At 41.4% G+C, this 230686-nt stretch carries 216 protein-coding genes, 1 tRNA gene, 1 other RNA gene, 5 pseudogenes and 1 other annotated feature (2 of these 224 only partly in view); of the genes and pseudogenes, 50 read left to right on the top strand and 173 right to left on the bottom strand.

Features of this window, described 5'->3' with window-relative positions:
* From UB51_RS13485 to UB51_RS13590, 22 genes are all read right to left on the bottom strand, one after another.
* On the bottom strand, positions 1-204 hold the start of the coding sequence (locus tag UB51_RS13485) for a YhfM domain-containing protein (RefSeq protein WP_044877739.1). The gene continues 207 nt to the left of window position 1, outside the view; only the first 204 of its 411 coding nucleotides appear in the window; the start codon lies at positions 202-204; the stop codon falls past the left edge of the window.
* Between the two features lie 50 nt (positions 205-254).
* Entirely contained in the window at positions 255-641 is a 387-nt protein-coding gene (locus UB51_RS13490) for a GNAT family N-acetyltransferase (RefSeq protein WP_324607781.1), read from the bottom strand.
* A gap of 381 nt (positions 642-1022) precedes the next feature.
* Positions 1023-1937 carry a phosphotransferase gene (locus UB51_RS13495; RefSeq protein ID WP_044877740.1) on the bottom strand — a complete coding sequence of 305 codons (915 nt, stop codon included), beginning with the start codon at positions 1935-1937 and terminating at the stop codon, positions 1023-1025.
* 264 nt (positions 1938-2201) lie between these two features.
* Positions 2202-2864, bottom strand: coding sequence for a P-loop NTPase family protein (locus tag UB51_RS13500; RefSeq protein WP_044877741.1), 663 nt, complete (start codon positions 2862-2864; stop codon positions 2202-2204).
* A 62-nt stretch (positions 2865-2926) separates the two neighbouring features.
* The gene (locus tag UB51_RS13505) at positions 2927-3961 is read right to left on the bottom strand and encodes a serine hydrolase domain-containing protein (RefSeq protein ID WP_044877742.1); all 1035 of its coding nucleotides are present in this window, start codon (positions 3959-3961) and stop codon (positions 2927-2929) included.
* 51 nt (positions 3962-4012) lie between these two features.
* A complete protein-coding gene (locus tag UB51_RS13510) occupies positions 4013-4231 on the bottom strand; it encodes a hypothetical protein (RefSeq protein ID WP_199924933.1) in 219 nt (72 codons plus the stop codon).
* A gap of 357 nt (positions 4232-4588) precedes the next feature.
* The gene (locus UB51_RS13515) at positions 4589-5101 is read right to left on the bottom strand and encodes a hypothetical protein (RefSeq protein ID WP_044877744.1); all 513 of its coding nucleotides are present in this window, start codon (positions 5099-5101) and stop codon (positions 4589-4591) included.
* A gap of 224 nt (positions 5102-5325) precedes the next feature.
* Positions 5326-5640: a hypothetical protein gene (locus UB51_RS13520; protein ID WP_044877745.1), complete on the bottom strand. Its 315-nt coding sequence runs from the start codon at positions 5638-5640 to the stop codon at positions 5326-5328.
* Positions 5641-6019: 379 nt separating this feature from the next.
* Positions 6020-6214: a YwbE family protein gene (locus UB51_RS13525; protein WP_044877746.1), complete on the bottom strand. Its 195-nt coding sequence runs from the start codon at positions 6212-6214 to the stop codon at positions 6020-6022.
* A 92-nt stretch (positions 6215-6306) separates the two neighbouring features.
* Positions 6307-6792: a MarR family winged helix-turn-helix transcriptional regulator gene (locus UB51_RS13530; RefSeq protein WP_445322326.1), complete on the bottom strand. Its 486-nt coding sequence runs from the start codon at positions 6790-6792 to the stop codon at positions 6307-6309.
* Positions 6793-6866: 74 nt separating this feature from the next.
* The gene (locus UB51_RS13535; RefSeq protein ID WP_044877747.1) at positions 6867-7292 is read right to left on the bottom strand and encodes a VanZ family protein; all 426 of its coding nucleotides are present in this window, start codon (positions 7290-7292) and stop codon (positions 6867-6869) included.
* A gap of 1 nt (position 7293) precedes the next feature.
* Positions 7294-7965 (bottom strand): ribose-5-phosphate isomerase RpiA, encoded by a 672-nt coding sequence (gene rpiA, locus UB51_RS13540; protein ID WP_044877748.1) that lies wholly within the window; start codon positions 7963-7965, stop codon positions 7294-7296.
* Positions 7966-8077: 112 nt separating this feature from the next.
* Complete coding sequence (locus UB51_RS13545) at positions 8078-8410, bottom strand: GNAT family N-acetyltransferase (protein ID WP_160297269.1); 333 nt, start codon at positions 8408-8410, stop codon at positions 8078-8080.
* The gene (locus UB51_RS13550) at positions 8379-8960 is read right to left on the bottom strand and encodes a hypothetical protein (protein WP_044877750.1); all 582 of its coding nucleotides are present in this window, start codon (positions 8958-8960) and stop codon (positions 8379-8381) included. Before UB51_RS13550 ends, UB51_RS13545 begins: the two co-directional genes overlap by 32 nt.
* Before the next feature lie 177 nt (positions 8961-9137).
* Complete coding sequence (locus UB51_RS13555; RefSeq protein ID WP_044877751.1) at positions 9138-9560, bottom strand: hypothetical protein; 423 nt, start codon at positions 9558-9560, stop codon at positions 9138-9140.
* A 35-nt stretch (positions 9561-9595) separates the two neighbouring features.
* Positions 9596-10435 (bottom strand): P-loop NTPase family protein, encoded by an 840-nt coding sequence (locus UB51_RS13560; RefSeq protein WP_044877752.1) that lies wholly within the window; start codon positions 10433-10435, stop codon positions 9596-9598.
* Between the two features lie 317 nt (positions 10436-10752).
* On the bottom strand, positions 10753-11412 hold the full coding sequence (locus UB51_RS13565; RefSeq protein WP_082063143.1) for an HAD family hydrolase: 660 nt from the start codon (positions 11410-11412) through the stop codon (positions 10753-10755).
* A gap of 14 nt (positions 11413-11426) precedes the next feature.
* The gene (locus tag UB51_RS13570; RefSeq protein ID WP_044877753.1) at positions 11427-12248 is read right to left on the bottom strand and encodes a CPBP family intramembrane glutamic endopeptidase; all 822 of its coding nucleotides are present in this window, start codon (positions 12246-12248) and stop codon (positions 11427-11429) included.
* Positions 12248-13768, bottom strand: coding sequence for an MDR family MFS transporter (locus tag UB51_RS13575; protein ID WP_044877754.1), 1521 nt, complete (start codon positions 13766-13768; stop codon positions 12248-12250). Before UB51_RS13575 ends, UB51_RS13570 begins: the two co-directional genes overlap by 1 nt.
* 150 nt (positions 13769-13918) lie before the next feature.
* A complete protein-coding gene (locus UB51_RS13580; RefSeq protein ID WP_234405441.1) occupies positions 13919-14431 on the bottom strand; it encodes a hypothetical protein in 513 nt (170 codons plus the stop codon).
* A 262-nt stretch (positions 14432-14693) separates the two neighbouring features.
* Positions 14694-15899, bottom strand: coding sequence for an MFS transporter (locus UB51_RS13585; RefSeq protein WP_044877756.1), 1206 nt, complete (start codon positions 15897-15899; stop codon positions 14694-14696).
* A 259-nt stretch (positions 15900-16158) separates the two neighbouring features.
* Positions 16159-17679 (bottom strand): IS1182 family transposase, encoded by a 1521-nt coding sequence (locus UB51_RS13590; RefSeq protein WP_144407019.1) that lies wholly within the window; start codon positions 17677-17679, stop codon positions 16159-16161.
* Positions 17680-17870: 191 nt separating this feature from the next.
* Between UB51_RS13590 and UB51_RS13595 the strand changes: the two genes are divergently transcribed.
* Entirely contained in the window at positions 17871-18638 is a 768-nt protein-coding gene (locus UB51_RS13595) for an alpha/beta fold hydrolase (protein ID WP_044877758.1), read from the top strand.
* Between the two features lie 217 nt (positions 18639-18855).
* On the opposite strand, the gene UB51_RS13600 is transcribed toward UB51_RS13595, so the two are convergent.
* The 4 genes from UB51_RS13600 to UB51_RS13615 all read right to left on the bottom strand — a co-directional run bounded on the left by UB51_RS13600 (position 18856) and on the right by UB51_RS13615 (position 24878).
* On the bottom strand, positions 18856-19845 hold the full coding sequence (locus UB51_RS13600; protein ID WP_044877759.1) for a helix-turn-helix transcriptional regulator: 990 nt from the start codon (positions 19843-19845) through the stop codon (positions 18856-18858).
* Between the two features lie 296 nt (positions 19846-20141).
* Positions 20142-21878, bottom strand: coding sequence for an ABC transporter ATP-binding protein (locus tag UB51_RS13605; protein ID WP_044877760.1), 1737 nt, complete (start codon positions 21876-21878; stop codon positions 20142-20144).
* Positions 21862-23679, bottom strand: a complete 1818-nt coding sequence (locus UB51_RS13610) for an ABC transporter ATP-binding protein (protein WP_044877761.1) — start codon at positions 23677-23679, stop codon at positions 21862-21864. The genes UB51_RS13605 and UB51_RS13610 overlap by 17 nt, the downstream gene beginning before the upstream one ends.
* Positions 23680-23879: 200 nt before the next feature.
* The gene (locus UB51_RS13615) at positions 23880-24878 is read right to left on the bottom strand and encodes a helix-turn-helix transcriptional regulator (protein WP_052675922.1); all 999 of its coding nucleotides are present in this window, start codon (positions 24876-24878) and stop codon (positions 23880-23882) included.
* 255 nt (positions 24879-25133) lie between these two features.
* Between UB51_RS13615 and UB51_RS13620 the strand changes: the two genes are divergently transcribed.
* Complete coding sequence (locus UB51_RS13620) at positions 25134-25619, top strand: HXXEE domain-containing protein (protein ID WP_044877762.1); 486 nt, start codon at positions 25134-25136, stop codon at positions 25617-25619.
* A 33-nt stretch (positions 25620-25652) separates the two neighbouring features.
* On the opposite strand, the gene UB51_RS13625 is transcribed toward UB51_RS13620, so the two are convergent.
* From UB51_RS13625 to UB51_RS13640, 4 genes are all read right to left on the bottom strand, one after another.
* Positions 25653-25838: a hypothetical protein gene (locus UB51_RS13625; RefSeq protein ID WP_044877763.1), complete on the bottom strand. Its 186-nt coding sequence runs from the start codon at positions 25836-25838 to the stop codon at positions 25653-25655.
* A 184-nt stretch (positions 25839-26022) separates the two neighbouring features.
* Positions 26023-26505 (bottom strand): ferric iron uptake transcriptional regulator, encoded by a 483-nt coding sequence (fur, locus tag UB51_RS13630; protein WP_199924934.1) that lies wholly within the window; start codon positions 26503-26505, stop codon positions 26023-26025.
* A gap of 256 nt (positions 26506-26761) precedes the next feature.
* Complete coding sequence (locus tag UB51_RS13635) at positions 26762-27451, bottom strand: LrgB family protein (protein WP_044877764.1); 690 nt, start codon at positions 27449-27451, stop codon at positions 26762-26764.
* Entirely contained in the window at positions 27451-27846 is a 396-nt protein-coding gene (locus UB51_RS13640) for a CidA/LrgA family protein (protein ID WP_044877765.1), read from the bottom strand. Before UB51_RS13640 ends, UB51_RS13635 begins: the two co-directional genes overlap by 1 nt.
* Positions 27847-28089: 243 nt before the next feature.
* Between UB51_RS13640 and UB51_RS13645 the strand changes: the two genes are divergently transcribed.
* From UB51_RS13645 to UB51_RS13655, 3 genes are all read left to right on the top strand, one after another.
* Positions 28090-28386, top strand: coding sequence for an ArsR/SmtB family transcription factor (locus UB51_RS13645; protein ID WP_044877766.1), 297 nt, complete (start codon positions 28090-28092; stop codon positions 28384-28386).
* The gene (locus UB51_RS13650) at positions 28379-30865 is read left to right on the top strand and encodes a DsrE/DsrF/DrsH-like family protein (RefSeq protein ID WP_044877767.1); all 2487 of its coding nucleotides are present in this window, start codon (positions 28379-28381) and stop codon (positions 30863-30865) included. The genes UB51_RS13645 and UB51_RS13650 overlap by 8 nt, the downstream gene beginning before the upstream one ends.
* Before the next feature lie 297 nt (positions 30866-31162).
* Positions 31163-31576: a hypothetical protein gene (locus UB51_RS13655; protein ID WP_044877768.1), complete on the top strand. Its 414-nt coding sequence runs from the start codon at positions 31163-31165 to the stop codon at positions 31574-31576.
* Positions 31577-31932: 356 nt separating this feature from the next.
* Here the strand turns inward: UB51_RS13655 and UB51_RS13660 are convergent, their stop codons facing one another.
* From UB51_RS13660 to UB51_RS27880, 13 genes are all read right to left on the bottom strand, one after another.
* A complete protein-coding gene (locus UB51_RS13660; RefSeq protein WP_052675923.1) occupies positions 31933-32403 on the bottom strand; it encodes a GNAT family N-acetyltransferase in 471 nt (156 codons plus the stop codon).
* Positions 32400-33074, bottom strand: coding sequence for an HD domain-containing protein (locus UB51_RS13665; protein ID WP_044877769.1), 675 nt, complete (start codon positions 33072-33074; stop codon positions 32400-32402). The genes UB51_RS13660 and UB51_RS13665 overlap by 4 nt, the downstream gene beginning before the upstream one ends.
* 124 nt (positions 33075-33198) lie before the next feature.
* On the bottom strand, positions 33199-34116 hold the full coding sequence (sdaAA, locus tag UB51_RS13670) for an L-serine ammonia-lyase, iron-sulfur-dependent, subunit alpha (protein ID WP_044880145.1): 918 nt from the start codon (positions 34114-34116) through the stop codon (positions 33199-33201).
* A 4-nt stretch (positions 34117-34120) separates the two neighbouring features.
* Positions 34121-34789, bottom strand: a complete 669-nt coding sequence (sdaAB, locus tag UB51_RS13675) for an L-serine ammonia-lyase, iron-sulfur-dependent subunit beta (protein ID WP_044877770.1) — start codon at positions 34787-34789, stop codon at positions 34121-34123.
* A gap of 371 nt (positions 34790-35160) precedes the next feature.
* Positions 35161-37203, bottom strand: coding sequence for a serine hydrolase domain-containing protein (locus tag UB51_RS13680; RefSeq protein ID WP_044880146.1), 2043 nt, complete (start codon positions 37201-37203; stop codon positions 35161-35163).
* 669 nt (positions 37204-37872) lie between these two features.
* Positions 37873-38373 carry a Fur family transcriptional regulator gene (locus UB51_RS13685; protein WP_052675924.1) on the bottom strand — a complete coding sequence of 167 codons (501 nt, stop codon included), beginning with the start codon at positions 38371-38373 and terminating at the stop codon, positions 37873-37875.
* A gap of 162 nt (positions 38374-38535) precedes the next feature.
* Positions 38536-38982, bottom strand: a complete 447-nt coding sequence (locus UB51_RS13690; RefSeq protein ID WP_044877771.1) for a hypothetical protein — start codon at positions 38980-38982, stop codon at positions 38536-38538.
* A gap of 121 nt (positions 38983-39103) precedes the next feature.
* The gene (locus UB51_RS13695; RefSeq protein ID WP_044877772.1) at positions 39104-39562 is read right to left on the bottom strand and encodes a hypothetical protein; all 459 of its coding nucleotides are present in this window, start codon (positions 39560-39562) and stop codon (positions 39104-39106) included.
* A gap of 67 nt (positions 39563-39629) precedes the next feature.
* The gene (locus UB51_RS13700; RefSeq protein WP_044880148.1) at positions 39630-40454 is read right to left on the bottom strand and encodes a Cof-type HAD-IIB family hydrolase; all 825 of its coding nucleotides are present in this window, start codon (positions 40452-40454) and stop codon (positions 39630-39632) included.
* A gap of 162 nt (positions 40455-40616) precedes the next feature.
* The gene (locus UB51_RS13705; RefSeq protein ID WP_044877773.1) at positions 40617-41717 is read right to left on the bottom strand and encodes a TFIIB-type zinc ribbon-containing protein; all 1101 of its coding nucleotides are present in this window, start codon (positions 41715-41717) and stop codon (positions 40617-40619) included.
* A 2-nt stretch (positions 41718-41719) separates the two neighbouring features.
* Entirely contained in the window at positions 41720-42727 is a 1008-nt protein-coding gene (locus UB51_RS13710) for an SPFH domain-containing protein (protein ID WP_044877774.1), read from the bottom strand.
* 231 nt (positions 42728-42958) lie between these two features.
* Positions 42959-43603, bottom strand: coding sequence for an NUDIX hydrolase (locus UB51_RS13715; protein ID WP_044877775.1), 645 nt, complete (start codon positions 43601-43603; stop codon positions 42959-42961).
* A 62-nt stretch (positions 43604-43665) separates the two neighbouring features.
* Positions 43666-43833: a YHYH domain-containing protein gene (locus UB51_RS27880; protein WP_144407020.1), complete on the bottom strand. Its 168-nt coding sequence runs from the start codon at positions 43831-43833 to the stop codon at positions 43666-43668.
* A gap of 224 nt (positions 43834-44057) precedes the next feature.
* On the opposite strand from UB51_RS27880, the gene UB51_RS13720 reads away from it, so the two are divergent.
* On the top strand, positions 44058-44687 hold the full coding sequence (locus tag UB51_RS13720; protein WP_044877776.1) for a nucleoside/nucleotide kinase family protein: 630 nt from the start codon (positions 44058-44060) through the stop codon (positions 44685-44687).
* A 90-nt stretch (positions 44688-44777) separates the two neighbouring features.
* Here the strand turns inward: UB51_RS13720 and UB51_RS13725 are convergent, their stop codons facing one another.
* From UB51_RS13725 to UB51_RS13820, 20 genes are all read right to left on the bottom strand, one after another.
* Positions 44778-46223 carry a sensor histidine kinase gene (locus UB51_RS13725; protein WP_052675927.1) on the bottom strand — a complete coding sequence of 482 codons (1446 nt, stop codon included), beginning with the start codon at positions 46221-46223 and terminating at the stop codon, positions 44778-44780.
* A 32-nt stretch (positions 46224-46255) separates the two neighbouring features.
* The gene (locus UB51_RS13730; protein WP_044880149.1) at positions 46256-46942 is read right to left on the bottom strand and encodes a response regulator transcription factor; all 687 of its coding nucleotides are present in this window, start codon (positions 46940-46942) and stop codon (positions 46256-46258) included.
* Between the two features lie 334 nt (positions 46943-47276).
* Positions 47277-48647, bottom strand: coding sequence for an erythromycin esterase family protein (locus tag UB51_RS13735; protein ID WP_044877778.1), 1371 nt, complete (start codon positions 48645-48647; stop codon positions 47277-47279).
* A 350-nt stretch (positions 48648-48997) separates the two neighbouring features.
* Positions 48998-49192 (bottom strand): MbtH family protein, encoded by a 195-nt coding sequence (locus tag UB51_RS13740; protein WP_044877779.1) that lies wholly within the window; start codon positions 49190-49192, stop codon positions 48998-49000.
* Positions 49176-56402, bottom strand: coding sequence for an amino acid adenylation domain-containing protein (locus UB51_RS13745; RefSeq protein WP_044877780.1), 7227 nt, complete (start codon positions 56400-56402; stop codon positions 49176-49178). The genes UB51_RS13740 and UB51_RS13745 overlap by 17 nt, the downstream gene beginning before the upstream one ends.
* Before the next feature lie 16 nt (positions 56403-56418).
* Positions 56419-57363 (bottom strand): isochorismatase family protein, encoded by a 945-nt coding sequence (locus UB51_RS13750; protein ID WP_044877781.1) that lies wholly within the window; start codon positions 57361-57363, stop codon positions 56419-56421.
* Entirely contained in the window at positions 57364-58995 is a 1632-nt protein-coding gene (locus UB51_RS13755; protein WP_044877782.1) for a (2,3-dihydroxybenzoyl)adenylate synthase, read from the bottom strand.
* Positions 58996-59022: 27 nt separating this feature from the next.
* Positions 59023-60255, bottom strand: a complete 1233-nt coding sequence (gene dhbC / locus UB51_RS13760; RefSeq protein WP_044877783.1) for an isochorismate synthase DhbC — start codon at positions 60253-60255, stop codon at positions 59023-59025.
* Between the two features lie 24 nt (positions 60256-60279).
* A complete protein-coding gene (locus UB51_RS13765; RefSeq protein ID WP_044877784.1) occupies positions 60280-61065 on the bottom strand; it encodes a 2,3-dihydro-2,3-dihydroxybenzoate dehydrogenase in 786 nt (261 codons plus the stop codon).
* Positions 61066-61238: 173 nt separating this feature from the next.
* A complete protein-coding gene (locus UB51_RS13770; protein WP_044877785.1) occupies positions 61239-62144 on the bottom strand; it encodes an alpha/beta hydrolase in 906 nt (301 codons plus the stop codon).
* A 159-nt stretch (positions 62145-62303) separates the two neighbouring features.
* A complete protein-coding gene (locus UB51_RS13775) occupies positions 62304-63332 on the bottom strand; it encodes a FecCD family ABC transporter permease (RefSeq protein ID WP_144407021.1) in 1029 nt (342 codons plus the stop codon).
* Entirely contained in the window at positions 63325-64332 is a 1008-nt protein-coding gene (locus UB51_RS13780) for a FecCD family ABC transporter permease (RefSeq protein ID WP_044877786.1), read from the bottom strand. Before UB51_RS13780 ends, UB51_RS13775 begins: the two co-directional genes overlap by 8 nt.
* A 10-nt stretch (positions 64333-64342) precedes the next feature.
* The gene (locus UB51_RS13785; protein ID WP_044877787.1) at positions 64343-65365 is read right to left on the bottom strand and encodes an ABC transporter substrate-binding protein; all 1023 of its coding nucleotides are present in this window, start codon (positions 65363-65365) and stop codon (positions 64343-64345) included.
* A gap of 90 nt (positions 65366-65455) precedes the next feature.
* The gene (locus UB51_RS13790) at positions 65456-67066 is read right to left on the bottom strand and encodes an AraC family transcriptional regulator (protein ID WP_234405442.1); all 1611 of its coding nucleotides are present in this window, start codon (positions 67064-67066) and stop codon (positions 65456-65458) included.
* A 182-nt stretch (positions 67067-67248) separates the two neighbouring features.
* The gene (locus UB51_RS13795) at positions 67249-67836 is read right to left on the bottom strand and encodes a PepSY domain-containing protein (RefSeq protein WP_044877788.1); all 588 of its coding nucleotides are present in this window, start codon (positions 67834-67836) and stop codon (positions 67249-67251) included.
* Between the two features lie 213 nt (positions 67837-68049).
* Positions 68050-68637, bottom strand: a complete 588-nt coding sequence (locus UB51_RS13800; protein ID WP_044877789.1) for a PepSY domain-containing protein — start codon at positions 68635-68637, stop codon at positions 68050-68052.
* A gap of 70 nt (positions 68638-68707) precedes the next feature.
* On the bottom strand, positions 68708-70072 hold the full coding sequence (locus tag UB51_RS13805; RefSeq protein ID WP_044877790.1) for a sensor histidine kinase: 1365 nt from the start codon (positions 70070-70072) through the stop codon (positions 68708-68710).
* Entirely contained in the window at positions 70069-70764 is a 696-nt protein-coding gene (locus tag UB51_RS13810) for a response regulator transcription factor (RefSeq protein WP_044877791.1), read from the bottom strand. The genes UB51_RS13805 and UB51_RS13810 overlap by 4 nt, the downstream gene beginning before the upstream one ends.
* A gap of 168 nt (positions 70765-70932) precedes the next feature.
* Complete coding sequence (rbsK, locus tag UB51_RS13815; protein WP_044877792.1) at positions 70933-71862, bottom strand: ribokinase; 930 nt, start codon at positions 71860-71862, stop codon at positions 70933-70935.
* Positions 71849-72862, bottom strand: coding sequence for a LacI family DNA-binding transcriptional regulator (locus UB51_RS13820; protein ID WP_044877793.1), 1014 nt, complete (start codon positions 72860-72862; stop codon positions 71849-71851). Before UB51_RS13820 ends, rbsK begins: the two co-directional genes overlap by 14 nt.
* Positions 72863-73264: 402 nt before the next feature.
* Here UB51_RS13820 and UB51_RS13825 point away from each other — a divergent pair, with 402 nt between their 5' ends.
* Positions 73265-74485 (top strand): IS110 family RNA-guided transposase, encoded by a 1221-nt coding sequence (locus UB51_RS13825; protein ID WP_044877794.1) that lies wholly within the window; start codon positions 73265-73267, stop codon positions 74483-74485.
* Positions 74486-74838: 353 nt separating this feature from the next.
* On the opposite strand, the gene UB51_RS13830 is transcribed toward UB51_RS13825, so the two are convergent.
* From UB51_RS13830 to UB51_RS13885, 13 genes and pseudogenes are all read right to left on the bottom strand, one after another.
* Positions 74839-75798, bottom strand: coding sequence for an IS3 family transposase (locus UB51_RS13830; RefSeq protein ID WP_144406940.1), 960 nt, complete (start codon positions 75796-75798; stop codon positions 74839-74841).
* Positions 75714-76403 (bottom strand): helix-turn-helix domain-containing protein, encoded by a 690-nt coding sequence (locus UB51_RS13835; protein ID WP_044876000.1) that lies wholly within the window; start codon positions 76401-76403, stop codon positions 75714-75716. Before UB51_RS13835 ends, UB51_RS13830 begins: the two co-directional genes overlap by 85 nt.
* A 70-nt stretch (positions 76404-76473) precedes the next feature.
* A pseudogene (locus UB51_RS13840) lies at positions 76474-76659 on the bottom strand (transposase); the annotation flags it as partial.
* Positions 76658-76938, bottom strand: a pseudogene (locus tag UB51_RS29765) (transposase); the annotation flags it as partial. The pseudogenes UB51_RS13840 and UB51_RS29765, both read right to left, overlap by 2 nt.
* Before the next feature lie 323 nt (positions 76939-77261).
* Positions 77262-78617 (bottom strand): hypothetical protein, encoded by a 1356-nt coding sequence (locus tag UB51_RS13845; RefSeq protein ID WP_044877795.1) that lies wholly within the window; start codon positions 78615-78617, stop codon positions 77262-77264.
* Positions 78618-78741: 124 nt separating this feature from the next.
* Complete coding sequence (locus tag UB51_RS13850) at positions 78742-79473, bottom strand: hypothetical protein (RefSeq protein WP_044877796.1); 732 nt, start codon at positions 79471-79473, stop codon at positions 78742-78744.
* Between the two features lie 51 nt (positions 79474-79524).
* On the bottom strand, positions 79525-80007 hold the full coding sequence (coaD, locus tag UB51_RS13855) for a pantetheine-phosphate adenylyltransferase (protein ID WP_052675929.1): 483 nt from the start codon (positions 80005-80007) through the stop codon (positions 79525-79527).
* 156 nt (positions 80008-80163) lie between these two features.
* A complete protein-coding gene (locus UB51_RS13860) occupies positions 80164-80859 on the bottom strand; it encodes a DsbA family protein (RefSeq protein WP_052675930.1) in 696 nt (231 codons plus the stop codon).
* Positions 80860-81013: 154 nt separating this feature from the next.
* Positions 81014-82231: a bacillibactin exporter BcbE gene (locus UB51_RS13865; RefSeq protein ID WP_044877798.1), complete on the bottom strand. Its 1218-nt coding sequence runs from the start codon at positions 82229-82231 to the stop codon at positions 81014-81016.
* A gap of 288 nt (positions 82232-82519) precedes the next feature.
* Positions 82520-84868 carry an RNA polymerase recycling motor HelD gene (helD, locus tag UB51_RS13870; RefSeq protein ID WP_044877799.1) on the bottom strand — a complete coding sequence of 783 codons (2349 nt, stop codon included), beginning with the start codon at positions 84866-84868 and terminating at the stop codon, positions 82520-82522.
* Positions 84869-85115: 247 nt separating this feature from the next.
* A complete protein-coding gene (locus UB51_RS27890; RefSeq protein WP_044877800.1) occupies positions 85116-85337 on the bottom strand; it encodes an adenine deaminase C-terminal domain-containing protein in 222 nt (73 codons plus the stop codon).
* A 31-nt stretch (positions 85338-85368) separates the two neighbouring features.
* Positions 85369-85791, bottom strand: a pseudogene (locus tag UB51_RS27895) (adenosine deaminase); the annotation flags it as partial.
* A gap of 173 nt (positions 85792-85964) precedes the next feature.
* Complete coding sequence (locus UB51_RS13885) at positions 85965-87035, bottom strand: FUSC family protein (protein ID WP_044877802.1); 1071 nt, start codon at positions 87033-87035, stop codon at positions 85965-85967.
* A 148-nt stretch (positions 87036-87183) separates the two neighbouring features.
* On the opposite strand from UB51_RS13885, the gene UB51_RS26500 reads away from it, so the two are divergent.
* Positions 87184-87654: a hypothetical protein gene (locus UB51_RS26500; protein ID WP_052675932.1), complete on the top strand. Its 471-nt coding sequence runs from the start codon at positions 87184-87186 to the stop codon at positions 87652-87654.
* A gap of 62 nt (positions 87655-87716) precedes the next feature.
* Here UB51_RS26500 and UB51_RS13895 read toward each other — a convergent pair whose 3' ends face one another.
* Together UB51_RS13895 and UB51_RS13900 are read right to left on the bottom strand one after the other, a co-directional pair.
* Complete coding sequence (locus UB51_RS13895; protein ID WP_044877803.1) at positions 87717-88775, bottom strand: AI-2E family transporter; 1059 nt, start codon at positions 88773-88775, stop codon at positions 87717-87719.
* A gap of 70 nt (positions 88776-88845) precedes the next feature.
* On the bottom strand, positions 88846-89478 hold the full coding sequence (locus tag UB51_RS13900; RefSeq protein ID WP_044877804.1) for a phosphatase PAP2 family protein: 633 nt from the start codon (positions 89476-89478) through the stop codon (positions 88846-88848).
* Positions 89479-89746: 268 nt separating this feature from the next.
* Here UB51_RS13900 and UB51_RS13905 point away from each other — a divergent pair, with 268 nt between their 5' ends.
* The gene (locus UB51_RS13905; RefSeq protein ID WP_052675934.1) at positions 89747-90967 is read left to right on the top strand and encodes a peptidylprolyl isomerase; all 1221 of its coding nucleotides are present in this window, start codon (positions 89747-89749) and stop codon (positions 90965-90967) included.
* Between the two features lie 134 nt (positions 90968-91101).
* Here UB51_RS13905 and UB51_RS26505 read toward each other — a convergent pair whose 3' ends face one another.
* Complete coding sequence (locus UB51_RS26505) at positions 91102-92496, bottom strand: serine hydrolase domain-containing protein (RefSeq protein ID WP_052675935.1); 1395 nt, start codon at positions 92494-92496, stop codon at positions 91102-91104.
* A gap of 203 nt (positions 92497-92699) precedes the next feature.
* Positions 92700-94265 carry a gluconokinase gene (locus tag UB51_RS13915; protein WP_044877805.1) on the bottom strand — a complete coding sequence of 522 codons (1566 nt, stop codon included), beginning with the start codon at positions 94263-94265 and terminating at the stop codon, positions 92700-92702.
* Positions 94266-94642: 377 nt separating this feature from the next.
* On the opposite strand from UB51_RS13915, the gene UB51_RS13920 reads away from it, so the two are divergent.
* Positions 94643-95893 carry a methyl-accepting chemotaxis protein gene (locus UB51_RS13920; RefSeq protein WP_044877806.1) on the top strand — a complete coding sequence of 417 codons (1251 nt, stop codon included), beginning with the start codon at positions 94643-94645 and terminating at the stop codon, positions 95891-95893.
* 116 nt (positions 95894-96009) lie between these two features.
* Here UB51_RS13920 and UB51_RS27900 read toward each other — a convergent pair whose 3' ends face one another.
* The 3 genes from UB51_RS27900 to UB51_RS13935 form a co-directional block, all read right to left on the bottom strand.
* A complete protein-coding gene (locus UB51_RS27900) occupies positions 96010-97641 on the bottom strand; it encodes a DUF4179 domain-containing protein (protein WP_044877807.1) in 1632 nt (543 codons plus the stop codon).
* Positions 97625-98143 carry an RNA polymerase sigma factor gene (locus UB51_RS13930; RefSeq protein ID WP_044877808.1) on the bottom strand — a complete coding sequence of 173 codons (519 nt, stop codon included), beginning with the start codon at positions 98141-98143 and terminating at the stop codon, positions 97625-97627. The genes UB51_RS27900 and UB51_RS13930 overlap by 17 nt, the downstream gene beginning before the upstream one ends.
* 281 nt (positions 98144-98424) lie before the next feature.
* Positions 98425-99531 (bottom strand): DUF4349 domain-containing protein, encoded by a 1107-nt coding sequence (locus UB51_RS13935; protein WP_052675936.1) that lies wholly within the window; start codon positions 99529-99531, stop codon positions 98425-98427.
* A gap of 234 nt (positions 99532-99765) precedes the next feature.
* Here UB51_RS13935 and UB51_RS13940 point away from each other — a divergent pair, with 234 nt between their 5' ends.
* Positions 99766-100413 (top strand): metal-dependent hydrolase, encoded by a 648-nt coding sequence (locus UB51_RS13940; RefSeq protein ID WP_044877809.1) that lies wholly within the window; start codon positions 99766-99768, stop codon positions 100411-100413.
* Positions 100414-100588: 175 nt separating this feature from the next.
* Here the strand turns inward: UB51_RS13940 and UB51_RS13945 are convergent, their stop codons facing one another.
* Complete coding sequence (locus UB51_RS13945) at positions 100589-100795, bottom strand: DUF1657 domain-containing protein (protein ID WP_044877810.1); 207 nt, start codon at positions 100793-100795, stop codon at positions 100589-100591.
* 136 nt (positions 100796-100931) lie between these two features.
* Between UB51_RS13945 and UB51_RS13950 the strand changes: the two genes are divergently transcribed.
* From UB51_RS13950 to spoVAD, 3 genes are read left to right on the top strand one after another with little or no spacing between them, the layout of a single operon-like run.
* Entirely contained in the window at positions 100932-101792 is an 861-nt protein-coding gene (locus UB51_RS13950; protein ID WP_044877811.1) for a DUF421 domain-containing protein, read from the top strand.
* A gap of 13 nt (positions 101793-101805) precedes the next feature.
* Complete coding sequence (gene spoVAC, locus UB51_RS13955; protein WP_044877812.1) at positions 101806-102291, top strand: stage V sporulation protein AC; 486 nt, start codon at positions 101806-101808, stop codon at positions 102289-102291.
* Between the two features lie 5 nt (positions 102292-102296).
* Positions 102297-103307 (top strand): stage V sporulation protein AD, encoded by a 1011-nt coding sequence (spoVAD, locus tag UB51_RS13960; RefSeq protein WP_044877813.1) that lies wholly within the window; start codon positions 102297-102299, stop codon positions 103305-103307.
* Positions 103308-103685: 378 nt separating this feature from the next.
* On the opposite strand, the gene UB51_RS13965 is transcribed toward spoVAD, so the two are convergent.
* Together UB51_RS13965 and UB51_RS13970 are read right to left on the bottom strand one after the other, a co-directional pair.
* Positions 103686-104714, bottom strand: coding sequence for a Gfo/Idh/MocA family protein (locus UB51_RS13965; RefSeq protein ID WP_044877814.1), 1029 nt, complete (start codon positions 104712-104714; stop codon positions 103686-103688).
* Between the two features lie 41 nt (positions 104715-104755).
* Positions 104756-105634, bottom strand: a complete 879-nt coding sequence (locus UB51_RS13970) for a sugar phosphate isomerase/epimerase family protein (RefSeq protein WP_044877815.1) — start codon at positions 105632-105634, stop codon at positions 104756-104758.
* Positions 105635-105861: 227 nt separating this feature from the next.
* On the opposite strand from UB51_RS13970, the gene UB51_RS13975 reads away from it, so the two are divergent.
* Positions 105862-106707 carry a helix-turn-helix transcriptional regulator gene (locus tag UB51_RS13975; protein ID WP_044877816.1) on the top strand — a complete coding sequence of 282 codons (846 nt, stop codon included), beginning with the start codon at positions 105862-105864 and terminating at the stop codon, positions 106705-106707.
* Positions 106708-106835: 128 nt separating this feature from the next.
* Here the strand turns inward: UB51_RS13975 and UB51_RS13980 are convergent, their stop codons facing one another.
* The 8 genes from UB51_RS13980 to UB51_RS27190 form a co-directional block, all read right to left on the bottom strand.
* Entirely contained in the window at positions 106836-107573 is a 738-nt protein-coding gene (locus UB51_RS13980) for a YdcF family protein (RefSeq protein ID WP_044877817.1), read from the bottom strand.
* 40 nt (positions 107574-107613) lie between these two features.
* The gene (locus UB51_RS13985) at positions 107614-108507 is read right to left on the bottom strand and encodes a TIGR01777 family oxidoreductase (protein WP_044877818.1); all 894 of its coding nucleotides are present in this window, start codon (positions 108505-108507) and stop codon (positions 107614-107616) included.
* Between the two features lie 57 nt (positions 108508-108564).
* Entirely contained in the window at positions 108565-108864 is a 300-nt protein-coding gene (locus UB51_RS13990; protein WP_044877819.1) for a hypothetical protein, read from the bottom strand.
* 862 nt (positions 108865-109726) lie between these two features.
* Positions 109727-110725, bottom strand: coding sequence for a FecCD family ABC transporter permease (locus UB51_RS14000; protein ID WP_044877821.1), 999 nt, complete (start codon positions 110723-110725; stop codon positions 109727-109729).
* Positions 110718-111728, bottom strand: coding sequence for a FecCD family ABC transporter permease (locus UB51_RS14005; protein ID WP_044877822.1), 1011 nt, complete (start codon positions 111726-111728; stop codon positions 110718-110720). The genes UB51_RS14000 and UB51_RS14005 overlap by 8 nt, the downstream gene beginning before the upstream one ends.
* A 107-nt stretch (positions 111729-111835) precedes the next feature.
* The gene (locus UB51_RS14010) at positions 111836-113809 is read right to left on the bottom strand and encodes an AraC family transcriptional regulator (RefSeq protein WP_044877823.1); all 1974 of its coding nucleotides are present in this window, start codon (positions 113807-113809) and stop codon (positions 111836-111838) included.
* Positions 113810-113871: 62 nt separating this feature from the next.
* Positions 113872-114390 (bottom strand): peptide-methionine (S)-S-oxide reductase MsrA, encoded by a 519-nt coding sequence (msrA, locus tag UB51_RS14015; RefSeq protein ID WP_044880158.1) that lies wholly within the window; start codon positions 114388-114390, stop codon positions 113872-113874.
* 96 nt (positions 114391-114486) lie between these two features.
* Positions 114487-114684: a kinase/pyrophosphorylase gene (locus tag UB51_RS27190; RefSeq protein ID WP_324607782.1), complete on the bottom strand. Its 198-nt coding sequence runs from the start codon at positions 114682-114684 to the stop codon at positions 114487-114489.
* 235 nt (positions 114685-114919) lie between these two features.
* Between UB51_RS27190 and UB51_RS14020 the strand changes: the two genes are divergently transcribed.
* The 3 genes from UB51_RS14020 (at position 114920) to UB51_RS14030 (ending at position 118769) form a co-directional block, all read left to right on the top strand.
* Positions 114920-116572 (top strand): DEAD/DEAH box helicase, encoded by a 1653-nt coding sequence (locus UB51_RS14020; RefSeq protein ID WP_445322383.1) that lies wholly within the window; start codon positions 114920-114922, stop codon positions 116570-116572.
* 1 nt (position 116573) lies between these two features.
* Positions 116574-117521 (top strand): YqhG family protein, encoded by a 948-nt coding sequence (locus UB51_RS14025; protein WP_044877825.1) that lies wholly within the window; start codon positions 116574-116576, stop codon positions 117519-117521.
* Between the two features lie 234 nt (positions 117522-117755).
* Positions 117756-118769 carry a hypothetical protein gene (locus tag UB51_RS14030; protein ID WP_044877826.1) on the top strand — a complete coding sequence of 338 codons (1014 nt, stop codon included), beginning with the start codon at positions 117756-117758 and terminating at the stop codon, positions 118767-118769.
* Positions 118770-118915: 146 nt separating this feature from the next.
* Here UB51_RS14030 and UB51_RS14035 read toward each other — a convergent pair whose 3' ends face one another.
* Positions 118916-119158 (bottom strand): YqzE family protein, encoded by a 243-nt coding sequence (locus UB51_RS14035; protein WP_044877827.1) that lies wholly within the window; start codon positions 119156-119158, stop codon positions 118916-118918.
* A 239-nt stretch (positions 119159-119397) separates the two neighbouring features.
* Here UB51_RS14035 and UB51_RS14040 point away from each other — a divergent pair, with 239 nt between their 5' ends.
* Positions 119398-120120, top strand: coding sequence for an N-acetylmuramoyl-L-alanine amidase (locus UB51_RS14040; protein WP_052675937.1), 723 nt, complete (start codon positions 119398-119400; stop codon positions 120118-120120).
* Here the strand turns inward: UB51_RS14040 and UB51_RS14045 are convergent.
* The gene (locus UB51_RS14045; RefSeq protein WP_052675939.1) at positions 120095-120937 is read right to left on the bottom strand and encodes a divergent polysaccharide deacetylase family protein; all 843 of its coding nucleotides are present in this window, start codon (positions 120935-120937) and stop codon (positions 120095-120097) included. The two genes, UB51_RS14040 and UB51_RS14045, sit on opposite strands and share 26 nt — an antisense overlap.
* A 345-nt stretch (positions 120938-121282) precedes the next feature.
* Between UB51_RS14045 and UB51_RS14050 the strand changes: the two genes are divergently transcribed.
* Positions 121283-121366 (top strand) — tRNA-Leu (locus UB51_RS14050).
* Between the two features lie 61 nt (positions 121367-121427).
* Here the strand turns inward: UB51_RS14050 and UB51_RS14055 are convergent.
* The 4 genes from UB51_RS14055 to UB51_RS14070 form a co-directional block, all read right to left on the bottom strand.
* A complete protein-coding gene (locus tag UB51_RS14055; protein WP_044877828.1) occupies positions 121428-121757 on the bottom strand; it encodes a carboxymuconolactone decarboxylase family protein in 330 nt (109 codons plus the stop codon).
* An 88-nt stretch (positions 121758-121845) separates the two neighbouring features.
* A complete protein-coding gene (locus UB51_RS14060) occupies positions 121846-122061 on the bottom strand; it encodes a hypothetical protein (protein ID WP_044877829.1) in 216 nt (71 codons plus the stop codon).
* A gap of 131 nt (positions 122062-122192) precedes the next feature.
* The gene (locus UB51_RS14065; RefSeq protein WP_044877830.1) at positions 122193-122522 is read right to left on the bottom strand and encodes a hypothetical protein; all 330 of its coding nucleotides are present in this window, start codon (positions 122520-122522) and stop codon (positions 122193-122195) included.
* 97 nt (positions 122523-122619) lie between these two features.
* Positions 122620-123192: a xanthine phosphoribosyltransferase gene (locus UB51_RS14070; protein WP_044877831.1), complete on the bottom strand. Its 573-nt coding sequence runs from the start codon at positions 123190-123192 to the stop codon at positions 122620-122622.
* A 149-nt stretch (positions 123193-123341) separates the two neighbouring features.
* Between UB51_RS14070 and UB51_RS14075 the strand changes: the two genes are divergently transcribed.
* Entirely contained in the window at positions 123342-124370 is a 1029-nt protein-coding gene (locus UB51_RS14075; RefSeq protein WP_044877832.1) for a YkvI family membrane protein, read from the top strand.
* Here UB51_RS14075 and UB51_RS14080 read toward each other — a convergent pair.
* From UB51_RS14080 to UB51_RS14090, 3 genes are read right to left on the bottom strand one after another with little or no spacing between them, the layout of a single operon-like run.
* The gene (locus UB51_RS14080; protein ID WP_044877833.1) at positions 124345-127551 is read right to left on the bottom strand and encodes an AAA family ATPase; all 3207 of its coding nucleotides are present in this window, start codon (positions 127549-127551) and stop codon (positions 124345-124347) included. The two genes, UB51_RS14075 and UB51_RS14080, sit on opposite strands and share 26 nt — an antisense overlap.
* Positions 127548-128852, bottom strand: a complete 1305-nt coding sequence (locus UB51_RS14085; protein ID WP_044877834.1) for a metallophosphoesterase family protein — start codon at positions 128850-128852, stop codon at positions 127548-127550. The genes UB51_RS14080 and UB51_RS14085 overlap by 4 nt, the downstream gene beginning before the upstream one ends.
* Positions 128852-129991 (bottom strand): glycosyltransferase family 4 protein, encoded by a 1140-nt coding sequence (locus tag UB51_RS14090; protein WP_044877835.1) that lies wholly within the window; start codon positions 129989-129991, stop codon positions 128852-128854. Before UB51_RS14090 ends, UB51_RS14085 begins: the two co-directional genes overlap by 1 nt.
* Before the next feature lie 137 nt (positions 129992-130128).
* On the opposite strand from UB51_RS14090, the gene UB51_RS14095 reads away from it, so the two are divergent.
* Positions 130129-131244 carry a GGDEF domain-containing protein gene (locus UB51_RS14095; protein WP_324607711.1) on the top strand — a complete coding sequence of 372 codons (1116 nt, stop codon included), beginning with the start codon at positions 130129-130131 and terminating at the stop codon, positions 131242-131244.
* 603 nt (positions 131245-131847) lie between these two features.
* Here UB51_RS14095 and UB51_RS14100 read toward each other — a convergent pair.
* The 6 genes from UB51_RS14100 to UB51_RS14125 form a co-directional block, all read right to left on the bottom strand.
* The gene (locus UB51_RS14100) at positions 131848-132648 is read right to left on the bottom strand and encodes a Cof-type HAD-IIB family hydrolase (protein ID WP_044877837.1); all 801 of its coding nucleotides are present in this window, start codon (positions 132646-132648) and stop codon (positions 131848-131850) included.
* Positions 132649-132687: 39 nt separating this feature from the next.
* Complete coding sequence (locus tag UB51_RS14105) at positions 132688-133455, bottom strand: pseudouridine synthase (RefSeq protein ID WP_044877838.1); 768 nt, start codon at positions 133453-133455, stop codon at positions 132688-132690.
* The gene (locus tag UB51_RS14110) at positions 133452-134987 is read right to left on the bottom strand and encodes an RsmB/NOP family class I SAM-dependent RNA methyltransferase (RefSeq protein WP_044877839.1); all 1536 of its coding nucleotides are present in this window, start codon (positions 134985-134987) and stop codon (positions 133452-133454) included. The genes UB51_RS14105 and UB51_RS14110 overlap by 4 nt, the downstream gene beginning before the upstream one ends.
* Positions 134988-135129: 142 nt before the next feature.
* Positions 135130-135600, bottom strand: coding sequence for a DUF309 domain-containing protein (locus UB51_RS14115; RefSeq protein WP_044877840.1), 471 nt, complete (start codon positions 135598-135600; stop codon positions 135130-135132).
* Complete coding sequence (locus UB51_RS14120; protein ID WP_044880161.1) at positions 135590-136402, bottom strand: GTP diphosphokinase; 813 nt, start codon at positions 136400-136402, stop codon at positions 135590-135592. The genes UB51_RS14115 and UB51_RS14120 overlap by 11 nt, the downstream gene beginning before the upstream one ends.
* Before the next feature lie 33 nt (positions 136403-136435).
* Entirely contained in the window at positions 136436-137530 is a 1095-nt protein-coding gene (locus tag UB51_RS14125; RefSeq protein ID WP_044880162.1) for a quinone-dependent dihydroorotate dehydrogenase, read from the bottom strand.
* 189 nt (positions 137531-137719) lie between these two features.
* Here UB51_RS14125 and UB51_RS29300 point away from each other — a divergent pair, with 189 nt between their 5' ends.
* Positions 137720-137854 carry a hypothetical protein gene (locus UB51_RS29300; RefSeq protein ID WP_267884706.1) on the top strand — a complete coding sequence of 45 codons (135 nt, stop codon included), beginning with the start codon at positions 137720-137722 and terminating at the stop codon, positions 137852-137854.
* On the opposite strand, the gene UB51_RS14130 is transcribed toward UB51_RS29300, so the two are convergent.
* From UB51_RS14130 to UB51_RS14140, 3 genes are all read right to left on the bottom strand, one after another.
* Positions 137851-139263, bottom strand: a complete 1413-nt coding sequence (locus tag UB51_RS14130) for a L,D-transpeptidase (protein ID WP_044877841.1) — start codon at positions 139261-139263, stop codon at positions 137851-137853. The genes UB51_RS29300 and UB51_RS14130 overlap by 4 nt on opposite strands.
* Before the next feature lie 232 nt (positions 139264-139495).
* Positions 139496-139738 (bottom strand): ferredoxin, encoded by a 243-nt coding sequence (locus UB51_RS14135; RefSeq protein ID WP_044877842.1) that lies wholly within the window; start codon positions 139736-139738, stop codon positions 139496-139498.
* A gap of 130 nt (positions 139739-139868) precedes the next feature.
* Positions 139869-141206, bottom strand: coding sequence for a DNA polymerase IV (locus tag UB51_RS14140; protein ID WP_445322327.1), 1338 nt, complete (start codon positions 141204-141206; stop codon positions 139869-139871).
* A 319-nt stretch (positions 141207-141525) separates the two neighbouring features.
* On the opposite strand from UB51_RS14140, the gene cimA reads away from it, so the two are divergent.
* Positions 141526-143145: a citramalate synthase gene (gene cimA, locus UB51_RS14145; RefSeq protein WP_044877843.1), complete on the top strand. Its 1620-nt coding sequence runs from the start codon at positions 141526-141528 to the stop codon at positions 143143-143145.
* 130 nt (positions 143146-143275) lie between these two features.
* Here cimA and UB51_RS14150 read toward each other — a convergent pair whose 3' ends face one another.
* The 3 genes from UB51_RS14150 to UB51_RS14160 all read right to left on the bottom strand — a co-directional run bounded on the left by UB51_RS14150 (position 143276) and on the right by UB51_RS14160 (position 148466).
* Positions 143276-144934: a type 2 periplasmic-binding domain-containing protein gene (locus tag UB51_RS14150; RefSeq protein ID WP_044877844.1), complete on the bottom strand. Its 1659-nt coding sequence runs from the start codon at positions 144932-144934 to the stop codon at positions 143276-143278.
* A 105-nt stretch (positions 144935-145039) separates the two neighbouring features.
* Entirely contained in the window at positions 145040-146650 is a 1611-nt protein-coding gene (locus UB51_RS14155; protein WP_044877845.1) for a response regulator transcription factor, read from the bottom strand.
* Entirely contained in the window at positions 146625-148466 is a 1842-nt protein-coding gene (locus UB51_RS14160) for a sensor histidine kinase (protein WP_044877846.1), read from the bottom strand. The genes UB51_RS14155 and UB51_RS14160 overlap by 26 nt, the downstream gene beginning before the upstream one ends.
* A 143-nt stretch (positions 148467-148609) precedes the next feature.
* Between UB51_RS14160 and UB51_RS14165 the strand changes: the two genes are divergently transcribed.
* Positions 148610-149560 (top strand): ABC transporter permease, encoded by a 951-nt coding sequence (locus UB51_RS14165; protein ID WP_044877847.1) that lies wholly within the window; start codon positions 148610-148612, stop codon positions 149558-149560.
* A 15-nt stretch (positions 149561-149575) separates the two neighbouring features.
* Positions 149576-150448: a carbohydrate ABC transporter permease gene (locus UB51_RS14170; RefSeq protein WP_044877848.1), complete on the top strand. Its 873-nt coding sequence runs from the start codon at positions 149576-149578 to the stop codon at positions 150446-150448.
* 355 nt (positions 150449-150803) lie between these two features.
* Here UB51_RS14170 and UB51_RS29770 read toward each other — a convergent pair.
* Positions 150804-152301 (bottom strand): annotated as a pseudogene (locus tag UB51_RS29770) (IS1182 family transposase); the annotation flags it as partial.
* 329 nt (positions 152302-152630) lie between these two features.
* Positions 152631-153185, bottom strand: coding sequence for a TlpA family protein disulfide reductase (locus UB51_RS14190; protein ID WP_044877851.1), 555 nt, complete (start codon positions 153183-153185; stop codon positions 152631-152633).
* Positions 153186-153300: 115 nt separating this feature from the next.
* On the opposite strand from UB51_RS14190, the gene UB51_RS14195 reads away from it, so the two are divergent.
* Complete coding sequence (locus UB51_RS14195) at positions 153301-153777, top strand: M67 family metallopeptidase (protein WP_052675941.1); 477 nt, start codon at positions 153301-153303, stop codon at positions 153775-153777.
* Here the strand turns inward: UB51_RS14195 and UB51_RS14200 are convergent.
* From UB51_RS14200 to UB51_RS14210, 3 genes are read right to left on the bottom strand one after another with little or no spacing between them, the layout of a single operon-like run.
* Positions 153751-154488, bottom strand: a complete 738-nt coding sequence (locus tag UB51_RS14200) for an exonuclease domain-containing protein (RefSeq protein WP_044877852.1) — start codon at positions 154486-154488, stop codon at positions 153751-153753. The genes UB51_RS14195 and UB51_RS14200 overlap by 27 nt on opposite strands.
* A 2-nt stretch (positions 154489-154490) precedes the next feature.
* Positions 154491-155567, bottom strand: coding sequence for a DUF294 nucleotidyltransferase-like domain-containing protein (locus UB51_RS14205; protein WP_044877853.1), 1077 nt, complete (start codon positions 155565-155567; stop codon positions 154491-154493).
* A 59-nt stretch (positions 155568-155626) separates the two neighbouring features.
* Positions 155627-157033: an ammonium transporter gene (locus UB51_RS14210; protein ID WP_044877854.1), complete on the bottom strand. Its 1407-nt coding sequence runs from the start codon at positions 157031-157033 to the stop codon at positions 155627-155629.
* A gap of 251 nt (positions 157034-157284) precedes the next feature.
* Here UB51_RS14210 and UB51_RS14215 point away from each other — a divergent pair, with 251 nt between their 5' ends.
* The 4 genes from UB51_RS14215 (at position 157285) to UB51_RS14230 (ending at position 161823) form a co-directional block, all read left to right on the top strand.
* On the top strand, positions 157285-157707 hold the full coding sequence (locus UB51_RS14215; protein WP_044877855.1) for a MerR family transcriptional regulator: 423 nt from the start codon (positions 157285-157287) through the stop codon (positions 157705-157707).
* Positions 157708-157768: 61 nt separating this feature from the next.
* Positions 157769-158434 (top strand): zinc metallopeptidase, encoded by a 666-nt coding sequence (locus tag UB51_RS14220; RefSeq protein ID WP_044877856.1) that lies wholly within the window; start codon positions 157769-157771, stop codon positions 158432-158434.
* A gap of 213 nt (positions 158435-158647) precedes the next feature.
* A complete protein-coding gene (locus UB51_RS14225; protein ID WP_199925036.1) occupies positions 158648-159307 on the top strand; it encodes an ABC transporter ATP-binding protein in 660 nt (219 codons plus the stop codon).
* A 2-nt stretch (positions 159308-159309) separates the two neighbouring features.
* On the top strand, positions 159310-161823 hold the full coding sequence (locus UB51_RS14230) for an ABC transporter permease (protein WP_044877858.1): 2514 nt from the start codon (positions 159310-159312) through the stop codon (positions 161821-161823).
* A 100-nt stretch (positions 161824-161923) separates the two neighbouring features.
* Here UB51_RS14230 and UB51_RS14235 read toward each other — a convergent pair whose 3' ends face one another.
* A complete protein-coding gene (locus UB51_RS14235) occupies positions 161924-162871 on the bottom strand; it encodes a glutamate biosynthesis transcriptional regulator GltC (protein ID WP_044877859.1) in 948 nt (315 codons plus the stop codon).
* A gap of 41 nt (positions 162872-162912) precedes the next feature.
* A complete protein-coding gene (locus UB51_RS14240; protein ID WP_044877860.1) occupies positions 162913-163524 on the bottom strand; it encodes a rhomboid family intramembrane serine protease in 612 nt (203 codons plus the stop codon).
* Positions 163525-163632: 108 nt separating this feature from the next.
* Here UB51_RS14240 and tpx point away from each other — a divergent pair, with 108 nt between their 5' ends.
* A complete protein-coding gene (gene tpx / locus UB51_RS14245) occupies positions 163633-164145 on the top strand; it encodes a thiol peroxidase (RefSeq protein ID WP_044877861.1) in 513 nt (170 codons plus the stop codon).
* Positions 164146-164296: 151 nt separating this feature from the next.
* On the opposite strand, the gene UB51_RS14250 is transcribed toward tpx, so the two are convergent.
* From UB51_RS14250 to UB51_RS14260, 4 genes are all read right to left on the bottom strand, one after another.
* The gene (locus UB51_RS14250) at positions 164297-164689 is read right to left on the bottom strand and encodes a DUF1499 domain-containing protein (protein ID WP_044877862.1); all 393 of its coding nucleotides are present in this window, start codon (positions 164687-164689) and stop codon (positions 164297-164299) included.
* A gap of 258 nt (positions 164690-164947) precedes the next feature.
* A non-coding RNA gene (ssrS, locus tag UB51_RS27200) (6S RNA) lies at positions 164948-165137 on the bottom strand.
* Between the two features lie 64 nt (positions 165138-165201).
* Positions 165202-166008: a YesL family protein gene (locus tag UB51_RS14255; protein WP_044877863.1), complete on the bottom strand. Its 807-nt coding sequence runs from the start codon at positions 166006-166008 to the stop codon at positions 165202-165204.
* 234 nt (positions 166009-166242) lie between these two features.
* A complete protein-coding gene (locus UB51_RS14260; protein WP_044877864.1) occupies positions 166243-167841 on the bottom strand; it encodes a degradosome RNA helicase CshA in 1599 nt (532 codons plus the stop codon).
* A 340-nt stretch (positions 167842-168181) separates the two neighbouring features.
* On the opposite strand from UB51_RS14260, the gene UB51_RS14265 reads away from it, so the two are divergent.
* From UB51_RS14265 to UB51_RS27205, 5 genes are all read left to right on the top strand, one after another.
* Positions 168182-169000, top strand: a complete 819-nt coding sequence (locus UB51_RS14265) for a YitT family protein (protein WP_044877865.1) — start codon at positions 168182-168184, stop codon at positions 168998-169000.
* A gap of 163 nt (positions 169001-169163) precedes the next feature.
* A complete protein-coding gene (locus UB51_RS14270; protein WP_199924935.1) occupies positions 169164-169367 on the top strand; it encodes a hypothetical protein in 204 nt (67 codons plus the stop codon).
* A 164-nt stretch (positions 169368-169531) separates the two neighbouring features.
* Positions 169532-170704, top strand: a complete 1173-nt coding sequence (locus UB51_RS14275) for a putative glycoside hydrolase (RefSeq protein ID WP_044877866.1) — start codon at positions 169532-169534, stop codon at positions 170702-170704.
* Positions 170705-170832: 128 nt separating this feature from the next.
* Entirely contained in the window at positions 170833-171591 is a 759-nt protein-coding gene (locus UB51_RS14280; protein ID WP_052675942.1) for an MATE family efflux transporter, read from the top strand.
* Positions 171592-171714: 123 nt separating this feature from the next.
* Positions 171715-171918, top strand: a complete 204-nt coding sequence (locus tag UB51_RS27205; RefSeq protein WP_082063145.1) for a helix-turn-helix transcriptional regulator — start codon at positions 171715-171717, stop codon at positions 171916-171918.
* Here the strand turns inward: UB51_RS27205 and UB51_RS14285 are convergent.
* The 4 genes from UB51_RS14285 to UB51_RS14300 form a co-directional block, all read right to left on the bottom strand.
* The gene (locus UB51_RS14285) at positions 171869-172345 is read right to left on the bottom strand and encodes a DUF2269 family protein (RefSeq protein WP_044877867.1); all 477 of its coding nucleotides are present in this window, start codon (positions 172343-172345) and stop codon (positions 171869-171871) included. The genes UB51_RS27205 and UB51_RS14285 overlap by 50 nt on opposite strands.
* A gap of 390 nt (positions 172346-172735) precedes the next feature.
* Positions 172736-173068 (bottom strand): hypothetical protein, encoded by a 333-nt coding sequence (locus UB51_RS27910; RefSeq protein ID WP_144407022.1) that lies wholly within the window; start codon positions 173066-173068, stop codon positions 172736-172738.
* Positions 173069-173380: 312 nt separating this feature from the next.
* Entirely contained in the window at positions 173381-174025 is a 645-nt protein-coding gene (locus UB51_RS14295; protein ID WP_044877869.1) for a methyltransferase family protein, read from the bottom strand.
* 22 nt (positions 174026-174047) lie between these two features.
* A complete protein-coding gene (locus UB51_RS14300; RefSeq protein ID WP_044877870.1) occupies positions 174048-174845 on the bottom strand; it encodes a MerR family transcriptional regulator in 798 nt (265 codons plus the stop codon).
* A 425-nt stretch (positions 174846-175270) separates the two neighbouring features.
* On the opposite strand from UB51_RS14300, the pseudogene UB51_RS14305 reads away from it, so the two are divergent.
* Positions 175271-175888 (top strand): annotated as a pseudogene (locus tag UB51_RS14305) (MATE family efflux transporter); the annotation flags it as partial.
* Between the two features lie 192 nt (positions 175889-176080).
* Here UB51_RS14305 and UB51_RS14310 read toward each other — a convergent pair.
* The 4 genes from UB51_RS14310 to UB51_RS14325 all read right to left on the bottom strand — a co-directional run bounded on the left by UB51_RS14310 (position 176081) and on the right by UB51_RS14325 (position 179494).
* A complete protein-coding gene (locus UB51_RS14310) occupies positions 176081-176458 on the bottom strand; it encodes a VOC family protein (RefSeq protein ID WP_044877871.1) in 378 nt (125 codons plus the stop codon).
* A 76-nt stretch (positions 176459-176534) separates the two neighbouring features.
* Positions 176535-177362 (bottom strand): AraC family transcriptional regulator, encoded by an 828-nt coding sequence (locus UB51_RS14315; protein WP_044877872.1) that lies wholly within the window; start codon positions 177360-177362, stop codon positions 176535-176537.
* Between the two features lie 102 nt (positions 177363-177464).
* Entirely contained in the window at positions 177465-178433 is a 969-nt protein-coding gene (pfkA, locus tag UB51_RS14320) for a 6-phosphofructokinase (protein ID WP_044877873.1), read from the bottom strand.
* Positions 178434-178462: 29 nt separating this feature from the next.
* Positions 178463-179494 (bottom strand): tetraprenyl-beta-curcumene synthase family protein, encoded by a 1032-nt coding sequence (locus tag UB51_RS14325; RefSeq protein WP_044880168.1) that lies wholly within the window; start codon positions 179492-179494, stop codon positions 178463-178465.
* Between the two features lie 396 nt (positions 179495-179890).
* Here UB51_RS14325 and UB51_RS14330 point away from each other — a divergent pair, with 396 nt between their 5' ends.
* A complete protein-coding gene (locus tag UB51_RS14330) occupies positions 179891-180538 on the top strand; it encodes a nitroreductase family protein (RefSeq protein WP_082063147.1) in 648 nt (215 codons plus the stop codon).
* Positions 180539-180609: 71 nt separating this feature from the next.
* Here UB51_RS14330 and UB51_RS14335 read toward each other — a convergent pair whose 3' ends face one another.
* A complete protein-coding gene (locus tag UB51_RS14335; protein WP_044877875.1) occupies positions 180610-181356 on the bottom strand; it encodes a YebC/PmpR family DNA-binding transcriptional regulator in 747 nt (248 codons plus the stop codon).
* Positions 181357-181592: 236 nt separating this feature from the next.
* Positions 181593-181790 carry a cold shock domain-containing protein gene (locus UB51_RS14340; RefSeq protein ID WP_044877876.1) on the bottom strand — a complete coding sequence of 66 codons (198 nt, stop codon included), beginning with the start codon at positions 181788-181790 and terminating at the stop codon, positions 181593-181595.
* Positions 181791-181954: 164 nt separating this feature from the next.
* Here UB51_RS14340 and UB51_RS14345 point away from each other — a divergent pair, with 164 nt between their 5' ends.
* The 6 genes from UB51_RS14345 to UB51_RS14370 all read left to right on the top strand — a co-directional run bounded on the left by UB51_RS14345 (position 181955) and on the right by UB51_RS14370 (position 187510).
* Positions 181955-182188 carry a hypothetical protein gene (locus tag UB51_RS14345; RefSeq protein WP_044877877.1) on the top strand — a complete coding sequence of 78 codons (234 nt, stop codon included), beginning with the start codon at positions 181955-181957 and terminating at the stop codon, positions 182186-182188.
* 6 nt (positions 182189-182194) lie between these two features.
* Positions 182195-182374 (top strand): hypothetical protein, encoded by a 180-nt coding sequence (locus tag UB51_RS14350; RefSeq protein WP_044877878.1) that lies wholly within the window; start codon positions 182195-182197, stop codon positions 182372-182374.
* Positions 182375-182580: 206 nt separating this feature from the next.
* Positions 182581-184371 (top strand): oligoendopeptidase F, encoded by a 1791-nt coding sequence (pepF, locus tag UB51_RS14355; protein WP_044877879.1) that lies wholly within the window; start codon positions 182581-182583, stop codon positions 184369-184371.
* 74 nt (positions 184372-184445) lie between these two features.
* Positions 184446-184775 carry a LapA family protein gene (locus UB51_RS14360; RefSeq protein WP_044877880.1) on the top strand — a complete coding sequence of 110 codons (330 nt, stop codon included), beginning with the start codon at positions 184446-184448 and terminating at the stop codon, positions 184773-184775.
* Positions 184753-185796 (top strand): M42 family metallopeptidase, encoded by a 1044-nt coding sequence (locus UB51_RS14365; RefSeq protein ID WP_144407115.1) that lies wholly within the window; start codon positions 184753-184755, stop codon positions 185794-185796. The genes UB51_RS14360 and UB51_RS14365 overlap by 23 nt, the downstream gene beginning before the upstream one ends.
* A gap of 106 nt (positions 185797-185902) precedes the next feature.
* Positions 185903-186166: a binding site (T-box leader), on the top strand.
* 75 nt (positions 186167-186241) lie between these two features.
* On the top strand, positions 186242-187510 hold the full coding sequence (locus tag UB51_RS14370) for an MFS transporter (protein ID WP_044877881.1): 1269 nt from the start codon (positions 186242-186244) through the stop codon (positions 187508-187510).
* Positions 187511-187608: 98 nt separating this feature from the next.
* Here the strand turns inward: UB51_RS14370 and UB51_RS14375 are convergent, their stop codons facing one another.
* From UB51_RS14375 to hemE, 8 genes are all read right to left on the bottom strand, one after another.
* Positions 187609-189555 (bottom strand): ABC-F family ATP-binding cassette domain-containing protein, encoded by a 1947-nt coding sequence (locus UB51_RS14375; RefSeq protein ID WP_044877882.1) that lies wholly within the window; start codon positions 189553-189555, stop codon positions 187609-187611.
* A 42-nt stretch (positions 189556-189597) separates the two neighbouring features.
* On the bottom strand, positions 189598-190407 hold the full coding sequence (locus tag UB51_RS14380) for a DUF92 domain-containing protein (RefSeq protein ID WP_044877883.1): 810 nt from the start codon (positions 190405-190407) through the stop codon (positions 189598-189600).
* Positions 190408-190410: 3 nt separating this feature from the next.
* Positions 190411-191034 (bottom strand): fumarylacetoacetate hydrolase family protein, encoded by a 624-nt coding sequence (locus UB51_RS14385; protein WP_044877884.1) that lies wholly within the window; start codon positions 191032-191034, stop codon positions 190411-190413.
* 44 nt (positions 191035-191078) lie between these two features.
* Entirely contained in the window at positions 191079-191807 is a 729-nt protein-coding gene (locus UB51_RS14390) for a glycerophosphodiester phosphodiesterase (protein ID WP_044877885.1), read from the bottom strand.
* A 44-nt stretch (positions 191808-191851) separates the two neighbouring features.
* Positions 191852-193276 (bottom strand): CapA family protein, encoded by a 1425-nt coding sequence (locus UB51_RS14395; protein WP_044880170.1) that lies wholly within the window; start codon positions 193274-193276, stop codon positions 191852-191854.
* Positions 193277-193389: 113 nt separating this feature from the next.
* Entirely contained in the window at positions 193390-194814 is a 1425-nt protein-coding gene (hemG, locus tag UB51_RS14400; RefSeq protein ID WP_044877886.1) for a protoporphyrinogen oxidase, read from the bottom strand.
* Positions 194814-195761 (bottom strand): ferrochelatase, encoded by a 948-nt coding sequence (hemH, locus tag UB51_RS14405; RefSeq protein WP_044877887.1) that lies wholly within the window; start codon positions 195759-195761, stop codon positions 194814-194816. The genes hemG and hemH overlap by 1 nt, the downstream gene beginning before the upstream one ends.
* A 40-nt stretch (positions 195762-195801) precedes the next feature.
* On the bottom strand, positions 195802-196857 hold the full coding sequence (gene hemE, locus UB51_RS14410; RefSeq protein ID WP_044877888.1) for a uroporphyrinogen decarboxylase: 1056 nt from the start codon (positions 196855-196857) through the stop codon (positions 195802-195804).
* Positions 196858-197053: 196 nt separating this feature from the next.
* Here hemE and UB51_RS14415 point away from each other — a divergent pair, with 196 nt between their 5' ends.
* Positions 197054-198265, top strand: coding sequence for an MFS transporter (locus UB51_RS14415; RefSeq protein ID WP_044877889.1), 1212 nt, complete (start codon positions 197054-197056; stop codon positions 198263-198265).
* Positions 198266-198495: 230 nt separating this feature from the next.
* Here the strand turns inward: UB51_RS14415 and UB51_RS14425 are convergent, their stop codons facing one another.
* Positions 198496-199644: an oxidoreductase family protein gene (locus tag UB51_RS14425; protein WP_052675944.1), complete on the bottom strand. Its 1149-nt coding sequence runs from the start codon at positions 199642-199644 to the stop codon at positions 198496-198498.
* A 212-nt stretch (positions 199645-199856) separates the two neighbouring features.
* Positions 199857-200489, bottom strand: a complete 633-nt coding sequence (locus UB51_RS14430) for an O-methyltransferase (RefSeq protein ID WP_044877891.1) — start codon at positions 200487-200489, stop codon at positions 199857-199859.
* Positions 200490-200681: 192 nt separating this feature from the next.
* On the opposite strand from UB51_RS14430, the gene UB51_RS14435 reads away from it, so the two are divergent.
* Positions 200682-201833, top strand: a complete 1152-nt coding sequence (locus UB51_RS14435; protein ID WP_144407023.1) for a THUMP domain-containing class I SAM-dependent RNA methyltransferase — start codon at positions 200682-200684, stop codon at positions 201831-201833.
* Positions 201834-202024: 191 nt separating this feature from the next.
* Positions 202025-203977, top strand: a complete 1953-nt coding sequence (locus tag UB51_RS14440) for an LTA synthase family protein (protein ID WP_082063315.1) — start codon at positions 202025-202027, stop codon at positions 203975-203977.
* Between the two features lie 59 nt (positions 203978-204036).
* Here UB51_RS14440 and UB51_RS14445 read toward each other — a convergent pair whose 3' ends face one another.
* From UB51_RS14445 to UB51_RS14495, 11 genes are all read right to left on the bottom strand, one after another.
* Positions 204037-204312: a hypothetical protein gene (locus UB51_RS14445; protein ID WP_044877894.1), complete on the bottom strand. Its 276-nt coding sequence runs from the start codon at positions 204310-204312 to the stop codon at positions 204037-204039.
* A gap of 107 nt (positions 204313-204419) precedes the next feature.
* Entirely contained in the window at positions 204420-204641 is a 222-nt protein-coding gene (locus UB51_RS14450; RefSeq protein ID WP_044877895.1) for a DUF1450 domain-containing protein, read from the bottom strand.
* A gap of 29 nt (positions 204642-204670) precedes the next feature.
* Entirely contained in the window at positions 204671-204973 is a 303-nt protein-coding gene (locus UB51_RS14455) for a HesB/IscA family protein (RefSeq protein WP_044877896.1), read from the bottom strand.
* A gap of 146 nt (positions 204974-205119) precedes the next feature.
* The gene (locus UB51_RS14460; protein WP_044877897.1) at positions 205120-205371 is read right to left on the bottom strand and encodes a hypothetical protein; all 252 of its coding nucleotides are present in this window, start codon (positions 205369-205371) and stop codon (positions 205120-205122) included.
* A 123-nt stretch (positions 205372-205494) separates the two neighbouring features.
* Positions 205495-206694: a M14 family metallopeptidase gene (locus UB51_RS14465; protein WP_044880172.1), complete on the bottom strand. Its 1200-nt coding sequence runs from the start codon at positions 206692-206694 to the stop codon at positions 205495-205497.
* A gap of 186 nt (positions 206695-206880) precedes the next feature.
* Complete coding sequence (gene racE / locus UB51_RS14470) at positions 206881-207693, bottom strand: glutamate racemase (RefSeq protein ID WP_044877898.1); 813 nt, start codon at positions 207691-207693, stop codon at positions 206881-206883.
* A 145-nt stretch (positions 207694-207838) separates the two neighbouring features.
* On the bottom strand, positions 207839-208198 hold the full coding sequence (locus UB51_RS14475) for a YtxH domain-containing protein (RefSeq protein ID WP_044877899.1): 360 nt from the start codon (positions 208196-208198) through the stop codon (positions 207839-207841).
* 149 nt (positions 208199-208347) lie between these two features.
* On the bottom strand, positions 208348-209274 hold the full coding sequence (locus tag UB51_RS14480; RefSeq protein WP_044877900.1) for a DUF4261 domain-containing protein: 927 nt from the start codon (positions 209272-209274) through the stop codon (positions 208348-208350).
* Between the two features lie 18 nt (positions 209275-209292).
* On the bottom strand, positions 209293-209724 hold the full coding sequence (locus UB51_RS14485) for a DUF86 domain-containing protein (RefSeq protein ID WP_044877901.1): 432 nt from the start codon (positions 209722-209724) through the stop codon (positions 209293-209295).
* 35 nt (positions 209725-209759) lie between these two features.
* Positions 209760-210047, bottom strand: a complete 288-nt coding sequence (locus UB51_RS14490) for a Dabb family protein (protein ID WP_044877902.1) — start codon at positions 210045-210047, stop codon at positions 209760-209762.
* An 84-nt stretch (positions 210048-210131) separates the two neighbouring features.
* Positions 210132-210551 (bottom strand): phage holin family protein, encoded by a 420-nt coding sequence (locus UB51_RS14495; RefSeq protein WP_445322328.1) that lies wholly within the window; start codon positions 210549-210551, stop codon positions 210132-210134.
* Between the two features lie 243 nt (positions 210552-210794).
* On the opposite strand from UB51_RS14495, the gene UB51_RS14500 reads away from it, so the two are divergent.
* On the top strand, positions 210795-211397 hold the full coding sequence (locus UB51_RS14500) for a hypothetical protein (protein ID WP_044877903.1): 603 nt from the start codon (positions 210795-210797) through the stop codon (positions 211395-211397).
* A gap of 119 nt (positions 211398-211516) precedes the next feature.
* Here the strand turns inward: UB51_RS14500 and UB51_RS14505 are convergent, their stop codons facing one another.
* From UB51_RS14505 to UB51_RS14545, 9 genes are all read right to left on the bottom strand, one after another.
* Positions 211517-212560, bottom strand: coding sequence for a HAMP domain-containing sensor histidine kinase (locus tag UB51_RS14505; RefSeq protein ID WP_044877904.1), 1044 nt, complete (start codon positions 212558-212560; stop codon positions 211517-211519).
* Positions 212557-213234: a response regulator transcription factor gene (locus UB51_RS14510; protein WP_044877905.1), complete on the bottom strand. Its 678-nt coding sequence runs from the start codon at positions 213232-213234 to the stop codon at positions 212557-212559. The genes UB51_RS14505 and UB51_RS14510 overlap by 4 nt, the downstream gene beginning before the upstream one ends.
* Positions 213164-215023, bottom strand: a complete 1860-nt coding sequence (locus UB51_RS14515) for an ABC transporter ATP-binding protein (RefSeq protein WP_082063317.1) — start codon at positions 215021-215023, stop codon at positions 213164-213166. Before UB51_RS14515 ends, UB51_RS14510 begins: the two co-directional genes overlap by 71 nt.
* Before the next feature lie 242 nt (positions 215024-215265).
* Positions 215266-216408, bottom strand: coding sequence for a S1C family serine protease (locus UB51_RS14520; protein WP_044877906.1), 1143 nt, complete (start codon positions 216406-216408; stop codon positions 215266-215268).
* A gap of 12 nt (positions 216409-216420) precedes the next feature.
* On the bottom strand, positions 216421-217668 hold the full coding sequence (locus tag UB51_RS14525; RefSeq protein ID WP_044877907.1) for an FxLYD domain-containing protein: 1248 nt from the start codon (positions 217666-217668) through the stop codon (positions 216421-216423).
* A gap of 482 nt (positions 217669-218150) precedes the next feature.
* On the bottom strand, positions 218151-218906 hold the full coding sequence (gene pstB, locus UB51_RS14530; protein WP_044877908.1) for a phosphate ABC transporter ATP-binding protein PstB: 756 nt from the start codon (positions 218904-218906) through the stop codon (positions 218151-218153).
* Between the two features lie 10 nt (positions 218907-218916).
* Positions 218917-219813 carry a phosphate ABC transporter permease PstA gene (gene pstA, locus UB51_RS14535; protein ID WP_044877909.1) on the bottom strand — a complete coding sequence of 299 codons (897 nt, stop codon included), beginning with the start codon at positions 219811-219813 and terminating at the stop codon, positions 218917-218919.
* A complete protein-coding gene (gene pstC / locus UB51_RS14540; protein WP_044877910.1) occupies positions 219810-220715 on the bottom strand; it encodes a phosphate ABC transporter permease subunit PstC in 906 nt (301 codons plus the stop codon). Before pstC ends, pstA begins: the two co-directional genes overlap by 4 nt.
* An 85-nt stretch (positions 220716-220800) precedes the next feature.
* On the bottom strand, positions 220801-221739 hold the full coding sequence (locus UB51_RS14545) for a phosphate ABC transporter substrate-binding protein (protein ID WP_044877911.1): 939 nt from the start codon (positions 221737-221739) through the stop codon (positions 220801-220803).
* A gap of 195 nt (positions 221740-221934) precedes the next feature.
* On the opposite strand from UB51_RS14545, the gene UB51_RS14550 reads away from it, so the two are divergent.
* On the top strand, positions 221935-222834 hold the full coding sequence (locus UB51_RS14550; protein ID WP_044877912.1) for a LysR family transcriptional regulator: 900 nt from the start codon (positions 221935-221937) through the stop codon (positions 222832-222834).
* A gap of 313 nt (positions 222835-223147) precedes the next feature.
* Here UB51_RS14550 and UB51_RS14560 read toward each other — a convergent pair whose 3' ends face one another.
* The 7 genes in view from UB51_RS14560 to argC are tightly spaced (at most 17 nt apart) and all read right to left on the bottom strand, a layout consistent with a single transcriptional unit that may run on beyond the window.
* Complete coding sequence (locus UB51_RS14560) at positions 223148-223690, bottom strand: flavodoxin family protein (protein ID WP_044877914.1); 543 nt, start codon at positions 223688-223690, stop codon at positions 223148-223150.
* Positions 223691-223704: 14 nt separating this feature from the next.
* The gene (locus tag UB51_RS14565; RefSeq protein WP_044877915.1) at positions 223705-224940 is read right to left on the bottom strand and encodes an ATP-grasp domain-containing protein; all 1236 of its coding nucleotides are present in this window, start codon (positions 224938-224940) and stop codon (positions 223705-223707) included.
* 17 nt (positions 224941-224957) lie between these two features.
* The gene (locus UB51_RS14570; RefSeq protein WP_044877916.1) at positions 224958-226175 is read right to left on the bottom strand and encodes an MFS transporter; all 1218 of its coding nucleotides are present in this window, start codon (positions 226173-226175) and stop codon (positions 224958-224960) included.
* Positions 226165-227094 (bottom strand): transketolase family protein, encoded by a 930-nt coding sequence (locus UB51_RS14575; RefSeq protein ID WP_044877917.1) that lies wholly within the window; start codon positions 227092-227094, stop codon positions 226165-226167. The genes UB51_RS14570 and UB51_RS14575 overlap by 11 nt, the downstream gene beginning before the upstream one ends.
* On the bottom strand, positions 227091-227906 hold the full coding sequence (locus UB51_RS14580; protein WP_234405444.1) for a 1-deoxy-D-xylulose-5-phosphate synthase N-terminal domain-containing protein: 816 nt from the start codon (positions 227904-227906) through the stop codon (positions 227091-227093). The genes UB51_RS14575 and UB51_RS14580 overlap by 4 nt, the downstream gene beginning before the upstream one ends.
* Complete coding sequence (locus tag UB51_RS14585; protein WP_044877918.1) at positions 227899-229740, bottom strand: M20/M25/M40 family metallo-hydrolase; 1842 nt, start codon at positions 229738-229740, stop codon at positions 227899-227901. Before UB51_RS14585 ends, UB51_RS14580 begins: the two co-directional genes overlap by 8 nt.
* Position 229741: 1 nt before the next feature.
* On the bottom strand, positions 229742-230686 hold the 3' portion of the coding sequence (argC, locus tag UB51_RS14590; RefSeq protein WP_044877919.1) for an N-acetyl-gamma-glutamyl-phosphate reductase. It continues 117 nt past the right edge of the window; 945 of the gene's 1062 nt are visible here — the last part of the coding sequence; the start codon falls outside the window, past its right edge — the gene reads right to left on this strand; its stop codon occupies positions 229742-229744.

The raw sequence follows: 230686 nt of genomic DNA on the forward strand, positions 1-230686 counted from the left end.
ATTATTAATTGCTTCTTCAAATATCTTAATAGATTGTGTATCATCAAAATATTTACTCTCACATAATTCATCATTATTAGTTTGAAGACAGTCAAGCCTTATAGAGCTAATCGAATCATTTGGATCTGTATTATTGTTACATCCTGTAATAAAAACTAAGATCAATAAAATAGCTACTAAATATCTTGTATTAATATTTATCAACTCTTTCCAATATTCTTTAGGTGTTATCGGATGCCTCTGCCTCCTGCGAATTACGTATAAAAATAAGTCATTAATTCCTCATCATATCCTTGTCCTTTATATTCCAAGGCGTTTTTCTCTATGCCATATGTTTCAAATCCTAACTTCATGTAAAGCTCAATTGCTACCCTATTTAAAGTTACAACACAAAGATTTATTTGTTTCAAACCTTCTAATCCGCTCCCTCTATTAATTACTTCTTCTAGTAGCTCTTTAGCTATTCCTTTGCCTCGGTATTCAGGAGATACATAAACTCCCCAAATTATTCCTTTATGGTTAAATTTAATTCCTTGTTCTCTTCTAAATCCAATCATACCTACAATTTGGTTACCTTCTTTAAAAGCTCCCAATATATAATTGTCGCTCTCATTCATTATTCTATTTTTAACTTCTGATATCGGAGTTTGTGCCTACACTTCATATGAGGCTCCGAATACTTCTGGATTCATTCTCAATGCTTCCAATCTTAACTTCCAATATACTTCAACGTCTTCCTCATTTATGTTCTTTATATAATACATCTATGAAATTTCCTCTCAATGATATTATTGTCGCAGGGGTATCCGATAATATTCTTGAATTCACGACGTCCATGCCCCTCAGATAGCTCTTATCTTAGGGGCATGGATGTGTCCGCCTGATTCCTCTTCTTCGAACTTCATCAGGCGGACCGAGGTCCGAATAGCCCGAAGCTTAAATACATTGCTATAGGATATCAGCGACTTCTTCGAATATACTTATACAACGCTTTCCTCAACTATTGTGCCTCGTTTGATCAATTAATTTCTATATTTTTCTTCAATAATTTGGTCTATTTGGCTAATAAAATCTCCCGTGAGTTCTAGTTGTTGAGTAGCAAATTTTAAATCACCATAACCTTCAATAGCGTAATCTAAATTACCTAGTGTAGACATCAATATGCGGGCGGTAATGGCAAAACTAAATGCTTTTGGATCAACGACGATGTCTTTATTGCTCAATATGTATCTAAAAGTTGGCTCCTTAAATCCATTAAACAAGGCGAGATTACCAACAAATGATGCTAGGTCCCAGTAAGCGGGCATCAATGATACATCCTCAAAGTCCGTCCAAATCCAGCCTTCAGAACTTGGTACTAAGTTTCGAGCATGGGCATCTCCATGACACGGTATTAGCAACCTTGTTTCTAATCGCATTTGTTTATCCACTTTATGAAACAACTTTAGTAATGCTTGTATACGTTGGTCAGAGCGTTTCATCAATCTCGCAGCCGATTGACTAGTCCGTTCCCAAACACCAAGCACTGGAAGTTCGTCAGAAAAGTCCTTCATTGCTATGGAGAGGCCACTTACCAGTCCAACGGCTTCACTCGGTGATGGTCGTTGTAATTGTATAGGAGGCACATAGTTCCAAAACGTCATCCATGTCCCATCAACGTCGTATGGTCCTGCATCAACAAGATCAGTAGGTAATAAGACGGGAACGTTCTTGATTTGAAGGTGACGTGCTACCTCTAATTCTCGATAAAGTCTCTTGTATGCGAGATCCGCTTCTTCCTTTGAAATGACATTGGCTAATCGGGCAACAATTGAATGGGGAGCCAAATGAATAATCAGGTTGCCTCCATTACTAAGAACAATAGGTGTAATTTCAGCTAAACCATTTGTCTTAGCAACAAATAACACTTGAGAAACTAGTTTATCTATATTTGACAATGCAACATCTCCTTAACTAAAAAAGATATAAAATTAAAACTTTAAAAATAATATCGAAGTGTTAGTGTGGCTATGGAACATTTTATTTAGTTTTTTTCGCTGATTTCCTATAACGTACCCGCATTCCTGACATTCAAGCGGCATAAGGACCTTAGGATCCAGGTGACTCTGCCACTTAGCCAGTTGGATGTGTCTCCTGAATTCATTTCTCCGATATCCCTCTTGGCGACCGAGGAGCGTCAGCGACGAAGCGAGAATTCATTGTTAGGTGATGTTGTCAGACATCATTGAGTTAACTTCCAAAAATTCTTTAGTTCTCTCAGTATACTGATCCCATAAATAATCTTTGTTTTCAATAATTAATTTGGGGATCTCCCATTCTTCAAGCAATGATTTAATAAATTCTTGATTCGGTTTCCAGTCTCTCTCAGCCTCATCTAAGCCTTCTTGAGTATGTAAAGAAGGTATCCATTCTACACCTCTTATCTTACCAATCATTTCCCAATTTCTTCTAACCTCTAATTGATAGATATAAATGAGAATAGGGTTCAAACTACTTAATATATCTACTAAAAGGTTAAATAGTTCCTTTATCTTAAGCTGGTTCATTCCCATGTTATATGCAAAACTTAATGTGTCTTGAAACAATACACTTTCTATAATAATAATTTTCGATTCATTCCTATGTAATTCTACAAATCTATTAAACAATTCAACTACTCGATTAAAATAATATTCTGCTTCCTCTTCATCTTTAAAGGTTGTAAATTTACGCTCATATATAAATAGTGGGTGGTTTTCAGTTAATTCATGATAAAAAATATTGTTTATTTCTTGTTTAGTCAACTCTTTAGATATCATTTCCGAAAGTATTGATTTACCAGAACCTGGTATACCATCTACTATGATTAGTTTGTGAGGGTTCATATATTTCTCCTTTTTCCGATATTTCCTTTTCCATATATTAGGATCTGACCATTTGCCTTTGATTATTCTAAATTATAAATTAATTCATCAACTTTACCTGGTATTTCTGCTGTTCCATTTGATTTATTACTCATGACATGTGCTCTAATACTACTCTTTACATATACTGAAGAGACCATCATTGCACCTGGTTCACCACCCATAACATAATACTTAAATATTTCGTCACCAATAATAGTCATCCAAACGCCGTAACCATAATTTCGAAAATTATCTGTTTCGACTTGTGGCGACAACATTCTTATGGTTGTTTCCTCCTTTAATAATTTATGACCCATAAGTCCTGACCAGAAGTTATTTAAATCATAAGTTGTAGTATATGCCCCTCCATCCGCTCCACCGATGATAGGCACTGAATATATATTCGTTCTCCATTCTTTGCCCTTTTGATCCTCAATGTATCCTATTGCTGTTCGATTAGGTAACTGATCCATTCGGAAGTATCCAGAATCTGTCATATCACACACATCTAAAATATTTCTTTGGATATATGCTATAAAATTCATACCACTTATTTGCTCAACAATTAGGCCAAGCAGAATAAAACCAGCATTACAGTATGAGAATCGTTCGCCAGGTTGAAACTTCATTTCTTTTTCTTGAAACAAGGGTAAAAAGTCTTTAGAAGTAAACACCCGATACATCGGATAATTCTCCCACAACTTTTCATAATCCGTCATGAATTCTTCATCAAAATAGTCAGGTATACCCGAAGTGTGGGTGAGTAAATGATGGATTGTAATATCACTACTGAATGTTGGAAATGGAATGTCTATGCACTCTTTAATTAATGTGTCAAAAGTAATAAATCCTCGTTCCACAAGTTGGCATATCGCTACTGCTGTAAATATCTTAGAACCTGAAGCCACTGTGAATCTGGTGTCCATTGTGTTTTTAATTAACTCTCTTCGATCTGCATAATCGTAGCTAGATTTAAAAAGATCATTTCCATCTCTCTTTATTAAGATTGAACCTGAGAATTTAGAGATTGCTGTTTCAACATCTAGTAATTTTTCTAATTCTTTTGAAATTTTCATTTGAAGTTTCCTTTCTATGTTTAAAAGTGGTTCCGCAGCAGGAAAACGGTGTTAGCTAGTGTCACTGCCTTCTTCGATATTGCTTAATGGTATTCCTAGTTGTTCCTTAGATACGTTGCAACCAGGCAAAAATTCATATATCTCAGGTTGCCAGGTTAGTGAATGAAACTCATCTATATCATCAATTATGTATTCTCTTAAAATAATGTCCTTATAGTCAATCTTAAAAACGTTTTCTTCCGAAGTGGAATGAATATTTGAGTTCATCATTTATTTCCCTTATTCATATTTGGTAGAATGCCCCACCACTTATAATAATAACAAACCGTCTGAGGTCATGGCTGGTAAAGATTAATTATTGCTAAACTATCCTACCGTTAGGTGAAAAGCATCTATGAAATAATGGCTTATAGAGGTTTTTATGATGTTCGCTGATTTCCTATAACGTTTGGTATTCATGAAACGACCCAGCCTTAGATAACCTTATCTTAGGCTGGGTCATTTGTTGTCTAATATCATTCCATAATTATACATCTGACAACCGAGGGGTGAAATCCCCGCTAACCTCACTTCCTGAATTACCTCTAGCGGACCGAAGGACGAATGGCCCGATACGTGAATGCGGTTTTAGGCGAAGGTATTGCCTTCTTTAATAACATCGTGTATCTGAGCTCTCAATAAATAATAAGTCTTCTCTTTCTTAAAAATATAATCTTTTGAATAGCATGCATAATATCCATCTAACCTGACATCTAATTCAAACACTTCATATTGTTCATCTAGTAACTTCTCTATAAGACTAATTAGCTCTCCGATCCTCTTATCTCTTGATACTACTAACATCTTAATCTGTTTTTTATATTTTTCAGGCTCTCTGTTATATTCACTTAGATAAAAGAACTCCTTAAGTTCTGATTTTAATCGTTCTCTCCAATTGGTAATTTCAATAAGTTTAAAACAATTCACTTTTTTTGGTGTTGGGAGCCAAGATTTTGCTTCATTATCATAGAATGCTCTTAAGTCAGATAGAAATAAATTATGTATTGGTTGCCCAATAAACTCAAAGTATGTCGATACACAACTATCAAAATATTCACATTCGTCTTCTAAAAATATTTGAATTACTTCGATTCTCTCCATCTATGTTCTCCTTACTTAATATTATTCTTTACAATACTTTCGGCTAACGTTTAGAGGTTCACGACGGACGCCCACCTTAGATAGCTCTTATCTTAGGTGGGCGTCTGTGTTGGTGAGCTTACTTCTTTGTTTCCACTTCTTCCAACCTAGGGCATATGCCCGCAGCGTGAAACTTGTGTTATCTGCTGTTACCGACTTCTTCGAGATTCCTCAATGTATGTATTTTAGTCTTGATTGTTTTGCATTATTACTTCTTGTTCCTGAGTTTTTATCGTTATCTCAAGTCCACCGAATTTTGGGGCAAAGAAATTATAACTAACTCCTAACAACATACCTAACAATCCGTATAAACCTATTATAATGAATGGCATCACAATGAAAGGTATGACTGCAACAACAATACTCTGATTTCCTGAAGCTATCCCAATTATCAAGGATAAAACTCCAATTACAAACATCAATCCCGCTGGAATGCTCGCAATATATAGTGTGGTTTTAAACATACTCTTTACACCAAGTGATTTGATTTCGATTTTCATAACAGTAAGTCTCCTTTAAATGATTTGATTACTATTTTTTAAGTTTTGGTAATTGCAGATAACGTTCTGTGTGTTCCTGAACCCGAAAGGCTGTAGAAATGCTTTGTTATCGGATGTTATTACCACCATCTATTACTATCAAATGAATCAGTGATATCATTCCCAAGATGTATATTCCTCTAAGAAAAACTCCCCCTAGGTTAAATCTATGAAGCATGATCTGTAGTTGAGCATCTGTTATAACCCAATTTGTAAGTACCCCCTATTCATATCGTGAGCTTTCATATCTTGATAGTCAGTTTGAGCTTAGAGCATCATTCAACAATAAAGGCACTCCAACCGAATTAAGGTATGGATTGCCTTTATTATTATAAATTGTTTACTGAATGATAGTCTGCACGCGTCCAACTTGACCGCTAGTTAATCTAACCTTAATGCCATGCGGATGCTTCGGTGAGTTGGTCAATAGATCCTTAACGATGCCTCTCGTTAACTTACCTGTCGGTTGATCCTGCTTCAATACAATATCTACCTCTAGCCCCGGACGAATATTAGCGCGAATTTGTCCATTCATTGATATTCACTTCCCATATGTCTTTTAGTAATGAGGTTCATAACAAGGAACAATACAGGAACCACTCCGTTTATGCAAATGGTGACGAATTATTATTGTTTTTGGAAATTCTCATCTGCTGATAATCCAAGCTTCTTCAAAAGAACAATCGCATCCTTCTTCTCAGCTTCATTTAACCCCTTAACCGCGTTGACAAGAACCTTCTGATGCTGAGGAAACATTTGTTCAATAAATGATCTTCCTTCTTCAGTCAGATCTGCGAATATCACTCGTCTATCATCTGGTGATGCAATTCGAATCAATAAATTTTTCTTTTGCAATTTATCTGCAACATATGTAATATTCCCACTGGAAATAAGAACTCTCTCACCTATTTTTTGTAATGGTTGAGGTCCTTTGTGATATAACAAATCAAGAACACCAAATTCAGTAGAGTTAAGTCCATAGCTGTGAATACTTCGTGTAGAATGTGCAATTACAGAGTTGTAAGCACGCGCTAATACAATAAATAAATCCAGTGAAAGTCCATCCCCTTTATCCCCCAAGGATTCATTCGAATTATTCATGTTGTCATTCATGATAGAAACCTCCAAATAAATTATCTTAACACCAAGATAATACAATCGCTATTTGATGTCAAATGTTCCATTTTCTATAAGAAACGTTTTACAATGAAATAACCTATCCATACACCTAACAAATTAAGAATAACATCATCTATATCGAAGCTTCCTACCCTTAATACCATTTGACAGAATTCTAGCACGATCACACATGGCACAAATAATAAGGCCAGTCTCATATATGATCTTAGCCTTTTACTTAGGATAGGTAACAATAGACCAAAAGGTACAAATACACCTACATTACCAAACAAATTAATAAACCACGTCGAAGTAGAAACTTCATTATGGTGACGTACATATAAGCTTATCGTTTCGAATGGCATGAGATTATAACTAAGGGGAGCCCCTACATGGCGAACACGACCGAAACCTATAAACATCCAATACAGAAGACATAAACTATAGCCTAACATCACAGTCTGTAACATTACCCTAATAAATAATCTAAACATGTTACTTTCGTTCCATAATAGCTACAGAACCGTCTGAATGACCGATTACAGCAACATCCGCAAGTCCAATAAATAACCCATGATCTACAACCCCAGGTATACGTGAAATATCATTTTGCAGATCGGTTGGTGAATTGATACTACCAAACTGGCAATCTGCGATATAATTCCCGTTATCCGTCACCGCTAATTTCTCGCCATCTGTACGAAGCTGCGGTCGACATCCTAATTGCTGCAATGAGTTAAGGGTCCATTCTACTGCAAAGGGTATGACCTCCACCGGTAACGGAAAGCGACCTAGCTTGTCCACAAATTTACTCTCATCGGCTACAATAATTAATGTATGACTGTGGAAGGCTACAATTTTCTCTCTTAATAAAGCCCCTCCACCACCTTTGATGAGTTGCAAATGTGAATCTAATTCATCAGCGCCATCAATCGTTAGATCTAAGTGATCAATCTGGTTAAATGGAATCATGGGGATGCCAAGCTCGACCGCATGCCTTTCCGATGCTTTGGAAGTAGCTACGGCTTGAATAGATAACCCTTCTTTGACTCGTTCACCAATCTTTTGAATGGCCCAATAAGCTGTAGAGCCTGTTCCCAGACCAATTTTCATCCCATCCTGAATATACTGGACAGCGTGTTCCGCAGAAATTCTTTTCATATTCACGTCTAACGCACCCCCGTTCAAGTTATCCAAACATAGTACAGAGCAACGAGCTCGCTCTTAGCCCTGCACCCTAGGGTGAATCAGGTCAAGAACGAGCTCAACTACCTACGTATTATTTAAACTCTAACACAACGGAATCCGCTTTAGGTTCGTATCCAATGTTCATATATATACGATTCGAGACTGGATTACTCAAATCTGTATATAGACTAGTAAATTGATACGGACCACGCAACATATTTCTTGTTAGCGTTGCCACACAAGAGCTGGCATATCCCTTATTACGATGCTCAGGAGGTGTATATACCAAATTAACTACCGCTCCATGTAAGGTTGGTCTAGTCTGCTGAGCCATAGACACAGGTTCACCATCATCTATCCATAGATAGATCGCTGATTTGTCAGTAGCATTCTTAGCCATCTTGATGGCACGATCTATGGACATGACCTCCAACGCTAGCAGCAAATTCATAAATCCATTGACCCAGCAGTGGAATATCTCTAAACTCAGCCGCTCTAAAAATACCAGGGCTCAACTTGATATCCTTCACTTCGGTGCAAGCATATATCCGTTGATCCATTTGTATTTCATAGCTATGACCGGTAATGAATTGCCACTCCTTAGCAAAGAGAAACGCCGTCTCACGTAAAGCAATGACACTAGGAACAGAGATCACCTCTTGTTCCACAATGTACTGAATGGCCTTAGAGCAGGCCTCAGTAACAAGTTCATCATTCACCCCCTTTTCGCTATTGTAAATGATTAGGTGCTCCAACGTTTTGACTAAGACTAGGATATCTTGCTCATCGTTACTCACCACTGCCATGAAGGGGAGCGGACCTTCAGGTTGTGCGTCCTTGACCGCATACTTACATGACTCGACCAGACGATAGATAATACCTAGTGGAAGATTATTAAGCATTTCATTTTCCAGTAGCACAGGTTCAACACGATTCAAGAAATCGGATGGATCGCTATAACTGAGTACATGCATAATTTAATCTCCCTTCATTAGCCATTTTTCTACCATAGCACAAATAAGGATAAATATATAGAATGAACTAAAGACGAACCCTTATATTAAGATTCACTTTAGAATCTATAGAACTTGGAGTGCACAAACTTTAATTCATTCTATGTAGCAGCAGGATATTTTATCCTTTTCATACGATTATCGTTGGGCTAACTCTTGCTCTAGTTCTGTGATCATGTTCTTCTCATCATCATTTATAGCTGATTCGTGTTTAGAAGCACTGGATGACAACAGATTCTTCTGGACCGCATGTCTAATTTTGTGAATCATAACATTCTTAGCCTCTTGTAATTTCAGCTCACCCCTAGTACCTGTCACACGACAAAGATAAGCATGTAGCTCTTCTTCCCCATCCCTATAGGATACATGAAACAACGGTAGAAGTTGTGACTGTTCTCGATCTGTCCATTGATCTGTAAGGTGAACAGTATATTGTATTGAAGAAGATGTCTCCGTACTAATTAACCCACGTTTCTCTGCTATAATCTGTGAATTTTTTCGTGCCAACATACCAGCTGCAACCAGCAGTATAATACCGACTACTAATGCAACATATATCACGCTGTACACTCCTTTTTCAATCTATATTATAATCCTTATTCTTCTATCAAAATATTAACAAGTGCTTGTCTTAGCTGCTCCCTGTCACATGGAGAGTTATCAATGGTCGTTGATGTAAGAGTCAGCTCCGTCATAATTTTCTCTTCCAATTGCTTTCTAGCATATAACACTTTCAAAGTACCCTCAATGCCAGAATACCCATGTGCTTGTCCATATCCCTGCGATGTATAATAATTCATAAATCCGCTAGACCATTCAGCAGGCCATTCTGCTACAGCTTTATTGAAGGTAACATCATAATCCTGCTGGTCCATATAGATGAGTAGCGGATTAAGTGGTGCTATAGCTTTCTCTAACTGTTGCACATAATGAAGGGATTCCTCCGATCTTCGATTATGTTTGATCATACTAACCGTTACGGGATTCTGGATAAAGCAACACTCAAACACATAGACTTTATTCTGAGAAACAACTGCTTCTGCGAACTTGTTCCATTTAGCTGAAATTAGTTGCATGTGGCGTTCAATGGATATCTCGTAAATATCTTGCTTGCAAAGATCATCCAGTAGCAAGGGAGGTAGTTGCTCGGGATCATCTTGTTGTATTTTACGATAAGGTAAGAAATAATTGCCTTCTTCATAAAAAGCTCTAGTACACAGAAGCGTCTGATGTTCCTCATGTTTATGGCACAGTGTCTCCCACTCCTCAGGAGTGAAGCTGGAAACGCCCTTATAATCTGCCGGATGATCAAGATCATCTTCTAGCACCAGCACAACATTCTTACCATGCTCTTTAAGAATATCAGCAATTAGGCGGGCCCCTGTTGATTTACCAGAGCCTGGCATTCCTTCTACCATAATTAGTTGCGCATTCATTTATGATCCCCCCTTGAAACATTCTATCATGGAAATAGAGCAGATACATCACATTAGGAGCGATCACTACGCCCCCAATTTTATGGAACCCTTGATAAATCCAGTATGGTTCTCGATCTAAACTGATCTTATACAACATTTCTTGGCTATAACTATGATATTCAGCATTGTAATAAATAGATCCTCTATGAACTTATGCGCCTTGTCTCCATTTCAACTCTTAAAACACAAAAAAACAGCCTATCCTTATTCAGGAATGGCTGTCTTCGAAGGAACTAATCTATATTATCATTCTGCTTTGTTTATCGGTTGATCGTCTACGTTAATATAGAGAAGGCATCTGTAAGCTCTGCCACTGTTCTATACGTGTAAGTCGGATTACACTCTAGCAATTCTTCAGAATTTCCATACCCATATTCAACAGCAATAGACGAGATCCCATTGTTATTCGCTCCAATGATATCATGTTTCCGATCTCCGATCATGATCGTTTTCTCTTTATTTAGTCCCTTATCCACAATAACGCTTCGAATAATAGAAGTTTTATCTGCCATCGTTCCATCGAGATTGCTACCATATATAGCTGCGAAATAATGATCAATTTCGAAATGTCTTACGATTTGCTCAGCGTATACCGTTGGCTTCGAAGTTGCAATCATAAGTGTTTTTCCTTGATTAAGCAGCATTTGCAATAGCTCAGGAATCCCTGAGTACACTGCGTTATCGAACATTCCTTTGTCTACGAAATACTCTCTGAAATAAGTAACAGCTTGGCTAACCTCTGCCTCAGCGAAACCATAAAAATCTGCAAATGAAACGGCAAGCGGGGGTCCTATAAACATCTCAAGCTTGTCTAAATCAGGCTCATGAATATCAAATTTAGATAACGCATACTGTACTGATTTCGTAATTCCTGACTTAGGGTCTGTAAGTGTCCCATCTAGATCAAATAAAATAATTTCAGCATTCAAGATCATATCAACCTCTTTTCTTAAAAAATTAATCCACTCAGTACGAATAATACATTCATGATGAAATGGAGAATGATCACAGGAAGCAACCCTTGGGATCTAATCGCAATTCCGCCTAACATCATCCCTAATAATGCGAATAATGCACATATACTCCAAGAGAATCCCAATGAATAATGGTATATCCCAAACATAATACTGCCTATTATTAATCCCTGTTTCTCACCTAGCCCATCAACAAATCGAGAAAGTACATATCCTCTCCAAAGAAACTCTTCTAGAATAGCGTTAATAAATGCGAAGACTAATCCATACAGAAGAAGTGAGAGAAAGTCTTCTCGTCCCCACTGAATAACTGGGATAAACGACGATATCATGACGATCACACCTACAAGTAGAAATCTCCACATCCGGTCCTTCAATCCAACCCATATGAATGGGAAATGAATGGGACCGGTAAAGCTCCCATAGGCAAAGTAACGTGTTTGAGCAGGACGAAATTTATCCCATAGCATAAAAGGCAGAAGGAACCCAATGAGGCTAAGCCGTGATATAGCGATAACTAACTCTTGTGTAAGGTTAGCATACGTTAGTAAGGTAGTCATCGTTGAATCCAAATACACCGCTGTCCAGTAACCTATAATATATATAACACTCATATGTACAATGTTCCTAATCCCTTGAGAAACAGGTGCATAACATGATATCAGCGCTATCCCAATCGCTAATATCAGGCTTTCCTTAATCGTTATTAATTGAACAGTAATTCCTGTGGCAATCATAAAGATACAAGCACTATATAACCAAACATTCGTTCTAAGCTTCGCTTTACCTTTGGACATTACGGCTCACCTTCAGGTAATTTACTCAATTGAACGCGCGCTTTACCCATAAGGAATACAACAATAACAGCCACACCAACAGGAATTAAAGCAATATAGAAGATATGAGCTATCGATGTTGACATGGCATTCACGATTTTATCAAGAATTTCAGCTGGAATCTGTGAACGAACACCCGCTTGAAAAATTTGCTTCGGATCTTCAAAATTAGACAATGCGGAGGAGGCATCGCCCATTCCCCTGAAATTCTCTGTAAGCTTACTTGTGAACACAGAATTCTGAATTGTACCAAAAATCGTAATTCCAAGCGTCATCCCGAGCGAACGAAGAAATTGATTCGTCGAATTCGCAGTTCCTCGGTATCGAGGTTCAAGATTATGTGTTGAAGATGTTGGCAGAAGGGAGAAAGAGAAGCCCATTCCGAATCCAACGACGATCATAGCCATGGTTAAGAAGGAGCGAGCCGTCTCCGGAGTCAACGTACTTAACATAAACATACCGACGAAATAAGAAACCACGGATAGAAACATTAAGTTACGATAGCTCGTTTTGGCTACAAATATTCCCCCTATGGAGCTACCTACGACAGACCCTAGCATCATAGGTGTTAGAATTAACCCCGCATTCGTAGCGGATCCGCCATAGACCGCTTGAACAAATATCGGAATATAAACCGTCATAATGATAAAAGTGCCCCCATATAGAAAGGCTAATATTTGGGTTGTAGCAAATAAGCGACGTTTAAACAACCAGAAAGGTACAATAGGTTCTTGTGCTTTCAGTTCAACAAAGAAAAATACGATAAAAAATACAACAAAACTAGTAAATAATGAAATAACAATGGAGGAGTTCCAAGCATACTCTTTGCCTCCAAGCTCTAGAGCAAACATCAAGCTAATGACTGCAATAACGAGAGTTGCGGCACCCCACCAATCAATCTTTTGTTTCACATGCTGTTTAGATTCATGATAAGAACGAATAATAAATAGCAAAGCTACAATCCCAATAGGAACATTGATGTAAAATATCCATTCCCATCCAATGTATTGCGTAATATAAGCACCAAGCAACGGACCTACGACACTTGCCGCTCCGAATACTGCGCCTAATAAAGCCGTCATTTTACCACGATTCTCAGGAGGGAATATATCAAAAATAATCGCAAAAGCTATTGGCATCAACGCGCCGCCACCAATGCCTTGAATGGCACGATAAATGCTAAGTTGCTCGATGCTTTGGGCAAAACCACACAATATAGAGCCAAATAGAAATACCACGATCCCAAAAATAAAAAACCTTTTACGTCCATACATATCAGATAACTTACCGAAGATCGGCATACCTGCCATCGTAGTAATCATATACGCTGACGTTACCCATATAAATTTATCAAAACCTCCAAGCTTAGACACGATAGTACCCATAGCTGTAGCTACGATGGTATTATCAATGGCCGCCATAAATATGGCGAGCAATAGCCCTGCCACGACTAGCTTAATATTACTTTTTGATGTTTCCACGCTTTCAGTTCTCCTTTTGTTATAATCTTATATCCTAATAGGATTCTTGTGATTATTATACCTCTCACAATAAAACAAAAGCACTACAACAAACAAAAAAACAGCACCCATGAGCAAGTGCTGGATCTTATTTCTTTATACAATTCATGTTTAAGGAATAAATTGCTGAACAATCTTAACTACTTTTCCATCATTCACCGTTAGATGATAAGGGAATACGCTAGCATCTAACAGTTCATTGTTGTGATATATGGCTTCAAATTTATGTAATGAGACCGGCTCATTCCACTCCACTTGAATGCTTTCGTAAGTACCATCGTGGTCATAAATTTGCATCAACACTTCAGCATCTGCAGCTACTTCTAACTTCTGTAATTGTGGATCGTCGTTGATCACATAATATCCATCAGGGGGACCCGTCATGTCGCCCGTATCTTGCTCACGTTCTAGAAACTTCTCATTCGCAGCTTCACCTTCATACCACTGGATGTGGTCTGCTTCAATATATAAATGACCATTCTCTTGTACTATACTAGTAATCATTGCAGTGGATGTATCATCCTTAGGTTCAACAGGCTGATATCCAATTGCACTTGTCGTAGTAATAGATGTTAAAAGAACAATAACCATTATCGTCATAAAGAGTGCTGATTTTCTCATCATAATTCTCCTTTACTACTTACATTATATAACTCTATATTGCTCATTACCCTTACTCAGAACTTCAAAACGCTAATTTAAAATGTTTATTTTTTATCTTCCTTAATTATATACGAACAATAGTGACTAAACGTTGCAATATAGTTACAAGGAGGTTATATTTTTGTGTTTTTAATCACAGTTTCCATTGTCAAAAAGCCCGCAGCTTACACGGACTAGATTGGACCCTATTTGATGTATATGTGAGCCTCATTCGGGATAGTCGCTAGTTCCCACCTGCTCGGGTTGTCTTCTGATCTGCCTTCATCGTGAAGCACAGCATCAGACCTATACAATACACGAAAGCGCCAAAACAATAAGCCCCAGTATAACCTCCCATTTGATCGATTATCCATCCAGCCAACCCAGGTCCAATCATTTGACCAAAAGCATAAAATACAGAAATAAATCCAATAGCTACAGATATATATTTTTGCGGAACCTCATGAGAAGCACTTACCTGAATCAATCCTAAAACTCCTCCCATTGTGGAACCCCATATGACTGCTGAAATCATAAACCCAGCCAAATTATTCATGAGTAAAGGAACTAAATTTCCAATAATGGCGCATGATAATGCTATAAGTAATGCTCTTCTTGATCCGATCCGATCTGAAATGATTCCCCAAATCGGTCCCCCAACAATAGAGAATGCACCTGCAATAGCAAAGGTAGTTCCTGTGACGGAATCGGAAATTCCAATTTCTTTCATAAACCCCGTCTGATATAGATTTGGAATTAGATACACTATACCAACCGCGAAATAAAGCCAAGCTATTTTCATTAGCCTTTTATTTTGTAACCATTTCGGTTTTTCTTTATCATTACTATTATGTTCTGTCACGGGTGGGTTTCTCAAAATAAACGTAGCTAAGATAAGAACTAACAAAGCAATAAGTCCAAATACGAACCACACTGCACGCCAACCTAAATCTGGCCATTGCCCCATAATATAGGGAACAAGAATTCCGCTCAAGAACATCCCTAAACCCGCACCACTTAGCAGAAACCCTAACACAATCCCCCTTTTATTCGGAAACCAACTAATCATAAGCGACATCAATGGCGTAAACACTAATGAACTGCCCGCACCAATAATGAGCATAAGAAGAGCTGCCCACCAAAAGGAAGTCGCCGTGGCAAGGCCCAGTAAACTGACTACGACACTCCATCCACCTATAAGCAATACCGCTTTGGCTCCCCAGCGAAATGCAAGAATACCCGATAAACCTACGGTTAACAAATATCCTAAGAACATAATCGTTCCTAACATACCCGATTGTGAGACCGTTAAAGACAACCCTTCCTGCATATAGGGGAGAACCGCTCCATATGCGACCCTTGCCAATCCTGTTGTTGCCATAATCAGAAGCAACCCTATCATTACATTTATCCAAAAGGGCTGCTGTGCCTGTTCAACTTTTTTAACCATTCTATATTTCTCCTTTGTTGTGTCTCTTTTTATTTTCCCATTGCCTTCATGGTTCCATCAATCCCATCCCTAACTCCATATTACTATCGCAGAACTCCATGCATCTACCTGTGCGCGGAGTCTATTACTGGTTATCGGGATAAGACATTTTTTCTTCCCTCATTACACAAAAAGAAGAGGCTGTCCCAAAAGTAAGTTCTAGCTCACTTTGAGAACAGCTCGCTTAAGAAAAAAATGAAAAATGGCGGCGTTAGGGGTGCTATCCCTTCGCCGTCATTGCTTGTTTTTGGTCTACTGCCGCCTTTTTGAGCAAATTATGGGCAAGCGAAAGCCATCCGACCTCAAGGCTTACCTTCGGCAAGCCGCGAAGCAGAAAACGCCGGAATCCCCGGTTATTCTTCATTTGCCCAAATACGCTCTCCGGCTCAATCATCCGCCGAACGGACAGGGCATAACCTTCCTCGCTCCGGAGTCTTTCTCGTGCATGCTGTTTGTAACGCAGGTACCTCAAACTGACGCTGATTTCCCGATTTCCTTTCGCTTTCGTGCAAGATGCTTTGAGTGGGCATCCTTCACAGCTCTCACTTCTATAGTGCCTCTTCCGAATTTCAAATCCGCCTTCCGTCGTTTCCTTGCTCTCATACCGGAAGATTAACTTACGTCCTGCCGCGCATGTCCACGTATCCTCGGCTTCGTCATACTGCCAGTTGTCGATTTTGCTAATATCCTTCTGCCATGTCCTTGTCTTTTCCTTATGATACGTGCTGTACTTTACCACAGCCTCAAGCTGTTCACTTTCCAAGTAAGCGTAGTTTTCTTCCCCGCCATATCCGGCATCCGCGATCACCGTTCCCGGCAGCTTGCCGAGGGTGGCTTTGACTTTCTCCAAATGGGGTTTTAAGCAGCGCGTATCGGTTGGACGCTGATGCAGACTGTAGCCGATAATAAACTGATTTTCTGTTCCAATCTGCACATTATAGCCCGGCTTCAGTTGGCCGTTACGCATATGATCTTCTTTCATCCGCATAAACGTGGCATCCGTGTCGGTCTTGCTATAGCTATTCCGATCCTCAAGAATCTCTTGTTGGACTTCGTATTTTTGCAGACGAGGAAGCAGGTCTTTACGGAGAATGCGTACCGCTTTTTTGAGCGGCTTGTCCTTTGGATTTTCTTGCAGTCTGGTTTCTAATTGCTGAACGGCGGATGCTAGCTTTTCGCTGGTTAGCGAAGAGGTCTCACCAAGCACTGCGAGGTCTTGAGCAGCCAGTTCATGCTCTTCTTGCTGCTGGGCCTCTTCGATGGTCGCGAACAATGTCTGTACCTTCTCTTGCAACTTCGCTTTATGTTTTACGACGGCTTTGCCCCAGACAAACGTATACCGATTGGCATTCGCTTCGATTTTGGTGCCGTCAAGAAAATAGTGCTCAAGCTTGACGTAGTTCTCCTCAACCAGGAACTGCAGAACGGTGGTAAAGATAGCCTCGAGCACGTTTTTCATTCGCTCGGAACGGAACCGGTTGATTGTGCGGAAGTCCGGACGTTGCCTGCCTGCAATCCACATGAACATGATGTTCTCGCGGACGGCTTTGGCGATTTGGCGAGAGGAATAGATCCGCTGTGTGTAGGCGTAGATAATGACCTTGGCGAGCATCTTGGGGTGATAGCTGTCTCGCCCACCACCGGGATATGCTGACTCAAAAATAGCGTCGTCTAGCCGGTTAATGGCTGCGTTGACGACGCGAACCAAATGATTAGGAGGAATGTCTTCTTCCAAGTCCATTGGCAGGCAAAGTTGTCCATGGTATATTGAATGTACAAAGAAATCGTTCCTTTCGAAAATGGTGGGTGTTACTTCCATTTTATCAAAGAACGGTTACTTTTTGATCTCCACAAGACAAAAAGCTGTCCCTCAGGTCTATAACCTTTTGGGACAGCCTCGCCCGGACAAAAAGTGCGTGAGGAGAAAGCGATATGCGCTTGGATAAAGAGATATATGAAGGCTACCACACCTGCAATCACCGTAGGCTGTACTGCAAATATTCACGCCATGTCACACCAAGTGTCATCTTAATAGCAGGACTAGGCGATAGCTGTGATACATGGAATGAGGTTCAAGAACGGATCGCTCAGGAGACATCAACCTTTTCCTACGACAGGGCAGGGCTCGGAAGGAGTCAGGAAGCTCCTGTTCCTCGAACTTGCCTAGATCTGGTCGAGGAGCTTGCCGGGCTGTTGTCGACACTTGATGTGAAGCCGCCATATCTTGTAGTGGGACATTCCTTTGGGGGTCTGGTCGCCAGGTTATATGCAAGCCTGTATCCGCATACTATTTTCGGTATGATTTTGGTTGATGCGGCACCCGAATATAAAGAGCTTGTGTATGAAAAGGTTTTATCAGGAAAGCTTGCTGCGAAAAACAGGGAATATTACGAGAATCCTATGCGAAATAGCGAGAAGATCGATAAGATTAAAAGCTATCAGCAAATCGTTGATCATACCGGACAAGGGAACTATCCTCTTTCTATTATTATTAGAGGCTTGCCTGATGAAGGGAGCGCAGATTGGCCCTCTCAAGAAATATTGGAAATCGAGCAAAGACTGCAAGCTGATTTTAAGCGTCTCTCTACCGCCAGTAAAGTCCGAGTTGCGACTTACAGCGGACATTATATTCATCACGATGAACCGGAAATTGTGATCGAAGAAATTTTGATGATGGTGAGAGGATGGAGGAATTTGTGAGAACTGGTCTGAGCAGCGCATTCTGATGTACAAACCTCTGATACGACAAAAAGCTGTCCCTTAGGTCTATAACCTTATGGGACAGCCCCTTCTCGTAGAAATATAAGCAAAGTATAGTGAAAACTTATACTTTCTTATATTTTAACAAAAAAAGCTGCCACTCAGCGATTACCAATAGCTGAGTGGCAGCAATTCAGAGTCCGTGATTATTTATTGTTCAATGTTGAAGTAGCATAGATGAACGTCGCACAAACTCACCAGGATTTACACCATACTTTTCGCGGAAGGCCTCTGCGAAATAGCTTGGATTAGAATATCCAACCGCACAAGAAACTTCTCCTACCGTAATATTGCCCTGCTGTAATAATAGTAGTGCTTTCTCTAGGCGTTTATCTCGTAAATATCCAAATACCGTTGCACCATACATCTCTTTAAAACCAACCTTTAATTTATAATCATTTAATGCAATCATATGGGACAGTTGTAAGAGTGTAGGTGGCTCGGCCATACAATTCAATATAATGTCTCGCGCTTGTTGAATCTTCTGTACGTCACTCTTCGATAAAGAAGTTGATTCTGACTTCCCTTCACATAGAAATGACCGAAATGACGAAGACAATAACTCTAGAACATTGCATTCCATCTCTATATTTTTGGTAACATTAGATTTGGCAGCCTTTAGTATCTTATTAAGAACGATGGTAGAGGAAGGATCAATGGTTTCCTGAAACGTACGAAAAGACTTATTCCCAACAATATTAAGGAAATCCACCGATCTCGAACCACTCATTTCACCCATAAAGTGATGAAAAGTCGCAACGGGAATACCAATCCCCAGCATTAAAAAGGGTCGATTCGCACTAAATTCAAAGCTTGCATCCACTTCATTCATAAACTGTAGCGTACAGCTCCCTGGAAGAAGCTCATGCCGATCTCCGCCAATGCTAGTCTCTCTGGCACCTTGTATACAATAAGTTAGCTCTACCATTGGGACATCTGAAACGATATTTAAGTGACGGGTCTGATGGAATTCATATTCCGACAGTACCACTTCAAGATCGAATCGAGGTACGAATCGCTGGATGGAGCCGTTACCCATACTTGATTGCAGGTTCATATGCTCCGTTCGATCCTCGTTCTCTCTTGCTAATTGAAGACCATCAAAAAAAAGATTATAGTTATCGTGGAAATTAGACTTCTCTATCATATGATCACTCCAGTTAAAGCATAAGTATCTAACATATTTTGATAATCATTATCAATATACTCATTATAGCGAATGAATGATTCTCTGTTCAACCCGAAGTTTGGAGACCCTAGCGATAAAGGTCCATTCGCTGATCGTAAGCTCATAATCTACCCAACTTGCTCGTACAAAAGCAAAGAAGGTGTCCATAGCCATTTATCATGGCTTACCGGACACCTTCTATCTAAACTCCACTGTTATATGCTTACTTCGAATTAGCATTTCATTCTTCAATACAAGGTTCAGGAAACTATCATTCAGGAGGTCATCTTCCAGCCATTCATGTTCTGCTGCAAGTTCCACAACCGAGCATACAAACCTTCTTCTTTTAACAGTTCTTCATGACCGCCTTGTTCTACAATTCGGCCATTGTTGAGCACCACAATATTATCCGCATTCCTCACCGTCCTTAATCGATGAGCAATGACAACGACCGTTCTGCCCTCAATAAGTTGATCAATGGCCTTCTGAATTTCCACTTCATTCTCAGGATCAAGAGAGGCTGTCGCTTCATCCAACAGTACGATGGGTGCATTCTTAAGAATTGCGCGAGCAATTGAAATCCGCTGTTTCTCTCCGCCTGATAAGGTACTACCCCCTTCCCCTACCAAGGTGTCATATCCTTGTGGTAATTTCATGATGAAGTCATGACAACAGGTTCGTCTTGCAGCATCCTTCACTTCCTCTACAGTCGCTTCACTATTACCGAATCTTATATTATTCATAATAGTATCTTGGAATAGGTATACGTCTTGAAATACCATAGATACTTTTCTTAGCACTTCCTCTGGTTCAAGTTGACGAATATCCTTACCCCCTAATAACACTGTTCCTTTATTCGGATCGTAGAAACGAGCTATTAGACGCATCAGAGTACTTTTACCGCTACCCGATGGACCGACTAGCGCAGTGAACGATCCAATAGGCATACGCACGCTCACATCATCTAGTATTGTCTGTTCGTTATATCCGAATGTCACATTTCTCAATTCGAGATCATGATTCTCAGAAGGCTTTCCACTTCCCGTCATGGGTGACTCATTCAGCAGTTCAACAATCCTCTCTCCAGCCTGCTCATGATAACGAAATTCAGCATAATTCACGAGTGCAGTGGTCAACGGGTCAAAAATACGTGTACCCATAATAAGAAAGGCTACAAAGGTCACTAAGTCTAACGTACCTCCAAGCAGGAGATGAACACCTATAATAATCATGACTGTAAGTCCACTTCGTATACACCCCACCGCAGTAAGCACAATAGGTCCCAGTAATCCTTCAATCCGAATACTACGGCGCATCAACTCTTTGAATGATTGTTCCAGACGAACGAATCGGTCTCCCGTCAAGTTATACGCCTTAATGACACGAATACCATTCAGATATTCTTGGAGACGATTAGCTGCGTTGATCTTAGCTCTCATATGCTCAGCGCCCAACTTACGTTGAATACGAGAAGTGCTTAGAACGATAACAATCGCAACGGGTAAAGTAACGAACATGGCAATAGCCATACGCCAATCTAGAAATGAGAGTCCTAACAATGCAATGACAGGCATGATCACAGCCCCAATCATCTGTGGTACAAGATGGGAAATACCATGTTCTATCATTGTGAAATCACCCATCATCATATTCGCCAGATCACCAGGATCTCTCTTATTCAAATATCCAAGGGGAAGTTTCCTAAGATGCTCAGCTAGATTAGTACGGCCTTCAGCCGCTGCGCTATATGCACTTCGGAACTGAGAACGATAGGCCGGAATTTCAAGTAAGTATAGTAGAATAAGCGTCAACACCATGGCTCCGCTGATCCACCATAGCCTTGTAATATCCATCGGAACGTCGGGATAAATAAAGGGTTCAAAGATGATTCTGGCGCTCTCAACCAATAGTGCAAAAGGAATAATACCCGCTAAATTTGCAAGCGTAGTATATATAATTGGCTTCACTAGTTTACGAGGATTACCTACCGTTATATTATACAGAATGCTCAAAATTTGATCCCTCCGCTCCGATATGCCATTGTCCAGCTTCTGTATATGCAGACCACATCCGGGCATATAATCCGCCCTCAGCAACGAGTACATCATGGGTACCCCGCTCCGTTAATCGTCCATCGTTAAGTACAATAATCTGATCAGCATCTCGTATAGAAGAAAGACGATGGGCAATAACGATTACCGTTTTGTTCTGCATTAACTCTTTCAGTGCCAATTGCATTTCATATTCATTCTCCGGATCAGAAAAAGCCGTTGCCTCATCCAATACAAGGATAGGAGCATTCTTTAGAATCGCTCTAGCTACAGCGATACGTTGCTCTTCACCACCCGATAGATATACGCCTCCCTCTCCGATCAAGGTATCGTATCCTTGAGGGAGATTCCCAATAAACGTATGACATTGTGCTGCCTTTGCGGCTGCATATACTGCCTCCTTAGAGGCATTAGGCTGACCGACCGCTATATTGTTGTATAAGGTGTCATAGAACAGAAAGGTATCTTGAAATACAAAAGCTACACTATCCATTAAATGATGGGTCAGCATTTCACGTATATCCACTCCACCAATCCTAATCTGCCCAGCATCAACATCCCAGAAACGAGGTACTAAGTTTGCAACCGTTGATTTACCAGAACCCGAGGGCCCAACCAATGCTGTAACTTTTCCCTGTCTAGCGACAAAGGAAATATCGGTTAACGCTTCTTTCCGGGTGGCTACTCCTTCTGCTCGATATGAGAACGACACATGATCAAAAGTGACATCATATGTACTTGGAGTCTTCGGATCCTTAGGTTCTGGAATAGGCTTCTCTGCAAAAATAAGATCCATGCGCTCCACGCCTTCATTAATATCACGTAGCGCAGATGATATATACATAAGTTTAAACATTGGAGCTGATATACCAGGAGCCATAATCAGAAAGAATAATAGAACCGTGGCAAATGCTACACTACTGGGATCCTTACTCAATAGGAATACACCAACCGGAAGAACAAATGCCGTAAATGAACCAATAATCACTTTAAAAATGATAAATCCATTCTGAAACTGATCTGTATATTTCAAACAATAATCGCGATAATGGATCATATCAGAGTAAAATCTCCGGAATGAATGCACCGTTTGTCCAAACACTTTGACGGCGGGCATACCGCGGACATACTGAACAGCTGAACCGTTCATTTGTTCTAAGAAATCATAATATTCCTTAATGTTCTTCTTCGTCTTGGCTCCTGTCATTAAGTGCATCTGGATACCTAATCCAAGTATTATCGGGATAATACAGGCCAAAGCTAACCATGGATTCAAATAGAACATAACGATAATCATAATTGTAGTGCTTACGAGTACCTGTACTAAATCCGGTAGCTGGTGAGCAATGAAGGTCTCCACCTTCTCCACATTTTGTTCTAACGTCTTCTTTACAGCCCCTGTTGAAGTGCCATTCAACCATCCTAGAGGTAGCCTTCCGATATGCGCAGATAACTTAACACGCAGACCATATAGAATGCGAAAAGCGGCAACATGAGAAGCCATTCCACCCGCATACATTGTCACTAACCCACCAATAACACCGAGTAAAGCAATAATGCCCCATCTAATCATCATATCTCCATCTACAAGTGCAGCATTGGAGGCATGTTGTAATAGTTCCTTAAGAATAAAGTACACTGATACGTAGGGTATTAGCATGCAGATCGCACTTAGTGAAGCTAGCGCAGCTGAGACGATTAACAAGCCTCGCTTCTCATCGGCTATTTCCACCAGTCTGGCGATCCCCGCTTTCTTCGTCATTTCATTCTCCTCCTCACTTAAGTTAACAATAAGATTAATCCTCCACGTGATCGTCTTAGAGGTTATTGAGAAAGATTATCACTTATTAATAACAACGTCTCCCTCGTGACGGATTATTTAGGCGGTTGTACGGAATCCGGAACGGATGACGTAAAAAATCAAAAAAAGACAACCTAATATACAGGTTGCCTCAGAAACATCTAGTGATTATTACATTTTCTGGTTAACATCAAATTGGGTTGAACACCGTATTTTTTTCGAAAAGCCTCAGAGAAATAACTGGGGTTAGAATAACCTACGGAATAGGCTACTTCACTTACATTCATCATGCCGAGTTCGAGATAATACTTTGCCTTCTCAAGTCGCATCTCTCGTAGCGACCCAAATACAGTCGTTCCATAGACTTCTTTAAATCCTACCTTTAACTTGTAATCGTTCAGGCCGACCAACCGTGATAACTCCAGCAGAGCAGGAGGACAGTCCATACGTTCTTGTAAAATCTGTTTAGCTAGTTTGATTTTATCCAAATCATTACCACGAAGTACCGATGAGATCGAGCTCGCCGAACTCACAATCAAACAATCCTGAAGACTCAGACATAATAATTCCAAGGCTTTACTTTCTAAGTAAATCCGTTTCATAGGACCTTCATATGTGCATTGTAGAATTTGAAATATAACCGTAGAAATTGCGGGAGATATGGATTCTTCATATAATCGATAGCCCTGATGATATCCAAGTAAATTAGCAAAGCTCATTTTGTCCTCTCCAGGACTTACTTGCATGTATTGATTAAACATGGTCTCTGTCATCCGAAGTCCCACAAATGTCATATGTTTATTTGATGTATGCTCCATCGAAACTTCTATATCTTTCATCAACCAAAGTTGCCATTGATTTACCTTGATCTCAGCAGCCTTGCCTAATATATCTATCGCTCCTCCACCATCTACACAATAACTAAGTTCAACCAGGGGCTCAGTCCCATTGTACGATGTAATCTCATTAGACCAGAAACAATAGTCTGCGATGACCAATTCCAGACCTTGGCGGATAATCAGGCGCTTCATATATCCTTCACCTAATTGTTCTGGAAAGGTCTGTCCTTCTATATAACCTGAATCCGCTCGATTCAAATTCAACGCTTCATACGATTTATAGAAATATTGGTGAATATCAAGATCATTAATGTACACCATCCCCATTCTTCTGTTACCAAGCCGTTACTTAGGATCATTAAGTTTCAGATGATATACATTAATGATAATAGTTCTCATTTAATTCTGTCAACACTTCCATGATCTTATTCTAACTTCTAACTATAATACAGCAGATTTACCACCATCTATGTTGATGGAGCTACCCGTTAACTTAACAATTACCTTGCATTAAGCAATTCCTGTTTGTATCATATTTTATGTAAGTAGAAACGGGTTATAGAGGAGGTTTTTCTATTGGAATCATTGGTTATTTTATTTTTATTTGCGATTACACTACATAATTTAGAAGAAGCATTATGGTTGCCAGCGTGGTCGAATTATGCCTCAAAATTCCACAAGCCTGTGGGGAAAGGTGAATTTCATTTTGCAGTCATGTTTATTACTTCTTTGGCTTATCTTTCAACTTTTTTTTATCTATTCTTCCCAAATTCAATTATGGCTAAATATATTCTTATTGGTTTCCTTGGCTCAATGATTATTAATGCCATTTTCCCGCATTTACTTGCAACCATCATTTTAAAAAGATATTCTCCTGGGCTTTTAACAGGTATATTATTAAATATTCCTATCAACAGTTTGATTCTTTATCAATTTTTTCAAAGCAATGAATTAACATTTAGAGAGTTATTTTTATCAATACTTATAGTAGGGGGAGTGTTATTAAGCTTAATTCCTGTTTTATTTAAAATAGGAACATCTGTTACTAAACAATTTTATTAGATACTGTAAAGAAATCAGGGTTCAACACCACAATCAGTGCTTAACAAATGTATCGAGTTGATAAATGACCGCTATGCGGATGGATTGTCCTTCCGATCGCTGTTGCCCCCAAATTTTTTGAATATACCGCTCTTTGCGGTAAAAATTCAGGGGCAAAGCGTATGCTTTCGAAGTAGCTTTCCAAGGGAAAGCTTTTAGGCGAACGCTACGCTTCTCCACGACAATTCCATCCTCTTCGCTACGATCAGCATAGACTTCTATTTTCTGCAAGCACTGATTATGAATTAGAGCCGAAATCAGTTTATCAAGTTTTTTTATTATGTTTAAAAATCTAGTAGATAGTGCACATGAAACAAGCTCAACCTTTACAGGCTGAGCTTGTTATTCACAAATTAAAATTCATTTAAGAAACAGCTTGGCATTTATCCTTGTTTGAGGCTGCTTTATCATTGCAAGACTTACAGACACCTTGAAAATCAAGACGGTGATCCGTAACGGTGAACCCAAATTCGTGTTCAACTCTCTTCTCCATCGGCATTAACCAGTCTTCTAGTATCTCCTGAACACTACCACACTCTGTACATATTAAATGATGATGAAAGTGAGGTTGGTTCAAAAAACGTAAGTCAAAACGAGCAACACCATCTCCAAAGTTAACTTTCTCAACAACATGTAGCTCTTTCAGTAATTCTAACGTCCGATACACGGTGGCGATTCCAATATCCGGACAAGTGTTTTTAACAAGCATATAAACTTCTTCTGTAGTTAAATGATTCTCTTCATTCTCCAGTAATACTCGAACTGTCGCTTCACGCTGTGATGTCAGCTTATACCCTTTGGCAGTTAGTTGCCTTTTGATCTCTTCAATATGCTCTGTAATCATCATGGCTAAATACCACCTCCATTAAGCTTCTTCATTATATCCATTGTATATAAAAAATAAAATATTCCAATCACCTTATTTATAATAACTATTATATAATAATAACTCAATGAGGTTCATATTTCAAGTCCATAATTGATACTTACAATTTTTATTATAGCCGATGATTTAGAACATGACTGTGATATAACTTGCTCAGCCTAGTAAGTTATCAACCGTTCTACGGAAGCGATAATCTTCCCTCTGGCACCAACATAGATCAGTGAGGATACATTAGCCAAGTAACTATGGGAGCTACACATGATCCTGCAATGGCGCATACAGTCATCGCTACTGAGCTCATGGATACGGATTGCTCTCCATACTCCAGTGATTTGGCGGTACCCAGTGCGTGGGAAGCTGTCCCCAGACCGATTCCGATTCCAGCCTCACTTTGAATTCTGAATAGCTTTAAGATATAGGGTCCACCAATGGCTCCCGTAAATCCAGCAATCATGACAAATACAGAGGTTAAAGAAGACTCCCCTCCCAAGTTACCTGATATTTGAATCGCTACCGGTGTGGTAATGGATTTAGGTAATAAGGAAAGAACATAGGATTTAGGAAATCCCATACTAACAGCCATCAGCATCCCGCCGAACATCCCTACAAACAGACCCGTAAGTGTTCCTCCCAGAATAGCCGTAAGATTTCGGCGCAACACGTGACGCTGCTTATACAAAGGAAAGGCTAAAGAAACGACAGCGGGTCCCAGTAGTTGGTTAATCCATTGACCACCGATCATATAAGTTTCATAGGGAATCCGAAAATACAACAGCAGAATAACAACTGTCAATGTCGCTGTTAATGCTGGCATCAATATGGGAACGTGAAAACGCCTGTACATCATAGACATAACAATATATATACTTACATTAACCAGAACAATCGCTGTAGCAGTCAAAACCATTATATTTCCTTCCCCTTCTCTCTACTATCCCTTTTACTCCTCATGCTCCACCCTGCTAGCCATTGACTCGAATGTGCCGCTGCTACCATCGTTAATGCCGTACTTACGATGATGATAACGATCAACATCAGACCTTTTCCGCTGAATATGCCTAAGTGATTCACAATTCCTGCAGTCGCTGGAATAAAAAACAACGGAAGGTATGACAACACAGCTGTTGACCCATGCTCAATCCACCTGATCGGAACTATCTTGCACAAAAGCAATACAAAAAGGAGCAGCAGACCTACGATACTTCCCGGAATCGGGAGGTGAAGCCATTGTTGTACATAATCGCCAGCCAAGTAAAACAAATATAATAGCCCGACCTGCGCTATGATCTGAATGATTTTCATTATGTTTAGAGTCCCTTCATGAATTAAACGATTCTTTTTTATGTCTGTAGAGGGTTTGAGCTCTTTCAGACTAACAGAGTTTTCATAATTATTTCAATCTACTTCTGAAAATAATATGAATTTTACATGATTTATCATTAATAATAGATAGTTAATATATCCGGTTAGTAACTAAATTTGACTATACTATTGTTATATCGTAATATTACGATATAACAATTCTAGATATGGGCGGTGAATCCTATGAATAGCAATTTTAAAGACTACAATGAAGTTTCTGATATCCTGAAAGCCTTGGCGCACCCTGTGCGTCTGTGCATTGTAAGAGGATTACTAGACAAGGGGAAATGTAACGTTTCACATATGCAGGCGTGTTTAGATCTACCACAATCGACTGTTTCACAGCATCTACAGAAGCTTCGGTCTATGGGTATCGTAGAAACAGACCGTAACGGTCTTGAAGTAAACTACAGCATTGCAGACATAAGAGTTAAGAAGCTCGTATACATTTTTTTTGGGGAGGAAATAGAGAATGAGTAACAAGAAGAAAATTTTGATCGTTGGAGGTGTAGCTGGAGGGGCTTCCGCTGCAGCACGCCTACGTCGTCTAGATGAAGAAGCACATATTGTCATGTTTGAAAGAGATCCCTATATTTCTTTTGCAAATTGTGGATTGCCTTACTACATTGGAGATTCCATTAAAGAACGGTCTAAGTTACTCGTACAAACTCCAGAAGCGATGCATAAACGCTTCAACATAGATGTTCGAACAGAAAGCGAAGTTACCAACATTAATCCCCTGAACAAAACCGTAAGTGTGCACAGCAAAGAACGTGGCGTGTATGAAGAAAGTTATGATTATGTTATTCTCTCACCCGGAGCTAAGCCTACTCGTCCCAACTTACCTGGTATAGATAGCTCAAAAATTTATAAGCTTCGTAATATCCCTGATACAGATGCTATTAAGAAGCGTGTTCAAGATGAAATGACTCAGTCAGCTATCGTGATCGGAGGAGGATTCATTGGTGTTGAAATGGCTGAGAACCTTAAAGAAATTGGCTTAGATGTAACCCTAATCGAAGCAGGTCCGCAAATACTAGCCCCATTTGATGCCGAAATGTCCAATGTTCTGATCAAGGAGCTCAAAGAGCACGATGTTAACCTATTGTTCTCCGAAAGGGTTCAATCCTTTCGAGAAACTGAGACACATATTGAGGTCTATCTAGCAAGTGGTAAAGTTCTAACCAGTGACATGGTCATTCTAGCGATCGGAGTAACCCCAGATACGGGATTCTTGCAGGAAAGTGGTCTAGAGTTAGGCCCTCGTGGTCATATTATCGTCAATGATAAGCTTGAAACAAATCTAGAGAACGTCTATGCCGTAGGAGATGCCATCGAAGTCATGGATTATATCAACGGAAATAAGACGGCGATCCCACTAGCTGGACCTGCGAATAAACAAGGTAGAATTGCTGCAGATAACGTATGTGGATTAAATACGACTTATAAAGGCACACAAGGGACTTCGATCATTAAAGTATTCGGCATCACAGGGGCTACAACCGGAAATAATGAGAAAACGCTACAACGTTTAGGTATTCCATATCAAATGATATATGTACATCCAAGCTCTCATGCCTCTTATTATCCCGGAGCTAGTCCACTTACCATCAAACTTTTGTTTAACGATGAAGGTACAATATTGGGAGCACAAGCAACCGGCTATGATGGGGTGGATAAAAGGATTGACGATATCGCAGCCGTGATTCATTTCCGAGGAACGGTTACAGACCTGACTGAACTTGAGCTATCCTATGCTCCACCCTATTCTTCAGCTAAAGATCCTGTTAACATGGCTGGCTACACGGCGGAGAATGTATTAAAAGAAGCAACTCAAGTCGTCGTACCCAAAGATTTAGAGACACGTGATCAAGAACATACAGTCCTTATAGATGTTCGGACCCAAATTGAGCACGATAACGGACATATTCCAGATTCAATCCTTATTCCCGTAGATGAACTACGTGAAAGACTGCATGAGTTGGATCATCACAAAGAAATTTGGGTCTACTGTCAAGTCGGATTGCGCGGATATACAGCTTCTAGGATTTTAGCACAAAAAGGCTTCAAGGTTCGTAACCTTACCGGTGGCTACAAAACTTATCAAATGGCGAACTATAGACCTACCTCATCAGAAATGGTCAAACCATCTGGCACATCGGTCACAACAGTTACCATTGAACCCAAACAGGAAATTGCAGTAGCGAAAGAATCCGTTATTCAAGCCAATGTAGAGCTAGATGCCTGTGGACTAAGTTGCCCCGGTCCACTTATTCAACTCAAGAAAAAGATGGATCAACTTCAAGAGGGTGACATTCTGCGGGTGACCGCTTCTGATCCAGGCTTCTACGAAGATGTACAAGCATGGGCGCAGATGTCTTCCAATCGTATATTGGAAGTTAATAAAACTACGCAGGGTATGATTGAAGCCTATCTCTCTAAGGGGTCAGCAAAAGACCAAGTTTCACCGGAACCAACAACAATACGTCCTGAAGGTACATCCATGGTCGTATTCAGCGGTGACTTAGATAAAGCTATTGCTGCCTTCATTATTGCTAACGGCGCAGCTGCAAGTGGTAAGAAGGTAACGCTCTTCTTTACTTTCTGGGGACTCAATGTCATTCGTAAGTCTAGCAAAGTGTCCGTTGATAAAACCTTTATTGGAAAAATGTTCGGTGCCATCATGCCACGTGGAAGTCGTAAATTATCAATGTCCAAGATGAATATGATGGGTATGGGTTCCAAAATGATCCGAGGTGTTATGCGTAAGAATAACGTATCATCTCTTGAAGAATTGATAGAGACCGCTATCGAACAAGGTGTAGAAATTGTAGCCTGCCAAATGTCTATGGACATTATGGGTATAACACGAGAAGAACTCATTGATAACGTTCAAATTGGCGGAGTTGGGTACTACTTGGGCAAAGCAGATCAATCAGGAATCAATCTCTTTATATAATATGTATACAGAAAGCTCCTCCGTAATGTAATAACGGGGGAGCTTTCTATATACTGGTCAGTGACATTATCTTAAAGCCAGCCCGAGTGTTCCGGCAACCCCAAGAAGTCTAGTTCAACAGCGTTTCAAGAGGATTTTATTGATGCTACCACGGTTGCATCATGATTGTTAAAATATGTAATAACATATAAATTATGTGATATCGTTAGCGCCTCATGCATAATTTGGAGTAGGTAGTGATAAATGTTGGCCAACGTTACTGCTACATAAAAAGTAAAAATGACTAGGAGGTTTTCTATGAAAGCTATTATTAACAAGCGAATACTGTCTGCTTTTCTATTGTTCTTGGTGCTGGTTGTAAGTGCTTCGGTTCCAGTATACGCGATCAGCGACGTTGGGGGAACCACTGTTAGTTATCCTAATGAGGGTTACGTAGGAGGTCCTCCAGGCGCTATCTATTGGACTCAACGCTCGGATGCTAAAGCTGCTCAACTCTTTATTGGCTCGTACGATGGCACCTTCTCTTGGAACTCAGGTCCCATCTATACGAATGCTGGTTTATCAAATGCTTGGTACTCTATCCCAGCTAGCGTTCAAGCCTCAATTCCGAAAGGAAAATCACTGCTCGTTGGCGTTGAAACTTACCATTACAGCGGCAATACGTATCTAGGCTGGGCCTCTGATACCAATACACTCCTTGTAGTTAATTAATACTGCTTCCTTAATGCCCCAGTTCGGGCGAAGTCTTAAATTTGAATAAATTTCATAATTCCAATACTTACTCTGACTGAGCTTTTAGGATAGTAAAAAAAGGAGTGCTTCCCCAAATCTCGAAGTGTAAAGTTACCACACAAAACACCGAGATTGAAAGGAGCACTCCCGATGTATAGTATTCGACATGAAATCTGTTTACTTTAAAACCTGCCCTGAGGGAGAGCACCCTATAAGCATCCTTCTCACTTAATGGAGGTAAGATCCGATGGATGCTCCATCCTCAACCATACTAATGAGTAGATTTGATAATTCTTATAATAAGGGCTCCATTATAGTTACTTCTTTTATCTCAATCATATTTTCAACTCCCATTTCTCTTCCACAAGCTCTTGCCCAGATAGAATCTGCGTTCTAGTCTCAGATAGTTTAAAACCGCATGAATCATATAACCTTCTGGCTCCTACTAAGCTACTATTCGTCCATAATATAATGGTTGAATAGCCGTGCTCGATACTGAAATCGATAGCCTTCTGTATTAACTGCTTACCATACCCACCCTTTCTTGTAGAGGGTTCTACTAGAAACCACCTTAATTGCGCAATATCCTTATCCACCTTAACAATACCAATAGACCCTGCGGGTGATCCCGATACTTCCAATATCCATAAATGTTCTTGTTTGGGGTCACATCTCTTCTCAAATTCATTTAAAGTATCGCTAATAAAAATCCCAAATGAATGATCGTACTTATATTCCTCACCGAAAATTCTAATATGTGCTTCAATAACATAATCAATCTCTCCACTATGATATGAACGTATCATTGTTGTTCTCCATTCCAAGCATCGTCTTTAGCATCCCATTCAGCATAAAACTGCTCCACATATTCCTTCATATATTCATGCCTCTGCCTTGCTATTAATTTGCCATACTCTGTATTCATTAAGTCCTTCAACTTAAATAATTTCTCATAAAAATGATGAATTGCTGTACCCTCGCTACTCCTATACTCCTCTTGTGACATGACACCCCTGGGCGTGCTTTCAGGAATGTGCATGAGTCGTCCCTTCGATCCTCCATAAGCAAACGTACGTGCGATACCAATAGCTCCCAAGGCATCCAATCGATCTGCATCTTGTACAATCTGCCCTTCGATTGTATTCATGGGGGGATTATGACCTCCATTATAAGACATTGTGGAAATAATGAGTAGAACTTGCTCCCTGATCTCAATGTCCGTTACATACTCATTAAGCCAATCCATCACCTTGTTCATTCCTGCTTCTTTTGATAGATTAAGCTTCTCATCAGCTACGTCATGCAATAATGAGGCAAGTTCACATATAAATTCATTGCCTCCTTCCTTCTTAGCCATTCTTAATGCCATCACTCTTACACGATGTATATGCCACCAATCGTGACCACTAGGGTCATTTTGCAGTTGTTCTTTAACAAACTTTTCCGCACGTTCAATAATATCTATGTGTGAATTCATGTATAATCCTCCGGTACAATTCCAGCCTTTACGCTACGTAAAATTGTGGAATCGTCTTCCAAACCCAAATTTTATATTTCCTCGTTCCTGCTCCTTTGATAAGGAATAACATGTTTTGTCTAATTTAAGTAGCTTCTGATTCCTCATTATTAGCTTCTTCGGAGGTTGAACCATAGAGATCTTTCATCAACTGTTTTCCTGTAGGTGTTGTAGCTAGGCCACCCTTAGCCGTCTCTCGGTGCTTATCTGGCATAGCTCCACCTACCTCAAGCATGACCTGTATAACCTCATCTGATGGAATAACACTGCGCACCCCTGCAAGTGCCATATCCGCTGCTGCTAATGCCGTTACAGCGCCGAAACCATTACGGACAATACACGGAATTTCCACGAGTCCCGCGACGGGATCACAAATAAGTCCAAGTGTATTCTTAAGGGCTAACCCCACCGCATGAATTGCTTGATCCGGCGTACCTCCCTGCAACTCCGTCAATGCTCCAGCAGCCATCCCAATGGCAGATCCAACCTCAGCCTGACAACCCCCTTCAGCACCCGAGATAAAAGAATTATTCGCAATAACGAAACCAATGGCTCCGGCGCAGAATAACGCTTCTACCATCCGGTCATCGCTATAGCCGAATCTCTCTTGAACACTGACAAATGTCCCCGGAATAATACCACATGAACCCGCCGTTGGTGTTGCAATAATACGGCCCATTGAAGCATTCACTTCAGAGACAGAAAGCGCATAGGTCATCGCTCGTGAGGATTCCTCCCCCAGTAGACTTCCATCTTTCCCATTCCGATAACTAGCCATTCTCTGAGCATCCATACCCGTAAGTCCACTGCGAGAAAGCGTGGATTCTGTCAATCCTTTATGGACCGCCTCTTTCATAATCTCATAATAGCGACTCATTGCTTTCCACTCATCTTCTGGATCCTGACCTGATTCAGCGCTCTGCTCTTTCATCATCATTTGTCCAATGGTTCGTTCTTCATTATTACATAGGGACGCAAGTTGCTTTAATGTCTCAAACCTCATCTGTTCACTCCGTTCTGTCAATCACGGTTACTCTTCGTACTTCGGGGATTAACCTTATTTGAGCCAAAAGTGCTGGCGAATAGCCACTGTCTGATTCAAAAACCGTCAGTGCTTCTTCCCGCCTGCTCTTGCGATCCAACTTCATCCAACCAATGTTCACATCATAATCTGTAAGAAGTGTTGTCATTTCAGCAATAATGCCTTCACGGTCAGCATGATATACTAACAATGTCGGATATGCACCGCTGAAGGCAACGTCAAATCCATTGACGCTCTCTACCTTAATATTGCCCCCACCTACAGAAATTCCACGAAGATGTACTTCACGCTCACCATATCCAATTCGAAATTCTACCGTGTTAGGATGCACCGCCGCTTCTCTGCCTATGGAAAGAGTAAGCGACATTCCACCTGCTTCTGCATGCTCAATGGCATGGGGAATTCGTGGATCATCTGTTTCATAACCAAGCAAGCCTGCAGTAGTCGCTAAATCTGTTCCGTGACCTTTATACGTGTCAGCAAACGATCCGTAGAATACTATTTCTGCACGATCCGGGGTAGCCTCAAGTACAGCCCTAGCCATTCTCCCCAATCTTACAGCACCTGCTGTATGAGAACTCGAAGGACCAATCATTGCGGGTCCTATTATTGAAAATACATCTTTAAAACGTATGACCTACACCCCCTAAATACATCAACCTCTCAATCATTAATAATAACATCTTTACCCTACATAGCGCGACCTAACAATACTGTGTCACCTTATTTTTTTGGCTACGATAAGTAAATGTTCTATATAATTCCCATATTGCGGTAATTCGTATATGTAAGCTTCCGCTGTAATCCCTTGCGGTTTATTGTGCGAACCTGGCAACGAGTGTGGAAGAGACCGCGAACCATTTCGCCGTGGGTAAGGTTGCTTTCATTGTTCGTTCAATCTTTGATCCATCATCTTGATGTTACTCTTTATGGCCGCACAAAAAAAAGTGCTGTCCCATAAGATCAGTAATGACCTTAGGGACAGCCTCTTAGACAAGCCCGTATTTATTTTTTTAATGAAATTTCAAATTTGGAGCCAACTTCTCCTGCAAATACGATCCTACCGTTCTCCGATAATAAGACCTGATTCTTACCGCTGACCACGGTGTGGTTAATACAAATACCTGCTTGATCATATACAGCAAAGGAGCCATTCGAAGGCATCTTAACCGTCATGACCTTTCCTTTGGCAGCCGCTGGCACTGAAAACCATTTGGCATAGCCGTCAGCTTCGATCGTTGTCGAAGATCCTTTACTAGAGTAGAGCGGTTTTACAAGCTCCTCACTAGCGTATACGCTACCTGCTGCCGTAACATACTCTAATCCATTCTTCTTAAAGAAATTGATTTCCATCGTATCTCGACCAGCCATGCTAGGGATTTGCAGTTGGTTAACTGCTTTGTTTGCTCCAATAATCTTACTACTTAACATATATCCTGGAACTTCTTTAACGGTATCAATGGATATAATTGATAAAGATTTGAGGTAGAGCATCGATGTATATTTCTCACTCACCAAGTAATATTTTTTACCTTCACGTTTCTTCCATGCGGCAGCTACGTCTTTGGATAATACATTAGCTTCGAGCTTCTCAGCGTTATACCCTGTGACAGCCATTTGTGGAAACCCCGGTAGGGTTATATATAAGCTGGACCATAAGTAGGTGCGCCCATTTTTCTCAACAACGAATTTTATCTTTTCTGTGCCTGCATCGTTCACAAAAGAACCATCTGCCGTATACGTATACTTTTGGACAGGATTGTTCGGAGCGGTAACCGTGGATACAGACAATTCGCCCACTGGATTCATTTCTACCTTCATGAACTTACCTGAACCACCACCATAAATACCCGCATACCGGGATACTTCCTGCGGCATATCTGCCTTTATAGGCATGCCATGCAACTTCTCCGGCTTCCGTTCTTTAATAACACCCTTCTCTTGCAGCGCGCTAAGCAGCAGTTCATTTGCTATCAATTGATCTGTTGCGCTATCACCACCTGAAGAGAGTACAGCCGCAGCCATGTTGTGTTCTGGGAGCACGACTAACGATGAATGATAGGACATCGTATCTCCACCTTTCGTAAGTGCCTTGATGCCGTATTCGTTGAATGGGAACAAGCGCACACTATCCCAGCCTAGCCCGTATGCGATGAAGGACGGATCAGCTTCCTCCGGCCACATGCCTCTTTTATACTCTTCTTGTGCCATAGCTTCTACCGATTTACTAGAAAGAATATCATCGACCTGTCCCGTGAAGATTTGTGAGAATTTAACGAGATCTTCAGCTGTTGAGGAAATGCCGCCAGTTGCAATGATGTTAGTAGTCTCTCTTGGGAGTTGTCCCTTATAAGCAGGGGAATAGATCGCGGCCAGTTTCGCTGGATCCACAACATCCTGCGGTGTTCTCGTATGGTTCATTTCCAGAGGCTCTGTCAAATACTTGTGTATAAATGCTGTAAAGCCCATACCGCTAACTCTCTCTACCAGAATCTCAGCTAGCGTAAAACCATCGTTACAATATACCGAGAACGCTCCTGGATCTGCCTTTAAGTTTTGAGTCGCCAATTGCTCTAACAAAGTATCGTGTGCATAAGTATCATTATCCTCATACAAGAATACATTACTGCCCGAGGTTCCAAGAAGACCGGAGGAATGATTCAGTAGCATGCGTGGTGTAATCTGTTTGTAACGGTTGTCTTTCATCTTAAAATCAGGTATATATTTCACAACGGGCAAATCCAAATCTACCTTGCCCTCGTCTACAAGCTTCATAACAGCCGCCGTGAGCACCATTTTGCTCGTTGAACCTATGCCATATATCGTATTTGAAGTAAGAGGTATATTGTCCTTTGTGTCGTTTTTGCCAGCATGCCCTGAGATGACAATCTCTCCATCATCGATGAGTGCATATTGCAGACTTGTAGTGCCGTAAGTTTCTGTTAGCAGCTTGGCTTTCTCAGTAGCTATTTTCTTAGTCGCATCAAAAGTAAGTTTATTGCTGTTATTGGTAGCCGTTGCGGCCATTGCAGACATTGGAGCAAGCATCGTTAGCACGAGGGTTAGAACGACAATTGAAGCTCGTTTTCTACCTGTACTCGTGCCTACCCTCCTTTTCCTTATCTCTCTTTGTTCCACTCGTATCTTCTCCTGTCCTCATCGGTTTATTCCGGATGCCTTAACGAGCCGTTAAGGAAAGCTTATACGACGAAGATGTACTCCCTGTGACGACAATATGAACGGAGTATGAACAAGAAAAAAAAATGCTACGACGTCACATGCAAGGGCAAGGAAGCTTGCACATGATGCCGTAACATGAAGAATACGGGGACAGCGTTTAGACAAACCGAATGATACAATATGAATCTAATTACATGTCGGCGTTGTGATTGGCAAGGTGACAGTGACTTTGTGGCCGCTCTATTCAAGCAGAGATTCTCACAATGACCGATTAATCTCTTGAACTATATAAGTCATGTATCATATTAGTCTCTGACAATATCAATCATCTTTCCATCTCCTATTCATTGCTAATCTCGGACACATATAAACAATAAAAAAGCAGCTCAATCCGGATAAACTCGGATCGACTGCTTGTCATATTCTATGCTTTTACTCACCATTGTTATTACTAGTTCCTCGATCATGTGAAGTTAAAATTTCCAATATCTAGATCATTGTACTTTTCTTCATTCTCTCACACCATGAGATTTGCCATCACAATGATGGAACGCTTAGTCTCGAAGGTGTAGACACTTTTTTCTTGATACATCCTTTGCCTGAGCAAGTAGTAAAAAGCCCCATAATATCGAGTTGATAATCTGTAATGGTGAATCCTAGCTCACTCTCAATCCTCTTTTCTAATGGTTTCACCCAATCTACCTTCACTTTTTTCTTCCTCCCACATGCAGTACAAATCAATTGTTCATGACTATACGAATCATTCTGGATATTGCTCATCGTGTAACGAGCCATCCCCGCTTCAACATTCACTTTGTGTATAATATTCATTTCACAAAAAAGCTCTAATGTTCTATATACCGTCGCGAGCCCCATCTTATGTAACTTGCCTTTGAATACCATAAAAATATCTTCAGCGCTTATTGGAATATCTGAATGATCCAGTAGAACACGAATGATCGCCGCCCGTTGTGGTGTTAGCTTATAACCCTGATCGAACATTTTTCGCTTAATTATATGAATTTGCTCCGACATCATCGTTATCGTCCCCTTAGACTGTAATTATACACTGATTTTGGGGTTATATTCTACAAATGAGCCATATATATTTCGATAGGTTAATGGATTACTCTCTAAAATCGTAAGCGAATGTACTCATTTCTGCTCTTGTTATCTAACATAATATAAATCCATGCATGACTAGGATTCCAAGTATGTATCCATAATTTCCTTTAACCTCTTGCTCCTATAGCCTAGTTCAGGACTCAATACCAACTTATCATCGATGCCTTTTACATACATATGGATCTCGTTACTATCCTCAACCTGAGAATAATGAGAAACATCCTCTTTAGGAATAAATATTAACCCTATCTTAATTCCATGTTTGCCGACATAAAATTTATCAGTCAAGACAGGTAACAGAGCAATGAATAAAAGTATGACATATCTAAACCATCCTACTTCAAGAAAGAAATATACTAAACACAAACCTGTAGTCGTCCAGACAAGGCCCTTTTTAAATTTAGCATTCCCTTTGAATAAAATATCTCCAGCTTTTTTCTTTGAAATGTAGCTTTTATACACAATAAATAATGACAGTATAACCGTTACAATGAGTACTATATAGGGTAATATTAGAATCACTTCCTCTACTTTTTTGAATTAAAGTTATGTAATTAAAGATCCTTTGAATACATTCATAAGTATTCATATCATTCATTATCATCAGTATTGTTGTGCCCCTAATTCAAGCATCTCCTCGCTTCTACATCCATCTAATAAAGCTCTTATTATAAATCTTCACCTGATTTCTTTCTGCCCACTGCTTTAATTCAAGTATCGCTTTATCCTCATTCTCATTAAATCTAAAACATAAGCGCATTGGAACTAGTAACTTACCAGATGGCTTGATCCCAATAACAGGCTTGAAATATCCTTGGATTAGGATTGATTTTATAGCTGTAGCTTCTAATGTTGTGCCTTTTACAATTAAACATTCCGAAGCAAATTGTAACTTAGACGGCTTTTTAAACATTCTCATTATTATGATTACGATCGTAACAAAACAAAAAACTAAAAATAAGACTTCAACGGAATATAATATCAGATGTTTATCAGCGGTATTATGTAGTAAAAGAAATAAAAATAAACTCATTGAGAAGCATATGGATATCAATGTCCTTGCGGATTGAGGATTTTTAATTTCATACTGAGGTGCGTTCATAATTTCCTCCAATCTTTTCAGAAAAATAAGGTTAACCCACCCAGCAGGCTAACCTCATCATAAGAGTTTATTTGGTTTGTACAATTGTATTTAAAATAAACGTTTCAACTACTTTCGCCACGCCATCTTCCATATTCGTATCTGTTACATAGTTAGCGATTTCTTTAATATCATCAGGCGCATTTCCCATGGCCACACCAAGTCCGGCAAATTTAATCATGGCAAGGTCATTGTAGCTATCTCCCATAGCAATAACCTCTCCCTGCTCAATATCTAGTTTCTGAATAAGATGATGTAAGCTTGTTCCTTTGTCTACGCCAGCTTCCGTAAATTCTAAGAAAAATGGCTTAGAACGTACTACATTTAATTTACCTTGGAGTTGTTGTTGCAGTTTTTTTTCTAAGTCAACTAGTTTTTCAGCTGCTGCTACCATTATCACCTTTACAACTGGCTCTTGGATCGCTTCAGCAAAATGTTCTGCTTCTACAATGGGCATTCCCGTAATTTCACCTTCGATATCGGTATACTCATTATTTGCTGGCGTTACGATATCATCCCCGACATAAGTGTGGATCCCTACTTCTTCTTGTCTACTAATATTGTATAGCTCATGTACCGTTGCGGGTGATAGTGTGCTGCTGAACAATTGTTCATTGGTTGCACAGTTTGTAATTTTGGCCCCATTAAAAGATAGAATAAAACTTCCATATTTCTCAAGCTCCAATTCCTTAGCAATATGCGTCATTGCAAAAGTGGGACGACCTGATGCGAGGACAACTTTAACCCCTGCCTCTTGCGCGTCCATTAATGCTTGCTTGGTTCGTGATGAGATTGTAAGATCATCCCGCAGTAACGTATCATCTAAATCAAGTACGATCATTTTATAGTTCATCATTATACGTCCCTTCAAATATATCTAGTATGAGTGCAATTCGCTAAGTGCAAGGATACCCTCTATGGGTTCCCTTATATCATCAAATGATATCACTAATTCACTCAGAAGGGAAAAAAGACATCCGTACTTCGAAGGGTTTAAGAATAATGAATCAACTATTCATCGTGTGGAAAAATAGAGTGGTACCGCTAATACAATCACCCAGAACAACACGAACAATGTGATCTTCCACGGGCTACGTGGAACTTCACCTGATACTAGCCCTGTCTGTCCATTCACCATGTAGTGGTAAGTTTTTCCACGGTAAATATAATTTGCGTTCCATATAGGGACCAATAGGTGTTTGTATGTACGATCGTAATAATTTGTTCGGACTCTAAGTCTCCTAACTTCATCCCCTCCAATTGCTCCAGTAATGCTCCCATGAAGCGAATTATCGATCTTCTCGCTTGCTATCTGCCACCCTTCCTGACGAGTGACCGAATATCTCTCCGCAATGAAACCACTCAAATATTCCGGTTTATATTCTTTCAGCTGATTCAGATCGAAACCGCCAATTTTCTTAAGCAACGCTTTGTCATATCTTTTGGACGCAAGAATCAGAATATCGTCGAACACGTCCTTATAATGTCCATCTACCGAATGCCACACTGTATACCTGACCCGCTCCGTGTAGGTTTCTGTTTTCCCATCGACGACTCGAGTTCTCGTTTCATTACGATAGTGATAATCCCCTCTTTCCGCACTATAAGATGATGACGTCATCGAATCAAAGGTCCAGTAGGGGATATAGATACCCGTTAGACGAGACACGAGCTCCTCCTTCTTTAAAGCATTAGGAACAAACCAACGCTTTTTTTTCCACGATTTAAAGGAAGTCAATGCCTTATCCAAGGACATCCGGAACGGAATGATTGTCTCTGGTCGAATACTGGTTGTATCCTCCTGCACAAGCACCTTTGGCGAACCGCAAAAGACACATAAAGTCGCCGTCTCAAGTTTAGGAATAAGACCTTCCCCTCCACAGTTTTCGCAGTGGATCGTCTGCTGCTGGAACCCCCAATCCGTCTGTCCCATGTCATCATCTATGTCTGATAGATCGAGATCGTGCTCAGTTGGAATTTCCATCGAATCTTCAATTTCTTGCTCATTACCACAGTATTGGCATTTCAAATTCTGTACTTCAGAATCAAAGAGCATGGGCCCCCCGCAGCCAGAGCAAGGGAAAGTGAGTGGAGACCTTTGCGCTATATCCTCCATCGTCATCCCCTACACTTTGTGCCGCAGCCAGAGCAGAACTTCGCACTTGCCTCCAATGACTCGCCACACTCTGTACAGAATTTCTTTCCTACGCTTGAACGTGTACCTCCCTCGTTCCGGCTGTCTACACTACCCTCTGACCCAGGTTCGGTAGATCGGTTCATCATTTGGCTCATCATCTGCCCCATCGCCATTCCAGCTCCGAGACCTGCACCCGCACCTGCCGCTCCTGACTCGGGATTGTTAGCTGCCTCGCGAATAGCTTCCGCAGTCTGATACTTCATATAGTGATCAATATTACCAGCGATGTTCATCGATGATTTGCGATCTATCATCTGCTCAACTTCCTGCGGCAACGACAGATTCTCGATCATTAATGACGACAGGATAAGTCCCATAGACTGCAAATGAGGCTGTAAACGTTCCATCGCACTTGAACTTAATTCCTCGTAAGACGAGGACAGATCCATGACCGGGATATGAGATTCACTGATTAGGTCACTGATACTAGTTGTGATAATTGATTTTAAATGACCTGAGATTTGTTCTGTTGTAAAATTACTACTCGTCCCAAATAATTCCTTAAGGAATACAGCGGATTCCCCTACCCGTATCGAGTAGGTTCCGAAGCCCCTTAGCCGAACCATGCCAAACTCGGAATCGCGCATAATAACCGGGTTAGTCGTTCCCCATTTTAAATTGGTGAAATTAGCGGTGCTGACAAAGTACACATCTGCTTTAAAAGGAGAATTAAAGGCGTACGGCCAAGATTTCAAAGCCGTCAGTAACGGCATGTTTTGCGTACTTAATGTATAAGTTCCTGGACCATATACGTCAGCGATTTGTCCCTCATTAACGAATATCGCCGCTTGCGATTCGCGAACGACCAGTTTAGCTCCCATCTTGATGGCATTATCATAAACGGGAAAGCGATAAACCATCGAACCGTTGCTATCCGTCCATTCGATGACCTCGATAAATTGACCCTTTAAGAAAGAAAATAGTCCCATTGTTCAACCTCCGTGATGTTAGTTATATTTGTATAAAACTGTTCGTCATTCATTATTTATAGTGAAGTTGGATTACCGCGGTACATGTCACTACCTACCTCCGGTATTTTGTAATACGATTCTATGCATTAATAAGTTGCAGAACATAAATAGAGCACATGAATTGTCATACCATAGACAAAAGGTTCCAAGATCATTACTCACAAAATATTTTTATGCTTAGAGATAACATCACAATCCGTCGAAATTGGAGATTAAGCTCTCAATCTTACTAAATATCAAATCATAATATGCCTGATGGTGAGGCACGAAATCAGTTCGGCTCACTCTTCTACTATCGTGAATCACCTCTCCAATGTCATCGTTCATGACGCTTCCTTGTGCAAGTAAAGACTCTCTATCTCCATGGATAAGCTGCTTAAAATGCTCTAATTCAATGAAAAAGAGTCCCGATATCTCGCTTCTCTGAAACTTATAATCTCTTAGGGCTTGGTTGCTTTTATACAAAAAGACATGACAAAACTCCCGGTCTATAAGGTTCTCTGTTATAATATTCTCTTCCTTAAAAATGCCGCATGGGTAGAGCTCGCTAAATGTAGCTTCAATGCCCAATTCTTCTTGTAATTCACGCAGTCCATCCTCGGGATATTCACCTGTCGTGAGGTGTCCTGCACAAGAAATATCCAACAGATTAGGAAATGTATCTTTGTCTGGATGACGTAACTGGAAGAGTAAACTAACTCCTTCTGCAGATGTTGTAACGACCCAACAATGAAACGTTTGATGCCACAACCCCTGAGCATGTGCATGTTGTCTACTTGCTATACCTATCTTTATCATTTGTTCATTGTAAATATCGAACTCTTCCTGTAGCATGGCTATCTCCTACTCTTCTATTATGTAATTACAATGTTGGAGTCGTATCCTTTTATTATGGTCTATCTTTTCTTATGGTAGTGGTAGCCGGTGCACAGCCCCTTTTGCTTCGATTTAGCTGAACATTTATGCCCTCCCTGTTTATCTAATCTACCTGAATGTGCGTAAACGGAGGAAGAAGTCGCCACAACAAGAATTAAAGCCATAAAAATTACTATTATTTTTTTCATCCAATCCCCTTAGTTCTCCCTATGCTTTAGGGTTTTATCGTCTTACAGTCTCATTCTATTACAAAGTCCAAATACAGGGAATAGCCCTAGATGATTCTATCCCTTCCTTAAAAATTCCTAAACGACGGATTGTTAAGCAAGTTAACGGCAGGATACCGTGAAACTGTATTGAATTATTAGAGATGGGTTTTTAGAGAAAAATCATTAAGGGGATTGGTGCGTATATGAAAACTTCGAACTCGAATATTATTTGGATTGGTGGTTCTCCTGATTCAGGTAAATCAACAATTGCTAAAAATCTGTTGCGGAAATACGATCTACAATTTTATGACTATGACTTACTTGAAGATCAGCATCATGATGAATTAGCCAAGCACTCAACAGTAGCTGGTGTTATACATTCTTCATCCATAGAGAACAGTTGGGTTAATACTACGCCAGAATTGTTACTAGAACGAGCCAATCAATCTTTCAAAAGTAGATTCCCCTTGGTGATTCGGGATTTATCTACTCTTGATATACATAAGGTAACCCTTGCAGAAGGATTTGGTCTAACCCCTCAACTCGTGTCACCCTATATTTCAAATCCTCAACAAGCAATTTGGTTAGTTTCAACCATTGAATTCAAAAAGACTTCTTCAGCCAAAAGAAATAAATTATGCGGCTTATTTACTTCAAAAGAAATGGAGCTATTGGCAAAAGAAAATTTACTTAAAAGGGATATGTTGATTGACGCCCAAATAAGAGATGAAGCAAAATCCTTAGGAATGACTATTATAGAAGTGAACAATGAAAGAACAATTGAAGAAATATCTACTTTAATTGAGCTTCACTTTCGTGCGACCTTAAACTAACTGGAAACTATAGTTCAATACCGTGAGGGCTGCCAAGTGGCAGTCTATTTTTAAAACTAATGGACATGATAATTTACCAAGTATTACGATTTACGGTAGAGTACGAGCAAGAACAGGGAAAGTCGCCAAATCACATGGCATAGTTATTCTCACCCATGCTCCGCCTTCGGAACGGTTTCCAGCTGCGATCGTCCCGCCGTGCTTCTGCGCCAGCACCTTTGCCGTATACAAGCCAAGCCCGGAATGACCTGTTTCCTGAGACCGCGATGTATCACCAGAGTAGAATTTATCGAACATACGCCGCAGATCTAGATCGCTGAAGCCCGGCCCCGTATCCTTCATTTCAAAAGTAATCTCATTCTCTTCTGCGTGTATCGCCCACTCGATTACTCCTTCGGCTGGCGTAAATCTTAAGCTGTTTGTGATAACGTTATCGAATACTTGTTCCAATCGGGCTGCATCCAGAAGAAGCTGAAGCTCCTGATTGCGATGCCAATTTTCATACGGGAAACGGAGGGTAATCCCCTTCTCTCGGCATAACAACTCATATTCTTCTTTTTTTCGCTCACAAAAGGCAAGCAAATCCGTTGGTGCAAAACAAAGGACATAATCGGGCGTGTCAATTTTATTCAAAAACAACAGTTCCGTCAGCAGCTTGTCGGCACGCTGTGTGTTATTCCTGATGGTTAACAAGTATTTTTCCAGCCGTTCCGGATGGCGCGCACCGCTCTCGATCAAATTATCTGCATGTCCCTGAATGATCGTAAGCGGTGTCCGCAGATCATGCGCGATGGCTGCAATCATATCGCGTCTTTCCTGTTCCAGATTCCATTCTCGCATCAATGATTGCTCCAGCGCTTTCCTCATCTCTTCAAAGGCATCCGCGAGCTCTGTCAGCTCCTTAGAACCGCACGCTCCCGCTACGGAGAAATTCAGATCGTTCTGTTGAATCCGTCTCGCTCCCCCGATAATCCGGGCGATAGACGGTTCAAGTCTTTTTCCTAATCTTCTCGCGAAAATAAATGCAAACAAGACGATAAAAAGGAACGGCGCAATCAAACTACTCAATATGAGAACAACAAGCAGCCACTTTCCAGGGTTATTGGAAGACACACTTAAGCTGTATCGCAGAACAAGCATGCCTTTAAGCTGTTTTTGAGAATTGAGAATGGGATAGAACTTGATATATTTCCCGCCCTGTTTTTCAATTGTGTTTAGCTTGCTGGGCACATCTTCTGGGTTCTTGACAAATGATTGCCCCTTCCAACCGTAGACAATTTGTCCCTTAAGATTAATGATTTGATATTGGATGCCTTTCGTCGGAATGACCCGTTCCAGCGCTTCCTGCATATGAGGAGATAACAAGGTGTCTTTTTGCTTATCCACATAATTTAGAATCCGAGGGATTTTCTGTTCGTAATAATTGGCTGGGAAAATGCTCTTGTCCGTCTGGTTTATCGAAATATAGAGCGTACTGCCCCACACCAACGCCGAACATAAAAGACTAAAAAATAAAACGAGGGCAAATGCACTCATAAACTGCCTGCGCAGCGGTCGTCTGCTTGTCTTCACTTTCTTTCGAATTTGTATCCTACCCCCCATACCGTAGCAACAAATGTCATCTCAGGTGCAGCCGACGCCAGCTTCGCCCGAATGTTTTTGATATGTTCTGTGATAGTGGCCGAGTCGCCCTCCGCATCGTATCCCCATATTTTTTCATAAATTTGTTCCCGGGAGAATACTTGATTGGGATGCATAAAGAGAAGCCGAAACAATTCGAATTCCCGATGGGTCAGAGGAATAAGAATGTTCTGATAAAATAACTGTAGGCTATCCAGGTCGATCGTGAGATCGCCGTGATGCAGCAGCTTAGGCTGATGTTCGAAGTGGTTCCTTTGCTCACGACGGAGATGTGCCTGAATTCTCGCTTTCAATTCTTTCATGCTGAAAGGTTTGACGATATAGTCATCTCCGCCAACAGCGAGTCCCCGAATACGATCTACTTCGTCGGAACGTGCGCTTAAGAACAAAATAGGGCATGTTACCCGATTTCGTATGGCTTGACACACTTCGAACCCATCCAGATAAGGCATCATAATATCAAGAATGATCAGATCGGGTTTTTCTCCGAGTCTATCGAACACTTCCTTGCCGTCATAAGCAACCCGCACCTCGTAACCTTCATCCTGCAGCGCATCGCGCATAAACTCTACGATTTCCTTCTCATCGTCGGCAATCAATATCTTTTCTCTCATCTCGCCTGTATCCTTTCTGGTCTTCCCATCTATAAAATTCATTTTACCTGCTTGCGTGCTAAAAATCCCCCTGAAGTGAAACATACAGTTGATTGCTGTACGTGTCCACTTCAGGGGGAGGGATTAAACTTGCGGATGTAGCCCTTACTTCATATCGCTAAGCCGACGTAGGGTCCGAACTCAGCTGAACTGTCCGATTCTGCGCTGTTCCCACATATCAAAGCGAATCGATTGCCGTAAAATATTACTTTTCGCTCTATTTATCCTCATCGTATCATTTGAAAGAAGAAGTTTTGACGCAGCTTTGGGACTCAAGCAATTGGGAGCTACATTGTTAGAACTTCGTAGTCGGCTCCTTTACTTTATCGAAGACGATAATGCCGTCATACTGTTCTTTAGGAACAAACCTCATCGACATCGGTGCAATGATCTCGGATGTCATTCCGTCTTCGGCAGCATAAATCGGCTTGAACATCCAAGCGTTATTTTTATTCGATGACTTGTGCTTGGATAAATCGGCGAATGCAACCTTATAACCGCTTTGCATGATCAGATGTTCTAAGCTTCCCTTCGGCATAGGCTTGATATCGAAGAGCTTCTGAGTCGAGATCGTACTCGCCTTTCCGCTATTCATATACAGACCGATCACATATTCCTTATCTTTAAGCTTTTTCTGAAGCAGTTCCCCCATGCTCGTGAAGCTGTTTATCCATTTTCCCTGTTCTTTCGTAGCGATTTTGGAAGTGTTCTTCGCAAGATGGTCGTTATGCGCCCATAAAATCACTTTTTTGCCTGGATACATCACTTTCATTAACCACTCTACGTTATCAGCCATGATACGATCTCTGAATTCATAACTTTCCTTAGTACCGTACATCCCCATTTCGATAAACTTGATGCGATCTCCCAGCGTTTTCACAGCGATATCAACCATATGAGGATTTTTCGGATATGCCGCCGTGAGCTGTTCCTTGTTATCTTGAATAAACTGAATCAATGCCTTGTATTTCGGTTCGTATTCATCCTTAACTTTCTTAATTTCCTTCTTGGCTTGGGGGTTATTATCGAAGTCTAGGCCATATTTGTTAATGACGGTATAGAAATCAGTAATCCCTTGCATTTCAAAATGGAAATAATCCTGACCCTGATCCTTATCTACCTTTGAAATCCAATTCGCGATAAATTGCGTTAAATGCCCCGATGTAAACTGCATATCATAGCCCGCAAGGTACAAGGGCTTGTCCGACTTATGCTGCTTCTTAATATAATCGAACAAACCAAGCGTCTCTTTGGAATGCCATATTGGAAAAATAGAGCGCTCCATCATTTCTTTAGAAGTCAAAGACCCGGCATTTTCATAGGTAGCGAAGGAATCGCCAAGCCCCGACTCAAAAGCAATAACATCAAAATCAAGCTCTTCATGCAAATATTTGATCAGCCTTGTTTTGATACTACTGTATTCTGCGACGCGATGGAAGTTCTCACCGAGACTAACGACGGTTTTATCCTTCAGTATAGGTTTTAGAAACGCTAAATCCTTGTAATCCTCTGAAGTTAGAGATTTAATTTCTTGAATATTCTGTTTGAGTTCTGTGTTCTTTTGCGAGGTCGCAGAGACATTTACCGGCGACAATAATAGAGAAATTGCCAGCCCCACTGCCATAACGCCTGTAAATCGTTTGGTTGTATTCTTGGTTGCATTCATTAATCGTTTTCCTCCTTCTAAACCATTGAATCGTTCTCTTTTACTGCTCAACCATCGTAACAAGAACTTCTAAGGAATTTATAAAGACAAGAATAAACGACCTCGTCGTCCATTTTCTTATTTATGATAGAAATGATTCCGTGCCTAAGACAATATTTTCTCCGAAGATTACCAATTCAAAATGTAATTGTAAATCAAGAAAGAAGAATGGATAGAGTCTTCAGATAACATCTGATTCTCTATCCATTCTTTTTACATAGATACAATGTGTAATATTATATGGAGTTCTTATCGCAACTTCCTTAGGTTTATATCAGACATCCATCGACACTCGCCTTCAACACACTCTACTATAGTAAGCTCTTTGGTCGCATATCAGTCCATTGCGAGTTGATGTGGTCTAGACACCCCTGACGACTGTCTTGTTCATAGACAACGATCCATCCAGCTGGAATCTGGGCAAAGGCAGGCCACAGTGAATACTGGCCTTCGTCATTCACTAGTACTACGTAAATGCCGTCGGTGTTCTCAAAAGGATTGGTCATAGATTATTTCCCTCCTATGCAATTGTGTATCGGAACTTTTCATTCCGTTTAGCTTAGCTACGAGTACACGCCCAATTTCAGCAAGTGGTTCCGGCTGACACAGATCCTTGTGTCGACAATCAATATCATACTGCTCGATCTGTCCATCGATATAAGGGTTCCAAGTTTCCGGAGCGATCGGATCGAACCAGTCTGGTATGACAGTGGATCTGAAGAACAGCAGATCCCCATGATATCGTTTCGGAACGAAACTCCCCAAAATGCGAACCGAATTCACGTATGTCTCTTTAAGATTTAGAATGGTTGACTCCTCAAGGCTCGCTAATGCACTACCGTCACTACGAAGGATTTCAATTGCGCTGTTCATATCTAGTGGTTTGTCTCCCATACTATCTGGGTCGTAACCGCCCAAGGCCAGTAGAGCAATTAACGCTTCCTGCTCGTCAGGACCACCCCTTAGAGGCAAGAAGTGACTCGGATAAGCATCTAGCATCACAAGAAGTGAAATCACTTCATCTTCATTTTGAAGCTGGACAGCTATAGCCTGCGCGACATTACCTCCGAGTGACCAACCTAGCAAATGGTAAGGGCCTGTCGGTTGCACCGAGCGGATGTGATGAATATAATCTGCTGCCATTTCCTCCAATGTGTTAGGCAGATCCTCCGATTGACCGATACCACGAGCCTGTAATCCATAGATCGGATAATCTGTTCCCAGTGACTTCATCAGCCCCGCATAACACCAACTGAGTCCACCCGCAGGATGCACGCAAAACAATGGGATATTCTCTCCCTTGGTTCTAAGCGGTAGCAACACATTCAATGCCCCTTGACTCCCTTGGCTGTTACCCAATTCGAGTCGCTCAACTAGACCCGCAACGTTTGGAGCCTCGAAGAGGTTACCAATACTAAGTTCGACACCAAGAGCTTCACGAATACGACTCATAAGACGAACTGCAAGAAGGGAATGACCACCAAGATCGAAGAATCCGTCATCAATACCGACTCGTGACAAACCAAGAACTTCGGCAAATAAATCGCATACAATCTCTTCTTGTGGAGTTCTAGGTCCCCGCCCTGTAACTGCTATGGTGAGATCTGGTGCAGGCAACGCCTTACGATCAAGCTTGCCGTTCGATGTCAATGGTAAATCAGCGACCACTACGAAAGTGGACGGAACCATGTAATCAGGCAGACTGCTAGCAACATACCTTCGGAGTTCTGCCGACTCTAAGCTAACATCCGAGACAGGTACGATATAAGCAACCAGACGCTTATCCCCTGGCTGGTCTTCTCGAACGACCACCGCGACCTGTGTCACGTTAGGATGTCTTGCAAATACAGCCTCAATCTCTCCTAATTCGATCCGAAATCCACGGATCTTTACTTGGTAATCAGCACGTCCGAAGTAATCCAAAGTACCGTCCAGAAGCCAGCGGGCAAGATCACCCGTTCGATACATTCGTGTACCCGGCGGACCAAATGGGTCTGCGACGAAACGGTCTGCCGTCAAGTCCGGTCGTCCTAAATATCCACGCGCCAACCCAGCACCTGCAACATACATTTCTCCCATCACACCCGGTGGAACCGGCTGTAGAATAGCATCCAACACATAGATCCGAAGATCCGGTATACCTCGGCCGATAAGACTGTTGGAACTCAGACCCGCACTTTGCCGATCAAGTGCATTATAGGTGACATGCACCGTCGTCTCTGTAATGCCATACATGTTAATCAGCGTTGGAGCATTGTCAGGATGTCGATCATACCATTCTTCAAGGCGTCCAAGCTCTAAAGCTTCACCACCGAAAATAACATAACGCAAAGATAAGCTCTGTCCAAGATCGGGATTCTCCCTATCCGCTTGCATCAATTGATAGAACGCCGACGGCGTTTGGTTCAGAATGGTCACGCCCTCTTTTACAAGCAAATGCAAGAACTCTGCGGGTGATCGACTGATTTCATGGGGCACTATGATCAGACGACCGCCATGCAAGAGCGGACCCCATATTTCCCAAACGGAGAAATCGAAAGCATAGGAATGAAACATAGTCCAGACATCATCCGCACAGAAATGGAACCCCTGCTCCGTTGATGCAAACAATCGAACGACGTTCTGATGCGGTATGACTACGCCTTTCGGTTTACCTGTAGAGCCAGAAGTATAAATGACATAGGCAGGATGAAGAGGCAACAATGGCTTGATCCGATCAGCATCTCTTGGATCGGTACTCGGGTACTGCCCCAATCTATTGACTGTTTCTGACTCATCGACCACGATCAGTGGCATATCCGTATTCACGCGTAGCTTGAAAGCAACCTGTGTATTCGTAACGATGCATGCAGGATCCGTGTCGCTGAGCATGAAAGCAACTCTGTCAGCTGGATAGTCTGGATCTAGAGGTACATATGCTGCGCCAGCCTTGAGTACGGCCAGTATTCCCACGATCATCTCCACAGATCTCGGCAACGCCAAAGCCACAAGACAATCTGGTCCCACACCTTGAGCTATCAGCAGATGCGCAAGACAGTTCGCGCGTCTATTTAATTCCGTATAACTCAATGAGATACCCTCATACATCACAGCAGTAGCGTTAGGACTATGGGTAACTTGCACCTCGAACAGTTCAGCAACAGTCGATTGTGGCACCACATCATGAGCAGTCTCATTCCACTCCTCAATAATCTTTTGCCGTTCTTCAGGTGCAAGAATCTCTAAACATCCGATCGCTTGATCAGGTTCAGCTACTGCAGCCTCCAACATCCGCAGCAGACGATCCGCTAACGCTTCGACAGTATCCCGCTTAAATATATCACTGCTATATTCGAGTAAACCGTCGATCCCAGCAGGTGAGCCATCCACTGTGCGATGCTCACGAAGTTCCAGAGTAAGATCGAACTTCGCTGCACCTACACTGTTGATCTCAAGGTGGGTTGTGAGATCAGGCAGATCCAAAGTCGCTTCGGACGTGTTCTGGAACGCCAACATAACCTGAAATAATGGATGCCTAGAACGGGAGCGGATTGGATTGAGAACCTCAACAAGCCGTTCAAAGGGTACGTCTTGATGTTCATAGGCAGCAAGATCAACCTCACGAACTCTGCCTAGAAGCTCCCGGAAACTTGGATCTCCAGACGTGTCGGTACGTAGCACTAACGTGTTTACAAATAAACCGACGAGGTCATCCAATGCGTCATCGCTACGTCCAGCGATTGGACTACCCATCGGAATGTCGGTACCTGCACCGAGTCGAGTGAGTAGAGCAGCAAGTCCAGACTGTAACACCATGAACAGGCTTGCTTTGCTGTCACGAGCGAGATCTAATAGGCGACGGTGTAGATCTGGGTCAATACGGAAATCAATGGTATCACCAATATAGCTAATCGCCGCTGGACGCGGATAGTCGGTAGGCAATTCCAACTGATCCGGAAGACTCTTCAGTGTCTTGGTCCAGAATTCGAGTTGCCTTGCAATTAGACTCTCCGAATCACTCTCACTACCCAGCAATTGGTGCTGCCAGAGTGCATAATCAGCATATTGCACTTTCAGCGGCGACCATGTTTTCTCTTCCCCCTTACATCGTGCGGTGTAAGCAGTAGTAAGATCACGGGCCAGCGGAGTCAGTGACCAACCATCACCAATGATATGGTGCAACAGTAGTAACAGCACATATTCGTTCGATCCAAGTACGAATAGCTGAGCTCGAATGGCAGGTTCAGTTGCGAGGTCGAAACTGTGACGTACAGCGGCAGCGAGAGCTTCGGGTAGTTCGTTCTCAGTCATCTTAACAACGATTAACTCAGGCTCTACCAGTGCTGCATCCATGACGAGTTGATGTGACGTGCCTGATTTCTCTGGGAAAATGGTGCGTAGTGTCTCATGCCGATCAACTACATCACGTAGGGCGGCCTGCAGTGCTTCCCTATTTAGTTCGCCAGTCATATGCGCAACAAGTGGAATGTTGTAGGTCGGGCTTGGCCCCTCTAGACAGTGCAAGAACCACAATCGTTGCTGGGCAAAGGAAAGCGGAACCTCTTCTGGTCGTAAAGCAATCGGCATAACAGCCGGACGGGCAATCTGAGCTTGGTCTAGTCGTTTAACCAAACCAGCGACGGTTGGAGCTTCAAATAAATTGCCAATGCCTAATTCAACAGCAAGAGCCTCGCGAATTCGGATCATTAGACGGGAAGCGAGTAGAGAATGTCCACCCAATTCGAAGAAATCATCATCAATTCCTACATAGGGTAAACCTAGAACCTCAGAGAACAGATCACATAGAATCTCCTCCTGAGGAGTTCTGGGCCCCCGCCCCTTCACAGTCACAGTAAGATCAGGAGTGGGTAATGCCTTGCGATCTAGTTTGCCATTAGGTGTTAGCGGTAACTCTGTAATCATCATAAATGCCGACGGTACCATATAATCAGGAAGACTGCTGGCAACATGTTGGCGAAGTTCGGCCGACTCGGGACTAGCTTCCTCGGATGGAACGACATAAGCCACTAGACGTTGCTCCCCTGGTTGATCCTCACGAACAACAACTACAACTTGTGCCACACCCTGATGTTGGGAAAGTACAGCCTCAATCTCACCTAATTCGATCCGAAAACCGCGAATCTTGATCTGATGATCAGCACGGCCTGCATAATCTATAGAACCGTCCGCCAGCCACCGAGCTAGATCCCCTGTGCGATACATCCGCGTACCAGGCTGTCCAAACGGATTAGCAACAAAGCGCTCCGCAGTCAAATCTGGCCGCTTCAAATAACCACGAGCCAATCCAGCACCCGCAATATAAAGATCCCCTACCACTCCGGGTGGAACAGGTTGTAAACTATCATCCAACACATAAATCTGCGTATTCCAAATCGGCCAGCCAATAGGAGATGTCCCTGCATATTCACACGGAAAAGTCACTGCGGTTGACCATATCGTAGTCTCAGTCGGTCCATAGAGATTCGTGACTTGGCAACCAAGTTCTTGCAAAGCAAGCTTGAGACTGCTCGGGAGCGCCTCACCTCCGACGAGCACCTTAAGGTCCCGAAGTTTGTCGGGATCATAAGCAACGAGCGCGTGCCAAAGTGTGGGTGTGGCCTGCATCATCGTGGTTCCTGTCTCTTCGATCATCCTCGTCAGGGCTGGTGGATCCTGAATGGACACCTTCTGAGCGATGACAATACTCGCCCCACTGAGCAGAGGAAGGTATATTTCAAGCGCTGATATGTCAAATGCGACTGTCGTAACAGCCATTAGCCGATCATTTTCATGAAGTTGTAATTGGTCCTGCATGGCGAAGAGGAAATTGGTCAAGCCTTCGTTCGAGACGATAACACCTTTAGGTTTACCTGTTGAGCCAGAAGTGTAAATGACGTAAGCCGGATGGAGAGGCAATGGAGGCGTAATTCGGTCAGCATCACTAAGATTGGTATCGGAACAACGCTTTAACTTTTCAATAGTGGTAGTGTCATCGAGTATAATCCACGGCACTTTTGTCGCTTCAGGGAATTTAGAGGCAGTCTTTGTGTTCGAGATGATACATACGGGTTCCGCGTCAGTGAGCATGTAATTGATTCGTTCAGACGGGTAATCCGGATCCAATGGTAGGTATGCCGCTCCCGTCTTAAGCACGGCCAGCAAACCAACGACCATCTCTACAGACCGAGGTAAGGCCAAAGCCACAATCTGCTCTGGTCCCACACCTTGAGTAATCAAGAAATGTGCAAGCCGATTCGCCTGACAGTTTAACTCCGCATAAGTCAGTTGTTCCCCTTCGAATAACAGAGCAGTAGCCTCAGAATTACGATCAACCTGCACCTCAAACAACGTTGATACACTCTTCTGAGAGACCACTTGCGCCGTTGTATTCCATTCTACTAATACCCGATTACTTTCATCAGGAAGGAGAAGCTTTAACCGTCCAATGGTCTCATGTTGATCCGTCATTGCAACAGTTTCCAAGAGGTGTAGGAATCGCCGTTGATGACCTGCAAGATCTTCAATAGAGTAAACCGCCGGATTACCATCCAGATCAATACGCAGTCCGTTACCATCGAACCTGTCATACACGTTGAAAGACAGGTCGTCCACTGGACCCGCTGAGAGATTGTGTGTCATACCACGATGACCGGCAAAACTCAACCCATAATCAAACGGCATAATATTAATCTGCGGACCGAACAATCTCCGGTTATCACCTACTAACTTAAGGTCACGGCGCAATTCTTCGTGCCTGTACCCTTGATGACCTCGTATCTCGCTAATCTCCTGAACGACTTGTCGTACTAGTTCTACCAAGCTCATATCCGGTCTTACCGACAGGCGTAGTGGTAACAAATTCATGACCATACCGGGAATACGAAGCGAGACAGAACCTAAACGACCCATCATCGGTAATCCTAGAATGATATCCTGCGAACCTGTCATCCGGTGTAAGTAAATAGCCGTCACCGCAATCACAATATCAGGCCAAGTTGCCGATGTATGACGCGCTACCGCGTGCAATTGATTCTGGCTTGACGGTGATAGCTGTGCTGTGAGGCGCAGGAAGCTTCTTGACGTCCTCGGCGCTCGGTCCGCTAGACTTACTACTTCAGGTTCATCTACAAAGCGATCCAGCCAGAATTGGCGGTCCCGCTCAAATTGCTCTGATTGGCGATAGGTCGAATCTTCTAGCAAGATCGAACGTAAGGAACCAAAGACATCCCCTTCAAGTGACAGATTATTTACAAGTGCCGTGTAGTTCTTGGCCACTCTCTGTGCAATAAGTGAAAATCCATATCCATCCATCACGATATGATGGATACGCTGATACCAGAAATAATGATCAGGTCCAGCCTTGAACAAAGCTTCCGTAAAGAGTGGACCTTGTGTAAGATCGACTGAACGGGCCAAATCAGCCCTCATCCATGCTTCAGCTACTTCCTGTGGATTCTGTTCTGAGCTGAGGTCGATCACATGTAGCGGCCAATCATAAGACAAGTCAAGAACCTGCCACGGCCCATCCTTATCCTCACCGAAGCGAACATGCAGAGATTCAGTTTCCATAACAGTCTGACGTAGCGCTGTCTCGAACCGTACTCGATCAACTGGCCCTAGAATCTCTACGTACTCGCCAGTGTTATAGATCGGGTTATCTGGATCAATCTGTTGAGCAAACCATATGCCGGACTGTGCACCTGACAAAGACCAGCGAACATCCTCACGGTCAAGCATCAGTATCTACCTCCTTTTATAATGCAAAATAATCTATATTCGGCAACACCTGCTGTGAGCGTGCGATCAACAGTCTCCACCATTCAGCCAGCGTCGGGCGTTCAGCCAACTCCGCAAAGGTGACCTCAACACCGCTACGGCGCCACCGTTCAACTAGGCTCATAATCCGAATGGAATCTAGCCCCCTGCTAATAATCAAGTCATCGTTATCGGCGATATCTGACGGTGATTCATGAAGTAGCTCAGCTACCTGTTCACGTACAGATTCTAGCGTCATAGATGGAAAGTCAGCCCGATCTCCCATCTCCCCCTTTGTACCTTGCGCATTTCTCAGCTCAGTGAGCAGACGCTGCGTTGTGAGCGTGACTGCACACCGCTCAGATGCATAGGTCAGAGCCATCTTATGATGTTCCAATGAGAAATCCGCCACTGCATCTGCAACGAAGAACGGTTGCACATCCATCATAAATGCATCGCACGCCGTCAGAAGACATCCGATATGTGCATAAATTCCACTTACGAAAAGCTGATCACGACCTTGTTCGTGTAGAATTTCCCTAAGATTTGTCTTCTGGAATCCACTATATCTCCACTTGGTAAGGACGATGTCATGCTCATCTGGCGTAAGCTCCTCCACGATTTTCTTCTGAATGGGACCATCGTTGATTCCCGCTCCCCAGAAATCTTGCAGCAGGCCTCGTTCTGTTGGGGTCTGTCCACCTGGTTGTGCCGTGTAGATCACAGGAATACCTAACTCATGACATTGACTTCTTAGGAGCTGAATGTTCGCTAGAAGCTCAACCACTGGCGATTGTCCGTAAGTGAACGCGTCTAGGAAATATTGCTGCATATCATGAATAAGAAGGACAGCACGCTTCGGATCAGGTTTCCACGTGACCTTATGATTTGGTAAGTCTGATTCGGTTGGCATCGGATACGGTATAATCGTTGGAATAGCCATTTAATCCCTCATTTCAACTTTTGTTGTAATCTTCTGCGCAATGACCTCACGTAGCGCTTTTTTATTTACCTTTCCTACTCCAGTCTTTGGGAATGATGCAATGAACTCCACCCGATCCGGGATTTTGTAAACTGCCACACCACGTTCCCTCAGGAACATTTTGAGCTCAGCTATCGTAGGAGGGTGCTCATATTCATGAGCTATTACAAAAGCGCAGGTTCGTTCACCAAGGAACTCATCGGGCATAGAAACCACCGCTACATCATGCACCGCGGTATGAGCAAGGATGTGATTCTCTACCTCTTCGGCTGCAACTTTGTCTCCACCACGATTGATCTGGTCCTTATCACGTCCCTCCACAATCAAGTAGCCGGACGAAGTCATCCTCGCTAGGTCCCCCGTACGGTAAAATCCATCTGAAGTAAACGCCTTGGCATTATGCTCATCGGCCTTGTAGTAACCACGGATTGTGTACGGTCCACGAGTCAATAAATGTCCTACATGGCCCTGTTCGACTTCGTGATCCTCCTCATCTACGATGCGTATCTCATCGTATGGTGACATCGGTCTTCCCTGGGTGTTGACAATAATTTCCTCCGAGTCATTCAATCGAGTATAGTTAACCAGTCCTTCAGCCATCCCAAAGACCTGTTGCAAAGTACAACCCAGCGTTGACTTTACCCGACGCGCAACTTCTGCACTGAACTTAGCTCCACCGACTTGTAGTACCTGTAGACTGGATAAATCGTAATGACGCGATGATGCTGCCTCAAGCCATGCTAAAGCAAGGGGTGGAACTAACGCTGTTATCGTGACGCGTTCCTGAGCGATAAGTGGAAACGCATCGTCTGGGCTTGGTCTAGGTGCAAGAACAACTCTGCCACCTGCATACAACGTACCAAGTACACCCGGTGAACTGAGCGGATAATTGTGCGCAATGGGAAGGGCTGCGAGATACACACTATCCGAATTAAGATGGCAAATATCGGCACTGACTCGCAGGCTATACATGTAATCGTCGTGAGTACGAGGGATTAACTTAGGTAACCCTGTACTTCCCCCAGATAATTGAAGAAACGCAACATCACTAGAACTGACATCCAGCTGATTCATAGGTTCTGTATGTAGATCAGCCAATGCCACGAACTCCTTCGAATCGCCTACAACGATGATATGCTGCACGGTCGAAGCCTTATTCTGTACCTGTCTTGCTAGTTCCCGATAGTCAAATCCCAGGTAATGGTCAGGAATAATGTAAGCAACTGCTTCAGTAAATTCACAGAAATATGTGATCTCACTACTTCGATGTAATGGCAGAGCAAAGACGGGTAGGGCCCCCAGTCGAAACAATGCGAAGACAACTTCGAAAAACTCCGTAATATTAGGCAGTTGAACGATCACACGATCCATTGGCCTGATTCCAATCGATCGGAACCCAGCAGCTAGCTGATCTGCTCTTGTATCAAGCTCTCTATAGCTCCAGCAATTCTCACCACTACTAATCGCCGTACGATCCCCAAGTCTAGTCGCACGTTCTCGCAACATTTCTCCGAAAGTTTCTCCTCTCCAGCAGCCAGCCTGGCGGTACCGATCTGCAAACTCTTCAGGCCACGTGGCACATCCAAGCAACATAAACTATCCCTCCTGATCTTATCTAGGCTACTCGTCATTCAGCCCCATGCCGATTAACATTGTACGGAACTTAGCCGTTGTCTCAGAGAGTTCTCCCTCTGGGCTTGATCCGAGGACGACTCCGGCTCCAGCAAACAGACGTAGGGAGTGGTCATCCACCTCAGCGCAACGGATCGTAACAACCCACTCACCATCTCCGTTCGAATCGCACCACCCGACCATGCCCGCATAGAACCCTCGATCGAACGGTTCGATCTCTCGGATTACCTCCCTTGCCATTTCAGTCGGAGATCCGCAGACAGCGGGTGTCGGGTGCAGTGCGACCGCCAACGTAAGCGCAGATGTTGAGGGATCAGCAAGTTCACCACGGATCTCAGTTGAGAGATGCCACATGGTAGCTGTTTGTACCAACGAGGGTACGGATGGAACATCCAATGTGTTGCAATACGGACGAAGTGCAGCAGCAACGGCATCGACGACCAATGCATGCTCATACAGATCCTTGGCAGATGAGAGCAATGCCGCGGCTCTTTGCTGATCCTCCTCAGGATCCTCACTTCGTGCCGTCGACCCTGCCAATGGATTAGCCAACACTTGCAGTCCCGATCTTGAGACGAGTAATTCAGGACTAGCTCCTATAAGCGTTCGTCGCGGTGAACTTGGAGGAGTAACTCCTAATGGCCACTCCTCCGCTTCTCGGATGGGCAAATCCACGGCAAAGGTGTAGCCACGAGTATTGTTGCGAGCAAGGTTAACAAGTAACTGATGGGTATCGATCATTGTAGACGAGGTTAACTGCAATGTTCTCGACAGAACAACTTTGCGAAGGCCACTACTTTCCAGATGGTTCAATCCTTGTTCTACACCACGTACATACTCCGCTGCCTCTGGAATTGCACTGATCTCATACTTAGACGTTAATGATTGTTCCTTCTGATTCGTTGGTTCGAAGTGTAATCCATCCCCCCACTGAATGGTCGTTGGCACGATCAGGTGTGCAGGTTTCCTATGATCAAAAGGCACCGCACCTACGACGACTGATACGTTGTGTTGGGACTGTTTCACATGATTTAGAAACGCTGTAACACGCTCGGGCAAACTGCTTAACTCCTCGGTTCCCTCATAGGTAGGCATCTCCAAGAACGTCCCCTGCGCAAGCAGAGTACGTTGTGGTGAAGATAAGAAGAAGGACGAGCCAGACTGATAGTTATCAAGGAGTTGTGTTGCTATTGTCACAGGAATAACATCATGTTTTATCATTTCAATCGCCTCCTTATTAAATGTTCAAACCCCTAAAGTAGCACCGCCATCGACACATAGGTCATGCATCGTAATATGTCGTGCCTGATTAGAGAGTAGAAAGAGAACAGCATCAGCAATATCCGCAGGTGTGGCCAGCTTTTTGAGCGGTATGCCTAGCCGGTACGCTTCGAGTGATCCAGCGATGACAGCTTGCCCTCCGTTCCCATCAGGCCAAAGTGACCACTGCATGGGAGTTTCTGTTGATCCGGGTGACACGACGTTGCAGCGAATGTTGTGCTCAGCGTTCTCAAGCCCCAGGCATTTAGTAAACATTGTCGCCGCAGCTTTGGAGGCAACGTAAGCAGACATATGCATTCGTGGAACCCCTGCGGCATTCGATCCCACCGTTACGATTGAACCCGAACTCCGTGGTACCATACGTTTAATTACTGCACGAGATACGTAGAAAACCCCCGTAGAATTGACCGCGAAAGTTGTAGCCCAGTCGTCGTCAGTGAGTAATTCTATCGAGCCTGTCCGCAGTAGCCCTGCCACGTTGACCAACATATGAATCGGTCCGATTTCATGTTCAATCCGATTCACCATTTCATCAACAGCAACGCTGTCACTCACGTCTGTTGGGAAGGACGACACATTGCGGCCTTCTGCACGAAGTTCAGTCACAAGTCTCTCTAGCCCCTCGGCATTGTTATCCATAGCCGCAACGAGAGCCCCCTGTTCAACCAATCCACGTACCACCGCTTCTCCAATTCCTTGAGCGGCACCTGTCACTAGAGCAGTTCTTCCCCTGATTCCCATAGTGTCCATTAATTAAATTCAATCCCTCTCTTTCATAAAGGATGATATCCATTATTCGATAATGATAATCATTATCAATTAATAGAACCGATGATATATACAATTTCAAATCGTGGCCACCATCGAATTTAGAAAACCCATCATTCCCCGGTGACCCCTATATGCAACAACGCAATACTGTTTTATATTTTCGATCCATGCAGCACTTTAACATCTTCAGAAGAAATGAGAGAAGGACGTGATGCAAATCTCAAAGCGCGGCTAATCAAGGCTGGTAGAAGCGATACATGACCTTCGTCCTCAAACTCTTTAAATTCTACACATACGCCTTGATTAACGAGAGTTGCTAAACGATTTGAAAGCTCCTTCGCGTTCTCGTATATCCGACTTTTATGAAATTTCTCCAATTCCCCCATCCCTAGCAGAATTCTGACGTTGACAGGCTCCTCTTGCAAACGAACCGTGAATTGTCGCTCCTCTTTAAGCATTATTCGCTTGTTCCAATGAATAGATGGACTACCTGCAACATAGGTCTGGAATGCCTCCGGCTTCGTAAAAAGCACATGTAATACGAAGAGACCACCCAGTGAATGACCAAATAGCGTTTGCCTACTGCGGTCAATCGTATATTTCCTTTCAATTTCCGGCTTTAGCTCCTCTTGAATGAATGTCAAGAAATCTTCTGCCCCCCCTTGTTCCGGCCAAGCTCTGCCGTCTGGACTTGCAGGTAACTCAGTAACGGACACAGGTAGTGTGAAATCATAATGACGTGCAGAAGCAAACGGATCTTCTGTTGGGTAACCGATGCCTACGATAATCGTCGGAACTACGCCCGTTCGTTCAGTCCTACGTGCTTGTACGCGCATCGCTTCCACCATCGTTCCAAATACCGCATTGGCATCCAGTAAATAAATCACCGGATAGCCCGAGGAGGGTGGCTCTCCACTAGGCATGGCCACATAGATACGATATTCTCGGTTTCCAGTACGATCGTGCATTATGCGTTGTTCTGTTCTAGGTATTGTGACCTTATCGCCTGTACTGTCCTTGACGATGACTTGAGCGTGTTCGATTATTTTGTGATCCACCGTATTTAATTCCTTTCATCAAATGATAATCATTATCAGTTATGATTATAAATCACGTCCTCTTTTCTCACCATGGATGATATCCGGTTATATCGCTGGACTATATCCATAATTTTACTCATCTATCTCTCATATGGAAATTAGCAAATGTTTAATTCATTAGCTCCGTACTTTGTTTCTATATAGTAAAAATATAAAATAGGGTACTCCAATGATGGCCACGACGATGCCAACAGGCAATTCAGCAGGTGCAAAGAGCATTTTCCCTAAATAATCAGATACGATAACTAGCAGTGCTCCGACCACTCCGCACACCGGAATAATTCGCTTATGTGTTCTACCGATCAGGCGCCTCGCGATGTGTGGTGCCATCAGTCCGATAAAGCCAATTCCTCCCGACACAGATACGCATGCGCTAATGATACCTATGCTACTTAATAGGAGCACCGCTTTTTCTTTTTCTGTAGAGACGCCAATGCTTCTAACACTATCTTCATCCATCTGAAATAAATCTAGAACATATGACCTTCTAACGATCACTGGGATTAACAACACAAACCACGGTAGAATAGACACGATATATCTCCAATTAGCATTGTAGATACTGCCGGAAGTCCATACTGCCGCCATCTCGAAATCTGAAGCATTCATTTTTAAAGTCAAAAAAAGCGAGACCGCACCTAGCCCTGTACCTATCGCAATGCCCGTCAACAGAAGTCGCTGAGACTCCAACCTGCCATTCTTCCAAGAAAAAAGATAGATAAGTAGTGCAGCCATTAGTCCGCCCACCAATCCAAACAAAGGCATCGCCAGAATCGATCCCCATCCCGTTCCTTTTATTTGGCCTTGATAGAAAAACAAGAATAGAACCATCGCCGCACCAGCCCCGGCGTTAATTCCTAGTATTCCTGGATCAGCTAGCCCATTTCTCGTGATACCTTGAATCACAGCCCCTGCAATGCCTAATCCCATACCGACGAGTCCTGCAATTAGAATTCGCGGTAGACGGAACTCCAGAATAACCAAATCCTGATCCGGCTTAGGGTCTATTCTTAATAAAGTACGTATGACATCTTGAACCGTAATATCGAATACACCATTCGTCAGACTCACATACATCGTAACCAGTATCATTCCGATACCAACGGCTAGCACCGTAACGTAACGCTGCTTGGAAGCATTATTCAAACTTCCCGCCTCCCTTCGTTCTTGTTAAATAGAGAAAGAAAGGAACGCCAATCAATGCAGTCACCACTCCAATCGGCATCTCAAACGGATAATTGAGAAAACGGCTGAGTACATCGCAAAGCGCTAAGAAGATCCCGCCAAGTAAACCCGAGCATGGAATGATCCATTTATAATCGAGCCCTATCAAGAACCGCGCAATATGAGGAACAATCAAGCCGACAAAACCTATTTTACCTGCTAAGGCTACCGATATCCCTGTTAGAATAACAACGCTCAATGTAGTAACGAACTTAATCATCATTGTATTTTGTCCCAAGCCCATAGCAACATCTTCACCTAGAGCAAGAATCGATATCGACTTAGAAGCCCAGAGCGCTATCAGAATTCCGACAATTGCAAATGGGATCGCTAGCTTAATAAGTGTAGGGTCCATCTGATGTAAGCGCGCATTGTACCAGAAACTAATATTTTGCGAGATTTGGAAATAGATCGCTAACGCTGCGGAAACACTGCTCAGAAACGTGCCTATAATCGTACCTATAATTGCCATCTTAATAGGCGATAGTCCCCCGGGTAGTAGGAGTGACAGACCAAAAACGATGACAATGCTAAGTGTCGACCCCACAAATGAGTACAATATCATTTCCAAATTAGATGAATTAGGCAAGAATATCATGCCTATCGTAATGGCAAATGCTGATCCATCGGTAACCCCCATAATAGAAGGGGATGCAAGATAATTTCTTGTCATCCCCTGCATAAGTGCCCCGGATATGGCTAGAAAGGCTCCAATCAATAGAGCTCCGACCGCTCTTGGAATTCGAGACCGCATAATGATCTGATGATCTACATTACCTGGATCAAAATGGAACAGTGCATCGCGAATCGTATTCATGTCTATGCTTTTGGCTCCATATAGGATCGACAGCAACATCGTCAACCCAATGATAGCCGGTGAAGTCCATATGATCAGGGTAGATGTAGGAATTCTTAATCGCATATTACACTACTCACTTCGCTTGAATTAAATTACTGTTTTTTACGGCTTCAAGGAATGATATCTTGCTGTAAGCCGTGCCCCCTTGAGCAATCGGATCTACCAAATTAACATATACATTGTTATTCTTTATCGCATTAATGCTGGTCCATATAGGGTTACTCTGTAAATCTTCAAAAAACTTTGGTGTATCTTTATTTTCTTCTTCCGAAAATTGAATAAAGAGATAATCCGGATTAATCTCCGAGAATTTTTCTAATGAAATCATTTCTTGAGCCTTCGCTTGTAATACTTCTGCTGGAGCTACTGCACCTAATTCCGCATATATGGAAGGGTTAAAAAAGACATCTGCAGGATAAATGGCAATATTACCTGCCCTGATTCTAATCGCTAGCACCTTTTTGTCTTTGAAAAGGGGTCCTACCTTTGCTTTTACTTCTATGAGTTCAGCTTGATATTGTTCCAGCACCTGTTTCGCTTCTTCCTGCTTTCCTGTAAGCTCTGCCAGCAAATTCAGATTTGTTTTCCAATCTGTCGAGATATGAGATACGGGAATTGTCGTTCCAACCTTCCTGAAATTCTCCAATGACTCCGCAGGAAACTTGGTACTGCCCAGTATAATATCAGGTTTAAGCTTTAACATGGTTTCGATATTGGGCAGCATTTTTTCCCCAATTGCTTCCACACCATCGGTAATCTTGGCGAACATCTCGGGGAATTTCCCTCCTACTGTTGTCGCTCCTATCGGTTTAACGCCAAGCACGAGTGCATCTTCCATTGATTCCATAGCCCCTGCAATGATAATGTTGTTCACCTTGGAAGGGACTGTATAATCTTGACCCAAATACGTAATCGTTCTATCCTCTGATGAATCGCTTGTCTGCTTCTCTGTGGAATTGTTGCTAACGACGTTCTCGCTATTTGAACTTGAAGCCCCTGCACCGTTTGCCGGTTGGGCATCCTTATTATCCCCACAAGCTACTAACACCAACACCATCATGGAAACCCATACCATTGCTAAAACTTTCTTACTCATTATCTATAATTCCCCTCTCCACTACTGATAACTATTCTCAATTGAATTATAGACCACGTCTTCTCCAGCGAACATGGACAATATCCAGAATCAATTTGGACGATCTCCATCTAGAAGCTTCAACAAATCATCTACAATTCGTTCACAAGCATAGGCGGAATATTCCCGCCACGGATCTGAGGAAATAAAATGCACATGGTTTCTACGGACTGCTTTCAAATCCTGCCACAGTGAGGAGGACTGGAACAGTTCCCAATACCTCAGTGACTCTGGTTCCTGACATATATTTAATAAAATTCGATCTGCATCGAATTGTGCGAGTTGATCCGCTGTCATAATCTGATTATACTCAGCAGGATCGAAACCAGATGGCGGATTGAGTTGCAAATCATCATAAAGTACATCTCTCATCCCTCGAGCAGGACAAAGATAGTAGCACTCCTTATGAACACTCATCACGAGAACCGTATCGTCACTCAATATCTGATTCAAGCGCCCCCTAGCGAACTTCACCTTCTGATCATAGTTATGTAACCAGGAATCTGCTTCTTGGGATACTTCTAGTAATTGCGCTGTCAGTTGCAACTGCTCTCGCCAATTTATATCCATCAAGGGAATAAAGGAGACAGGTGCGATTTCCTCCAGTTTCTCCTTCTCATGAGAATCTAAATTATCTAAGCTTATGATCATATCCGGTCCAGACTGGCTTAGTGCTTCAATATTGGCCTCCCAGTCTTTGTTAAAGCGGTACCCACTGAGGTGTAAGGGGATATCCTTTCGATACATCTTATAGTAGTAAGCTGACCACTTCGGATGAAGTGGAGCCGCATATGGGATCATCTTAAGAGCAAGTAACTGACCTAGAATGGGCGTGGAATAGGCTACAATTTTACGACGACGATTCTTCATATAGGCTGTAGGGGATACGCCAACCTCCTGCTTGAACCTGCGGCTGAAATAAAATTCGTCGTTATAGCCCACTTGATGAGCGATATCACGTAATCGTGCGTCCGATTGTACCATGAACTGTTTAGCACAATTAACCCTCACTTCCGTCACATAATCGATGGCGCTTTTACCGTACGTTTTTTTAAATAAATCCACATAATATTTAGGGCTAACCTTCGCCATTCGGGCCAATTGCTCAATCGTCAAATTCTCGTTATAATGGCTTTCTATATAAGCTTTCGTGCGGTCTAATGCCGTTCGTGAGTCTGTCTCAGGCGACAGTCGAATGTTTGTCATGATCCAATATAGTAATTCCTGAAAAACAAACTGTCCGCGAAAGCGTTCCAATGCTAGATCACTCCGACAATGGGTGTACATCAAATCACATAATATGATCGGCTGAGTCTGGGGATAAATTAATATCTCCCCCTTTAGCGGACACGAATCCATCGGCACCGCATCTCGAAATACCTCGAACTTGATAACATATAGATCCAGCCCATCTACATCTTTCGAAGATACTCCGATCGTTTGTCCAGGCAGAGCGATATGTACAATATCCTGCTTCAATAGATAATCATGAAGATCCATCGTCAACCGACCCACGCCGTTCTTCACGATGATCAGGACATGCGAATCAATAAGTTGTTGCTCCATCCGACCACCACGTAGATATTCGATACTTCTAATTTTGAACAACAAATGATCCAGTGAAATATCTATATGTTCATCATGCAGAAACGTATTGGACAAGATGAACACTCCCTCTCTATTCTGAAAATGATAATCATTATCGTTTATAATTTACCATGCTAGAATGTAAACAGTCAACATATTTACCAAGCCCAACCAAATAGATATGGCGCTGATATACAAAAGAGAACCAGAACTCAATATATGAGTTCTGGTTCATCATTTCAAGGACTTAGACTATATTATGATTCATCATCGTTATCGTCATCATGGTCATCTAAATCTTTATCCACAGAAACAATCTTAGCTGTCTTCGCATCCACCCCAATTTCAGCTGTTCCTCCATCTATCTTCAATTCGACTTCATAGACGAGTCTGCCTTCATCACGGTCTAGAGTAACTTCAATAACTGTACCTTTGAGATAATTCACTGCGACAGCACTTGCTTTACTAACTCCAATAGTGGAACCATCCTCAATGGATGTAGCATTGGTCATTTTATCGTCATCATCATTGTCGTCATTGTCATTTCTAACCCCTAGAGACTTACCCGTATAAGCGTCAATTAATACATCTACATCCTTCTGTCCTTGATCAATCTCAACCTCGTAATATAGTTGGCCCTTTTTCTTCTCCAGCTCAATGCTTTCTACTTGACCTTTAGCTACTGCTAGCGCTTTTTGTTCGGCCTTTTCAATTCCAATCACTTGCTTCTGCGTACTGTTACTTGTACTAGAATTAGCAGCTTGTACATTCCCTATACCGTATACTCCACCAATAGCTACTACAGCTAATAACACACCCGCACCTATTTTTTGTTTCGTCTTCATTCATGTTCCTCCTCTTAAGTTGCTTTCTTTTATAATCTCAATATACCCTTACTAAATGAGAACAAAGATAGAGAAAGATTAGAATTTGATGAGAATCAGAAAGAACTGCCTACCCTCGACATCAATATAGAATGAACTAAGGCTATCTAACTGATATTCACCTGAGTCGTTTGAGTCTTAAATTGTATGCGTTATTATCGAATAACTGCTTTTCTAATTATCGTTATCGTCATCATCCCAAGTCACGGACATGATTGCACCCGAGATCCCATTCACCTGTACCACCGCTTCACGTCCATCCTCTGTGTCAATTTCCACAAGATAATATCTATTGGCATCCTTGCCTCTAAACTCCACTTCTTGAACATTGCCAGGTACCTGCTTGAGAGCAAGAGCGATGGCTTTGTCACTGGTAACCAAATTTGAGGATCCTTTACCACTACCCGTCGTAGGATTGTTGTGTGGCTTATCTACGTTAGGTTTTGGATTGGGTACTTCATCTGGTTGTAGCTCATCAGGAACAACGGCTTCCAATCGTTTAATCGATGTAATTCCACCCGCACCGGCGTTTACCCTCAGCTCGTATAGCCCCTTCTCTAATTGAACCTGTATTCGATATGCATCGTTCTCAAGCGAAGTATTCACGATCTCACCAGGATACTCAGCTAGCACAACACGGATGACTTCCTCCTCAGATAGAATATCCGGTGAATTCGCCCATGATTTCCATACGGTTCCAAGTGTCACTACTACCGCAATTATAAGGACAGCACTCGATATCCAACCTATTTTTTTGTTCATTCAGGGTTCACCTCAGTTCATATATCCATAATATACAGGTGTTTGGTTAGAATACGGTGAGAATCTACAACTAGCTGATATTAGGCGCTTCTCTTGTCATCCCTATCACCGCTGTCGTCCCTTTCCCTTCCACACTTTGAAGCTCAATACGTACTCCAATAACTTCAGCTATCTCTACAGCTAGGGAAAGACCAAGCCCTACGCCCCCACCCTGTCTATTTCTTGCCTCATCCACGCGGTAAAATCGGTCAAAGACAAGTGGTAGTTTGTCGCTAGCAATTCCAATACCACGATCGATAATACGAATATACGCCTCATCATCTAATGATCCAACTTCAACCACAATGTCATCGTCACTATACTTCTGAGCATTATCCAAAAAAATAAACAAGAGCTGCTTGAGCTTATTCTCATCGGAATAGCCGAATACATCTGGTGTCCCGTCTACATGAATCTCCCTGCGATAAGCATTTCGAAATGCTTTGGCAGACCCCATCGCTAATTCCGAAAGATTTAACTTTACGATGCTGATATTCCATTGCTCCTTTTGCTTAGCCAGCAATAAGAGTTGCTCCGTCATTTCTTTCATTCGAATCGCTTCGGAATGAATCGCTTCAATCGATTCATGGAATAATTCTGGGCGATCCATACCTCTTCTTTTCAATAGACTTGCATAACTCTCGATAATCGTCAGGGGTGTCTTAAGCTCATGTGATGCATTAGATACAAATTGTTGTTGCTTTTTATAATTATTCTCAAGAAGTTCGATCATATCATTAAATGTCATACTCATTTCCATCAGCTCGTCTTTCGAATGACCCTCAAGCTCCAAACGATTAAAACGTCCGCTACGCCTAATTTCTTTCATTGTAAGGGTCATTGCACTTATCGGCTTCATAATAAGACGACCTAGTAGGCGAATTGAGAACAGTACAGGGATCAATGCAATACATGTAACGACCATAAGTACAATTCGAAGAACCTGAAGCGTGTCCATCGTGCTTTGCATACTTTCCGTCACTTGAATATTCATTACCTCGCCATCCGACCAGATCACCGGTACAGACACGGATATGTATGTCTGATCTAAGTCATCTATGACTTGAACTCGCTTGGTTGTGTCATATATGGCTTTCTGCTTACTGAGATGTTGTTGTGAACCTGAAGTAACGGGAGGAAGACCTGTCCCATCTGAACCTATCATTCGAATCATTCCATCAACAGGTACATAACCACGTAATAAATCTTGTGTTGGAATCTCTCCAGCTGCCTGGCGCATACCGTTAGCTATTTGTATTGCTTGAGCTTCTGCACGATCTAATTGATTATTGACAGATAATTCACTAAACATATAGTAAGTAGATAAATTCATAACAATGAGTAATACAGCAAATAAAGCGGACGTATACAAATGTATTTTGCTTCGTAGCCTCATGGAGTGTCCTTCAGCACATAACCGACACCACGAACGGTATGAATGAGATCAGGCTCGCTTGCACGATCAATTTTTTTGCGTACATACCGAATATATACATCAACAACATTCGTATCTCCGTAATAATCATACCCCCATACCGCAGATACAATCTGCTCCCTACCCAAGACCTGCCGTTTGTTCTTGAGAAGATATACGAGCAGATCAAATTCACGTGGCGTTAAATCAATGGAATCATTCTCTCGGAATACTTCCCTCGTGCTTTCATTAAGCTTCAAATTGCCAACTGTTAGCCACTGCTCCGTGATAGCTTGCTCCGTCTGGAGCGCGTTTAATCTTAGAGCAGCACGTACACGTGCGAGCAGCTCTTCAATGATAAATGGTTTAGTAATATAATCATTAGCCCCTAGATCAAGACCTGAGACCTTATCTTCAATCGAATCTTTTGCTGTCAGAAGTAGAATAGCTATTTGGGAATCGTTCCCCCTAATTTTCCTGAGCAACTCAATCCCGCTCATCCCTGGAAGCATCACATCTAATAAAATGAGATCAATCCCACCAGCACGATAAACCTCCAGTGCATCGATTCCATTGCTGACCTTAGCCACTCGATAGCCTTCAGATTCCAACTCAATTTCGAGAACTCTAGCTATCTTCTCCTCATCCTCTACAATCAGTATGTATTCACTCAGTGCTAACGCCCCCGATCTGATCTTTATATGATGTCATATATAACATTATAATGTAACTTGTCTGGTATTAATCACAAAAGACTATGCACACGATAAATAACCTCGATAAGCATAGTCTTTTACCCATATATAATATGAGCCATTCTACTTTAGTTCAATCCATCTAGCTTAGATATCCCCCTTGACACTTGCAGCAAACTGATGAACAGCTTCCATGGTCGGCATCCCTGCTTGAGCTCCAAACTTCGTTACCGCTAATGCCGAGACCTTGGCTGCGAATGAGACGGCTTTCTCTAAATCAAGATCTAATGCTAATGAATAAGCTAGTGCCGCATTAAATGAATCTCCTGCCCCCGTCGTATCCATCACAGGTACCTTATACCCTGGAATCATGTGCAATTTATGATGGTCCATGAAGGCTGATCCATCCGCACCAAGCGTAGTGATGATATTAGCTACGCCTCTGTCCATTAGATCTTGTATAGCTATCTCCAACTCATCGCCTTCGGCGTCCCGTCCCGTAAGCAAACCCAACTCCGAGCGATTGGGTGTCATGTAATCCACCTGACGAAGTAGCTCGTCAGGTAAAACCTGTGCTGGTGCTGGATTAAGAACGACTGTCTTGCCATATGATTTCGCTTTGTTGACAGCGTAGCAAACGGTTTCTAATGAGATTTCTAATTGAATTAGAATAATATCTGCTGCTTGAATAACATCATCGTACAGATCAATATCCTTAGGCAGTAAATCCTGATTAGCTCCTTGAACAACAACAATACTGTTATCTCCACTTGCTAGAAAAATAGAAGCAATACCCGTAGAACTACTATCTACAATCTTCACGGCGTGTCTATCGATCCCGTTATCATCCAAAGCCTTCAATAACTCCTGTCCGAAGCTATCTCCACCGACAGCACCAATCATCGTTGTCTTGGCGCCTAGACGAGCCGCCGCTACAGCTTGATTAGCCCCTTTACCTCCAGGAATAAATTGCGCTTTAGACCCGAGAATTGTCTCACCCAGCTTTGGTTGTCTGTCTGCTTCAATCACAATATCCATATTCAAGCTACCGATCACAACTATGTTAGGAACCTTCATGCTCTTCTCTCCTTTTCGTGGAACTTCTCTCTATTAACTTTACATCTAACTCATGCACTTTATCTTCTATGATACAACCTTCTATTTTTTTAATTAAAATTCTAGAAACCATAGCTCCCATTTCATAAATAGGCTGTGCAATAGTCGTTAATTCAGGTTCTGTAATTTCAGTCATGAATATTCCATCAAAACCACAAACGGACACTTGCTCAGGCACTTGTATTCCTAAGCGGTGTAATGCTTTCAAGGCACCAACTGCCATCAGATCATTCCCAGCAAAGATTGCATCTATGTCAGGATGTTGCTGTATGAGTAGTTCTGTAGCTGCAATGCCGCTTCTAATACTGAAATCACCTGGGACCATAAGAGATGGACTGAACCACCCAAACCCTTTTACTGATTTCTCATAGCCCAGTAATCTCTCTTTAGCCGTAACCAGTTCCTGCGGACCATAAATATGCCCGATTTTACGACAACCCGATTCCAAAAGATGCTTAACAGCTAATTCCGCACCCTCGAGATTGTTCGATCGAACGACGCTACATGCTTCATTCGTAGGCGCCCGATCTAGACAGACAAAAGGAATGTTATATGCGGCCAGTTTATTCACATCACCTTGTGATAATGTATTGGAGGCAAAAATAATACCATCGATAAATTGACCCTTTAAAATATCAATGTAATTCCTTTCTTTATCCACATCCCCATCGGAATTACAAAAAATAACGGTAAATCCATAAGTCGTTGCCACATCCTCAACTGCCCTCGCCAACTCAGGGAAAAAAGGGTTAGAAATATCAGGCAACACTAAAGCGAATGTTTTGGTATTCTTACCTGCAAGTCCTCTGGCAACTCCACTAGGTATATATTTTAATTGTTCTATCGCACGTTTAATATTTAGTTCTGTCTCAGCATTCACATACCCACTTTTGTTTAAGTAACGAGAAACAGTAGACACTGAGATTCCCGCCAGTTTAGCTACGTCGCGTATCGTTGCCATTTTCACTCCACTCCTAATTTCCCTTGTGAGGTATCGGTACCACAATTATACTATTTATTACTGTAAACATGATGAATATATGCATGGTAACGGTACCACAAAAATATATCATACTCTTTTTGTATTTGCAACTTATAGATCCCCGCACCGGAGCAAGCAAAACATACTAACATTAGTAGCACAGACCAAGGCCATGGTCTGTGCTACTATTTTTTTATAGTAGAAGTGAAGTAAGGTCGAACAGCCCCTAGGATCGATATAGAATCCGTATTAAAAACCGACCGACTTCACACCCTTATTTGAATCAGTTTAGTATGTTGGATCCGTGAGATCGTGTATAAGAAAATGGAATCGGTAAGGCACTGTGAAGACTTCTATGATTGCTACGAAGGAGAAGATGAGATGAAACATGTTGTGGCATTTGATGTCAGTATGGGGAAAAGTACGATGGTGATCTACAATCGTTACCGTCAATGTGAATTTGAAGGAGAATTGGAACATACTTATTCAGCGTTCAAAGCATTAAACGAAAGACTCCAATCCTTAACCGTTCAAGATGGCCAAGCACCCGAAATCGTATTTGAAGCAACAGGTGTTTATTCAAAAGCATTAGAACGATTTTTCCGAGTAGAGGGCTATGATTATTGCCGAATCAATCCACTAGAGGCCAACCTACAAATGGCCTCGATGCGTAGACAAAAAACAGATAAAAGCGATGCACATGAGCTCGCTAAATCCCATTTCCGAGTGGAACGGGAAAAGACGTATCAGGAAGATGACTATTACCTTCAAATACGTGCCTTAACACGCTACTACGATGAGTTAGATCATGAAATCGCACATCTTTTCAATCGAATGCATGCTATTCTACAGCTCAGTTTCCCAGAGCTAGAAAGACTATTTTCTACGCGCTCCGCCCTTTTTCTAAATGTTGTTCAATGTTACGCTCATCCAGATGAGGTATTAGCTTGTTCAAAAACAGTCATTCGAAATCGTTTAAAAGCAAACACAAGAAAAAATTTATCATGGATACGTGCAGAAGAAAAAGGGATGGCCTTACTCGAAGCTGCAAAAAATTCATATCCAGCTATTTCAAAGGATGATGTACGTTGCGAACAAGTACGAGATTATGCCAAGCGGATGGCTCATTTAAAGGGAAAAAAGGAAGCACTCGTCAAAAAAATGGTCGAGCTATCGAGGGAGCGAACGGAGTATCAAGTCCTGATATCTTTTCCTGGAATTGGCGAAGCAACAGCTGTTCGTTTAATCGGAGAAATCGGTGAGATACGTCGCTTTAAAAGTCACAAGCAATTAAACGCATACGTTGGCATTGATATTAGGCGTTATCAATCTGGAAATACCTTTTACAAAGATAAAATCAATAAGCGTGGAAATCATAAACTGCGTAAGATTTTGTATTATATGATTCAAACGATGATTAGCCTTCGGAAAAAGACAATGAATCACATTGTAGAGTATTATGACAAATTAAAAACGCAACCTCAGAGAAAGCCTCATAAAGTTGCGTCGATCGCTTGTGTGAATAAGTTCCTGAAAGTAGCATTTCACCTTATTACACACGACATCACCTATGATTACGAAACAGCATCCGCCTGTTTGTAAAAGGTTAACTCCACTATACCATATCTGGCCTAATGAAAAAAAATGAAAATGGTTAGGTCTTTTTGGTGTATGCAATTTTTTTAATTGAAAGGTTCTGTCCTTCTGCTCAATATAAATACATTTTTCAGAAAAAGATTCATGAGAACACTTGACTAGAGGTAAGAAATGGGGCTGTCCCATAAGTAGATTAATCTTCTGGTGAGACACTCACTTTTCTAAAAAAGAGACTGATGTCCAAAAAAGCAGGTCAAGGTGGTTATCCTGAAGTGCTCCCTGTCAAGTGGACAGTGTAAAAAACAAAAATAGTTAGACCTCGATTCCTCGGCTGGTTTGAACAGAGCTGAGGTTTTTTGTTATACAGTTCGGCGGTATTCATTAGGTGACAAACCACCCAAACACTCTGTATAGCGGTAGTTGTTGTAATAGCGAATATATTCGCTAACGTCTTTAAAGACGTCTTCATAGGTGTGAAACTTTGTAAGATAATAGCTTTCTGATTTGTAAGTACCCCAAAATCGTTCAATAGGTTGGTTGTCCAAGCATCGGCTCACACGAGACATGCTTTTCATATATCCATATTTTACGTGGAGTCGATTATACTCATGAGATGTGTACTGGAAGCCTCTGTCGCTTTGGAGGAGTGGGGTTACACTGGGATTCTTCTTGTAAGCCTTCTTCAGCGTATCCATCACGAGTTTATTGTTGTTGGAATGGCTTAATACCCATGAAACAATGGCGTTATCGTATACATCGATAATAGCGCTTAAATAGGCCTTGCGACCATTCCCATACTTCAACTCGGTGACATCCGTACACCACTTTGAATTAGGAGAATTGGCATCAAAGTTACGTTTCATTACATTTTCAACGACATGGATTTCAGAGGCTTTCACGTAGCTCGGCCGTTCCCTACGGATGACTGCTTTGAGTCCAAGAGCACGCATGATTCGATAATAGCGTTTTTTGTTGTAAGTCTTTTTGAGTTTTCGGTTTAGCTGAGTACGCATTTGACGATACCCAAGTATCCCTTTTCGCTTGTCATAACGAAGCTTCACTTCTTTAGCTAGCGCATGAATTTCAAGTTCCCTGGCAGATGGCGTCCAGTTTAACCACTTGTAATAGGCAGATCGAGCAACCCCTGCTAACGCACACAACTTCGTAATTGCGTAACCTTTTTCTTTGTTCAGTTCTTGAATCGCATGATACAAGTCTACTTGTCGAACGAGGGTTAGCGTGTATTTCGTTGCTTGATCTGTGCCAACTTTTTTGCGAAGGAGTTCTCCATCTCCAGGTATTCGTTCCGAGCTTCTAATTGCTTGATCCGTAGCTTAAGACGTTCATGCTCATCTAGTTCCTCTACAGGCTTTTTGCGACCGCGATTGTCCTTGAGAGCATCCTCACTGCCTCCTTGATATTTCCGAACCCATGCGTACACTTGCTGATAGGATACATCGTACTTTGCGATCGCTTTCTGATAATCCAAATCATTAGCGATGGTATATTGTGCAATTTCAATGCGTTCTTCAAAAGATGTTTTACGTCCATTATTCATATGAGATAGTCCCTTTCCTTTACGAGTAGGTTTCAATTCTATCTCACTAGTATACTTGGAAATCCAATTCCTCAGGACACTTGTACTTGAAATATGGTACTTTTTTGTTACCGCTGATAAGGAGTAATGACCAGACAATAACTCTTTAATAGCAGCAAGCTTCGCTTTCTTTGAGTATGTTTTCCATGTCTTTGATTCCTTTAGCCCTTCCAAACCATCTGCCTTATATTTTCTTATCCAATCCGTGACGGTTCCCTTACTTACCCCGAGCTGTTTTGCTTCATAGTTTGGATTTGACTTATGCCCAAGACACCGCTGAACGGCGTGTAATTTTACTTCTAAAGAAGTAGGACTTCTTTTAGACATTAGAAAAACTCCCATCATTGTAGTAGTAGAAGGTTTGTTTTTTTCTACTGTCTACTATGATGGGAGCGTATCATCCTTGGCCTGCTTTTTGGTATTGCTGTACCATTGCGGCTTGCTTCAGTAGATTATGAGCAAGCGAAAGCCACCCAACCTTAAGGTTAACTTTTTGCAAACCTCGTAGCAGAAAACGCCGGAACCCCCGATTGTTCTTTATTTGTCCAAACACACTTTCACGTTCCGTCATTCGACGTACAGTCTTTCATCCGCTGAGCGCAAAAGCGGTTAATAGTTCGGAAGTCCGGACGTTGTCGTCCGGCCAGCCATAAGTCGTGAAGAGTAGATGCGCTGAGTATATGCATAAATGATGACTTTAGTGAGCACTATCGCAACCACCACCGGGGTAAGTAGCGTCAAATCTAGAATCGTCTAGTCGATTTACAGCACGGTTAATAAGCCGAACGAGATGGTTTTGAGGAATATGTTCTTCCAAATCCAATGGCAGAAAAAGTTGGTCCATGGTATATGGAATGTACAAAGAAATCGCTCCTTTTGAAATGGTTGGTGGTACTTCCATTTTACTAAAAAGAGCGATTTCTTTGTGTTGTTTTGGCGAAAAAAGGTTGATCAATTTATGCTCAAAGTAGCGGAGAGGACGGAACGATTTCGTAAAAGCGGTAGCGGTCGCCTTGGTCTCCGAATTTCAACCGCTGAGCGTTTTCAAACCAGAAATTTGGAGACCACAGCGATTGGAGGAACGGTCCGTTCGCGGAGCGTCTCTCAGAACATCTAACGGGTGTCCCTAGCCATTTTCACGACTTATGGGACAGCCCCTTCTAGGGTAATGACAATTCAAGCTAACTACAAGGCCTCGCCATGCAAGTAATTAAAGAAAGGCTTATCCACCCAGAATTGGAAAGGTGTAATAATAGCATCTGGATCAATGGCTTTTAAGCCCTTTACAACCTTGGCGGAATCTTCGTTAAGTGAAAATGGATTTACGGAATAATGGCTATCTTTATCTGTAATTAAGTTATTCGTAATGATCTCATAATCTTTCAATGGTGTAGATGAATAGTATAGGGGTTGCCACCAAGAGCTAGCAATAAGGCCTGTCTGATCAGCCGTATTCTTCTTAGCGAACTTTAATATAACATCTTGAAAAGCAACTTTCTCTTGTACTGTAGAGAACTCAAATTCTAAATCATATTCCTTTGCATATGCAATATAATTACCATTTGAAATCTTCACAACATTCGGGCCTGGGTCTCCCCACTCCGATAGATGGACGAAAGCAGACGTTTTTGGCTCAAATTGTACTTTGACATCTAATCCTTCACTATGTAATAGACCGATGAGTTGGACAGCATGTTTAAAGTCTGAATGTCCATAAGTAAGAGACAATGAATCAATGAAGTTAGGATCGAAACGATCATCCTTTAGACTATAACCTGTGATCAGTTTTTGTTCTAATGCTGTATTCACTAATGATTGTAACTTAGGGGCTTTAATAATATCGGAAGTCAGGTAAGCATTTCTTAGCTTAATATTAATGTCACTATCGCTTGTGTATCCAATATAGTTCTTGTACAAGCCTTTAGAAATAAGAATTTTACCTAAAAGCTCATTAACTAGCTTATCATCAGCAATGCTACTAGATTTAAAGTTCTTAAGGTAACTGGCAGAGACTAGATTTGTATCAACCGCTACAGCAATTTCCTGCGCTACTTTCTTATCCAGTTGATTGCTTGGTATATTGAGATGATCAAGTACTTTATTCACTTTCTCAGTTGGGTAAGTATACGCCAGTTCCTTCATATCCGCTGCTCTCACAGCGATGGAGATCGCTACAGATTGTGTCAGCGTTTGTTCTTCCTTAACTGTGGGTCCTAATATAATTCCGTTCTCATACAGTGCCGCTGCTGAAGAGAACAATGGATGATCCATCTTCAAATCAGTAAAACTAACCTCTTGTTCAGAATGCTTCAAATTTAAAATATCTGCTACAGCTTGAATGAACTCACCCTTTGTGATTGTTCCTTTAAGACTAACATCAAATTTCTCTTGTAGAAATTGTTCATACTGTGCTACACCATCCGCATGTGATGTAGTCGTCACTGATTCCGCCGCAAAAGTCGCAGATGGTGTGAAGAGAACCGTAAAAGATAATAAGAGTGCAACTAATAATTTCGTGTATGAAGCAGGTAACCTTGTCATAACAATCCCCCCAGATGATTTTATTATTATAATTCCTATGAGATTAATATGAATTATAATGATTTGAATTTTATCACCGTAAAAACACAAATGTCAATGGAATAATATTCTTATGGTAACCTCTTCAAAATTGATTTTTCTCTGAATCCACTCTGAAATCTTTTAATTTCACCAACTTTTTCTTGCCTCTGTTACCTGTTGATATCTTTGGTTTCCCTTTGTCATCTGCCTTTTTAAATACATAATCTCCTGTAAGGAGATTATAGTCTTCTACATCTGCATTTTCTGACGTCGTAGTTCCAGTAAAATATGAACCTAATGTAGCCCCAATTAAATACCAATCGTCCTTCTGAAATCTAAATCGATATGAACTAAACCATCTCCAATTACTTCCACCATAAAAACTAAGCAGAACTGAACCTCGATCAATCGTGATACTCTCAAATGGATCTCCCCAGACTCCACCTTCATTTGCCCTTAATATAGCGGTCTCTGCTTTGATCGAAAGCGAGTAGGTATGATCCTTATTTCCGAAAGCAATGATTAAGCTACGTGGTGACGCTTCTTCTGAACTATCACTGTCAATCGCTTCAATCACGGCGACCACATCTGCAAGACCATCTTTATTAAGATCTCCTTTTGCTATTGCTTGCTCCCCATCTAGGTCATCCAATATTTTCCAACCAACTGGTATTATTGAAAGTATATCCTTTGTGCTTGGCACCTTCATTACAACCCTTTGTACTGATACAGGTACAACATGATCATTCGATGATGTATCGCTAATTGGTGCACTACATGCAGTTAGGCATATACATAATGAAACAAGTAATATAGACAAGGATCGTTTCCTCATAAGATAGCTCCTATTCCCACTGTTAATAATTTCATTTACAGTTGTGGTTCTTTAAATTAATCGTATTGAATCTATATAACTTAGTGCTTCTGATCTCATGTACTCGGCCGCCAGATTAATTCTTTGCGTTTCTAGAAACATCCTTACTAAGGTGCTGCTTGTATTTAGATGTTCTGTTTGCGGTGTTAGATAAATAGTCTCCGCACTACTGGCCTTGCTATTATATTGTTCCAATTTTATCTCGTAATCTAAGTCTGTTGACCCTCTAATCCCACGAATAATGGCTTCAATTTTCTGTTCATTGATGTAATCAGCGATTAATCCCGAACATGTAAGAATGCTAACTGAAGTATCTAAATGAGCTACAGATAAAGCTACAATCTGAAGTCTTTGCTCAGATGTAAACATATTGTCTTTCGAGTTATTATTAGCAATGACAATATCAATGTGGTCAAACAGTTTTGAAGCCCTCTCTAATATATTCAAGTGACCTAAAGTAAAAGGGTCAAAAGACCCTGGGTATATGGCTCTCATGTTCATCCTCCACGATTTTTTACTTGATTTTCCTTTTTACACAATTCGATAATATGAACTAAAACCCTGCTTTAGACAAAAAAAGACAACAGCTTATATAAGCCATTGTCCTGATTGTCTTCAACTCTACATCATTCTATTCCTCTTATTATCCCACTAAAGCCCATCAATAATAGATTGAATCTGCTCAATCGTAGGCTCTTCATATAGCTTCCCATTAATAAAAATCGTCGGTGTACCCCCAACATCGTGTTTGCGACCGATTTCGAAATCCTTTTTCACATTAACGATATACTTCTGTTCTTTAAGCTCTTGCTTGAATAGTTTCATATCCACTTCTGGAATTTCCTTAGCAACTAAGTCAACAATAAATTCATAGGTTGCCCATTCCGTAGATTCATCACCTTGCCTTGCCGTCATCAGTGCATGATACTTCCAAAAAAATTCGGGATTTTGCTGAAACAATGTTTCTCCAGCCAAAGCCGCGAGATGCGAATCAGGACCTAGAAATGAAAAATCTAAATATACAAATGATGCTTTACCTGTATCAATAAATTGTTCCTTTACTACTGGAAAAACAGTCTCTGTCCACAGCTTGCAATATAGACATTTATAGTCTGCAAATTCAACAATTTGAATCGGTGCATTCTTATTACCCAACATCGGCTGGTTATCCACATCGAAGTCGTCTGGTACTTGATCTACTTTAACTTGGTTAAGATCCGGATAAAGCATTGAATCTGCCCCTTCGTCCTTGGCGTCTGTATTATATACCACAGTAGTAGTGATTGCGGCAGCAGCAATCAACAAAATAGCTAATATCCAGATCAGACGTTGCTTCTTACTATTCATCTCATATAATCCCCCTACTAACTTCAGATATATTGCTCTCTGCCGATTGTATAGGGTTTAATCGAATGTTCACTAGGAGGTTTGTCTCAAATACATCACTGTATATGATAAAACATTGAATTCCCTTTACTCATTGTTGGATAATGGGTAATTTTTAGGTTGCCACTTCTTTCTTATCTGCTACTTCTGGCTTCACAGCGAATAATGTCAGCAATCCGCCAATCGCCCCAACCCCAGCCATAACACCGAATAAGACCCAATGATTAGCGTTCACTAATATCGAAACTATAGGGGGTCCTAATGAAACTCCGATAAACCTCATGCTACTGTATAGGGAAGTTATTGTCCCACGTTGCTCTTTCTCTACTCCTACCGTAATCAGTGCATCCATACAAGGGAGTGCAAGACCTATACCCGCCCCGCATAGTGAGAAGAAGCTAATCACAAAAATAATCTGGTTACTAAACCCGATAATGATCAGACACACACATAAAAGCGCCATGCCTGCAAAACCGATCCATTTCATTCTTTTCTTATTCTGACCAATAATTTTACCACTGATATAAGAGCACAAACACAACAAGACTAAAGGAATGGCAAGCACAAGTCCTTTGATGATCCCATCCAGATGATATCGGGATTCTAATGTGTCGGATAAATAAAAAAGAACCCCAAATAGAATAAACATGCATATACCACCGATAGCAAAAATAGCGTAGATCCAACGCCCCTTCTCCTTTAATATATTTTTCGTATTCACCAAAAAGGTAGACAGGGGCATATCGTTACTGTCTTTTTTAGGCGTTCCCACTAAAAAAATCACTAATAATAAAGAAATAACACACAGAATAGGAATACTAATGAAGGGAAGATACCATAGAACGCTTCCAAGTGCAGCTCCAAGCACAGGACTAATCACCTTGCCAAAGGTGTTTGAAGTCTCAATAATCCCAAGCCCCTTACTTATCTCTTTCTCATCATCGAACATATCTCCAACAAGTGGTATAACAATAGGAAAGGCGCCCGAAGCACCAATTCCCTGCAAAAGTCTTCCTCCTAAAATGATCCAATACGCCGTCATGCCACCTGTTAACCAGGCTGCAACTGCAGAAACCACCCCACCTATGGCAGCAATAATGAGACTTGGAATAATTACTTTTTTACGTCCGAATCGATCTGAAAGGTAGCCCGCAATAGGAATTAAAAGAATAGCTACGATGGCATATACGGTAATCAGCATACTAACTTTAAAAGAACTAATATGTAGCTTGCGAGAAATTAAAGGTAAGATTGGAATCAGCATAGAATTACCTAGCGTCATAATGAGCGGAATAGAGGCCAGAGCTGCCAGATCCCATTTCTTATTCTTCATGACTAAACCACCTTTAAGTTACTTTCAGCTATTATGGTTTAATTCGAGCTTTTCTATTCCCATTCATCGGAAGCTCCCCGCGAAACTAAGATAAAAAACGAGTCCCCCCACCCGTAAGCATCATGGATGCGTAAGGTAGGAGAACTCCGGTAGAACATCTGAAACAGGTATTAAATCATATTCATCAACATGTTTCTGAACCTTTGAAACTCAAGGATTTAGCCTTAGAGATCACTATGAGCGAAGGACATTTCTGCCACTTCTTTAAACAAATGATCCACGACTGAGTTAGAGCAGATCATATTTATCTGAAGATACATCTGTAATAAAGTGACTCGGCTCACCAAGGCTATACAGGTGAAGTAGGTGCATCGCTCTTGTACAGACAGTGTAGAACAACTTCCGTTCACTTTCTCTCGTATATACACGATTAGATGCATCATAGATGAGGACGGCGTCGAACTCGACTCCTTTAGCCAGATACGATGGGATGACCAGTGTTCCTTTGGCAAAGGACGGCGTCGTCTTTGTTACTTTTTTCAAAGTTAACTGATCCTTCAAGTCATCATATACACGTTCTGTCTCTTCTAGCGTCTTACAAATAATCGCTGTATGCTCATAGCCTTGTTCATTCAGCATTTCAATATCTGCAATAATCTTCCGATGTAGCTGTTCGCGATCTGTTTGTACACTAACGAGTGGCTTCTCTCCCTTGCGATTAAAAGGAACAATATTCTCTCCACCTGGCATCATACTCCGCGTAAAATCCACAATCTCATACGTAGAACGATAACTTCGAATCAAGTTGATGACTTCTGTTTCACTCGGACCATATAGTTCTTGTAGTGATTCTAAATTACCCAGCACAGATGCATGAGAGTAAATTCCTTGATTCAGATCTCCTAAAGCTGTCATACGAGCTCTTGGGAACATTTTCTTCAAATACTGCAATTGGAATGGGGAATAATCCTGTACTTCATCCACAAATACATAACGAATCATATTATTGCTCTGGAAACCTTTCACTAGCTCTTGAAGATATAAATACGGTGTTGCATCTTCATAGGCAAGCTTTCCTTGGTTAAGCTCATCTACAGTTAATGTGCATATCTCATTCCACCAACGTGGTAACGTCTCTTCTCCACTAACTAAGCGAATAAGTCCCTCATTCTGGAACAACTCACGATACAATCCTCTAACATCCACAAATCGCTTCCGTTTAATCCATTTCCGAACCGGCTTCAACCATTCATTCACAATCATTCTTGCAAGCAAATTCTGTTCCCGATCGACATCATTGAAAGTATCTTTTCGGGCATGCTGCTTACGCCTTATGTGAGTGTATGCCTTCTGATATTCATCAGGACCAAGCAGCTCAATTTGGCTATCTACCCATGCAGCTGATCGCTCATTTCGAGCGAATGTTGCCAACTCTTTGATCATCCATTCTCGCATCAACTCAATACGATTAGCAAGCTTAACACCCTTATCAAAACTGTAAAATTTCTTTACCATATCTTCCGCAGCTATAATAAGGCGCCCTTGGAATCGAATAGGCTTAAATTTCATCCCTTCAATCTCCAACTGCTCTTTATACTTCGTGATGGCTTCCAGAAAAACTTGTGAAGATTTATAAGCAATGCTAGCTCGTTTCACTTCAAGCGACTGTCCTTCATCGGTATTCAGCATAGATTCCATTTGTGAGAATATATCTTCAAGCTCGAAATCTTTTGCCAATCGATGATCTAGATAAGCCTGAAAGGTCGTCTGCTGCATATTCTCCTCACCCAACTCTGGCAGTACGGTTGAGACATAGCTATTAAACAACGGGTTAGGTGAGAAAAGAAGCACTTGATCTGCTTTCAAACTGGCTCGGTATTTGTATAGTAGATACGCAACTCTTTGCAGAGCAGCCGATGTCTTACCACTTCCAGCCGAACCCTGCACGACCAACATTCGACTCTTATCATTTCGAATCACAGCATTCTGTTCTTTCTGTATCGTTGCTACAATACTTTTCATTTGGTTATCCGCACTATGACTAAGTACTTGCTGAAGCAACTCATCGCCAATCGTCACACCTGTGTCAAATAGCACATCAATGTGGGCATTACGAATGACGAACTGTCGCTTAAGCTTCATCACTCCACTCATCTCACCCGCGGGTGTCTCATAACTAGCAGGTCCTGGCGCACCATCATAATAGAGACTAGATACAGGTGCCCTCCAGTCATATACAAGGAACGTCTCATCGTCATTGTCTAGAAATGAAGCAATCCCAAGATAGATCACATCCGTCTGTCCCGTACCTTCTTCTTCAAAATCAATTCGTCCGAAATAGGGCGACTTTACGAGTAGTTTCATTTTTTTCAGAGCTTCTGAGACCTGTAAATGACTTCTTTCCCGCTCCGATAATACTTGCGACTGCTGTCGCAAACTCGTCGAAGTCTCGCCTAAGTCATCCGAGCTACTGAAGTTGACTCTAACTTCATCCCAGAATTCTTTACGTAAGTCGACTACATCGCCTCGAACTGTTCCTACTTCCATCTGCAGTTTCTCGATACGACGAGCTACTTTCTCAGTTACTTCATCAACCCGATCCTGCTCATGACGCCACTCCTGATCGTTCGTGCTCATGTATAATCCATCCCCTTACGTTGTTTGACAATATCGTTTTAACGTGCTACTATTATAGTAGAATTGTTATGTTTTTTATACTTTTCTTCCATTTACATGACATCTTTCTATTGTAACAATCCATGGAATATAAATCAAATCATGATCTAACCTCATATGATAATTTATGAAATTGTGTCTTACAATGACAACAAACGGATATCCTCCCTTTATGGGAGGATATCCGTTTGTTGTTTATTTATACTAATTAGACGTTCTCAACCTCTTGAACAAATAAAGAAACAATATGAATTCCATCCGCAGAAATGGTTACAAGACCTTTGTCTGACAAACGGATCTCCGGAATAACGACAAGTGCCAGCAAGGATAAGGTCATGAATGCATTATTCAGACTGCAACCTGCACGAAGTAATGCTTGACTTATCGCTTCGGACTGATGAGCCACGGTTTCAAATGGCTCCGGCGACATCAAGCCCCCAATAGGTAAAGGAAATATTGTTTCTAGCTTCCTCTAACATGAACCGCAAGCCATCGAGCCCTAACACATTGGATATTTCATGAGCATCAAAGAAACCTCCTGTCGTTCCTAGAGGTAATACAGCTCTTGCAAACTCAGTTACGGTTAACTGCGTACTTTCGATGTGACAGTGACCATCTAGTAGCCCCGGTGCAGCATATTTCCCATGAGCATCAATAACAACCGTATTCTCGCCTATCGTATGATTTATATCTTTACCCACATATGCAATCCTTGAGCCTTGAACAGCTATACACATATGCGGAATAATTTCACCAGATACCACATTCACCAACGTTGTATTAATCACAACCAACGTAGCTTTAAGATCACCACGAGCCGTAGCCACTAAGTCAGGTACCCAATCTGCTAAAGTTGCTCTTTTCCATTTATCTTGTCTCGTCATTTGAATACCCCGCCTCCTAGATGCTTGCTAGTATTATAATGGGATGTTACTTATATGTAAACGAACTCTTCAATACATACGAGTCCGCAAATAAGGCTACCCTTAGAACACATAGGTAACCTTAGCAATAATGATATTTAAAAACGATGGCAAGACGGCACTTGCTAACTTATTTATTTCAGTTGTTTTCTGAACCAAGATCGCCATCCTGTAATCATATTCTCATCATCGTAACCATGGTGATGATCCACTAAGCGATTAAGGCGATTCAATTGATACCCATAGTCATACAATGATGCTGCTACGATAGAAAGTCTAAACGTGCCATTAATATTCGTTTCGTTATACCTTTGAATGGTTCGTTTCATAAATTCGTCGCTATGCTCGTCTGATAATAACGAATCCGTTGTATTCGCCTTCAACTTATCTCCTAATTTAAGTAAAATATGTTCATGAAATTTAGTCAAATTGACAATTTGATCATGAAAATCTTGATCGGTATCCGGCAGCCGTTCACATTGAAAATAATGTTCATCAATGGCATCAAGTACTTCTCGCCCTTTGCATAATGTATTTAGCATTTGCTTATAGACCACTAATCGTCTGCTTTCACTGAACGAAGCTTTTCTCATCTTCTTATGTTCTTCCTCGAACAATGAATATTTATCAGCGAGCGCTCGGATATCTCCCCTTAGCGCACTCTTCTCGTCCCGGAATACATTTTCCTTAATTTCATTCGTAATTGAAGTTCGCAGTAACAAAGACATATGATCAAATATCGTCTGAATTTGTACACTTAATTGAACCTTAGGTTTAGGTGGAAACACCAAAATATTGATTAAGAAAGCTGATACAATCCCGACCAGACTTAGAGAGAACCGATTCAATGCGAAATCCCACTGTCCCGAAGCTTCCATAACAGCAATAACCGTTACCAATGTCAGTCCAATCGTATCCCCCATTTTGAGCTTCAAGCAGACCATGATAACAAGAATACAGACGAGTCCGATCGCAATGGGTTCATTAGAAAAGAAATAACCAGCTAGCACTGCTATTATTGCCCCTAGCGTGTTGGTCTGAAGTTGATCTAAGAAATAGCGCCACGAACGATAAATCGAAGGCTGCATAGCGAAAATAGCTGCCACAGCAGAAATAACATGTGGAGACAAATCAAGCCAAGAACTAATATACAAGGCGAGGGTAACCGCAATCCCCGTCTTAAGCATACGTGCACCAAAAGTCACTTTTGAATCCACTCCTTTACATAAAACTAAAATAGATTACCCTGTCATGCCCGAAATGATACATGCATGAAATTTACAATATTGCTCATACTACAATTTGTGAAATACAAAATATAGAAACTATAACTTTTAAGAGGTGTAACTAATTATGAAATCAAAGATAACCTTAATATTGTCTTGTACAGTACCTTACCTTATCGCAAGTAGTATAGGAATGGCAACTTCCACTGCCCACGCTGTACAATCTACAGCACATATCGTATCCATGCCCATCATCAAGCCCGATCACCATCACCAGCACGGTAAACATTATGGCATTCTGAAAGACGCTGCCACCCTATTAGGATTGAAGCGTCAAGACCTAATTCGTGAATGGAAGGCTGGCAAAACACTTGCACAGATTGCAGTAGCGACAAAAGGATGGGATGAACAGACATTCACACAAAAACTAAGTGATAAACAAATACAAAACATTGATCAAGAAGTCAACTCCGGCAAAATCACATTAGAAGAAGGTAATCGTATGAAAAGTAACTTACCTAAATATATCAAGAAAGCCTTGCAGTACACCCACAAGAATCACCATGAACGGCAACAAGGCTCCTTCTCTCATATTTAATATCAATTGAACACTAAAATCCTAACTTCGTGGTTAGGATTTTAGTATATATTGTATTCAATTTATTGTAACTTCTTTGACTTAGACTTCTTGATAAGCGGCAATGACACAGGTACCTCAAGTAAATCCAATAAAAACATGAAGATGGGTACTCCGAGAATCAGACCCCATACACCGAAGAAATGTTCGGCCACGATCAATATCGTAAATGTATAAAATATAGGAAGATGTGTCTTAGAAGACATGAACTTAGGATTCATGAAATAAGCTTCAAATGCATGTAACCCTGCGACCATGATAAGCACATAGATAATTTTTGCAATTCCACCGATCTTGAAAGCAATCGCACATAAAGGGATTAGAGATACAAACACCCCTACTACAGGCACCAATCCGAATAGAAAGATCATAATGGCTAAACCAAATAAATTAGTAAAGCCCATCGTCCATAAAAAAAAGGTTGAAATAATACAGTTAATTAAGGATATCATGAACTGAACTTCAATCACTTTTCCGAATGAAAATACAAACTTCTTACCAAAATAGGCTAGCTCATCGTATATATAAACGATTTTGCTTTCCTTGAAATTAGCAGTGAAATGAGTTACCTTTTCCTTCTCTAACATAAAGAATAAGCTCATGATGATCGCGATACCGATGTCAAAACCCCACTGACCAATATCGGAAATGGTCTTGACCAATAAATTCAGACCCTGATCTACATAGCTAACGACATCAATTTTACGCAATGTTTCCATGATATAGTTGACTACTTTGTATTCCGTAGGCTCGAAGGGTCTACTATAGAATACAATCACTTGCTGTACAAGTTCATTAAGCTGCCAGATCAGCTTTGGAGCATATTTATAGGCTCCAATTATCATAAGACCGATAACAGCAACATACAGCACAATAATTATAAATTTCCTACTTATTCGGAGATCATCACTTAACCTACGTGTTAAGAATGAATAGAATCGATTGACCAGATACGTAATGATAAACGTAATTAAGATCAAGTTCATCATACTCTTAAATAGATAGAGGACCATTACTGCAAATACTAATACAATTAATCTTCTTATCAATGGGATTTGCAGTGTGTTTTTGAATGATGTCATCACGAAAGGAAAGACTCCCTGCTATCAATGTATTTTAGAATAAGTATACCATCAAGTAAGGTTCATCGCTTCAACGTTTCTTAAATCTTTTGAAACATATAATACAGATCAGAATCCAAGCACTACTGGCAAGATATCCTCCGATAATATCACTTGGGTAATGAACACCTAAATATACACGACTTACGCCAATAAGAAGAATCATGGTTGCACTGCAAATAAGTAATATAATTCTTGCTGCTCTTGGCCTTGTGTATCTCCACATTAAATAAGTCAGTATTCCATAGAACGAGAATGCAGCCATAGAATGTCCACTAGGGAAACTGAAACCTTCGATTTCAATCAGTCTATGTAAATCTGGTCTCACCCTTTTAAATATGTTTTTCAACATTATATTCATTAATGGAGAACCCAGAACGACCGCAAAGAATAAAATCAACTCCTGACGATGTTTAAATACCACATACAAAATGAACAATGTACAAATGGATATCATGATCATCACGCCAGCTGAACCTACTGCTGTAAACCACATCATAACACCTGTCCAAGCTGGACTTTCTAAGCCTTGAATAAAGGATATGATAGGATTGTCAAAGAAAGCAACACGATTCCCTCCAATAGCCAAAGCTACGCCTACAAACATTAATAGACAGATGATCATGAGAATATAAATCAGACTTGAATGGATTTTCAATTTCATATATGTCTATTCCTCCGAGTATTTGAACTAAAATAGTATAGCACCATCCATAAATGTTTATCCACACAAACAGACAAAATTTTTAACTTCCTGACCAAAAAACCAAAGCTGTCTCTCTTAATCATACATTACAGTTATCCGCATTAAAGAATTATTAAATCCTCAAGACTATTTTTTATTATTTCTTAAGGAATGATTGTAACTCTTCTGGTAAAGTGTTAGAAATAGAAGGTATTGTTGTTGTTAATTAAAAGGAGGATATCATTTAATGTCAGACAAAGACAAAGAAACATGGAATGAGAAAGAGGACAATAAGGAAGAAAAATCTCTGGAGAACACATCGGAGCCACTTCAAGAGCAGACAGATTCTGTGAGTCACCCAGCAGCGGAGGAACTAAACGGTACGGTTGACCTATCATCTGCCGACACATCTGATTCGGTTCATGTAGGTAATGAAAGTGAACCTCTGGATGTAAATCCTGTTACTCCAACACAGCCTGTCGATTATGTTGAACCCTCGAGCTCAGGTGACCCAGACAATGGTAACCGTTCAACACGGATATGGATAGGTGTTTCACTCGTACTCGCCATCATTTTGGTCGTTGTACTTATTAGACCTCCATTCAACGGCAGTAACCAAGACAATTCTGACGCTGTCGCGACTGTAAATAATGTGAACATTAGTAAGGACAAGCTATACGATGCTCTAGTAGTAGCTGGTGGTGCACAAACACTTGATTCTCTAATTACTGAGGAACTAATCGAACAAGAAGCCGTTAAAGCGAAAATAACGGTGACTGATGCTGATTTCGATAAGGAAATTGCAACAATCAAGAAGAACTTTCCTACAGAAGAAGCCTTCAACGAAGCTTTGGGACAAGCAGGTATGACACTTGCTAATTTGAAGGATCAAATGAAGCCTAAAGTTAAAATACGTAAGATACTAGAACCAAAAGTAACAGTTACAGATGCTGATGTGAAACAAAATTTCGAAGATAACAAAGCAACCTACGACACTGCTGAACAAGTTCGAGCTTCTCACATTTTGGTTGCCACCAAAGCAGAAGCTGAAGCAATATTGAAAGAGCTAAAAGCTGGTGGAGATTTCGCTGCCATTGCTAAAGAAAAATCAATCGACCCTGGATCTAAAGATGCTGGCGGAGATTTGGATTTCTTTGCACGTGGGGCGATGGTTGAGCCCTTTGAAAAAGTTGCCTTTGCATTAAAAAAAGATGAATTGAGCGGTGTTGTATCGACAACTCACGGATTCCATATCATCAAACTCACAGATCGTAAAGAAGCTCATAAAGCAACTTTAGAAGAAAAATCTGCTGATATTCGTGAGCAACTTGTTACTGCCAAGGTTTCTGAAATGTCCGCAACTTGGCTTGCAGAAATCAAAGAAAAAGCAACTATCAAGAATACACTTGAAGAAAAAGCTGCTGTAAGCACTGGCACTACCGCTCCAACTACGGACACAGCGAAGTAATTAACCTACTTCATTGAGATCTACCGCGTGAGAACCTTCACGCGGTTTTTTCTTATATGGAGACATGGCAGCTGATTATGATAAAGAACCCAATGGAGCTGAGGCTCATTGGGTTCTTTATCATAGTCTAGTATTCAGTGCTGTACTTCATCTTGTATATCACTCAGCATAGTCAGCATATCTATTCCCGATTGATTACCTAGTAGAATAACGACCGTCCCACTCTTAAGATCTCGAGAGATACCGGTGGAATAACCCGTCCCACTTCCATTATGGAATACTGTTGTTCCCGCGTTCGTCTCCTTAATCATCCAACCATAACCATAGTTTCGGGCTGAATAAGGTGTGAACATCTGATTCAGTGATGATTGGGATAGGATCTCATCGGTATACAGGGCACGGTCCCATTTCAATAAATCATCAACGGTTGAATAAAGAGTGCCCGTCCCTGACTGCGAAACATAATAACTAGCTTCAGTCCATTGATTCTCCTTTTGGACATATCCTTGAATAACATTAAGCTTAGGAGAAGCTACACCTGTCTCCTCCATCTCAAGCGGATTAAATACAGTCTGCTGTAGATAATCACCATACGTCATTCCTGATACTTGCTCTATGATACTCGCAAGTAATACATATCCACCATTGCTGTATTTAAAAGAGGAACCTGGTTCGAAATCAAGCTTCTTAGCCTTAATTTCTGTAAGGGTCTGATCCATCGTCATACCTTCTTCTCTGGTAAAATTGGCTGGTATACCAGATGTATGAGATAGAAGCATATGTAGCGTAATTTCATCACCCCGTGGAAAATCTGGAATATAGAGGCTTAAAGGATCATCAAGATCGAGCTTCCCTTGTTCTACCAAGTTCATGATTGCTGTAGCGGTAAAAGATTTCGTAATGGATGCAATTCTTGACTTCATGTCTGGACGATTCAATTTACCTTTGCCAGCATTGCCGTACCCCTTCTTAAGCAGTATATTTCCATCTTGAGCAACAAGTGCTATCCCCGAATAGGCATGATCAATAAAATATTTATCAATCCCTTTGGACTGCTTACTAATGAAAGTTGCGTGATCAGGAGTCAATTGAAGACTCTGCGTACCAGAAATCGTCTCACTGCTCATTGTAACTTTTAATGCCTCTGTTAGACCACGCAATGGCACCATAATCGTTCCGTTTACTACTTTGGAAGGCGCTCCAGCATCCACAATCGTGTAACCATTCACTTCAAACTGTGCAGTTCCTGATCGATGTGCAATGGTGTCCCCATTGGAACGAATGATAGAAACTCTCTTAGCCGCATTCCATTCCACAGAAGCCCCAAGACTCTTAGCTGTATCTCTTAAAGACACATATGTCGTTCCATTGCTCACAAACGGCGCATGACTGAATGTAACGAGGTCCCTATTCACATATATAGCTATGGGACGTGATGCGTCTACAGTATTAGGTGATACAACACCTATCGAAGCTGCAAGTATACTAGCCATAATTCCTAGCTTGATCTTGTGTTTCCAAACATTCATCCTATCTTCTCCTTAAACATTAAATGATGCCCATTCCCCTATACTCCTAACCAATCCCAATGTTTATTGATATGACGAAGTGTACTGGACTTATCTGGGCTTTTCAAAGTATACCATAAGAATATGAATGAGCTGACGTGCATCAGTATCCATTCTCTAAGTACTGCGGAAGTCTGCAGCACGCACTTGCTCCAGAGGCTTAATCAGTTCATCATTTCTTTCATACTATCGGAATTGGACGTTTGAAATTTAGCTATTTGCTTAAAGCTATCTTTCAGTTGAGCATAGATCTGTTCATACAATGGAAGGAATTCTTGATAGAGCTGATGATTCTCTTCTATTGGCGTGTAGAGTGCTTGAGAAACATAGTCTGATGAATCTAATAAATCATTAGTGACTCCCATGGCGTATAACGCTAATTTGGCAGCACCTAGACCAGAACTCTCAATGACTTCAGGTATTTCCACTGGAATTCCTAGTACATCCGCCATGATCTGGCAGCATAGCTCCGATCTCACTACCCCACCGGATGCCCGTATCCTAGTAGGAGTCACAGATAGATTCTCTAGCAAAGAAACGATCAACCCTATTTGAAAAATCATTCCCTCCATAGCCGCTCTCATCATATGAGATTTCCCATGGGCCATAGACAAGCCGAAGAATACCCCCCTAGAGTTAGCATCCCAAAAAGGGGCACGTTCCCCTGTTAATAATGGAAGGAACAACAGACCATTCGCACCTGGAGGCGCCTCCTTCGCAATATCTAGAAATGGTGTATATTGCTGTAACACATGTTCTGATAGAGGGGAAATACCTTCGGAGAATAATTGGTCTACCGTCCACTTCAGCACAACCCCACCATTGTTTGAAGCCCCACCAATAACCCAATAGTCCTCTGTTAATGCATAACAGAACAACCGTCCCTCTGGATCCAATGTCGGCTTCCGAACAACCGTGCGCACAGCACTACTTGTTCCAATCGTTACACCAACCTCGTCAGAATTCATAACGCCAATACCGAGATTGGCGAGTACACCATCTGCAGCTCCAATAACAAAAGGTGTATCCTGATGCAACCCTATAGCCGATGCATATTCAGCTACCATGCCAGACATCCGATATGTGGATGGTACGGGCTCAGAGAGTTGTTCTTTATTAACGCCAGTTAATTGAAGAGCCTCTTCTTCCCATATCAACTCATGAATATTTAACATACCTGTTCCACTTGCAATGGAATAATCGACCTTATATTGTTTGAACAATTGATAGAATACGTATTCTTTAATTCCTATAAACTTATAAGCTTGTTTGAATATACCCGGATGGTTGTCTCTGATCCAGATAAGTTTCGTCAAAGGTGACATAGGGTGTATAGGCGTACCTGTCTTTAGATAGATTCGTTTGCCTTGTCCGCTACTAATAAGCCCTTCTGACTCTACTACGCTCCGTTGATCTGCCCAAATTATACTTGGTGTTAGCGGTTGATGATTCTCATCGACCACAATGAGGCTGTGCATAGCACTACTGAAAGACACACATAAGATGTCGTCTGCATGAATTCCAGATTTAGTTATAACTACATTCATCGCATCTACTGTAGCTTGGAAAATTTGATTGGGATCTTGCTCCGCTCTATCTGACTGTGGAACGTTCAAAGGATAACCTATCGAATGCATAGCCTTCACTTTTCCACTCTGATGAATCATCAGCGTCTTGACACTCGTCGTACCAATATCAACTGCTAATACATAATCTTTTACTTTATTCATTTACTGGGTGTCCTTTCTAATCGAACTGTTATTTTATAAGATTGACTCACCATCTCAATTTGTGAATGTCGTTTTAGCTCTAAGGCAAATTATATATTCTAAAGAATTAGGATACCAGCCTAATTTAACAGCACATAGACTTGTATCAACTTGAATAACCGAATAAGCGATTGAGAATCTTCATTTTGATTACAATGGAATAAACGGTATAAGCATTTATAATTTAAAATAAATTCCATTAATGTAAAACAGATGTATTTAAATGGGACTTTTATCTCATATTCATGTATTTAATAATTTCTATTACATAGACTATTTGCACTACTCTATGCTAGAATATGGTAATCAAATTGAATTTATAGGAGGATTTACTTACTATGACTTGGTTAAACAATCTGCCTCTTTCACAGAAAATTGTTGCTGGTTGCTATATCATTGCGTCCCTTTTTGCTATTCCTATCATTATTGCTTTTATTATTATGGGGAACATTGTCATAGGACTCAGCTTGATTGTAGTTCTGTTAGCGTTAACTTACCCTCTTTCACGCTTTGTGGAGAGAACGCTTACATCTTCCTTTGATGATATATCTAACGTTACCTATAATATTTCTAAAGGTGACTTTTCAGTTAGAGTAAGTGAAACAGGCTCAATGGTTTCTCTTGGTCGTTCCTTCAATAACATGATTGATAAATTGTCTAAGATTCTTACCGACGCCTCAGGAATTACGAAGCAAGTCATGGGAACAAGTCGCGGTATTACCGACAAGAATGAAGAGCTTAGGCAAGTCATGGCTCAAGTTGCTCATTCTTCTAATGAACTTGCAGTAGGCGCTAATGAAATATCTCAAGATATTGCAGGAATGACAGACTCTATTCAGGATATTGAGCAGAAGGTAAGTAATTATACTGCTTCTACTAAATTAATGAATCAGCGATCTATTGAAATGATTACTTTAGTAGAAAAGGGAAGACAATCTGTTGAAAAACAATCCGAAGGAATGCGCCTTAATATTAGTGCAACTGAAAAAGTGGCTGAAACCATTGAAGATCTCTCCAAAAATGCTCAAAACATTTCAAAAATAACGAAATCCATCTCTGATATAGCGCAACAAACAAATCTCCTGTCACTTAACGCGTCCATTGAAGCCGCACGTGCTGGTGAACATGGCAAAGGATTTGCTGTGGTAGCTCAAGAAGTACGTAAATTAGCTGAGGAATCTACAGCTTCTACCCATAGTGTGTTCGGCTTAGTACAAAGTATAGAACAAGGTGTGAAACAAGCCATTGAACATATTCATGTTAATGAAGAAGTGGTTCGTCTACAGAATGATATGATTGGCGAAGCAGAGCAAATTTTCAAACAAATTGTTCAAAGTGTTCAGTACATTTCCGAACAAATTTCTTCTTTCTCTAATGAAAGTGATATAATGTTAGACGGTGCACAAAAAATTTCAGGTGCCATTCAGAATATATCAGCTATTACTGAACAATCTGCTGCTGGAACACAACAAGTATCTGCATCTATGAATTCACAAATAGACTCGATTCAAGCTGTCGCAAGAGAAGCCGAATCTATGAATACCGCTGTATTCCAGTTACAGAAGACATTAAATATTTTAAAATTTTAGTTGTAGAAGAAACCTAAATCGGTAGATGATCACACATATAAAATGGATAGAGTCGTCAGAAATTATCTGATCCTCTATCCATTTTCTGTATTGTGTATAATCCATTCCTGCTTCGTCTAATTAAGCTTCACTTCTACGTCCCGACCCGAATCATAGTAGCTGTAAATTCCCGGATTAAGCTCCAGTTTTCCGTCCATTGCAACGTTTTCGTAACGATCCACATTTACGCCCGTTGAAACCACTCCCTTCGAAACCCCTTCCGGATAGACTACTTCGCCGTCAAAACGCATCATGGTTTGATTGACGCCTTCGAACCCGAGGGAGTCGGACTCTGATTCCACGATCAGGTCTTTGCCATCCATATAGTAATTGAAATAGATATGATAACCGTCCACTTTTAGCTCAGCAGACTGCTTCTTCTCAACAGGTTGGCTGAGAGTGATCCAATTCTTGGACGGATCGTGTTTCGTAACGACAGCTTCCTTCAGAATAAGCTTCATAGGCACTTGGGACCAGTCCTTGTACCATTCCGGTGATTCGAATCCATATACGTGTTGATACTTTTTAGGGTCGGCTCCCTTTATGTTGTATCCGCCTTTTATCTCTTTGTCACCTATAGCCAGCCGTACCGTGTTATACCAGACAACTCCTTCTTTAAAACGTTCGTTCGATCGGTCTTCCTGAATCTGAACTACAATTTCCAAAGGCGTAATAACGAGTTGGCCCAACGTGATTCCCGTCGTTTGTTGAAATTCGGCGCTGGTAAGCAATTTCCGTGAAAAGATCGCTTCGCTCGCCTTTTTACCGTCCGCTTTAAAATCAAATTTCCATGTGCCAGCAACCCGCTTCGTTTCTTTCATATACCTGAAATGAAGTTCCGCAGCTTGCCATTCTTTTTGGGTCAGGTTGAACACCTGTTCTATAAGTAAATCCGATCCGTCGTTCGGAAGGACCGTGGGTACAGCCTGAACGAATTCGCTGCTGTTCTTCTTCATGATTAGATGAGGATTCCCACGGCCCCCATCTGATAAAGACGCTGAAACTTTATAACGTACGACCACTTGATTTTTGGCTTGTGTTACCGATTGGATGTCTATGCTAGGATATTGCTTTGATCCGGTAGAAATAGCATCCCCTGCTTTATGATCCGATTTCAAAGGAACGTCCATGTCTTTATAAAAGACAAGATCTTCAGCATCCAGCGTATACTTCTTCTTATTATGCTGCAGTTCGTCCTTGGTTTCATAAATACCGAGGAGTTTTCCGCTCGCTTTGTCGTAGTTTAAATAACCGTTGGCTTTTTCTTTTGTGCCGGATTCGTCGGTAATGGTAGTACGCTCAAATACAATAGCGTCATAAAGTGTAGGGTCTGCTCCAGAGTCGAGTGAGACAATCATTTTCATCGTCTCCCCATCAGTTACGACACCATTAAGACTCATCGTGACGCCTGCGTTGGATACGCTTAGGTCATATCGCTGACCAATACCGTTATTTAACGCATTGGTTACACTCCTGCCACCAGTGAGACTATCCCAATTCAGCGCCACGCCAGCAAATACAGGAACGGCAATGACCATAAAACAGGAAAAAACGATCGCCGCTGGAACGAACTTCCTTCTACGCCGCACAGAGTTCGTCTGCTGCATTGCAGACTTTCGCTTGGACGCTTCCTGTTCAATTGCAGTCCACATCGCATCATAATCTGGTTGCGAGTTATCATTCACTTCACTTTCATAGCGTGGACTCATTTCCAACCATCTCCTTTACTTGGGACGCCGCCATGCTTTGCAATAGCTTAAGTCCTCTATTTAATCTGGATTTTACTGTTCCTTCAGGAACGTTAATTACGTTGGAAATCTCTGGAACAGTCAATTCATTCACATAACGTAGGGTAAATACCATCCGAACTTTGTCAGGAAGTATGCTGTATAGCTTATAGAACTCCATTGTGGTTTCCCGCTGATCAACACTTTCCTCTACCGGATTGGATGCGTGGGGACGTGAGCGTAAATAAGCACTCAATTCTTTGGTCCAGCCGTTTTTTCGCCTTCTGAGCACGCTACTGCACTCATTCGAGGCGATCCTCAAAAGCCACGCTTTAAGCTCCCTTATTTCTGACCTGTCGGTTAGGATGGCTTTGACGAACACTTCCTGGCAAATGTCCTCAGCGTCTGAGCGGTTTTTCATCATGAAATAGCAGAGACGGTATACTTGTTCCTTGTACGTCTCGAAAAGTTCGCGGTCATTCACTCCGAATGTACCTCCTTCGTAATGGTCTCGACTATATGACCGATAACAATAGGTAATCGTTCATTTTAATTTAGAACACAGTTAAACCTGCGTTGCCGCGGAAGTGCGAGACTCTCTTTTTCTTTCACTTTATGTATTAAAAGACTGCCTTATTTTAATAGGGCAGCCCTTTGTATTTTGAGAATATAAATTATTTAAATTAGCCCAGTAGCCCGTTTGCTGACTCTATTCATATCGTTTCCGTTAATTGAACAACACATTGCTGAGAATTAGAAATCCCTTTAACTCTTATCTTGATCATCTGAGTCATCCTGAACCGTATGTTTCACATCCTCTGCATCATGAACGGGATCGATTACCGTATTATGATTTCTAATGAGATTTTTACGATCCGCTCTCTTCCGCATTGTTATTCTACGAATGAGCCATACCAACAATACAATAATGCCGCCTACAAGTAAAAAAGGTATTAACCCAAATAGAATAACAACCACCCATTGAAATACGAGTGACATGATATTAATAGCACCTTTTAATGCATCATTAGCCCGTTTTAAAAGTGGTGCTGCCTTCTTCTCCGTGTTATTCGCGACATTGTCTACATTCGGCTGATAAAGACGAATCTCAATCGTTGAATATGAAACATTATTATTAATGTATCTCATTCGTCCCTTTGTCTGTTCAATTTCTTCCTGGATCTGACCTAACTCATTAGCAAAAGTAACTAGTTCTGTTGGCTTCGTTGCCTTCTTCATAAATTCCATATACTGAACTTCCATTAGTACTTTGGTTTTAAGACGCGCTTCCAGATCCATGTATTCTTCGGTAACGTCCTGTCCATTGATACTTCGCTGTAGTGACTCATGCTCCAGCTTTTCCAACTTATCAAGAAAAGGGGAGAAACCAGTGGCAGGAACTTTCAGCGTAAAGGTGCCACCCTGCTCTTCTTTGGACTGATTCTCTGTGAACCCCACAATGTAACCACCTGCAAGTGACACCATATTGCGAATTTCTGATTGAGATTTACCGTAATCCTCCACTTCCATCACAATATCGGCTGTATAGATCAACTTCTTATTTATGTCGTCTGCTGTGTCACGCCCAGTGAACCCTTCACCACTTACAGGTGCTTCGGAACCTTTAACAACGCTCTGATCCAGCATTACCATGTCGTTAGAACTGCTCTGTTTCTGTTTAACCGCACTTGGTGTCTCGGCGTCGCTCTTCTGTTCAGACATAGACTTTTCTGCCTCTACCATTGATATTACCTCAGTACCATTCGAAGATTTAGCCGCACTGTTTTTGTTACTTGAGGAACCACATCCCCCGATGAACATTGCACAAGCTAGGAACACAATTAAATAGCTATTAAACCCCCGTCTACGCATTCTTTAGACCCCCAGTTACATGATAGAGCGTTATCATCCAGACTTATGCGAGATTGGAATCTAACCCTTATTCACTAAACGTTGGGAATCAATGGAAGGTTGCACTGTATTCTAATTTCCTAACACGGTCCATTCTTCATAACATCACTTGTCTGAACATCCCTCAACCGTGTATAATAACAAACATACGTTTGCTTTTTAGCCCCATCATCTTAGTCAGTCACAGGAGGTCATATGAAAGGTACCACACATCTCGGCATAGGAATCGCAGTTGGCGTAGCCGCTACCTTGTACTACCCATTTACTATTGAGAATGCCGCAATCTATGTAGCTGTTTCAGGCTTCTCGGCTCTCAGTGCAGACCTTGATGGTCCTAGCATTCTGAGCTCAAGAATCGGGAAGCTGTCTAAACAGCTCCAAATTCTGCTAGTCTGGCTTAGTTTCTTTCTTATTACAGTCCTAACGTATTTGTATTTATCCAGAGGGGCGTTCTACCCTGAGTATTCCGTAGTCTGTGTAATCTCGTTACTCGTTGGATTCATGACCAAGCAAGGAGTCATTCGAAATGCACTAGTTAGTATCATTGGAGGATGCATGATATATGGCGGTTGGCTAACAGGCATGAGCGGACTAATTGGTCTGGGAATATTTGTAGCTTGGGCTCCTTGGCTCAGTCATCGAGGTATGACGCACACGATATGGGCACTTCTGTATTGGGCAGCCATAAGTTTAGAAATGGAACAAGATCTACATATAGAGGGGCTAATGGCCGTCGCCACTACAGGTTATCTCTCTCATTTACTTGCCGATACTTTAACACCTCAAGGTGTGAAATGGTTGTATCCCTTCTATAAGAAATCAATTAAGCTACCCCTTAAGTAGCTACCATATCTGTGAGTATGAGCCTTACGGAGTAGATATATTAGCCATACATGATAATGATAGGTCATCAACAAATTCAATTCCAGCAATTTCATAGTTATACAAATAACCTTGATTCAGCTATAACACTGATCAAGGTTATTTATCATGCCTTGTATGTACAAGACGTCTGTTTTTAGAAGCCTTTATATTGCGGCTCTTCGTTTTCTAATTGTTGAACTCTAGTCTGTACTTGGTCCACGATTTTTTGTGTTTGCTCCGCTGCACTTGTGAACAAAGTTTTAGCTTCTTGATTTTCCGTACCAAGGGCAAATGTCTCTAAGCTAGCTTGCGCACCCTTTAACGAAGATAGGCAAGTTTTAACTTGGGAAGAAACAGTCATTGTCGTTTTCACCTCCTTGTAATGAGAGTACGAATTATAATCTAACCTGTGGAGCTAAAAAAAATACATAAATAATCTATTTTTTGCAAATAATTTAAATGTTAAAGAACAAATGGAATGGAGGGAATCTTACAAAATGCAGGACTGGCTTGAGGTTATTGTTCGGACAATAGTGTCCGTAGTTGTACTATTTGTTTTAACTCGACTTTTAGGAAAAAGGCAGATTTCACAACTATCCTTTTTCGAGTATATTACCGGCATCACCATCGGTAGCCTAACAGCCTATATTTCATTAGATCTAAAAAGCGATTGGTACCTAGGACTAATTTCCTTAGTGGTATGGTCGCTAGCCTCATTAGGGATTGAATTCTTACAGATGAAGAGCAAAAAAGCGCGTGATTTAATTGATAGTACTGGGAGAATACTCATTAAAGATGGAAAAGTCCTTGAGGATAACCTGAAGAAGGAACGCTTAACAAACGAAGATTTACTTGAGCAATTGCGCAAAAGAAGTACCTTTAAAGTGGCTGAGGTAGAATTTGCGATCATGGAGCCTAACGGAGAAGTTAACGTTCTGTTGAAAAAGGAATTTCAACCGATAACCCCATCTCATCTAGGCATTAAAGTCTCCCCTGAGACTGAACCGCAGGCCTCAATATTAGATGGACAAATTATGGATGAGGCGCTTGCCTCCGCGGGCTATAACCGTAAATGGTTGAATACCGAATTGGAGAAAATAGGTGTTTCTCTAGATAACGTCTTTTTGGGACAAGTGGATACTTATGGAGAGCTTTATGTTGATTTATATGATGACAAAATTATTGTTCCGGAACCGCAACAAAGGGCTGTTTTAATGGCTGACCTCAAGAAATGTCAAGCTGATCTGGAGTTATTCTCCTTATCCGTAGATAACACTGAGGCCAAGCAAATGTATGGACTGTGCTCAGAACAACTAGAGCAAGTTATCGCCAACGTCAAACCGTTGTTAACTACATAGGAGATGATAAAAAATGGCAAGCAAAAGCGACAAGCAAAAATTAACGCCTGTCCAACAACAATATCAGGATCTCGCCAGGAATCGCGAACCCAGAAGATTCACTTTCACAAATTTGGTGCGCGCTTTTATCATCGGGGGTACGATTTGTTTAATAGGTCAGGCCATTCAGCAGATGTTTATCCATTGGGGTGGTTTTGATGAGAAGAAGGCTTCAAACCCTACCGTAGCTGTGCTTGTTATTATTTCCATCATACTTACCAGTTTGGGGGTATACGACAAGTTAGCCCAATGGGCTGGAGCCGGAACAGCAGTCCCGGTTACTGGATTTGCTAATGCAATGGCATCGGCAGCCATCGAGCATCGTAGAGAAGGACTGGTTCTCGGCCTTGGTGGTAGCATTTTTAAAGTGGCCGGACCCGTTATCGTATTTGGTACAGTAGCTGCTTTTATTATCGCTATTGTATATTTCATATTTGATATCAAAATGACTGGGGGTTGATTAACATGCTAAAAGGTCATCAAAGCTGGATATTTGAGAATAAACCCTCTATCATCTCCACTGCGACCGTAGTAGGTCCATTCGAAGGCCAAGGTCCCCTTGCTGAGGATTTCGATGTTATTCATGGGGAACTATATATTGGTCAAGATAGCTGGGAGAAGGCAGAGAGAGCCATTATGGAAGAAGCTGCACAGTTAGCCTTACAGCATGCTAATCTCAAAGAAGGACAAATTCAGTTCTATCTTGCTGGGGATCTAATGAATCAGATTATCAGTAGTACCTTTACTGCGCGAACCTTGACGATTCCCTTCATCGGGTTATTCGGTGCATGTTCCACGTCAATGGAAAGCCTAGCTCTCTCTGCATATATTGTAAACACTAATGGAGCTAATTACGTGCTCACTGGAACCTGTAGCCATAACGCTAGTGTGGAAAAGCAATTCCGTTATCCAACGGAATATGGATCTCAAAAACCCCCGACTGCACAATTTACAGTTACAGGAGCAGGTGCAGCTGTACTTTCTTTGAAAGGTGAAGGTCCATTCGTAACTTCAGCGACCATGGGGCGGATTATCGACATGGGGATTAAAGATCCATTTAATATGGGCGCAGCTATGGCTCCTGCGGCCGTAGATACCATTGAAGCCCACTTTCGAGATTTGAACATCGGACCTGAGTATTACGATTTAATTGTCACTGGAGATCTCTCTAAAGTAGGTTATGAAATTGCCTGCGATCTATTTGAAAAACACAATGTTCCCATTCATAAAACGACCTATAGCGATTGTGGCATGTTGATCTATAATTATGAAACACAGAACGTCCAATCCGGAGCTAGTGGATGTGGATGCTCCGCCGTAGTTACCTATGGACATATCATAAACAGAATTCGCCGCGGGGAATTGAACCGAGTTCTAATTGTTGCTACCGGCGCCCTTCTGTCACCCCTCTCCTTTCAACAAGGGGAAAGCATCCCATGTATTGCGCATGCGGTCTCGATTGAAAGTAAGAAGTGACTATAAATAACGACTCAACACCAACATCAGGACTTGAAAAATATATCGAGTTGATAAATGACCGCTATGCGGATGGATTGTCCTTCTGATCACTGTTGCCCCCAAATTTTTTTGAATACCCTATTAGCGGTTAAAATTCAGGGGCAAGGCGTATGCTTTCGAAGTAGCTTCCAAGGGAAAGCTTGTAGGCGAACGCTACGCTTCTCCACGACAATTCTATCCTCTCCGCTAACCATCAGCATATCATTCTATTTTCAGCAAGCACTGATTATGAATTAAAGCCTTTATGAAAAAAGCACGTCGCCCCTAATTCCTAGGAGCAACGTGCTTTTTTGAAATTTATACGAATTCTAGATTCGGACTCTAAACCTTACATTATCACAAATAAACTCTTCTATTTTCCTTGCCCGATTGATATATACCCGCAATCATTTCTTGTGTCTTGAGTGCTTCTTTACCATCAATATAAGGTGTCTTACCTGTCTCGAGCGTATCATAATATTCACGAATTTGCTTCATATGGCTAACGCCCCAATAAATCTTTACACCTTCTCCATAATCAATAACTTCATTTGGATTGGTATCCTTCGTTATCTCCGTGCCATCGTTATATTTAATCGTAGCTCTTTCCGCTACCATCTTAGCAATTCCCTTTACACAATGAACTTCAATCTCAACTGGCGCATCATAACTGTAGTAATTCACAGCAAAGAATCCGCCAAAGATGCCATTCTTAAATTTCATTACGCCTTCAACACTATCTTCAACTTCAATTTTCTCATGTGCTCGGTTGCCGATTTGAGCATCAACATACTCAATTTCCTGTCCTACAAACCAACGCATTAAGTCCATCGTATGAATCGCTTGATCGATGAGTACACCGCCGCCTTCCATGTCCCAGGTACCTTTCCAATCGCTTAAGCTGTAATACTCATCCGAGCGATTCCAAGTAACTGAACATTTGGCTCCAAGTACTTGTCCAAGACTTCCATCTTCAATAGCGTTCTTAATGAGCTGAGATCCAGGATTATATCGATTCTGAAAAATAACCCCTAGCGTTACTCCATTCTCTTCACATACATCGACCATTTGTTTAGCATCTTCCGTACTAATACTCATCGGCTTCTCGGTAAGGATATGCTTTCCTTTTCTTGCTGCATATAACGTCATCGGTGAATGTAGATAATGTGGAGTACAGATATGAACAACGTCCAAATCCGCTTGATCGATCATTTCTTCATAACTTGTGTAAAAATTACAATTATACTTCTCGGCAGCTTGCTTCGCTCGTTCCTCCTTCACATCGCAGACCGCTACTAACTCAGCTACATCCGATAATTGAATAGAACTCGCGTGCATTGGAAAAATGTTACCACAACCGATAATACCTACTTTGAATTTCTTCATATACTTGTTCTCTCCCCTATTATGTAAGTTTTAGTTTTGACTCATGGATTAGGAATAAAGTCACCACCACGGCAGTGTTTCAAATAATTCAGCGCATGTACTTGACCTGTCATTTCCCAATCATCGCGATAGACTGGATCATGAAATCCTTCGATATCTATCGTTCCGTTATATCCACCTTGACGAAGAATAGAAATAATATCACTCCAGTTCGTATCTCCAAATCCTGGTGTCCGGTGCCATACATACTCCTTCGAACCATGAATTCCATATTCATGTATGATATCCCAAGCGATTGTAGCATCTTTGCCATGTACATTGAATATTTTGTCCATCCATTTACGTAGCTGTGGAATGGGATCGATCAATGCGAGCATTTGGTGACACGGCTCCCATTGTAACCCTAGATTATCCGCTGGAACTGCATCGAACATCATCTCCCATGCCGTAGGATTGTGAGCAATATTCCAATCCCCCTCCTGCCAGTTACCACGCATAGCACAGTTCTCAAATGCTATACGTACTCCACGATCCTCTGCTCTTTTACTTAGTTCCCCGAATACTTCTGCGAAACGTTTCATGGATCCATCAATAGGACCCGGCATACGACCCGTGAAACCTGTCACTAAATCGGTTCCAAATTCATGGGCATGATCAATTAGCCGTTCCCAGCTAGCTATAGTATCCGCATTATCCCCCTCACCTGTTAACGGATTCCCGAATATACCAACGCTGGATATGATAATATCCTTCTCATCTATAATGTCTTTCACTTGTTTGGATAATTCAGATAAATCCACCTTCTGAGTGGATTGCCAGAATGTGAGCGCGAAAGATTCAAACCCATGGGGTATAATTTGTGGAAGTACTCTTACCGCGTCTTCTCCGCCTACTAGTGTACCTATACGCATTTGTTGCATCGTGTTCTCCTTTCATGAGGAAACTTAAATTGATATAACAAGCCTTGCTCTAATGTAATCAATAAATCATTCATTTAATAGACATAAATTTATGATAATTTAGTACGATCTTATGATATTTTGAGAATCATAACGTTTACATCATTATAATCACCATTATTGATAATAATATTGTTCACCATATTTCTGTTATATCATATTTTCACCCAGAAGAAGGAGTTTTACACATGACGGTCAATACACTCAAAGAAAAAACTTGGCTTCCCGATCAGACATTCCCAATTAATATTTTCTTCTCTCATTCATTCGATCTCCATTGGCATGATCATATTGAGTGGGTCTTCATGAAAAAAGGTAAATTGCGCATTCAGATTGATGCAGATATAGAGGAACTTGAACCTGGGGAGCTAGCCTTTATTAACTCTAAACAATTACATGGCGGTTGGCCCTTGGAGGAAGGCACTGAATTTGTAAGCATTGTTTTTAATGAAGGGTTAGTTAGAGGAAGTGAGCTTGATGTGACCGAGAATCACTATTTCCTTCCGTATCTGACCAACCAAGATAAGTGGCCAACTAAGATCCAAAAAAATGACCCTTATCTTGAGGAGATCAGTCATTCCTTCAGTCGGCTTGTGGAGGAATTCGAAAGTAAACAACCTGCTCACGAGCTGATTGTCAAAGCAGAATTACTACGAATCTTCGGGCTGTTCTTCCGCTATGCCAGTCAGTATGATGAATCTCCGAAAATTTCTAGACGCGTTAATGAACGTGACTTTCCTCATCTTCTTCATCAACTCCGTGATCGGTTCCGAGAGTCCATCACGGTAGATGAAGCAGCACACATCGTTAACCTTAGCCCCAATCATTTCTGCCGAGTATTCAAACAAATGACTAGTAAAACCTTGATTGAATACATCCATCTATTACGAATAAATGAGGCTGAAAGATTACTTATGGAGACTAATGATCCGGTCTCAGAAATCGCATTACAGGTGGGGTTCTCCAGCACAGCTTACTTTGGTAGAGTATTCAAGAAAATTAAGAACATGGCCCCTTCGGAGATTAGGAAATAAATAAAAAGGGAAGCATCCTTGGCGAGCATGTCGCGTCTGGGTGCTCCCTTTTTCAATTTACAATAGGATTGTACATTGTGAATTTCTTACCAAAAAGGCTAAAACTGTTGTCAATTCATACATAACGGCTACAGGAACGCTTTAATTGTAGCAAGATATTCTCTAATCATATTCATAGGCTTTAGATAACCCGGCGATTTACTTGATATCCCATAAGCTTCAAAACCTAGTTCTTTGGCTATTAATTTCGCTCGGTGCATATGATAGTCACTTGTAATAATCATTATTGTGGGATTCTTCAATCCCTCAAAATTCATAATCGCTTTTGAGAACAATAAATTTTCTTGCGTACTTGTTGATTTACTCTCTAGTATGATTCGATCCTTAGAGATCCCCTTATTTATCAAATAGTTACTCATCGCCTGAGCTTCAGTAATATCTTCTCCTGGACCTTGACCACCTGATACAATAATCGGAATTTCCCTACTCATATTTGCATATGTCAGACTCGTATCCAATCTTTGCTGCAAAGTGAGGGATAATTCAGACCCTTTGATCCCAGCACCTAAAACAACGACATACTCGATATCAGTGATTTCACTGTCATTGCTACCAAGTTCTGATATGACTAATGATTCAATGATTACAAATGAAATACCCAAGATCAAGAAAGATGCGATCAAGATCCTCCTTATAACCACATGTTTTCTTAAATCAATTCTTCTTAGAATGATTATGACCAGACTTACACCACATAGAAACATAACCCCGAATGGATTACCAAAAATAATTAAACAGGACAAACACAGTAGAAGTAAAATGACATCTATGAAGTAATTCTTCTTGATTTGAGCTATGAAATTCATGTATTTCCTCCATACCTATCAATATTCAACTCAGTTCTCCTTAATCTGTTCTTGCTAATATATGTTCAAGTGCCGCATCAATTTTATCAAATTTAAACTTATATCCTTCTCTCTCTAACCTCTCAGGAATAACCCAACGACTTTTTAGAATCAGTTCAGTTTCTGTTTTAATAAACATTGCACCCATCTCTAGCATCCATTTCGGAGAAGGCAGTCCAACTTTTATATTCATCGCTTGTCGCAAATGATTCATTAACTCTCGATTAGTAACAGGATAAGGAGATGAACAATTAAATACGCCGCTCAGTTCTTCTTTCTCTCTAAGGAAAAGAACGATATTAAATAAATCTTCGATATGAATCCAACTAAATCGTTGGTTCCCAGAACCTTGGACACCCCCAAGTCCAAATTTGACTAAGTTTTTGAAAGGCGTCATGACACCTCCATTTTCTCCTAACACAATCGCTATTCTTAACGCAACTTGACGAGTGTGGAGTAATTCGAAAGTAAAGAATGCTCGCTCCCATTCTTTCGCTACGTCAACTGAAAACCCTGATCCAATCTCACCATTCTCTTCCGTCATGGGACGATCTTCAGCATGCCTATAAATCGTAGCTGTACTAGAATTAATCCATAATAAAGGTGGATTGTTACATTCTAATATTGCATTTCCAAGTATTCTTGTTGTCTCTGTTCTTGACTTCAGTATCTCTTCTTTGTTCTTATCATTGTAGCGACAGTTCACTGATTTCCCTGCTAAATTGATTAAAATATCGGAATTTTCTATTGCCTCTACGATTTCTGTGTGACTTTCCCACGAAATATGACCCTCTTGTCTTGAAATAATCTTCACTTCATAACCTAGATTCTTAAATCTTTCTTCAAAATATGTACCTACAAATCCAGTTCCACCAGCTAGTATTACTCTTCTCATGCTACCACCACATTTCTCCTCAATAATTGACAAAAGATCCATTTATTATAAAAATTTTCAATCCATTTTCCTTTTAGCTTTTATTATAAATTCAACAAATAAGGAGATATACCCTATAGCATACATAGGAATAGAGGCTACGATTAAGAATATAAACACATATACATAACCTATGCCCATTCCATTCTGATCACTAATGTTTAAAGATACCCACGTCATTATAACCACACTACCCACAATAAACAGTCCCTGCATAACAATTAAAATGATCGAGCTAACTTTATATTTCTTATAACTAAAAAAGGGTACAACAATACTAAATAAAAGAAATAGTAGATACAACCCTAAAAAATCCATTTTTCACACTCCTAACGTAAAATATATCGAATTGATAAATGCCCGCTATGCGGATGGATCGTCCAACCGAATCGCTGTTGCCCCCAAATTACTCGAATATACCGCTATTTGCGGTTAAAATTCAGGGGCAAAGCGTATGCTTTCGAAGTAGCTTTCCAAGGGAAAGCTTTTAGGCGAACGCTACGCTTCTCCACGACAATTCCAGTATCGAAGCTACAATCAGCATATAATTCTATTTTCGGCAAACTGATTATGAATTAGAGCCCTTTTACTCATCCACCTACACCTACACCTACACCTACACCTACACCTACACCTACACCTACACCTACACCTACACCTACACCTACACCTACATAAATTATAGACTTAACTTTCGCACCTAGAAGATCAGCTTAACCCTTGAGGCTATAGGAATTAATTCAATAAAAGTGTTCATCTTGACGAAAAAAACCTTTCTAGTTTGGTATCATGGAAGTGTCGAATCAACCATGCAAACAAAGAAAGGTGTGTAACTCTATGGTACAACAACAACCCGTGTCTGAACAGTCTCGATTTTCCAAGTTTTTTGCAACACACTAGTCTTGCAGTTTTCCAAATCGTCTTCTCCCTTGTTATACAAAGAAACACAATTGTCCGGAAACAATAATTTTTTAGACTATGAATTTCGGATACACCGGCGACGGCGGCCGGCTTGTGCGGATTAGAATCTATCATTTTATTATTCCAGTCTATAACTTTATATATATCGAGTATTTCATTATACTGGTCTACATCATGTTGTTTCCTTCCAAACACAACAAGAGCAGATGCGTAGCACACACGTCATCTGCTCCTTTTCTTTTATCACACAACTAAATCCTTAAACAGCCTTTCGTTTGAACAACAGATACATAAAAAAGGGAGCACCCACTCCCGCTGTGAATACTCCTGCGGGAATATCAAGGGGTTGGAAGAGCATTCTCCCTGCCATATCTGCTAATAGTAAAATAATCGCACCCAAGAGTGCAGAAACGGGTATGAGGATCATATAAGAGTTCCCTGCAAGTTTTCTAGCCATATGTGGAGCTAATAATCCGATAAACGAGATTGTACCGGCGATCCCAACCGCCGCACCCGCGAGCGCAACACTACAGAACAATACAATCATGCGGGTACGCTGGAGACGACTTCCCAGACCAACAGCCACTTCTTCACCCAACGATTGAATATCCAATTCTTTCGCATATAGCAGGGACAGTGGAATAAAGACAGCAATCCATGGCCATAGGGATTCGATATATTTCCAATTGATCCCGTAGATACTTCCCGTCATCCAATTCAATACTTGTGCGGCCAAATAAGCAGGTCCGCTTATGAGCAAGAACATCGTAAGCGCGCCCATAGCAGTCGATATTCCGATACCAATAAGCACCAGTCTGAATATTGATATCCCTTTTTTCCAAGCCAGCCCATAATTGATAGCAGCAGCAATGAAGGCCCCCACGATGGCAATTACCGGAACCCAGTGAATACTATAGCCTACGAACAAGGTCATAAAGGCAACTACTGCCACCGAAGCTCCGCCTGTCACTCCCAGTAAATCCGGAGATGCAAGTGGGTTACGAATTACCCCTTGGAGTAAGGCACCAGAAACCGCTAATGCCGCTCCGATTAATAGAGCTGCTACGATTCGGGGTAAACGAAACTGCATGATGATTAAGTCACTGCTCTCTTCATTCTGACCCATAAGAGAGAATAAAACTTCCTTAAGCGGAATATGCACACTACCTACTGATAAGCAAATAATGGACACAACAACCACAAGGAGACTCAGCAATAAAAGGATTAAGATATGCTTTCCTGTTTGACGTCTATGCATGTTTCCTCCTTCTAGCCACGTAGATCAGGAATGGAACACCAATAAGTGCTGTTGCGACACCTACAGGAATTTCCTTCGGCATTAGGATGAAACGTGAAGCAATATCTGCTGCGACAAGGAGTGTTGCCCCTGTTAGAGCGCAATAAGGAAGTAACCAGCGATGGTCATTACCTACTATGTATCTGCATAGATGTGGAACGATGAGTCCTATGAAAGCAATGGGGCCAGCTGCGGCAACGGAGCTTCCTGCGAGAAGGACAACAGCAATGGTTGACACAACACGAGTGAGCATCAGGCGTTGGCCCAGACCCTTGGCGCTGTCATCTCCTAGTGCCATTACGTTCAAAGAACCCGCTAACAGCATCGATATGAACAATCCAACAGACATATACGGAAACACAATGAATAGATGATCCAATTGTCTTCCTGAAACAGAACCAATCATCCAGAACAAGGCCGAATCTAACGACTCTTTATTTATTAATATGATCCCCGATGTGACAGAAGAAGCGAATGCAGCAACGGCTGCACCAGCCAGTGTGAGTTTAATAGGTTCAAACCCTCCACTTCCCTGCATACCTAAGATATATACAAATAGCGATGTGATAGTTGCGCCTACAAAGGCGATCCAGATCATGCTGTTCATCGTTAAAGAAGATCCAAATACAGCCAGTCCAATGACAATAAATAAGACTGCACCTGCATTAATTCCAAATATAGATGGAGAAGCTAACGGATTCTTCGTTAGTACCTGCATAATAGCACCTGCAATAGCCAGACTAGCTCCTACCGCTGCGGCTATTAATGCTCGAGGTACCCGTGTATTCGTAATAATGAGATGATCATTAGAACCATCAAATTGATTATAAGCTAGCCATAAATCTCTTATTCCGTATTGATGAAGGCCAAACAAAATACTAGCTAGAATACAGACAAGCAGTAAAATGGCGCCTACCCCCATACCAACCAACTTACCTCTACGGCTTGTCATCAAAAATCCCATGTTCGTTCATCCCTCCCGTATACAAGCTTGGATTGTAATGGGCCTGCTGAAATGATAAATAAGCTGACGCCAAGTAGTATTGACGTCAGCTTACTGATTATGCCAAGTTACTTTATTTCAAAATATTTAACGAGTTCATCCAGAAGTAAATTAGCAGCCATGTAGCCGCCCGCTGAGTTCCAAATGGCTTCATCTACCTGTACAATTTTCTTGTTTTTGGATACGTTCAAGTTTTTGAATAAAGGATCCTTCATCCACTCCTCTACCACTTTGGACGCATCCGTCTTACCGGCAGCTTCCGTGACGAAGTAGAATAATACATCCCCATCCATACTAGGAATTGTTTCTTTAGACATAACCTCGATAAAATCGTCCTTATCCTGGGAAGCAGGGCGAGCAATTCCTAAATCATTTAAAAGAACTCCTGAGAATGTTTGCTTCTGATAGATACGTACCTGTGAAGCGGAGAAGCGTGCAACCGATACTTTAGTATTCGCTTTATCTCCCAGTTTCGCCTTCACATCAGCAACCCGTTTGTCGAAGTCAGCCATAGCCTTCTCGCCTTCTTCTTTCTTGTTCACAGCTTCCATATATAGTTTGAAGTTGATCTTCCAATCCCCGGCTAAATCTTCGGCGAATACAGTAGGTGCGATCTGCTTCAATTGTTCATATACTTTCTCCTGTCTGACTTTATTCCCAATAATCAAGTCAGGTTTAAGGCTGGCGATCAGTTCGATGTTTGGTTGTAATTCATCACCAACAACCGTGACATCCTGCATATCTGCTTTAATATGATCATACCATGGGTCTCCAATCCAAGATTGAACGGCACCGATTGGTTTAATGCCCACAGCTAGCAGGGCCTCGGTTCCTTCGTTAGTAAGAATGACAACACGTTCAGGAGTACCTGTCAGAGTTTCTTCTCCCATAGCATGTTTAATTACTCGAGATGAATCGATTTCTGATGAATTAGTTGCTGTTGGAGTTGATGTTGTCACATTCTTGCTCGGTACTTCCTCCCCATTTACAGCATTTGTATTTGTTGTTCCACTTCCGCAAGCACTCAGCAATAAAGTGATACAAAGTAGTAAGGTGGCTGCCATGGATGTTTTGTGTCCTCTGTACATTGATAAATCCCCTTCTCTATTATATTGATAATGATTATCAAGATCATTATCAATATAACGTCGAAGCTTTCTTGCAACAATAGGATATCTCGACATATAGGATGGATTATTTCGACTTGTATCCATTTTGCGGGCATTTTCTTTGAAACTTGTCGGGGAAACCCCCTCGTACTTCTTAAAAATACGACTAAAATAATAACTGTCCGGATAACCAACACCATCAGCAATTTCTTTCAACGTAAACTCAGTACTAAGCAATAGTTCTTTGGCTTTATTCACGCGAAAGTGAATTAAATAATCGATTGGACTGGTACTCTTCTGACTTTTAAACATCCTCAGGAACTGCCTAGAGTTACAATCTAACATTTCTACCAGTGATTCGAGGGTAATGTGCTCCCTATAGTGTTCGTGAATATAATGAATGGCTTGCGTCACCAGATCAGGCTTGATGGCATTGTTCCCTTGTTGATATTGCCGCAAAAGCTCATATACAAATTGATAAAACAACGTTTTGACATGCAATTTTTCTAGTGTATCTGCTCGTTGCCACTCTTTATCCATCAACTTAATATTATTGAATAACGAAATTGGATCATGCGGAGCAAAGCTGTATTGCTTTTGAAATGGATTATCTGTTTCCATAAGCTTCACAAGCTCTTGACGACACGGCAATGGCAAATTTGCTGTGTACAAAATCATGTAGTACTCAAAGATTTCTTCGGTTACAATATCAAGACACAACCCTTTACCACCATGCAGGATATGTGATCGTTTCACATTGTTCGCTGACCCATCCAACCACACTGTCGCACTGCCACGAATTGTATACAAGAAAGCACTAGCCGGCAACGGATAGGAGCGTAATTCCTCCCCATGCTTCATAATCGTATGGCGCACATCCATAACTCTGATCGAAACATGATTCCACAGCATGTTATGGTCACTAAGTTTCATCGTCTTACTTCATTCCCTTCTAAACCACTCATGTCCTTCTTAATTGTAGAGATCTTTTCTTTTCATTCGTCCCAGTGCTTGCCAATAAACTCATCTCTGCCGGATTGTTCGCGATCTTCTTTATAGTGCTTAGGATTCTTTTTGTGGTAGTCCTGATTGTAATCCTCTGCCACATAAAATGTTTGTGCCGGGATAATTTCAGTAACGATGGGGCCAGTGAACCTACCGCTGTCAACTACTTGCTCTTTAGAGACAAGTGCCGCTTCCTTCTGTTCTTCATTATAATAAAAAATTGCCGTACGATATTGCTTGCCTCTATCCTGAAACTGTCCACCATCGTCGGTCGGATCAACTTGTGGCCAGTATAACTCAAGTAGCTTCTTATATGGGAAAAGCGTTGGATTGAACGTGATCTGCACAACTTCGTAGTGTCCCGTCGTTCCGGTTTTGACCTCCTCATAGGTCGGGCTCTCACTTGTTCCCCCAGTATAACCTGATACAATCCCATGAATGCCAGGCAATTCCTCGAACGGTGTTACCATGCACCAAAAGCACCCTCCTGCAAACATTGCTTTTTCCATCATTCCACTTCCTCTCCCCATCTTATCTATAGCATCTTGTTATTTGATACATAACTTGTTAACCCATTATAGAGCAAATCTATAGACGGATTGTAACTATACGCAAAAAAACCCGAAGTTTTCTAGACTTTGCTGCGCTGCTTCTTTCATTAGTTTTCGCAATTCGTCCTCATGTCTGACGTTGCCATAACGTTTAATACTAAACTGTTGATTGTCGAATAGGTGTAAGGCAGCCTGCATGACGGCATCCACAGTATCACCTATAGAATCTGAGTAAATAGTAATGATTACAATATTAAACTCACTTGTTCACCATCATTACAAATCACTGGGCCTATTATGTCCTCTTACCTTAGATAATCTCTCCTTTCTTCTCTTTCAAGTTATGAATTTGACTACTTACGTGCATACTACTGAAACTAACCATGTTAAGGAGGCTTCATCTATGGATATTCCAAGCGTTGAACCCATGACAGCTATTCAAGGCCTACCTATTCCACTATTCATAGATCATAGCTGGGTTGAGAATATGGAGAACCGCCTAGATAAAGGAGGCCCTTGGGGCGATTGGCGGCTATTTCAACTAGCGGTCCAAGGTGAAGAATCTCGCCTGGTAACAAGCTTTGATGAGTTACTATGTGTGAAATATTTACAAGATTTAACGCCGTTACCCCATCAGATTGATACGGCACGTAAAGTGCTTTTTGATATGTCAGGAAGGGCCATCCTCGCAGATGAGGTTGGGTTAGGAAAAACGATTGAGGCTGGACTCATTCTGAAAGAATATATGATTCGCGGGCTTGTCTCTAAAGTGCTTATTCTAGTTCCGGCTTCCCTTGTACTCCAGTGGGTTCGGGAGTTGAATAGTAAGTTTGGGATATCTGCCGTAGCCCAGAAGAAAGCCTATTCATGGGATTGTGACGTCGTTGTTGCTTCCATAGATACAGCCAAAAGAGATCCTCATAAGGAGATCCTCCTGAATCAGGAATTTGACATGCTCATTATTGATGAAGCTCACAAGTTAAAAAATAAAAAAACAACCAATTACCAGTTTATCCAGAAGCTACGCAAGAAATATTGTCTTCTGTTAACGGCTACACCAGTCCAGAACAATCTAGGAGAACTATTTAATCTAATTACATTACTTAAGCCTGGTCAACTCGGTAGGCACGGTGATTTCTCTGCTAATTTTGTTGTAGATAAACGCATTCCTAAGAACGAAGAGCAGCTGAAGAACGAGCTTTCCAAGGTGATGATCCGTAATCGACGCGGAGAGGGACCTACGATTTTTACCAAAAGAACGGTGAAAAATGTCAGTCTTCAGCTTTCTCCTGAGGAACAAGCGTTGTATGACGGCGTGACCTCTTTTGTCAAAGATCAATATCAAGCAGCTGGTGGTAATTTGAGCAGTATGTTATCACTCGTAACCCTTCAGCGTGAGGTGTGTAGCAGTCGTGACGCGGTGTTCCTTACGTTAGTCAATCTATCCAAAAAAATGGCTGAAGATTCACCTTTACGCGCCAAAATATGGGAGCTAGTGTATGCCATTAAAGAAATAAAAGCCAATACTAAGGCTGAAAAGGCTATCGAGCTTATTCGCAGCATGAATGAAAAGGTGATTGTATTCACAGAATATCGAGCTACTCAAGAATATCTTCTGCAATATTTTCGAACACATGGCTTGACCTGCGTCCCTTATCGCGGAGGGATGAACCGTGGTAAAAAGGATTGGATGATGGATCTATTTCGCGGTAAAACGCAAGTCATGATTGCGACAGAAGCAGGTGGAGAAGGCATCAATCTACAGTTCTGTCACCATATGATCAACTTCGATCTCCCATGGAATCCTATGCGGGTTGAGCAACGAATCGGAAGAGTACATCGATTAGGCCAGAAGAATGATGTGAAGATATATAACTTATCCACAACGGGAACAATTGAAGAGCATATTCTCAACTTACTGCATGAAAAAATCAACATGTTCGAGATGGTGATCGGTGGACTCGATGTTATTCTGGAACGTTATGAGAAGAAGGAATCCCTTGAGAAAAGCTTATATAAAATCGTACTTGAATCGCAAACGGATGAGGAAATACGGCAAAAGGTCAGCTCACTAGGTCATAAACTGGATGAATTGAAACAGCAAGTTCAATTTGAATCGGTAAGAGAGGAGGACGCCTAAAATGAGTATGTCTAAAGAACAAGTGCAGCAGCAGATCATGACTTATTTAGAAGCGACAGAATGTCTTATTATTGAGAAATCACCTTATCATGTGACCGTTAAGCTTTCACCTAGAGCTGACAAAATTTTGACAAACAGGCCCTATTATTGGGGATTTGTCGAGCGTGTGGGTGTAGAACCTGAGACATTATCTTATACCTTTGTATTTGATTCTGAACGCTATAAGACACCTGATGAGGTACCTTCTCCACCTGTAAATGGTGTGCAACAAGATGGTATTCTGTCTAAATATTTCGGAGTAGCTCCTCCTGTACCAAGAATAGGTCCCGGAAGGATTCCGCGCGAGGATGTAACCTATGGCAGCCGAAGACTACAGCAAATTTGGGATGCAGCGCGCCAAGAAGGCGGCTCAGTCTACTTATTTGAGCAACCTATTGATTTACAGCGTCGAATGTTATTCTCAGCGGCATATGAACCTTGGCTAGCTGTCTGCTATAAAGTGGAAATGGCCTGTGATATCAAAAAAGAACAACTACACTTCCTAGGCATCTCTCTACTAAGTGGCACGATCAAGGAGAATTTCTTTCATCTGTTGGAAGGGCTTTCGCTAAGTCCGCGACTTCCTGAGAATATTCATATCGAACCTGCAACCATAACATTATCGAATGCGGCAGATAGGCTACGCTCTCATCTGACGTCCAACCTGAGTCTGCTGGACTATGACTGGGCAGAGCTGGCCAAGGAACGTCTAAAAGACGAGTTGGCTGTTGTCGATTTCTATTACGAGGATTTACTGAAAGAAGAAGATAAAGAGAAGCAGACTCATATTCAAGAGCAGTACGAACGCAGACGTAGTGAAATGACTTGGCAGTATGAGCCTAAAGTTAATGTGTCCGTCATCACCTGTGGTCTATTTCACCTCCGAAGTGAGTCCCTGAGAACGAACTAGCAATAAAGAGATGCTACAAAGTCGCCTCATCTGACTTCAACAATCCTTGTAGCATAAAGTTCGACACCGCAGATTTTAGCTCATTCTATACAATAGAGAGCGTTTGACCTACATCGCTAAAAGAGTGCAAAAAAAGACCCTGTCTTCACGTGGTTTCTATGACAGCTTGTAACAACCTTTTTACAGCTTGTACCTTACAATGTAAGAAGTTCCCATTATAGAAAGGTGGATTCTATGAAATCCTTGCCTTACACATCTAAGTTTATTCTAGCCTTACTATGTATGAACCTACTGGTGCCCTTTGAACTTATGTCTGCAACAGGTAGTGTGTCTTCATCTGCCGTTCCGACTACGGTACAAGCTAAGCCAGCCCCACAGCTGGATCGTCCGAATGAGTTCATAGCGACACCGCTTATATCAACGCCTGTGTCCTTACAGTCTTTCACAGTAAATGTGATCCAGCAACTTTCAGTACAGAAGCCATTTGCATCTTGGAAGGAAGCTGAGTTGCAATACTTTCCACTGGGTCCTGGAACGCGAAGCTGGCTTGTTATCGTATCCGAGAACCAAAAAAAGGATCTAGGTTATCTGATCTTATCAGCCAAAGATGACGGCAGTGATCCTAATGAAAGCTATATTCTAAGCGAATATGGCTCTGCCCCCTCTATTCCTTATAACTTAACCATGTTGCGCCAGACCTTGGTGCAACTTAGTATCATTCCTACTAACTTTCCTAACTCTATCAACGTAGAGGCTTTATATATCCCTCTTTTGCCTTTGTGGAAAATCACTTCGGACACTAAGGAACCTATTTATATGAATGCACTCACACTAGAAGTATTGCCATGGGGTGATTCACACTTCAAATCACTATCGGATAAAGCGATCTGGACAAAGGAAGGGATTCCTAGCTCAGATCACAGCCTTAAATCTTCAATCCCTGTATCCTATAAGGGTGAGGGTGATCCTTATAACAACCTATTATGGGTTACAGCTCCTGAAGTCCCTTTACCTACAAACAAAGAATTCACCTCTTACCTGAAGTCGCAGAGTTCACTCATCTTCACATCACCCAACCGTAATGACGACTACGGTAGTCCTTTTAATATCACTGGCTTTCAAGAATGGTCCACGAAGCATCAGAATTCACAGGATTTTCTATATGTCGGAACTGGATTGAATGGAAATCGCTACCTCCCCTTATCCCTATTACGAACGCAAGGAGAATTTCGCGCTTCACCTCAATAAAAGAAATCTAACTGAACCATTCAACAAGAAATATAAACTAAGTATAGTGAAAACTTATACTTTCTTATATTTCAAAAAAGAGCGTAGACTTCGTCATTCCAGAAGCCTGCGCTCTTTTGTATATTATCCCCATTACCCATTGTGGCTTATAAATCCCTCAGATTCCTCTTGCTCATACTCAAGGATTTCCCATCTTGTTGTTGCTCTCTTTCCGACTCATTTGGTGATTTATCTCTCAACAACGCTAAACTAATGGGAATCATACCGAACCATTTCGTGGACCATGTTTCTTTAACAACGGTTTCACGCTTCCGCTCTTGTTTCGGTGTTTCCATATACATAACGACTTGCTCTGTAATGTATTTCACCAATTTGAATTCATCAGCCATTCTTACCCCTCCATATTATTCAGATCCGTAATAAATGCTCTTATAAGTAGGGTGTGCATTTAACCTTTCATTTAAACCTTTGAGATTAAGATCTAGCTCTTTAATATCCTCATAACTAATATTTAACAGGTTGATCTAAATTTCTTGAATCACACATGCATTTTTTAGCTCATTTTGCACAATATAACATTAAATTAAAAACAGACATCTAAATCAATTAAGAGGAGAATTTAACAGCCATGTATATAAAAAAGACTGTCCATATAGTAGTTGTTCTACTCGTTATGGTCATAGCTACAGCTGGCTTGAATCTTACAAATAGAACCTTGTATGCAGCCGGCTTCTCTGATGATCATTCAGATCCAGTACACCCTGCCTTTCCCAAGGAAGTTCTACTCATCGATGTAGGTCATGGCGGTATTGACGGAGGCACATCTTTTCAGCAAATTGTTGAGAAAGATATTAATTTGAAAATCGCACTTAAAGTGTTCATGCTGCTGAAGAGCAAAGGGTATTATGCCATACTGAATCGCTCTAACGATTATGCCCTAAGTGACGATAACAATTGGCTACGCAGCTCCTCACGTCATCTACGCGACTTGGCACAGCGCAAGGAGCTAAGTCGTCAGATTCCAACATTACTCGTAATTAGTCTACACGTGAACTGGGGTAAATCACCTGCCAAAAGAGGTCCCCTCGTTCTTCACCAGAATGAAGGTCGAAGTTACCTTTTAGCTGATGCCATCCAGCAGCAACTTAACCGACTTTATGGGACTCATCAGCAACCTAAGTTAGGTAAACCTTTTTATATACTCAATTATGTTAAAGACCCCGCTGTCATCGTTGAGACTGGTTTCCTAAGCAATCCACAGGACCGAGCAATGCTCACTAATCCCCGTCAACAATTAATCATCGCGGAATCGATCACCGCAGGTATTATTGGTTATTTGACGGAAATATAGGGGTAGGACTCCAGCCCCAATTAGCCTTAGCCAGGTCACTAATCCCAATAAATTGAACGCGTTGCTTCATTTCAGGGATGCGATTTTTCAACACTGCGGCTGTTTTTTCACCTTGAGTACCGACATGTCCAATCGTGACACAGATTTGATGTTCCTTTGCCCAATTCTCAACAGCCTGCAATTGTTTGGTAATATGACTACGGGTATGGACATCATCTAGAAAAATGTTATTTTCTATTGCAGGCATGCCTATTTTAGCGGACAGCTTGCCGGCTACAGATCTGTAATTCGTACGGCTGTCAACAAAGAGTAGTCCTCTTTCTTTGCAGACCTGTAGTACGATGGACATAATTCGTTCATCCCCCGTTATTCTCGAACCCATATGATTATTCATACCAATCGCATGGGGAATATCATCAATGGCATCTTCTACACGTTTACGAATTTCTGCATCACTTAATTTGGAAGTAATCGCTCCGGGTCCCAGCCAACTTACATTCCCTTGTTTAGGCTCCATTGGCATATGCACGAGAACGTCATGGCCTTGCTTGTGAGCTAATTCAGCATCACTATGGCTTGTTTTTAAGAATGGCATGACAGCCACGGTTAACTTCACAGGCATAGACAGTATTTCCTCTGTGCCCTTTTGCCCATTACCAAAATCATCTATAATGACAGCTACTTTATGTTGTGGAAGATTAGAATCCTGCGCTCTGCTAGGCTCAAATGCATATGCTGAATAACTCCAAGTCACACTTATACTACACCACAATAGTACAACTTTAAGATATCTTCTCAAACCACACGCGGATTTCATCAGACCACTCCCTCTTTATCTTATGAAGTCAGTGTTTGAGTAAGAGGAGCTAAATATGTATGCTGAGAATTAATAAATATGGGAGTGGATAAATATGTAGTTTTTACGGCATCTCTTCACCTGAATCAAGGAATGTGACAGTTTTGGAAGGAGATTGACTACGCCTAACAACGCGTGTTATTATATTTATTGCGTAGATTGAGTACGCACAGATTTATTTTGAAGCACAACGTGAAGTCTGTTTACGGATTCTTTTCGTAAGCCTTCCGCAAGCGCCTCCGAAATATCCGTGCGAGCGTCTAGGAATATAACGCACAAGGAAAGCGGTGTAAACCCGCGCCATTTGCGGTCGTGGCGGAATTGGCAGACGCGCACGGTTCAGGTCCGTGTGGGCTAACCCCCGTGGAGGTTCGAGTCCTCTCGACCGCATCATATGATGATAAAAGGGACACCCTAGATTAATTTAGGGCGTCCCTTTTATCATCATATTTTAATGCAGTGCCTTCTGAACTCGAGTTACACCTTGTGCGAACGCATGACCTGCTCCAGCAGCACCGACTACCGCGACTGTTTCCATAATCTCAGCATCAGTAGCACCTTTAGCACGCGCTTCCTGTACATGATAGAATGTACACACTTCATTGTTGGTGAACAACCCAATTCCTAGAGCAATCAATTGCTTAGTCTTAGCGTCTAATGCTCCTTCTTGGAAACATTGCCCCGTAAATTCATGGTAAGACTTCGTGACGTCAGGTAGGTTGTCCTCCAAATGGGTCATTTCGTTCTTATACATTTTTATTTTGTCATTCATTATTTCCATGGCTTCGGACACATCCTCTCGAATTTATAGACTTGAACGACTTAACGCCCATTCTACTGTGTCCTATTATCCCAACAATGATCTATCTCTATTCTACAGGACTAACCCTTGGTTCCGTAAATAACTGATAAGAATAACTTCGATCTAGCTTGACGACTCTACGGTTCTGCCGACGAATCATAACCAACTCACTGTTCCACGCCACTACAATGCCCTTCACATCATTACTCTCCAGCCCATCACGGACCACTCTAATCTTGTCTCCATTTACACGATAAGCATCCAATTGTTCATCCGTTATCATCTCTAGAATAAATCCTCCTTGTAGCAAAATAATTACATATTTATTATTAAAAAAAGACCTAAACAGATGCATTTAGGTCATATCTTCATGTTCTAATATTTGAAAAGTAGCTCGTATATTTGAAGTTAGTTTTACCGCTGTGCATGTTCTTTGCTATCATTGGTTTCGAACCAGAAATCAAGCACAGTAGCAGACATCACTCGACTATTTAAGTACTCCACTTGTTGAGAAGTGAACATTTCTTTCCACGAAAAGACGAGTTCCTCACATAATCCCACAATGGTCAATAATTCGGACCAAGCGACATAACGTTTATACCAAAAAAACTGAGGGTGCTCAAGCATATAGGGATATAGATCATCAAATTCTGTATGTTTGCAATCTAGTGCTCGTTCAAAATGACCCTTAGCAGCGGCCAACTTATCGATGAAGAATTGTTCTGTTACCGGTTCTTTCCCCATTGTGTTGCCTCCTCTCTCTTTCTTACACTTTATATTATAAGCTAAAACCATAAAGCTGGAAAGCCATTATGCAAAAATAGGCGCACTCCAGCGTCCCTTACTCCGCAAAAGTTATCGTACCATTCTCTAAAGATTGTATACGCGCAAGAGATTCCAATTTAATTCCTTGTTCACGAATAGTCCGCGCTCCCGCTTGAAAACATTTCTCCACCACAATTCCAACACCCACTAATTCAGCACCAGAACGCTCAATAATTTTGATCAATCCACGAGCTGCATCTCCGTTAGCAATGATGTCATCAATGAATAGCACGCGATCTTCACTATTTATATATTCGCGAGACAGCATAATATCTGTCACGATTCCTTTTGTAAAAGACGGAACACGTTCACAGTAAGCATCAGGGTCTGCAAGAAGCGTTTTTTTACGTCGTGCAAATACCAAGGGTACACCCATAGCAAATGCAGTAGCAAAAGCGACCGCGATCCCAGATGATTCCACCGTAACGATACGAGTCACTCCTGATTCAGCGAACAACGATGCAAATTCTTTACCCATCATCATTGTTAACTCTGGGTCTACTTGATGATTCAACAATCCGTCCAATTTCAGTACTTGATCGGATACTACTACGCCTTCTTCTATAATTCGTTGTTTTAATAATTCCATTTGTTTGACCTCCCAAGCCATTCCTTTGACGTTAAAGTACCATAAATAAAGCCCATTCATCAAGTACTCTGGACATGTTGTAGTCATGTCCTACTCTTATCAAACATATCTTGTACTAATGTGAAGCATTAGAATCAAGGAGGAAAAGTATGAAGAACGCAGTCCGGATTATGCAAATTGCCTTTACTTACATAGGTACCATCGTCGGTGCAGGATTTGCTACGGGTCAGGAAATCCTCCAATTTTTCACTCGATATGGGAAGTGGGCTACGCTAACCATCATACTCTCCACTTTTCTTTTCATATGGCTAGGTACCAAAATGATGATTATATCACGTAAAATCCGTGCCAAATCCTACGAGGATCTCAACAAGCATTTATTTGGCGACAAACCAGGCGAATATATCAGCTTAATTATGCTTGTTCTCCTGCTTGGCGTAAATAGCATAATGCTTGCTGGGGCTGGCTCAGTATTTGTGCAACACCTAAATATGCATTATCAGACAGGACTGATTCTAACACTCGTAGGCACTTATTTATTATTCAGCCGAGGAATGAACGCCATTCTTCAGATGAATAGTATTGTCGTCCCTATGATGCTCAGCTTATCTTTACTTATTGTCTTTAACACGATACACATGCCCAATGCGGGTCAATTCTTGAGTTTAGGTACCGATCACAATTTAGCCATGACTTGGATGGCCCCTCTGTTGTATACCTCTTTTAACCTCATTATGGCCCAAGCTATACTCGTTCCACTTGGAAGCCATACCGAGAGCATAGCTGTTATTAAATGGGGAGGAGTCTTAGGTGGGCTTGGCGTTGGATTTATGTTAATGGCTGCACACTTTGCCATGTCGGCCCATATGCCCGGGATCATGCAGTACGAAATTCCAATGGGTAGCATTGCATTTCAACTAGGAAGGGTTGTGCAGTTAATCTATGTACTGCTCATATTCCTTGAAATATTTACTACCTTTGTAGCAGATATTTACGGAATTACTTTACAGCTTCAGCACCGTTTGTCTATTTCACCTAAGATCATTTGCATTGGGATCATGCTCATTTGTTTTCTATTGAGCCAATTAGGATTCAGCTATCTACTATCCATCTTGTATCCACTCTTTGGTCTGCTCGGTCTTGTATGGTCCATTAGGTTGATGATGGTAAAGAGATAATTTGAGCTGTAGGTAGAATTCTATGAATATGATCCAGTACATACCGATGACAAGTCATCATCATAATTTGCCTAGAAGCAGAAATTTCTTGAAGAATGGACAATGCTGCCACCATTCTCTCCTCATCAAAATTGACAAATATATCATCAAACAGTAAAGGTATAGTTGTCTTAGTGTCCATAGTACTTGTCAAAGCGAAGCGCATAGCCAAATACATCTGCTCGGCAGTACCCCGGCTCAACTTCCCACTATCGACTAAGCCCACATCGCAGTGCTCCGCAAGGAGCTCCTTTTCACCCATTTTCATCACAATTCTCGTATACTTCCCACCCGTTAACCTTTCAAAATATGTCGATGCAAGCTTCAGCACCTGCGGCTGCTTCTCTTCTTCATAGATATGACGAGTTCTTGAAATAAGCTCAGAACAGATGGACATAACCGCATATTCAATTGTGATTTTCTTTAAGGTTGTTTTCTGTTCTTCTAATTGTTGCAGGATGGTGTCATGTAAGCATAGTTGCTCCAATCGATCTCGTTCCTGAAGAAGTCTTCCCCGTCTCTGCTGAAGATCATTCCACAGAGCTTCTGCCTCATGTACCTGTGCCTCTGCTTGCCTACATGCTTGCTCCAATTGTACCTTGTCCATAGACTTCAATAAGGTGATAAGCTCCGCACGACGCCCATCATTCATACCACTAAACATAGCAATCTCCCACTGAAGCATACTTCGTGTCAATTCATCTTTCCGCTGGTGAATAACACCTCGCCGTAAATAATCCTCACCGTTGTCACTTTGACTTATAGTAAGTAAATTTATCATAAGAGAAGACACACGCTGTAGCTCATCTACTACATGAGATAATTGTTCTTCTATGGGTTCTACTTTAGACTGTAGTTTCTCACGTTCACGCATCATTTCCTGATATTCAAGCCACTCTTGTTTCTTAAGTTCTACCCATGCACTGTGTGAAATCGTTAAGTTATTGCTACCTTCTGGCAACAATCGAATACATGCTGTCTCGAATCCAAGACAATCCTGTTCTAATTGGATTTCCTTCCTTCGTATCTTGTCTAGATTATTTAACAGTTCCAACCCTTGCTCAGATAATCCAAACATATCCAGAACAGCTTCTGGAGACAAATGATCTACTAATGATCGATCTCGCAACCAATTCTCCCACTCCGATTGAAGATGTTCAAATGTCTGTTCTTCTTTCGACATCCGCTCTTCCACTCTTGTAAGTTCGAGAACTAATCCTTCTGCTCGTTCATGGCACGCCTTCTGTTCTCCCAATAGCTCATCCAGCTTTCGATGCCATAATTGCCACATCTCCATCACTTGACGCAATTCACGTATCCCAATCTCCAATTCTCTTGCATTAAGTGGTAGCCTTGCAGAGCCATCACTGGATGCAGCACTCCATGGGTGAGAGACAAGCTCCGACATCAGCTTAACAATACGTTGCTCATCTGGTCCTATACCTGACACAGAACTAGATCTTCCCGAACGCCCCGAACGCGAACTTCCCTGCTTCTTGGTTAATCCTAATCCCTTAAATATAAAAAATATATCAACCATGACCAGCAAAGCAGCAACAGTCACAGCTCCTATAGTCGATCCAATGCTCCACAGGATGATAGGTAGCAACACCGTTAATATTCCACTTCCCCATAATAACTGACTGAATAGCTGATTCATGCGCTGCTGTATAGCTTGTTCACTCTCTTCTTGTCCTTGTGAGGCAAGCTGCAATAGATGATTCTCCCGCCAGCGTTCGACTTCTGTCTGTAGCTCATTCCACCGTCCAGTAACTTCATGTCTGCTGTATTCAATCATCATCGTGAATTGACTTCGTCCCATGTCCACCTGTTCTTTATAGGCAGTTCGAGACTTACGATAATGAGCATCTGCATCTTCTCGCTGTCGCTGTACTTGCTGTAGTTCGAGTCCTAAGCTCTCCATTTTACGATCATATCCTGCAAATCCAGCAGCATAACGGCGTACGCTCTCACGTTCACCTATAGCACCTGAGAAGCCCTCCAATTCAGCTCTAGTCCACTTCGGATTCATTTGACGTACAATGTGTCCTACTCGTTGGTCCAAAGCTTTAACCTCAGCTCTTGTCTCTTGAAGTTCCCTTGTCTTGGCCTCATAGGATTCTACTCTACCACTAAGCTGTTCAATCGCTACTCCTTGCCCCTCAAGCTTGTTATCGCCTTGTAAATCCGTCAGCTTGGTCATCCATTCCTCATAAGCTCTTGTTAATTGAAGTTGACGCGTCTTCAATGCATCCTGTTCTGCACTAAGAGATTTAAAGCGGTGTAATCCATCTTCAGGAAAGGCTATAACGCTAGGAAGTGCAGAAAATTCCGCCTCCGCTTCGCTCCAATCTATCCACATGGGACGGATTTCCACCGCCTTCATCAATAAGTGAAGCTGGTTAGTGGGATCATGACGAACACTCTCCTGAGCTATGATTTTCTCTTCTGTGTGTTCAAGAGCTGTAGCGTTGTCATTATATTGTTGAAGCGAAGACTGACTCTCTGCAATCTGCTTCTCTAGTCTTTCCATAGACTGCAGCACTTTAGCACTATCTTGTACACGACCTTTAGGCTTATATAGCTTCTCCATATCCTGTATAAGCTTTCGCTCAGCTCTGACAATTTCACCTCCACCGCCAATACCTGCATGGAATAAATAGCTACTCATTTCTTCCGATTGTAGTGTGCGAATCTCCTGCAATTCAGTTAGCGATATCGCAAATAATTGCGTGAACATTTCCCGGGACATACCGCCAAGAAGTATACGCTCCATGTCCTGTTGTGTAAGCTGCTGTACTGATCCCTCTCCATCCGTTCTCGTAATGGTTACCTTCTCGCCTCTGTTCGACGGATTCCCTCCTCCGTCTATCGCTGTCGTGAACCTAGAGATCGTCCATTTACAGTCATCTCCATCACTTGCTGTCAACACACCACCGTGGACACCACCTAAAAGAGGCTCATACCTTTCTGTAGGGTAGGCACGACTCGGAATACCGAATAACATCGCCCGAACGAATTGAAGTATCGTACTCTTACCCGCTTCATTAGGACCATATAATACGGTGATTGGTGCATTAGTTATCAGATCCTGTTCCTTCATACGTCCAAACCCATGAATTTGAAGTCGTTCAATTCTCATGATTTACTGCCCCCATCAGAAGCCTTATCGAGTAACAAGACTGCACCCATTTCACCTGCACGATGTAGCCAATCCAGTCTTTCTTGTTCACTACTATCGTTTAATATTTTACGAATTTCCCTATTACCCATTAATGGAGTAAGTGCCACACGAAGAATATCTTGAACGGAATCATTCTGCACAGACCGCTCTACCAAGCGTACCATTTCACCAAGAAAACTGTCTTCATGCAAGATGACATCATAGTCAATTTCTATGCCAGATTGCAGGGAGAAACCCTCAATCCAGACCAAGCCTCCAAATTGCTGATGCTCTGCTCTCATGATCTCCTTGCGCCTCAGTTCTTCCTCAAGTTCATCTGCTAGATAGCCATGCTCAAGAGCTCGGTGAACTTGACCTCTACCTGTGATCGTAAATCGTACAATGCTCATGTGTTGTGGCCTAAGCGTCCTGATGAGCTCCATCCGCTCCTCCACCTTAATCCTCCATGCATCCTCGTTCTCTATTCCATCAATTGAAATTTCTTCACGAAACCAACGAACACGATCCAATTCATGAAAAGCCATATGTAGCGTAGCATCTTCATTCACTTCCACCACATAGCAACCCTTAGCTCCAATCTCCTTAATGCTTCTTCCTTGAATATTTCCCGGGTAAACAATATGCGGAGTTTCCTGAATAATGGCGCGTTGATGAATATGACCAAGAGCCCAATAATCATATCCGAGGGCGCTCAAATCATGGCGGGTACAAGGTGAATAGGTCTCATGTTCCAGATCGCCATCCAGATTCGCATGATGAATCGCAATATGGAACAAGGAAGATTCCTTGTCCCTAATAAAACGCAAAGCCGTATTTTCTGTTACTTTGGAAGTTGGATAGGATATCCCACTCACTACCGCCACTTCTTGTTGATCACTGCGTCTCTTGGCTATGAAATGTTCTACCTCAGAACCGAATACGTGAACATGATCATTTGGTTTACCATGAAGCCTTAAGCCATCTAATGGATCATGATTTCCGTGAATCAAATAAACATGGATGCCATGATAACCTAGCTGGTCAAATGCAGCTTGTAACGACAATTGTGCTCGTAATGAGCGATTAGCTGCATCGTACACATCTCCACTAATCACTAGAAAATCTACCTGCTCTGCAATGGCGACCTCTACTAATTGAATCAATGCGCCAAAAGTTGATTCTCGTAAATGGTGGCGAAGGCTGTCGGACAATCCTTTCATTCCTGCAAAAAGACTATCCAGATGAAGATCAGCGGTATGTATGAATCGAAAGGGGATCATCAGCCTTCACTCTTTCTATTTTCAAATTGCAAGTATACTTTTTTGAATCGGTTCACAACATGAGTTAGTGAATATTCACTCTTCGCTTTCTCAAAAGCAGAACGAGCCAATTCATATCTGTAAGAAGGGTCACTTATCATCTTCTCTAAGGCTTCACTGAGGGCTACATAATCTTCTTGAGGAACGAGCAGTCCGTTGACCCCATCCTCAATTTGCTCAGGAATCCCACCAACTTCTGTTCCAACAAGGGCTAAACAACTGAGTGCTGCTTCCGCAAACACTGAACCAAAGGCCTCCGCTCTTGATGGCAATACGAATATATCAAAAAATGGCACAAATTCTTCTGGATGTAGCGTGTATCCGTAAAATATCGTTTCATTATATATCCCCAGCTCCTGAGCCAAGGATTCTAATTCTGTGCGAAACGGGCCGTCCCCAATAATATGCAATACATAATCATGACCCCGAGCCTTTAGCTCAGCACAAGCTTTAAGTAATATATCAAGTCCTTTAGCAGGTACAAGGCGGCACACGGTAACTAGCTGTGTCACTTCGTTCTCATGTGGGACTGGCTTAAATCTTTTCTCATCAAATCCATTCGGAATAATCTCGATGTCCTCAGGATAATCCACGTAAGATGATAAATATCCAGCAAAAGAATGTGACACCGTCATCATACGCTGACTCTTCATCTCTAACTCACGATAAAGTGATACTAGAAATTGATGTTCTAAGCCGTTCTCTTGAATGATTCCATTCAGAATCAATTCACGCTCATAACTAGAGTGAATGGTTTGAATAAGAGGTGTATCAGGAAAAATTCTCTTTAGAGCAAGTCCGGCAATGGGATGATGGGCATGAATAAGGTTGTAAGATTTCTGAAGTCGCATTCTACCCCACCATAGATAATCTCTATAGGTCTGAATATACTTTTGCACTATCGTACTGTCTTGATATAGGGTCCAATCGAACGTATCGAACACAATCTCCTCTTGTCCCTTATTCCGGAGTCTCTTGGGAATCCAAAATAGTTCCATCTCCCAACGGGTAGAGCTGAAACGCTCCTGCATATAAGGGATCATGGAGGACACACCACCAGGTTGTTCTGGTGGAAAGAAAAGAGCTTGTAACAATTTCATGAATAGTCCCTCTTTCTATGAAGTCTTTACTTATTAACGAATCTTTGAGATTATGATATATTAGAACATATGTTTCAGCAAGGACAGCTACCCTACTATTTTACAAGAAACCTCTTAATGAAGAGCGAGGGATGTCAATGCCGGGAATCGCCGCCGCATGTAGTTTATACATAGTACTCATCATGACCTTAATGTGTCTCATTATGTACAGAAATCAGCGTAAAAAGGCCTACCTCAATATGATTATAGCCTTTCTCTTTATTATGGCATACGAAGGACTGAACATCCATTTCACACTTTCTCAGGGGATACAACCTGTAAATGATCACCTTTGGACACCCCGGCTACAAGTCTTTTCTTTTCTTCTATTGAACGTCTCCATTTATCAACTATACCGACGTGTACGGATCAAAGGATACCTTCTTCTTGGGTTGATGATATTTCTACTTATGGTTCCAATCTTTACAAAGTCTCTGCTTCCCTTTGAATCCTCTTCATGGCAAATGCTTTATTTAGATATTTACCAGTGTGTCATTATTATCATGGGTTTCTTCATCATTTATCCACGTATAAGGCAACGAGGTAAATATGTCATTGGCATCATCATTTACCTACTCTGGATCATTACGAACATGCTCATCCGCTATATGGAGAATGAAGCCGTATGGCTTCAGACACCCAGTTTATTTCTCCCTCTTATCTATTACACGATGATTTTTTTCATTTTATTTGAGCGAATCATTGAACAGATGCAATCGATCTACCGTTCTTCCATCACAGATGGGTTGACTAACCTATATAATCGACGTTTCTTTATGAAAAATGTCAATCGTTATGTAGAACAGGGTGTGAAAGTTTCCGTTATTTTTTGTGATATTGATAACTTCAAGAAGCTCAATGATACCCAAGGACATGCTAAGGCTGACCAAGTATTGAAGCAGGTATCTGCAATTATTGATGAAGAAGTGTCGGAGATAGGACTTAGTGGTAGATATGGTGGGGAAGAACTCGTTGCAGCTTTGGTGGACAAAAGAGCGAAGGTTAGCCAAGTAGCAGAGAGCATTCGTGTTCGAGTGGAAAGCGAGACCATTGTAACCATCAGTGTTGGCTACAGCACTCTCCGTAAGAATGTCACAGCAGATGAACTCGTCTCACAAGCAGACCAAGCGATGTACCGCTCCAAAACGACGGGTAAGAATAAAGTTTCGCCCTTTCATGCTCCTTCATCTAAGAAAGACGCCATCAATACTTGAACAAAAACCATTCTGTCTATAAATGATCGCTACGCGGATGTATTGTCCTTCCGATCGCTGTTGCCTCTAATTTTTTTTGAATATACCGCTGTTTACGGTTAAAATTCAGGGGCAAAGCATAGGCTTTCGAAGTAGCTTTCCTACGGAAAACTTGTAGGCGAACGCTACGCTTCTCCAGGACAATTCCATCCACTACGCTACACGGTAAAAATTTGAACGTTTGGGTTAAAAATAAAGGGACCAAAAACTGTTTATATGACCATATGTATCGGAATGGGATTGAATTTGTGCTCTATTTTTAATAGTTTCCAAAACCTCATATCCCATCACCTCCTATTGAATATTTTACGATGTTATGTCATCAATCGTGTCTTGAGATTTAACACATATCATTAAATATAAAAAAATGGAGTGCCAAAACTGTTGCCAGTTCGCACTCCATTTTCTATGCCACCACAATGCATTTTTAAGTGTCTTATTTATGATTCTTTATAAGACGTTAAATCGTGGCCTGTCCTAGCAGAAAACAATCCGTCATCGTAGCGGTCTTCCTACGCCACTGTTTTTCAATTCAACATGCTTAGTTATATCTTTATAAATTCTCTATGATAAACAATATTTAACCAGTGCTGCATGCACACCATTATCATTATTGGATAACGTTATTTCATCAGCCGCTGCCTTAACTTCAAGGGGAGAATTCTCCATAGCGATTCCCTTACCGGCATATGTAAGCATCGTTATATCATTGAAGTAATTACCGATTGCCAGAATTTCCTCCTGCTGTATACCACGCTTAGTAGCCAGCATTTTCAGAGCATTCCCTTTGGAGGCATCAGAGTGCATCAGATCAATAAAGTATTCACCACTCCGGAGCATATTGAATTCATGAGTCCAGGTACTTAACTCTTGATAAGCCTCATCGATCACCTTGGATTCTCCAAACATCGTAAATTTCACAACAGGATCTTGTAACTCACTCCATGCTGGCAAATCACTTGGCAACATCAAAAAGTTCTCATACATGCTTCGAACTTCGACCTGCAATCCTTCCACACTATCAACAAACATTCCAAAAGCTGTGTTTACATCAAAATGAATACCACGACTCCGACAAAAGTCCGAATATGGCTCAAGCCCAGCAGGATTCATTGGAAATTGGTGAACAATTTCTTTCGTATCTACTTTTACAGTTGCAGCCCCATTATGACTAATCACATAACCTTCTAGACCCATTTTCTCCATAAAGGGAATCGAATTCTGTGGTCCTCGCCCTGTACATAATATAATTTCAGCACCCCGACTAGCTACCTCTTTGATCGTCTCCATCGTCTGCTCGCTAATCTCATGATCATCGTTTAGAAGTGTTCCATCTACGTCTAATGCAATTAATTTATAGTTCATACTCTCCATCCATCCTTTATTACTATATTTATTAATACTTTAGTTCAACCCATCTATAATATCCTTTCCTAACAAAGACAATTCCTTATCTGTTAATTCACGATATGTTCCAATCTCAAGTTCAGGGTCCAGCGCCAATTCTCCCATCTGGACACGCTTAAGATATACCACTTGCTTACCTACAGCTTCAAACATTCGCTTCACTTGATGAAATTTCCCTTCATGGATAGTAAGCGATATATGGGATAGTATGTTTGAATCCTGTTCCTCCTTGCGCAGAATAACCAATTCTCCAGGAAGAGCTACATAACCATCATCAAGAGTGACTCCTGTAGCGAATAACTCGATATCTTCAGGAACTACATCCCCATCTACGATGGCCTCGTATATCTTCGGCACGTGTTTGCGAGGAGATAATAGATCATGGGCCAATTTCCCGTCATTCGTAAGCAAGAGCAGGCCTTCGGTATCTTTATCTAATCGTCCCACAGGAAAAGGCTCGAACGCAGCATCATCAATGCTGAGCAGATCCAACACCGTAGATTCTCGCTTATCCTCTGTTGCAGATATGACTCCCTGAGGCTTATGCATCATAAGATATATAAACTGTCTATACTGTATTCTTTCGCCATCTACTTCAATTAAGTCCACATAAGGATTGACGTGTAAACCACTGTCCTTAATGACATTTCCATTGACTGTGATTACACCCTGCTTGGCCATTCTTCGAATATCACTACGCGAACCGCGGCCTAGATGAGCCAGTATTTTATCAAGCCTTTGCGTCTTTCTGATTCCACCACTCATACGGATGTCCACCTCCAGCCTGCAGGGTATTCATTCTTAAGTATCCCATTCTGCCATTTCCCCCAGCCTGCGGAATATCCGTCTATACAGATCAGGGCATATCCCTTCGTTGTAGCTCCTGTCGTACAAGTCACTCGTTCCTCGTTAATCTCGAGTGTTTCACCCTTTAAATATTTCACAGCCTCACCTGTTTCAGATGATAAATCAATGACTCGAACACACTCTGAAGCTTGTAGCGCTGTAGCCAATGGATGACCCGGTATAAATCTACCGTTCTTCATGAAGCCGATGTTCCATCCAGGGCGGATCACTTTTAACTTATCTAAAGATCCATGAGGTAATGACGATTGATAAATATGTTGCCCATAGACAATGGTATGACCTTCAAGCACAAAGGATAAATGTTCCTTCACAAATTGATGATACGCTGTAATGGCTTCTGCTTCAGATGAAGATTCATGGCCACGTTTAAGCGCTCCTCGATCTTGTTTTGATCCTTTCTTACCCTGCTTAAGAGCCAGTGGCTCAACCACATTCTCAGACGTAGATTGGAATACAGCATTGCCTTCAGTAGTAGGTTCACCATGATGCTGTAACACCGCGATGAAATGTCCTTCTCCTTGAATCTTATGAGGCCATAGTCTAGCTGTACCTGCCACCTGATCCCATACTCCATCACTGATGGATTGTTGAGACACCATCTGGTTCCTTGTCCAAGCTGTTTCACCTGAGGCAAAGTACTCCGTAGTCCCCCCCACTGGAATCACATGAAAATCAGAATTTTCATTCAGGAACTCCGCTATCATACCTTCATTCTCCTCAGGTGAGAAAGTACATGTTGAATATACAATTCTTCCTCCTGATCTTAACATAGAAGCCGCAGAACGCAGAATATCACGCTGCATTCCAGCGTATTTCTCTGGCGATTCTTCTGTCCACTGCTTGACCATATCTTCATCCTTACGGAACATGCCCTCGCCAGAGCATGGTGCATCGATTAATATTTTGTGGAAAAAACGTGGGAATTTGTGACTAATACGATCAGGATGTTCATTGAGCACAACCCCATTACGCACACCGTATAACTCCAAATTTTTGGCAAGTGCCTTCGTTCGTTCTGAATTCAGATCATTACTTACTAGTATCCCTTGTCCTTGTAACTTCGCAGCAATCTGTGTCGATTTCCCACCTGGTGCAGCACATAAATCTAATACAAACTCTTCAGGCTGTACATCTAGAAGCTCTACTGGTGCCATGGCACTCGGTTCCTGAATGTAATAGAGTCCAGCATGATAATAGGGATGTAGTCCAGGTCTTGCACCTGCTTCAGTATAGAAGCCACTTGGACACCAAGGGATCGATTGTAATTTAAACGGTGTTAACTTGAGCAAGTCTGCCACAGATATTTTCAAAGTATTCACGCGAATTCCCCCAGTAGGGGTCTGATCATAAGATTGTAAAAAAGTATCGTATTCATCTTTCAGAATGGATTGCATCCGTTCCTTAAATATTAGTGGTAGCTGTACAGCCATATCCTAAATCATCCTGTTCCTTTGTAATTATGGATCCAATGTATCACTCTACATTGCAACAGCTATGGAACAACCCGCTATCATCCATAGCGGGTTGTTTCATAGCACATAGCCATCTTCTTGCTTACACAGTTATAATAAATCAATCTTTATCCTCTGCATGTTGTGCTTTGGCATTCCGTCTACGTTCAGGTCCTCGCCGCTGAGGGTTGTTCGGCTTAATGATGCCTGCCGCCGCCTCAACTGCAAGCTGAAGCTCAGGATCAACAATGGTAATCGTAAGATCATAGTAAGGAAATGGAGAGTTTTGGAATCCTTCTAACTTTTTAGCGTAGGAGCGTACCTGCTCTACCAATACTCCAAGTTCAATTCCAAGTGTCAACGGTGGATAATGTTCTAGTTGATCAGCTGCACTATGTAGCATTTTGATTCCACCAATTAAGTTGCTATTGCGGAAATGGTACAATCCTACCGCTACTTGCAGCAACCCCTTGTATAGCGGATCACGATCTCGGTGCAGCCATAGTTCTTCTAATACCTCGTGACATTCGAAGAAATCCTGATCTCGGTTGAAGTAAACAAGATAAGCAAGGTACAAATCCTCATATTTCATCTGTATTCTCACCTTTTTTAGCTGCAACGACCAGTTGCTTCACTTCAGCAAGAAGCACTTTCATGTCATCCATATTGTGACTCTGCCATATTTCATTGAAGCGATCTTGAAAAGCAATGGCTTCGTTAACCAAGTGATAGAAATATAAATGATGAATCCACGACAATACCTGTGTCATCACATTCGAGTCTTCCTCAAATTGTTTTTGAGCCTCCAGTATTTCTTCACGTATACTCGACATTTCACTATCAAGTACAGACGCTGCTTCTCCTGCTGTTTTTAATCGCTTGCGAATGTTATCAGGAAGGCTCTCGCGGTACTTATAACTTAAAGAATGCTCTATCGTTGCCCAGAAATTCATAGCTAATGTACGAACTTGGATTTCTGCCAACACAATTTTTTGTCCAAGAGCCGTCTGAACAGGATATTCTACGATCATATGGAAGCTTCGATAACCACTTTCCTTATAGTTCGTAATATAGTCTTTCTCATATAGCACCTTCAAATCCTTACGTTTGCGAATATACTCAGCTACACGTCTTATATCTTCCACAAATTGGCACATAATTCGAATTCCTGCGATATCCTCGATCCCCGTCTCCAGTTGATCCATGGGAATGTTAAGGCGCTTCGCCTTTTCAAGAATACTGGATATTTTCTTAACACGACCTGTTACAAATTCAATAGGTGCATATTCCTCTCGCTTCTTCAACTCCATACGCATCGTTTTAAATTTAACTTTCAGTTCTTCTACAGCCTGCTCGTAGGGGAGCAAAAACATGCCCCAATCCCTATTATCCATTCCCATGTTCCCGTACCTCCTGCCCTTTCACCCTCAGTGATGATCAGCTCCAACAGCTTCTGATATATGACTGAATCCATCACTTCGAAGTAGTTGTCGCAACTCACGATGCAATCTCCGATTCACTTCTGGTCCTTCGTAGATAAATGCGGTATAGATTTCGATCAGACTTGCGCCTGCCCGAATTTTGTCATATGCATCTTGAGCAGTAAATATTCCACCTGACCCAATAATAGGTATCTCTCCCCCACTTTGGCGATAGATCTGAGATATCACTTCGGTAGACCTTTTTGTAAGGGGTTTCCCACTCAAACCTCCGCTTTGCTTAGCATTCGCATGTGTCAGCCCCTCACGAGAAAGGGTCGTATTACTCGCAATAATCCCAGAAACACCACTAGAACCGAGAACATCGACCATTGACTCTAACTCTAAATCACTAACATCTGGTGCAATTTTCACCAATATATGCTTGTTCTTACCATGCTTAAGAGCTTGCTCCCTCATCTCGTCCATAATATGACTTAACAGAGAGGCAAGTTCGTTGCCATACTGCAGATTACGCAAGTCGGGGGTATTCGGTGAACTAATATTTACTACAAAGAAATCACCGTAAGAATATAACGTGCGTAGACATTCTTGGTAATCCTTGTACGCTTCTTCATTAGGGGTATTCTTATTCTTACCAATGTTAACAGCTACAGGAATCTGCCTTTCTTTCAGCAGGGATAACCTATGAGCCATTGCCTCTGCACCTTCATTATTGAACCCCATTCGATTCACAAGTGCCTCGTCAGGTGGAAGTCTAAATAATCGTGGTAGTTCATTTCCCTGTTGTCCCTTGGGTGTCACGGTGCCCACTTCCATAAATCCAAACCCAATGGAAGAGAAGCCTTTAACTGCATTCGCATTCTTGTCCAATCCAGCCGCTAAACCTATAGGTGTTGGGAAATGCATATCGAACAAATCCACAGCAAGATCAGGAGTTTCTTGGACACCCCATATGCCACGCAGAAGCTGGGTAGCCATAGGCAATGAACCTACAACTTTTAGCCCACCTATGACTAGATGATGTGCTTTCTCTGGATCGATTTTAAAAAGTAACGGTTTTGCCACATTTTGATACAACACGAACTTCTCTCCCTCTCCATGCACTCAAGTTTTCTCTATCCTATAGTTTAGCCTTTTCCAACCCAAAAAGAAAGTAATTCAAACCTTCATAGGCATCATTTTTCATTCCTTCTGAACATTGGCTATTTACAGAGAAACCCATTACAATAAGTGTAGCTATTGAAAATGATAGAGAGAGGGTTGAACGTTATGGCAGCCAAACGCAAACCACCAACACTTCAACAAAAGAAGGAAGAAGTGAACAAGAAAGCTGTTATCTGGGTCGGTGTTAGTGTATTTCTACTCATTCTGGTCGCAGTTCTTTTATTAATATTGACCCATTAATTTAGCCAGTGATATATTTTCTTGGGGTTGGTCTGGTCCTGTCCATGCTTTGTTGCATAACGTTCAGCTGGAACAAGCAGGTCATCAGGCAGAACCCCTTTGCTGATATGTACTTTCGTTCCTTTCGGAACCAAATCGAATAACTCCTCTACATCCTTACGGCCCATGCGTATACATCCATTGGATTCATCCTTTCCAATACTATCAGGTTGATCCGTGCCATGAATGGCATAATTACTTGCGGATAATTGCATACCTCGACTACCAAACTCTCCACGATCACTGCCATTAGGGTTCATCACTTTATCAGAAATAACAAAATTACTCTCCGGCGTTCTGTCCCCACCAAGTCCTACTTTATAATTACGAAGAATGACATTCCCGCTCACGACTGCTAATCGATAATTTTTTTTATCCACAATAATTTGTAGAGGTTCATTGAAATATGGGCGTTCTCCCAGATTAGCAGATAAGGTAGGGGGTTGTTGACCCTTACTACTCGCTAAGCTATCTTTCCCCCTGTTAGCCCCACTAGAATCAATCGATTCCACAATTTTAGCGAAATTCTGCTTCATCAGCGCCGTCGTGCCCGAGATCCAATTGTTTGGAAAAGCCTTCACTAACTCATTCAAATGACTCGGCACCCGTTTATTCTTAATAGCAAAAGCCTTAATTCCACTGGAAAGTACTGCTGTGTCCTCTTGTTTCTTAATCCAAGCTGTTGCGTCAGCCTGAAGTGAAGACGTATCCGGCGGTTTACAATCACATTCTGAAGGATCATAAGGTCGATAGGTCACTTCCTTGGCTTCATTCTTCTCTAAGGTAAAGGCTACCGGCATATCATGCTTCCACAAGAGCCACTTATCCTGCCTCTTCATTCCTAGCACAACCATATTCACTGGCAATGGATGACTCAGAATATCAGACAAAGTACTCGCTCTTTCTTGTGAAGAACCTGCTGCTTGTGCAGTAAAAGAGGGCCTGGAATTGGCCTCAACGGGTGTTGAAGGTGTGTCTTCAGATCCCTCGAGCTGCGCCTCATCGACAGCAACATCTACACTCGGCTCCTGACTGGACGATAACGCACTCTGTGAAGATGCAGGTGCTTCAATAGAAGGTATACCTATAAGAAGAATCATAATGATACACATAAGTAAAGCTCGAATTCTACGCGATCGCTGCTCGCCATCCTTTGACAGCTGCAATAACCTAGTTTGATACTCCTCCCAGAGATCATCGGGTACCTTACTATGTTCAAATGCTTCATATACATCACTGGCTTGATTGAAGCAGTAATTTGCTTTACCTTGCTCGCCATTGCTTTCATAATCCTTGCCTAGTAGATACCACCCCATCTTATTGTCAGGATGTAGTTGTACATATTTTTTGAGGTATTCCGAATTTTTCACACTGAAACCTCCACTATTTATTGTTCACTATCTATATATCGGCAATAAACAGTTAAAAAGAAATCCTTCGCTAGTAATAGATTCCATACATAGTTCGAAAAAGTATAGTTCAAAAGCACTAAATGTTATGCCATTATTTATGAATAAACAAATTATGAATACATAAAAAACCGCCAGCTAGATGCTGGCGGAATATATGAGGACCTTACCTCTATAAAGAAGTTAAAGTAAATTAGCCTTCTTTATTAAATGGTGTGTCTGCAACTTTAATCGAATCTGTTGGACAACCATCACATGCATCTTGTAAATCATCGAACAAGTCTTCTGGAATGTCTGTTACACCATGATTACCATCATTCTCATAGATAACCTCAGCCAGACCTTCATCATCATAATCGTAAATATCTGGAGCAGTTGCTCCACATGCTCCACAAGCGATGCATGTATCTTTTTCAACCCATGTATACTTAGCCATAGTTTTCTCTTCCTCCTGTGTACCCATTCATTCCAATTCTATTTACTTAACGTCAATAGCCCTAAGTTTAATACAAACATCAACAATTTTCAAACCATTTTCAACATATTCTTCTAAATTATATATGAATTCATTGAACTTCATCTGTCTCATTGCGTACAAAATCCATCTGAAGGGAGGTTCCTCTTACTTTGTGATTCCTTAATAAGGTGGATGGATCATCCCCAAGCATTCCAGCCGTAAGAATTGCGTTCTCCCCAAATTTATTGCGAATGAGATCCATCGTCTTGGTCAAAGATTCTTTCTTAGGCTGCTGTTCATAATTAAAAATATCTAACTGAATTGCAGAGTCCTCCTTGAGCATAAGTTGCTGAAGTGTAATCCCCAATAGACGAACGGGGTTGTCCCACGTCCAATGTTCATTATAGAGTTGGCAAGATTGTTGATAAATATCCGTTGTATTATCTGTTGCAGTATCTAGGATATGGGATCTTGTGATTGTCTTCATATCCGGTGTTCGAATCGTAATTTGCACACCCCCAGCTACAAGGTGCTGTCTACGCAATCTACGTGCCACCTGATCGCTCAGATTGAGCAGTACACGATGAACATCTTCTTTCGTATGAATGTCCTGTGGAAGCGTCGTTGTATGGCCTATGGACTTACTCTGTTCGCGCTCCTCTACTACCACCGAATGATCAATCCCATTGGCTGCTTGCTTCATCCAGGTCCCTACAACACCGAAACTTCGCGTCAAGAGCTCTTCATCTGTTTGTGCTAGTTGTCCAATGGTATGAATGTTGAGTTTACGCAATTTATCCGCTGTTTTGTTCCCGATGCCGAATAGATTGCCACAAGGCTTATCCCACAATACATTCGGAACATCACGAATACGGAGTATAGTTATGCCATTAGGCTTCTTCATATCTGAAGCCATCTTCGCCAGAAGTTTATTAGGAGCAATACCAATAGAACAAGGCAATGATAATTCTTCATATATACGTTTCTGAATTTCATTAGCGATCTCTTGCGGTGTACCAAACTGCCTAGAACCTGTAATATCTAAATAACATTCATCGATAGACGTTACTTCCATGAGCGGTGAATAACAATATGCAATTTTCATAAAAGCGTTTGAGTATTTCCGATAAATATCAAAATTAGGAGTAATGAGAATTAAATCAGGATATTTCTTCAGAGCTTGTTGGACACGCATTCCTGTAGATATTCCCTTCCTCCTAGCAGCGTAGGAGCACGTCACGATGATACCCTTACGAAGCTCAATACTCCCTGCTACTGCTGTTGCTTTCCCCCGGTATTTATCTGGTTCTTCTGCTTCGTGAACAGAGCAATAGAATGCATTCATATCGACATGAAGTATAACCCTGCCACTAGCTGGATAATATTCATCGATGTTTCTCACTTTAAATCCCTTCTTATTTTCATATAATAATATTACCGTCAGCATAACCTTCTCCTATTACAAGGTCAAGAAAAAAAGCTAACACGAAATATGGGTCTCCTTGATACTTTCCTACGGGAAAGTGCTATAATAATTAATTATAGTGCATATTCAAAAAGTCGACTATTCAGCACCGAGAAGGTGAGTACAGACCGACGAAGGAGTAGCGGAGTGTAGGCAAACCTACATGAGCAACGGACTTCGAGGGTTGAACTCAGATTCGATGCCGAATATTCTTCTAGCGTTACTTCGTGATCAATAGTTGACTTTTTGAACAACCTCTTTATAAAAATTATTTCATCAGACTTCCAAAAGGAGGACTACTATGTCTAGGTCCATTTCCATCTTCGATACAACTTTACGTGATGGTACCCAAGGAGAAGGCGTAAGCTTATCAGCAGATGACAAGCTCAAAATCGCCAAGAAACTCGACGATCTCGGTGTCCATTATATTGAAGGTGGTATCCCAGGAAGCAACAGCAAAGATATTGAATTTTTCAAACGAGTTCAAGAGCTGGGGCTACGAGCTAAAATCACTGCATTCGGAAACACCCGTCGTAAAAACACAGAAGCAGAACATGATGGTAATCTGAAAAGCATCATTGAATCAGGTGCACAGGCGGCTACGTTAGTTGGAAAGTCATGGGATTTCCATGTGCATACTGCACTGCAGACCACATTAGATGAGAACTTAGCCATGATCTTTGATTCGATTGCTTATTTGAAGAGACATGAACTTGAAGTCATCTTTGATGCCGAACATTTCTTTGATGGTTATAAGAAGAACTCAGAATATGCTGTGTCTGTTCTAAGAGAAGCTAAGGCTGCTGGGGCAGATTGGATTGTCATGTGTGATACGAATGGCGGAACATTACCTCACGAAATTCACGGTATTATCACTGAGCTTCAATCACAACTACCCGGAGCGAATCTTGGGATTCATACGCATAACGATTGTGAACTTGCTGTCGCAAACACGTTAAGTGCTGTTCAAGCAGGAGCCAGACAAATTCAAGGCACAATGAACGGTTATGGTGAACGCTGCGGTAATGCTAATCTCTGCTCTATCATCCCCACATTACAGCTTAAGATGGACTATGAATGCATAGGAGATGACTCTCTTAAGCAACTTTCTAACACTGCACGATACGTTAGTGAAATTGCTAATGTGCATATGCCGATTAATCAGCCTTATGTAGGTAACGCAGCTTTTGCCCATAAGGGAGGCATCCATGTCTCTGCAATCCTTAGAGATTCACGTACCTACGAACATATTTCACCAGAACTAGTAGGTAATAAACAACGAGTCCTCGTATCAGAGTTGGCTGGTCAGAGTAATATTCTGTCCAAAGCACAAGAAATGGGGCTGGAATTTGACCCCAACAACGAACAGTCCCGTAAAGTCATTGATAAAATAAAAGGACTAGAACATCAAGGATATCAATTCGAAGCTGCGGACGCTTCCTTAGAGCTTTTACTCCGTGAAGCTAATGGACAAATATCCGAGCTATTTAGTTTCGAATCCTTCAAAATGCTTGTTGAAAAAAGTGCAGGTAAACCTGTCGTTTCTGAAGCATTTGTTAAATTGAAAATTGACGGGCAAAGCGTATACACAGCAGCAGAAGGAAATGGTCCTGTTAATGCACTCGATAATGCCCTACGGAAGGCTCTTGTTCAATCCTTTCCAGCGCTTCAAGAAATGCATCTATCTGACTACAAGGTTCGTGTCTTAGATGAGCAAGAAGCGACAGCAGCTAAAGTACGTGTTCTTATTGAATCCAAGAATTTAGATAGTACATGGAATACTGTGGGCGTATCTGGAAATGTAATTGAAGCCAGTTGGGAAGCATTAGTAGACAGTATGAGGTATGCACTCATAGGTCAGATTGGGCAAGTTGAGAAGCTTCCCAATAATGAAGGACAACACGGTCTTATCAATCATTAAATGAATGATTATTGGGCATCAGCTTAGCTGATGCCCAATAATCATAACGAACAGGCTGCAGATCATGATCTGCAGCCTGTCTTTTATGAAACGGTAGAGAAATCATCTATCGTTTCATAATCATGTGAAATTATTTTACAGTTACAGATTTGAACCAATCATTAACTTCTTTCGTAACTTGTTCCCCGCCATTTGATTTCCAGTTGGCAACAAATTCGTCAAAAGCATCTACTGGCAGCTTGCCATATATGATTTTGTTGAATGTTTCCAGCTCAGACTGGCCTAGAAGGTTCCACTTCGAAATCATCGTTGGTGTCGCAGCACCTGTAAAGAAGTTTTGCTTGCGAACGTCCATTTGTGACATAACGACTTTCGCTGCATCCCAGTTTTCAGGTTTGCGGAATTCTGCGAGTTGCTTCTCGTAAGGTGTTTCTGGCTTCTCACCGTCCGCAAGCTTAACCAATGTTTTCATATAAAGGTCTGGAATCCGCGCAGGTGCGGTTATGAATGTGAAGTCGATTTTTTCTGTGTTGACCTTCGGTTTTCCGTCCACCATGTCCCAGTCGTACCCTTGAGCAAAGCCGTGTTCATATTTGCTTCCGGCTGGTGGGTTGGCCAAGTTGTCCAACATATAGTTGTAATATAGGAAAAATGCTTCCGGATGTTTGGCATCTTTATTAATCATGAAGCTGCTGTTCACTCCGGAGTTTTGCCACTTGGTTCCAATTAATCCATCTGGGCCTGCTGGAACAGGATAGGCTTTATATTTCGATCCTTTGACGTTTTTCTGCAAATCCGGAGCCGGCCAGTCTGGAACCCAGTTTGCTCCTGGCAGAACACCTGCATTTCCTTTTGTCCAGATTTCTGCCGCTTTATTCTCATCCCATAAAGCCGAATCGGGATGAATATAGCCTTTGTTCATCCATTCTTGCAGCTTAGCGAGTGCTTGCTTAGCTCCAGGATTCGTCGAACCATATTCGAGATTTCCAGCTGCGTCCTTATTCCATTGCTCATGAACCGATCCGTATGCCCCGAACAACCAATCGAGCCCACCTAACCATGTGTTCGTTTTGTTTTTCAAGGAAATCGCGAGTGGATAGACGTCCTTCGGAGCAAGACCGTCTGGGTTCTCATTCTTGAATTTGTCCATCACATTCTCTAATTCCGCGATCGTCTTGGGAGCCGAAAGATTCAGCTTTTCCATCCAATCTTCCCGGAGCCATAACAACGTATCGTCATTGTCCGTATATTCAAGAATTGGCACATTATATTTCTTGCCATCCCTCATGAAAGGGTACCACAGTTCCGGATTTTTGACGGCATGGTCTTTCCAAATTTGATTGGCGTACTTATCAAATAACTCATCGATTGCAACGAACTGGCCGGAATCGATCAGTTGGTTAGTCATGATAGCGTCATTTGGTACGTATACGAAATCAGGCATCTTCTCGCCTGAAGCAATAGCGAGCTGAAGTTGTTGCTTATATTGATCCGCGCCGGCTGGGTACCAGGTATCCTTATGCTTCATTCCTAACTGTTCTAGCATCCAACGGTCGTGGACATTGTTTTCTCTGGTGTCGCCATTGGTGTATTTCTTCGGCGCGGCGAACATGACGACGGTGCTGATGTCGATCGGTGGATCATATTTACCCTTAGCGAATGCACTATCGGCTACGCTTACATCCTTTGTTACAGCATTTCCGTTCTCACTGGGCGTTCCGTTACAGGCTGTGACCACGATGAGTGCCATGATCGAGAGCAACATCCATGATTTTCTGAATTTCCCCATTTTTCATTTCTCCCTACTGTGTATGATCATTACATGTGTAACCTTATCAAGTTTTGGGGGAGATCATCTATATGAGTTTATTAGTTTCTATAGGACTCTGTCATGCTATTTATTGTTGTCTCTATATTCCTGTGGCGTTACCCCAAACTGGCGTTTAAACACTTTGATAAAGTAAGCTGGGTCCATATATCCAATCTCCATGCTAATCTCATATACTTTTTTATTTGTAGTCTTAAGCTTATAGCAAGCACGATCCATTCGAAGATGTGACACGTAATCACTTATTCCTTCACCCGTTTCAATCTTATAAATTTTGGACAAATGCGTCGGATGTAAATTCACATGATCAGCCAATACACGTAATGAAACATCTAGATGTAAATTTTTATCTGTAAATTCTTGGATTTTTTTCACATAGAGAGAACGAATGTCTTTGATTTCATTAGAGGTCCCCTCTTTCAATTTACCAAGTACGCCAAGAGACCACTTTCTTAGCTTACTGATGGAAGCGAAAGCATCCCCACTCTGCAACGGTTCGATATCCGTCCCAAGTAAACTAACCAGAGTATGACCATTCCGGTGTGCGAGATGAGTAAAAGAAGCAGAGATTAAAAATCCAGCCTCCATACAGTGTTCCCAGGATTCGGACCATTTTTCATCTAATTCCGCACATACTTCCATCAGCTTTTCTTCAGCCGCATCCCAGCGCCCAGCCTCGAGTAAATTAATCAAAGAAGGAGGCATGTAGAGAACACCCAAAGGTCCTTGTGTAGCATTTTGCTCCAGGTCACTAACCCGCATAACGAATTCTCGCTCATCCCCTACAATCTGCCGAAAATAGGCTGAGGCCTTCCGAAAACGACTGGATAGCTGCTCCGGAAATTTGAACCACTCCGTAATTACAATGGACAAAGATCCTTTCAAGAACTGTTTCACTTTATACTGAAGCTGCAAAGAAAGCTTCTCCAAAATGGTTTCTTTCCCTATGTCAGCGTCATTTCCCTTTAACTTAAGCAAGAACACAAGATACCCATGCTCCTCCTTAACGCCCCAGACCTCCATGAACTCGCCAATGATCTCTTCGGCCATATTCATGATCGCATATTCGATCAACGGTTGCCCATTGTTTTTATATTGTCCGAATTCTTCCTCCATTCGAACCAGCAGTAAGGCACACTCCCCATGATTGAACGGCAATCCGTAATCTTCAAGTTTCCGGCTCCATTCCTCTGCTGGCATCCGATGACCATGCAATGCGTCAAGGAGTAGCTGACCGCGCAGAATTGGCAGATTCTCTCGAAGGGTATATCGGGTACGCTCAAGGGAACTAATGGTTTCCCATTCCGTATTCAATTGATCGATCGCATTCTTGACTGCACCGAACAGTTCACTGTCTGTCGGTGGTTTCAATAGGTAATCCACTGCCTTATTCTGGACTGCCTTTTTAGCAAATTCAAAATCTGAATGACCAGACAATATAATACATTTTATTTTTTTATCGCGTATCCGTATTCGTTCTATGAGCTCTATTCCTGTCATCTGGGGCATAAGAATATCCGATATCACAATATCGATAGGATGCGTATCGATGATTTGAAGCGCCTCATGTGCGGAATAAGCTTTATGAACATGTTCGATTCCGAGCGTATTCCAAGGCTTGTTCATCGCTAGGTTGTCTACCCAGTGAGCTTCATCGTCTACTATGATCATCTGCATGTTGTGTGTCTCCTTGTATGGTTGGATGATTATAATGTTCTTCTCCAGTTGGTATCTCCCAAATGATCTCTGTCCGAAAACCACCCAGAGGCGATTTTTTGAAATATAGATAAGAGTTATTTCCGAATTGGTGAATGATCCTTTGATTCGTATTCCAAAGGCCACAACCCATTTCCTCCTGCAAAGTCTCTCGCATTTTAAGATTTAACGCTTCATGTTGTTCTGGATTCAGCCCAGGTCCGTCATCATCGATGTACACCTTGCAGTAGCCATTTGATATCTCACCAGTGATCACAATTTTACCCGATGTATAAGATTTCCCTACCCCATGAATGACGGAGTTCTCCACAATAGGTTGTAGCATCAAGCGCGGTACAAATTGGGTCAACATCTCCTCGGAAATATTGATACGGTAATCGATTCTGCCGTTACGGAGCTTTTGGATATCTAAATAGTTAATGAGCAGTCGAATTTCTTCGTCCAAAGTGGCCGTTTCCCGTTCCATTCGAGTCGTGTAGCGGTAGTAGGCACTTAAGTTATATGCCATCGAAACAACGGCTTCCTCATCCTTCATTTGGGCCATATTAATAATGTAACCTAGGCAGTTGTAGAGAAAATGCGGATTAATTTGAGCTTGCAGCTGCTTCAAAGTAGCTTCGCGTGCACGAATCTTTTCATTGAACACATTTTCAATTAAGTCTTGAATTTGGCGTGACATATCATTAAAACGATAAAACAGAAACGAAAACTCATTTTGACCTTTTGTATGAAGCCGTACAGAATAGTCTCCTCGCTGTACGCGGCGCAAGCCGTTGATCAGTTTAGCGATTGGACGTTGAACGTTTCGGTATAGCAAAATCGATGCGGAAATACCAACAACGAAAAGTAAGAACATGGATAAATAGAATAAATTACGAGTGGATGATATCGGTCCCAATATTTGATCAAGTGGAACAACATCAACCAAATGCCAATCCAAGTAAGAGGATTTAACAGAACTCACTAAATAATTTTCACCATCCAACTTAACCACATGCTGCGTCGTGTCTTCTAGGGACTGCTCATCCAAATAACGGATCAATTCACTTGATAGCTGCTTATCCGAGCTGCGATTCAGAATCGGAGTATCACCCTTGTGGTAAAAGAACGGGTCACCTTGCCCCCCAGCCTTGTACGTATCTAGCATGTTTTGAATATTTTCATAACTGAAGCTGGCTTCGATCACCAGATCGCTACCTGTCAACATACCTTGCTGAGCTACAGAATCGGTATAGAACCAATAAAAGGCCTTTAGTTCATCAGGGGACTCGATTCCGCCATCACCGTACGACCATTTTCCATTCATATTACTTTTCAGATAATTCTCATTATACTCTGATAATTTATTATAATTGGAAATGACATCTTTGTTCTGTTGAGAATGTACGGCGTACCTAGCAGGCCATATACCCATCCCCCCAGACTGAAGCTGCATCTTTTCCTGAATCACATATCTTGTCTGCATGCGGTCATAACGATCTTCCCAGATGTTTAATCCGTTGAACTTCCTAACATTCGGATCTTTTGAAAAAATAAAAGTGAAATCCATCATCTGATTAATTCGTGAATCAATTTGACTGGATAAAAAAGTAAGTTGTTTGGCATTAGACATCTGTAGCTCTTTACTTACAACATTAAATGTGACATCGTTGGAATACGTATACACGATAATAATCGGTATAAATAATACTATAATTAAACTGTTCATTTTGGCAAACAGATTAAACCTCGACCGAGCCTTGTCTTTCACAAATCTAATACCTCTCCTTAGTTCCATAAAGGTCTCCTCCAGACTGATCTCCCCTAATATAACCATATCAATCCTAAGATTGTTATATAGTCAAACGTTAGAAATGCTTGATACTATATATATCAGAGATTCTCATTACACACAAAATAATTTTTGAACGGGAGAGAGCTATGGACGTGAATACTGCTCAGCAGATGAACCTCAAAACTACCCAAAGTACAAAAAGAAAAAGCAGCTATAAGCAACCATGGATGTTGCATTTCATGGTGCTACCAGCGGTCATATTAGTTTTTATTTTTTCTTATATCCCAATGACGGGTGTTATTATGGCGTTTAAAGATTATAAACCCGCACTGGGAATCGTCGATTCTCCGTGGGTTGGTCTGAAACATTTTCAATATATGTTGCAAAATGATTATTTCATACAAATTACGTGGAATACCCTATTCTTTGCTTGTACCAAGATGGTGATGAACTTAATCATTCCATTTTTTTTCGCCTTATTATTGAATGAAGTAAGGAATATGGCACTTAAAAGATCCATTCAAACGCTTGTTTATCTGCCCCATTTTCTTTCTTGGGTCACCCTTTCAGGAATTTTGATTGATATGCTCGCCCAGACTGGCCTCATTAACCAGTTCATTTCAAATGTGTTTGGCATGAAGCCCATCTTCTTTTTAGGCGACGGCGCTTGGTTCCGATTTACCATCATTATTAGTGACGTCTGGAAGGAATTTGGATTCAATACGATCATTTTCTTAGCAGCCCTTTCTGGCATTAATCCATCGCTATACGAAGCTGCCGAGGTCGATGGAGCGAACCGTTGGAAGCAAACGTTAAATATTACCATCCCTTCCCTTATACCTATCGCTATCGTTATCGCTACCTTAGCACTGGGAAATGTATTGAACGCAAACTTCGATCAGGTGTTCAACTTATATAGTCCGTTAGTTTATCAACATGGAGATATTATTGATACATTCGTGTACAGAGAAGGTCTTCTTAGCGGGCAATTCAGCTTTGCAACTGCAGTCAGTCTAATCAAATCTGTAGTCAGCTTAATCTTAATCATTGTATCTTATCGTCTCGCTTATAAATTTGCCGGGTATCGAATATTCTAGAAAGGATGACTACTTATGTACTATAAAACACTGCCTTATAGAATATTCAGCATATTCAACAATGTATTCTTGGCTACTCTTTCCATTCTTTGCTTGCTTCCCTTATATCACTTACTGATGGTATCCATGAGCTCAGCCGCCCCTGCCAATGCTGGCTTGGTTACATTTTGGCCGATAGGATTCACATTGGAAGCCTATGCACAAACGTTTAATAACGCTAATTTCCTTGCATCCTTGTGGGTATCCGTACAACGAACAATACTTGGAACGGGACTTGCTTTGGTCGTTAATACCATTGCCGCTTATGCTCTCTCCAAAGAAACCCGTGTCTTTCGTGCACGCAACATCTATCTTTGGTATTTTGTCTTCACCATGCTGTTCACCGGCGGCCTGATTCCCGGCTATATCCTTATTCTCAAGCTTGGATTGATGAATTCCTTGATGGCACTTATCCTTCCAGGATTAGTTGCAGTCTTTAACATTATTCTGCTTCTGAATTTCTTCCGGGGTGTGCCTAAAGATCTCGAGGAGGCCGCCTTCATCGATGGAGCGGGCCAATTCCGAACCTTCTTTAGTATTTATTTACCACTCTCAATGCCGGTTATTGCGACTGTTTCGTTATTCATCATGGTAGGACATTGGAACGCGTATTTTGACGGTATTATCTATATTAAAGATTCTGCGAAGCTCCCACTTGCGAGTTTCATGCAAACGATTATCGTTAAAGCAGATATGTCGTCGCTAGATGCGGCAGCCGTTGCTAGTCTATCTCAACGAACCATCCGAGCATCGCAGATCTTTATAAGTGCCTTGCCTATACTGCTGGTCTATCCTTTTCTGCAACGCTTCTTTGTAACAGGGATTGTTGTCGGCGCTGTTAAAGAATAAGAATCAGTTGATAAATGACCGCTACGCGGATGGATTGTCCTTCCGATCGCTGTTGCCCCCAAATTTTTTTGAATATACCGCTGTTAGCGGTTAAAATTCAGGGGCAAAGGCGAACGCTACGCTTCTTCACGACAATTCCATCCTCTCCGCTACAATCAGCATAGAATTCTATTTTCAGCAAGCACTGATTATGAATTAGAGCCGTAGATACAACAATATATATCTCCTAAAGGAGTAACAACAAAGGGGCTGTCCCATAAGTAGATTAATCTTCTGACGAGACACTCACTTTTCTAAAAAAGAGACTGATGTCCAAAAAAAGCAGATCAAGGTAGTTATCCTTGACCTGCTTTTTGGTATTCTGTTCCATTGCGGCTTGCTTCAATAGATTATGGGCGAGCGAAAGCCACTCGACCTCAAGGCTCACTTTTTGCATGCCCCGAAGCAGAAATCGCCGGAATCCTCGGTTGTTCTTTATTTGTCCAAACACACTCTCAGGTTCTGTCATTCGACGGACAGAAAGGCCATACCCTTCTTCGCTTCGTAGTATTTCTCGCGCTTGATTCTTGTAACGAAGATATTCCATACTTACTTTGACTTCCCGGTTACCTGCTGCTTTCGTGCAATCAGGCTTCAATGGACAGTCTGCGCAATTTTCACTTCGGTAATGTCGGTGGCGCAACTCATAACCACTCTCCGTGATTTCTTTGCTCTCGTAACGAAAATGAAGTTTCTGACCTGCTTTACACGTCCAGCTATCTTCATCTTGATCGTATGTCCAATTGTCGATTTTTCCAATATTCGTCTTCCATACTTTGCTTTTTTCTTCGTGGTACGTGTTGTATTTGACGACAGCATCAAGCTCTTCAGCTTCTAAATAGGCGTAGTTTCCTTCTCCGCTATACCCTGCATCAGCAATGACTGTCTTTGGTAGAACGCCTAATTTGGCTTTTATCTTCTCCAAATGCGGTTTAAGACAACGAGTATCCGTAAGTCTTTGGTGAATACTGTATCCCACAATAAATTGATTTTCTGTCCCGATCTGACGTTGTATCCGGGTTTCAACTGTCCGTTCCGCATGTGGACTTCTTTCATCCGCATGAACGTCGCGTCCACATCCGTTTTGCTGAAACTGTTGCGACTACCGAGCGTTTCCTGATATCTTTCGTACTTTTGCAGACGAGGGAGCAGATCTTTGCGAAGCATTCGTACCGCTCTTTTCAGTGGTTTATCTTTTGGATTTTCCAGAAGACGATTTTCGAGCTGGTGAACGGCTGTCTCCAGCTTTTGACTTGTAAGGTCATCTTGCTTACCTAGCTCAGCAAGATCCTGACCCTTATATTCCTGATCTTCATGTTTTTGCTTTTCTTCGATGGTACCAAACAGGGTCTGTACTTTCTCCTGAAGCTTGGCCTTATGTTTGACGACAGCTTTGCCCCAAACAAATGTGTACCGATTCGCATTGACTTCGATCTTGGTGACATACTTTTCTTCGATGAGAAACTAAAGTACGGCGGTGAATACAGCTTCAAGCACGTCTTTCATGCGCTCAGAACGAAAGCGGTTAATGGTGCGGAAGTCCGGGCGTTGTCGTCCGGCTAACCACATCAAAGGAATTTGTTCCCGAATACCTTTGGCGATTAGGCGAGAAGAGTACATGCGCTGAGTGTAACTTTAGTGAGCATTTTGGGGTGATAGCTATCCCTGCCGCCGCCAGAGTAAGCAGCGTCAAAAATAGAGTCATCCAGCTGATTTACAGCGGTATTTACAAGACGAACGAGGTGAGTTGGAGAAATGTCTTCTTCCAAATCCATTGGCAGATAAAGTTGGTCCATGGTATATTGAATGTACAAAGAAATCGCTCCTTTTGAATGGTTGCTGGTACTTCCATTTTACCAAAAAGAGCGATTTCTTTGTGTTGTTGTGGATGAGAAAAGTTGACAATTTATGCTCAAAATAGCGCAGAGGACGGAACGATTTCGGAAAAGCGGTAGCGGTCGCCTTGGTCTCCGAATTTCAACCGCTACGCGAGATTAATTCAGAAATTTGGAGACCACAGCGATTGGAGAAACGATCCGTTCGCGGAGCGTCGCTCAGAACCTCTAACTTTCGCCTACAAAAAAAATAAATGGGGTGTCCTAGCTATTTTCACGACTTATGGGATAGCCCCTTTGTTGTACTATTAGGATTTGATTAACTGTTTCACTTTCTTCTCTAATTCCTTCGCAGATACAGTTCCTAGAATGACTTCCTGAATAACACCGTGTTTGTTTATCAGCACATTAGTAGGAAACACCATGCCCTTATATTGTTCATACACCGTACCTTTTAAATCAAGCATCACCGGAAAATTCAATTGATACTTATCCACAAATTTATTAGCATTCTTTTTGTTATCATATTTGGTAACATTGACCCCATAAACACTTAGGTCATCCTTATACTGATCGGCTAGAATCTTAAGATCAGGTGCCTCTTCTTTACAAGGCTCACACCATGAAGCCCAAAAGTTCAACAGAATAGCTTTATCTTGCTCACCACCAACTTGATACATCTTCTCATCCAATCCAACCAGTGAAAATGGTGGAGCTAACTTCCCAGCTTCAGGACCTGTTTCTGTAGGCAGTGCCTGACTTTGCTGGAATACAGCTTGAACGCCACCTGTACCTGAGAATGGATAGAGAGCTATACCAACCAAAATTAATGCACCTAGCCATATATATAGGTTACGCTTCATGTTATTTTATTCCTTTACATAAAAGTTTTTATTTATTATTGTACCCCCTTTTTTGAGTAACTTACAAACAACTTTAGAATTACTGTATAATATGTATAAATTGGAGGAGTAAGATATGACAGTACTTCTAGGACAACATGGAGAAATCGTATTAAACCCACTCTCAGCCGAGAAGCTCACAAAGCATACATTTCTCCATCTGCCTCAAGAATCCTGCGGGGTGTTACTAGGCACTATTGTAGCCGGCAACATACAGATCGAGCAATTCATACCTATTCGTAACGTAGCACCTAACCCACTGCATTCCTTTATGTTTAGTCCAGACGAATGGGTGCCTCACGCGTTAATGGCGAAGAAATTGGTTGGTATCGTTCACTCACATCCTCATTCAGATCCAACACCGTCTTCTGAAGATTTAGATCGTCTTCATTTATATGCTGGGTTGTTGAAGGTATATCTCATCTGCACACCCCATCCGATAACCTCAAGCCTTATAATCCACGCCTATCATATCTTACGAAATGTTGATAATGGCAATACACGTTACACCCTTCACCAAGCGCCATTAACAATGACTCAGGTAGGCATATAAATCACCTAATGTTTCTACTCGCCTTAAGGATATATCACGAAGATAAGATTGCCACAACATTGCTGTCATCTTCGCGTCCTCAAGAGCATGATGTCTTCCTTTAATAGGAATATCACGAGTCATTAATAACTCATCAAGACTAAAACCACTTTGATCTGGCTCAAGCCAACGAGCAATCATCATAGTATCGATCACGCGATGCCCCAAATTCACCTTAGACGTCTTCCAAAGCGCTGCATTCAAGAATGCTTTATCATGAGCACTAGCATGAGCTATCAGTACTCTTCCTCCAACAAATGACATGAAATCATGCAAACCCTCCATAAGCGTAGGAGCGGAATCAATCATATCTTGAGTGATACCTGTAAGTTCAGTAATCATCTCTGGAACTGGCCTTTTACAATTCACTAGTGAGTAGTATTGTTCGCCCTCAACAATGTGTCCACCAACCATTCTTACAGCACCAAAGGAAAGAATCTCATCACCATGTTGGTAGGCAAATCCGGTTGTTTCCAAATCAAACACAACCATCTCTAATTCATTTAGAGGAACATGAAGAACTTCAAGACGTCGTTGTCCTCTCATAAGCGATCGAATAAAGGCCATATGTTGCGCGGTAGGGGCTCCCATGACGGAAGCTATTGCAGAGGGCATTCCTCCCTGCCGAAACATGCTCCAGAATCCATTGTTACCCCGCACCGGTTCTTTCATGTCTATCTCAATCTCCTTTCCGCAAAACGAAGTGATCGTTGAAGTTCTCTATGCGTTCTTCTTACCACGATCAGACTATCCCTAAGTTCATACATTAGCAATTTATTCTTCAATTCTCTATTAGACAGATATCCACTGCTTGATAACATTCCGTCTATTTCTGTGAAGCTCGTGCTTATTCTAAGCTCCAATGCCTTTCTAAACGCTTCTTGACAACGCTCAAAGAGCATATTACCAGCATCAAGAGATATCAGTTTCTCAATCCTCTTCAACGTTGATGTCTCTCTCACACCTTGCTGTAAAGCCATAAACCTCACGAAATTAACTAAGGGAATATAAACACCATACTTAACGTCAAAGCCACCAGCATGCTCACCAAATCGTTCTGTTACAACTTGACCAAGTAAGTTAAGTGTCGCTTTATGCCGAACCGTATTTCGTAACACAGCAACAGGAAGTTCAGCATTTTTTTCAAATCCCCGATTAAATAATCGCTTAAAAGCTTCTGACAAGTCATTATCTCCTGCAACATGGCGCATATCAGATGCTATAATAAGATACCTCACAGGCTCCCAGCTTACATCACTGCACCAATCTGCCAACGCCTCTTCCCATTCACTTATCGTCTTTCTCCATTGAGGTTCTGAGCACATCACTTTCCCAGGACACTTCTCGTAACCCAGATATTCAAGCATATCGCAGAGCCTAGCCCCAAATACTTCAAAGTACCTTGCCTTATCCTTATTTGGTTCATCACTGATAATCAGTCCATTATCTTGATCGCTCCACAACGTTGACTCTCGTCTACCAGCGCTTCCAAACACAATAAATGAATAAGAAACCGGAGGTGGACCGTAGCCCGCCTCCATTTCTTGTTCACAGAAATAGATAATCTTAGCTGCAATATGATCATGCATTTGGTTAACAAGAGACATCCACTCAGAGATTGGCAGATCCTGTACTAGCTGCTGTAAGAAAGTCTGGTATACAATACGCCTTTCCCTTAATTGTTCCAGCGAACAAGCATTTGCAATTCCCTTTAAGTCTAAATTGCTTTCCGTTGAACTCAGCAGTCTCATACCGCCCGCCCCTCTCTACCAAGCCTTTACCCTGTTATTTTAAATGATCTTGTTCAGGACTAGCTCAAGGTTGAGTTATTCGCACGAGACTTAGCCTCTGAATCCGTAAGCAATTTCATTTGTTCAGGATAGCCATAAGTACCATGTTCACTGATATCAAGCCCCATCATTTCTTCCTCTTCTGTTACACGTAAGCCCATTACAAATTTCATAATTCCAAGAATAATCACTGATAGAACCGCTACGAATATAAAAGTACCTACAACACCAAGAGCTTGAACCCCTAATTGATAGAACCCACCACCATAGAATAAACCGGCTTGACCTATTCCTGTTATCTCAACCAACTCGGGTGTAGCAAACAATCCCGTGGAGAGCGCTCCCCACACACCTGCAATACCATGTACGGAGAATGCGTAGATCGGATCGTCCAACCCAGCACGTTCCAACCATTGAGCACAGAAGAATGCAATAATTCCAGCGATTGCACCAATCAAGATAGCTGCCCAAGGTTCTACGAATGCACAAGACCCCGTAATAGCTACCAATGCAGCAAGCACACCGTTCAACATACTTGGAATATCTCCTTTGCCAAATATGATCCAAGAGATCGCAAGTGCAGCAATAGCTCCAGCTCCAGCTGCAATATTCGTTGTCACAGATACATATCCGAAGAATCCACCAATACCCGATAACGCACTTCCTGGATTAAATCCGAACCAACCAATCCAGAGAATGAATACCCCGAGTACAGACAACACTTGGTTGTGACCAGGGATACTGTTCGGCTTACCCTCTTTATTGTATTTACCAAGGCGTGGTTTCAACATGAATGTCGCTACTAAAGCTGCGGTAGCACCTGTAAGGTGAACTACAGTAGATCCAGCAAAGTCTTGCATTTCAAGCACAGCCAACCATCCGCCACCCCACACCCAGTGAGCAACAACCGGATAAATAACAACCATGAACAATGTTCCGAAAATAATGTATACGCTCAGTTTGGCACGTTCAGCCAAGCCTCCACATGCAATAGCTAATGATACAGCTGCAAATGATAATTGGAATAAAAATTTAATAGTGAGGGGTACGTCAGAACTCGCTAGGGAGCTGAACGATCCTGCCATCTCATCACCCGAAAGGAAAAATCCAGTTTGGCCAATGAGCCCATTCCCATCACCAAATCCTAAACCAAATCCTACTGCCCAGAAGGTAATAACCGAAATCCCTAGGGTCAGTACGGTTTTCCCAGCAACATGACCCGCATTCTTCATTCGAACCGATCCAGCTTCTAAAAGTGCAAAGCCTGCCTGCATAAAAAATACGAGAATAACGGCTAAGAAGACGAACACAGAGTTAATACCTGCTTGTAATTCAGCATTGTTAGCCCCAGAATCCGCAAAAACCGTAATTGGAAAAGCCAACAAAGTAAGCATCACTAACATCACACCCAGCGATTTCTTTCTCATGAACCCCGCTCCTCTTAATGTTATAGTTATTTACACAATATGAAACTTTTAATGTCATTATAAGCAGGATTTATGTTTTTTGACAATATAATTTTTGAATCACGGAAAAATATATTATCGATGTCATGATTACTGCCATTTATTTATAGTCTATAAGCATAACGTTTGACTGTATGGTTCTGATTCATGTATCATTATTTATATATAATTTAATGAATCTTGTTATTAGTGAGGTGATATAAATTAGAGATATAACGCTTTATCGTATTGGGGAGCTAGCCAGAGAGGCAAATATAAGTGAGAGAACTATTGATTATTACACTAAATTAAAGCTTATCGTTCCTGAAATGCGCACCAAAAAAAACTATCGTTTATATAATCATGAAACCTTAAGCCGCCTATCACGTATTAATCAATTAAAACAAGAGAAGTATACATTGGAAGAGATCAGGGAATCCCTCGATAAATGGAACACCGACCCTGAGGAAACACATGTTACTGAAAAACTAACTCACCTCGAGATTCATCTACTGCAATTAGAGCGGGAGGTTAGGGAAATCAGCCCTTTAATTGAACAAATGAAGCCCGTTCAAGCAAAGCGCATGCTAATGAATTTACTTCCACAAGGGGCTGCTTGCATGGAAGCTCTTAAGGTTCTTATGGAACACATTTAATCCAATGTCGTATGTCACAAGAGATTCTTTAAGTTTAAATCTAACAGGAGGTATTAAAAATATGATTTTTCTCATTATTATCGCGTTTATATTTACACTTTGGGCTCAATTTCGTGTTAAGGGTACTTTCAATAAATGGGCTAAGGTTCCCAGCACCACAGGTATGACAGGATATGATGCAGCACGACGTATGCTAGATGCTAACGGTCTACAAGATGTTCCTATCGAACCGGTAAGAGGCTCTCTCACAGACCATTATGATCCTATTCACAGAGTCGTTCGTTTATCCGAACCCGTATATTATGAGAACTCAATCTCAGCGATTTCAGTAGCCTGCCATGAAATTGGTCATGCCATTCAACACAAAGAGCACTATCCTATGTTGAAATTACGTCATCGGATGTTCCCAGTTGTAAACTTTGCATCAGGCATTGCACCTTTTTTACTTATCGCAGGTATGTTGTTCTCCTTCACCAACCTTATCGGTCTCGGCATTATCTTCTTCTCCGCTGCTGTGGCATTCCAATTGGTCACACTTCCTGTTGAATTCAATGCTAGTAGTCGTGCTCGTGAAGTAATGATACAAGAAGGCTATATCTCCAATGAGGAAGAACGTGGGGTCGCCAAAGTATTAAATGCTGCTGCCCTTACTTATGTAGCTGCTGCATTGCTATCACTACTTGAATTGATTCGTTATATTATGATATTTACAAGCAGTCGTGACTAATAAATTTCAAAAAAGCCGTTCCGTCTAAGTAACGTGCACCATCTAGAATAGACATCGGATAAACTCTCAAGTTTACCGATGAACATTCTAGATGGTGCATTTTTTTATAGTAATCAAAGATCTTCGTATATATTATTAACACTATATGGATAACAAGGAGAACCGACCGTGAAGAATTTTATATTATTTGAAAATGTATCTAAATATTATCAAATGGGCGAACATAAAATTGTTGCTGCCGACAATATCAGCTTTAATATTGAAAAAGGCGAGTTTTGTGTCATTGTCGGCCCTAGCGGCTCTGGAAAAACCACTGTTTTGAATATGCTCGGGGGCATGGACTCTTGTGACAGCGGAAAGATACTTTTGGACGGTTGCGAGATAAATGGATTGAACGAAAGGAAATTAACGGATTACCGCAGATATGATGTCGGTTTTGTGTTTCAGTTCTACAACCTTGTACAGAATTTAACAGCCATTGAGAATGTCGAACTCGCCTCCGAAATCTGCAGAGAACCACTGGATGCACAAGAAGTACTTGCGCAGGTAGGCCTTTCCGAACGTATGTTGAATTTCCCTGCACAGCTGTCGGGCGGTGAGCAACAACGTGTTTCAATTGCAAGAGCACTAGCCAAGAACCCGAAGGTTTTACTATGTGATGAACCGACTGGGGCTCTCGATTATAACACCGGGAAAAATATTCTGAAGCTGCTGCAGGATAGCTGCCGTCAAACAGGAAAAACAGTTATTGTCATTACACACAACCTAGCCATCACCCAAATGGCTGATCGTGTCATTCATATTAAAAATGGAGAAATTTCAAAAGTTGAACAAAATGCTACCCCTGTCCCCGTCGAAAGGATTGAGTGGTAGCTATGAAAAAGAACTATTTAAGAACTATCATCCGCGAAATCAAACAAAGCTTCGGACGTTTTGTTGCTATCTTTGCGATTGTCGCGCTTGGCGTTGGTTTTCTCGCGGGTTTACTTGCAACCACGCCGGATATGCAAGTATCCGTTGATAAATATTATGATGATCATCGTATGGCCGATATTTTTATAAAAGGTACAATGGGCTTGACCGAAGCAGATATCGAAGCTGTTTCTTCTATGGATGAGGTGGACCAGATTATGCCTGCCTATGTTACCGATTCCTTAATGAAAACAAATAATAGTGAGGTATTAGCGACACGAATTTACGGACTTCCATTGGATAAGTTCACTACGAATGATGGTGGATTCGTTAATAAGTTGGAACTAATTAATGGTAGGATGCCTCAAGCTGAAAACGAATGTCTTGTAGAACGAAGCGGAGTCTATCTGTCTGAAATTGAGCTTGGTTCAACCTTGACGGTATCCGAAGAAAATGAGGATTACGAAAATATTCATGATACATATAAGACCACGGAATATAAGGTAGTCGGTATTGTTGGCAACCCTTTTTATTTCTCTATGGAGCGAGAATCAAGCAGTATCGGCAACGGAGGAATTGGCGCAGTTATGTATGTTAATGAAAGCAACTATGCGCTAGATACATACACAGATTTCTATATTACGGTATCAGGCGCATCTGAATTAACCGCCTTTAGAGAAGACTATAATACAACGATCGAGGAAACGGTTACGAAGCTTGAAGCTGTTGGTGAATCGCAATCTGCGGTTCGTTATAGTGATATCGTAAGCAAAGCTCCAGCAGTACAGACTGCCGATATTGCAACACCCAAATGGGTTATACTTGACCGTAATTCCAATGTGAGCTATGTCAGTTTTTCGGTTAACGCCAAGAAAATAGCGGCAATCGCAACGGTATTTCCGATATTCTTCTTTCTTGTTGCTGCCTTGGTTGCACTAACAACGATGACACGTATGGTCGAAGAAGAACGAACACAGATCGGAACGTTAAAGGCGCTTGGTTACAGCAAAGCTGTCATTATGTATAAATATATTATCTACTGCGGTCTTGCAAGCATCCTGGGAAGCGTTGTAGGCTTACTCGCAGGCTTTCAGCTACTTCCCACCGTAATATGGAATGCTTATGCGATGATATATCATTTGCCGAGCTTCGTAACGCAGTTCAGTTGGGGCTTTGCTATTATTGCGTCCGTCCTGGCCATTCTATGTACGATGACTGCTACCATCTCAGCTTGCCACCATTCGTTAAAGGAAAAACCAGCAACGCTGATGCTTCCTCGTGCTCCAAAGGCAGGAAAACGTATTTTTCTTGAACGTATCCATTTTATTTGGTCGCGCATGAAATTTACCCATAAAGCAACTGCCCGAAACCTCATCCGTTACAAAAAACACTTTTTTATGACAGTTCTTGGCATTGCAGGCTGTACCGCTCTCATTGTAACCGGATTTGGTCTCAGTGATGCTGTAGGGAAAATTGCGAACACGCAATTTAATGAGATCATTCAATACGACCTTCTTATCGGATTAGATGAGAATGAGCATGTCGACACGCCTCTTAACGATTTCTTGAATGATGCAGAGCAGGTCAATCGTTATACGGAAGTTTTTAGCGAAATAGGATCTGCAAAACGAAACGGTGAGAATGCCACGACGACCATTTATGTTCCGAAGAAATCGACCGCACTCCAGGAAGTAATGAATTTACGTGAACGAAAAAGTGGTAATACAATCATTTTTGATGACTCCTCTGTCATTGTTACAGAGATGCTTGCGAGCACTTTGAATATACAAACGGGAGATACTTTTGCTCTTGAGAATGCAGACGGAGAGGCGGCAGAATTTGTTCTTACGGGTATTACTGAAAATTACGTAGGCAGTTATGTATATGTAAATCAAGCGGATTACGACAGCGCTTTCGATGGCAAGCTTTCCTACAATACTCTGATGGTACAAACCTCGATAACCAGTGCTTCACAGCAGGATGCAGCACTAACCAAGATCTTAACGAGTGATGCCGTTACAAGTGCAGCGTTTATGACACAAACTAAGAAGTCTTTTGACAATCTGCTGTCCAGCATCAACTTTGTTGTCGTCATCCTTATTATGGCAGCCGGCGCGCTTGCTATCATTGTGCTTTACAATCTTACCAACATAAACATCAATGAACGTAGAAAAGAGCTTGCTACATTAAGAGTTCTTGGCTTCCATAATAAAGAGGTGGCAGGTTATATTTTCCGAGAAACGACTATATTAAGCATAATTGGAACGCTTGTCGGTCTTCTGTTAGGTGTATTGCTTCACGGCTTTGTGATACGAACAGCGGAAACCACAGATTTAATGTTTGGCAGAAACATAACGATTACAAGCTTTGTATTATCTGCGGCGGTCACGCTTTTGTTCTCCTTCATTGTGGATTTGATTATGTATCAAAAGCTGAAGAAGATAGAGATGGTTGACTCGATGAAAGCAATTGATTAATCCTTTTAACATATAAATATACCCCTTAGAAATAGCCATCGGATAGACTCTCAAGTTTAACCGATGAATATTTTAAGGGATTCTTTTTTTCATATGCCCACTAAACGGGTTCTTCGCTACAAGTACTAAGTACCGGCAGTTGTTTTTTCTGAGCGCTATATTGTAATTCAAAATAACCAAGAAGAAAATTACGAAAAGCTTGTGCTACTAGCGGTAGTTTATCATCTGACCTGTGTATAAGCCCAATCGTACGTGTTATTCTAGGCTCCGAAATTCTGACTTTTGCAGGTTGCATAGGATTGCTCTGAAAGAATGCCATTTCAGGAAGTAGACTAACGCCCATTCCTGCAGCCACTAAACCACGGATCGTGTCCGTCTCTTCTCCTTCAAAGGCAATTTGTGGTGTGAATCCAGCTTCTAAACACGCTTGCCATACAATGGGACGCAAGGAATACCCTTTACTAAAAAGAATAAACTTATCCTCTTTCAACTGCGATAGATGAATACTCTCTTCCTGCGCAAGAGGATGACTAGGATGCATAATAGCGAACAGTTCTTCTGTAAGAACAACATCCCCATCCACTTGATCATGACCATCTGGAAAAGGAGAAATGAAAGCTAAGTCCACCTCAGCAGATATAACATCTCGGATCAATGAAGGGTACATCCCCTGTTTGAAACGAAATCTCACATTAGGATAACGCTTTCTAAACTCCGCTACAACAGAAGGAATCAAATGAATGCCCAGACTATGTGGGAATCCAATTCGAATTTCCCCTCGTTCGGGGTCTAGAAACTCGTGTATTTCTGCTACAGCCTTATCTAAATCTTTCATAAGAGTTTCCACTCGCTTACAGAAAAGCTGGCCTACAGGTGTTAATTGTAGGTTTCTTCCCTTCTGCATGAACAAATTCACACCGAGCTCTTCTTCCAGCTGGTGAATCTGCCTACTTACCGCAGACTGAGCCACATGAAGTTCTTCTGCTGCTTGTGTAACATGTTCCTTCTGCGCCACTTTCATGAAGTAGTGCAACTGTCTTAATTCCACGCCACTGATCTCTCCAATCTATGATCTGCAATCTCAAATATCTAACGTTTTTTAAGCAAACGGATAATCAAGCCATACACGAAGAAACCACCAATTAACCCGCCAAAATGAGCCGCCCAATTCACATCTGGGGTTACTATAGTAAAGACTACCCCGAACATGAGCATTGCATATAATGTTTTACGTGAAGATTCATCAATTAAACTCCGTTGTAACAAGGCAATATACAAGAATGCTCCATAGACACCGTAAATAGCACCGGAAGCTCCTATAGACAATAAAGGTTCTTTGACACTATTATAGTATGCCATCGTAATGATGTTGCCTATAATCCCACTCAAAAAATACAAAATGATATACCGCCAAGAGCCCATGAGGCGTTCTAGTGGAGGCGCAAATACCAACAGAGCGAAGCAATTAAACAAAAGATGACTAAACCCACCATGAAGGAACATCGAGGCTACATAACGCCATAGCTCATCGCTAAAGGGCGGTACGTTTGTAAGTGCTCCTAGATCCAGCAAGTTGAGATTAGTTACCCCGCCCTTAATGGATATCACGATAAACATTATAATATTGGCTAGAATCATCAGAGCTGTAACAGGATAAAACCGTAAATAACTTCTCCAATCTTCATACCTAACAAAAATCATAATAACCTTCCTTTGCATTTATGGATATCAAAAATTAGCAATGTTTTTATATAAAGACTATAATATCTGTAGTAATGACTAACCACAAATATCAAGGAGGAAAATCACATGACACAATCACGTACAGCCACCTTTAAAGGTAACCCCATCACTTTGGTAGGTCCAGCATTGAAAGTCGGAGATGCTGCTCCTAATTTCACAGTAAGTAAAAATTTGCTTGAAGAAGTTTCATTGAAAGATTATGCAGATAAAATCAAATTAATTAGCGTGGTCCCATCCCTTGATACCGGTGTATGTGATTCACAAACACGTCGTTTCAACGAAGAAGCAATCGGTCTAGGTGATGACGTTGTTGTCCTTACCATCAGCATGGATCTTCCCTTCGCACAAGCTCGCTGGTGCGGTGCTGCTGGTGTAGAACGTGTAATCACGTTATCTGATCATAAGGATGCTTCCTTTGGTGAAGCTTACGGTGTACTTATTCAAGAATTCCGTTTGGACATGCGTTCAATCTTCGTTATTGACAAGAATGATACCATCACTTATGTTGAGTATCTTCCAGAAATGACAGAGCACCCGAATTACGAATCAGCTGTTACTGCTGTTAAAGAACTTTTATAGAACTTTGCAAGGGTGCTGCTAAATCTCTAACCGCTATAAAAAAGACGAGAGAAAGAACTTAACCTTCTCTCGCTTTTTCAAATATATGCCCTAATAAAGGACACCATAGCCCCTCTAAACATCTATTCCATAAGCGCTACCTATAATATTCTCATCCTGAAATTTTGTATTTGACTAATTTCTTATCCAGTGATGCAAATAAATGAATGATGAATCGGTAATTAGCTCCAAGATCTCCTAATGATCCCCTTGATGCGGAATATATGTCCACGGCACTTTTAACAGGACTAACGGATAGAACAGATACTGTGATATCCACAGTCCGGCCAAATGTTGTTCTCTTCTCAAGCGTAATTTCTCCAACGGATTGGACTTCATGCAGCACTTTATAACCCGGAATTTTTTTAAGTGTCGAAGACACTTCCTCCCAAGCTTTGTCTTTCGATAAGTTGTAATAGCGCGTTTTCATCTTAGGATCTTTTGCACGGTCGCTTGTTCCTTCTTGACTTCGTATGATCCCCACTAGAACTCTCTTTAACGACAAGACCTTTCCTCCTTTGAATAACCATCAATACTACATAGTTTAACATTGATAGACACAGAACAAAAGAGTTATATAGATTGAACTAAAGTTAACACCACCAAGTGTTCTATAAATTCGAAATAAAATCATAAATATAGGGGTTCCTCTTAGTTCATTCTATATAAGATGGTATGATCTCCATGTTAGAATGAAAAAAGCACACCACCTCGGTCAATTCCGAAGATGGTATGCTTTAAAAAAAATGATTTAAATTAATAACAAAAACCCGCTATGCCGTCCGATTATATTGTCTTCTGAACCTGCAGTAGCAGGTGGGTGATCGCAGAAGTGTGTTTGAAGTCCCCTCGTCATATAGACAGGGCTTTTCAGCGACGCTACATATAAATCTCCCTAGACATCATCATTGGTTCAAAATAACGATTAACCGAGGCGAACACCGCAGGATTTGTTCTTATTATAATACGGTAAGCCACAAAAGTAAACTCTAAATGAATAGGTTTTCATTTACCACTTTATTTAGTTTTATCTAGATCGACTATTTCTTGCTGATTTTCCTCTTCGGAAACTTCTCCATCGATCTGAGCTTGTTTCTTTTCCTCTTCCAACAACTTTAACCGTTCTGCTTGTTCCTGCATCTTTAGGAATGAACCATAGAAATTAAAGAATGCCCAGAACGCAATCAAGCTGATAATGAAGAATACTATTAATGCAGGATACTTAAATCCGAAAAAAAGTAGCAATCCATTTCCAAGGACTGTAGAAATCATCCGGAATGGACGAATAATGGTTAAAAGAACGGCGTTCTTAATAATCAAAAATACTCCCATATGATAATGAACAACCATAGAGAAGAAATTAAACATGGACACAAATAAAACAATTAGGAGTAACAGCATAATACCGCCGACAAGCTGCAGGTTCTCGAATTGTGTCATATAGACTTTGTAATCGACCCACATAATTGTAAATAAGAGTGTGTAAAAAATACCCCCGACCATACTTTGCCTATAATTATCTTTGTAACCTTTAAAGAATGTTTTGAATATCGGAACATCTGTATCTCCCATGACCCATTTACGCACAACTGCAAATAAAGCTGAAATGGCAGGAAACAATGTAAACGGTGCCAGAATCCCCATGACCCAGTTAATAATTAGATGATCATTTGCATTAGCAGTCACATTCACTAGCATTAATTTCGTAGTTAAAATAAATAAGAATGGTGAGGAACATAGTAGCCACAAAATATTGGTATATGCAATACGCGTGATCCACTCTGTTAGTTTATAAATGCCTCCCATTGTACCTTTGAATTCCAAAGATTCTCCTCCTCTGTATACATCACAATTGGCTTGTACATAATAATATACCGTATTTACCGTACACAAAGCCAGCACCTAATTGTGTTCCTTTTGACACATAAAACTGTAACTAAATATTTCTGTACATCAAAGGAGATATTTCACAATTGCAGATGAATAATCGCCCAATGATTCACAGCAAAAAGAAGACGAAATGTTTCACACTTCGTCTTCTTCCATTGTATATAAGAATTAGTTATCGTAGCTGCTCTCAGGACGTTTAGTAGGACGACTGCTGCTTGCGCTGCTACCGTTGCTACTAGGACGTGGTTTCGGGCGACTAGAAGAACCAGCTCCACCATCTTTACTATAGCTACTCTTGTTACCACCATATCCACCACGATTACTACTACCACTATCGCGGTTACCACGGTATCCACCACCACTGCTGCTTCCACCAGATCCACTACGGGAACCATAGCTACCTGATGGTTTACGTCCACTACGAATATCCGGTTTGCGACGCTTAGCACGCATTGGATCTTCTGGAGTTAGTTGGATCTCGGAATCCTTCTTCTCTCCTGTAAGCAACTTCATTGCTGCTGTCAACAATTGAACAGAATCAAACTGTTCTAATAATTGAATAGCGATACCTTTATATTCATTAAGATCGCCCTTCTCAACAGTTTCAAGCAATCTTTCTGCAGTAATACGTTGTTTTCCTTCGATTGCTTCTGCTGTAGTAGGAAGAGGCTTACGTGTAATTTTGTGACGTGTAACACGTTCGATAAAGTGGAAATGATCCATTTCACGAGGCGTTACGAAAGACCAAGCTGTACCTTCTTTACCAGCACGTCCAGTACGACCAATACGGTGTACATAACTTTCCGGATCTTGTGGTAAATCGAAGTTAATTACATGCGTTACACCAGAAACATCTAGTCCACGTGCAGCAACATCTGTTGCTACCAATACATCAATACTTCCATCACGGAATTTACGCATTACAGCATCACGTTGGTTCTGTGACAAATCTCCATGAAGACCATCTGCTGAATATCCACGTTTTTGCAAAGCTTCAGACAATTCATCTACACGACGCTTTGTACGTCCAAAAACAATCGCAAGTTCAGGAGATTCCATATCGATTAAACGACTAAGAGCTTCGAATTTTTGGCGTTCAGGAACTTCGATGTAGGCTTGATCAATAAGTGGAGCAGTAACATGCTTAGGAATTACAGATACGTGTTCAGGATTGTTCAGGAATTGATGAGCAAGCTTCTGAATGTTGGCTGGCATTGTAGCGGAGAAAAGCATCGTTTGACGTTCTGTTGGAACCAACTTCAAGATGGATTGGATATCATCCATGAAGCCCATGTCAAGCATTTCATCAGCTTCATCTAGAACGACGGTTTGAACATCATTTAAACGAATCGTTTTGCGGTTAATATGGTCAAGTAGACGACCTGGCGTACCAATAATAATCTGAGGTTTATTTTTTAGGGAACGGATTTGACGACTAATATCTTGTCCTCCGTAAATAGCTAACGAACGAATGCCTTTGAAACGGGCAATTTTACCAATTTCTTCAGCTACCTGAATAGCAAGTTCACGAGTTGGCGTCATGATAAGAGCCATAATTTTTTCTTCTTCCTTACTGATTTTAGAAATCAAAGGAATACCGAACGCTGCTGTTTTACCTGTACCTGTTTGTGCTTGACCAATTAAATCTCTACCTGCCATTGCAATTGGAATGGCTTGATCTTGAATGGGCGTGGATTCTTCAAATCCTAGCTCCGTGATCGCTTGAAGAATTCTAGGCTCCAAGTCAAATTCTGCGAATGTTTTCAAATATATTCATACTCCTTCTATATAGTGGACATTCCACATAATGTAAAGTGGACATTCCACAATCTTGTCTGTATTCTTAAGTAGCGGTAAACATTATATAGGGTAGCCATTTATGCTAAAAATATTGCAATATGGACACTATAGCGTTTATCCGGATCATGACAGCTTCCAGATGACTAATCGGTTATTATTCAGCCGAAATAATGCAAAAATAATACTATTGTACAACCCTACTCAAGAACATCTAACATATTATATCACAACACAAGTTTAAATTACCAGCAAGTTACCAAAGTTCGCAAAATCTTTATCTAATCAAATTCATGAGGTGACAATTTTAATGAAAAGCGCTTGGAATTGTTTTGTAATTATTCTAGGAGCCGTTGCTATAGCATGTGGTTTTAATTTATTTCTCATCCCTCACCATCTACTTAGTGGTGGCGTATCTGGATTATCCATGTTAATCGGTTATTTTTCGAATTTCAACATAAGTACAATGTACTTTACTCTCAATTTACCTATTTTAATTCTAGGCTGGTTTAAACTTGGTAAACGGTTTATTGGATACAGCATGTTATCTGTCATCGTGACCACTTGGTTGATCTCCATCATTCCTGTGCAGCTCGTGGTCACTGATTTACTTCTAGCTTGTGTATTTGGCGGCGTTCTAGTCGGGTTTGGTTGTGGCATTTCCTTCCGTGTAGGTGGATCATCGGGTGGCTTTGATATTGTGGGCTCGATCATTACTAAATATCGAGACTTTCCTGTAGGGAATGTACTTGTTGGCATGAACGCCGCGGTCATCTTGGGTGTAGGATATTTATCTGATGATTGGAATGTCGCCTTAGCCTCTATGGCATCCATCTACATCTGTGGTAAAGTATTGGATCTTATCCATATCAGTCACATTAAGGTAACTGTCTATATTATAACTAACAAAACCGAAGAACTTTTAGTGAAGCTGCTAAAAATACCTCGGGGTGTCACCAAAATCAAAACAGAAGGCGCATTCTCACATGAGGAAAAAGACATGCTAATGACAGTTACAACAAGATATGACCTGGCCGAGCTCAAGAGTATCATCAAAAATACGGACCCTCATGCCTTTGTCAATATTGTTGAAACCGTCGCTGTTATGGGCGCTTTCCGCAAAAGATAATTTCCCATCTACACCGTGTAAATCTGTTCGTAATTGTGATATATTAATGATGCGCAGCTGCTTACACCCGTTGCCAGCAGATACAGATTTACCATTATTTCTCAAAGATATTTCCGATTCACTGCTCAAGAATTTTTGATGGTAAAAATTCGAAGGAGGAAGGGTGATTTTTGTGGAAATGGAACCGGTAAAACTGTCTCAAATCGTCATGATGTGGCATCCCGATATGATGCCCTTTCTGAAGCAAATTGAATTAAATTCTCTCATTATGCTTCGGGATGGACTTCGCATTTTGGAAGCACAGGATGCCATGGAAATTATTCAGTTCAGCATTTGTGAGCATCAGAACTTAGCGCATCTGCAATAACAGGAGTTACTAGATTCCAATATGCCGTCTTCCATCCTTAATTAGGAGGGGACGGCATTTTGCATCTTATTCGCATGCTGAAATTTGTTACAAACCTGTATTTTTTGATAATACAGGCTTCTATATAATCTTAGAGAGAGCACACTTAAGGGAGAGAGAATTCTATGAACATCTTATGGGTATTTATGTTGATGCTACTGGGGAATACAGAAGCACCTCAGGACGGGAGTCACAATGTGTCCACTATGATTCAAACTTCGATTAACTCCGCCATTATCGCCAAGCAAAAAGACGAAGTGATCGATGCGTCTACACCACCTAGCAAAGTGGACCCACAGCTAACCGCTCCTAAAATCAAAGGAATCTATGTCACTGCGTATAGTGCCGGAGGTTCTCGGATGACTGAATTACTGGATCTAATCGATTCTACCGATCTTAACTCTATGGTTATTGATCTCAAGGATGATTCAGGATACATAACGTACAAAACTGAGAATGACTTGCTTCAAAAGATGGGAAAAGCTCAGCCATTCATACGTGATATTAATTCTTTAATGAAACGATTGCAAAAACATGATGTATACCCGATTGCACGAATCGTTGTATTCAAGGATACCATTCTAGCCACCAAGCAACCGAAGCTTTCTTTTGTTAATAAAGATGGCAGTGTGTGGAAAAATGGTAATGGCGATGCTTTTGTGAACCCTTACAGCAAAGAAGTATGGAAATATAATATTGAACTTGCTAAAGAAGCTGCTGCACTCGGGTTTAAGGAAATACAGTTCGATTATGTACGTTTCCCTGAGGGTTTTGAGAAACGAGCAGACGCTATGACTTATGTTAAGAATGACAAATCGCGAGTAGACATCGTGGCTGAATTTGTACAGTATGCTCGTAAAGAACTGGCTCCGCTAGGCATTCGTGTATCTGTTGATATTTTTGGCTATGCGGCTTCTGTTCCAGCTGCTGAAGGTATTGGACAAGATATGGTGAAAATATCTGAGAATGTAGACGTCATCGCTCCTATGGTTTATCCGAGTCATTACTCTACAGGATGGTTTGGAGCGAAAGATCCAGACACCGAGCCTTATAAGACGATCAAGGGTTCTATGGTGGATACACATAAGAAACTCGACCCACTTAAAGACCAGAAACCTATTATCCGTCCTTGGATTCAGGATTTCACAGCGAGTTGGTTAGGAAGTGGTCACTACACGAAATATGGTAAAAAGGAAGTTGAAGAACAAATTCGCGCTTTAAAAAATATGCAAGTGGATGAATTCCTGCTCTGGAACGCATCCAATCGATATACAAAGGGTGTTAATTACACACCCTAATCAAGTTACAAGCGAAAGGCCCGGTCATAAACCGGGCCTTTCGCTTGTCCTAAATGTTGAAGGAACTGTATAATGTAATACTTATGTTAGATATTTATCCTACTATAATCATGAAAAGGCGTGCACTTATGAAACCAACTCAATCCATTCAACAAAAAATGAGACAATTTTTCGTCATTCTACTTCCTATTTTTGTTACACAAATCACATTGTCTGCCATGACTTTCTTTGACACTAACATGTCAGGGCACTCCAGCTCTATTGACTTAGCTGGTGTAGCTATAGGTTCTAGCCTTTGGGTACCTATTCAAGTAGGGCTCAGCGGGATATTGATGGGGATTACCCCTATTATTTCGCAGTTAATCGGGAGTGGACACAAAGACAAAGTAGCCTATAACGTTATTCAAGCCTTGTGGCTCTCTCTGCTTCTTGCACTAGGTGTGCTCGCTTTGGGTGGGGCCCTCCTTCCGTCTATTCTACATGCCATGAAATTGGAATCAAATGTGCAGTACATTGCATTCCACTTCTTGACTTGGCTATCCATAGGCATCATTCCACTATTCGGATATACCGTGCTACGCAGTTTAATAGATGCTCTCGGGCAGACACGTATTTCCATGATCATCACACTAATATCGTTACCTATTAACGTAGGACTTAACTATTTGTTAATCTACGGTAACTTTGGATTTCCTAAGCTTGGAGGAATAGGCGCTGGCGTTGCATCTGGGATCACGTATTGGTGCATATTTATCATTGCATTATTGTTCGTCCATAAGCGTCAGCCTTTTGCAAGCTTAGGCATATTCCGTACATTTCATAAACTCTCGCCAAGAACCTGGAAAGAACAATTAAAGATCGGTATTCCAATCGGTTGGAACCAGTAAAGAAAGTGTGGAACCAGTAAAAAAACTGTGGAACTAGTAATAAAAGTGTGGAACTGCTAGAACAGTCCCGATGATGCTTGTATAGATCATCGGGACTGTTTAATTAAGAAGGGGCTGTCGCCAATGTTAGGAGAGCAAATTAGAGAAATTAGAAAGAAACATCATCAAACTGTTTTTTCTTACCTTATTGGTGTGTCTCAAGGAACTTTGAGTGAGCTAGAGAAAAACAAATACAACCCTTCTTTGGAGACTATTCTAAAACTTACCCCTACAAAAATTAAAAAAGGCTTCTCTGCCCGACCATCAAGTATAATGCAAGTAAAATGACCACCATGGCCAAAAAACCGATCGGGATCGATATTTTGCTCCATTTCCAATAATCGCCCGGCATCTCGCGCCACTTGTTTTCTTCCGAATGCAAGGCGATGCGGTGCAACCGACTCTCGTACCGCAAACCGATCCCAAATAATGCGAATAAAGCTATAAGCATGATCACAGATTGGAAAATCCACCCTTCCAACAAAGAACGATGAAGGATGGAGGTTAACCCGATGCCGCTGATCGCTAAAACAACTAAAGAAGGAAACATGAGAATTTTATTAAAATACATGGTGAACGTCATGGCTGAAGCGATTCGATGTACATTTCCGGTGCGATCCGATAACAATTTGGCCATACCATTGGTTATCGTCGTACCAATCATAATGATTGCAGCCATAATATGGATATATTTGAACCATTCATATATGCTCATTTTTTTTCACTCCCTACTGGTGCTTGCTCCCGCAATTTATGCTCAAACAGGAAGTCGAGCTGCTTATGCATGCGGCGAGAAACTTCATCGACCGTAACGTGGTCGTTAAAAACAAATTGAATAAATTCAAACATAAATAATCCGTACAAACTTCGCGCTAAGGCAAATTTTGGTCTGATAGCCGAATCTCTGGTCGTTGACCTCGGCTATTTTTTGCTGAGGATCAGCATACTGTATTGGTGGAGCATGATGTGGATGTCGTAACGGAACTAAAGAAAAATACCAAGATTCCGGAACACTGTTCCCCTGAAGGCAAGCCAGAATGTCCGTAAGGGCACGCTCTTCATTGGGATGGATTTGAGAAAGAGAGCTACATATTATTGCTACACATTATGGTTTGTCGACGATCAAGATAAATGTAATTCCTGCCCGCTGCAAGGTCGCTGTGATCAATAATTCGGATATTCGTTCGTCGATAAAACCTTCTTGTACGGCCCCGTTCTGCAAGGCAGTGAGTTGCAGGAACGAATGATGCGCTACCGAAAACAGGTGGAGGTTGATTTTGCCCAAGAGTCCAACCAACAGGATTCTGTCATGCGACAAAAAAAATTGCCCGTACGCCAAACGACGAGAGTACAGTCCTTCCTGATCATGAGGGACATGCTCCGGCTCATCCAGCGTATGATTGGTCATATACGGAAAACAATACTGCCAGTCAATCATATGGAGCAAATTCACAAATTGCGGGACCAGCAAATTGAGCAGTTGTCACTGCCGTTCGCCTCGTAGTAACTACTGCAACCCCAAAAAGCTCAACAAGGAAGACGAGATATGTCTGTCCAAATATAGACAGAGACATGGATTTTCTAGATTCGTAAGAATCCAAAATCCATGTTGCTTTCATTTCCATTTTAGGAAATACGTCTGACTGGTTTGTAACCGCAATCTCATGAACATAAAAGGTTATAAACAGACTCTATAAGATCCAAAAAGATCTTATATTTTGAGAAAGCTTGGATTGTCTATTGTGATGGCTCACCAGATAAACGGAATTAATTTTTTTGTTTTCTTTTTGTATGCTGTAAATTGCTCTCCATATTTGTTTTGTAAATAATCATCTGATTTTGGAATATAGCCAAAAACAAATACTAAGAATATACCTAGAGGAATAAGCAAACTATAAATATTATTAGATATGAGTGCTAAACCTAGTACCCAAAGGCAATCTCCAAGATAATTAATATGAATCGCATATTTAAACAACCCGCCTGAATACAACTTTCCTTTATTAGCAGGATTGTCTTTAAAAGGTTTTCTAAGCAATTCTGAAACAGTGTTTAACATACTGCCTACAAAAAACAATACCCAACCTAGAATAAGTAAAGTCAAGTTAGGCTCCTGATTACCGACTATCATTAAAATGGGGAAGCCTAAATAATAAATTCCAAAAGCTGCACTGTTCATGATGGCTTCTTGCCAACTAATGCCCCTAGGTAGCCAGATAAACATCATAGCTGTTAATCTTAATGTTGTAATAATTAAAGCGATAAAAAGCCCGATTGAAATGGCTGATTTTTCATAAGCAATGAAAAGTAAATAATATGCAATGATTAAATATATAATTTCGGCAAAAAAAATCAAGATTTTTTCTTTTATAGTTGATGTGTTTATACCATACATGGTGATATGCTCCTTCGTGTATTTATTTTATTGGGAAATATATTTCTATGATAGTATTTTCCTCCTGTGTTGTATGAGGGTCCGTTTGATAAACTTCAAAAGGAGCACCACTCAGTTTATAATGATTTTCTTCAATCCATGCATGTAACTTTGTATGAATAGAAGGTAATTCATCATAAGAACCAATTAACGTTGCCATTGCACAAAGACCAGGGTTAAACACTTTTGTTTCATTTGTGGTTTCTACAATGGGGATCGCAATTTCTACGTCATAATTTTCTGGTACATATTCTGCACTATGAAAAATAGCAAGCGGATTAGCCGCAGGTCTTAATTTTTTAAAAACTACTTTGCTAAACAATTCATTAAAGTGCATTAAGAAGTCAGAAATATTAATTTGTTTTCTCTGAGATAAAATATTTAATTTTAAGTGATCGACAAGTTTGATGTCAATCTGGTTTAAATAACCCATGATGGTTTTCTCTTCTTTTAATAGTTGAATATCAAGCTCCAATTTCTTTAATAGAGATGAATAACAAGTTATCTGTTGCGTTAGATTTTCTTGTTTGGCCTTCATTTTAGCTTGAAAAAGATCGGCATCCTGCCAATTAGTAAAAATAACCTTGATTTCTTCGAGAGTAAATAAATAGTTTTTTAAGCGTGTAATCAATAATGCTGTTTCCAATTGTGAGACATTATAGTAACGATATCCGCTTGTAGCGTCTGTGCAAGCAGGCTTTAGAAGACCAATTTCATCATAGTAGCGAAGCGTTTTTAGAGTGAGATGTGATATTTTAGAGAACTCACCAATTGAAAGCATAACAATCACCTCCTGTTGTGTAGTACTTTAAATATAAAGGTTCCTGTAAGGGTAAGGTCAATCAATACAGATAAATTTTCTTTAATTATTTATAATTTACGTCATACATACAATATTGAATCTGTCTTCCAAATTAACAAGGTTTTTAAATGTTCCAATAATATAGACCAAGAATAGCCTCCACTTTGTTTAATTAGATTATGTAGACACAGCACGAAGATTCACAGCACATCAATTTCTGATATTTTTCACTCACACTGCCCTTGGAGTGTGGGAAACGAAAATGGCCGTCAGACTAAGTTTCCAACTTTTTCTAAATGGTAAATTCTAGTGGTTCCAGACTTTAACTTTTTCGTCCTTATCACTTATCGAGGCAAATCCAGTTAAATCAACAAAAATGGTTCCCCACTTTTATATCACCTAACATCGGTTTCTCTATTTTTTTCGAGACCGCAGTCTTCGCTGCGGTGACTCTTATGATGATCCGTTTCGATACCGTCACGATCGCGGCCCATCAAGCAGCAATGAATTTTTCAATGACGTTATATATGATTCCACTCAGTATTTGTACAGCTTTGACCATCTTAGTAGGTTTTGAAAAGGGAGCTGGGCGCCTTAAGGATGCCCGGCAATATGCTATTCTCGGAATAAGTACTGCTGTGATTCTCTCTCTTGCTACAGCACTGATCCTTATTGTTGCAAGTAAGCAGGTCGCAGGACTGTATTCTGAGGAAAGCCATGTCATTGAGCTTATACAGCATTTTTTAATCTTTGCGATATTTTTCCAAATATCAGATGCCGTTGCAACACCTACACAAGGTGCGCTTCGTGGCTACAAGGACGTGAATCCAGCTTTTATTATTGCATTCATCTCTTATTGGGTTATCGGTCTTCCACTGGGGTATTTACTAGATAGAAATACGTCTCTTGGTGCTGACTCTTACTGGATAGGTCTCATTGTGGGACTAGCTATAGGTGCTACGTTACTCTTATGGCGATTAATTCGGGTGCAACGCCGTTTCACTGGAAAACACATTTCTTAATCTTACAGCGGCGGAAATCCGATAGCAAAGAGGCTTCCCCTAAGTGTACTGCACCCCCAATTGTTAGTTGTGTCTAACAGTTGAGGGGTGCAGTTCAAAGTCATAAAAATGACTAGGGACGCCTCTTTATTTTTTCTAATAGCAAGGTAGGGTATGGCAAAAACCGATTTTCCTTTAGGATATGTACTAGCTTCACGCAAACAGACTGATCAGGTTCCCATCGGGGTCTTGAACAATAGCATAGCGTTGACCCCAAAAAGCATCCCAAGGTTCACGGTGGCTGACATATCCATTGTCAACGACCTTCTTGTACAACTCGTTTAGCGATTCCGCATCGTCACATAAAAACGCTAGCTCAATTCGATGTCCTGCCGGCTCTTCCCAGCTCCCGTAGATTTCTTTGATCATATCTTGATTGTCAAAAGCTAACCGAAAACCATCCTGTATCACTTCTACATGCTTATCCTCATTCACCTGATCGGGAATCTCAAAACCAAGCACACGATAAAAATCTAACGCTTCTTTCATATCCTTAACGACAATACCAACCATATCTAATTTTAACTTCATGGATTTCACTCCTATCATTTGTTTATCTATATAATCACATATTATAGCTATACTTGATTGTAAAAAACGGACATGTTTACTTCATCCCTAAGTTCGTTGTAAAAACTTGGTTAGGCGACATCCCATAATAGCGCTTAAAATCTTTAATAAAATGAGGTTGATCATAATATCCATACTTCACAGCAATATCAGTAAAACTAGACTGCGTGGTAAGATATAGCTCGTGCAGCAGACTCTGAAATCTAATGATACCTACAAGTTCCTTTGGACTGACCCCCAACTCCTTTTGAAACGTTCTTCTTATAGTTCTTTCACTGTAACTAAGCTTTTCCGCTAAAGTACGTATGGACATTCTTCCCTGTTGATCATACATATATCGCATACCTGTTTGTAGCAAACCATCTGTTGGAAATTCATTTAGAAGTAGCATTCTTATTAATATTAATTCTACCTTTTCAATGATTTCCAAGACTCCGGTAGCTGATACAATCTCTTCTGTAATCAATGCCGCTTCTTTCCCCCATATATCTTCAAGAAAAACATGATTTCCGATAAACTCGGATACAGGATATTTAAAAAAAGGACGTACAGCATCTGAAAAAAAACGAATTCCAAATAAGGATTCAGTTTGAGAAAGATTCATGACTGCAAAGTCGGTCATCAGCCCGACAACAAAAGCTCCTTTTGAAAAAGAGGATGCTCTCAAGTCAAATATAATATCTGTACAAGCATCCGGTAAGATACGGTGCAATTTATTCGAGTCCGATGCCTTGACGTCAACGGTCCAATAACAAGCAACATAAGATTCCAAGCTTCTACTTGGCAAATATTCTTGATAACGATAATTAGAATCTGATACGTCGCGTTCTAAAATGGAGGGTTGAATAGGAAGATACATTCGCATGTTGTTTCCCGCTTTCTTCAATATTTAAGATTCAAAAAAGGGTGTCCCCGACCATTTTCTTATGGCTTATGGGACACCCTCTTATTGATTATTGAGCTACAATTATTGAGAAAGACGTGCAGCTAATTCATATAACTCCATGTTGAAATTCTTTTTGCTATTCACCACTTTGTCTATATCTGTAAGTACTAATTCTCCCTTTATCATACCACAAGCCTTATCGGATTCACCTGCAATAAGCATACGAACAGCGAAATCACCCAGTCGACTAGCAAGATTACGATCTGCTGGCGTTGGTGTTCCTCCACGTTGAATATGACCGAGTACAGTCACTCGCGGTTCCAATGTTGAACAACGTTCAACAAGGCCTTTGGCAACGTCTTCACCGTTACCTGCTCCCTCAGCTACAATCACTATACTATGACGCTTACCATGAGCGAAGTTCTGTTCCATTCTTTTAGCAATTTCATCCATATCGTAAGGCACTTCTGGCACTAGGATTGTTTCGGCACCGGAAGCTAGACCCGCATGTAGAGCGATATCTCCGCAATGTCTACCCATAACTTCTACAATCGAAGAGCGTTCATGAGAAGACATCGTATCGCGTAGTTTATTAATGGCATCTACAACAATACTTACAGCTGTATCAAAACCGATAGTGAAATCAGTAAACGAAATATCATTATCAATCGTTCCTGGTAACGCCATCGTGTTAATCCCTAATTTACTCAATTTATTAGCACCGTGGTATGAACCATCTCCACCGATAACCACAAGTCCATCAATATCACGTTTACGGAGAATATCAGCACCTTTTTGCTGTCCTTCAGGCGTCATAAATTCTTTACATCGCGCAGATTGTAGTACTGTTCCTCCACGCTGAATAATATCTCCTACACTACGTAGATCCATGGAGAAAATATCATCATTCAAAAGCCCTTGATAACCTCTTTGAATACCAAATACCTCTAAACCATAGAACAAACCACTACGAACAACAGCGCGTACTGCTGCGTTCATTCCTTGAGAATCTCCACCGCTTGTTAAAATTGCAATTTTTTTCACTGTCATGACTTCTGACGCCTCCTATTTCTGTATGGCTACTTATATAAATGCTTACGTATCCATCGACTATTCATAAAAAAGAAAAGTCTAGTCCATGGACTCTTTCTCATCAAACGCTTAGAAATGGAGCGAACCTCTTGTTGCTCTCTAACTTTGGGATCAGATAAATAGATTGCCAGTAACCCTTCAATAATAAGGCGATGAAATGAAGGTGAAGGGATATTGGCAACATCCTCCCTAGCAGATTCAACAATGAACGCAATCCGATCCAGCAGGGTTTCAGAGTCTTTATAATAATTACAAAAATTCAGATCGCCGCCCACCCTATCTTCTTCCTGATCAATCAGGTAATCCAACATAATATGTAAACAACAGACATGTGGAAAGTACGAAGAATGAATTGTGGCTACCGTTGCTTGGTCCAAATGAGGATCCGTAGCAGATAGAAAAAGCATGAACACACCTACGGTTGATCCCGTGGCGGCGGCAAATTCATTCCATCCCAATTGTGGCGTTCGATCCCGGTGTATTGACCACCAATTCAGCAAGGCTTCTTCTCTAAGTTCAGGATCTATATGCTTGTATACCTGCAAATCTGTATATAGCCCTACTAAATCCTGTATAAAAGGTAACGCTATCGCATAACCAGGGAGAAGCCGAATGCAGCTATGGCAAGTCTCAACTAATTTAAGTAAGTAACCCCCATCGTTCTGTTCTTGTCGAAAAGCGTAATAATGCAATGGCAGTGCATCGGGATTAATGGCATCAAGCATAGACTGATGTAGGAGCCGGAAATCTTCCGGATCCATAGAAGTGCTACGATCACAAAGGTTGTCCAGATAATCACTGATCGTCTGATATGCCACAATTAATTTTATTAAAGTATGACGTTCTGGCAACTCAATGGCAGCATACACTGCACCACCCTGACAATGAAACTGTTTGGTTTCAAGACTATCGAGTGCCTGCTTTCTAAGCTCTAGATCAGGGATCTCTCCAGCTACTTTACGCCAGCCGTCTAGTTCCTTGCGTACTTCTGGTAATATATGCTTATATACCCGACTCATTAAATTTAATGGGTTTCGCGGAACTTGATATTGGCTCTTCTCATTATATTTCAATGACGTTGCCTCCACATTGTTGCACACTATTCATTTCAAATCATCACTATTATAATATGTACCTTGATTTTGCACAAATAAACAAAGTCACAAATTTATTGTTGCAGAAAATGTAGAAAACTGATGAAATCACAGGAGCCTTATTCATATCATCACCTGAACCGCTCTCATCTTCATACTCTATTCCCGAAAGCCCGAGCAGATATTCCATCTGATCGATTTTTTTTCAATTTCATTTGCGTATAAAGAGACATTATCGTTATAATGATTATGAGTTAGTATTAGTATCAAGTACTAATTAATCTGTATTTATAATGGATCTGTAGAAAAAGGGGGCCTTCCGTGCAGTTTGATCAATTAAGAGAAGTCATCCACTCACGCCGTAGTGTTCGGAATTTCACTGACCAGAATGTGTCTTTGCAGGATGTGAAAGATATGATCGATTGTGCGAGGTATGCACCTAGTGATACCAATTCCCAGACTTGGGAGTTCATCGCAATTATGAATCGATCCACAATCAAAGAAATTGAACAGATAACATGGGAGCAGCTCCATCGTATGGCTAAGATTGCCGAAGACAATGGCCTCGCACGCGAAGCCAAACTCTTAGTGAAATCGTTCGGTCCTTACGCCACAGCGTTTGCGGATGCACCTGTTCTGATTGTTTGTCTAGCTACCGCCTACACCTCGAAATTTCGCGACCGTATCTTTGACCCTATTGGATTCGGAAATGAGACCATTTGGAACGAAGAGGGAATCAAGAGCTCAAGCTTAGCGATACAAAACATGATGCTCGCTGCCCATGCAAAGGGTCTTGCAACCTGTCCTATGACGGGTCCTGTTCTACTCGCTGAGAAGCAACTCAGAGACTATCTAGATATTCCTAACGACCGACAACTTAACATGGTCATCGCATTAGGCTACCCCAAGGTGCAACCTAAAGCTATAGCCCGTAAAGAAATTGATGAAATATTACGAATTGTAGAATAAATAAAGGCACTGCCGCTTGAGAGTTTCCATAAGCGATCAGTGCCTTTATTTATTGTTATGAAGAAATCCCTTTAACCAAGTCTAGCCATTTCTTCATCACTAATCTCAAAATTAGTGTATACATCTTGCACATCATCATTGTCTTCGAAAGCATCCATCATCTTTAATAGCTTCTCTGCATTCTCACCTTCAACATCTACCGTATTCTGCGGAATCCAGCTTACTTCAGAGCTACTAAATTCAAATTTCGCTTCTTCCATCGCACTCTTAACAGATTCAAACTCATGTGGATGTGTCAATACTTCGAAGGTATCTTCATTCGTCACCATATCGTCTGCACCAGACTCAATAGCCTGCATCATGAGGGTATCTTCATCTAGATCCGCGAATTTCTCACGATCAATAACCAGCATCCCTTTCTGATCGAACATATAGGCAACACAACCAGACTCACCCATATTGCCCCCGCGCTTATTAAAAATGGATCTGACATCCGCCGCGGTACGATTACGATTATCGGTTAAGCATTTAACCATAATCGCTACGCCACCTGGACCATAACCCTCGTAGTAAATCTCATCGTACTCCACATTTTCTCCATTGCCCGATGCTTTTTTAATTGCACGTTCAATGTTATCCACCGGCATATTGATCTGCCGAGCATTATTAATAGCTGTCTTCAGACCGAAATTGGCATCCGGATTCGGACCACCTTTACGTGCCTGTACATAAATTTCACGGCCAAGCTTCACAAACTTATTGTTCTTGGCTTGGTCAGCCTTACCCTTACGATCTTTAAACAACTTAAACTTTGGCATAGCGATAGCGCTCCCTATAAAAATGTATAATTCGTCCCAACTAGTGTATCATTCTGCCATGGTTCCGGTCAAAGGCATTAAACACGGTTTATAACAAAAAAAGCGCAGTTCTATTTATCCATAGAATTGTGCGCTTGCCATTAGCTACATTATATCCTCAGTGAATATGACGATGAAGTCGTCTTATAATGCGAGTTCATTACTTCGTAATCAATAGGTGACTTGTGAACAGCCTCTTATAATTTATTAACGTTAGCTGCTTGAGGTCCACGACTACCCTCAGTTGTATCAAATTCAACCGCTTGACCTTCATCTAAAGTCCTAAAGCCTTCCCCTTGAATGGCTGAGAAATGAACAAATACATCCTCGCCGCCTTCTACTTGAATGAATCCATAACCTTTTTCCGCGTTGAACCATTTAACTGTACCCTTCAAATAAACAACCTCCCAAAATGACCGCCAATGATGGCGAATACCGAAATTATTTTTCATGAATTTCACATCACAAAGCATCTTTTCCATATTTTCAATGTTTATATTTGCTTTTACAAGGGTGTCTGCGTTATCATTTTACAAAAAGAGTAAACGGAGAAGTGCATATGATTAAAAAACATGAAATATACAAAAAAGACAACTGGAATATGATGACGATAGAGGTTCAAGGCAAATATATCGTTCTTCGTGAAATATCTGATCAATGGGGAGAAGAGACTCATACGTTCCTCAGTCGCCCAGCTTTGATGCATTGGGCTAATAACCGCTTCCCCAAAGTAGAGTTCCAGAATAATGAAGAAGAGTGGCACCAATTAATGGCTGCTTTTAAAGAGGTATAATACCCTATGGATTCTAGAGACACACTTATCTTTATTATCCTTTCTTTCTTGCTTGGAGTTGCTTTGATTATGGCCAAAAACTCCGTCCCGCCTGCCTTAAAGCGCTGGATGGCACTCACTGCCATCATCATGATTCTGATTGCCTTTTCGTTAATCATATTCAGCTTTCTAAGCATGGGTGCCTAAGTTAATAGCAGAAGGATAAATAATCTTTTTTTGGAAGGGTCATACTAAGTGTGATTGTATATGTAAAGGAGGTACCTCTTGTGAAGTTAACCAAGATCGTATCATTCATACTCACACTTAGTCTCTTTCCCATCCCTTCAACATCACCTTCTTTAGCGGCACAGACTACTCAGTCTTCATCTCTAAATCATTTAAGGAGGATTCACATGGATAAAATTAAGAAACGCTCAGACGTACCTGTTGAGAATCAATGGAACCTACAAGATATGTTCGCTAATCAAGCAGCTTGGGATCAAACCTATACTGAAGTTCAGAAGAAGACTAAAAAGACTAATGATTTTCAAGGCACTTTAGATTCAGTTCAAGCCGTTAAAGCTTGTTTCGAGTTAGAAGATGAATTGTCTTATCATGTTGAACGTCTATTCGTGTATGCACACATGCATCATGATGAAGATACCACGAACCCTACATATCAAGCACTCACACAAAAAGCTAAGAAGTTAAGTGTTGAAGTAAGCGAAGCCCTATCTTTCATCACACCTGAAGTTCTATCTCTACCCGATGATAAACTTGACGCATTCATTGCTGATCCAGCCCTCACTGATTATAAATTTACATTACAAGAAATGAAACGTGAGAAAGCTCATATTCTAACTAAGGCTGAAGAGGCATTGCTGGCTCAGGTCGGCAACCTATCCCAAGCGCCTCAGACGATTTTTGGAATGCTTAATAATGCAGATATGAAATTCCCTAAAATTAAGGATGAGAATGGGAAGGAAGTTGAACTTACCCATGGTAACTATTCTCAGTTCCTAGAAAATCCTAATCGTGAAGTTCGCAGCCGTGCTTTCCAAGCGGTATATGATACTTATGGTAAGCAGAAGAACACCATTGCAGCCACTTTAAGTGCTAATGTGAACAAGAATATATTCTATTCTCGTGTACGTAAATATCCCTCTGTACTTGAGATGTCTCTCTATAGCGACAATATTGAGAAGGAAGTCTACACTAACCTTATTGATACGATACATGAGAGCTTACCTCTGATGCATCGCTACATGAAGCTTCGTAAAAAGCTACTCGGTGTCGATGAACTACACATGTATGATTTATTCGCCCCACTCGTAGATGAGTACAAGATGGATATCACTTACGAAGAAGCGAAAGCAACCGTGAAAGAAGGCTTGAAGCCACTTGGTGAAGACTATCTAAGTGCTCTACAAGATGGTTATGACAAAGGTTGGATTGATGTGTATGAGAATGAGGGTAAACGTACAGGAGCATATAGCTGGGGAGCTTACGGCACTCACCCTTATGTCCTTCTCAATCACAATGAAAACCTGAACAGTATGTTCACATTGGCGCATGAGATGGGTCACGCCCTGCATTCCTATTATTCAGACAACAACCTGAAATACCGTGATGCGCAATACACGATTTTCTTAGCAGAAGTTGCCTCTACAACCAATGAAGCACTACTCATGGATTACTTGCTCAAGAAATCAACGGATCCTAAAGAAAAAATGTACCTTCTCACTTATTATGCCGATCAGTTCCGCACAACCGTATTCCGTCAAACCATGTTTGCAGAATTCGAGAAAATTGTACACGAGCATGCTGAACAAGGTGAGTCTCTCACACCGCAAGCACTTTCAGACATTTACTATGATCTGAATGTAAAATATTATAGTAAGGATATGACCGTAGATAAAGACATCAGTATGGAATGGGCTCGTATTCCCCACTTCTATAACAGCTTCTACGTATACAAATATGCGACAGGCTTCTCAGCAGCAACAAGCTTTTCCAAACAGATTTTGGAGGAAGGACAGCCCGCAGTCGATCGCTATCTCAACTTCCTGAAGAGTGGCGGCAGCGACTACTCCATTAATATTTTGACAAAAGCAGGGGTCGACATGTCTTCACCACAGCCAATCCGTGAAGCAATGAGCGTATTCGGAGATTTAATTACACAAATGGAACAGTTGACTAAATAAACATGTGATTGTTATAAAATCCCTTGTCCACTAGGTCAAGGGATTTTATAATATCATGAGAAGGAGATGTCGACATGAAGATGCAATGGTCGTTAATAGCTGGATTATTATTCGCATTGTTGACTGCTATTTTTGCAGTAATCAATGTAAATCCTGTTGAAGTGAATTTGATGTTTAACGTTGTACATATTCCACTTATCGTACTTATCTTGGGTTGTACACTTATTGGGGGTATTATTGTTGGTTCTTATGGAATATTCAGACAATATAAGCTCCAAAAACAAGTAAAGCGTCTAACGCATCAGCTTGCACAAGCTGAAATTATTCCTGATTTCGAAATCACTAATCTCAACAAACCTAAGGAGGCAGAACCTTTTGTCGATCCAACCGATCCAACCAAATGAACAATATATTCTAACCTTGCTTCAGAAGCTTCTTCATACTCCAAGCCCAACCGGCTTTACAAACGAAGTTATGAAAGTTGTTGAGGATGAGGCGAAGTCCCTAGGTGTACCTCTGACGTGGAATAACAAGGGTGGTGCTATCCTAAGTGTCGAAGGACATAATAACAGCCGTACGATTGCCTTGAGTGCGCATGTGGATACATTAGGAGCTATGGTGCGGGCCATTAAACCCAATGGAACGCTCCGTCTTACGATAGTCGGTGGATTCATGATGCAATCGATGGAGAATGAATACTGTATCATCCACACACGCAGTGGCCAAACTTACACAGGAACTATTCTTAGTACACATCCATCAGTACATGTTTATAGTGATGCACGTGACTTCAAGCGCACAGAAGAGCATATGGAAGTCAGAATTGATGAACTTGTTGATTCTAATGAAGACGTTAAGAAGCTTGGCATTTCCGTGGGTGACTTCGTTTCATTTGATCCAAGAGTTGTCGTAACGGACAGTGGATATGTTAAATCACGTCACCTTGATGATAAGGCTAGTGTTGCGGCATTATTCGGCTTACTAGAATCCATGAACCGTGAAGGCTGGAAGCCTCAGACTAATCTGAAGCTCCTGATCTCAAACTACGAAGAGGTAGGACATGGTGCGTCCTATATTCCTGACGATATTGAGGAAATGATTGCTGTCGATATGGGATGTATCGGAGACGATCTAAGTTGTAAGGAAACCGATGTATCCATCTGTGCCAAGGATTCTTCTGGCCCTTACGATTATAATATGACTAATCGTCTAATCGCCCTAGCTGAATCCCAAGGAATTCCTTATGCTGTTGATATTTATCCCCATTATGGGTCTGATGCCTCCGCTGCCCTTAGTGGTGGAAACAATATCCGCGCTGCATTAATTGGTCCTGGCGTTCATGCATCACATGCCATGGAGCGAACTCATAAACAGGCTGTCTTCAACACAGCTAAACTATTAGCTGCATACCTACGACAAACCTAGACTGTGTTCATTCGAGTATCATAAATTGAGGATGGCTAGTCTTCACCAAAATCCACAAAAATATATTTACTATAATTGAATTAATGGATACAATAGTTCAAATATTCCAAATGCGATGAATAGAAGAGTAAATGAATGGATTCTTTAACAGAGAGCTCCGAAATCTGAGAAGGAGTAAAGAATTATTCATTGAACCAAGTCTATGAGCATCATATCGGAACCGTAAATTCATTGGGGATGATGTGACAGGAGCTCCTGTTATAGAGCTAGAGTATAAGCATTGTTGTAATGCCGTACTTGAAGAGGTTAATATGGCGACATATTAACGAATCTGGGGTGGTACCACGAATAATTCAATCTCGTCCTCAAGACTACGGTCTTGGGGGTGGGATTTTTTTGTTGTTGTGTAACAATTATAGAGATGAAACAGCGAAGGAGTAACCCTATGAAAGTAAAACGCAGGTTAGAATATTGGAAATATTCTTCGATTTTATTGTTTGGCATAGGAATATCTAATTTAGGCTCATGGATTTATTTTATCGCGCTTAACTTAATGGTACTCGATATTACGAAGTCACCACTCGCTGTCTCGGTGCTTTATATTCTAAGGCCTTTGGCGTGCCTTTTCACGAATCTTTGGTCTGGCAGCCTCATAGACCGCTTGAATAAGCGAAATCTGATGGCCTTGCTCGATATACTTCGGGCTATGTTAATAACGCTGTTACCTTTGTTTTTGTTCTCTTCTATTTGGTACACATATATACTTGCCATTCTAATAAACATGGCCGGTTCCATGTTTGGACCCACATCTATGACCTACATAACACAACTGATTCCACCCGAGCAAAGACCACGGTTTAATTCGCTTAATAGCTTGATCAGTTCTGGGGCCTTTCTAATAGGTCCAGCTATCGCTGGAGTTCTATTTTTAATAGGTTCTCCTGTTATGGCAATCTACATTAATGCCTTAGCTTTATTTATTTCAGGAGTCATCACTTTGCTAATGCCGAACTTAGAGAAACATAGAACTAATAAGAATCCAGAACCAGAGTCAAGAATATCTTTGGCATTATTAAAAAAAGACTGGAACATTGTTATACAATTTTATCGACAAAACGTCTATGTTATGGCAATCATTTTTTTATTTGGAGGTGTAATGGTGGTCATGGCATCAGCAGTGGACTCACTTGAAGCTTCGTTTGCTACGCTGGTGCTACACTTGACTGAAAGTGAATATGGTGTTCTTGTCAGCATTGCGGGGGCAGGTATTATTGTCGGAGCTATGATTAACACCCTTATTGTTAAAAAACTCATGATATCGTTGATGATTGGGATCGGGTCATTAGGTGTCTGTTTTGGTTATATGATTTATGCTTTCTCAAGTTCATTTCTTATCGCAGCTGTTGGATGTTTTATACTAGCTTTTTTCCTTGCTTTCGTAAATACAGGTTTCGCTACATTTTATCAGAACAATGTCCCAGTTGATTTAATGGGCAGGATAGGTAGTCTAAATGATTTTATTCAAGCTATATTGATCATCATCACAACCATGGCGCTCGGAGTCGCTACGGGGTTTATTCCACTTCAAATTGTCGTAATCACAGGGGTTCTGGTGATGCTATTATTAGGAATTACATTATGTGCATGTGTAATGCAAGTATCGAAGACCCCATATTATCGATTGAGGTCCCCTTCAACAACTAGCGTCCAGTAATAATAAATATCACCTAATCGCACAGGCAAAAGGACGACTCTATTTGATTTAGAGTCGTCCTTTCGCTTTTTTGCGTTTACAATCTATATAAAAGTGGTTTACGATTTAGCCTGTTCGATCTTCTCTGCTAACTCGTTCAAATATGTCCAACGCTCCATCAAATGCTCAAGCTCCGATTGTGCCTCTTGCTGCTTCTGCATTAACTCTTGAAGAAGTGCAGAATCATTAAAGGCTTCTTCCATCTTCAACGTAATATCTGCTATCTTCTGTTCACTTTTCTCAATCATTTGATCAATACTATCGTACTCTCGTTGCTCTTTGAAGCTGAATTTAACCTTTTCCTGAGGTGCAGATGACTCCATCACTTTAGGATTTACTTGAATCTCAGCTTTGGGACTCTGCTGAGGAGCTGGCTTCACTTGATCACTTTCTGGAGCTTTCGTCACATTACGTTTCATCCATTCCTCATATTCACTATAGGAACCTACATGAACTCTAAGATTTCCTTCCCCTTCAAAAGCAACAATCTTATCCACTGTACGATCCAAGAAATATCGGTCATGAGATACAGTAAAGACTACGCCAGGGAACTCATCTAAATATTGCTCTAGGACGGCTAGTGTCTGAATGTCCAAGTCATTGGTAGGCTCATCCAGTAGAAGGACATTTGGCGCTGCCATCAGGACTTGAAGTAAGTATAAACGCCGCTTCTCTCCACCTGATAACTTCGAGATCGGTGACCATTGAAGTGTGGGTGGGAATAAGAACCGTTCTAACATCTGAGCGGCAGTAATCGTTCCACCATCAGCCGTCTTTATATTTTCGGCTACTTCCTTAATATACTCGATCACTCGTAATTTCTCATTCATCTCTTGATGTTCCTGAGTGAAATATCCCACTTTAACCGTAGAACCTAGAACACTTTCTCCTCCACTTGGCTCCAGCTTCCCAGCTATAAGATTTAATAATGTAGATTTACCACTACCATTAGGACCGACAATACCCACTCGATCTTCTGGGACTGCGATATAACTGAAATCCTGAATAAGAACCTTATCCTCTAATCTATAGTGCAATTGATCTATTTCTAGAATTTTACGTCCCAAACGGGTGGAACCCACCGATATATCCATGGCACCCGCGCGTTGTATGCCTGGTTGATCCTTCAGCTTCTCATAGCGATCAATCCGTGCCTTCTGCTTCGTTGATCTCGCCTTAGGTCCACGACGTACCCAAGCCAGCTCTGAACGCAATAGATTCTGACGCTTGTGTTCTGTCGTAGCTTCTCTTTCTTCACGCTCTTCTTTTAGTTCAAGGAATTTAGAATAGTTAGCTTCATACTTAAATAACCGTCCGTAATCCAGCTCCAACATTACATTGGCTACACGATCTAGGAAATACCGATCATGGGTAATCATGAGTAACGCTCCGCGACGTTTCTGTAAATACTGCTCCAGCCAAGCCACTGAATCATTATCTATATGGTTGGTAGGCTCATCAAGAATAAGCAACTCACACGGCTGAATAAGTGCATTAGCCAAACCAACACGCTTACGCTGTCCCCCTGACAGTGACCCCATAAGTGCATCAAATTGAGTAATCCCAAGCTTAGAAAGGATAATCTTTGCTTCACTTTCCAACTGCCAAGCCTGCAATTCATCCAATTCTTGATTCAACTCCAACATTCTTTCAACTAACGTCATATCTGTTGGATTCAATTCAAGCAAATCCATCGTCTGGATATAATCCCGTACAACTTTCATTTGTGGATCATTTCCTTGAAATACTTGCTGAAGTACTGTCATTTCAGGATCAAAATCAGGGTTCTGGTCCAACATTCTCATCCGTACCGTATTTCCAATCGAGATTTGCCCTTCATCTGGCTTTTCTAGCCCAGCAATAATACGTAGGAAGGTTGATTTCCCTGTTCCGTTTACCCCGATTATCCCTACCTTGTCCTGATCCTCCATACCGAAAGAGGCATCTTGAAAAAGAACCTTTTCTCCATAACTTTTGCTTATATGTTCAACAGTCATTATATTCATACCGTATATTCCCACTTATCATATCTTATTTGGACAATTTATTTACAAATCCATCAGTATAGCAATAACTAGCGCTGCACATCCGCCCAGAATGGAGCTCCAAATATTTACTGCATCATTATTCATTAGACTCAAGCCACGAATCTTGACTGTTTCTTGCCCACAATGGTGTAACACTTCAACATCTTTATCACAGACACGGCACTTATACATCAGCTGTAATGACGCACCCAATATCGAATCTGTGAAAGCCCCAACTAAACCCGCAACAATCCCTACAAGTAACCATATCAGAAGTGAACGATCTAAAGGGCCTGATATAACTTCAAATAACCAAGCAAATCCTCCAATCATAGCCCCGCCTATAGCAGCAGCCATCGTGCCGAGGAGTGATACTCCACCAGACGTACCCGCAGGAAGCCTTCTTCCATTCAGAACCGAACGAGGAAGCTTACGACTTAAACTACCTATTTCTGTAGCCCAAGTATCCGCAGTAACAGTTGCCATGATACCTACATAAGCATATGCCCATTCAGGATGGGGCCAAATGGCATTCAATAGACACAGCAACATGCCAAGACCCCCATTAGCTAGAACCTGTCCAGCATCGCGACGACCTGTTTTGGCATAGGATTGTTCTAATTCATTCTTATGACTTTGCTTGTATTTAGACAAGGCTGATGAGGAAACAAAAAATACAAGAAGTATACCGAACCAGAATAGATGACCTGCTGCGAAATAAATCGTCCCCATCACCGTGGCTGCTAAAGCGCCAGATAAAGTGAGAGATTTCTTCCAGTAAGCTCCCCCCGAAACAAAAAGTGCACAAATAGCGCCGATGATCCACAACATCGATTAACTAACAACACAGCTACCTAGCTGCTGATCTCCCCATAATAGTTCAAATTCGTCTCCAGAAGCTACAGCTCCAACCCCAGCTGGAGTACCTGTAAAGATCAAGTCACCTTTACCTAGCCCATAATGCAGTGCTATATAATCTACAATTTCCTGCAAAGAGAATATCATATCACGAGTATTGCCTCGTTGGACTTCTGATTTATTTATGAACACGGTAAAGTCTTGATTTGCGATCTCCTCCGTCCCAGGAAAAGCAATATAAGGAGAGAGCGGTGCTGAAGATTTGAACCCTTTGGCAGCTGTCCAAGGATGTCCCTTTTGTTTGATCGTACCCTGTACATCACGTAATGTAAAATCAATCCCTAACGCCATCACATCCACCAGCTCATTTACGCTGATTCCTGGCTCATAATCTCGTGCAATTAGGATCACAATCTCCCCTTCATAATGTACTTCGCCTTGATCTTTGGGAAGAGAAATCACATGACCATTACAAGGAACAACAGCATGAGTAGGTTTCATGAATATCATGGGTTCCGTAGGTATATCATTCCCTAGTTCCAGTGCATGTAACTTGTAGTTACGTCCGACACAGTATACGTTACGAATCAGTGAATTCATCGTGAGTTCAGTCCCCTAACTATATTTTATTGCCACAAATATTTTCATGGATTCATGGTTTTGTTCCATACATCTGGACAATTCGTGCAGATCATTATCTCAGGGTGGATAGACGCTATTCGCTTCATCCCTATTGTCTTATCAATCGTCCAGGCCATGACCTGGATCCCTTCACTAATAAGGAGTGTGGTTAAACTTGAATCTAAGTGGGAAGCTCCAATGGATAAAAAGGAACATTCTAGATCTATAAGTTGCTTCACCAGATCAAGCGGTCTTCGATCGATAATTAGGCCCGTTTTAAAGGAGGCATTTAATGCTTTCGCTTTTCTCAAAGATTCCACTTCAAATGAAGTCAATACGACATCATTCTCCATCTTGTAGTAAGAAACCCTCTCCATCACAGCTTGCTCTAAGCCAGGATACATGTTGCCCGTTGTCTTCAACTCAATATTTAAATTTAGTCGTCCACTAGTCAATTTCAACACTTCATCTAGCGATGGAATTCTTTCTCCTTCAAAAGCTCGCCCTTTCCATTGTCCAGCGTCTAACTGTGCAAGTTCTGCCCACGTCTGATCCCTCACATTTCCGTGTCCATTCGTTGTCCGATCTAAAGTGAAATCATGGATCACAACAGGTACACCGTCAGAAGAGAGCTGCACATCAATCTCCATCCAATGAACATAAGATTGTTCCATCGCCAAGGTTATGGCTGCTAGCGTATTCTCAGGTGCCTTACTAGAGAACCCTCGGTGAGCTACACATAGGTTATTCATAAATTGTACCCTCCTATATTTCCATAAGAAACTTAAAGGACAAATCAAAGACCTGACTTCACCGTACCATCTTTACTTATGGTAACATTACCGACTGAGATATTTTGTACTTCTTTCATTAGTTTCTCTCCATCAGCAGCTAACATCGGTACGGGTTGACCTATTTCAGCGTGAAACGGAATCAGCTTCATGTCGCATTGACCCTTCTTCGTACAAGTCGCTTCGAACACAGCCGTTTTCCATGTAGCTTCTGTAGTGGACTTTGTAAATATAAAATTACCAGTACTATAGGCAATCCATTTGCCTTTATATTGCTCAAGTCCCTGAAGAACATGGGGATGTCCTCCAATAACTAAATCTGCTCCAGCATCTATGAAACTATGCGCTAGTGTGGTCTGATGAGCCTCAAGCACAGTAGCACGCTCTTTGCCCCAATGGGCCATCACAATCACGATATCTGCATTCTTACGAGCTTCGGCAACCGACTCTATCACTAAAGCAGAGTCATAAGCCTGCGCCACACCCGGAGTACTCTTACCAGCAAACCAGCTCGTCACAGGAGCGACACGGGTAGCACTAACAAAAGCAATAGTCACCCCTTTACGACTAAAATACTTAGGAGCATAAGCCTCCTCAGCATTCTTACCTGCACCTGCGTACTCAATACCGCTATTGTCAAGATATTTCAATGTATCTAATAGCCCAGTTACCCCCTGATCAAGGATATGATTATTGGCTAAACTGACAGCGTCTATGCCTGCCTGTTCAATAGCAACAAGAGCCTCTGGTGATGACTTAAAGACAAATTGCTTATCAAGTGCACCTACTCCCCCTGTTGTAACAGGCGTCTCTAAATTAGCAAAGGTCAAATCATCTTTCAGAAACAGATCCCCTAAATGTTCAAATGGATATGAATATCCCTCCTTCATCAACCGTTCCTCAACTTTACCCGAGAAGATCATATCCCCTGCAAAATGAAAGGTCAGCTTCTGACCCGAATCCGTCTTATCGTCTTCGGTATGACTTGAATCTGATGGGGGTGCGGAGTTTCCTCCCTTAGCTTCTTGTGTTTTGCCCTGTGTATCAACAGAACCCTGAGTTGAGTCATGCTCTTTTGAGGGAGCCGTATAATCAGGTTGTTCAACTTCGGGCTGTTGTTCTACCATAGATTGTTTTTCTGATGGTTCTTCAGATGGTTCTTCGGTCACCTCTACAAGTTCAGGCTCTTCTTCCGTACTTGTCAACTCTGTTGATTCAGAAGGAACTTTGGTAGACTCGCCATCAGAGACATTACTTGCTGGTGAAGACGCGGTTGAAGAAGGGGTTAAATCCTTCTCTTGATTCATTAATAAAAGGACAATGGCTATCATCGCAATGAGACTTAAATTTAATAACCCCCATGCGCGTAATTTTCGCTTCCGTCTGCCCTTCTTCTGGGCATTTCTTTTTTGAGATCTTGGTGGGTACATATTCACTCCTTCTTGGAACATGTTCGTGACTCATATCTTTCATTATATCAGGTTCTCAAGAACAAATAGAACCCCCCAGTGTAACATGGGAAGTTCTATTTGATTTCCTAATTTTAAGATTCAGAGGTTACCAATCGCATAGCTAGTTCTTTAGCCTGCTTAATACAGTCGGGTAGACCAACACCTTCGTATCCTGCTCCAGTTAGATACACACCAGGCAGTGATGAGAATAAATGATGTCTTAGTGTTTCTATGGCTTGTAGATGTCCTATTGGATACTGTGGCATAGAATGCATAAGACGCGTTATCTCTGTAAATATAGGCTTAGCAGAAATACCCACGATCTCTTTCAGGTCTTTGAGTACTAGCTCCTTCAGTGCATCGTCCGGAAGCTCAACATTCTGTTCATCCCCAGCCCGGCCTACGTAACAACCTAATAACACTTTATCATCTGGGCTTGTATGCAACCATTTCGTCGATGTCCATGTACACGATGTGATGTTGCGGCCTTCTTTGCGTGGGACAAGAAATTCTGAGCCATCAAATAAACCTGTCACTTCCGATTTAGAGAATGCCATGACTACGTTCGCTACGGATACATAGTTCACTGCATCTAATGCAACCACATCTAAATGAGGGCGTAAAAGCTCAGCAGTAACATCGTTAGGTGTGGTGATAATAACATCATCCGCCTCAATCGCTTGACCGTTATCTAACTGCACAATATAACGGCTTCCTGCTTCTAAGGACTCTTTTACAATGAGTGCACTCGCGCCTGTATTTAGGAGTTGCTCCACATCATCTAGCTGTTCCGCTAGAGCTGTCACCAACGACTGTAATCCATTACGATAAGTTAGGATTGTACTATTAGCAGTCCTTGTATCAGCCATAAGTGGCTTCTTCCCACTCATCATACCGCGAATTAAGCTACCGTATTCACGTTCCACCTCTCCGAATTGAGGAAAGGTAGCCTGAAGACTCAGATTTCCCGTTTCACCTGCATAAATCGCTGCAAGAAGTGGCTCCGCAACATTCTCCAGCGCTTCCGGCCCTAGTCTGCGCGCAATAAAATCTCCTACCGATTCATCCTCTGTACTCCGCCGTGGCGGAATTACGAAATCCATTAACGCTCGAACTTTACCACCGAATGAAATAAGTCCACTTTTTAGAAAGGGAACGATTTCAGTTGGGATACCTAATACAAGACCCGATGGCATGGGATGAAGTTTGTTGTGATGTAGAATATACGTTTTATTAGCTTCGGGATTAGTCGTAACAAGTTCAGCTTCTAAGCCTAACTCATTACTCAAATCGGTCATCGCAGTTTTACGGGCAAGGAACGAATCAGGTCCTCTCTCAATGATGAATCCATCTCGATGGAGCGTATCGATCTTTCCGCCCATAGATAACCCCTTCTCCAAGATCGTAATCCGAGGTTCAATACCCGCTTCACGATAAAATTTACGAACGTAGAAAGCGGCGCTAAGACCTGTTATTCCTCCTCCAATAATAACAATTTTGGGTGAAGTCCCGATCATTACTGTTCTCCAGTTGTTAAATTACTCATAATGGAATCCCGAAGCGTCTCCAAGTACAATGGATCACTGTTTAATGAATCAATCCTCATCAGGCGCATATCTAATTCCTTAGCCACCCCTTGAGCTTCAATATCAAGGTCATATAGAACTTCTAAATGATCAGATACGAACCCTATAGGTGCAACTAGAACGTCTTCAACCTGTTCTTTACTCAGAGTTCTCATCGTATCAAGAACGTCAGGTCCAAGCCATGGTTCGCCTGTACGACCTGCACTTTGCCATGTGAACTGCCATGACGTAACACCCGTCCGTTCAGCAATAGCCCTAGAGGTTTCCAATAGTTGCTCAGGATAAGGATCTCCCATCTTGATGATTCGTTCAGGTAGACTATGAGCACTGAACAATACCCTAACATCCTGTCGATTCGCTCCCGCTTCCTCAAATCGGTCAAGCTTCATGCTTACCCGCTCACTCAGAGCTTCGATTAATTGAGGATGGAGATGATAATTTCGTACAAAGGACATTTCAATCCCGAGCTCTGTCGCCTTTTCCTCAGCTCGCTTGATATACGTCCCTACACTCATCACTGAATAATGTGGTGCAAGTACAATACCTACCGCACGCTCAATGCCGTCCTTCTTCATCTGCTCAACACCATCTTCAATGAATGGAGATGCATGCTTCAATCCTTGGTAACAAACAAATTCAAGTTCCGAATGTTCATTAGCATGATTGAGAGCATTTTGCAGTTGGTTGACCTGCTGATTCGTATTCTCTCGAAGTGGAAAAACACCACCAACGATAGCCTCATAACGCCCAACTAAATCTTGCAGTTGCTCTGCTGTAGGAGCATTGCCTCTACGTATATGTGTGTAATAAGCCTCTATACCTTCTAAGCTCTCCGGTGTTCCATACGACATAACTAAGACACCTATCTTGGTTTTCATATCTATTTCACCTCTTGATAAAGTTAACTTCATGTAAAAATTAAACTCGTGAAACCGATTGTAAAAGGGATGCTGAGTATTCCTGCACATAAGCAGTCAGTTCTCGTAGTTTATCAAGGGAAGCCTCTGGGAACAAGCCATGACCTAAGTTAAAAATATAACCTGGTTCCTGAATACCCTCGTCAATAATAAGCTTGGCATGTTGCTTGATGACATCCATCGACGCTGTCAAAACGAACGGATCCATGTTCCCTTGCATAGCGAAACGGCTACCTGTTCGTCTGCGTCCTTCTGGTATGGATACTCTCCAATCGAGTCCCATTACATTCGTCTGAAGATTCGTAAGAGTTGGAAGTAGTTCTCCAGAGCTTACACCAGGGAAATAAATTTTAGGTACATTCAAATCGGATAATTCGGCAAAGATACGTGTAATCGTCGGAAGTACGAATTTCTCGAAATCTCGTGGTGCCAAAGCTCCCACCCAGCTGTCGAATAGTTGGAATGCTTTACCCCCATTGGCAATATGAGCTCGTACATATGTAATTACCATATCTCCAAGCTTGTCCATCAACGCATGCCATATTTTCGGTTCACTATACATGATCGTTTTGGTATGGATGTAATTTTTGGAGGGTCTTCCCTCGATTAAATAACTCGCAATTGTAAAAGGAGCACCTGCAAACGTAATCAACGGTACTTCCAGCTCTTTATCTAGAATTCGGATCGTCTCCATGATGTGGCTCAAATCTTGATCTATATCAATCGGACGAAGACGTTCCACGTCTGCCATAGATCGAATAGGATTCTCAATAACCGGGCCGATATTCTTAACAATATCGAAATCAATACCAAGTGAAGCAACCGGATTCATAATATCAGAATACAGTATGGCTGCATCCACACCAAGTTTCCGAACAGGCATTAACGATATTTCAGCTGCGAGCTCTGGCTGGCGGCATATTTCAAGTAAACTGTATTTTTCTTTAATTTTTCGATATTCAGGATCATAGCGACCTGCTTGTCTCATATACCAGACAGGTACATGATTAACATCTTGTTTGAAGCATGCTCGGATAAAAGTATCATTGTAGGTCATGACTTTACCTCCATTATTGTGAATTCTCTATCATATATTATGCCCTTTTTAAAAGTAAGTAACAACTATCACACTTTCTGTTGTCATGACAATCCTATGACATTCCCATCACAGAGCCACTTACGCGCTGTGATATACTTATATATTGTCCAACTCCCATATGTTAAACAGCTCTGTTGAAAGGACGATTACTCATATGAAACCTTGGAAAGTAAACCTCATCGTACTTTGGATTGGTCAGTTTCTAGTCAATGCTGGAATGACCATGATCACACCTTTTCTTGCCTTGTATCTAGCCCGCGATTTGGGTGTACAAGGTGAACATGCTATTGGAATATGGGCGGGTCTCATCTTTGCAGCTAATTTCCTGACTTCCTTCTTATTTCAGCCCTTGTGGGGGAAACTTTCTGATCGGTATGGACGTAAAATTATGCTACTGCGTTCTGGGTTCGGAATGGCCATTGTCATGGTCTTAATGGGATTCGCTCAGAATCCATGGCATTTACTGTTACTCCGCTTACTGAATGGTACGATATCAGGATTTAATCCTGCCTCCATTTCACTCGTGTCAGGAACAACCCCCAAAGCACAAATGGGATTTGCCATGGGTATGATGCAATCAGGCTCTGTAGCTGGCACCATATTAGGACCGCTGATTGGCGGAGTATTAGCTGACATGATCGGTTTCAGACCTATTTTCTACGTTACAGGTGCGCTTATATTTGCTGCCTCATTTCTCGCTCTGTTCATGGTAAAAGAGAACTTCAATCGTGAAGAAGCCTCTCAAACAGCACAAGTATCCGTTATTCAAGGCTTCAAGGAACTTGCGCATATCCCACAATTGTTAGCACTCTTTGCCGTTACGTTCCTGCTTCAATTCGCAATGATTAGTCCCATGTCCTTGCTTCCTCTATATGTTCAGAAGCTACATAATAATACGGCAGATATTGCACTATGGGCTGGTATGGTCACTGCTGTAACAGGCATCTCCAATATGATTACATCGCCTATTCTTGGTAAATTTAGCGATAAATTTGGTGCGCATCGTATTCTAACCTATGCCTTAATTGGGGCCGGTCTCATGCTCATTCCACAAGCCTTCGTCCAGAATGTATGGCAACTCATTGTTATTAGATTCCTGATGGGCGTATTTATGGGGGGGCTGCTGCCTAGCGTCAATGCCCTCATACGGTCATACACACCTGAAGGCATGGAGAGCAGAGCTTTCGCCTTCAATAGCAGTACACTGGCACTGGGCAACATGTTAGGTGCGCTTGTAGGTGGCTTCTTATCTGGATTCATAGGAATCGAGGGGTTATTTATCATTTCTGGGTGCCTGCTCTTAATTAATATGGTGTGGGTAAGAGCGAAACTTTACACTCGCAACAATCAATCATACTTTAGATAGATGACCGCTACGCGGACGGATTGTCCTTCCGAATCGCTGTTGCCCCAAATTTTCTTGAATATACCGCTGTTTGCGGTAAAAATTCAGGGGCAAGCGTATGCTTTCGCAGTAGCTTTCCATAGGAAAGCTTTTTGGCGAACGCTACACTTCTACACAATAATTCCGTCCTCTTCACTACGATCAGCATGTATTGCCAAAAGCCGCATCTCAAATCGGTACCTTCTTTATTTTTAAATATATTCCTTCAAATCTTCTGCTTCTTTAGCCATTTCCATTTGAATACATATTATTTTCTCAAATTGGGAGACCTTTTCTTGTAGTGTAGTATTGTTCGGCTCTTCAACTAGTTGGGCGGTCAGATAAATGAATTGTGGTACTTCCCAAACACACCTCATCGCTACACTTGTGCAATAACCATACCTCGCAATCCGTTCATCTCCCTGCCATCCTGTTTCTCTAAGCCCTTGTAAGTAATATTCAAAGATGGAATTCTTATAATCTTCGTATTTATGTTGTGGAATGTTATTCGTGCTCATATTAACTCCAAATAGCTTTCCCAAATCTTCTCCAATACCAGAAACACCCATAAATTGCCAATCGATAAGAATCAACTGATCATTCTTTGAATTCGTTTTATGTAAAAACATATTTTTTTGACTAAGATCCTGATGTGCAAGTACACGAGGCAAATGAACCAATGACTCCAACATCAAATCCACATGTTTATTGTATATTTGATACGATTTCCATATCTCATCAATATCATTATTTATCAAATGTATATAGTCATAAGGATTAGGTGCATACATCCTACTGGAGGCAACCCACGATTTAAGCCAATTTTGGCATATCCAAGATTCACTTGGTAAAGGCCTTCCCATTAAATAGGCTCCATTCGACAACCCTAACTGCTGAGCTATAAAACAATAGTCTTCCTGAGACCACAAATCATCATTCTCTCCATCTATATTTTCCATCCACAACCCTATCGTGCCGTCATCTCTATCCTCAATAAGATAGCACTCAGCGTAATTAAGTGATTTGGGTAAATCTGATAGTACATTTGATCGAAATACAAGTGCTTCTCTTTTCCAATAACTATGATGCCTAGGATCATCTTTCTCCGAACTGTCTGGTTTGATTATTTTTACAACAATGGACCACGGCACATTCTCACCATTAACATAAGCAAATCCGTGAAGTCTGTAGAGACCTGCAGTAGTAAAGTTGGGCGTTTTATAATCAATATCAGTACATCTCCAAGACGATATTTCAATATCGTGTCCTTTGAATATTTGTTTAACACAAAAAATGACATGCTTCAATTTAATATCTATACCTAACATATTTAGATCTTGTATATGCTGTTCCTGTACCATTATTGCCTCCTAATTTTTTCGATTTGGTGCTTATCAACAAATAATAGCGTTTATATTTCTATACCCACAATTATACACCTCTGCCAAAATAACAGTATAGGATCTGTATTGTTAACACACATTCGTGTCAGAAACCTTAACTTGTATAACAAAAAACGCACACCCTCAATGGCTTGAGAGCATGCGTTATCATAAAATATTGTTTACTACATCTACTTCACCCAAGAAAGGGATAATCCATCATACTCCGGTAGCAAGGTGCTAACCAGTCTGTCATCAGTCGCAATCTGCTCATTAAAGCGGCGCATAGCCTGCACGGCGGGTCCATTCTTATCTGGGTTCAATGTTCGTCCACGTAAAAAACAATTATCTCCGGCAATAACAGCTCCTGGCTCTGCCAAACTTATCGCATATTCCAAATATAACGGATAATTTTCTTTATCTGCATCAATAAAAAAGAGATTAAATTTACGCCCACTCTGCTTCAGCAATTCCAGATTCTCCGCAGCAGGTCCAATCATATATTCCACCTGTGACCCCAATCCGGCTGCTTCGAGATTCCTCTTAGCAAGGTTGGCATATTCCTCCTTTAGTTCTAATGACAATAACTTTCCGCTCGATGAAAGTCCTCTGGCTAGGCAAATACCACTGTATCCACCTAAAGCCCCAATCTCAAGGACCTTTTCAGCACGGGATGTGCGAACCAGAAATGTCAGAAGTCGACCATAGGCGTGAGCTACAGAAACTTCTGGCATTCCTCGTTCTATGATACTTTGTTTCACTTGCTGCAACTTCTCATCTTCTTGAAATAATTGGTTAACATATTCATCAGGGGTTAAATTCAACGCTTTTCCTCCTCGGGCTAACTTTCCATATAGGCATATTTGTTTTATAATTGGTGTTTGGTTAAAGGCAAGACCACAATACTAACGTAATTCATTGTATGTGTTTTACTAAAAACCAGCAAGACTAGTAAATTTATAGGTCACCGGATGCGGCTGCAAGGCGGCATTGATGGCCGGATGGGGTTGAATAGATTGTCGCACTTACAATTAATCGCAACAGCTCCGATGGGCTTGGAGTCTATTGTTGCACGCGAACTCAAAGAATTAGGCTATACAGATCTAACTGTTGAGAATGGCAGTGTCACTTTTGCCGCAGATTTTGCTGATATTCCAAGATGCAACCTGTGGCTTCGTACCTCAGATCGCATTCTTATCAAAATGGGTGAATTCACAGCTACAACATTTGATGATTTATTCGAGGGTACTAAGGCTTTACCTTGGGAGGACTGGATTCCTGTCGATGGTGAGTTCCCAGTAAATGGTCGCTCCCACCTCTCACAGCTGAGCAGTGTACCGGCTTGTCAAAGTATCGTCAAGAAAGCCATTGTTGAGAAGCTAAAGCTTACTCATAAGACAGAGTGGTTCCCTGAGAATGGTCCTAGGTATGTGATTGAAGTGAACTTACAAAAAGATAAGGCTCTCCTTACACTAGATACAACAGGTCCCTCACTTCACAAACGTGGATATCGTAGACTTGCAACTGAAGCACCTCTTAAGGAAACATTAGCCGCAGCATTGCTATTACTAAGCCGTTGGAACCCTTCTAGACCTCTCTATGATCCATGTTGCGGATCGGGTACGCTTCTTATTGAAGCCGCTATGATAGGATGGAATATTGCACCTGGACTTCGTCGCTCTTTCCCATCCGAGCACTGGAACAATGTGCCTAAGAGCCTATGGAACGATGCAAGTGAAGAGGCCTTCGACTCTGTACGCGATGATTTCCCGCTTCAACTTACAGGAAGCGATATGGATAGCCGAGCTATTGAAGTTGCCGAAGCCGCTGCTAAGAGCGCAGGACTCTCTGGTGTAATAGACTTCCAAGTGCTTCCCGCATCACAAATAAGGCCCCAAGGTGAATACGGTTGTCTTATTACGAATCCACCCTATGGTGAAAGAATGAGTGACATCGAACAAGTTGAGAAACTCATCCGTCAATTTGGGCATACAGCTGCTCATTTACCGACATGGTCATTCTTCGCCATTACACCTACGAAGCAATTTGAGCATTATTTTGGTCGTAGAGCGGATAAACGACGTAAGCTTTATAATGGACGTATTGAATGTCAATACCTGCAATTTCTAGGTCCACTACCGCCTCGGAACCCCAATCCACAGCAGTAAGGATAAACGAAGGCCTTCTCTAAAGGACGGCCTTCACTGATGAAATATTAGGAGTTGCCTACATGGCAGCTCCTAAACTATTTAACAACATAGACATCGTAATACTCATCACATTAAATTTAAGCTAATACATGTAATCGTCAAAACAATCATTATAGGAGGTCTTACCCTTGCTAAGTAATCATGCGGGGATGGGGATACACAAGAGATCTTTGTCTTCTCGTATTCTACGCTCCTCATATAACAACATCATTATTTTCATGATACTGATGTTGTACAAATTAGTGCTATTTCATTACAGTCTCCATATCCATAATATCGATATGAATCCATTGGATTATGTCATTACCATAGGTTCTCTATTGCTCGTCTCCTTCTGGACATTTGGGCTCCCCCGTCGTGGACAATCGATATCCCTTATTATCTTGAATATATTGCTTACTGCCATCTTATATTCTGATCTTGTATATTATCGATATTTCCAGGATTTCATTACGATACCCGTTCTGTTCCAGACTGGACAAGTAAGCTCACTCGGTGAGAGTATCCGATCGTTACTGTTCTTTTCAGACCTATTCTTCTTTATAGATTGGATTTTATTCATTCCATACGTCATAATTACCTTCATGAAGCGTCGCCAAACACAGTATTCTATGTATTCAACCTCCTTTGCTACAACAAGTCGAGTAAGTGGCACAATACGGGGTCGTGCGATGAAAGGTGTATTAACGTTTGTACTTGGCTTCGTCCTTACCTTTGGACCTATTAAATTTTATAGTGAGACGTGGGCTAAAGGTTTATTCGAAGGTAATTGGTGGAATATGGCTCTCTATAATGTTACGGGATTAATAGGCTTTCATGGTTACGATATTTATAGATATAGTAAAGAATATCTTGGACCAGAACCAACTCTACCTGAGGAAGAAATAACGAAGGTTAAGGAATGGTTCGATCAGAGAAACACGAATCCTACAACAACTAACCAATTATTTGGAAAATATAAAGATAGCAATGTCATCGTCATTCAAGTCGAAGCCTTCATGAATTTCATGATTGGTCAAAGTATTAATGGTCAAGAAATCACACCTAATTTCAATAAATTGATGAACGAAAGTATGTATTTCAGCAATTATTATCATCAAACCGGTCAAGGAAGAACTTCGGATGCGGATTTCTCATCACACAGTGCGTTGCACCCATTGCCGTCAGGCTCCGTATTTGTTCGCTATCCTGACCACAAGTATGATATTCTGCCAGCAATTCTACAAGAGAAGGGTTATGCTACTAATGCCTTTCATGCCTATGACAGTAGCTTCTGGAATCGTTATACGATGTATAAAGCTATGGGGTACGATCGTTTCTACAGTAAAAAAGACTTCACGATGGATGAGTCTCTAGGGTGGTCACTAGGTGATAAATCATTCTTCAAGCAATCATTAGACGATATGCAAGAGATCAAGCAACCTTTCTACTCTTTCCTTATCACCTTATCCAGTCATCATCCTTATGTCATTCCTAAGGGGAAACAAGAGCTAGACGTAGGGGAATTTACAGGGAACATCTTTGGGGATTATCTGCAATCCATACATTACGTGGATTCTGCACTCGGACAATTCGTAGAACAAATGAAAGATCAAGGATTATGGGATAATACGATCCTCTATGTCTATGGTGATCACGATAATTCTATCAAAGAAAAAGAGTATTACGAACAGTTTCTAGGCAGAGGTCTGAACGATCTGGATATGAGGCAGATTATGAATCAAGTTCCCCTTCTTGTCCATCTTCCTGATGGAAGTGAAGCAGGCACGTATCCGGATGTCGCAGGTCAGCTTGATATGATGCCTTCCATACTCCATTTACTTGGGATAGATACCACATCGTATCATATCATGGGAAATAACCTATTCAATGGTCAAGAGAGATCCGTAACTCTCCGAACGGGTGATCACACTGACAGTAACGTATATTATATTCCCTCGGCAGATGGCGTATTCGATAATGGAAGCTGCTATGATCTAAGGACACGTCAGATGACCAAAGTGGGCAGCTGTCGTGCTGGATTCGACCAAGGCAAACAAGAACTTCACATATCTGATCAAGTGATTCAATACGATCTTATTCGTAAATTTGATCAGGAATAGATAGAATTGAAACACCCCAAAGAGAGTTATCCTCTTTGGGGTGTTTCATCTTTCAGTAACTAACCTTCTATCTCAACTGAAGAAAGTGAAGCTAATCTACTTTTCTCAATCGCCAACTTTTCTTCCGTAAATTCAAGGGTTAGATCATTCGAACTTCCTTGAGCTTGCTGAATCGCTTGCTCAGTATGAGCCAAAGAATTCTCAGCCTGCTCAACAAGTTCCTCTGTTGGATGGCTCAGCGCTTGAGATACGGCATTATGAAGCCTACCTACAGCATTGTTGGCCTGAGATACTGGGGTATTAGTCTGCATACTAGTGTAACCACGTTTAGACATACTCTCATGCTCCCTTCACAACATATTCCTTACCACTCACCAACCTTAGCTTGGTTTACATGGATAGAAACTATGCACGAAGAAGAGAATCATCATTTACCAGTTGGCTATTTGATGAACGGAGCAACCTTTGCTAGTACTTCATCTTCTGTTGGTGCACTAAAATAACGACCATTAATATACACAAAGGCTCGTTTGCCACAAGGACCACAATATGACTTGCAGCCGATTTTGATCTCATCTCCAGGTGCCATCTTCTGAAGCTTCGGTACAATACTCTTAAGAGGTGCATGTCTACACTTCTCACATACTCGGATATCATTTGCCATGTTAATTCCAACCTTCTTTAGTATACAGACTAGTGATCTCCGTGATTCCCCTTAGATGGGTTGGTGATTACAAAGCCTTCTTCAGGAAAATATAGGTAGTCAATCTTAACGCCATCAAGCAAGGGCTCGCTAGGATCTAAGATCACATCGATATCTTTATCTGTCGTCACTACTTCGTCATTCTCTTGGGGAGTATCTAAATCCATGCCATAATGAGCATGATCGCCATGAGCGTGAGTCACGAGTACACGAACTTTTAATTGTTTATTCTCTTCCTTATCCAATTCCTTCTTAATGATCTTGGCAGCATTACGGGTTATCTTACAAATCATCCTGCTCCATCTCCTGTTTAGATGTGATGTACATCGAATAAACTAACTATAGACTTGTCCTTTGTTAGTTTAAACCATGATGTGATATTTACTAATTATTCATTGTAAAGAAACAGAGAGTATTCTGCAATAGCATACCTCATAAATTAACGAACCTTAATGTTAGGATATTTACGAGTCATGCGTGTTGTAAACCATCCCATCAATAGAATCGTTACTCCAATATCGTCAATTGGAAGACCAGGTAACAAATCAAGTGGCCATACCCAATACACTACCACAGGTATAAGAAACAACAGCTTGTCTCCCAAAGAAACTTGAGAAGAAATACCATACTGCCATATATTTCGAATCATGATTGAGCTATGTTTGAAGGATAATAATTTTCTCCATTTCATGCTTGTTATTCCTCCTAAAAAACATTTTAAAGAGGAAGCAATCGCCAGAAAATAACTCATACTCAGCGGCCGCCCCCTCTTATATATCATACGAAAAGGTAATGAAAATGTTTCACCTATTTTTCAGAAACTCATCAATTCTGCGATAATTATCCCAATTTCAACACTAATGTTATCAAAGCTCTCAAGGGGCAACGGGTTAATTCCAAGACCCACCTCTACGGTGAATCCTGGTTTGCCAAAATGCTGAATAAACCAATCCTTATATCCTGCGTCACTTCCCGTAAGTTTAACCGTACGATATCCACTAACTTGACTCAAGCGGCGACTCCACGACTCACTTTCTTCAGGTTCATAATCCCGATAATTCCAATATATTTCTTGTCCTTGGCTATGCAAAGAAATGACTGCATCGGGAGAAATCCGCAATGTGAAATCAGCAAGGGCTTTGGCTTCCGGTTCACTAAGTGGTGAAATACCGGGATAATCTCGGGGAGATGGCCCCTGTTTCCCCCTACGCTTCACTTCTTCTTCCCAATGGGCTGGAAATTGATCTCCTAAATCTATACCCTGTATGTTAGCTTTCCAGTGTTTGAAATCATACCGCTGACTGTTCCATTCCAATAATTGCTTATAATAAGGGTGTTCAAGCATGATCCCCTCCTGTACTAATTCAACCCCATCAGGATTTGCCATTGGCAACAACCACAGCGTACATTCTTCCAACCCTGCTACGGGGTCATATCCATTCCAGCGGTCCCCCTTATGGTAAGCGGAGACATATTCCTCAACAAACCGTAGTAAGGAGGGTGTTGTAATCCACTCATTGGCATGGAGCGCTGCATTGACATGAATCTTTCTTTTACCTGTACCTATTTGTAACATGATAAGCGATTTCCCAAGCACACTCTCCCCAATAGAGGTCGCCTTAAGACAAGTGTATTTATCCGTTAATTGTTCTATATCTTTGACCATATCGTTATATCCATACTCACCCTGAGGTTCCACAATATACTTGGATTCGGATGCGGGTAGTACTAGAATACGTCCGACCGGAAAACGGTCTCGTGAAATACCAGGATTTAATTGTTCTAGCTCCTGCTCTGGAATTGAGAAAGCTTCAGATACACTCTGAATGGTATCACAAGTCTGTATCTCATATCGGCGTCTTGGGGATGAGGGAAGAAATAACATTTGTCCTGGAATGAGATAGGGTTGTTTAGCTGACCAAGGGTTCGCATTTACAATATTGTCAAGTACAAGACCTCTTCTTGAAGCAATACGTTGCAATGTATCTCCTTTAGTAACCGTATACTGCTGCATACAATCATTCCTTTCTGCAGGCTTGTTCTTTAAGCAGCCATCCATAGGCATTGTGGTTGATTGTATGCCTATATTGTTGTCCCTCATGCTTGAAATTTAAATTAAATGTTCCTGCACCAACATTATCCAACAGTAAACAACCTTAGCCCATAAATGGACTAAGGTTGTAAAATTACTTTCTCGTTGCTATTCTTCGAACTTGGATACTTGCCAAACAACAGGCGTACGCCGAATCTGTTCACCTAACCACACATTCGCGATTTTTTTAAACATGTCACCATCGCCACTGCAAAAAAATTGGTGCACTGGGCTTTCATCACCGCGAGCAAGCTTTCCTTTGTCATATAAGATCGTACTAATCTCCCGTGCAGTTTCATCTGCCGAGCTAATCAACTTCACATGACTTCCCATTACTTCCTGAATCGTATCCATGAGAAAAGGATAATGAGTACATCCCAAAATCAAACAATCGATAGATGTTTGACGTATATTTTCCAGAGACTTCTCAACCATTTTTTTGGTTTCGGACGAACGGAATAATCCCTGCTCCACAAGTGGAACAAGAAGAGGGCATGCTTCACTCGTTACATGTACAAAGGGAGACAACTGCTTCAATGCTGCTGTGTATGCCCCGCTTCCAATTGTCCCCACCGTTCCGATGACACCCACATCACCCGTTTTGGTAGCACTAATTGCTGCCCTAGCACCAGGATGTATGACACCGATGACGGGTATATTTACTTTTTTAGATATATAAGTCAATGCCGCTGCTGTTGCCGTATTACAAGCAATAACAATCATCTTAGGTTCAAATTGAATTAAGTAATCAACAATTTGCTCCGTAAACATTCTAACCTGTTCTGATGTTCGAGGTCCATATGGCGCACGGGCGGTATCCCCGAAATAAATGATTTTTTCACGAGGAAGTTGCCTCATGACTTCTTTGGCTACGGTTAACCCACCCACACCTGAATCTAATATTGCAATTGCTTGTTGCACAAACCACCGCTTCCTTCTGTATCGAATTCTATTTTCTTACTTTGCTACTCTATGTTTAACAATAACGAAATGTACCTGCTTCACAGGAAAACAGACCTTCCTCCCCATAAATTATGGGATAAAGGTCCGCCATGTTCGAAATTCATTAAATCTCGCTATCCACTTTATCATCATCTACAGAATCAATACCCAATTGATCATCCGAGGAAGAGATATGAGCCCATTGTTCGGAACTCCCTTTGAGTTCACCCTTGCAGTGACGTAACGTTTGAATATCTTGAACTAAGGACCCTGTCTTTGTTCTTACTTTATCATATAAGTTAATCCCATGTTCACTAGCGATTCCTACCAATTGTTGCGTTTTGTCACTCACTTGGTGTGTCGTATCTACGATATCTTTACGTAATTCACTACCCGTTTTCGGTGCGAGTAACAACGCTGTAACGGATCCAACTACACTACCTAGTAGAGTTCCCCATAGGAAGCTCTTGTTCTTATCATTCATTCTATATCTCTCCTTTAGCTTAGGCTCTAGACAATGCTGTCCTTGTCGTGCAATCGCTGTACATCACTCACACGGGCTAATGCCTAGTTGTTAATGCATTATAATCAACAGATGCTTGTCTTGACACTACGGACAAGAAGAAATTTCATTTAGTCTGTTATCTTAGCTTCCTGAGCGATACTGGGATTCAGATCAAGAACATAGCGAGCAGGAATGACAAGCGCCTGCTGGTGCTCACATAGATATCCTTTATTCGCGGAAGTACCAATCGTTTCACCATTCTTCACGATGTCGCCTTGATCATATAAGTATTTAGAAATAAGCAGTAAATTACGTGCAATTTCTGTTGGGTCCATATCACTGAAATGACACTGTACATCGGGTATACCTAGCGCCGATAACCCTAACGTATCCATAATCATTTCCTTGGGCTCTGTATCTCCAGTATTGAATAGACGAAGATTTACAGCTCCGTACAATTTCTCATCGAGTTCAATTGCTTCTACATAAGCCGTAGGAGCAACTAATTTATCACTTGTATGCCAGTAAATGGCCTTGCAAGGGGCCGCTTCAACTATTGCCATAACCAAACCCAATATTAATTCGAAACGTTCCTTGTAAGGGAGATTGGCAGCGAATAAATCATGAGCACGAATGCTATATGTACAACTATTCACCGTTTGCTTAGCTTCTGGCCAATGCCATGATTGCTGAAGCGCACTATCGAAACGTTTGAAGTCACGTATCGGTTGTGGGGCATGTATAACACTCTGTGCTGGTACAACTCCATCCTCGAACGTTACTTTATGATCCATGTGAAAGAATACCTGCGGAGGAAGACCATCTTCCCCTGTAGCACTGAAATCCATTGCAAAGGGAGACGGAATTTCTTTTCCCTCTTCCGAGAACTTTAAAGTTCCCGTGTGTTGCTCTAATACGGACAACAACTTATTACGATCTAACTCCGGTATTTGATCGTATAGAAATTCAACCATCATGACCGTGGCGAAACCTGAGACTTCGTCATCGTTCATTTCTTTCTCTTGTTTCTTCTTTATCTTATTATCAGAGGTCATACCATCTGTGCTCCTTTATTATCGTTCAGGTACCCATTCCTGTTCTAAATAGCTTCTAATACTAGCTGCAAAGCGATTCAGAATATCCGGCAAAACACCAGTTAATGGGTGAATGGATCTTCGATCCCAATCACAATAGTCTTGTACCAATGGCTTACGCAGCTTAACCAGTTGAATCAAGACCTGATAGATACTGTCATCAAATACATTCTCTTCATAAGTGATCTGTACGATATCCTCGTAACTACTAGCATCGCGCATAATGAATCCATCTATTAAATAGCTACAGACGTCTGTCACAACTTCAATCGCTAGATGCAGTGACCTCTCTTGGACAAGTCCAAGAAGCAGGCCCTGATCCCATGAGTCTGCCGCTGTTCGAAGCCCTTCTTCAATGTCAGGTATAGCACTGAGCCGTCGTTCAATCTGTTCTTTATTAACATAATACATGGCTTACCTCCATGAGAATTTCGACTAATTTATGATTAGATTTCGTAATCCACACTAATAGAATGTTCTTTAGCTTCGTTCATATGCAGAATGACCTGCTGATGCACAGGATGGATCTGATAAGCATCTAGAGTCTCTAATGATTCAACTTCAGTTACGAGAGCAATGTCATACGCACGTTCAGATCGTACAACGTCAACTCCCACTTCCAATGATAAGAGCTCTGGAATCTTGCCTTGCATATTACGTAATATATTTACGGTTTTGTCGATACTTTCAAGAGAGCTATCTTTTAATTTAAATAGTACGATATGTTTGATCATGGAATGCTCCTTGTCCTATTGAATTGATAAGGTTCATCAAAAATATAACATAATCTGCTCGGTTTGGGAAAGGAGCTTACCCAATCATGACTTATCGTTGTCCCCCTGCTTCTCCTTGTTCTTCAGTATATTAATCACACGTGTGATCTTATCTGGCAAGGGTAATCCCAATCGACCATAGTTTTCCGTAATCGATATTAATTCATTGGTCATATAGAAGTAAATAGCTCCGCTCTTGACCATCTCTACATCAGTACCAAGTAAGAGATCTATTTGATGTCCCAGTAGAATAACGACAAACATTAATGCCTTACGTGCTAATCCCCAGAATCCTGTTTTGCTATCTAGCCCCCTTCCCTCTTTGAGGGACGCTAATACTCCTGTCAGATAATCAATAATAATAATAACTAGGAAAACGTTTAATAATTGATTCCATTCGCCAAAAGTAAATGCTAGGAGTGCACCTGCCACACCGGTCACTCCATTTAACATTGCTAGATTCACGACAAGCCCTCCTCTCATGCACTCCTATCTTAATATATGATGAGGGATTCTCATTTGCTCAGCTGTTTATCTTGTATTTAATAGATTTACAGGAAGAATGGTTTGGAGTTACTATTGAAAGCACCTTTACAAATAAGGTAATATCTAAACAAGGATAAACGAATTCGTCGTCCTAAAGGATGACAATCGATTACCGATAAAATATGGATGAAAGTTTATTTTCAAAAAAATATCGGAGGAATTATGCCTACACAACCAGAAAAACATTCGATTCAGGCTTGGTCTCTGATCAATCGCAAGTATCTAGGAAAAGGCGTTCGAGTGAAACGTTTCCGTAAACCGACTCGCTGTCAAATTCGTAACCGTGTACTACTAGCAATTCTAATGGTAAAAGATATCAAACTATCCAAACTAGCTGAAGAATTATCTGTCTCATCACGAAGTGTAAGTGTTTGGGTATATGAAGGAAGGATTCCCTCTAAGAAGAATTTAGATAAGGTATGCCAATATTTAGGTTATCCTCGTCATATTCTTTTTAATGAAGCTGTAATCCAGCAAAGCCCTGTCATTTGTCAGCCTTCTCACTCCCACTTTATGCGGAGAACGATTACCCGTTCACCTATACAGAACACCATTCTGACAGGATTATGTATGGTGCATGACCTATCGGTGAGTGATGTTAGTGAATGGATAGGAGCTCATCCTGGAACCTTTCGTAAATGGTTGCATCAAGGAACTCATCCTTCTCAAACATTTCAGAACAAAACAGAGGAATTTTTTCGCATTCCTAAATCTATTTTGTTCGCAGACTGTGTGCTGCACGATAACTTGAATGACAACAATTAGTAGTTTCATTCCTATACAATACAAAAGCTCTGGTCCTGACAATACATGTCAGATCCAGAGCTTTGTTGTTTCTTCTATAAATTGCATCAGCATATCCCTTTTCCCTGGGACTGCAATTTTCACAACGGCAGAGTCACCGCAAAAGTCGTTCCTTCACTGGGACGACTCTTTACAGTTACGTGTCCTTCATGGATTTCGACAATCTTCTTCACCAGCGATAGGCCGAGCCCGCTCCCCCCTCTACTGGAACTTCTGGCTTTATCCGCCTTATAGAAGCGATCAAAAATTCGGGGCAACTCTTCCTCAGTCATGCCTATGCCGCTATCCTTGATCTCCACTTCCACCCCATTCTCTATGGTCTTAAGCCGGATGATAATAAGCCCACACTCTGGGGTAAACTTGATACTGTTATGCAGCAGATTGGTCCAGACCTGGCTCATCAGATCCTTCACCGCATGGACCTCAATCTCTTCCAGCTCAGCCTCCACCTCGATGTTCTTCCCCAACCATTGCGGCTCTGAGGCCAGAATCATCTCCCGCAGCTGTTTATCTAGACGATAAGGTCTGATCTCAAACGGAAAGCTCCCCGATTCCAACGCTGACAGCTTCAGCAGATTATCACTGAGCCCGGACAGACGCGTGCTCTCTGCTTCAATAATGTCAAGATAATGCTGTCTGATCCCAGAACTAAGGCTCTCATCCTTCAGCGCAAGTGCAAAACCCCGAATAGAGGTCAACGGTGACTGAATCTCATGCGATACATTGGAGATGAAATCTTGTCGCATGGTCTCCATCCTGCTCAGTTCACTTGCCATTTCATTGATACTCTCCACGATTTCCCCGAATTCACCGTATTCCTTATTCTTATCTAGGACCACATTGAAATCCCCTTTGGCAATCCTACCAATACCTTCAATAATAGTTTTATAGAAGACGCGTTCCCAGCTGCGAAACACAAGTGAAGATAGATAGGCTAGTAGGAGTAGAATAACAATACCAACCAAACCACCAATCAACTGCACTACGTATTCCGAGGACGGCCTTCCAACGAAACCGTACACTTGGTTCATCAGGAAATAAGCCACACTACAACTAATGCCAACCGCGATAAAAAAAGCGATGTAGAATAAAATATGTTTGACTATTTTTTTGAACCGTTTCATGCATTCCCCTCCAACCGGTAACCCAACCCGCGGATGGTGCGGATGACGAACCCATATTTCTCACGGGGAAAACGTTCGCGTAAGCGATTGATATGCACATCCAGCGTACGCTCGTTACCTGCATAATCGTAGCCCCAGATATCTTCAATCAGCCTGTCTCTCGTCAGCGTCTGCCCCGGGTAACTACCCAACTTGAACAGTAGCTCATACTCCTTAAGCGGCAGGGTAATCTCACCATGCTCCGAGAACGCCTCATACGTTTTACGGTTCATCCGTAAACGACCAATCGTTACACTTTGTGCCGCGGAGATCTGGTAGCGTTTCAGCAGTGCTTTCACCCTCGCTATAAGCACCAGTGGCTCAAACGGCTTCACTAGGTAATCATCGGTCCCAAGCTCAAAACCTTTAACAATTTGAGAAGTTTCACCTTTAGCCGTCAACATAAGGATCGGAAAATCGTAGACCCTCCGTATTTGCTGGCATAGCTCCCAACCGTCCATATTCGGCATCATCACATCTAGAATAGCCATGTCTACAGCAGTGCTTTCGAGGAAATGTAGTGCCTCCATTCCATCAGAAGCCCCATACACCTCATCTATCCCCTCAGCCCTCAGAAACACTTCCACCAATTCGCGAATGTGCGGGTCGTCGTCTACTACCAGTATTTTTGTCATCTGCACTCGAAGCCTCCTCTTTGCCGCCGTCATGTACCTCTACGGTATTCATTTGCAGCTGTTGAGTAGCGAATTCACGGTAAAGCCCATGATTCTGCAATAGCTCTTCGTGTCTTCCCATACCCGTAATACGACCCTTTTCCATAAAAATAATTTGATTTGCGTTCACAACCGTAGCCAGGCGGTGGGCAATCACGATCGTTGTCCGACCCTTCATCAGATTGGATAACGCCTTCTGTACAACGGCCTCCGATTGGCTGTCCAAGCTGGAAGTCGCTTCATCTAGCATTAATATAGCAGGATTACGCAACAACGCTCTGGCAATCGCAATTCGCTGCCGTTGTCCGCCCGACAGCTTCACACCGCGTTCGCCCACATCCGTATTAAAGCCGTCAGGCAGTTCTTCAATAAAACCGTCGGCATATGCCATTTGTGCAGCATGAATCATTTCATCCTTACTAACTTCCCGCTCTAGCCCATACGCTAAGTTCTCTGCAATCGTACCTGCTAGCAGTGGGCTTTCTTGAGATACATAGCCGATTTGACGGCGCCAAGAAGCTAAAGCGAAGCTTGAAACTGGCTTATCCCCATATTTGATTATACCGGACAGGGGTTCATAGAACCGTTCCAGAAGGGAGAATAACGTCGTTTTTCCGCCTCCGCTCGGTCCTACGATCGCAGTCACTTCACCAGGTAAGATCTTAAAGCTCACATTGTTCAGTACGTTCTCGCCAATCTTGTAGCCGAAGGAAACTCCTTCCACACGAATAGCCGCCTGTGTACCCTTTACATTCTCTTCTCCTTCGTACTTTTCCTCTTCTACCGCTAGTGTTTCAATAATACGCTCCGAAGCGCCCTTGGCTTTCTGGATTTGCGTAAAAAACGTCGTTAGTTGCGTAAGTGGCATCACAATATTAATTAGATACAGAATAAAAGCAACCAATTCCCCAGCTGTCAAAATACCCGCCGATACCTGCATCCCCCCGTAACCAATAATAATGACAAGCAGCATCATGAATACAAAGGAGACCAGCGGGCTGATCATGGCACTAACCTTACCCTCGCGGATTCCGAAAGACAGCAGATTCATAATACCCGCTTTTCCAGCCTCGTATTCCTTACGCTCTGCACCGGAAGACTTCACCAGTCTTATTTCCGACAGAACCCCGCTTAATGTAGCTGTGAATGAGGCCGTTTCGTCCTGCATTCCTTTGGATATCTTGTACATCTGACGTCCGAGCGGCACAAGAATGAGTGCAGAAAGCGGAAGCACAGTGAATAGCACGAGTGTCATTTTCCAATTCAAATAGAATAGTACGGAGATCGAACCAACAATAGAGATCACTCCAGTAAAGAGGCTTGCGATATGCTCCGATACGAGTGTCTTAATCACTCCCGTATCGTTCGTCATCCGACTGACACTCTCACCTGTGCGGACGTCATTGTAGTACGACACAGGCAGAGCAAGGAACTTGCGCCATAGTCGGTCACGTAGTCCCGCAACTATTTTCTGCCCGACATAGTTCAGTAAATAGATAGAGACGCCTCCGGCGATCGTCTGCGCAATAAAAGCACCTGCAATCGCGGCAATTTGCATTTTACTGATAGAAGCCAGTGAAAACCCATCTACCAGATTTTTGGTAAACATAGGAATAACCAGACCTACCATGGTCGATATCATGCTAAGCGCAATAGCTACAGCTAGCAAACCGTAGGATGGTTTTGTTTCTTTCAGTAGAGTCAGAAACGGCTTGCTGGCTGTACTTCTCTGACGTTTGGATGTTTTCATATTCATGAATGCTCCCCTTTTCTTCCGGATATATGAAAGAAGTCCGAAGACACTTTCTTACCGTAAGACTACAATAACTTTCTTTTGTAAACTGAAGTTAAACTGCACGTTACTCGCCATGTCCGGTTTCTTCTCTAAGTAAAAAGCAGCCCTAGCTTCCGCAAGGGACAACTAGACCTGCTCTTGTTGTTTTTATACTGTATACCTGTTAAAACGAAAAAGCGTAGCGCAAAATGCCTAATCTACTTTTTCTTGCCCTTTCCATGCAAAATCTTTAATTGACCATTCTCATACCCGAGCGTATAGCTGAGTCGGTACAGTTGATAGACAGTTCCTCCACTGCGGCGCTCCTCCGCTGTTATTAGAGCACTTACTTGTGCACCATTATCGTCCTCATCCGTAGCTATCACTTCCTCGATAGTAACATGCGTGGTTTTGAGATAGCCTTTGCGGAAATTCTCATAACTGGTGCTGCTTTGCCAGTCGCTGCCGATCAGGGAATACGCCGTTACATAATCGCCAGTATTAAGACTCTGATAGAAATAAGCAACCAAATCCTCGCTGCTGGAGAACGAATCGTCATATCCCGTATCATTCTCGCTGCTATTACTTGAACGTGGCAGTTCTGTCATCGGGTGATTCGACCATTCCTCTACCTGCTTGAGGACACTCTTAATCGGAATACTGAATCCTATCCCAGCTTCCTGCGTGACTCCTGCCGAGTTAATGCCAAGCACTTCTCCAGTGACTGCGTTCACCAGTGGCCCTCCACTATTCCCTTTAGTGATAGGAGCAGAAATCTGATATAAGTTGCTATATATGTAAGGATCGATCTCAAAACTGCGGTTAACACCGCTGATGATCCCTGTCGTCACTGTATTTTCTAGGCCGAGCGGACTCCCAAGAGCTAAGATCTCATCCCCAATCTCTGCTTTGAATTTGCGCGCAATAGGCAACGGACTCATATTCTTCATTTTCTGCACACGAACAACAGCCACGTCTGTATCAACGCCAACTCCGATCACAATTCCTTTATATTCCTCATGGTTTAATGTGCGTACTATGACCTCTTGAGAACCTTCAACAACATGAGCATTAGTCAGCAAATCCCCTTGGTTATTATATAGAAATCCAGAACCTATCCCATCTGAGCTCTCAATCGTGACCACCCGCTTCTGGCTGGCCTCAATAATTTCTTTTCGGGTCTTTGGCTCTTTCATGGCTGTTGCCGATTGCGCTGCCACCGTTTCTACTGGGGCCACTGCGAGAAGCGGTCCATTGTTCAATTGCTGTTCAGCGGACTTATGAATCCAGACAGCGCCCCCTGTTCCACCCCCGAGAATAATTGTACAGATAATAACACTTGCCAATACTCCTCTAGACATTGCTGCGACCTCCTATTCCAAATACCAAGTAACATTAACTACAGAGACTTGCGCATGTTCATACACACCGTAGTATGCAGTTGTAAACTCGCCAAACTCCCCGAATTCCAAACGGTATGGGAACACACTCGCATACGTTTCACCAAGATACGATCCTGCGGCATCATAAATGGCTAGGTTTAAATTAATCGAATAAATAGGCCTTGTAGCTGTATTATTCACCGTACCGCTGATTTGCAGGTCGCCGTAATCATCTAAGATAACTTTTATATCCGTTACATCAACCGCAGCAGTCCTGTTATTCAGGTCCTCCTGTGCAGCCTGCTGCTCTGCGAGTTGAATACGCTCTTCTTCCGCCTTTTCAAAAGCCTGTTTCTCACCCTGAATCCGTTTCTTATAGGTGCTTAATTTGACACTATTCGCCGCGTAGGAAAGTCCCTTATCCACGGCCTGCAACGCGCCTGCAAAATCCTTGTTCTTGAGCATCTTCTCGGCCGCCGCATAGCTGACTCCAACCAACTTATTAATGATCTGCTTTTTCACTGCCTTCGCCTCTTGACCCTCTAGCTTCTCGACAGTGTCCAATTTCTCAGCCAACGCACTCACAGTGTTCAGCTTATCCAGCTCACTTTTCACCTTCATGACAGCGAGCTTCACTTGACTTGTAGCCAGTTTCTTCTTTACGACAGCAAAAATGGGCTCCTGCCTCTTTCGCAAAGTTTTCGCAATTTCCTTCATAGTGGCTTCACTAGCCTGTAGCTTCTGCGTCTTTAATCCACCTACTGCTTCCGCAAGCCGTTCTTGTAATTCTTCTGCCTCGGCTGCAATACTGCGGTCCTGAACCAAAGCCTGATAACCGGGACGTTTGACAGCCGCCGCATCCAATAGCTCAATCGCTGATCCATAATGACCCGCTATCGCTTCAGCTTCAGCCTTCTGATGCAGAGCTTCCACCTGACGATTAATCTCTACCTCATATTTGTAATATGATATTAAAGCTAGCCCCACAACACTTAACAGCAATATCGGGATCAACCATACAAATACACGCCCTGTCCTGGGAGCCTTGGGATTAGCCGAAACCGTTCCACCTTTAGACTTCAAGAGATCGCTTTCACTCAGCTGGAGACTGGTAGCAGTCTCAGCTTGTGCCATTTTTTGGATTGCTTTTTGTTTTTCCAAAGTAAATAACTTTGTGCCGCATCCTGAACAAACGGCTTTGCCCGGCGTACTTTTCGCTCCGCATACATGACAATACAACCCATTTTCCCCCATTATGTATTAGTTCTATATTCCTATTTACAAACAATTATAATATAGTAAAAAGGAAAAATACGCCAGTATATATACTCTTTTCTCGGGAATTACTTAATACCCATGTTTCTCGTAGAAATTTAAGCAAAGTATAGTGAAGACTTATACCTATTCCTTGAAAAGCGAGAGGATATCTCCAAGTTACATAAGAAGATGCCGAAGAAACAGTAAAATTTATGCTTTTACAAACGTGCCGAAAGGTAAATTTTACTGCTGTTTCATTAGCATTTGTAATAAGAGACAAAGTAACATACCCATCTGTATTGGCTTTCACGACCAAGACCCAATAATACGTACAGGCAGAGAATAATACTCTGCCTGTTTTTAAAAGCAACAATATTTACGAAAAGAGCCTAAAACAATAATGGACCGCGAATCTTTATTCTTAAGATTCGCGGTCCATTATTGTTTCTTATTGTCATTCTATATCATCCAAATCTTCCCGAAATATATTCTTGCGTGTTGGGGTTGGTTGGATTCGTAAATATTTTCTCTGTCACATCATATTCCATAAGGGTTCCTAGATAAAAGTAAGCCGTATGATCGGATATTCTTGCAGCCTGTTGCATGTTATGTGTAACGATCACGATACTAAGTTCTTTTTTCAATTCAACGATGAGTTCCTCGACCTTAGCTGTAGATACTGGATCAAGAGCCGATGCAGGTTCATCTAACAGTAGAATACGTGGACTTACAGATAACGCCCTTGCAATACATAACCGTTGCTGCTGCCCACCTGAGAGAGAAAGTGCGGACTGCTTCAAGCGATCTTTCACTTCATTCCACAATGCAGCCTTCTGCAGACTACTCTCCACAATCTCATCCAGCTTCTTCTTATCCTTAATCCCATGATATTTCGGACCAAAGGCGATATTCTCGTAAATCGATTTATAGAATGGATTAGGACGTTGCCATACCATTCCGATTTTTTGCCGGAGCTTAATCACATCTGTACCCGGATCATTGATATCGTCACCATCAATCCAAATCTTTCCTTTAATGCTAGATCCAGCGATCTCATCATTCATACGATTCAATGAACGCAAGAAGGTCGATTTTCCGCAACCTGAAGGTCCAATCAAAGCTGTGACGCTTTGTTCAGGGAAGTTCAGGTCAATACTTTTCACGGCTTCATAGTTTCCGTAGAAAACACTCAGCTGTTCGGTTCGAAAGGTTGTTTGCATAGTTAGTCCCCTATTCCATAACTTTAGATGCCGTAAATGCTCGATATACTATTCTTCCTAGCCATCTGGCAACCAAATTGAATACTAGCACGAGAATGACCAGCACCGCTGAGGCTCCGGCAGCAATTGCAGCCGCATCAGGAGCAAGTCCTTCACTATTGATTTTCCAAATATGCACAGCCAATGTTTCGGCAGGACGAAATGGATTAATCGGCGATGTTGGACTGAGTGGATTCCAATCCGTGAAATCAAGTCTTGGTGTGGACATCCCTGCTGTGAACAGCAATGCCGCAGCTTCTCCGAATACTCGGCCTGCCGCAAGTACGGTACCCGTAACTAGACTGGGTAGAGCTACTGGTAACAAGACCGACGTAATGATCTTCCACTTCGATAATCCGAGAGCAAGTCCCGCTTCCTTCTGCTCTTTCGGAACACCACGGAAGGCCTGCTCGGTTACCCGTACCATAAGTGGGAGGTTAAATATGGTGAGAACAAGCGCACCTGAGAACAAAGAGAATCCGAATCCAAATGTATTTACGATCAGTAATAACCCGAATAGTCCCACCACGATAGATGGAAAAGAGGAAAGAACTTCTACAACTAGACGGATACCTCCAGTTATTTTACCTGGTTTCGCATATTCCGCCATATAAATTCCTGCACCCAGACCTAGTGGAATGGTAATAATCAATGTTAATACTAATAGAAAGAGAGAGTTAAATAACTGTGGTCCTATTCCCCCACCTGCTCTGATGGTCTGTGGCACAGACGTTAGGAAAGACCAACTAATATGACTTAGCCCCCGAAATAGAATAAATCCAAGTAAACCCAATAATAGACCAACAATAAGTAAGGAGAAGGTAACAATGACGCCAGTAGCTATTTTATCAGCTGTTTTTGGTTTCAAATCCGATGTCTCCTTTCCAAGAGCCTAACGATAATTACGAATATAAATGTCATGACCATTAGCGCTAATGCCATACTCCACAATGCGTTACTTTGTACCGAGCCCATGACTGTATTCCCCATATTAAGCGTGATAATACTTGTCAATGTTGACGCCGATTGAAATAACGATTGAGGAATGTGTGGTGCGTTACCAATAACCATCTGAACAGCTAAAGCTTCACCAAATGCCCGAGCCATCCCAAGAACAATCCCTGTCAGGATAGAAGGCAATACAGTAGGTATAATAACACTAGAAATGGTCTGCCACCGTGTCGCACCAAGCGCATATGAGGATTCTTTCAATCCCTTTGGTAATGAGCTTAATGCGTCCGTAGTAATACTTGTAATTGTCGGTAGAATCATGACAGAGAGTACAATGGCCCCTGCAGCAACCCCGATTCCTTGCCCAGGGAAGGTATCACGCAATAGCGGTACGATAACCGTCAAACCTACAAATCCGTATACAACAGAGGGAATTCCTGCGAGTAACTCGATAACAGGTTGTAATATTCTTTTACCCCAAGAAGGAACAATTTCAGTCATGAATAATGAAGCACAGATACTTAATGGACTTGCTATTAACGCTGCTAAGAGTGATGTAGCAAAAGATCCAACAATAAAAGGTAAAGCCCCAAATAATGGATTCTCTCCATTAGGATCCCATTTCGTCCCAAATAGGAAATCTTCTACATGAACACCATTCGTAAAAAAAGTCGCCAATCCTTTCGATGCCACGAAATAGATCATGGACACGATGATAATCACCAGGAGGGATACACAAAATGTGGTATAGATCCGTCCAACCCAGTCTTCCAAGTGATGTTTTTGGATAAGGACAGGAGATTGTTTTTTAACTTTCATATTCGTCCTACTTTCTTAAAGTGAAAATAGAGGCAGATTATCCGCCTCTTTTGATAATATTTACTAATCGTTGCTGTTATTTCACTTATTTCTTCGTTACGTTACCATCTACATCACGGCTAACTTGCATTTTGGAAGCTGGAATGTAACCAAGTTCTACAACGTCACCATTTTGAACTTCATCAGAAGTCATGTAATCCAAGAATGCTTTTACAACTTCATTTGGCTCACCCTTGGTATACATATGCTCATAAGCCCATACTGGATAATTACCTGCTGTAACGTTATCTACCGTTGCTTCAACACCATCGTATTGAACAGATTTGATTGAATCATCTAGATAAGACAGTGCAAGATATCCAATCGCACCTGGTGTTTCACCAATGATCTTTCTAACTGTACCTGAGGATTCTTCTTGAATAGATCCTGCAATATCATCCACTTTAGTACCTAATGCATATTTCTCAAAAGTACTACGAGTTCCTGAACTACTTGGACGGTTTACGAGAACAATCTTCTCATCAATACCGCCAACTTCTTTCCAGTTCGTTACTTTACCTGAGAAAATATCTACCAGTTGTTGCTGAGTTAAACTATCTACACCCGTATCTTTATTTGATACTGTTGCCATTGCAACGACTGCTACTTGATGATCTACTAATTCTTTGGCTTTATCAGCGTCAGCATCTTTCAACTTCTCTTCTGCAAATACATCAGAGTTACCAATGTCCGCTTGCCCGCCTGATACTTGAGTAAGTCCTGTTCCGCTTCCTCCGCCTTGCACTTGTACTGCTATTTTGGAATATTTAGCATCAGCCATAAATTTCTGTCCAACCTGTTCAACCAAAGGCTGTAGAGCCGTCGATCCAACCGCAAGAATAGATCCACTTAATGCTACTTCTTTATTTGTCTCTGTCGTTGAATTCCCTGCCCCTTGAGTTGCATTGTTGTTGGACCCACATGCAGATACCACAAGTAGTAGTGCCAATGTACCCATCATTAGTAAAGGTTTCTTTAATTTCATTTGTTGATCTCTCCCCTGTATGTGTGCTCAACGTCGTGAGCTTTCTTTATAACTTACAAACTTATTGTAGTTCTTGATCATTTTTGCAAAAACATTAGTTTGTAAATGCAACAATAAATATTGCTATATAAACTTTATAAATCCATAGAATAAATCTATAATAAGGTTATGAAACTATGGAGATGAGGCAAAAAGATGAGTATTTTAAAGCTAATGATCCTTGTATATATAGAGAAATATAAAAAAGTCACGGATGTTGCTAAAGAGTTAAATATAAAACAGCCTTCTGTTACTTTTCATATGAAGAGTCTGGAGGAGGAGTTGGGAACGGCCTTATTCGAATCCAAAAGAGGCAGAATGCTGCTCACGGAAGCAGGCAAGGCTCTCTATCCCTATGCCCTCAAAATTACCGGTCTGGCTTCAGAAGCGAAAAAAGTCGTTCAAGATTATGCTGCTCTGGATAAAGGAACTTTACATATTGGAACGGACAGTATCGCTAGTATTTCCCCATTGCCAGAAATGATCAACGATTTCTCCAAACTGCATACGGGTATCTCCATCCAAGTGTCTGTTAAACCTACACAAACCATTAAACAGATGCTCATCAACCAAGACGTTGATATTGCATTCTATTATTCCTTAGATGCGTCCCACAATATACAAGAACCTGTACAAACAGAAACATTATTTAAGGATGCGTTGGTTGTCATCTTCGGACCCCATCACCCCTTTGCGAAACTTAGTATCATCGATGTTCAACAGATTGCGAAGGAATTCTTCATTCAACATGCTGAAGGAACATTTATTAAAGATTTCACATTGGATTGGTCCATCAGCAACAGAATTCATCTGTGGGAAAGAGTACAAATGGACTCTTCTGAAGCTATTAAATTAGCTGTTAGCGCAGGAGATCACATCTCTTTCTATCCGAAAAGAGGAATCAAGCATGAGCTAGAACGAAGTCAGCTTATGTATCTGCCTATTCCAGATCAGATTTCTACCTCGATCCAATCGATCATGGCCTTTCATCCCGATGCAACTCATTCTTCTTTACGAAGTGAGTTTGTAGAATTTGCTAGAAAGTATATGTCGTAAATTGGCTCAACACCAAAATCAGTGCTTGACAAATGTATCGAGTTGATAAGTGACCGCTACGCGGATAGATTGTCCTTCCGATCGCTGTTGCCCCCAAATTTTTTTGAATCTACCGCTCTTTGCGGTTAAAATTCAGGGGCAAAGGCGAACGCTACGCTTCTCCACGACAATTCCATCCTCTCCGCTACGATCAGCATAAAATTCTATTTTCAGCAAGCGCTGATTATGAATTAGAACCCTTAAATTCAAATACAAATAATCCACCAAGTTCTTACCTGATGGATTATTTGTACGAAATATGTGAGAGAAACAATTAGCCATTATGAGTGATTCTTTTTCTTAATTCCTCCACCCTAGAAAGCGCAGCGGTATCCTCCAAAATCGAATCAGGTTTATTTCCATCTCCAATAATATAACCATCAAACTGAGTATGTGTGAAATCGAAAATATATTGGAATTGTTGAATAAGAGGTAGTCCTTTTAAATGAGGTTCATCATCCCCAACAGCGATAACATATGCTTTTTTGGCAGACATTTTCGATAAAAAATGATCCCTATCTTCACGTAATGATTGAGACCAACGGTCAATAAAGGTTTTCATAACGCCTGATATGCCATACCAGTAGATTGGTGTCGCAAACACGATCGTATCCTGCTCCAATACTCTGTCAATCAGTTCATGGTAATCATCGTTCGGGTATGCTCTAGGTTCAGTATGACGATAGTCCGTTATCGGTTGAAGATTATAGTCCGACAAATATATTCGATCCGCATCCAAGCCCTCGACCAATAAATCAGCCAGTTTGTCTGAATTTCCGTGTCTACGAGAACTTCCGTAAAGAACAACAATTCCCATCGCGATCTGCCTCCTTAGCTATATACAAGTTCAATATTTCGGATTACTGCTAACGCTGATTCTCTGGCTTCTGTTGGGGTGTTTCCAATCGTAATGACATAACCCAATCGATCATCCGAACTTTTGGGAACAACGATCTGATCGCCAGATTGAACCGAAATATGCGAACGAACGACATTTGCATGATCTTCGATATGTTCAAGCCCTCGAATAGTCGAAACCGTTCCAGCTTTATCAGCAATCAAATACGCTACAGAGGCGGCTCTGTTCTGATGTGTATGAATGTCGATGGGAAGATCCAAATAATAATGAACGGTAGCTTTGAAGATATCAAATCCTAAAGCTTGAATTAATAAATCAGAGGAGATATTATCCCCACCAGGCCTGCCATTCACTTCAATAATTCGAGGTCCTTTGTCAGTAAGCTTAACCTCAACGTGACTGGGACCATTGATGAGTCCTATAGCCCTAAGAGCACTTACAGCCGTATTGACGATATCTTCTTGTCTCTCGGAGTAAACGGAGGTAGGTAACGTATGCACAATCTCCACAAAGTAGGGCAGAGGTGAAGTTGTCTTTTCTGTAACGGCAGCAAAGATCGGGTTCCCATCTTGTAAAAACAGTTCCACACTAAACTCCTGCCCATTTAGATACTCTTCTATTAAGTACTCCTCTCGGACTTTAAAATTCATATAGGTTTCTTTAAAATCAACGATATCAGCCATTGCTTGTTCCAGCTCACTAGAACTATTGATAAAGAACACCTTTTGACTACTTGAAGCATTTGTTGGTTTCAGTACGATAGGATATCCAATCTCCCCAGCTGCTAATACCGCTTCTTCATAGGTTTTAATTTTCTTAAACTTTGCGCTAGGAACATCGTGATCCGCATAAGCTTCTCTGGCTAAATCTTTATTCCTTGATTTGAGTGCTGCTTCATAAGGAACTCCTTTAAGACCTAGTCGTTCTGCCACCTTTGCCGTAAGATGGGAGGCATAATCTGTTGCCGGAATGAGAGCGTCGAGTTTATGATGATATTTGGAATTGGTAATGGCTTCATATAACGAATCTTCATCTCGAATATCTGCAATAATCAGATCATGATAAATTCCCTCATACCCATACTTCTCAGGATTGTCAGGAGACGAAACGATAGAAATGATCTTAAAACCCTGCTCATAGGCTGCTCTAACAAAACTTACCCCATAAAAACTCGGTTCAACAAATGCTACTATCTTTTTACTATTCATCTTATCCCTCCACTTCATTACATTGTTAAGGTTTTTTTAGTAGCTTTAACTTTACTTCCTAACATTTGATATAGTGCGAACCCTAATAACATGAGAACACTCATACAAATAAAACCTACACCCGCAGAGTAACGTTCTATCAGTACACCCAGACCCGAGGCGAAGACCGTCTGCAACAGAAGCGAAATAGCCATCCAAACGGATAAAGCTCTTCCCATATATGACTTAGATACCGTCTCCATGATCGTTGTATTTATCAATATTCTTAATGAAGAATTACTAAGTCCGATGAATACACTTCCTATATACAAGACAAATACATATTTATTAAATGCCAAAGCAAGTAAGCTACTAATGGCTAAAAGGAAGAAAAGTGCAATCGTTCCTTGCTTCGATATTTTTCGAGCAAATGGTGCTGCAATAAACCCAGATATAAGTCCTCCTATGCCGTAACACATATCTGATAAGCCGAACACAACAGAATCACCGCGAACCGAGTTATTTACATATCCCGGAAGAACGACATTATAGACCATTGTAGAAATTAAAGGGACAATTGCCACAACACCTATCCAGAAAATATAGGGTCTCTCCTTTAAGTAACTAATGCCATCTTTAAAATTAGCAAAAAAGGTCTCCTCTTTATTACCTATCACAATAGGATTGTATTGAACTCTGTATAAGAATAGGCTGCTTAGAATAAAAGCAATGGCATTAATCGTTAGAATAAGCTCAAATCCAAAATATTTATACAATAAACCTGAAGCCGCACCAGCCATAAACATGCCAACCTGCAAACTGATCTCGACTAAAGAATTACCATTAATTAATTCCTTCTCTGTAAGAAGCTCTTGGACTAAACTTCTAGATGCGGACATGTAAATCGCCCAACTCATACCATTTATAATTGTAAAAAAGTAAAGATACTCCGTATGAAAGCCAAATATTAAAAATAGACAAATAACCGCAACGATTCCTAAGGTACGAAAAAAATTAGTCCATAAAATAATTTTTTTGCGATTGAATCTATCGGTCAACGTTCCAACAAATGGGGATATCACTAACCCTGCAATCACATTTAAAGAAAGCATGAACCCAATCAATTGTATAGAACCCGTCTGATCCATCAGAAACCAGTTCGCTCCAATCGTGCTCATACCCACTCCGAATCCAGAAATGATGTCGGAGAAGAAAAAATGACGGAAATTTCTTGGTTTTAGAATACTAAAAACCATCTGTACCCCCTATTAAATGTATTTGCTGTTGCAGAGGTTCAAGTCCAAACCCTAAGTAATCCAGTACATCCTTATGTGTACCGCCATAAATAGGCCATTTCTCACCGCAATCATGCGAGTAGACTTTACACTCAGGCATTAATAAAGCTAGATTGGAAGCTGAGCTTCCTGTTGCTCTATGTTCTTCCACGACAAGAAACGTATCCGAGAGTTGCTGTAAATCACCGATATAACTTTTCAAGCTAGCTAGGTCCACATAACATAAGTGTGCATGAACAACAGAATCATTCACTTGAGCAATTGATTTACATAACTCAGTTGCCTCTTCCCCAATAGATATCAAGCAAAGCTTGGCATTGGTGAATACTGCCCCTTCAATTAGGATATCCTTACAACTGCTTTCCTCCGCTCGATCAAGACTGTCATAAACAGCATTTCTAGCCAGACGAATATAGTAGGGCTCTTGTGATTCCGCAGCTTCTTGAATCACTCGTCTAGTCTCTAACTCTCCATGGGGACAAGCAATTCGGATATTCTGGAAGGATTGGATAATCGCAATATCTTCTAAACAATGGTGAGTGGTTCCAAACCATCCTCCTGAAACACCGCCATAAGCAGCGACTATTTTGATGTTTTTCTCCATATATCCCATGGCTAACTTTATACTTTCCGCAGCTCTAACAGCAGCGAATGAAGCAAAGGTTGAAAAAAACGGAATAAACCCCGCTTCGGCCAAACCTGCCGCTATATCAATACTAGCCAATTCCGCTATCCCTAAGTTAAAAAAACGATTAGGATGACTTTGTTCAAACGGGTGATTCTTCCCACCTAAATCTGCTTCAATACAAATGATTCTTTCATTATTAAAGGCTAGCTTTGCGAGTTCATCCTTATAGGATTCTCTTCCTGATTTACTCATACTAAACTCCTCTTCCATTTGCTAGCGACTCTCTCTGGGATTTTGGCATAGTGAGCGTCTGGATTACCCTCTATAGCTTCTACACCCTTGCCTTTAATCGTTGTTGCAAGCAGAGCTAATGGTTTATCATGGTTGAGTTCTAAAGCTGCTAAAATTTGTTCCATATTGTGTCCATCTATTTCTTCCACTTGAAATCCAAATGATTCGAATCGTTGTCTCAGGTTATGAAGTGGGGATATGTCACTGACATATCCATCATTCTGACCCCCGTTACAATCTACGATATAAATAAAATTAGAGATTGCTTTGGCCTGAATGATTTGAGCTGTTTCCCAACATAGACCCTCTTGCAGCTCGCCATCCCCACCTAACACGATACCTAATCCATCTAGGTTCTTAATTTTTTGTCCTAATGCCCAGCCTGCCGCATAAGGAATACCATGTCCTAAGCTCCCTGTGGAGAATGGGATATGGGGCAGTTTATGGTTGGGATGACCTGTAAATAATGAGCCTTTCTCACCGTAAGATTCAGCAGGGTTATCCTCAATGAGATCATAAAGATAAAGTGTTGCATACAACGCCGCCGCTGTATGACCTTTACTAAGAACAATGACGGTGTTCTCATCTTTTACATACTTTGAATACACCCCTATAAGAAGATCAATGACGGATAAACTTCCACCAATATGGCACCCCGTCTCAGAGGCCGCCATATCTATAATCAGTTTCCTTGCTTCTTTGGTGATTGCAACCAGGTTATTTAGATGCTCTGAATGCGGAATTGGCTCATATACGGTATCTATATTATTCACTCCCTTTCAGCCTAAACCATTCTCCAACCGCTTCTTTAAGAATGGTTCGGGTTGCTTCCACCTCTTTAATGTGCAAGTATTCATGATTCGTATGATCTAAGCTGGAATCCCCAGGTCCATAAGCTACCATTGGTGTAGCATCCCATGTCGTTGCCAGTGTGTTCATATCACTGGTACCTCGTTTTTTAATATAATGAATGGACTTTTCTTCCTTAGCGAAGCTACGAACAAACGCTTTAACCAATACACAATTACGTGGATTAGCAAATCCAGGTGTAGCGCGTAAGACCTTCACAATCACCTCGTCACCAAAATCCAACGCAATCTTCGACGCGTAATCTTTACCGGCAGGAGGTGAAATTCTAAAATTCAATATTCCGCTTACCGTGAGTATTCCTTTTTCATTGGTGTGTTGGATATCAATGAGTGACGATAGGCATTGAGGGTCAATATTCTGCACCCTTGAACGTATGTCCTCGACAACCACATGTAATTGATCGATGACACTCAGCGCATCTTTGGCAGCCGTATGTTCTTGGGGGCGAGTAATGGTAATCTCAAGTTTATAGAGTCCATAGTAGCCCAATGTTAGACTCCCTTCCCCGCTGGGTTCACCAATAATCACGGCATCGGCACTGTAATGATCTTTAATATAATGGGCTCCTTTAGAAGACGATATTTCCTCTTCTACCGCACCAATGACCAGTAAAGTACCATCCGAAGGTACCTCCGCATCTCTCAACATATGAACGAAGTTCACGAAACATCCTTTGGCGTCTACTACACCTCTACCTGTAATTCCTTGGCTGTCACTTTCGACTTTCCAAATATGCGGAACCGTGTCCAAGTGCCCTAGAAGCAATAGCTTATTAGGTCCATTTCCTTTTTGAAAAACGATATTACCGACTTCATCAATCCGACCCGAAACGCCTGGATATTGAATGGTATCCAACAAATAATGAGCTAGCTCATGTTCACCTTGGGAAATCGAGGGGATACGCACAACCTTATTCAATAAGTCCATATCATTGAGGTCTTTCTCCATATTCCAAAACCAAGTTTTACCTGTACCCTCTAACGTATGAGGTCCGGTAATACATACATCGCAAATCCCATGTTGAATGGCTAAATTTGCAGCCCGTACCTTTTGCTTCATTCTTCCTGTAATCGAATGGATTTCGTCACCTAAGTAAACATCCGAGAGGGTTGATCTTTCATCTTCTACGTTCTCAAGTATTCCGTAGGTACTAGTCACAAACCTTAGATGTTGCGCTTCTAACTCGATCGCTAAATGAGCTGCCAGCACATCAGCATCAATATTAATGAACGCTCCAAGCACTTTATCTATGATCGGAGGTGTAAGGCACACGACATCAAATGTAGCTAATGTAGCTTTCAAGAAATCCACATTACACCCTGTGAAGTTACCAAATAATGAATCTCTGACAATGACAGGTTTATTGTTCTTTAATACTTTGAGAGGTTTGGCTTTGGTTCCAAAGACAATGTCATTCTCTCCACCAGATTGTGAGAATACGTTAAGCTTGTGTTTTCTCAGATTTTCATTGACGATCGGGATAATTATTTCATCATACGCAGCTCGGATGATGGGCATTTCTTCAGGAGAGCAGTACCGAACTTCATCCCCACTTACTAACGTAAGAAACGGTATTTCTCGATCGATATTGTTATATTTTTGTTTAATCCCTTCAGCACCACCTGCCACCAAAAGAATCTTGCCACCTCGGTGTACAATCTCAGCAATTTCCTCAAATATTTCTGGATGGTTCACCAGGGTACTGCTTCCTAATTTAATAACGTATAAGTGATCCATATTAAGGCCATACTCCTTCCAATTCAGATTGCAGTCCTGTCTCCTCTGGGAAACCCATATAGAGATTTGCCGCCTGAATCGCTTGTCCTCCAGCACCTTTTATTAAATTATCTATACTCGAGATCGATACACAATTCTTCCCGTCAATATACACACCCACTTCCGCGTAATTCGTTCCCGCTACGGTTTTGATCATAGGATTAGAATTGTGCCCAACGTTGGAATTGAAATAATGGATAAACGGTGTAGATGCATAAGTGCTGTAAAAGGCCTTTTTCACATCAATCTCTGAAACACCTTCTTTTAGAACCGAATATGACGTAACCATGATGCCTCTTGGCAGATCAAGGCTATACGTAGAAAACTGCAGATCAATTTCTTTTTGAAAATACGTCTTGAAAGCAAATTCGATCTCTGGCTTATGTCTATGCCCATGTACTTTATGCGGTCGAAAATTATTCGTACGCTCAGCATGATGCTCGGTCGTCGTTTTCCCTCCTCCACTAGAACCTGTTTTAGCATCGGATACAATACGATTCTCGATTAGGTCATGGGCCAATAGTGGATATAAAGTATAAATCGTTGCCACAGCCATACAGCCCGGAAGGTTTACAACCTTCACTTGGTGATCGATTCTACTAAACTCAGGAATATAGTAATAACTAGAGCCGTTAAATTCATGCTTTAGCGTTTCGGGATAATGCTTCTGTAAGAGATCCAGATCCGTAACTCTGTAATCTCCACTAACATTAAAAATATAATCCGCATGCAAAGATATTTGATTAATGAATTGAGGTAGCACCCCCGTTGGTAAACAAGAGAACACAATGTCATATTTACCATCTAGGTCTGAAATTTTACTGAATTTGAGCGCATTCGATTTCTTCCCATGTCTAAACGCCATGAAATGTTTATCTACGGGGCTTCCAGCTTTAGATTCCGAAGA

It is taken from the genome of Paenibacillus sp. IHBB 10380 (genome assembly GCF_000949425.1).
In the GTDB taxonomy this organism is placed as follows: Bacteria; Bacillota; Bacilli; order Paenibacillales; family Paenibacillaceae; genus Paenibacillus_AQ.

Coding starts and splice junctions, on each gene's coding strand:
- UB51_RS13700 (WP_044880148.1), bottom strand. CDS start 40,454: ATGAACTATAAAATGATCGTACTTGATTTAGATGATACGTTACTGCGG.
- UB51_RS13980 (WP_044877817.1), bottom strand. CDS start 107,573: ATGAATTTCATAGCTCAAATCAAGAAGAATTACTTCATAGATGTCATT.
- UB51_RS13800 (WP_044877789.1), bottom strand. CDS start 68,637: ATGAACAAAAAAATAGGTTGGATATCGAGTGCTGTCCTTATAATTGCG.
- UB51_RS14310 (WP_044877871.1), bottom strand. CDS start 176,458: ATGAAGTTAAAATTAGATATGGTTGGTATTGTCGTTAAGGATATGAAA.
- pstC (WP_044877910.1), bottom strand. CDS start 220,715: ATGAAAGTTAAAAAACAATCTCCTGTCCTTATCCAAAAACATCACTTG.
- UB51_RS13735 (WP_044877778.1), bottom strand. CDS start 48,647: ATGAATGCAACCAAGAATACAACCAAACGATTTACAGGCGTTATGGCA.
- UB51_RS13590 (WP_144407019.1), bottom strand. CDS start 17,679: ATGGACTTGGAAGAAGACATTCCTCCTAATCATTTGGTTCGCGTCGTC.
- UB51_RS14220 (WP_044877856.1), top strand. CDS start 157,769: ATGATTTTTCTCATTATTATCGCGTTTATATTTACACTTTGGGCTCAA.
- UB51_RS13865 (WP_044877798.1), bottom strand. CDS start 82,231: ATGAAGAATAAGAAATGGGATCTGGCAGCTCTGGCCTCTATTCCGCTC.
- UB51_RS13785 (WP_044877787.1), bottom strand. CDS start 65,365: ATGAGTAAGAAAGTTTTAGCAATGGTATGGGTTTCCATGATGGTGTTG.
- UB51_RS13550 (WP_044877750.1), bottom strand. CDS start 8,960: ATGCATGTACTCAGTTATAGCGATCCATCCGATTTCTTGAATCGTGTT.
- UB51_RS14460 (WP_044877897.1), bottom strand. CDS start 205,371: ATGAAATGGAGAAAATTATTATCCTTCAAACATAGCTCAATCATGATT.
- UB51_RS13935 (WP_052675936.1), bottom strand. CDS start 99,531: ATGCGTAGACGGGGGTTTAATAGCTATTTAATTGTGTTCCTAGCTTGT.
- UB51_RS14565 (WP_044877915.1), bottom strand. CDS start 224,940: ATGAATAGTAAAAAGATAGTAGCATTTGTTGAACCGAGTTTTTATGGG.
- UB51_RS14035 (WP_044877827.1), bottom strand. CDS start 119,158: ATGGCTGATGAATTCAAATTGGTGAAATACATTACAGAGCAAGTCGTT.
- UB51_RS13850 (WP_044877796.1), bottom strand. CDS start 79,473: ATGAGGAAACGATCCTTGTCTATATTACTTGTTTCATTATGTATATGC.
- UB51_RS13520 (WP_044877745.1), bottom strand. CDS start 5,640: ATGAAAATCGAAATCAAATCACTTGGTGTAAAGAGTATGTTTAAAACC.
- UB51_RS14560 (WP_044877914.1), bottom strand. CDS start 223,690: ATGGGAATTGTTGTTCTTTACGGAAGTTCTCGTAGACACGGAAATTCA.
- UB51_RS14005 (WP_044877822.1), bottom strand. CDS start 111,728: ATGGGATTTTTGATGACAAGCCGTAGAGGTAAGTTGGTTGGTATGGGG.
- coaD (WP_052675929.1), bottom strand. CDS start 80,007: ATGAGAGCCATATACCCAGGGTCTTTTGACCCTTTTACTTTAGGTCAC.
- UB51_RS14575 (WP_044877917.1), bottom strand. CDS start 227,094: ATGAGTAAATCAGGAAGAGAATCCTATAAGGATGAACTCGCAAAGCTA.
- UB51_RS14095 (WP_324607711.1), top strand. CDS start 130,129: ATGCCGGGAATCGCCGCCGCATGTAGTTTATACATAGTACTCATCATG.
- UB51_RS13705 (WP_044877773.1), bottom strand. CDS start 41,717: ATGGAGGATATAGCGCAAAGGTCTCCACTCACTTTCCCTTGCTCTGGC.
- UB51_RS13825 (WP_044877794.1), top strand. CDS start 73,265: ATGAAACATGTTGTGGCATTTGATGTCAGTATGGGGAAAAGTACGATG.
- UB51_RS26505 (WP_052675935.1), bottom strand. CDS start 92,496: ATGAATGTTTGGAAACACAAGATCAAGCTAGGAATTATGGCTAGTATA.
- UB51_RS14065 (WP_044877830.1), bottom strand. CDS start 122,522: ATGGGGAAAGAACCGGTAACAGAACAATTCTTCATCGATAAGTTGGCC.
- UB51_RS13610 (WP_044877761.1), bottom strand. CDS start 23,679: ATGACGAAGAAAGCGGGGATCGCCAGACTGGTGGAAATAGCCGATGAG.
- fur (WP_199924934.1), bottom strand. CDS start 26,505: ATGATGATTACAGAGCATATTGAAGAGATCAAAAGGCAACTAACTGCC.
- hemG (WP_044877886.1), bottom strand. CDS start 194,814: ATGATCGGGACTTCACCCAAAATTGTTATTATTGGAGGAGGAATAACA.
- UB51_RS13715 (WP_044877775.1), bottom strand. CDS start 43,603: ATGCTACAGGAAGAGTTCGATATTTACAATGAACAAATGATAAAGATA.
- UB51_RS14510 (WP_044877905.1), bottom strand. CDS start 213,234: ATGACAAAAATACTGGTAGTAGACGACGACCCGCACATTCGCGAATTG.
- UB51_RS13920 (WP_044877806.1), top strand. CDS start 94,643: ATGACTTGGTTAAACAATCTGCCTCTTTCACAGAAAATTGTTGCTGGT.
- UB51_RS14585 (WP_044877918.1), bottom strand. CDS start 229,740: ATGGATCACTTATACGTTATTAAATTAGGAAGCAGTACCCTGGTGAAC.
- UB51_RS13685 (WP_052675924.1), bottom strand. CDS start 38,373: ATGATGTCGGAGCAAATTCATATAATTAAGCGAAAAATGTTCGATCAG.
- UB51_RS14190 (WP_044877851.1), bottom strand. CDS start 153,185: ATGAAGCGTAACCTATATATATGGCTAGGTGCATTAATTTTGGTTGGT.
- UB51_RS13905 (WP_052675934.1), top strand. CDS start 89,747: ATGTCAGACAAAGACAAAGAAACATGGAATGAGAAAGAGGACAATAAG.
- UB51_RS13900 (WP_044877804.1), bottom strand. CDS start 89,478: ATGAAATTGAAAATCCATTCAAGTCTGATTTATATTCTCATGATCATC.
- UB51_RS14335 (WP_044877875.1), bottom strand. CDS start 181,356: ATGCCAAAGTTTAAGTTGTTTAAAGATCGTAAGGGTAAGGCTGACCAA.
- UB51_RS14105 (WP_044877838.1), bottom strand. CDS start 133,455: ATGAGTGGTGGAATCAGAAAGACGCAAAGGCTTGATAAAATACTGGCT.
- UB51_RS14045 (WP_052675939.1), bottom strand. CDS start 120,937: ATGAAATCCGCGTGTGGTTTGAGAAGATATCTTAAAGTTGTACTATTG.
- hemH (WP_044877887.1), bottom strand. CDS start 195,761: ATGAAAACCAAGATAGGTGTCTTAGTTATGTCGTATGGAACACCGGAG.
- UB51_RS14520 (WP_044877906.1), bottom strand. CDS start 216,408: ATGTCTAGAGGAGTATTGGCAAGTGTTATTATCTGTACAATTATTCTC.
- UB51_RS13895 (WP_044877803.1), bottom strand. CDS start 88,775: ATGACATCATTCAAAAACACACTGCAAATCCCATTGATAAGAAGATTA.
- UB51_RS13560 (WP_044877752.1), bottom strand. CDS start 10,435: ATGAATGCGCAACTAATTATGGTAGAAGGAATGCCAGGCTCTGGTAAA.
- UB51_RS14100 (WP_044877837.1), bottom strand. CDS start 132,648: ATGAACTATAAATTAATTGCATTAGACGTAGATGGAACACTTCTAAAC.
- UB51_RS14450 (WP_044877895.1), bottom strand. CDS start 204,641: ATGGCAAATGATATCCGAGTATGTGAGAAGTGTAGACATGCACCTCTT.
- UB51_RS14275 (WP_044877866.1), top strand. CDS start 169,532: ATGAACATCTTATGGGTATTTATGTTGATGCTACTGGGGAATACAGAA.
- UB51_RS13635 (WP_044877764.1), bottom strand. CDS start 27,451: ATGGTTTTGACTGCTACAGCGATTGTTCTGGTTAATGTAAGTATATAT.
- UB51_RS13795 (WP_044877788.1), bottom strand. CDS start 67,836: ATGAAGACGAAACAAAAAATAGGTGCGGGTGTGTTATTAGCTGTAGTA.
- UB51_RS14300 (WP_044877870.1), bottom strand. CDS start 174,845: ATGCTTTCAATTGGTGAGTTCTCTAAAATATCACATCTCACTCTAAAA.
- UB51_RS14000 (WP_044877821.1), bottom strand. CDS start 110,725: ATGCATAGACGTCAAACAGGAAAGCATATCTTAATCCTTTTATTGCTG.
- hemE (WP_044877888.1), bottom strand. CDS start 196,857: ATGACCTACAATGATACTTTTATCCGAGCATGCTTCAAACAAGATGTT.
- UB51_RS14150 (WP_044877844.1), bottom strand. CDS start 144,934: ATGGGGAAATTCAGAAAATCATGGATGTTGCTCTCGATCATGGCACTC.
- helD (WP_044877799.1), bottom strand. CDS start 84,868: ATGAGCACGAACGATCAGGAGTGGCGTCATGAGCAGGATCGGGTTGAT.
- UB51_RS14345 (WP_044877877.1), top strand. CDS start 181,955: ATGATTAAAAAACATGAAATATACAAAAAAGACAACTGGAATATGATG.
- UB51_RS13645 (WP_044877766.1), top strand. CDS start 28,090: ATGAATAGCAATTTTAAAGACTACAATGAAGTTTCTGATATCCTGAAA.
- UB51_RS13545 (WP_160297269.1), bottom strand. CDS start 8,410: ATGTCCATAGATCGTGCCATCAAGATGGCTAAGAATGCTACTGACAAA.
- UB51_RS13570 (WP_044877753.1), bottom strand. CDS start 12,248: ATGTCCAAAGGTAAAGCGAAGCTTAGAACGAATGTTTGGTTATATAGT.
- UB51_RS14415 (WP_044877889.1), top strand. CDS start 197,054: ATGAAACCTTGGAAAGTAAACCTCATCGTACTTTGGATTGGTCAGTTT.
- UB51_RS29300 (WP_267884706.1), top strand. CDS start 137,720: ATGGCAGCCAAACGCAAACCACCAACACTTCAACAAAAGAAGGAAGAA.
- UB51_RS14025 (WP_044877825.1), top strand. CDS start 116,574: ATGAGTATGTCTAAAGAACAAGTGCAGCAGCAGATCATGACTTATTTA.
- UB51_RS14240 (WP_044877860.1), bottom strand. CDS start 163,524: ATGATTTTTGTTAGGTATGAAGATTGGAGAAGTTATTTACGGTTTTAT.
- UB51_RS14155 (WP_044877845.1), bottom strand. CDS start 146,650: ATGCAGATGATCATAGTAGACGATGAAGCTCACTGGGTAGACAACCTA.
- UB51_RS13665 (WP_044877769.1), bottom strand. CDS start 33,074: ATGAATTCACACATAGATATTATTGAACGTGCGGAAAAGTTTGTTAAA.
- UB51_RS14390 (WP_044877885.1), bottom strand. CDS start 191,807: ATGAATAACCTATGTGTAGCTCACCGAGGGTTCTCTAGTAAGGCACCT.
- UB51_RS14195 (WP_052675941.1), top strand. CDS start 153,301: ATGACAGTACTTCTAGGACAACATGGAGAAATCGTATTAAACCCACTC.
- UB51_RS14440 (WP_082063315.1), top strand. CDS start 202,025: ATGGGGATACACAAGAGATCTTTGTCTTCTCGTATTCTACGCTCCTCA.
- UB51_RS13970 (WP_044877815.1), bottom strand. CDS start 105,634: ATGCAACAAATGCGTATAGGTACACTAGTAGGCGGAGAAGACGCGGTA.
- UB51_RS14170 (WP_044877848.1), top strand. CDS start 149,576: ATGTACTATAAAACACTGCCTTATAGAATATTCAGCATATTCAACAAT.
- UB51_RS13600 (WP_044877759.1), bottom strand. CDS start 19,845: ATGATAGAGAAGTCTAATTTCCACGATAACTATAATCTTTTTTTTGAT.
- UB51_RS14360 (WP_044877880.1), top strand. CDS start 184,446: ATGAAGATGCAATGGTCGTTAATAGCTGGATTATTATTCGCATTGTTG.
- UB51_RS13725 (WP_052675927.1), bottom strand. CDS start 46,223: ATGAGTGCATTTGCCCTCGTTTTATTTTTTAGTCTTTTATGTTCGGCG.
- UB51_RS27890 (WP_044877800.1), bottom strand. CDS start 85,337: ATGTCGCCGGAGCCATTTGAAACCGTGGCTCATCAGTCCGAAGCGATA.
- UB51_RS14490 (WP_044877902.1), bottom strand. CDS start 210,047: ATGATCAAACATATCGTACTATTTAAATTAAAAGATAGCTCTCTTGAA.
- UB51_RS14140 (WP_445322327.1), bottom strand. CDS start 141,206: ATGCTGACGGTAATATTATTATATGAAAATAAGAAGGGATTTAAAGTG.
- cimA (WP_044877843.1), top strand. CDS start 141,526: ATGTCTAGGTCCATTTCCATCTTCGATACAACTTTACGTGATGGTACC.
- UB51_RS14475 (WP_044877899.1), bottom strand. CDS start 208,198: ATGAATGATAAGAACAAGAGCTTCCTATGGGGAACTCTACTAGGTAGT.
- UB51_RS13580 (WP_234405441.1), bottom strand. CDS start 14,431: ATGATGAGAAAATCAGCACTCTTTATGACGATAATGGTTATTGTTCTT.
- UB51_RS14315 (WP_044877872.1), bottom strand. CDS start 177,362: ATGCGAATGTATCTTCCTATTCAACCCTCCATTTTAGAACGCGACGTA.
- UB51_RS13755 (WP_044877782.1), bottom strand. CDS start 58,995: ATGTTGCTTGGATGTGCCACGTGGCCTGAAGAGTTTGCAGATCGGTAC.
- UB51_RS13710 (WP_044877774.1), bottom strand. CDS start 42,727: ATGGGACTATTTTCTTTCTTAAAGGGTCAATTTATCGAGGTCATCGAA.
- UB51_RS13805 (WP_044877790.1), bottom strand. CDS start 70,072: ATGAGGCTACGAAGCAAAATACATTTGTATACGTCCGCTTTATTTGCT.
- UB51_RS13990 (WP_044877819.1), bottom strand. CDS start 108,864: ATGGATTTTTTAGGGTTGTATCTACTATTTCTTTTATTTAGTATTGTT.
- UB51_RS13860 (WP_052675930.1), bottom strand. CDS start 80,859: ATGAATAGTAAGAAGCAACGTCTGATCTGGATATTAGCTATTTTGTTG.
- UB51_RS13525 (WP_044877746.1), bottom strand. CDS start 6,214: ATGAATGGACAAATTCGCGCTAATATTCGTCCGGGGCTAGAGGTAGAT.
- UB51_RS26500 (WP_052675932.1), top strand. CDS start 87,184: ATGAAATCAAAGATAACCTTAATATTGTCTTGTACAGTACCTTACCTT.
- UB51_RS14480 (WP_044877900.1), bottom strand. CDS start 209,274: ATGACCTCTGATAATAAGATAAAGAAGAAACAAGAGAAAGAAATGAAC.
- UB51_RS14550 (WP_044877912.1), top strand. CDS start 221,935: ATGAGTATTTTAAAGCTAATGATCCTTGTATATATAGAGAAATATAAA.
- UB51_RS14425 (WP_052675944.1), bottom strand. CDS start 199,644: ATGGTACAGGAACAGCATATACAAGATCTAAATATGTTAGGTATAGAT.
- UB51_RS13975 (WP_044877816.1), top strand. CDS start 105,862: ATGACGGTCAATACACTCAAAGAAAAAACTTGGCTTCCCGATCAGACA.
- UB51_RS14570 (WP_044877916.1), bottom strand. CDS start 226,175: ATGGTTTTTAGTATTCTAAAACCAAGAAATTTCCGTCATTTTTTCTTC.
- UB51_RS14545 (WP_044877911.1), bottom strand. CDS start 221,739: ATGAAATTAAAGAAACCTTTACTAATGATGGGTACATTGGCACTACTA.
- UB51_RS14500 (WP_044877903.1), top strand. CDS start 210,795: ATGCCTACACAACCAGAAAAACATTCGATTCAGGCTTGGTCTCTGATC.
- UB51_RS14230 (WP_044877858.1), top strand. CDS start 159,310: ATGAAAAAGAACTATTTAAGAACTATCATCCGCGAAATCAAACAAAGC.
- UB51_RS13595 (WP_044877758.1), top strand. CDS start 17,871: ATGCGCTTGGATAAAGAGATATATGAAGGCTACCACACCTGCAATCAC.
- UB51_RS13940 (WP_044877809.1), top strand. CDS start 99,766: ATGAAAGGTACCACACATCTCGGCATAGGAATCGCAGTTGGCGTAGCC.
- spoVAD (WP_044877813.1), top strand. CDS start 102,297: ATGCTAAAAGGTCATCAAAGCTGGATATTTGAGAATAAACCCTCTATC.
- UB51_RS14380 (WP_044877883.1), bottom strand. CDS start 190,407: ATGTTGTGGATCATCGGCGCTATTTGTGCACTTTTTGTTTCGGGGGGA.
- UB51_RS14285 (WP_044877867.1), bottom strand. CDS start 172,345: ATGAGCATATATGAATGGTTCAAATATATCCATATTATGGCTGCAATC.
- UB51_RS13500 (WP_044877741.1), bottom strand. CDS start 2,864: ATGAACCCTCACAAACTAATCATAGTAGATGGTATACCAGGTTCTGGT.
- UB51_RS27910 (WP_144407022.1), bottom strand. CDS start 173,068: ATGATTGACTGGCAGTATTGTTTTCCGTATATGACCAATCATACGCTG.
- UB51_RS13780 (WP_044877786.1), bottom strand. CDS start 64,332: ATGCGATTAAGAATTCCTACATCTACCCTGATCATATGGACTTCACCG.
- UB51_RS14295 (WP_044877869.1), bottom strand. CDS start 174,025: ATGTATGGTATAAACACATCAACTATAAAAGAAAAAATCTTGATTTTT.
- UB51_RS13950 (WP_044877811.1), top strand. CDS start 100,932: ATGCAGGACTGGCTTGAGGTTATTGTTCGGACAATAGTGTCCGTAGTT.
- UB51_RS14020 (WP_445322383.1), top strand. CDS start 114,920: ATGGAGAACCGCCTAGATAAAGGAGGCCCTTGGGGCGATTGGCGGCTA.
- UB51_RS14165 (WP_044877847.1), top strand. CDS start 148,610: ATGGACGTGAATACTGCTCAGCAGATGAACCTCAAAACTACCCAAAGT.
- UB51_RS14370 (WP_044877881.1), top strand. CDS start 186,242: ATGAAAGTAAAACGCAGGTTAGAATATTGGAAATATTCTTCGATTTTA.
- UB51_RS14395 (WP_044880170.1), bottom strand. CDS start 193,276: ATGTACCCACCAAGATCTCAAAAAAGAAATGCCCAGAAGAAGGGCAGA.
- UB51_RS13765 (WP_044877784.1), bottom strand. CDS start 61,065: ATGGACACTATGGGAATCAGGGGAAGAACTGCTCTAGTGACAGGTGCC.
- UB51_RS14055 (WP_044877828.1), bottom strand. CDS start 121,757: ATGGAAATAATGAATGACAAAATAAAAATGTATAAGAACGAAATGACC.
- UB51_RS14160 (WP_044877846.1), bottom strand. CDS start 148,466: ATGGAACTAAGGAGAGGTATTAGATTTGTGAAAGACAAGGCTCGGTCG.
- UB51_RS13750 (WP_044877781.1), bottom strand. CDS start 57,363: ATGGCTATTCCAACGATTATACCGTATCCGATGCCAACCGAATCAGAC.
- UB51_RS13915 (WP_044877805.1), bottom strand. CDS start 94,265: ATGAATAAAGTAAAAGATTATGTATTAGCAGTTGATATTGGTACGACG.
- UB51_RS14135 (WP_044877842.1), bottom strand. CDS start 139,738: ATGGCTAAGTATACATGGGTTGAAAAAGATACATGCATCGCTTGTGGA.
- UB51_RS14120 (WP_044880161.1), bottom strand. CDS start 136,402: ATGGATAATAGGGATTGGGGCATGTTTTTGCTCCCCTACGAGCAGGCT.
- UB51_RS14075 (WP_044877832.1), top strand. CDS start 123,342: ATGAAGAACGCAGTCCGGATTATGCAAATTGCCTTTACTTACATAGGT.
- UB51_RS14385 (WP_044877884.1), bottom strand. CDS start 191,034: ATGAATTCACTGATTCGTAACGTATACTGTGTCGGACGTAACTACAAG.
- UB51_RS14350 (WP_044877878.1), top strand. CDS start 182,195: ATGGATTCTAGAGACACACTTATCTTTATTATCCTTTCTTTCTTGCTT.
- UB51_RS13695 (WP_044877772.1), bottom strand. CDS start 39,562: ATGAACGCACCTCAGTATGAAATTAAAAATCCTCAATCCGCAAGGACA.
- UB51_RS13660 (WP_052675923.1), bottom strand. CDS start 32,403: ATGATACGTTCATATCATAGTGGAGAGATTGATTATGTTATTGAAGCA.
- UB51_RS14210 (WP_044877854.1), bottom strand. CDS start 157,033: ATGAGAAAGAAATCGCTGGGTGTGATGTTAGTGATGCTTACTTTGTTG.
- UB51_RS13945 (WP_044877810.1), bottom strand. CDS start 100,795: ATGACTGTTTCTTCCCAAGTTAAAACTTGCCTATCTTCGTTAAAGGGT.
- UB51_RS14225 (WP_199925036.1), top strand. CDS start 158,648: ATGGGCGAACATAAAATTGTTGCTGCCGACAATATCAGCTTTAATATT.
- UB51_RS13720 (WP_044877776.1), top strand. CDS start 44,058: ATGAAAACTTCGAACTCGAATATTATTTGGATTGGTGGTTCTCCTGAT.
- UB51_RS13845 (WP_044877795.1), bottom strand. CDS start 78,617: ATGACAAGGTTACCTGCTTCATACACGAAATTATTAGTTGCACTCTTA.
- UB51_RS13985 (WP_044877818.1), bottom strand. CDS start 108,507: ATGAGAAGAGTAATACTAGCTGGTGGAACTGGATTTGTAGGTACATAT.
- UB51_RS14485 (WP_044877901.1), bottom strand. CDS start 209,724: ATGTATTATGTTAATAAAGAACAGATTGAACGACGGCTCAGTGCTATA.
- UB51_RS13835 (WP_044876000.1), bottom strand. CDS start 76,403: ATGTCTAAAAGAAGTCCTACTTCTTTAGAAGTAAAATTACACGCCGTT.
- UB51_RS14060 (WP_044877829.1), bottom strand. CDS start 122,061: ATGATAACGGATGAACAATTGGATGCTTATCGTGTAAATGGAGACAAG.
- msrA (WP_044880158.1), bottom strand. CDS start 114,390: ATGGAAAAAGCAATGTTTGCAGGAGGGTGCTTTTGGTGCATGGTAACA.
- UB51_RS14280 (WP_052675942.1), top strand. CDS start 170,833: ATGAAACCAACTCAATCCATTCAACAAAAAATGAGACAATTTTTCGTC.
- UB51_RS14040 (WP_052675937.1), top strand. CDS start 119,398: ATGTATATAAAAAAGACTGTCCATATAGTAGTTGTTCTACTCGTTATG.
- UB51_RS27900 (WP_044877807.1), bottom strand. CDS start 97,641: ATGAGTCCACGCTATGAAAGTGAAGTGAATGATAACTCGCAACCAGAT.
- UB51_RS14505 (WP_044877904.1), bottom strand. CDS start 212,560: ATGAAACGGTTCAAAAAAATAGTCAAACATATTTTATTCTACATCGCT.
- UB51_RS14070 (WP_044877831.1), bottom strand. CDS start 123,192: ATGGAATTATTAAAACAACGAATTATAGAAGAAGGCGTAGTAGTATCC.
- spoVAC (WP_044877812.1), top strand. CDS start 101,806: ATGGCAAGCAAAAGCGACAAGCAAAAATTAACGCCTGTCCAACAACAA.
- UB51_RS13530 (WP_445322326.1), bottom strand. CDS start 6,792: ATGAATGACAACATGAATAATTCGAATGAATCCTTGGGGGATAAAGGG.
- UB51_RS14110 (WP_044877839.1), bottom strand. CDS start 134,987: ATGGCTGTACAGCTACCACTAATATTTAAGGAACGGATGCAATCCATT.
- UB51_RS14465 (WP_044880172.1), bottom strand. CDS start 206,694: ATGCAGCAGTATACGGTTACTAAAGGAGATACATTGCAACGTATTGCT.
- pfkA (WP_044877873.1), bottom strand. CDS start 178,433: ATGACAGTGAAAAAAATTGCAATTTTAACAAGCGGTGGAGATTCTCAA.
- UB51_RS13655 (WP_044877768.1), top strand. CDS start 31,163: ATGAAAGCTATTATTAACAAGCGAATACTGTCTGCTTTTCTATTGTTC.
- UB51_RS13730 (WP_044880149.1), bottom strand. CDS start 46,942: ATGAGAGAAAAGATATTGATTGCCGACGATGAGAAGGAAATCGTAGAG.
- UB51_RS13510 (WP_199924933.1), bottom strand. CDS start 4,231: ATGATGAACTCAAATATTCATTCCACTTCGGAAGAAAACGTTTTTAAG.
- dhbC (WP_044877783.1), bottom strand. CDS start 60,255: ATGATAAAACATGATGTTATTCCTGTGACAATAGCAACACAACTCCTT.
- UB51_RS27880 (WP_144407020.1), bottom strand. CDS start 43,833: ATGAAAAAAATAATAGTAATTTTTATGGCTTTAATTCTTGTTGTGGCG.
- rbsK (WP_044877792.1), bottom strand. CDS start 71,862: ATGAAGGTTCCTAACATAGTTGTGATCGGTAGCTTGAATATGGATATT.
- pepF (WP_044877879.1), top strand. CDS start 182,581: ATGGATAAAATTAAGAAACGCTCAGACGTACCTGTTGAGAATCAATGG.
- UB51_RS14085 (WP_044877834.1), bottom strand. CDS start 128,852: ATGATCCCCTTTCGATTCATACATACCGCTGATCTTCATCTGGATAGT.
- UB51_RS14090 (WP_044877835.1), bottom strand. CDS start 129,991: ATGAAATTGTTACAAGCTCTTTTCTTTCCACCAGAACAACCTGGTGGT.
- UB51_RS14265 (WP_044877865.1), top strand. CDS start 168,182: ATGAAAAGCGCTTGGAATTGTTTTGTAATTATTCTAGGAGCCGTTGCT.
- UB51_RS13505 (WP_044877742.1), bottom strand. CDS start 3,961: ATGAAAATTTCAAAAGAATTAGAAAAATTACTAGATGTTGAAACAGCA.
- UB51_RS13965 (WP_044877814.1), bottom strand. CDS start 104,714: ATGAAGAAATTCAAAGTAGGTATTATCGGTTGTGGTAACATTTTTCCA.
- UB51_RS13745 (WP_044877780.1), bottom strand. CDS start 56,402: ATGCTTGACCGTGAGGATGTTCGCTGGTCTTTGTCAGGTGCACAGTCC.
- UB51_RS14030 (WP_044877826.1), top strand. CDS start 117,756: ATGAAATCCTTGCCTTACACATCTAAGTTTATTCTAGCCTTACTATGT.
- UB51_RS13680 (WP_044880146.1), bottom strand. CDS start 37,203: ATGCTTGCTCCAATGTCTGCAATGGCCGCAACGGCTACCAATAACAGC.
- UB51_RS14010 (WP_044877823.1), bottom strand. CDS start 113,809: ATGAAACTTAGTGACCATAACATGCTGTGGAATCATGTTTCGATCAGA.
- UB51_RS14080 (WP_044877833.1), bottom strand. CDS start 127,551: ATGAGAATTGAACGACTTCAAATTCATGGGTTTGGACGTATGAAGGAA.
- UB51_RS13535 (WP_044877747.1), bottom strand. CDS start 7,292: ATGTTTAGATTATTTATTAGGGTAATGTTACAGACTGTGATGTTAGGC.
- UB51_RS13740 (WP_044877779.1), bottom strand. CDS start 49,192: ATGACCAATCCTTTTGAGAACACCGACGGCATTTACGTAGTACTAGTG.
- UB51_RS14200 (WP_044877852.1), bottom strand. CDS start 154,488: ATGAAAGAACCGGTGCGGGGTAACAATGGATTCTGGAGCATGTTTCGG.
- tpx (WP_044877861.1), top strand. CDS start 163,633: ATGACACAATCACGTACAGCCACCTTTAAAGGTAACCCCATCACTTTG.
- UB51_RS13820 (WP_044877793.1), bottom strand. CDS start 72,862: ATGGCAACGATACGCGACGTAGCTAAACTGGCGGGAATCTCAGTGTCT.
- UB51_RS13640 (WP_044877765.1), bottom strand. CDS start 27,846: ATGAAAATCATTCAGATCATAGCGCAGGTCGGGCTATTATATTTGTTT.
- UB51_RS13515 (WP_044877744.1), bottom strand. CDS start 5,101: ATGGAGAGAATCGAAGTAATTCAAATATTTTTAGAAGACGAATGTGAA.
- UB51_RS14375 (WP_044877882.1), bottom strand. CDS start 189,555: ATGAATATAATGACTGTTGAACATATAAGCAAAAGTTATGGAGAAAAG.
- UB51_RS14325 (WP_044880168.1), bottom strand. CDS start 179,494: ATGAGTCGGGTATATAAGCATATATTACCAGAAGTACGCAAGGAACTA.
- sdaAA (WP_044880145.1), bottom strand. CDS start 34,116: ATGAGGTTTGAGACATTAAAGCAACTTGCGTCCCTATGTAATAATGAA.
- UB51_RS14455 (WP_044877896.1), bottom strand. CDS start 204,973: ATGATTTGTAAGATAACCCGTAATGCTGCCAAGATCATTAAGAAGGAA.
- UB51_RS14515 (WP_082063317.1), bottom strand. CDS start 215,023: ATGAAAACATCCAAACGTCAGAGAAGTACAGCCAGCAAGCCGTTTCTG.
- UB51_RS27205 (WP_082063145.1), top strand. CDS start 171,715: ATGTTAGGAGAGCAAATTAGAGAAATTAGAAAGAAACATCATCAAACT.
- UB51_RS14115 (WP_044877840.1), bottom strand. CDS start 135,600: ATGAAATATGAGGATTTGTACCTTGCTTATCTTGTTTACTTCAACCGA.
- UB51_RS13565 (WP_082063143.1), bottom strand. CDS start 11,412: ATGATCTTGAATGCTGAAATTATTTTATTTGATCTAGATGGGACACTT.
- UB51_RS13585 (WP_044877756.1), bottom strand. CDS start 15,899: ATGGTTAAAAAAGTTGAACAGGCACAGCAGCCCTTTTGGATAAATGTA.
- pstB (WP_044877908.1), bottom strand. CDS start 218,906: ATGCAAACAACCTTTCGAACCGAACAGCTGAGTGTTTTCTACGGAAAC.
- UB51_RS13615 (WP_052675922.1), bottom strand. CDS start 24,878: ATGGTGTACATTAATGATCTTGATATTCACCAATATTTCTATAAATCG.
- UB51_RS13650 (WP_044877767.1), top strand. CDS start 28,379: ATGAGTAACAAGAAGAAAATTTTGATCGTTGGAGGTGTAGCTGGAGGG.
- UB51_RS14205 (WP_044877853.1), bottom strand. CDS start 155,567: ATGAGACTGCTGAGTTCAACGGAAAGCAATTTAGACTTAAAGGGAATT.
- UB51_RS14445 (WP_044877894.1), bottom strand. CDS start 204,312: ATGTCTAAACGTGGTTACACTAGTATGCAGACTAATACCCCAGTATCT.